Below are 230686 nucleotides of genomic sequence, written 5' to 3' on the forward strand. Positions count from 1 at the left end.
AATCCTGCTTATAATTCTTAATCATCTGGCAATCTCGATATTTGCCATTATCAAATACAGCCAATCTATCAGTAAGAAATACCAATCGTCCTTGCCTAATTCCCTCTTTCTTCTCTGTTCGGTTGTAATTCTCATATGCTTTATTTTGTACACCTGCCCAATCTTTAAGTCGGGCTTTACAACTAAAGGTCTAGTTAAACCTGCCATCATATCTCCTTAAACTCGTACTGCGGATATTTATACAAAAACATCTTCTTTTTTAATTTATATACATCCGTCTTGAAGCCTTTTACATCTTCTACGACCTCAATTCCCCTTTGAATGTCCATATACTTAAAATCAGCAATATAATTTGCTTTTCTTATAGTCTTGCCATCGTGCTTTTGTTTAGGTATCAGCTCAAAAACTGGCTGCAACTCCAAATCCTTAATCGCTCCACCCCTAACTAAAAGCTTAAGCTCCTGGTATCTCCTAGCTTCCTTGAGGCTGTCAAACTCAATGCCATCAACTTTCGTCTTTCGATTCTTGTACTTGTTATAAGTCAAATCAGCCTCCTAAAAAGGGATACGCCCGTCGTCTTGCACCTCTTGGAAATCATCTTCGAAGAAATCATCGTTATTTTGTCCTGTATAAGATTTTGAGTTCCCACTAGTATAATTACTCCTGTTTTGTTCTCTCGTCGTTCCTGCGTTATTCTGTGCGTTATTTTGACTACTTAAGAACTCTATTCTATCTGCAATTATGTCTGTGGTGTAAATTGTCTTGCCTGTTTCCTTGTCTTGATAGGATCCTGTCTGGATTCGCCCTATAACACCGCATTGACTGCCCTTGCTTAGGTATCGACTAACATTCTCTCCTTGTTTGCCCCATACCATAATCCTTGGGAAGTCAGCGGTAGGCTTGCCCGCCGACTCCAACTCCTCCCTTTTGTCTCTAGATAGGCCCTTATCTACCGCAAGGGTAAAACTACATACCGCTTGCTGGCTTTGTGTATATCTAAGCTCTGGATCCCTAACTAATCTCCCAATTAAATTAACTGAGTTCATCTAGTCCTCCTCGTCTAATATCTCTGCGTCCATAACTCCTCCGAACTCGCTCGCCATAAGCTTAAAATTAGCCATTAGAACCTTAGTTGCTAAGCTTGAGAATGATTTTTTAGCTATTTCAGCCATTTCTCCATCGTCCTGGTCAAACATTCCATTTTCTACATCTTCACCTATTGCAAGAACTATCGCTGTTAGTGTTGCCATTTCGTCTTTATTAAGTTTAATTTCCATAATTTCTCCTTGTCAGCCGACCCTAAAGTCGGGCTTGTGTATATATCTGTTCTCATATTCTCTTGTCATTATTTCAGCATTTCGTCTTATTTCTTTCGCTCTTTGCAGTGTTCCCTGTATTTCGCTCTTCTCCATAGCTGAGGCAATTTCCTTTGCGGTCCTAATTCGTCTAAGCAAAATCCTTGGACTTGTCTTTTTATCCGTCATAAGCCCATCTCCTTTTTGAGTTCGTAAAACTCACGTCTGGTCTGCTCGTCTAGTCCCTCTTGGTAGCTAGATCTATTTTCTTCTTCTCGTTTAGACCCTTGACTTTGCTTGTCTGTATAATTGCCCTCTAAGACCTTAACGAAGTTGTTAGGCCTTACAAACCAGTCAAAGGTTATAGCAAAGTCATTTACGTATCCCTGTAAGAATCTTGATTGCCTTATATTTTTTATGGCTTTGATTACATCATCAAGCCCATACTCATTGATTCTTGCATTTAGCAGTTTATATCTCTTAGTCCCTGTATTTAGGGCAGTAATCTTTGGTATATTGCTATCTAGAGAGTTCCACAAATTGATTATTTGATTGATTTGAGATGAGTTCATCAACTTTTTCTCTGTATCTCTATCTCTAATCTCTATCTCTTTATCTTTATCTATCTCTATATCTATCTCTGTGTTGCGTTTTGTTGCATCCGTGTTGCATTGCAACGCTTCACCGTTTCTTTGCAACGCTTTTTTGTTACTTTGTAACTCCTTTTGCTTTCTTCTATGCTTCCTAGAACGTCTAGTTGAAGCCGTTTCTGAGCCAATCAAGGCTGGAACTTCACTTAAGAAAACATCATCGTCTAAATATTCGATTAGATTATTTGCATTGCAGAAGGCAAGAGTCATTTTGATATCGTCTATTTCCTCGTCGATATCCAGGGATAATTGTTGGTAAATATCTTCATCAGTTCCTTCAAATTCAATCAATCCCTCATTGTCAATGCTTAAAAGCTGGAGCTTAAGGTAGATGATGGTGTAAGTATCACCACCAGCCACCTTCCTAAGCTTCTTCATTTTTCGACTATCGAAAAAATCATTCTTAAGCTTCAGCCAGTAATACCTTTTGTTATCACTCAAATAGATCTCCTATTCCTCAACAGGCACAAAGTCATCTCCGAAGAAGTCATCTTGCTTTCCGTCCTTCTTGTCTTCGACAATCTCGCCTGTCTCCTTGTCCACATTGTCTGGCATATCATCTGCCACAATCTCGTAGTCGACGTCAAAGTTACGTTGGCCTGTATCGGTCTTCATGCTGTCCTTGAAGTTCGCATTATCAAATTGCATAGCTTGTACAAGCCCTTGGGAGTCAATAGCCTTAGGGGCGTATTTTAGGACTTGTATGAGGCAAGACTTCTTGGCCATGGAGTCGAAGTCTGTTTTCCATGGGCCTGAGTAAAAGCTCTTAGAATAGGTTTTTCCATACCTTTCCGCATCGGCCTTTGACATATAAAATACGTCTTGGCCACCGTCCTTGGTCTGATAGATCGCATAGTAGCCCATAACCTCTCCACTATCGCCAGTCAAGCAAGGTTTATGGCTTATCTCTCCAGTACCGTAATCTATAGCGAAGTCTTCATTTCCTCTAACTTCTCTTGCTGTAATCCTCTTAAATTGTCCAGTATTATATGCTAATTTTAAAAGCCCTTTGTACCCGATTTGAAAGTTGACTGTAGATCCATAAGGAATCAAATAAGCCTCTCCTAGTGGTGTGTTAAACTCTAGCCCTAATTGTGCAGAGTTCATAATTGCAGCAAGTAGACTTTGTTGTGTACAGCTGGCAAGCTTAGGATTAGAGTTTATCGCTGTCAAAGCAGTTCTGATAAACTTATCCACAGGTAGGTAGCTAGGTAGGGCATTTTGGATTTCTCCCTTCATGCTCATGAGTAAGCCCCTTACTGTGTCTTGCTTACTAGTCGCTGGCTTGCTTTGTGTATTTTTCTTTAGTGCGTTTTTGGCGTTAGTCATGTTTTCCTCCTAAAACCCTTCGTCTTGTTCTTCTAATTCTGATATTCTTTTCTTGAGTTGTTTTGTCATTTGATAATATTCGTCTGTTTGGCTTCGTGCTGAATATAACTGATCTAGAATCTCTTTTTGTTTATTTTTTAATTGATCCACTAATGTTCTCATCCTAGTAATTTCACGTTTTAAAGTTTTAATATAATCTTTTGTTATATCACTTAAAACATCAGGATAATTTTTATTTCTCTTAGTCATTTAAAATCTCCTTTACAAATATAGCGTCGCTATTTTTCAACATCTTCATGAGCTCATCTTCATCTTTCCCATGTTTTATAACTAAGACAGACCCTATCAATCCCGCCATTTGCATTAAAGTGAATAATCCAGGGCGATGTTCATCATTCGCAGTAGCTAATACATCTTCGAAAAGCTCAATTAATTCTTCTTCGCTGTTGTTCCACACAGCATCTATCGATTCATGCATTGTTAACTTTAGTAACTCTTGTAATCCCTCGAAAATACCTATCAAATTCTTTTTAGTCATTTGCAATCTCCTTTAAATAAAATCTTCTATACTCTGACTGTCTTGTATATTCTTTGTATAAATCTGGCTCTTTTTCCTTAAATTTCTTACTATCAAATCTGTTACTGACATAAGGCTTATATGATACAGATATGAAGTCATTAGACCCGAAATTGTTATCCTTTAGCTGTAATTTAATCTTTTGCTCAAACTCCTTGTTATCTGCTTCTAGTGTCTTTATAAGGTCTTTTCTTTCCTTGTAGGCCTCATAGTCTGTCTTATCTACTTCAAGGTTTACCTCTTCTTCAAGGCCACCTTTAAATCTATCTTTAAGGGCCTGGTCATACTCGCTCGTCCCGTCTGGTGCTGGGATCTCTCCCTTTTGTACGTAATTTTCCCAAAAGTCTATTTCTTGGAATTTTAACATCTCGATAACTTCTTCATCTTTTGGGATTTCTCTTATGATAAAATCTGTTGAAAAGATTAAGCATGCTATATAGCACTTTTCAGCTCCAGTTACCATCATGTAGTGGTGGCACTGTAGTTCATAATTTATAGGAATTGCTCCATCATCCCACTTATTTTTTGCAAATGGACTTGTAGTTTTACACTCAAGGATGGCGTTTTCTCCTACTACTTCCCTATCTATATCAGCAAGTAGATAAGGGTGGTCTGTATCTACCATCATAAAATTATTCCTTCTTACCTTTTTGCCTGTAGCTTCTGTAAATCTCTTAGCCACATAATCTTCAAGATCTCTACCTTGTCTAAGAATTTCATTATCTATATCTTTTACAGATTGCCCTGTCTTTTCAAAGTATAGCTGGGCCTTTGATTTCCATTTGTTAAGGCCACAGGCGGCCGCTGCATCTGAACCGCCTATCCCTTTCTTTCTTAGTTCAAGCCATTCTTCACGGCTTAATTTTGAAACATTAGCGATTTTTTCCATTACATAAGCCCCCTGTAGTACTCGCTTTTCAACATCTTCTCATCTTCCTTGGCTTCTTCATCTATCCTCTTAAGATAAGCCTTGTCTTCTTCGTCGAGCTTTCCTGTTTCAATATCCTCAAAGATAATGTCTTTGATCTTACAATTATCTGAAACTATATATTTTGCCTTAAGGGCTTCCTCTATATCTCCGTCATAGTCCTCCTCTATCGCTTGTAGTGGGATATCTACTTCATCTTCAACATATAAGACTCTTGTAAATGTAACTTTCATAAACTCTCCGCCCTCCTTAAAAGGTTCTCCCTTCCTTGTATCTCTATATCTAAAAGCTCTATCTTATCTTCCTTGTCGGCTTCGCTTTCCTTTTCAGCTAGCCAGTCCCTTAAGAATACCAAATCATCAAGCTTAAGGAACTTAAGTGTATTTGTGAACTCACATCTTCTTTTAAAATTCATTTAGCTTTCTCCTTCTAAACATGGTATAATAACCATGTAAATTGTTATTTTTAACTTGTCCCTTAGTTCACGCTAAGGGCTTTTTTATTGCTTGGATCAATGCTTAAAAGTATTTCTCTTCTATATCCTAAGATTTTTTTGTGCTCCCTCTTACGACTTCTTAGGTCCACCCCTTCTACTACTTTTAAATCTGGTCTTTGATTTCTTCTGTTTTCTTTTTTGTTTTTCCTGCTAAATAATTTAATTGTCATTTTTATCTCCTTTATTTAAATAGATCTTTTTCTCCTGCTAAACATTTCTCTAGGGCGTTTTTGTCTACTAAATATATCCATTTGCCTCTTTCACTCTCATAACCTGTGGCAAAGGATAATTTATTTCTCTTTGCTGCTTCTCTCATAGATTGAGCATCCCAGCCCATTAACTTGCTTGCTTCTGGTAGGCTTATAAGATAATCACTCTTAGCCACTTGAACCTCCTGAATTTTTACTTTCTTTCTTTTTCTTCTTGTATCTTCTTATATCTTTCGTTTACTTCTTTCTTAGATACGTCCATCACTCCACTATCTAAGGCTTCTAAGATTGGCTCATATTGTCTTAGCTTTGTAGAACAACTTGATGCATACCCATAGCTTGCTAGTTTCTTATAAGTCCACCCAAAAGCTATTGCTCTTTTGCTAGCATTTTTGTAGTCCTTTCCTAAGGCGTTTTTTATCATTCTTGTTACCTTGTCTTTTATGATGTTATCTTGCCAACCTTCAATTCTTTCGTTAAGCTTTATCTCTTCGTCCCTTTTCAAAAGATGACTAATATTTCTTTCGTGCTTTGCTAATGTCATTGATTGCCTTTGGCTTTCCATTGCCATTTGGTTTACAGTTTGTGCTGTGCTATTTACTGTTACGGCCATCATTCTTACTAGGTCTTCTGTCTTCATTTCGTTTAAATCTGCTTCAAGCATTGGGTTATTTACTCGTTCATTTGTCCTCTTCAATTCTGTCATTTCAATTCTCCTTTAAATGTTTTTCTATATTTTTATATAATTGTTCGCTAAACTCTCTCAGGTATTTTGCTGAGTCAAGGAAAAGTTTCTTATTTTCTTTTGGTATATCGTCTAAGTATTCTGTTAGATATAGGAGTCCTCCCACATCTTGGATAAATCCCGCTATCTTATAATGAAATCCCGATACATCTTCAACTATCTTTTTATTAGCTTGCTCACTTTCTAATTTGCTCATGGCAAGTTTTTCTTTTTCCTTTAGACTTTGGTTAGCTTGCATTAGCCTATCTAGTTTCTTGTTTGCATTTTCCAGTTGTGCCTTTGTTAGATCATAATCATCTGGCACTACCTCTTTAATAACTTCTTTTTCAATAACCTCTGCTGGCTTTTCTCTCTCTTGTCTTAAATCCTCCCTTAATCTCTCGTTTTCTTCTTCCCTGTTTTTTGCTACAATTGATAAGCTATTATAGCAGGAATTTACATTATTAAGTTCTTCTTCCTTAGCCTTCAGGCTTTCCTTATATTTCTTGATTTCAGCCTGCAACTCTCTTGTAGTCATGTCTTCTACTTCGTGCTTTTCTATAAAGTCTTGGCGGACTTCCTCTGGCAAAGAAAGAATATTTACCACTTTTGTATAACTCAAATTAGCAATCGCTTGCGAATTTGGTATTTCTTTATAAACTTTCATTAAGCTATTAGTAGTGCGTTGTGAATATCCTAGATTATCGTTAACCCAATTCATCCACTCACCATGTCCAACTTTCTCTTTTGCTTGACTAAGCCTTTTCCCTATCTCCCAGTAGGAAACCACCGCTTGATTTTCAAAAAACTTAATTTCAGAAACAATCTGACTAAGACTTGTTAATTCATTCATTAATCCTCCTATTTAGTGACATAATTCTATAATTTATTTATTTTCGTCCTTTTTAGTGACAATTTAGATTAAAAAAATATATCATCCACTTTTTTATTAAAAAATATAGCGTATTGTTTTTTAACCTTATCAGTAGGAACTCGCATACCTATTTCATACATTCCTATAGAACTAACAGATATCCCAAAAGCGTCCGCCAATTCTTTTTGGGTCTTCCCGCTATCTTCTCTAAGCCTTCGTAATTTCTTAGAAATTTTTGTATTTACCTTCTCAATAACAATCACCCCCTCAAATCTCCCTTCTAGTGTATAATATAAGTAAAACACTAAGGAGAACATAATGACAAATATTCCAACAACAATTTTATACTATGATAATCTAGAATTAGACGTTCCTAAAGTCTGCCCTCATTGCCATAAAGAAATGATCCCTACAATAGTTAGCAAATCTGAGATTACAAAGTCCGGAAATCAAAAGGTATTTGCTCTACTACTTAGATGCCATATCTGCTCTAGCTTTTATGCTGCAGAGTACATATACAGCAATAGAAGCGGAAATATAAATCAAACTTTAGTTCCATATCACTATTCGCCAACAGTGGACTTAGATATCCCTAGCAACATAAAAGAAATATCTAAAGATTTCGAAGATATTTACACTCAATCAGAAGCTGCCTATCAACTAGACTTAAAGCAAATTGCAGGTATGGGCTATAGAAAATCTATCGAATTCTTGGTTAAGGACTTTTTAATATTTCTCAATCCAAAAGATACCGATAAAATTTTAAAATTAACTCTTGACAATGCTATTTCTAAAATAGATAATGAAAAACTTCAAAACCTAGCCAGGATGACTAATTACTTGGGCAACGACCAAACTCATATCAGAACCTTACATCCAACTAAAGACATTGACGACCTTAGAGATTTTCTAAAAAACTTAGTCCTCCTTATATCCTTTGAAATCAGTTATCATGACGGATTGGACACTATCTTATCAAACTGATCAAGTGGATCAAGTTTGCCGATATACCTACCGTTTGTAGTGTAAAACTGTTTTACTTCCCTGCAAAATTCATCATAATCATTTTCTATATCATAAGTCGCTTCTATAATAGAGGTGACTTTTATTCCTTTTGGAACAACTTCACTTCCTATTCTTTTATCTAAATCATTTAATAAATTATTATCTTTCATATTTTCTCCTTATAATCTTCATAAAGCTCCCACCAGTCAAATTGTAGTAAAGATTATTAATCAACCTTAGATTCTAATAAATTAACTTTAGATTCTAAGGTTTTTAATCTATTATCAAAGTCATTATCTTTAAATTTAAATTCCATACAAGTAGAATCTCTCTTTATATTTTCAAGACTATAAGTTTCCTGATAAGTTCTATTCGCATTTTGTCTTAAAATATTTATCATTTTGCTATCTTCATCTACAGTTATAGATATATTTTCTACTTCATTGCCTCCAGTTAATGATATTTTAGTTTCTCTTTTACTCATCATTTCCCCCTTTCTTGTTTTGTTAATTATATTATATCACATATAGTGACAATTACAAGTATATTTTAAATTAATTTAAGATATTGTCCTTAAATGGGACAGTTTCGCCTTTTGTTTTATCACGCACCGTGATATAATAAACGTAATAAGTCACATATTGTGATTACAGAAAGGAGACCTCATGAGAATAGGCGACAAGTTAAAATATTTAAGAAACAGTAATGATCTTAGTCAATCCGAATTAGCGAAAAAATTAAACATAAGCAGATCAAGTATAGGAATGTTTGAAAGCAATGCAAGAATACCTACAACTGATACCTTAATAAGATACGCTCACTTCTTTGGTGTATCTCTAGATGATCTATTAGGAATAACATTACAAAATACTGAAAGCAATAGTACAAAATATAAAGTTCCTGTATTTTATGCGGTTGCTTGTGGGAACCCTTTTGTCGCTGACGAAGATATAATTGACTGGGAAGAAATCAACCCTAAGTTAAAAAGTCAGGGTGAACACTTCGGAGTAAAGCTAAGAGGCGACTCAATGCTACCCGACTTTAAAGATGGTGATGTAGTTATAGTAAGAAAACAGTCTGATGTAGATAGTGGAGATATAGCTATCGTACGTGTCAATGGTGATGAGGCCACTATGAAAATTGTAGAAAAATCACCAGAGGGAATTACTTTAATAGCTACAAATCCGAGTGTATTTTTGCCCAAGTTTTATACAAACAATCAAATTGAGACTACCCCTGTATCAATTATTGGAAAAGTCATTGAACAAAGGAGGAAGTTTTGATAATCATTTTGTAGCGAATAATCAAAATACTATAAAGTAAAAAAATACTATAGGAGGTAAAAATGGCACTTATAATTTTAGCACTAATTATTTTATGTATATATGGATCAATTATTAATAAAAAAGAACTAATTCAAAATGGCATGAAAAGCTATAAAAATTTAGAAGCAAAGAAAAGTGAACTAGAAAAAGAATTAAGAGAGTTAGAAGATACATATAAAATTAATAAAGAGGATTATCTTAAATTTAAAGAAGAAACAAAAATGGAGGTAATAAAAGAAAAATCAGAGGAAATCAATAATTCAATCAAAGAGCTTAAAAATGACGAAAATATTTTGATTGATAGAGTGGATGATCTGGAAAAAAGATACAAAGAGTTAAATGCTGTAGATTTTGGTGTAGTCCCTACAGATTTTGAATTTGAAAAATCAGAAACATATAAAGAAAAATTAAAAAATATCAAACTAAAAGAATCAGAAATCTTCAGAAAAATAAAAAGCAATAAGTCGACCGAAGTTACTATAAATTTAGATAAATTAAATAGATTGCTCTATAATGCATTCAATACATTCTGCGACTACAACCTAAGTAGACTAACATATAAGTCATATCCAACAAGACAGAAGCAAATACACACCACTTACAACAAATTAAATAGATTGGTAAAAGATGTTACTTCTATAGATGAAAGATTGTTAGAGCTAAAACTTGAAGAATTAGAATCATCTTATGCATACTATAAGTTAAAAGAAGAAGAGAAAGAAGAACTAAGACTTCAAAGAGCTGAAGAAGCAGAAAATAAGAGAGCTCAAAAAGAGCTGGAAAGAAAGCAAGCTAAGCTTGATAAAGAAATTGAAGCTTTAAACATTGCCAAAGATAAAGTTAATGATAAGTTATTAGCCGCTAAAGATGATGAAATAGAAGCATTAAAACTTGAACTTCAAAGACTAGAAACAGAAATAAGCGGTCTTCAAGATGAAAAAACAGATATCGATTATCGTGTCGAAAATACAGGTGCTGGATATGTATATATTATTTCGAATATAGGTTCATTTGGTGAAGAAGTTTACAAGATTGGAGTTACAAGAAGACTTGACCCTTACCAAAGGATACAAGAACTATCCTCCGCCTCAGTACCTTTCAAATTTGATGTACATGCAATGATTTTCTCTTACCAGGCTTATCAACTAGAAACAGAGTTACACAGATACTTTGATAGTAAACGACTAAATAAAGTAAATAACAGAAAAGAATTCTTTAATATCAAGCTAGAAGATATTAAAAAAGTATTAGACCTTCATAAAGAGCTTACATTTGACTTCAATCCAGATTTTGAAGCAGAAGAATATAGGGCAACTATGAAAATTATAGAGTCTGAAGAAGAGATAAAAGAAATTGAAAATTAAGCAAACTAAAAAGCACCAGGCGACTAACCCTGGTGCATTATAAAACCTGTAGACACGACATTTAATGATTAATTAATGCCCCTGTCCTCTTTAAGTGTACCATAGTTAAAAGAAAGGAGCAAGTATGGCAAGAAAAAGAAGAAAGTTACCCAATGGAACGGGGTCCATAGAGAGGGTTAAGCTCACACCTCACGGCAAGACAAGGGTCAATCAATATAGGGCAAGACTCCCTAAAGCTAAAGGTAGAAAGGATATAGGCTTTTTTAAGACCTATAATGAGGCTCTGGACGCTTTGATCAACTACAAAGAGCCAGAACCAGTAGTAACCTTCGCCCAGCTTTTTAAAAAGTACACATCCACCAACGACTTTAAAAATCTAGTCAAAAAAACACAAAACCGCTACTATAACTCATACACCAGATTTGAAGAACTACATGATAGGGACATTCATGAAATAAAATACTCAGACCTCCAAGATGTTCTAGATCAGATGGAATTAGATGGATATGAAAAAATAAAAGACGGTGAATTAAAACATTATGAATACTCAAAATCATCCATAGAAAGATTAAAACACCTAGTATCAAAAATCTACACCCTAGCAATTAAAAACAACATCATCCAGCTAGACCTATCAAAGTATCTAGAAGTAGGTGGAGTAGGAATAAGAAGAAAAAAAGAAATCTTCACAAAAGAAGAAATCGAAAAACTTTACTCATCAATCCCAAAAAACCCTAACGCTATGCACGTCCTAAATCTAATTTTTACAGGCTTTAGAACAGGTGAGTATATAAATCTACCAACAAACAAAATAAAGCTCGACACGAGCCAAATAATCGACTTTGGAGAGAAAACAGAAGCAGGTAGAATAAGAAAAATGTTCATCCACCCGAAAATAAAAGATATCATGACATACCTAGTCCAAGAAAGTAAAACAGGATATATCTTAGAAACAAAAAAGCAAAGTGGAGAAATATATCAGCCAAGCGACACAACCTTCTACAAAAAAATCTACTACCCAGCCCTAGATAAAGCTGGAATAAAAAAGAAAATACCCTACTCATGCAGGTACACCTTCGCCACCATAGCCCACCAATCGGGAGTAAGTGACAAAGCCCTACAAAAATTAATGGGACACACCAACTTTAACATCACCGCCAACTCCTACATCCAGGATCTAGATGACTACATCTATCAAGAACTCCAAAAAATAGAAATCTAACCTAATTGCCCACATATTACCCACACGAAAAAAAGAGAACGTTGATATTCTAACGTTCTCTCATATTTGCTGGTGCGGGATAAAGGAGTTGAACCTTCACGGGAAAATTCCCACTAGATCCTAAGTCTAGCGCGTCTGCCAATTCCGCCAATCCCGCATATGGGGTGAGTAGTGAGATTCGAACTCACGGCCTCCTGGGCCACAACCAGGTGTCTTAACCAACTGGACCATACCCACCAAGCCATCACTATTTCATGATACTATCATTGAAGTAGCTTGTCAAGTTTTTCTAACAATTATTTTCTTTTTTTGAAAGTTTCAATTGTCATATCTCTCTCTCAACAATAAATATAATACCACGTTTTTTATTTTTGTGCAAGTATTTTTGTAAAATTTTTCTTTTGGGTCTACAAGTAGTAGAATAGAGACAGAGGTGAATTATGAAAAGTAGAAAAACTATACTTAAAATTTTTGCAATCGTGATTGCTATAGCCATGGTAGCTCCTATTATTTATAGTGCCTACAATTCTTTTGCAAGTCTATGATTGTAGAAGAGATTGGATTTTCTGATAAGTACAATTTGTGCAGACTCAGGGTCTCTGGAGAGCTTTTTTATATTTCTTATGATCTCTTTAATGACCTAGACATAAAGAAGGACGAAGAGCTTAGCTTTGATATTTTTTCTAAGATCCAGGCTGACAATTCTTATAATAGGGCGAAAAACTATATCTTAAATAGGATTTCTTATGCTAATAAGACAAGCTTTGAGATAGGAAAGATATTGAAGGACAAGGGCTACGAAGCAGATGTTACTGAGAAGGTAATTGAATTTTTAACTTCTTATAATTTAATCGATGATGAGTCTTTTGTAAGAAGCTTCATAGCTGATAAGTCTGCGATCAATGGATGGCCTAAGAATAAGATTAGATATAAACTTAAGCTTAAGGGAATTCCGGATTCCTTGATCGATGAGAACTTAAGCCTAATCGATGATGATAGAGAGTATGAGAAGGCCCTTTATTTTGCTGAGAAAAAGGCTCGAGGTGACTATTCTTTCAAGATGAAAAACAAGGTCTATAGGCATCTTGCCTCCAAAGGCTTTGATTTTGATATTATAGGAAGGGTTATGGGTGAGCTTTTCTCATGAGTCATTTTGTCTATATATTAAGATGCGCTGATAGGAGTCTTTATACAGGCTACACCACAGATGTCAAAAGAAGGGTGGCTGTCCACAATTCAGGCAAGGGAGCTAAGTATACTAGGGCAAGGCTTCCGGTAAAGCTAGTTTATTTCAAGGAAGTCTCTTCAAAGTCTAGTGGGCTAAAGCTTGAATGCGCTATCAAAAAACTTAATAAGAAGAAAAAAGAGGACTTAGTCCGTGACTTTAATTTAGAAGATTTCTCTTCTTAAGCTCTGTCGCGTATCTATCTCCTCTTCTTTTTATGGTCATTTCGAATAGTCCCATAGGAGAAAAGCCAAATATTTCAGAATCTAGGTCGTATTCTTTAGATTTTTCTCTCATGGCTTCTTCGATTTTTTCTTTATTTTCATTTCTTAGAAAGTCAATTAGGACCATGCCCCCTATATTTCTCGCCTTGAGATTGTAAACTATGGGATCTATTAATTCCATATTAATGTTTTCCAAGAACTTATCCTTGTTGTTGGTGCTCTTTTTACTATTAGAGTTGACATCTATTACAGTCATTGTCTCTAGTTCATCGATAATTAAGGATAGGTCACCGTATCTTGGTCTTTTTTCTTTTATTAATCCTAGAAAATCCCTAAATTCCTTAAGATTTTCTATATCTACTTTTCTTATTTCTTTATCCTTATTTTCTTCTATATAGACATCTTTTAGACTGTTTTCGTAAAGTAACTTGGGTGTTGGGAAGAATTTTTCTTCTTGGATAAGTCTAGTTTTAAGGCTCCCTATAGCTTCAAACTTTACCTTATCTCTTTCCTTCCCCTCCTTTTGCTTGATGAGCCTTCCAAATCTTTTGACATAGTAGCTATCATTTTCTAGCTTAAAATTAAGAGATCCCAGGGCTAGCTTGCCATTTGCGGGATCTCTTACGTATTGGACAATGACATTGTCCCCAATCTTATAGGGTGTTTTTGAATTTAGATATAGGGTTTCTCCCTTTTCGTATTCTACAAAGTAGGCGGAAAGGGCGTCGTTTTTATTTACGACTTTACCCCTATAGATATTACCAAGGAGTGAATCGTAGAATTTAATCTCTACAATCCTATCCTCCTTCACCTTTCCCATAAGCTTTTGTTTTTCATCTATAAATACAAAGTCTGTCATTTTTTAAACTTCATCTTTAGCTTCTCGAAGAATGTTAGGTCTGGGACTATGACATGGTTGTCATTGATGAAATTGTCGATTTGCTTATCGAAGCCTTGGCCTAGGTTGACATTTCCTAGGTAGTTTTTTCCGTAGGATTCGATTTTTTCTTTGAATAGCCTTATATCTGTATCTGGACTTGTTCCATTAATGAAGAAGGCATCTTCCTCAATTGTTTCTGGGAAGTTTCCTGCTTCTACTATAAATACAGATTTCTTCTCATCGACAAGCTTTATGTCAAGCGAGTCTATGACGAGATTCTTGTATCCTTCTTCTTTTAGAATCTTGTCCATATCTTCCTTATCGATTTCTTTCTTATCTTCTAGGAGAGGTGCTATAAGGAAGTCGAGATTTTCATCCTCCCATACTCTAACTTCCTTGAAGTCATTTACCCCCTTAAGATAATCTGCCAAGTCATAGGTAATCATCCCATCTTTGCCGTAATAGTCTTCGATGTTTGATTCATTTCTTTTTGTGGAGATGAGGAGGGTTCTTCCAGTTTCTTTGAGTCTTTCTGCTAAAGCTACTGCAAACTTCACCCTGTCCTTATCTATTTGTGAATTGATTATATAAACTTTCATAAGAGATTAATTCCCTTCAGTGCTTTCTGTGTTATCTGTATCGTTATTTTGTGTGGTATTTACATCTTCTGATGGATTCTCTGATGTATTGTCTTCATCATTTCCATCACTAGTATCTCCTCCAGCTTCTTGGCCGTATTCTACTTGTCTTAGCTCTTCACTAGAATCACCAGAGTTTGATATGTCGACTTTAAGGTCAAAATATTTGGCCACAATGTCCCTTACGATTGGGCTTACGTTGTAGCTGGTATCTCCTTGGGTTAGGATAACAGATACTGCGATTTCTGGATCATCATATGGAGCAAAGCCAATCATCCAAGCATAGGGTGAGTAGTCTGATCCATCGGCATTTTGTCCTTCTACTTCCCCTGTACCAGTCTTGACACCTATATCCATCGGTAGCTTGTTAAGAATCGTATTGTTTTGCGCTACTAGTAAGGCTCCGTATTTAATATCTTCAAGATGTTTGGTATCTTTGATATCAATCCTTTTTGTGTCTGGGACATTTTCGAAAAGGACTTCTTTGGAATCGTGGTTGGCTATCTTATTAATCAAGGTGTACTTGTTTAGGTAACCACCATTGGATATGGTAGCCATTACCCTATTCATCTGGATTGGTGTATAGGCGTTTTGTCCTTGGCCAATTACTATATTTAGCATATCTGTAATGTCCCAATTGGCTTGGTTAAGGAAGGTAAACTTGATAGTGTCTGCAAGACCTGCGATTTGTCCATCGTAGATTCCAATTGACTCGTAACCCTTTTCGTCCAAGGTTTCTATTATCTTATCCCTATTCCATCCTTCTGGATCATCTGCAAATGAAACTATGTCTTCGATATCCTTCTTGTACTCATCACGAGTCTTCTTGACCCCGTCTTTGATGAAGACTGTTAGGTTGTTTTCTAGGTATTTTCTAAGCATGGTCTTAGTTACTTCTACCTTCTTGCCGATTGATGGAATATTTCCAACTGTTTCATTTGGAATATTTATCTCGATTCCTGTCTTTTGGTCTAGACCAAGCTTCTCCGCTGCGAGTCTTATATCGTTAAGCTCAAGTTTTACTCCTAGGGTGTCCCCGTCTTCTGGATTCTCACCCAAGGCTAGGGTGTAGAAGTAATAGTTACATGAGTCTCTGATGGCTCCGTAGAGATTTTCTTCTCCATGAGTTGAGCCGGTCTCTGACCAGATTAAGCAAGAAAATCTCCTATTTCCTATATCCACAAAGCCGTGGTCGTAGCTTACAGAAAGTGGGTCGAGTCCCTTTTCTAGTGCTGCAAGACTTGATACAAGCTTAAAGGTTGATCCCGGCATAACAGCTGTTTGGGTGGCTATGTTAAGCATTGGTCTTGGTACAAGCGGACCAGAGCCTTCTTCTACTTGGAGGCTTTCCCAATCTGAAGCTGATACTCCAGTGGCGAAGATATTCGGATCATAGTCAGGGTATGATGCAAGGGCTAGGACTTCTCCAGTCTTTACATTACTTACGACAACTGCACCACTTGCTGCATTTGGAGCAGAATTTATTGGTGAAAAGGTTCCGTATTCTGATTCATAAGTTGAGCCTTCACTTATAGCTTCAAGAACTCCCTTTAGTGATTTTTCTGCTTGTTCTTGGAGATCTCTGTCTATAGTAAGGTAGACATCATCACCTGGCTCTGATGTAGACTTTGATATTGTCTGACGTCTGTTACCTGAAGAGTCTACTGTTACTAGGCTTCTACCGTTCTTACCCTTGAGATTATCCTCGTAGGATTCTTCGATTCCAGTCTTTCCTATGATTTCATCTCTGAGATAGCCTCTGTCGTTTACGTATTTATCAACCTCATCGCCTGTTGCAATTGGTCCCATGTATCCTAGGACGTGGCTTGCTAGGTATCTATTTGGATAGTTTCTAATTGGGATAGTATCGACTATGATTCCACTTGCCTTGTCAATTTTTTCTTCAATCTTAAGTACTGTGGATTCATCCAAGTGGTAGACTATATTTATAGGCCTATAGCCGAGGTTGCCTTGACGATTTAGCTTATTGTCTAAAGTTAATATTCCTATAGCTTCTTGGTCGCTATAGTCTTCTAGCTTGTCTACTTTCTTAATATAAGAAAGAATCTGTCCCGCATCTTTTTCTTCTGTGAGGATATCTACTACATCGTCTGTGCTATTGGACTTATCTTTTTGGGCATAGTAGGTATAGAAGTCCTTCTCGTCTTTGGTAAAGGTATAGGTCCACTCTTCTGGATCCTCATCTGTAATGTCGATATTTGGATAGATATTATTTTTGGTATTGGCATTTTGGGCCATGTATTTGATATTTTCTGAAAGGATAAGTTTCTTAAGGAGCTTATTTTCATCAGCAAGCTTTACAAGTTCACTTACCGCAGATCCTGCTTGGGGATTTTTGAAGCTTACATCAACTGAGTAATTGTTCTTATCCTCGTCCTTTTCAGTAACAACCTCTGTCTCGAAGTTAGCGTAGATTCCCATATTTTCAAGTTGTTCTATTAGGATATTAGCAGGAATGATGTATTCTCCTGAATCATCTACACTAGCTTCTGTCAACACTTCTTCTATGGTTGAATTTTTGACAATCTCATAGAAGTCGTCAGCAGCAGTAGACTCGTAATTTATATTTGGGAAAAGCTTGTGAAGCTTGGCCTTTTTCTCTATGAAATCTTCGTCGCTTTTTACAGCATAGTCTTTAAGAACTAGGTCTCCTTCAAGACCATTTTCGACAAGCAAGTCATAAGCAAGTTTTCTAGCGTGAGAGTTTTGGAGGATTGTTAGAATTACTGATTCATCTTCCCCAACAGATTCTACAATCACATCCATTGGATCGTCATTTTTACTAAAACCTATTGATTTTAATTTCTCTCCGGAGTTTTCCTTAAAGCTTATAGCAAGGTCTCCATCTTTTTGTCCAACATGGCAAGGAATATCGATTCCCCTTTTCTTTAAGGCAAGAAGGGCTGTGTTTGCCGTTTCATATTCGATTCCTTCCTTTTGGTAGGATGAAGAGATAAATTCTCTTATGAGATTGTTGTCAATCAGAAGGTTTACCACCTTATCCATAGGCATCTTCTTGTGGTCAAAGTATGTATCTTCGTCCTTGTACTCAAAGGAGTTTAGCCTTAGGTTAAAGTCTTCAGTATAGTTTACTCCGTCTTCTTCTAGGATATCGACAAGTTTTGATATATTTTCTATCTTCTTATCCTCATCCATGCTTGACATTTGATCCTTGTATAATTGGACCGTAAAGGATGGGATAGAGCTTGCTAGGATTTTGCCGTTTCTGTCATAGATATTTCCACGACTTGCAATCTCATCAACTTCTTTTACTTTTCTATTATCAGACAAGTCTCTGTAGTAGTCTCCCTTAACTAGCATTACCTTGCTTAGCCTTATGACTATAGCAAGGAATAATACTATGACTAGGATTTGTACAAAAATCAGTCTTTTTTCTCTTGTTTTTTTCACTTAAACACCCCTTATATCTTGTAAGTTGGAATGTACATGATTTTCTTGACAATAACATTATAGAGTAGATAAACTAGACTGTTTAGAATAGTTTCTATGATTAGGGCTAGAGGTACGTAGGTTAGTATATCAGCTCCAGGCTTTCCTAGGATAAAGTATATCAATGATATTAGAATGAAACTTCCTAGACTTGCTATAGCTGTTACAATCGCTCCACTTGACTTATCTTTTGGAACTTTCACCTCTCCTACAATATATCCTATTAGATAATAGCTTAGGGCCCTTACTCCTATAAATGGTGTTAGAAGAAAGTCTTCTACTAGACCTAGGATTAGCCCGCTTACGCTGCCAGTCTTTCTTCCCAAATATTGGGATAGGACGACTATGGCTGGTATAAGAATATTTATATTTGCTCCAAATATATCTATCTTAGAAAATACAGATGTTTGGAGGATAAATGATACTAATAATAATATAAAGGTCTTAAATTTATTCATCTATTTCTCCTTGATAATCCCTATTTTCTATAACCTCATCTACACTGTATTGGTCAGTTTTCTTTAGAATCAAGACCCTATACAAGTGAGAGAAGTCCACTGGTGAGTTTAGGGTTATATTTTTCCTTAGAGCATCTTCGCTCATAGTTACATTGGATACTGTTCCTATATAGATTCCTTCTGGATAAACTCCACCAAGCCCGCTTGTTAATAGAACGTCTTTAGTCTCTACTTCACTATCTACATCTAGCATGTAACCTTGGATAGTCTTTTGAGTGAAGTTATCAATCACTCCATAATCTCCACTCTTAGAATTGATGAAGGATACGTCATTTGACATAGAATTTATTGTCTCAACCCTTGCTGTCGTCGCATAGACTTCTACTACTTTACCAACAAGACCTGTATAGTATTTGCTATCACCTATAGCCTGAAGGATGATGTCGTTTTTCTCGATTCCATCATTTTTGCCCTTATCTATGGTGAAGTTCTTGGTCATAGAGTTCGAGTCTGTGTTTACAACTTTCGCCTTCATGTAGGAATTTTCTGAATTATCAATGGCGTTTTTTTCTTCTTCTAGGAAGTTTTTCTTGCTAATAATTGTATTTAGCTTAGCATTTTCAATCTCGAGCGCCTTGTTTTCTTCCTCTAATTTCTCTACAGCTGCCCTAGTCTCCTTAGAACCGAGACTTCTTTCAACTTGCTCCTTTATGGTAGAAGATATTGAATAAGTAACTTTTTCTACTGGAGCAAAGATTGTGTTAGCTATATTTGAACCTGTTTCGTTAATTTTTTCTGTTTGGGAAGAGATTGCTATAGATAAAAGCAAAACTACTAATGTTACGACAAAGCCCTTCCTGTCTTTTTTCTTTCTTCTGTATGCCATAATTACCTACTTACGATATTTCACAAATCTATCAGGGTTATCTAAGATAAGACCTGCGCCTTTTATAGAATCTGTAAGAGGATCTTCTGAGATATTTACCCTAAGACCAGTATTGTCTGAGATATATTCGATAAGCCCCTTAAGTCTTGCAAGTCCTCCTGTAAGGAAGATCCCATCTCTTTTGATATCAGAGCTAATTTCTGGTGGAATTTTCTCTAAGACTTCATAGATTAATTCACAAATGTCATTGGCAAAAGGCATGACGCATTCAACCAAATCCTTGCTTTTTATTTCTATAGTCTTTGGCATGGCAGTCTCAAGGTCTCTTCCATCGACCTTCATAGTATTGTTTTTGTCTGAAACTTTAAGACTTATTAGATTCTTTTTTACAACTTCCGCTGTATTTTTGCCAATTTCTAGAGAAAACTTATTTCTTATAAATTCTACAATCGTATCATCTATATAGTCTCCCGCCTTCTTTATATTTTTTGTCGCTATAACTCCATTTAGGGAAACTACTGTTGCCTCGCTAATTCCAGCTCCTAAATTTAGCATAAATATTCCTCTTGGTTCATCAGGATTTAACTCCATCCCATAAGCTGCTGCAAGAGTCTGATCTACTAGGATAACGTCCCTACTACCTGCATGGAGGGCAGCATCTTCTACGGCTCTTGCTTGAATATCTGTGATAGAAGAAGGAACGCATATTACAACCCTTGGTTGAAGGAAGGAGAAGCCCCCGTTTACCTTCTTGAAGAAATAATTGAGCAAGGCTTCAGTCAGATTAAAGTCTGTTATCACTCCATCTCTTATAGGCCTTACTATGTGGATTTTCTCGTGGGTCTTGCCTAACATAGCCTTGGCCTCTTCTCCAATAGCTAAGACCTTGGTATTATTTTCATCTAAAAGCAAAAAACAAGGCTCACTTGCTATAAGCCCTTCGCCCTTCTTATATACTAAAATATTGCTTGTGCCAAGATCGATGGCAAAATCTGAAGCAATCATTCTAAAACTCATAATCTATACCTCTTACAAATTCCCTTCTTTTTTAAAACTATAATAACTACTATTTCCTACAACTATATGGTCTAGGACTTCTATATCCAAAATATCCCCAGCCTCTGCTAGCCTATCTGTGATGAGAAAGTCCTCGGTCGAAGGCTTTGGATTGCCGCTAGGATGGTTATGGACTAAAATCATTGACTTAGCACTCTTTTTGATAGCAGGCTTAAAGACTTCCCTTGGGTTTACTACAGTCGAATTTAAATCTCCTATAGAAATTACTTCCTTGGCTATGATAACATTTTTGCTATCAAGTAAAATCGCATAGAAATGTTCCTTCTTTAGGTTGGAAAGTCTGGGGCTCATGATATCATAGACATCCTTACTGGAGCTAATCTTTTCTATCTTCTTATCTAAGACTCTCTCGTTAATCCTCTTACCTAACTGAAGACCAGCGACAACTCTAGTAGCCTTTGCCTCTCTGATACCTTTGATATTCATAAGTTCCTTAACTTCGATTTCTAGAAGCTCTTCATAGGAAAAGATCTCAAGAATCTCCTTGGATAACTCAATTACATTCTTATCCTTAGTACCAGTAGATAAGATTATTGCCAAAAGCTCATAATCTGTAAGGGAGTCAAAGCCTTCTCTGATTAGCTTTTCTCTTGGCTTATCGTATTTTTCTAAGTCTTTAAAGCTTTTTGTCTCTTTCATTTCTACTAAACCCAATCTTTTCCATATGCTTTATAATATAATTCGAACTAAGACCTACAAAAAATCCACTAAAAGTTCCAATAAAAACTAGAAGCGGGAAATAGTAATACATCTTGATATTGTCCATAACTATTGCAGAAACCAGAACTTGGCCAAAGTTGTGGAAGAAAGCACCAATTTCACTTACTCCTATAAAGCTTAGGCTCTTATTAAGATATCTCATAGAAATACTCATGGCAATACTTGCAAGAATCGCCCCAGCCACTGAAAAAAAGAAGGAGCTAACCATACCTGTTGCTAAAACCAAAAGGAATGATTTAAGTACTCCAATCAAAAGAGCTGTCCTAAGTCCATAAAAGTACAAGCTTACTAGTAATATTATATTTGAAAGTCCAAGTTTTGCACCTGGTATTGGGACAGGTAGGGGAATAAAATGTTCAACTAAAGAAATCGCTAGAGCCATAGCTACAAGTAGGGCCATGGTCGTTATTTTTCTAATATCTTTATTCATCTAACCACCTTATCTATCTTATCTTCTCTACTGTTATTAGCATCATCAGTAGAATAAACTTCCATAAACAACCTATTAGGCAGGCAGACTACCGTCTCTCCTACATCACTAATTGGGGCCATATGAACACAAATCTGATCGTTACAATCAGCTTCTGATACGTAGGCCTTGCCGTTTTTTATCTTAACTATGTTATAATGTCCCCCATATTCGATCCTGAACTCATCGTCCTTATCTAGGGGAACTTCCTTGATAACCTTGGATTCTTGCTTAATAACTAATATATTTCCTCTCTCTTTGGAGGTAATCTTTGAAATAGCAAAGGCAAAAGCCAAAGAAAATATCAAGAGAAATCCGATAACATAGATATCTCCTTTTTTTATTTTCATTTTACACCTCAAGAACTAGTTTATCATTTTTATTGGGAGATTGTCAATTTTAGGTATAAGAAAACAGCGCAATTTCTTGCGCTGCAAATTCTATTCAAAAACTTCTATACATTTGTTTGGACATTTGTCTGCTGCTTGTTTTAGAAGCTCAGGATCGAAGTCATTTCCAATCTCTTCTACTGAAAGGAAATTATCCATCTTAAATGCTTCTGGATAGGTCTTAGCACAGATTGTACATCCTATACAAGAGTTTTTACAATTATTTCTTGCATCCTTACCCTTGTCATGGCTTGAGCAAAGTACAACTTGTTTTTGGCTAAATGGAATTAGTGTTATGATATTTTTAGGACAAGTATCGACACACTTACCACAAGCTACACATTTTTCTCTATCTACTACAGCAACTCCGTCTTTTACGTGAATCGCATCGAATGGACACACTTTTTCGCATGAACCGCATCCTACACAACCGTAATTACAAGCTTTCTTGCCACCGAAAAGTGCTATTTGTGCTCTACAATCTTCAATTCCTGAATATTCGAAAAGATCCTTTGCCGCTTCACATGTTCCGTCACATTTTACAACTGCAACTTTCCTATCAGCTCCTCCAGCAGATTCTACTCCCATTACCTCAGCTACAGCATCCGTTGTAGCCTTACCTCCTATAGCACAAGCATTTACTGGAGCTTCTCCATTTGCAATAGCTTCTGCAAGTCCATCACATCCAGGGAATCCACAAGCACCACAGTTGGCACCTGGTAGGGCATTTCTTACTTCTTGTTCTTTGACAGATTTTTCTACGTGGAATTTCTTACTTACTACACCAAGGGTAAAAGCAAAGAAGAAACCTAGGGCGGCGAGTACCGCTATTGGAATTATTATAGTTTCTAACATTTCCCCCTCCTATGCTAATCCTGCAAAGCCCATAAAGGCGATAGCCATAAGTCCTAGTGTTACTAGGGTTATTGGAACACCCTTAAAGGTCTCTGGTAATGAATTGTATTCGATTCTTTCTCTAATGTAAGCTAAGATTGTAATAGCTAGAGTAAAACCAATAGCTGCTGCTAGGGCGTAAACTATTGTTTCTACAAGAGTATAAGATGAGTCGATAGCCTTGATTGCTACACCTAAAACTACACAGTTTGTTGTGATTAGTGGAAGAAATACTCCCAAGGCACCGTATAGGGCTGGCATAGATTTTTTCATTACTGCTTCTACTGCTTGTACTAATGATGCGATTACTAATATAAATACAACTGTTTGTAAGAATCCGATATTTAATGGATCTAGTATGTAATATTGGATTATCCAAGTGATAATTGAAGCAAGGGTTATAACAAATATAACTGCCATTCCCATACCTCTTGCTGTCTCTACCTTGCTTGTAACACCAAGGGCAGGACATATACCTAAGAATTGACCGAGTACATAGTTACTTACGAAAATAGTTGCAATAATTATTGAAAATAGATTTCCCATAATATCTCCTATCTTATTTTCTCTTCTTTGAAATAGCATTGAATGCTGCAACTAACATACCAAGAACTATAAATGATGATGCTGGTTGTTGTAAGAATCCGATTGTATATGCTTCCGGAATTATTTGTGCTCCGAAAAGTGATCCTGCTCCTAGAAGCTCTCTAAAGAAAGCTAGAAGGGAAATTGCAAATGTGTATCCTAGTCCTTGACCAAGTCCATCTACGATTGATGCTACTGGTCCGTGACTTGAGGCAAAACCTTCCGCACGAGCAAGGATCAAGCAGTTAACTACTATTAGTGGAATAAAGATACCCAAGGATTCATCTAGGGCTGGCAAGTATGCTTTGATTGCCATTTGTACCATTGTTACAAAGCCTGCTATGATTACGATAAAGGCTGGGATTCTTATTTCATCTGAAATGAAATTTCTTAGTAAAGAAATTACCAAGTTACTCATTACTACTACGAATATTACTGATACTCCCATTCCTATAGCATTGATCAAGGAAGAAGATATGGCAAGAACTGAACACATACCTACTGTTTGAACGAAAACTGGGTTATTAGCAAATATTCCTTCGATAAAGACTTTTCCTAAATTCTCTTTAGGAGCTTTCTTTTCTTTTTTATTTTCTATTGGTCTATCAATTTGATTTTCCATAATATCTCCTAATTAAGTTCACCTAGGACACTGGCTGCGTCATTGATACCTCTTAGGATTGTTCCTGTAGATATTGTCGCACCAGAGATGCCTACGATCTCATTTTCTCCGCCGGACTCAGAAGCCTTAACTTCTCCGTCCATGTTTACTCCAATCATTCCTTCCTTGAAGAAATCTTCTTCCATTTGCTTACCGAATCCTGCAGATTCTGCGTGGTTTAATGGAGCAAATCCTGTGATATTGTGATCTTTATCACATCCTATTAGAAATTCTATATCTCCACCGTATCCACCTGGTGATAGGATTTGGAATACATATCCGTCTCCTTGACCACCTTCAGCCTTATAGATTTTCTCAATGCTTTCTGGCTTGCCATCTACTTCTACTTCCTCATAAGAGTCAGCAGGTAGGACAACTGATAAAGATTCTTGAAGTTTCTCTTGGGCCTTAGCTTCTATGATTGGACTTGTAGCGTTGTTTGTTAGCGCTAGGGCAAAGGCGGTAACTGATGTAATCAAGAATAATTTTAGGCCTAATTTTAAACTATTATTCATTTTCTTTTCCTTTCTTTGCCTCAACTTTACCGAAAGTCTTAGGTCTTGTGTGAGCTTCAATTATAGGAACTACTAGGTTCATAAGAAGAATTGAGTATGATACACCTTCTGGATATCCACCCCAAACCCTTATTATGGCTGTAAGGATTCCTGCTCCTATAGCAAAGACATATTGGCCTTTGATTGTCATTGGTGTTGTTGTATAGTCAGTTGCCATAAAGAAGGCACCAAGCAACAAACCACCTGATAGGATATTTCTGAGCGATGCAGCAAAGCCATCAGGACCAAATATTCCTAATAAAACTGTCGCTGTAAGTATGTATGTTAGTGGAATTCTAACGTGAATTACTTTTCTTACTATTAGATAGCATGCACCGATTAAGATTGCAAGGGCTGATACTTCTCCTAGACATCCTGGGATATTTCCGAGGAAAAGATCCATTGTACTAAAGCTTGCTGGATCTGATAGAGGAGTTGCTCCTGATACCATTGATACATCTTTTACAGTCTTAAGGGTTGCTACTCTTTGTGGTGGTACAAAGCTTGTCATAGTTTCTGACCATGAAGCCATTAGGAAGGCTCTTGCTGCAAGTGCAGGGTTTACTATGTTTTGTCCGATTCCACCAAAGAACATCTTAGCTACTATGATTGCAAACATAGCTCCGATTACCATTTGCCATACTGGCAAGGTGAATGGAACGTTGTAGGCAAGGAGTATTCCTGTAACTACTGCTGATAAATCTTTGATTGATTGATTTCTCTTTGTTATTTTGTTAAATATATATTCTGATAACACGCAAGTTATGACAGATGCTAGGATAAGTATTAGGGCTCTATAGCCAAAGTAATATACTGAGGCAAGCCCAGCTGGTATTAGTGCTATAATTACATCTAGCATGTCTTTTTTAACTGTACGATTGCTTCTAACATGAGGAGAAGCTGTTACCAATAGTTGTTTTGTATTTTCCATATTCTCCTCCTATTTACCTGCTTGTCTTATTTGTCTCTTACCAAACTTGATAGCTTCTACTAGAGGTCTGTTTGATGGACAAACGAATGAACAAGATCCGCACTCTATGCAATCCATGATATTAAGCTCTTGTGCTTTTTCGAATCTCTCTTCTAGGGAGAACTTGTGGATGTAGAGTGGAAGTAAGTAAACTGGACAAACATCAACGCATCTACCGCATCTAATGCAAGGGCTTACTTCAAGAGGCTCGGCCTCATCACTTGCTAGGACTAGGACGCAGTTACTTGCTTTCTCGGTTGGTCTAGTTAGGTCTGGTTGAGCAATACCACACATTGGACCACCATTTACAAGCTTAGCTATATCATCTGCTCCACCTGCTTCTTCTATGAGATAGCCAAATTCTGTTCCGCAACGAACTAACATGTTTGTTGGGTTTTTGACAGACTTACCAGTTACTGTAACTATTCTTTCGTAAAGTGGCTTATCCATATATATCGCTTCATATATTGCATTCATTGTAGAAACGTTTGATACTATAGCTCCAACATCCATTGGAAGACCGCCACTTGGTACTTGACGATTTAGGCAAACATCTATGATTCTTTTCTCGTCACCTTGAGGATATTTTGTTTGAAGCTTCTTGATTTCAATATCAAATGATGAATTTTCCTTAGCGAATTTTTCTAAGGCACTTACCATTGTATCGAATGCCTTTGGCTTGTTATCTTCTATAGCGATAATTCCCTTTTTAGCAGATACTGCCTTCATCGCTTGGGTTAGGGCCTTAAGGATTCTTTCTGGCTTGTTTTTCATTAGATAATCATCACAAGTAATATATGGTTCGCACTCTGCTCCATTTACTATTACTGTATCTACTGGCTTGGCTGGTAAATATTTTATGTGAGCAGGAAAGGCAGCTCCACCCATACCTACTATTCCAGCTTCCTTGATCTTTGCTACTATTTCTTCTGCATTAAGATCGACATTATCTTTTTCTATGTATTCTTTATCTTGGTCGAAACCTTCGGTATCAATTACGACTGCCTTGGCGTTTTTGCCTGAGGCAGTTTGTAAATCGATAATGTCCTTTACCACTCCTGCTACAGATGAGTGGATATTTGCAGAGAAATTTCCGACAGCTTCTCCTATAAGCTGACCTACACTAACTTCGTCTTTTTTTGCTACAAGACATTTGCTAGGTGCACCTATATGTTGGATAAGAGGAATTGTTACAAGTTTAGGAATACTTGCCATATGAAGTTCACTGTTTTCAGTAAGCTCCTTATACTCCTCCATGTGCACTCCATTTTTAAAGGTAATGGAATTCATAAATCTCTCCTTCTATTTTTATTTGCTCTTCTTCTATTATAAAGTAAAATCGCTTTTCATTCAATATTTATCTTATATTTCTAATGAAATCTTTAATAAAAATCTCAAAATTTCTATTACTTAGGGACCTTAGGTCAGAAATTTCTTCCTCGCTTGGAAGGCCATCCTTGTAAAACTTTTTCATGACTTCATAATTGGCATTTACCTTTGTGACATATTGCCTAGTTTCTTCGAAAGGAATATTTAAAGGGTCAGGATTGTCCTTATCAAGAGTACCTTCCTTAATCCAGTTGTCAACATTGCCAACTCCCCCATTGTAGGCTGCAAGGGCTAGGTCTCTGTTGTTATAATATCTATAAAGATAGTCAAAATATCCTACTCCCAAATCTAGGTTGTAGTCGACATCGTTTAGCTTTTCTGGATAGTAATCAATACCTACGACATCTGCAGAATGCTTGGCCGTATCTTCTAGTAATTGCATTAGGCCGTGGGCTCCTTGGTGGCTTTGGGCATTATTATCAAAGTCAGATTCAACCTTGATTATTGACGCAGTTAGGAGGGGATCTACATTATATTTTTCGGAATATTCATAAATTTGATCTTGGTAGGAAATTTGGGTTCTAGATGTTTGGTAGGATATTAGGCCGTATACTATAGCGAAAAATATGCCTATAGCAAGAACAATGAAGCCCAAAACCTTCCCTATAAATTTAACAACTTTCATTAAAGTCACCTCGCTTAATGATTTTTTCTATTTGCCTTCTTAAACTTTCTATATCGCCGCTATTGTCGATTATGATGTCACTTTGCTTTTTCATTTCTTCTAGCTCATCCTGGCTTTCAATCTTTTTTAGGGCAAAGTCATAATCGATCTTATCACGAGCCATAAGTCTTTTGATTTGGACCTCCCTAGAAGCTGTAACAAGGACTACCAAGTCATGAGGAAATCTATCTTTGATTTTAAAAAACAAGGGAACTTCTATAAAGACCTTATCTTCCTTGCTGTTTTCTACCATCTCATTTATAGCAGAAATGATATTCGTATGGCTTATTTCATTAAGTCTTTCCATCTTCTCATTGTCATTAAAGATGATCTCAGCAAGCTTCTTCTTATCGAGATAATCACCATCAAAGGCTGGGGCAAAGATAGGCTCGTTTTTGATGGCTATATAATTCTTGCCCCCCTTTTTGATAAGGTCTCTATTTACCTCATCAGCACTAATTAAATCGTAGCCTTTTTCTTTTAAAATATCTGCTACAGTAGACTTGCCTGATGCGATAAGGCCTGTAATTACAATCCTACTTGGACTCATACATACTTACTCCTGTGTCAATATCCACTATCAAAGGAACCTCAAGATCTGCTGCATTCTCCATGGATTCTCTTAGGATTTTGATAGCCTCATCCTTAGATGATTCATCTGCCTCTAGAATTATCTCATCGTGGATTTGGAGGACGATTTTAGCATCAAGTCCTGCTTTTTTGAGATTCTTGTCAGTTTCTATCATGGCAATCTTTATAATGTCTGCTGCAGTTCCTTGGATAGGAGTATTTAGGGCAACCCTTTGGCCGAAGCTTCTTACGTTAAAGTTTCTCGAATTGATCTCTGGGACATATCTTCTTCTCTTAAAGAGAGTCTCCACATAGCCATCTTCCTTGGCCTTTTCTACAATAGAATCCATATATTCCTTGATTGAAGGGTAACTTGCCATGTAATTGTCGATGTATTCCTTGGCTTCCTTCCTTGGTATGTTTAGATTTTGTGATAGGCCGTAGTCACTTATGCCATAGATTATTCCGAAGTTTACAGCTTTTGCCTCAGATCTTTGTCTTTTTGTAACCTTATCAAGGTCAGTGTGAAAGACTTTTGAAGCAGTCTGTGTGTGGATGTCTACTCCATCCTTAAAGGCATCTATCATATGACGATCTCCTGAAAGTGAGGCTAGTATTCTTAGCTCGATTTGTGAGTAGTCTGCATCTATTAGGATTTTACCTTCCTCTGACCTAAAGGCCTTTCTGATAAGTCTACCCTCGTCGGTTTTTATAGGAAGATTTTGTAAGTTAGGGTCTTGGGAAGAAAGTCTACCGGTTGCAGCTATATTTTGCCTAAAGGTTGACCTAATTCTTCCATCTTCATCTATGGCCTTCTCAAGTCCTTCTATATAGGTTGAGCGTAGCTTGAAAAGCTCTCTGTATCTTTCGATTTTAGGAATAATTTGATGTTTATCCCTTAATTTTTCAAGGACCTGGGCATTAGTTGAAAAGCCTGTCTTAGTTTTCTTGATAACAGGAAGGTCCAAATCTTTAAAGAGAACTTCACCTAATTGCTTGGTAGAGTTGATATTAAACTCGCTACCAGCAAGTTCATAAATCTCTCCGGTAATCTTATCTATATCCTTATCTATATTCTCCTTTAGATCTTCAAGGACCTTTTTGTCTGTGACAAATCCCACTATTTCCATATCAGCTAGGACCTTTGAAAGTTTAATCTCAATCTCCTTATAGAGGTCTAGCATATGGTATTCGTCAAGTTTATCTTCCAAGATTTCCTTAGAATCTTCTATCGCATTAATTCCGCTTGCTAGGTAGTTTCCAAGCTCATCAAAGTCTAAGTCCTCATATTTTAGGGCCTTCTTACCCTTACCTAAGAGGTCTACCGGACTTTTTACTTCGTAATCTAGATAAGATTGACTTAAGACTTTTAAATCATAAGAAGACCTTGATGGATCGATCAAATAATGCATAAGCATCATATCGTCATAAGGAAGTTTAAGATTGATCCCAAGTTTATCTAGAAGAACAACATCTTCTTTAATATCGAAGGAATTCTTCACTATATCTTCATCCTCGAATATTTCCTTGAACTTGCTTACAAAATCTCTATCAGGATCTACTATATAAGTAGGAGTGTCAGTAGTCTTTATTCCTAGCTTATAAATCTCGCTGTGAATGTACCTATCTCCTTCATAAATGGACTTGAAGGTAAACTCCTTGTTTTTCTTAATAGCTTCGATTAGCTTATCTGAATTCTCTAACTTCTCATAGGCAAAGTCCTTATCTTCCTTTGGACTATCTCCCCCATCCATATCTTCTAGGAACTTGTTGAAATTGTATTTAGAATACTTTTTTCTCAAGCTTTCAAGGTCTGGATCCTTCACCTTAAGCTCTTCTAGGTCAAATTCTACTGGAGCACTGGTCACAATTGTCCCTATTTTCTTACTCATATAGGCTATAGCTTCACTATCGATTAGTGTCTGTTTGGTCTTTTTACCAGAAACTTCGTCTATATGATCGTAGAGCCCTTCGATAGATCCGTATTTTTGGATAAATCCGATAGCCTTCTTTGGACCTATTCCATCAACTCCAGGGATATTATCAGACTTATCTCCTTCTAGCCCCTTAACTTCGATCAATTGCTTGGGACTTAAGCCAAATTCTTCCTTTATGGTATCGACTGTGTATTCCTTAGTCTCGGAAACTCCCTTCTTGGTAAGATTGACTACGATCTTCTCATCTACAAGCTGAAGGTAATCCCTATCTCCAGTGATTAAAACAGACTCATAGCCTTCTTCTTGGGCCATTTTTGCATAGGTTCCCACAATATCATCCGCCTCAAATCCATCGAGGTCAGTATATTTAACATTAAGGGAATCTAAGATATCCTTTAGAATTCCGAACTGATAGGATAGCTCACTAGGCATCTTGTCACGAGTTCCCTTGTAGTCCTCAAACTCCTTGTGCCTAAAAGTCTTAGATGCCCTATCAAAGGCCACAAGGACATAATCTGGTTTATATCTATCAAAAGCGTTGTTATACATGGTCAAAAAACCATAAACGCCATTAGTCATAACGCCGTCATTGTTTGTAAGTTTAGGAAGAGCAAAAAACGCCCTAAAAATCAAACTAGACCCGTCAATTAACATAACTGTTTTACTCATTATTACTCCTTTACATATAGTATATCATACTTTGTTTTGAGGATTAAAAAAAGTAAGCGGACAAGCCGCCTACCCTATTCTTCTATGGTATAATCAAAGTCTTCTTTATTAAATTGTCTACTATCTTCCCTAAAGCTATCAGTAATATGAGCCTTATCAAAGACAAACATAGCCATCCTAGTATAATATCTACTCTGATCTTGATGTTTAAATACAACTAAGATATTTTTACCACTGACATCTTCCAACTTTGCTTTTTCTCTATCGAAAATTTCCCTGACTTCAACATTTCTAGGTGCAATAATACCAATAGGCTGGGCTTTCACTAATGTAAAAACACAAACAAGAGAAAATATTAATCCTAGTAATCTCTGATTGTCAAAATTTAAAAATAAATAGTAAAGAGCACTCATAAAAATCAAGATATGAATCGTCCTAATATACCTGTCAAAACTTGCTAGCCACAAGGCTTCATGAGTTGGCATAGAGAATAGATACATCAAATACAAGCCTAAAGCATAAAATCCATAGACTATTAAAGATATGATTGGTACTTTATGAATACTTTTATCCTTATTATAAATAAAATATATTAATACAAGAATTATTAAAAATACAATCATGAACCAGTCACTAATTAATGCCTTAGCAAATAAGCTGCTGATTTTATTAACAACTTCCATATCTTTAGAGTGTAGTTCTTTTGAATAAGCGCTAATACTCATTTGATGTTTACTTAAAGTTCCAAATTCATTTTTCACATGTAAATTCCATGATAAATAACTTATAAGAACAGCTAAAAGATCGTAGCAAGCTAAAATACGTGCCTTCTTTCTCTCATAAAATACATAAAAAATCATAAGAAATATAGCTAACATTAGACCGCTATTTTTAAGTAAAACAAGACTTGCAAACATAGGCACGGTGAAAATACCTAACTTTTTATTTTCTCTTAAATACAAGTAAAAAGCGAAAATCGCAAAGGCAAAAGCAGATAAAAGGCTATCTACGTACAAAGTATAGGGCCTAGTATTATAAAATAGAGCAAAAGCTACAATTAATAAGCCATAAACAAAATTACTTCCTTTTAAACAATAAAAAAAACAGAAGCAAGCCGAATACATAAGCATAGTATTAGCTATAAAAAGTTTTCCTTCGCTATATCCCACAAACTTCCCTATTCCATACAAGAAATAAGCACTAGCTTGGGGATAGGACTTAAAGTCAATTGTAAAATCAGATGCTGTATTTAAGGAATCTTTCTCTAAAATAAGCCTAGAAATTACACCCCAATGGCTATAATCGTCATACCAAAAAGATTTCTTATTATAAAGATAAATAGTAAAAACTATAAGTCCTAGGAAAAATAAATAATAGGAAGGGAAAAGACTCTTGATGATATGCTTTTTTGATTTGTAAGTAAATAAAATAGCTATACCTATTATATTTACAGCATAAACCCAAATTTTCATAAAGGAAAAAAGAGCAGCTATATAAATTGTCAAAATATAAGTCGTAGCAAGTACAAAAGGGATAAAGTAATTATTAAGTAGAAATTTCTCTTTTACATAAGAACTAAATCCCATAAAACTTAAAATTATAAATATTAATCCAATAAAACCTGTCATAAATTATTTACCATTAAAAATAAATTTATTCTGTATAGTAAAAGAAAGCAAGAAGATAATAGTATCAACTATTAGTTTAATAAGGCTTGCATTCATATTTACTCTCTCAAAAATCATATCCACAAAAAATGCAGAAAGTAACATTTGACATAGCCATAAAGCTACATATTTTATAAACATTGACTTATCTTTATTATCATCAGCAAAAACCAGGTTTTTATTTACATTATAATTAAAAATCCCAGAAATAATCCTTGCAAGTGCAGTAGATGACCAGATGACCTTACTAGATGTAGTCATTATACTTGGTAAAAACTTAGCAAGAACTGTAAAAGCCCCAATATCCACAAGAAAAGATGATAGGGATGAGATGATAAACTTAAAGAAAGTACCAAGCATGACCCTGTAGATCTTAAAAGAATCCTTGATAGGATTAAAGTGTGTCTCGCTATTATTATCAAAATAAACAGTTTCTATAGGAATTTCTATGATTTTTTTCTTAGTTTGGGATGAATTAATGAGCATATTTATCTCATACTCAAACCTTTCACCAGGAAGATCTAAGAAATCAGCAAGGTAGGCTTTAGGAATAGCCCTAAGACCTGTTTGAGTGTCTCCTATCTTATCATAAAACATAAGTTTATAGATAAAACTAGTAGTTTTGTTACCGAAAGATGACTTAAAAGGAACGCCTTCTTTATTAAAATCACGAGAACCCAAATACATAGCTACATCGCTCTTCTTTAAAATACTAGCAATATTTAGGACATCACTCACCTTATGCTGACCATCTGAATCGACGGTAATTACATAGGAAAAGTCCTCGTAAGTATTTAATATGTAATTAAAAGAATTCTTCAAAGCTCTTCCCTTACCAAAATTCCTGTAGTGGGTAAATACATCGAAGCCTTCGCTTATTAAATTGTCAAAATATTCATCGTATTCCGCCCTACTCCCGTCATTTACCAAAAGAATCCTAGAAAATCCTATATCTTTTAATTCATAAAGATAGGATCTAAGTATTTCCTTGGGAGGGTTAAGTGCAGGAATTAAAATAATAAAATCGTCCATAATTTCCCTCTTATATTGTATTGGAATTATTATACTATAAAAACAAAACTTCTCTGAAAAGGTAAAGTATAAATCTAAGAGTTATACATAAATATCAAATTATAGAAAAATCTTGATAGTTAATAAAAAATTTCTTTTGCCAAATCATTTCATAAGCAATCTTAAAATATCTATCTATTCATATACAATCGATTTAAACTTCTTACCCACAGGCAAAAAAAGAAACGTTGAAAATTCAACGTTCTCTCTAAATACTTGGCACGTCATTGAGGATTCGAACCCCAGGCCTTCTGGTCCGTAGCCAGACGCTCTATCCAGCTGAGCTAATGACGCATGGAGCGGGTGAAGGGAATCGAACCCTCGCAACCAGCTTGGAAGGCTGGGGCTCTACCACTGAGCTACACCCGCAAAAGGATACTTAATTATTATATAGCAAAATTAAATATTTTCAATTATAATTTATGCTAATAAAAATAAAAACTTACGAGTCTCGTAAGTTCACTATGGAGCGGATGACGAGATTCGAACTCGCGACCCTCGCCTTGGCAAGGCGATGCTCTACCACTGAGCCACATCCGCATATGAAAAATTATGGAGCTGATGATAGGACTTGAACCTACAACCTATTGATTACAAATCAATTGCTCTACCAATTGAGCTACATCAGCGAACCTACCATTAAACCATGATAGATAATAATTCATCACCTCAAAGAATACCCAACCTCAAAGCTGGTTAATTAATAAGTATCTTTGATGTTAATAATTTTGGCGACCTGGATAAGATTCGTAACTCAGTCAGCTGCGCTGTTTCAAATCTTAGATTTGAAATCTTTGAGACGAATGATAATGAGTCCAAAGAACTCCTCCGCCGTTACGGCGGCCTATCTTTTATATTATCTTTGGTCTTAGTAAATTTGGCGACCTGGATGAGATTCGAACTCACGACCTCCGCCGTGACAGGGCGGCATTCTAACCAGCTGAACTACCAGGCCATAATAAGGCACTGCGCCTAATGGAGCAGTCTCCATGAAATGGTGATTTGCAAAGCAAATCATTTTACGCCTCTCCGGCGCTTAGAGGAGCCTCCACGGAGTGGTGTCATAAAAAACATCAACTCAAACGAAGATTTTCCTAAAATGATAATTTATGTATAAATTATCTTATGGTGGAAGTAACAGGGCTCGAACCTGTGACCCCCTGCTTGTAAGGCAGATGCTCTCCCAACTGAGCTATACTTCCAAAAGTAGAATTAATTCTCAATTAATTCTATTTACTCATCGGCTAGCTAACAAAGTTACATAGTAACTTTGAAAATCCTCTAATAGCCAGATTAGCTAGCTTCGATGTCTGACCTACAATCTATTTGCAATACAAATGGTGTTAGGTCATTATGGTGACCCTACCGAGATTCGAACTCGGGATACCACCGTGAAAGGGTGGTGTCTTAACCGCTTGACCATAGGGCCTTAATAATAAGCTTATACAATTTTGACCATAGGGCCTTAATAGAAAGCCTATAAAAGTCTTATGGTCAAATGTTTGGTGACTCCAATGGGATTTGAACCCATGATACAGCCTTGAGAGGGCTGTGTCTTAACCACTTGACCATGGAGCCAAAAGCTCGGATCAGGCTTCTACCTGACCCTATATTTGGTAGCGAAGAACGGACTTGAACCGTTGACACTCCGGGTATGAACCGAATGCTCTAGCCAGCTGAGCTACTTCGCCACATGGTTGCGGGAGTAGGATTTGAACCTACGACCTTCGGGTTATGAGCCCGACGAGCTACCAACCTGCTCCATCCCGCGATAATATAATGGCGCTCAGGGTGGGACTCGAACCCACAACCTACCGGTTAACAGCCGGGTGCTCCACCATTGAGCTACCTAAGCGCAAAACGCATAAGCGTTTTAATTTAAATTGTTTAGCGGCTTCCCCTGAAACCCGTTTGCTACGCAAACTCATTCGCTACTTACGTAGCTTTGTTTCAGGGTCAAAATTCCATTTAGGAATTTTGACAGTCTCTCGGGAGTTTCTCTAAATATATATTCAAAGTAACCCACTCGAAAGAATAAACTGCCTTTTTGTTTGGCGATTTCCTAGTCTCCCGGGAGGTTTCCCTCCGAGTACCATCGGCGTTATGAGGCTTAACTTCTGTGTTCGGTATGGAAACAGGTGTATCCCTCACGCCATCATCACCATATTTTTTGAACCTTCTAAATAGCGTCTAGTTAGTTACTAGACCTCATCCCCAATCTTACGTCGTAGCTTTCTAGCCAATCGAGCTTCGCTCTCTTGGGAAAGCTTGACGGCTGACCTACCATCGATTTGTTTCACAAATCGGGTTAGGGACAAGCAAAAATATTTCCAGTCAAGATTTAAAGTTTAGTATCCATTAGCTTAATACATTACTGCACTTACACCTTGGACCTATCAAAGGTATTTTCTTTACCTACTCTGAGAAATCTTATCTTGAGGCCTGCTTCGTACTTAGATGCTTTCAGTACTTATCAATTCCACACGTAGCTACCCAGCTATGCTCCTGGCGGAACAACTGGTACACCAGAGGTGTGTCCATCCCGGTCCTCTCGTACTAGGGACAGATCCTCTCAAATTTCTTACGCCCACGCTGGATAGGGACCGAACTGTCTCACGACGTTCTGAACCCAGCTCGCGTGCCTCTTTAATGGGCGAACAGCCCAACCCTTGGGACCTACTTCAGCCCCAGGATGAGACGAGCCGACATCGAGGTGCCAAACCTCCCCGTCGATGTGGACTCTTGGGGGAGATAAGCCTGTTATCCCCGGGGTAGCTTTTATCCGTTGAGCGATGGCCCTTCCATGCGGTGCCACCGGATCACTAAGTCCGTATTTCTACTCTGCGCAACTTGTAGGTTTTGCAGTTAAGCTCGCTTCTGCCTTTGTACTCTGCGAATGGTTTCCGTCCATTCTGAGCGAACCTTTGAACGCCTCCGTTACTTTTTGGGAGGCGACCGCCCCAGTCAAACTGCCCAACTGACAATGTCCGATGCCCTGATTCAAGGGTCATCGTTAGAACTTTAATATTAGAGGGTTGGTATCCCAAGGGTGACTCCACATACACTGGCGTGCGTGTTTCTAAGTCTCCCAACTATCCTGTACGTCTAATCTCAAAGTCCAATATCAGCCTACAGTAAAGCTCCACGGGGTCTTTCCGTCCTAGCGTGGGTAAGTCGCATCTTCACGACTACTACAATTTCACCGGATCCTTTGTTGAGACAGTGCCCAAATCGTTACACCTTTCGTGCGGGTCGGAACTTACCCGACAAGGAATTTCGCTACCTTAGGACCGTTATAGTTACGGCCGCCGTTTACTGGGGCTTAAGTTCTAGCCTTCGCTTGCGCTAAGCCTTCCCCTTAACCTTCCAGCACCGGGCAGGTGTCAGCTCCTATACTTCATCTTTCGATTTTGCAGAAACTTGTGTTTTTGGTAAACAGTCGCTTGGGCCTGGTTTCTGTGGCCAGATCGCTCTGGCTCCCCTTCTCCCGAAGTTACGGGGACATTTTGCCGAGTTCCTTAACAAAGGTTCTTCCGCGCGTCTTGGTATTCTCTACCTCCCTACCTGTGTCGGTTTTGGTACGGGCGCTTTGGTCTTGATAGTGACTTTTCTTGGCAATTTGAAATCAGCTACTTCTCTACTTGTGTTTTCGATACCTATCAAAGCTTAGCCGTTTGCCATGCGGATTTGCCTACATGACAGCCTTACTTTTTAGACTAGCATCCATCAGCTAGCTTAGCTTATCCTCTTGCGTCATCACTTCTCTATAGCGACTTTAAGCGGTACAGGAATTTAAACCTGTTATCCATCGGCTACGCCGTTAGGCCTCGCCTTAGGTCCCGACTTACCCTGAGGGGACGAGCCTTGCTCAGGAATCCTTAGGGTTTCGACGGGGATGATTCTCACATCCCTTCTCGCTACTCATGCCAGCATTCTCTCTTGTATGCGCTCCACACGTGCTTTCGCTTATGCTTCTTCGCCCATACAATGCTCCTCTACCACTGGTAGAGAAATTAAATCTAGACATAAAGATGTTTGGTTAGTGAATACTTACCAGGTTCATACTATTGTATGACTGTTATTCGGTGATAATTTCATGACCTAACTCCAAAACTTGTTTTGGTTAGTAGGTCAGACGTCGCAACGTTTCAAATCTTTGATTTGTCATGTTGCCGACGATAGTAATTTACAACTTACCTTTTTACGTAATTTGATTTGTTACTCGTTATTATCTTGATTGTTTAAATATTTCCTAGTTAAGTTTTCTTTTACCTTTTCTCTTTTTGTGATAGATTTAAATTCTCTACCAATCCGAAGCTTCGGTACTGGATTTTAGCCCCGTTCATTTTCGGCGCAAACCCACTTGACCAGTGAGCTATTACGCATTCTTTAAATGCATGGCTGCTTCTAAGCCAACGTCCTGGTTGTCTTAGTAGGTTCACATCCTTTTCCACTTAATCCAGATTTTGGGACCTTAGCTGTCGGTCTGGGCTGTTTCCCTTTCGACTTAGAAGCTTATCCCTCTAAGTCTGACTCCTTGATCTGATTTTTTGGCATTCGGAGTTTGATAGGTTTTGGTACGGTAAGCCGCCCTAGACCATTCAGTGCTCTACCTCCTTAAATCTTAATCAAAGGCTAGCCCTAAAGCTATTTCGAGGAGAACCAGCTATATCCGAGTTCGTTTGGTTTTTCGCCCCTATCCACAGTTCATCCGATACGTTTTAAACCGTACCCGGTTCGAGCCTCCAGTGAATTTTACTTCACCTTCACTCTGACCATGGATAGATCACCCGGTTTCGGGTCTATTGCAACAAACTAATCGCCCTATTAAGACTCGCTTTCGCTTTGGCTTCATCTCTTAAAGATTTAACCTTGCTTATTACAATAACTCGCTGGCCCATTCTACAAAAGGTACGACATCAGCCTATATGGCCTCTGTCTGCTTGTAGGCACTAGGTTTCAGGTTCTGTTTCACTCCCCTTTCGGGGTTCTTTTCACCTTTCCCTCACGGTACTTGTTCGCTATCGGTCACATGTTAGTATTTAGCCTTAGGGGATGGTCCCCCTATCTTCACAACGGATTCCTCGTGTCCGGTGCTACTTTCCTCCCTGGTTTATTTAGTTTTCGTCTACAAGACTTTCACTTTCTTTGGTCCATCTTCCCAGATGATTCGACTAACTAGATATTCCTCAATGGATTAGGCTCTTTTCTTTTCGCTCGCCGCTACTTGGAAAATCGAGTTTTCTTTCTTTTCCTCCTGTTACTTAGATGTTTCAGTTCACAGGGTCTTGCTTTACTAAGCTATGTATTCACTTAGTAATGTCTGTGTCTTCCACAGACGGGTTTCCCCATTCGGAGACCTAGGGGTCAGTGCTTGTTGTGAGCTTGCCCTAGTTTTCGTTCACTTACGTCCTTCATCGCCTTCATGTGCCAAGGCATCCACCTTGCGCCCTTTCTTTCTTGACTGGAAATATTTTTTGCTATTTAGTTTTTATCTTAGCTATTGCTAAGTGGTTCAGTTTCTAATGACTCTATCCTTTGCCAAACTCGTCGGCTTGCTGGCAAAGTTTCTTCGAAACTTTGAAACGCCGCGACGTCTGACCTTCCATCAATTTCGCTTCGCAAAATTGGGATAGGTCATTATGGTGGAGATAAAGAGATTCGAACTCTTGACCCCCTGCGTGCAAGGCAGGTGCTCTCCCAGCTGAGCTATATCCCCATGTTTTATGTTATTTTTCATTTGAGGTTTTATAGTTTTATTGATGTACTTATGTTTTCGCTCGCTCAGTTCCTGAGGCATTTGTTTCACAAATGCATCCCGACCTACATCGATTCGCTTAGCTCATCGTGTTAGGATCGTCACTATATCCCCATGCTTTATATTATTTTTCATTTGAGGTTTTTAAATACCTTAATCTCTTAATATCAACGATCTTTTCTTTTCCGTGTGAGAAGTCGACGTGTCGACTTCTCATCCTTAGAAAGGAGGTGATCCAGCCGCACCTTCCGATACGGCTACCTTGTTACGACTTCACCCCAGTTACTGACCCTACCTTCGACTGCTGCTCCCAAAGGTTAGCTCACAGGCTTCGGGTATTGCCAACTTCCATGGTGTGACGGGCGGTGTGTACAAGACCCGGGAACGCATTCACCGCAGCATTCTGATCTGCGATTACTAGCAACTCCAACTTCATGCACTCGAGTTGCAGAGTGCAATCCGAACTGGGACAGGCTTTTTGAGTTTCGCTTGACTTCACAGTTTCGCTTCCCTCTGTACCTGCCATTGTAGCACGTGTGTAGCCCAAGTCATAAAGGGCATGATGATTTGACGTCATCCCCACCTTCCTCCGGTTTGTCACCGGCAGTATTGCTAGAGTCCCCAACTTAATGATGGTAACTAACAATAGGGGTTGCGCTCGTTATGGGACTTAACCCAACATCTCACGACACGAGCTGACGACAACCATGCACCACCTGTATTACAGTCTTCCGAAGAAGTAAGTACGTATCTCTACATACCTCCGTAATATGTCAAGACTTGGTAAGGTTCTTCGCGTTGCGTCGAATTAAACCACATGCTCCGCTGCTTGTGCGGGTCCCCGTCAATTCCTTTGAGTTTCACACTTGCGTGCGTACTCCCCAGGCGGAGTGTTTATTGCGTTAGCTGCGGCACCCAGATTATTCCAGACACCTAACACTCATCGTTTACGGCGTGGACTACCAGGGTATCTAATCCTGTTTGCTACCCACGCTTTCGTACCTCAGCGTCAGTTTATGGCCAGAAAGTCGCCTTCGCCACCGGTATTCCTCCTAATATCTGCGCATTTCACCGCTACACTAGGAATTCCACTTTCCCTTCCATACCTCAAGATGAACAGTTTTAAAAGCTTACTATAGTTGAGCTATAGGATTTCACTTCTAACTTGCTTATCCGCCTACGTACCCTTTACGCCCAATGATTCCGGACAACGCTCGGACCTTACGTATTACCGCGGCTGCTGGCACGTAATTAGCCGGTCCTTATTCGTATGGTACTGTCATTTTCTTCCCATACAAAAGATTTTTACAACCCGAAGGCCTTCTAAATCACGCGGCGTCGCTGCATCAGGGTTGCCCCCATTGTGCAAAATTCCCCACTGCTGCCTCCCGTAGGAGTCTGGGCCGTGTCTCAGTCCCAATGTGGCCGTACACTCTCTCAAGCCGGCTACTGATCGTTGCCTTGGTAGGCTTTTACCCCACCAACTAGCTAATCAGACGCGAGTCCATCTTACACCGATAAATCTTTGATCAACTTATCATGCGATAGGTTGATATCATAGGGTATTATTCGTCGTTTCCAACGGCTATCCCCTTGTGCAAGGCAGGTTACTCACGCGTTACTCACCCGTCCGCCACTAATCCACTTAAAGTCACTCCGAAGAGATCATTTAAGCTTCATCGTTCGACTTGCATGTGTTATGCACGCCGCCAGCGTTTATCCTGAGCCAGGATCAAACTCTCATAAATAGTTTGTTATGAAAGTCTTTGATCAAGACTCTATCATTTACATCTGACTTAATCAAATGCGTGATTTAAATTTTGTCCTTATCTTTCGACAAGAATCATTGTTATATAAAGAAATTAACTAAAGGTTTTAGTTGTTTTCATTTATATCTTATATAACTAAAAGTTATATAGATCGTTGATATTAATTTTTTAAGGTTCATGTCATTCGCTTACCGCGTTGACTCTTATATAATACCACGGTCATTTTCTTTTGTCAAGCTTTTTTTGAATTTTTTTATTTAATCCAGCATTTCTCGCTTGCCATCTCCCGAATGACAATTAATATGATACACGCTTATTTTTCTTTTGTCAAATTTTTTATTAAAAAAATCGCCGATTTCTTTTAAACGGCGATTTCCTCCTAGTTATAAATGAAATTGTTCTTTCATTATAGCAAGATTTTCTACTATTTCATCTGTTAGGTCATCGAAGGTTAAGAGATTATCTATATCCTTTTTCGCTTCTGCCATATTTCCTAAGCTAATATTAATTTGAATCTTGTTGTAAGATAGTCTTGGATCTTCTGGGAATTTTTTAAGTCCTTCTCTAATTATTGTTAGGGCTTTTTCTATTTCCTTGTTTAGGTATAGACTAATTGCATAATCGTTATACAGTTCTCTAAACTCTGCTCCTTGTCTTAATGAGTTGCTAAAGGCCATAATGGAGTTTTCATATTGGCCCAAGTTTTGATAGGCTACACCTAGATAGTAGTAGGCATCCGCTCTTTTGTGTTTGGATAAGATTTCTGTAAGCTTGATTATAGCTTCATTGTAGTTACTTTTCCCTATAAAGTAAAGTGCTTCTTCTATATCTGCATTATCATTTATCTCTCTTAGCCTATCTCTTACTTCATCCTGGGCTATGGCTGAAGTTGTTTTACTTAGAGCATTGTTGTAGTAGTTTCTCGCTTTCAAGTATTCTCCTAAATTAGAGTATATATTTCCTAATTCATAATATCCTATGGCAAAATCATCATCTTTTCCAATTATTTCTTGGAGGATTCTTAAAGCTTCTCTTACGAAGTCGTCTTTTTCCTTGATATCCTCTTGGTAGGCTTTTGGCCATAAGAGTCTTGCGTAATTGTAAGCGGTAAACTTTTCTTCTGGATCTATGATATAAGCACCTCTTAGTAGAACTATGGCCTTGTCATAGTCTTCTTCCATTATTGATATAGCTTTTTGTGAAGCATATTCACTTACTTCTTTAAGATAATGGTTTAGGACATTGATATATTCGTAATTATGAAGGAAGTCTTTGTCAGCTCCGATATTAATTAGCATGCCTTGAAGGATTAGGTCTAGGTTTATTTTATTGGCCATGTATCCATTTTCGAGTCCTTCTTTCATATCCTTAAGATAAATTGGTAGAGGTAGGTCTTTTAGCTTTTCGTAGCTAGCATTTTCCTTTAATTCTATATATCCGAGTTTGTCAACAAATTTTCTAAAGTAATCGTCTAATCTCAAATTGTTATCCTCTCATAAATTTCCTTTGTCTATATGGATGTTCGTCAATATATTTGAATAAATGCCCTCTAAATACGCAGAAAAATGTATGGATAGCTCCTACTATTAGGCTTGCAAGTAGGTTATCTAGTCCCATTATACTTGCCCCACCCATATTTAGACTTATCATACTTTCTATGACTATAAATATTAACGAGTAGATTCCGTATGTTAGGGGGTTATCTACTACAAACTTGAATGAAGATTTGAGGGCATCAAGTCCTGTCTTGTTATTTATATAGACTTCCTCTATTAGGGCTGAGCTTAAGACTTTGACAATTATAATCACTATAAGCTCTCCTCTAGGGCTTGTTTGCATAGTCAATAGATTTACGAAAAGTTTTAAGATGTATAGGTAAAACATCGCACTAAGCAGAGGTTGGAAGAAGTTAGAAACCGAGTTACCTATAGATTTCTTCCCTGTATTTCCATAGACTACTACAGATCTTAAGCTTTGAGCTATAAAACAAATACAAACTACATCTATAAGATAGTTTATGATTCCTACAAAGCTTCCCCCACCTACAAAGCCAAAGACATTTTTACCCTCTAGAAATATCCTAATAAATATGAAAATAAAGGTTAGGTAGAGCTTTCTCATCTTGATTACGGTATTTCTAAAGGCATAGGATGAGACTTGGATAAAGTCTTTTATTCTATCGTTCATTACATTTGCTCCACAGTCTTAATCCCTAGTAGTCCTAGTCCTGTTTTTATGACAATTGATGTTGCATAGCTTAGGGCGAGTCTTTCTTCCTTTATTTTTTCATCTTCTACATTGATTTGGCATGCATTGTAGAATTTGTTGAAGCTTTTAGCTATTTCTGTTAAATGTCTTGTTATTAATGATGGTTCGTATTTCTCAGCAGCCTTAGCTACTACGTCTTTAAAATTACCCAAAGCTTTAACTAGGGCGAATTCTTCATCGCTTGTTATATTATCGAAGGATATTTCCTTATTTTCCTTAAAGTCTGCCTTTCTTAGAACTGACTTAGCCCTTGCATAGGTATACTGTACATAAGGTCCAGTTTCTCCGTCAAAGTTTAGGACCTCGTCCCAATCGAATACATAGTCCTTGATCCTGTTATTGTAGAGTTCTTGGAATTTAACTGCTCCGATTCCTACAATCTCGGCTACTTCTTCCACATTTTCAATCTTGTTATCACGACTTTCCATTATTTCCTTAGTTTTGTCCACCGCCTTTTTTAGTACGTCTTCTAGAAATACCACTTGGCCCTTTCTTGTAGATAGGGTCTGGTCTTTAAGGCTTACCATGCCAAAAGGAATATGCTTGCAATCGTCATAGAAATCATAGCCCATTAGTTTTAGGATTGCAAAGAGTTGTTGGAAGTGGAGGTTTTGTTGGGTTGCTACTACATATAGGTTCTTATCAAAGTCATAAACTTTCTTCCTGTTGATAGCTGTCGCTATATCTCTTGTGATATAAGCTGATGAGCCATTTGACTTGATTATAATTGCTGGTGGTAGGTCAAATTCTGATAGGTCGACTATATAGGCCCCGTCAGATTCTACCAAGAGATCTTTATCCTTAAGCTCTTCTAATACAGCTGGGATAAAGTCAGAGTGGTAACTTTCACCATTGTAATTGTCGAAGTCGATATCGAGCATCTTGTAGACCCTATCAAATTCATTGAAGGAAATGTCCTTAAAATGCTTCCAAAGTCTGGTCTCTTCCTCTTCTCCGCTTTCAAGATTTTTAAACTCAGCCCTCGCATCATTCATCATTTTTTCATCTTCTGCTGCTTCTTTATTATATCTTACATAGAGATTTAGAAGCTCCTTGATAGGATTTTCCCTAAGTTTTCCCTCATCTCCCCAAAGCTTATAGGCTGCAATCATAGTTCCAAATTGTGTACCATAGTCTCCTATATAGTTACTAGCTATAGTGTTGTAGCCTAAAAAGTTGTGAATATTTCTTAATGCATCTCCTATTACAGTAGATCTTATATGGCCTATATGAAATGGCTTGGCTATATTTACAGATGAGAAATCTATGACAATATTTTTGCCATTTCCCTTATCTGATGAGCCGTATTTTTCTTTCTTTTCTAGGATTTCCTTTAGGATTTCTTCTTCAAAGACCTTCCTATCTACATAGAAGTTAAGATAGGCGTTTAGGTTTTCTACCTTTTCAAATCCTTCTGTGTCAAATTCTTTAGCCAAGTCTTCTGCTATTAGGGCAGGGTTCTTTCTTAAAGTCTTAGCTAGGCTAAAGCAAGGAAAGGAGTAATCTCCCATATTATCTTGAGGTGGGATTTCTATTAGCTTATAAATCTCCTCAAAGCTTAGGCCTAGGTCCATTTTCTCTAGTTGTTTTGCGATTATTTCTTTAAAATCTGTCATTTTGCCTCTCTATCCAAATTTCACTATAGTAACACCGTATCCGCCTTCTTTGTCATCGCCGAAACGGTAATCTTCAATTCTCTTATCTCCTTCTAGAATTTCTCCGACTCCTTTGATTAGGGCGCCAGTTCCTTTTCCATGAATGATCTTGGCCTTAGAAAGACCTGCAAGCATTGCATCATCAAGGTATTTATCTAGATTTCTCATAGCCTCGTCATATCTTTGTCCCCTAAGGTCTAGGGTTGGAGAGATATGCATGGCTTTTTTAGTATTATACACTTTTCTGATGTTTTTTTCTGTTTGATTGTCGCCTTTAATCTTTGTTACGTTTTTGATATTAGAATCCATCTTAAGGATGCCCATTTGTACCTTGATATTTCCCTTCTTATCAGGGGCTTCGATTACTTCTGCCTTTTCGTTAAGTCCTGCTATTAGGACAGTGTCCCCCACCTTTAGACTATCTGGTGCGTCCTTAGATTCTTTAGCATAAAGGCCTTCCTCTTTTCTTTCGATTCTTCCTTCTTTGTATTCATGCCTAATTTTGTTTAGAGACCTATCTATGTCGGAAGTATTGGCATTTCTTGATCTTTTGGCTTCTTTGAGCATGTCTTGACTTCTCTTATTTGCCTTATCTAGGATGCTGTTAGCCTTATCCTCGGCCTCTCTTAGGATATCTTCTTCCTTCTGATCAAGTCTTTTAGATTTTTCCTTAAGCTCATTTCTAATTTTAGCTATTTCTCTCTTATAGCTTTCTATTTCCCTATTCTTATCTTCAATTTCCTTCTTATCTTCTTCGATTTCTGCAAGGATTTTGTTGATATTTTTGGTATCATCTCCTATAAGATTTTTGGCATTGTTTAAAATTTCGTAAGGAAGACCAAGTCTTTTGGAAATCTCAAAGGCGTTGGACTTACCTGGAGTTCCTATTTCAAGCTTGTAGGTTGGAGAAAGTGTATCGACATCAAATTCTACAGATGCATTCATAACACCAGAAGTCTCTACAGCATAGTATTTTAGCTCGCTGTAATGGGTTGTAGAAAAGGTCATAACTTTCTTTTGAGTCAAGGAATTAAGGATAGAAATAGCAAGGGCTGCTCCTTCTACCGGATCTGTTCCTGAACCAATCTCATCTAAGAGAACCAAGGAGTTTTCTGTAGAGTTTTTCAATATATCGACGATGTTGGTTAGGGATGCAGAAAAAGTCGATAGACTCATCTCTATAGACTGGGTATCTCCTATGTCTAGGAAAATATCATCGAAGACACAAAGCTTACTTCCCTCGTAGGCTGGTATGAAAAGGGCAGTCTGAGCCATTGCACTTATTAGTCCTACAGTCTTAAGACTTACAGTCTTACCTCCCGTATTTGGCCCTGTGATAATCAAAGTAGTATAGTCTCCCCCGATTCTTACATCAATTGGCACAACCTTGCCAGGAAGGAGGGGGTGTCTTGCTGATTTTAAATCGAGGGTCTTTTTATCTGTAATTATAGGAAGGCTATACTCATTTTCTATGGCAAATCTAGACTTTGCTTGGAGGAAATCAATCCTTGCTATCAACTTCTGATTTTCTAGTAATTCTACATCGAAGCCTTGGGCAAGTCTAGAAAGTCTATCGAGGATTCTTCTGATTTCATCTTCTTCCTTAATCTCTAGGTCTCTAAGCTGATTGTTAAGCTCTACTATGGCGCCTGGTTCTATAAAAAGAGTGTTTCCAGAAGATGATTTGTCGTGGACGATTCCCCCGATCAAGGCACGCTTATTAGTCTTTACAGGAACTACATACCTTCCATCTCTTACTGATACTACCTTATCTTGGAGGGCGTCTTCGTATTTGGAATTTGTAATATAAGAATTTAGCTTAATCCTTATATCTGCTTCCTTCCTTTGCTTTTGACGTCTAATATTTCTAAGGGTAGATGAGGCAGAATCAGCTATTTCCTCCTCGTTTATTATAGACCTATCGATTTCGTTTTTGAGAAAATCATTGATTGAGATTCTAGAAAAAATATCTCCTATCTTCCTATCTTCGATATTTTTCCCATAATCTTTTAGATATTCACTCACCCTTAGTAGGTCAAGGACTCTTAAGAGCTCTCCTGGATCGAGTATGCCATTTTTCCTAATATAGGCAACAATTTCTGTAAGATCATAGAGACCAAATAGATCTATGTTTCCATTTTTCCTAATCACATCGACCATAGCAGAAGTCTCGTAAAGCTCTTCTCTTATATAATTTATATCATCATAAGGTCTTAGATTGAGGATCTGATCCTTTACAAGATTTGACCTCGCACATCCAGCAAGTCTTTCTAGAATCTTGTCATATTCTAAAACCTTTAAGCTTTTTTCTTGCATTAAATAATACCTCTATCGTAATTTAGATTGTTAGTTTCTTTTCTGTCTTGATAATCTCTTATATCTTCATCCGAAAATACCTGAACTAGGAGGGATATATCAGTAGTAAAGTTTCTCCTATCTACCTTGGAAGCCTTGGATGGATAGATCCTACTTATGCCTTCTCTTCTTATTATCTTAAGCCTATCTCCATTTTCATTTACCATTTCTCCATTTCTAAAGTTACAGGTCGGGCATCCCTTAAGCCCGCACTTTTTTATAGTAGAAAATGGACAGTGGACCATATTCATAAGCTCAATTCTTCCGAAGGCCAAGGCTTCTACATCAAAGTATCTGCCGTTTTGATTTATAGAATCAAATGTCGCTTCTACAGATGATGAAGTCATCTCGGCAAACTTATCGTAAAAAGCATAGGTAAATTTATTGAAGACATTTAGGTATCTGCCTATCCTAATTTTTATATTATTTTCCCTGAATTTATCAACAAAGGCAAGGTCTCTATAGTTATTGAAAACTACCCCCTTGATAGATCTTTCCTTAATGAAGGCTATAAGCTCATCTATATCGTAGTCCGTGTGGGAATTAAGGATTAGATAAAGACTAAGGCCAGCATATTTCTCATCATATTCTTCTAGGTAAATATTATCGAAGTCTTTTAAAAGACTTGGACTTATATTAGTATTTTTAAGCTCCGCATTTACTTCTTTCTTGTGGTTTTTCTTTTTGCCAACTCCAGGGATTTCTATATCTATCTCATCTCTCCTAAAGGATTTGAGGATTTCCTCTTTAAGCTTAGCAGATCCTTCTCTTCTTAGTCTGTTGATGTCCTTTTTTCTAATGAAGACATCAGGGTCCATGACTATATTAATTTGCCTTGCCTTGTAGATATCGTCCCCAAACTTGCTTAAATTTTCCCTAAAGTCTTCTTCTGAAAGAGAAATCTTCTTAGCCCTTTCTAGATTGTCATCTATACTTAGGCTAATTGACTTATCTTCATAGGTCATGGTAATCTCTGCAGGCTCTCCTACCTTGGCCCTAAAGTCAATTCTTATCGGAAGATTTTTATATTCTCCTAGAGCCTTTTCTAAGTTACTGCCTATCTTTTGAGAATTTAGAATATATACATCAGAGCCTTCCTTGGCGTCTGGATATTGGCCTAGATAAGTTTTAGAGTTTTTCTTTAGATTTTCGGTCAAGGTATAGGGTAATTTCTTGCCCTTATCTGTGATTATCTCTAGATTATCTCCTATAAGAAGGTCGGATGAATTAATAAAGTACTTTTTACTTCCTTCTTTGATGACTTTACCCACAGACCTATGCTTGGCATCAGATGAAAGTCTTACATAATCACTCTTTTGTCCAAAGATAAAACCCTTGGTGTAGCCTCTGTTTGATATATCTCTCAAATCATTTTTGTCGTAAGAATTTTTATCTATCTTATCCTTATAGCTTTTTACACTTGTATAGACATATTCTGGGCTTTTCATCCTACCTTCGATCTTGAAGCAATCTATGCCAAGGTCTACTAACTGGTCGATTTGATCTATGACATTTAAATCTCTCATATTTAGGAAATAATCATCAGCCAAAGTTTTCCCATCTGCTATAAGGGAGTATTTTTGCCTACAAATACCAGCACATCTACCCCTGTTAGCGGAACGCGCTCCAAAATATGAGCTCATCAAACATTCTCCAGAGTATGACACGCACAAGGACCCGTGGACGAAAACTTCCTTTTCTACAGGAAGGGTAGCAATCTTTCTAAGCTCTTCGATTGGGGTCTCTCTAGCAATAACTACCCTATCAAAACCCATATCCATGAGACTTTTGGCCCCGTAATAGTCTCTTACAGCCATTTGAGTTGAAGCATGAAGGTCCATGCCGGGCACTTGGTCTTTTAGGATTGTAAATAGTCCCAGATCTTGGATTATTAGGGCATCTGCTCCGTATTCGTAGAGCTTTTTGGCGTAATATATTGCCTTTTCTATCTCCTCATCCTTGATAAGAATATTCATAGTCACAAATACCTTCTTGCCAAATAGGTGGATGAGGTCAATAAAAGCTCCCACATTTTCTATATCAAAGTTTTTGGCATAGGCACGAGCTCCAAAGTCGTCCACTGCCATATAAAAGCTAGAAGCCCCAGCGGCAAGGCCTGCATAAAGCATCTCTTCATTGCCAACTGGAGCTAGGATTTCAGATTTTGCCATCAAAGTTTTCCTTTCAAGCTGTCATTTTCCTTGCTAAGGTCCATTACTTCTACTTGAAGTCTTTTGACTTCGTTTTTGAGTTTATCTATAGTCTCTTTAGAATCCTTGTATCTTACAAGATCTCTCTTAAGCTTAGAATTTTCCTTATCTAGCTCATCTAGTCTTTCTTTATCCTCCAAGCTTTCCCTAAGAAGCTTATCCTTCTCGCTTCTGATTAAGTCTACTTCTTCTTTTAGCTTAGGGTATTCTCTTAGAGGAACTTCGCTTTCTTCCTTAAGACTCTTATACTTTTCGGCAAGTCTATAGAGGTCATCTGTAATATTTACACCAGCCAATACTAGTTGCCTATCAAAAGTAAGCCTATTGGATTTAACTTCTTGGATTTTCCTATCAAATATTTCTGCTATATCTTTAATATTTTCCTTAGGCTCCTTGGAGACTAGGGTGTAGGTCTTGCCGTCTATTTTGACATCAACTTTATATTCGCTCAAATACTACTCCTAACTACGTAATACAATATCCTCTTCTGCCAAGCAATCGAGGATTTTCTTCTCTATTCCTGCTATATCCTTATCCTTTAGGGTCCTATCCTTAGCCCTATATAAGACCTTATAAGAAATTGACTTCTTATCTTCTTCTATATGCTCTCCTGTATAAATGTCAAATAGGCTAATCTTATCTACAAGGCCAGATCCATTTTCTCTTATAGTATTTTCTATTAGTTCTGACTCAAGATTTCTGTCGCATACAAATGAATAGTCTCTTTCTATAGCAGGGAATTTTGCTATTTGTTTATATTTTCTATCAATTACTCTCTTATCTTCAATCCCCGCAAGATTTATCTCAAGGATTAAGGCTCCCTTATCTATCTCATATTCATCACGAACTTCGTAGGAAATCTCACCCATTATACCAACATGGTCTCCTTCATAGAAGATATCTGCACAACGGCCAGCGTGGAAGGCGTAGATATTTTCATTTGCCTTAAATGTAAAGCCAGTAAATCCAACCTCTCCCATGGCTAGGGTAAAGAAATCCTTAAGGTCGTAGAAGGAATAATCTCCATATAGGCCCATGGTTAGGGTAATATTTTCCTTTGGAAGCTTATCTGAAGTTTTCTCGAAAGTCCTATCTAGCTCGAAGAATCTCATGTCCTTTTGACCGTATTTAATATTTTTAGCAATTACATCTAGCATAGATGGAACTTGACTAGTTCTCATTACTGAGTAGTCTTCTCCAAGCGGATTTATTAGCTTGATATAATCACGAAGATTAGAATCCTTATCTACACCTAATCTGTCATATTCTCTTGGGGAGATAAAGGAATAGGTTGCAAGCTCTGAGAACTTTTGTCCAACAAGCTTACTACAAAGCTCATCTCTTAGAAGTCTTCTCTTAGATCTTTCTCCTCTTTGAAGGGATGATACCAAAGGAGCATTTTCGATATTTCCCATACCGTAGAGCCTAACAACTTCTTCTATTAGGTCTGCTTCTATAGTGACATCACTTCTAAAGTAAGGAACTCTTACCCTAAGCTTTTTATCATCTAGCTTTTCTACTTCAAATTCTAGAAGCTCTAGATTTCTAATAGCAGTATCTAGGTCAAAGTCCACACCTGTTAGCATGTTTAGTCTTTCTAGTCTAAGATCTACCTTTATCTCTTCTCTTTCTTTTATGCCTTCATCGATTGTGCCTCCGACAACTTCTCCTATAGCAAGTTCGTCGATTAATCTCATGGCCCTTCTTGAAGCAAAGTCTGCCATCTCAACTGGAACACCCTTTTCAAATCTAGAGCTTGCTTCGCTCCTAAGACCTAGAGTTTTGGAGGACTTTCTAATATTTGCTTGATCGAAATTTGCTGCCTCTAGGAGGATGTTTTTGGTATCCTTTGTTACCTCAGAGTCCATTCCTCCCATAAGACCTGCGAGGCCTATAGCTTCCTTGCCATCAGCTATAACAAGCATTGAAGGGTCGAGCTTCCTGTCTACTCCATCAAGAGTCTTTAGAATTTCTCCTTCCCTAGCATCTCTTACTATAATTTTTTGATCAACTAATTTGTCGAGGTCATAGGCATGGAGGGGTTGACCAGTTTCAAGCATTACGAAGTTTGTAATGTCTACTATGTTATTTATTGGTCTCATACCTGCAAGCATGAGGTAGTTTTGTAGCCATTGAGGAGATCTTTTGACTTCGACATTCTTGGCAACTCTTGCTACAAAGCGATTACACTTATCACTTTCAATAGAAACTCCATTAGAATAGTCTTTTATGTCCTCATCATTTTCCTTAAATTCGAGACTTGGATAGGTGATTTTTTCTCCAAAACTTGCCGCAGTTTCTCTTGCCATACCGATTATTGAAAGACAGTCTGGTCTGTTTGGGGTTATCTCGTATTCTATAACTGGGCTATTTGAGTGAATTGCTTGGCTTAGGGGAGTGCCTGGCTCATATTCTCCTTCTAGAACTATAACTCCCTCCCTAAGTTCCTTTGGAATTACAGAATCTTCATAGCCTAGTTCGCTGTAGGCTGTAAGCATGCCTTGGCTTACAATTCCAAAAAAGTCATGGTCTTCTATGAGAGTTCCGTCATCAAGCTTAGTCCCTGATGTGATAACTGGAAGGTAGTCGCCCTTCTTGGTGTTTTTGGCATTGGTTATAATAGTGATCGGTTCATCTTTTCCAATATCTATTGTAAGAACTTGGAGCCTATCAGCCTCCTCGTGTTTTACTTGATCTGTAACTTTTCCTACAAGGATTCCATCAAGATCAGATGTGTGAATTGTAACTTCTTCTACGTGCGATCCTGTCTCTGAAAGCCTATCAGTAATTGTCTTAAGGTCTTTATCTATTTTTATATAATCTTTTTGCCATATTAAAGGTACTAACATATATCCTCCTAGAATTGTTCCATAAATCTCTTGTCATTATCATAAAGAAGTCTTATGTCATCGAGTCCATATTTAACCATGGCAATCCTATCGACTCCTAGACCAAAGGCAAAGCCTGTGTATTTTTCGCTATCAATACCGCAAGCCTCTAGTACATTTGGATGAACCATTCCTCCACCCAAAAGCTCCATTGACCAGCCAGTATTACCACAAGCAGGACATCCCTCTCCCTTGCACACTGGGCAAGTTACGTCTACTTCAAGGCTTGGCTCTGTGAATGGGAAGTGGTGAGGACGGTATCTTAATTTCATCTCATCTCCAAACATTTCCTTTATAAAGGTCTCAAGAGTCGCCTTAAGGTTAGCCATAGATACATTCTCATCTACTACCAAGCATTCCAATTGGTGGAACATTGGTGAGTGGGTAGCATCTACTTCGTCGTTTCTGAAAACTCTTCCTGCTGAAACCATTTTTATAGGAAGTTTTCCCTCCTTCATTACTCTAACTTGCATGCTTGATGTGTGAGGCCTTAACAAAACTTCATCATTGATATAGAAGGTATCTGATGTTGATCTTGCTGGGTGATCTTCTGGTGAGTTTAGATCATCAAAGACGAACTTCACTGTATCGACTTCTGGACCTTCTACTACATCAAAGCCCATGTTTTGAAAGATTGACTCGAGCTCTTCCATAGTTTGGTTAATCACTGCCAAGTGACCTGATTCGTACTTGTCGAAGTGGGCTGTGACGTCGATTTTTTCTGCCTTGACCTTCTCTTCTAGGAGGGCTTTTTTGATTTCTTCGTTTTTAAGAAGAAGTTTCTCTTCTATTTCCTTGCTGGTCTTGTTGATTAGCTTACCTGCGGCTGGTTTTTCTTCATTAGGGAGTTTGGCGATTGATTTTTTAAGATCTGTTATTTCACCCTTTTTTCCTAAGTACTTGATTCTTAACTTTTCCAAGTCGTCTAGGGACTTAGCAGCTTCTATTTCATTCTTAAAAGTTTCTAATACTTTTGTTAAATTTTCTTCCATTTTTCCTCCAAATAAAAAAAATCCGCCCTCTAAAGGACAGATAATTCTGCGGTACCACCTTATTTGACTCATATATCATATTTACTAAAATTTAGACTTCTAATAAATACTTATACAAATCCACTCTTAGCTTTAACGTAAGCTTAAACGTATCGACTACTTTATTCATCTCAAGCTTCATCGGTGAATATCCCTAGTCGTTACTTAAAAGGCTCTCAACATCCCCAATTTGCTGTATAAGAATAACTAAAGTCTTTCCGAATCAATAGCCTAGTGTATTCATCATTATGCTCGCTGCGATAGCAGCGTTTAAGGATTCGATTTCTCCCTGCATAGAAATTTTGATAAAATCGTCGGTCAATTTCCTTATATCCTCACTCAGTCCATTGGCCTCGTTTCCTATAGCAAGAATTATCAAATCGTTAGAACTATCATACTTTCTAACATCGATTCCTTCCATATGACTTGAAAGAAATCTATAGTTTTTCTTAAGCTTTCTTATCTCCTCTAGACTAAGCTCCACGATGTTTTCCCTAAAGACTGACCCCATGGATGCCCTTAGACATTTCTCGTTGTAGATATCCACGCATCCCTTGGTTAGGATTATATCAGAAAAACCAAAGGCTTCGGCTGATCTTATTATTGTTCCCATATTACCAGGATCAGAAATATGATCAAGAAGAAGGATCCTATCTGATTTTAAAGCACAAGCTTCTTTCTTTCTGATTACTGCGGCATAGCCGTCTGGAGATTTTAGCTCGCTTAGCTTAGCAAATAAGTTTCTATCAAATACAAGGTAAGGGATATTTTCTTCAAAAGATATCCCCTCTCTTAAGAAAAGAAAGTCTATATCGGCATTAGACTTGATAGCTTCCTCGATTAGCTTTCTTGACTCAATGACAAATAGTCCTTCCTTGTCCCTGTATTTTTTATTTCTAAGTTTTTTTATTAATTTAAACTTTGGGTTCGCTTGAGATTTGATTATCATTAAGCTGCTTGGTTTGCAAGCTCTACAAGTTTAGCGAATTCTTCTTGGTTGTTTACTGCAAGCTCAGCAAGCATTTTTCTGTTGATGTCGATGTTTGCTTTCTTAAGGTTACCCATAAATTTAGAATAGCTTGTTCCGTTAAGTCTTGCTGCTGCGTTGATTCTAGCAATCCATAGTTTTCTGAAGTCTCTTTTTCTGTGCTTTCTTCCGATGTAAGCATAGTTAAGAGATTTCATTACAGCTTGGTTAGCTGTTCTGAATAGAAGGCTCTTGGAACCGTAGTATCCTTTAGCTTGTTTTAATACTTTTTTGTGTCTTTTTTTAGCGTTTACTGCTCTTTTTACTCTTGCCATCTATATCCTCCTATGCACCGATCATGTTTTTAACGTTTTTCATTTCGCTTGATGAAACAACTGTTGCTTTTCTTAGTCTTCTTTTTCTGTTTGGTGATTTTTTAGCTGTAAGGTGTCCCTTGTAAGCTTTTCTTCTCATAACTTTTCCGCTGCCAGTAACTTTGAATCTCTTAACTGCAGCTCTTCTTGTTTTATTTTTCTTTGCCATCTTATTCTCCTTTTTCGTCATTTGGTTCTAAAAACATCACTAAAGATCTTCCTTCCATTTTAGGTTTTTTCGTAACCTTGTAGGAATCTTTAAGCATTGTCTTAAACTTATCCATCAATTCGTAGCCAGGCTCTTTACGTCCAAGCTCTCTACCACGGAATCTTATAGAAACTTTTACTTTATCCCCGTTATTTAAGAATTTCATGCTTTGATTTGCTTTTGTTTGCAAGTCATTGTCTTCTATATTAAGAGAAAATCTTGTTTCTTTTAATTGAGCATTTTTTTGTTTTTTTCTATTCTCTTTTTCTTTTTTCTCTTGATCGTATTTGAACTTGCCGTAATCCATTATCCTAGTAACAGGTGGCTTAGCCTTTGGGCTCATCAATACTAGGTCAAGTTTGCTATCATAAGCCATGTCTAGGGCTCTGTTTAGGTCAACTATTCCTACCTGATTACCATTTTCATCAATAAGTCTTACTTGCTTAGCTCTAATTTCATCATTTATTCTTAAATCTTTTATAAGTATACCTCCATATATTAAAAAAAGCGGGCACAAAGTACCCGTTCCAATTTATAATTAAATCTCGTAATTAAAAATTATTAACCTACAAACTTAAGTCGGCAGGTGAGTTGGGTACTTCTTTGTTGTCTACGCTTTTTATAGTACTATATCATGGCTTTTTTGTCAAGGATCTTTCTCTTATTTCTGACAAAAAACACCTATTTAAATTAATGATTTCTATCTAAGAAATTCCCTAAGCTCTTTTTCAAGCTCCCTATTTACAAGGTCCAAATTATCATATAGGTATTCTCTCTCTTTTTTATCAAGTTTATCTTCTACATTTCTAAGAACCCTTGCAGTAAGCTCATTTTTCTTCCTTTTGTATGAAAAGTACTTATCTGTTAAGACTATGTGAGTAATCCTTGCGTCCTCCATTGACTTAGTTTTTGTTATATAGCCCTTCTTCTGTAAGATATTAATCCTATAAGAAACATTGGGCTGGGACATATATAGAAACTTTACCAAGTCGTTTATACTTGGTCTATCGAGATATTCTATAACTTCTAGGATCATACTCTCAGCCAAACCTAGAGATGAGGAATGATAGTTCATAAATACTGACCTAAAAAAATGAAGCTTGGTCTTTTTTACAATCTCATCTAGAATATTATCCTTATTTTTCTTATTCATAAGTCTCCTGTCTAGCTTATCTTTAGAAAGGCGAAGCCGAATAGACCAGGTCCTGTATTAGCTCCAAGAGTTGGGGATATTTGTCCTTTGATAAAAAGGCTCGCCCCATCAATAAATTCCTTTAGGGTATCTTCAAGCCTATCTGCCATATCATTGGAGTCACCATCGCCTATAAATATATAGTAGTTTTTGGCATCTTCTAGATATTCCTTGGCAATCTTATAGAATTGCTTGAAGATCCTCTTCTCTCCTCTGACAATCTTCATTAGCTTAAATTTACCATCTTCAGGATTAACCGTAATTAGTGGCTTAACATTTAAGGCATCAGAAAGCTTGCCAAAAGTTTTTGGCACCCTACCACCTTCTATTATATATTTTAGAGATTCCAAAGTGAAAAACACTCTCGAATTCTCACGGGTCTTCTCAAGGGCTTCTTTGATCTCTTCAAAGCTTTTCCCTTGATCTATGAGATCTTTGGCAAAAAGAGCCAAAAACCCTTCTGCCATGGTAAGATTTCTACTATCAAAGGCATAGGTCTCTATATCGGAAGCTTCGAGCATATCACATAAATTATAAGTTCCCGAGAAGTGACTTCCTATACAAATCATTATTACCTTTCCGTATCCGTCATTTTTGATCTCTTCAACAAGCTCCATTATATCTCCTGGCGCTGGAAGACTTGTCTTTGCCCTATTGCCTTCTTTTTTGATATAGGAATAGAACTCATCAGGACTGATATCAATCCTATCCTTGAGGAATTCTCCTCCTATATTGACATACAAAGGAAGATAATATATGCCCTTTTCCCTTGCAAGTTCTGGGGAAATATCAGCCCCCGAATCTACAATTATTGCTATTTTTTCCATATTTACTCCTAACGATTCTCTATCTTAATAAATCTTCTATAGCTAGTTTTATTATTACTAAAGCTTTTAGAAAATTTCTATATTAATCAAGAGAAATACAAACACAACTATATTAAAAGTCTCTTACAGACTAGTAAAACTATTTTAGTAAATTATCCACAAACACTAGGACCTTTCTATGGGATAAGTATTACTATTTACTCATCTTTGTCAAAGATCTTATTTACCTATGGTTAAATCTTCGCTTAAAATCATTTATTATGGCTTATTATACCTCTTTTACGGCTTATCTACTATCCTACTTTAATCATCCATGTCTATTTCAAAATCCTGATTATCTTCGTCAATAAATCTCACGTCTGTAGGATTATCTGAAAAACTTAAAGCAAAATCCTTGCTCATTTCAAAGTCCTCATCGATATTGAGCGGGAAAAATATTTGTGGATTGAATATCTCTATAAAGCTTCTGGGACAAGCGAAACTTGCATCGCCCCCATCTGTCCTTATTGGGAAAAATCCTAAGTCTATTTCTCCTTCTCTATCAAATATTTCATAAAGATAATTTATAAGTTCAGTATTTCCTTCTCCTTGTTCAAAGAAAATAGACTCTCCCGTGTAAAAGATAGAAAAATCAAAAATCTTTACAAAGAAGCTTAGACCAGATCCCTTAGCGGAAAAACTCAAGACCTCTATATCCTTATTAAGCTTATACCTATCCGATGAATTTGTGAAGATAACATTCTTTTTCTTATACAAGTCCTTGAGATTTTCGAGAGAAAGCCCCACCTCATTTAGATAAATCACATTGCCCTCTCCCTTATCGTAGGCAATGTCTGAGGATAAAACGTAGCTAAAGTTATCCATATCAAATAACTTCAAAATCTCTTGGGTATAGTGACCATCCCTGTTGCTTGTAGCAAAAAATATAGTCTTCTTATCATCAGGGATATTCAATATCCCATTACAATAATCGAAGACTAAAAGATATTCTCCAATCTCCAAACTGTAGCAATTCTCTCCTACATAATTTACTTTGATATCATCATACATAACAAACTCCCTTACTATCTTTAAAATATATACCCAATCTTGTTAAATATAAATTTATCGTATAATTATTTTGAAGGGAGCTAATATGAAAAAAGAAATTAAAACTAATGCCATGAGAATACTAGAAAACTTAGATATAGATTACGAACACGTTGATTACGAGCTAGAAGGAGACTTTACTTCTGCAGTAGATATAGCAGAAAAAACTAACGAGGATGTAGATATAGTCTATAAGACTCTTGCAACTATTTCTAAAGACAAGGAAGTCTTCGTCCTTGTAATACCTGCAGCAGATTCAATTGACTTCAAAAAGGCTGCAAGAGTTTGTGGTGTAAAGAGTCTTTCCATGCTCCACCTAAAAGACCTTAAGAAGACTGTCGGCTACGAAAGGGGAGCAACAACAGCAATCGCTATGAAAAAGGACTATCCAGTCGTTCTTGATGAAAAGGCTAAAAATCACGAGATAATCAAAGTATCTGCCGGTAAAATCGGACATGGCTTAAAACTTAGACCAGATGATTTCATAAAAGCGACCGATGGCAAATATGGGGATATTACCCAATGAAAGTGATTAAAGTCTTTGCTTCTGAAAGTTTATCCTATGAGTATTCGACTACCTCTGCCCTCAAAGAAAAAATAGACAAAACTTCTGACTACGAAGACTTAAGAGAAGTTAAATTCATAATCGATAATGATAAGGACAAGGAGAAGCTTTTGCTTTTAGTAATTCTTTCTCCAATATTTTTAGCAAGTTTTGATTCATCAAGTGAAGAACTAGACTTTTTTAGGGGAAAAATTTCAAGTTCTAACTTTGCCTACGGTCTTTATCCAGAGTTTTTCCCCTTTGACGAGGAAAAATATAGGCTAGTTTATGAAAACAAGGAAAATAAAGAAGATATTTTCCTAAATGAAGAAGGCCTTATCGAATTTACTATAAACCCAATAGGGGATGAATACATACTTGCCTTGGCCTACCTATTAGAAAAGCTTATAGAAGATGATATAAATAGAAAAAAACTTTTAAAATATTTTGATAAGATTAGAAACGATATCGTAATAAACGGAAGAAGGTCAATCCTTGCAAATGGTATCCAGGCCTTCTATCTATCGAAATATGTCCTAGTGCGGATGATTACATTTTGTGAAGATCTGATAGAGAAAGACTATAAAGCAAAAGACTACCTATCTTCTATCCTAAGTAAGTCTGAGAGTCTCCAAAGGCCTATTTATGAATAACTCCTGTATTTTATATTTTAAAAGATTGGCTAATTTTAGCCAATCTTTGTTAAATTTCATTATTTTTTAGTTTTTCTTTTATTTCTTTAGCTTTTTGTTTTTCCTCATCTGTGAAAGTAGGATACTGAGGATTTATTTTTTCAAGACTTTCAATCAAAGCTAATGTCGCAATTTTTCTAGCAAGCCATGGATTATCAGCTGGCAAAGCATACCAAGGAGCGATTTTGCTAGCTGTATTGTTTAGCATTTCCTCAAAGGCTTTTTGATATTTATCCCAGTTCTCCCTATCCTCTATATCGGAGAAGGCAAATTCATGGTTTTTATCTATATTTTCAAGTCTATCAAGAAGTCTTTGTCTTTGGACATCCTTAGACATATGGAAATATAATTTCAAAACTGGAAATCCATTATCATTCATATATTTTTCGAAATTATTTATGTGTTCATATCTTTTTTCCCAAAGATCTGGATCTTCTCTTATTTCTTTTGGCAAATGTCCCAGGGTGTCGTATATCTTAGGAGCTATTATATCTTCATAGTAAGACCTATTAAGTATAGCAATTTCTCCTCTTTTAGGAAGGCCTTCGTGCATGCGCCACAAATAATCATGGGCATTTTCCTCATCAGAAGGTTTACCAAAGGATGTGTTCTTCAGGCCTTGTGGAAGCAAGTTTGAAAATATATACTTAATAATCTCATCTTTTCCAGCAGCATCCAAGGCTTGAAGGACGATTAGAACTCCATGTTTAGATTCTGCAAATAATCTGTTATGCAAATCATTGAGTCTTGGAACTAAATCATCAAATAATTCCTTTTTGATATCTTCTTCTTTTTCGTCACTTACAAGATGGGTTTCAAGTTCTTCAATTTCTATTTTCTGTCCGTCAATTTTGAAATAATCTTTTTTCAATTTCTCCTACTTTCTTTTTATAAGTTAGTAACTACTTGTTAGATTTCCTCCAGATACCAAGTTTTTCTGCTTCTTTTATAAGTTCATCTCTGTTATCTGGATGAGCTAAGCTAACAAGAGCTTCTGCTGCTTGCCAGGTTGATAGACCTTTGAAGTTAACTATACCTTGTTCTGTTGCAATGTAGTGGGTGTTGCTTCTTACAGCAGTAGCTTGAGTACCAGGTTTGAAGGTTGGAACTATATTTGAAATTCTTTTTCCTTCTTTGTTTACTCTAGAAGATTTAAGGGCGATAAATGATCTACCACCTTTAGATCTGTATGCTCCAAGTACAAAGTCAAGGGCTCCACCTGCTCCGGAAATGTGTCTTGTTCCAGCAGATTCAGCTGATATTTGTCCCCAAAGGTCTACTTCAAGAACTGTATTTATTGATACATAGTTATCATGTGCTGCTATAACATCAATATCGTTTACATATGACACTGGTGCTGCCATTAGTTCTTCATTTCCATCTATATAGTCATACATTTCTTGAGAACCTGCTGCAAAGGCATAGACTTGTCTACCTGGGTTAATATTTTTCTTCTTACCTGTAATTCTTCCAGCTTGAGCCATTTCCATGAAACTATCTACATACATCTCTGAGTGAACTCCCAAATCTTTTAAATCAGACTTAGCAATTTGGCTTCCTATAGCATTAGGGAGCCCTCCGATACCTAATTGTAGAGTATCGCCGTCTCTTAGATTATCTACAACGTATTTAGCTACTTGTACTTCTTCTTCGCCAAATTTTGCACTTGGAAGAGTTATCATGTCATAGTTGCTTGATTCATAGACATAATCTACATCTTTGATATTGATAAAATTTCTAAATCCACCGAGAGCAACTGGTACGTTTTTATTTACCTCGAGTACAACTTTATCTGAATTTTCAAAAGAAGTTAAAGCATGAGATGCAGAAAGACCCAAGTTAAAGTTACCGTGTTTGTCCATTGGAGAAACTTGGATTACAGACACTGCTGCTTTGTCTGCATTTTCTGCTATATATCTTTCTATTTCTGAGTATTTGATTGGAATAAAGAAAGCACCGTATTGGTTGTTGTTGATTAAGTTTCTTTCTGGACCTGTTGAGTGCCAAGAATGATAGATAAAATGTTCTCCTGTGCTGTCTGCTTGACCTATGTGAAGGTTATATGGAACAACTCCGCTTCTAATCTTTACGTCTTTTAATTCGTCCACTCTTGCTGCAAGAGCCTTATCGAAGTCAACTGGTACTAGGGCTCCCCATCCCATTTCAACCCAGTCGCCGTCTTTTACAAGTCCTGCCGCTTCTTTTACAGTTATTAGTTTATCTTGATACATTTTTTCAAAATCCATTTTAAACCCCTTTAAATATTAAAATCGTTTTCAATATATATTATACCCATAAATCTATGTTTTATTCTCTATTTGATATTTATTATCAATCACTTTTATTTAATCTTTATTCTAATTTACAGGTGTTTTTAGATAAAATAAGAGGGTGTAAGCCTACACCCTCCATCATTATTAATTCTTATCTTTCAACTACTACAGCAGTACCCATACCACCACCTATACATAGGGTTGCGATACCTTTTTTAGAATCTCTCTTTTGCATTTCGTAAAGAAGTGTTGTTAGGATTCTTGCTCCACTTGCTCCAACAGGGTGTCCAAGAGCTATTGCACCACCGTTTACGTTAACTATATCTGTGTTAAGACCAAGTTCTTTGATTACAGATAGAGCTTGAGCAGCGAATGCTTCGTTAGCTTCGATTAGGTCAATATCTTCAAGTTTTAGATCAGCTTTTTCAAGAGCTTTTCTAACTGTTGGGATTGGGCCTGTACCCATGATAGCTGGATCAACACCTTCTGTAGCGTAGCTTACGATTGTGGCAAGTGGCTTAACGCCTAATTCTTTTGCTTTTTCTTCACTCATTACTACTAGTGCTGCAGATCCATCGTTAAGACCTGATGCGTTAGCTGCTGTTACACTACCACCATCTCTCTTAAATGCTGGTTTAAGTTTAGAGATACCTTCAGCTGTTACGCCTTCTCTGATGTGTTCATCTGTATCAACTACAGTTACATTTCCTTTTCTATCTTTTACTTCTACAGGTACGATTTCGTCTTTGAATTTACCTTCTGCTCTTGCTTTTTCTGCTCTGTTTTGGCTCATTGCAGCAAGTTCGTCTTGTTCTTCTCTTGTTAGACCGAATTTTTCAACTATATTTTCAGCTGTCATACCCATGTGATAGTCGTTGAATGCATCCCAAAGACCGTCTTTAATCATTTCATCTACAGCCTTCTTATCTCCCATTCTAGCTCCCCATCTTTCGTTTTGAAGAAGGTATGGTGCATTTGACATTGACTCTGTACCACCAGCTACAACTATGTCAGAATCTCCTGCCATAATCATTTGAGCTGCTAGAGATACAGATCTAAGACCTGAACCACATACAATATTAAGAGTCATTGCTGGTTTTTCTTTAGGGATACCTGCTCCGATAGAAATTTGTCTAGCTACGTTTTGTCCAAGACCTGCTTGAAGTACGCAACCAAATACCATTTCATCTACATCTTCTGGTTTGATTCCTGCTCTTTCAATTGCTCCCTTAACTGCTGTTATTCCTAGATCTTGAGCGCTTACTGATTTTAATGCGCCACCGTATGATCCTATTGGTGTTCTTGCTGCACTTGCTATTACTACTTTTCTAGTCATATTATCTCCTTATATTTAAAATTCGTTTACTTTTGATCTATTTTTTATTTGCTGTAGTCTATTTGCTGTAGTCGTAGAAACCTTTACCAGTTTTTCTACCAAGGTCTCCTGCTCTTACCATTTGTCTTAGAAGCGGATTTGGTCTGTACTTGCTATCTCCAAATTCGTTGTATAGAACTTCCATGATTGCAAGACATGTATCAAGGCCTATAAGATCTCCTAGAGCAAGAGGTCCCATTGGGTGGTTTGCACCAAGTTGCATTCCCTTGTCGATATCTTCAACGCTTGCAAGTCCATCTGCAAGAACTCCGATTCCTTCGTTAATCATTGGGATTAAGAGTCTATTAACTACAAATCCTGGTCCTTCTTTAACTTCGATAGGTTGTTTTCCAAGATCTTCTGCAAGTTTGAATATTGTTGTGTTTGTTTCATCAGATGTGTGAAGTCCTCTGATAACTTCAACTAGTTTCATTACTGGAACTGGATTGAAGAAGTGCATTCCAATAACGTTTTCTGGTCTGTTTGTAGATGCAGCAATATCTGTAATTGATAGTGAAGATGTGTTAGATGCAAGGATTGCTCCTTCTTTTACAACTTCATCAAGTTCTTTGAAGATTTCTTTTTTAAGTTTTGGATTTTCTGTAGCAGCTTCTATAACTACGTCACAGTCAGCCAAATCTTTTACTTCTGTTGTGTAAGTAATGTTTTTAAGAGCTTTATCTTTTTCATCTTCTGTCATTCTTTCTTTAGAAACTTGTTTAGCATAGGATTTTTCTATTCTTGCTTTAGCTTTTTCTAAGAATTCATCTTTGATATCTCTAACTACTACTTCGTATTTTCTTGCAGCAGTTTCTACGATACCGCCACCCATAATTCCTGAACCGATTACTCCAATTTTCATAATTACTCCTTTATTTTTCTCTCTGTTTTATACTTACCCGATTATTTATTTTTAAACTCAGCTTTTTCCTTATTTAAGAAAGCATTCATACCTGCTTTTTGATCTTCAGTCGCAAATGATAGACCAAATAGGTTTTCTTCAATCTTAATAGCTGAATCTATATCAACTTGTCCACCAACGTTTATAGCTTCTTTAGCAAGTCTTACAGCAACTGGTCCGTTAGAAGCAACTTTAGAAGCAAGTTTTGCTACTCTTTCTTCTAATTCATCGGCAGCAACTACTTCTTGAACAAGGCCTATTTCTAATGCCTTATCAGCCTTGATGTTTGAAGATGTATAAATTAGATATTTTGCATATCCAGGTCCAACTAGTCTTTGTAGTCTTTGTGTTCCACCAAATCCTGGTAGGATTCCAAGACCAGTTTCAGGTTGACCAAATAGTGCCTTATCACTTGCGATTCTAAAATCACAGCTCATAGCAAGTTCGCATCCACCGCCTAGGGCGAATCCATTAACAGCTGCTATTGTTGGGATTTCGAGACTTTCTAGTTTTCTAAATACTGCTAGCCCCTTCTTACCAAAAGCTTTTCCTTCAAGTGGAGAAAGTGTTGACATTTCCTTGATATCTGCTCCTGCTACGAAGCTTCTTCCTTCACCTGTTACTATTAGGGCTCTTAAGTCCTTATTTTCCTTAATTTCATCTAAAACTTTGTCAAGTTCGTCAAGAACTTCAGAGTTTAGTGCATTTAGAGCCTTTGGTCTGTTGATTGTAAGCTTTCCTATAAAGCCATCAACTTCGTACTTGATTGTCTTATATTCCATAATCGCCTCCTATTTAGCAATAAATTATTACTAGGTCTTTGTTTTGTGATATTTTTTTATCAATAAGCTTTAATAGTTAGCTGCTTATAATCTGATGTATATTATCATCTTCTAAGCAGCTTCTATCCTTCAAGCTAATTAGTTAGCTTTTCTTTCTTTTATTAATTCTGTTAATTTTGGAACTACTTCAAATAAGTCCCCAACAATACCGTAGTCAGCAATATCAAATATTGGTGCATCTGGGTCTTTGTTGATAGCTATGATTGTATCACTTGCTCCGATACCAGCCAAGTGTTGGATAGCTCCAGAGATACCAACAGCTATATAAACTTTTGGTCCTACAGTCTTACCTGATTGTCCTACTTGGTGAGAGTGAGAAATCCAACCAGCATCTACAGCAGCACGTGATGATCCTACTGTACCATCTAAGGCTTCTGCTAATTCTTCAATTAACTTAAAGTTTGCAGGATCTGCAAGTCCACGTCCACCACTTACGATGTATTCTGCACCAGCAAGATCTACATCTTCTCCTTCATCTCTTGGGATAAAGTCTAAGATTTTTGTTCTAACTTCTCCGTCGTATTTGATATCTTCAGAGATTTCTTCGATTTCTTCTTTTGCGCCAACTTCTTCTTTAGAGAATACTCCTGGACGAACTGTACCCATTTGTGGTCTAGAATCTGGGCAGAGGATTTGAGCCATTAGGTTACCACCAAAGGCAGGTCTTGTCCATTTTACATTTCCTGTTTCAAAGTCAACGTCAAGTTCTGTACAATCTGCTGTAAGTCCAGTTCCAAGTCTTGAAGAAATTCTTGGACCTAGGTCACGTCCTACGTTAGTAGCACCGATTAGGATTACATTTGGATTGTGTTTTTCAACAAGTTTACATACAGCATTTGCGTAGATGTCTGTATTGTATTGTTTATATTCTTCACCTTCTACAGTAATTACGCCGTCAACTCCGTATTTTTTAACTTCTTCTTTTGCATTGTCAGCATTTTCGCCGATGATTACTGCATATAGTTTTTCTTTAAGTACATCAGCCATTTTTCTGCCTGGATTTAGTAATTCTAATCCAACATTTAAGGCTTTTCCTTCTTCATTTGTTTCTACAATTACCCAAAGGTTTTTATTATCTGTCATACTTCCCCCTTAAATAAGCTTTTGATCTACTAGAGCATCCATTAACTTAGTTGCAGCTTCTTCTGCTTCCATGTCTTCAAACATAACTGCAATTTTTGTTCTGTCTGGAGCGTAAGATTTATTAACTCTAGTTGGAGATCCCTTAAGACCAATTTTTGTCTTATCAATGGTAGCTTCTAAATCGTCAAAGGTGATTTGTCCGATTTCAGCTTTTTTAGCTTTAAGTTTATTTTTGATTTTTGGATATCTAAGCTCTTCGTCACCATATTTTGTAAATGTGATTAGGGCTGGAAGTACACATTGCACGTTTTGAGCTCCGCCTTCTACTTCTTGTAAAACCTTAATTCCTTCATCGTTTAGCTCTGCTGTATAAGCACGTGTAACTTGAGGAAGTCCTAGGTGTTCTGCAAGTTCAGGTCCTACTTGTGCTGTATCTCCGTCAATTGCTTGAAGACCACAGTAAACTAGGTCAGGTTCGCCTTCTTTTTCTGCTACTGCCTTTATAGCATTAGCTAGAATGTAAGATGTAGCAAGTGTGTCAGATCCACCGAATTTTCTATCTGTTACAAGATATGCCTTGTCAGCACCAACTGCTAGACAATCTCTAAGCATTGCTTCTGCTTGTCCTGGTCCCATAGATATTACTACAATGTTTATTTCAGGATCTTTATCCTTAAGTCTAAGAGCTTGTTCAAGAGCGAAAGCATCGTAAGTATTTAAGATACTTGGAACTCCCTTTCTTATAAGTGTATTTGTAATAGGATCGATTTTGATCTCATTTGTGTCTGGAACTTGTTTCGCACATACGAAAATATTCATATATCCCCCTTTGATTCTAAGTAACTATCGAGCTTATTTATTTAATAATGCGCCAGATACAACCATTAACATTACTTCTGAAGTACCTTCATAGATTTCTGTTATTTTTGCATCTCTCATCATTCTTTCAACTTCGTATTCCTTGATGTAGCCGTAACCACCTAGTAGTTGAACAGCCTTTGTTGTAACATCCATTGCAACTCTTGATGCTTTAAGTTTTGCTTCAGCTGCTGCTACTGTGTAGCTTTCACCAGCATCTTTAAGTGTTGCTGCTTTATAAACTAAGTGACGAGCTGATTCAATATCTATTGCCATTTCAGCAAGTTTGAATTGTGTATTTTGGAATTTAGCTAGAGGTCTACCAAATTGGTTTCTTTCTTTTACATATTTAACTGCCTTATCAAGAGCACCTTCAGCTATACCTAATGCTTGAGCTGCTATACCAATTCTACCGCCGTCTAGTGTTTGCATTGCGTATTTGAAGCCCTTACCTTCTTCACCAAGTAAGTTTTCTTTTGGAACTTTACAATCTCTAAAGATTAATTCCATTGTTGAAGAACCCTTGATACCCATCTTATCTTCTACTGTACCAAAGTCGAATCCTTCCATTCCTTTCTCAACGATGAAAGCAGAAATTCCTCTAGTTCCTTGTTCTTTATCTGTCATTGCAAATACAACATAAGTATCAGCGTAACCTGCATTTGTTATAAAGATTTTTGATCCATTAAGTACGTAGTGATCTCCATCAAGTTTTGCAACTGTTTTTTGTCCTGATGCGTCTGTTCCTGCATCTGGTTCTGTAAGTGCGAAAGCACCAAGTTTTTCACCTGAAGCAAGTGGTGTTAGGTATTTTTCTTTTTGTTCTTCGTTACCAAACTTGTTAATGCAATCAGCGCAAAGTGATGTATGAGCTGAAACGATAACTCCTGTTGTCGCGCATGCTTTAGAAAGTTCTTCTACGCAAAGAACATATGTAAGTGTATCAAGGCCAATTCCGCCGTATTCTTCATCGAAAGGAATTCCAAAAAATCCTAGCTCTTGCATTTTTGCTACGTTATCTTCTGGGAACATGTGTTTTTCGTCTACTTCTATTGCAAGTGGAGCAACTTCTTTTTGAGCGAAGTCTCTGAACATGTCTCTCATTTCTACTTGTTCTTCTGTTAACTTATACATAATCTCTCCTTATAAAACTTTTTAGATGATATATCAGAATTGATATATTCTTAACTAACTCTTATGTTATTATATTAACAATGTTAACGACAAATGTCAAGCTCTTTTTTAAGTTTTTACAAAATTTTAATATAAATTTTATAAAAACCTAAGCCCATGAAATTTATTTTCCTTATATATATAAACATTTTCCCTATCAACTTACATAAATTAACTATTTATTAGTTAAATAAGTATATTTATACAATATGGGAGCATATATTCATAGATATAAGCTTATTTATCTCTTCATTAACCATGATATCACAAAAATCCCTTATGTCAATCGTTTACAGAGATAATTGTAATGTTTTCCCATAAAAAAACCTTATACCGCTATAATGTTTAATTTTCAACGACGATAGATTTTTAATCGGTGAGATTTTTTTTGAAAACATTTTTACAAAATTAAAATCTTGTGATATAATCTAAGCATAAATATTAAATGATATTTATTACATATTATTTATAGGAGGTTTAAATGAATAATTATAACGCAATATCAGATGATATTATCCAACAAATTAAAGACGCTGTTTCTGGTAAAGTTTATGTTGGAGACGAGGTAAACGAAGACTTCTTCCACGATGAGATGCCTATCTATGGTGATGGATATCCAGATTGTCTAGTAGATGCAACGTCAAAAGAAGATGTAGCAGCTGTAATGAAAATTTGTAACGAAAACAAGGTTCCTGTTATAGCAAGAGGTGCTGGTACTGGTCTTACAGGTGCTGGTGTTGCTATTAAAAAAGGTGTAATGATTAACATGCAAACCATGAACAAAATCATTGAATATGATGAAGATAACATGGTAGTTAGAGTACAACCTGGTGTTTTACTAAATGATTTGGCTGAAGATTGCTTGTCAAAAGGTTACCTATACCCACCTGATCCAGGTGAAAAATTCGCAACTCTAGGCGGAAACGTTGCTACAAACGCTGGTGGTATGCGTGCTGTTAAATACGGTACAACAAGAGATTATGTTAGAGCTATGGAAGTTGTTCTTCCTAACGGAGAAATCACTAATTTTGGTGCTGTTATTTCTAAATCATCAACAGGTTATTCACTTAAAGATCTTATGATTGGTTCTGAAGGTACTCTAGGAATCATAACAGAGTTAACTTTAAAAATAGTTCCAGCTCCAAAGACAACTATTTCATTAATAGTTCCATTTGAAGACTTAAACAGCTGTATAGCAACTGTTCCAAAACTATTCCAGGCTAATCTTAACCCTCAAGCTATCGAATTTATGGAAAGAAAGATAGTTCTTGCTTCTGAAAAATATATCGGAAAAGAAACTTTCCCTAAAAACATCGAAGGTACAGATGTGAATGCTTACCTACTTATCACATTTGACGGTGATGATGAGGATGGTATCTACGATACATTAGAAAGAGCTGCAGAAGTTCTTACAGAAAATGGTGCAATCGACGTATTAGTAGCTGACACTCCAGCACAACTTAAAGAAGCATGGGCTGCAAGAAGCTCATTCCTTGAAGCTATCGAATCTCAATACGAACTTCTCGATGAATGTGACGTTGTAGTTCCAATTACAAAGATTGCAGAATATGTAGAATTTGTAAATGAAACAGCAGAAGAATATATGTTTGACGTACAAAGTTTCGGACACGCAGGAGACGGAAACTTACACATCTATACACTTTCTAACGAAAGCGACAAGCTTGACCAATTCAAGGATGAAGTACATGAATTCATGCTTATAATCTACAAGAAAGCATACGACCTCGGTGGAAAACTATCAGGTGAGCACGGAGTAGGTGCTGGTAAGCTTAAATATCTGAAGGAATTTGAAGGAAACTTAAACACAGGAATAATGAGAGGAATCAAGAAAGTATTCGACCCTAATATGATTCTTAACCCAGATAAAGTTATAGGACTTGAGTAAAACTAAGGAGTAGCAATGAATTATCTAAAAGAGTTTGTAATTCTTTGCGTATGTTTATTCCTAGGTGTTATCACAAGACACCTAATCAACTTCCCTATACCTGAGGCTGTATATGGTATGATCTACCTCTTTATAGCCCTTAACTTTAAAATATTAAAGCCAGAGGACGTACAAGAGACTTCAGATGGTATCTTACACAATCTAGCCTTCCTTTTCGTTCCAGTTGGTGTTGGTATAATGGCAAATTACGATGTTATCCAAGGTAAAATCGTCAAACTCTTAATTATCACTGCCATAGGAACAGCTTTGACAATGGCCATAACTGGTATCGTTGTTCAATTACTACAAAGGAGGAAGAAATAATGTTTGATAACTCATATTTCGGTATAATCCTATCATTTGCTGCCTATGAAATAGGAAAATGGATAAATAGCAAAGTAAAAAAACCACTTGCCAATCCCCTCCTCATAGCAATCCTACTAATAATTGGATTTCTGTCAGTAACTGGCATACCTTATGAAAGTTACAAAAAAGGTGGAGATTTCATAGCATTCTTCATCGCTCCTGCTACTGTTGCAATGATTTTGGACCTATACGCAAATCTTGACTCTCTAAAGGCTAACCTAGTTCCTATCTTAGTCGGAGTCCTAATAGGTTCTATTTTCTCAATGCTTTTGGCTATAATCTTATCAAAAGTAGTTGGATTTAACCAAGAAATGATTACATCACTAGTTCCTCAATCAATCACAACAGCTATAGCCATCTCACTAACAGAAGAATATAAGGGTATCGTGGCCCTAACTGCTATGATAGTTGTATTTAGAGGTGTAATAGGAGCTGCTATGGCACCAAGTATTCTAAAAATATGTAAAATAAAAGACCCTGTTGCCCAAGGTGTTGCAATAGGAACCGCAAGCCACGCTGTCGGTACTAGCCAAGCTAGACAAATAGGAAAGATTCAAGGCGCTATGAGCGGACTTTCAATAGCTGTGGCAGGTATCATAACTGTATTGCTAATGCCGCTTGCTATGTCTGTTGTAAACTTAATAGCATAAGATAAAAACTGTCAGTATAAGCTGGCAGTTTTTATGTATTATATTTGCTTTTATGATATAATATCTGTAATTCATAAAATAAAATTGGCAAAAGGAGGTGGCCTTAGTGCAAGATCACTATACTATCGGTAAAGTCTCAAAAATGTGCAATATTCCCAAAGAGACCTTGAGATATTACGATAAAATAGGACTATTTTGCCCTGATTACAGAGATAATGAAACAGGCTACAGATATTACAGCAAAGAAAGTCTAAAGACCCTTCTCATTCTAAGAAGACTTAGAAATCTAGGTTTTTCTATAGAGGCCCTCAAAAATTCTTTGGACGTAAACTCCCTAGATAATCTAGAAAATCTAATCGAAGAAAAATCCTTAGAATACGAAAAACAAATACAAATACTTCAGGCTAGAAAGGTTGCCTGTGATATTGCAATCAAAAGATTTGCCAGGGCCAAGAAGGCTACAGAATACATAATCAAGGAAGGAATAGATCCAATAGACTTTCCAGTTAAAATCGACTACATAGAAGAAAATCCAGTTGTATTTTCAAGAAAAATCATGAAAAATTACGTTCATCCAGATATTACTCTGACAAGATGGATAGATATCTACGAAAAATGTACTGAAAACGGCCTAGAAATGATGGGATCAATTCTTATAATCTTTCACGGAAGGCCCTTCGATCAGTTCCTAGAAAAAAACTCTGACGTTGAGTTTGCTATGCAGGTAACAAAAATCGAAGCTGGTAGACTTAATAAAAGAGTAACGAGATTTTGGGGAGGATTCGAAGCTGTAACTTCCTATTATGTGGGAGATTACAAAAATATTAGACAAAAACATAAGAAAATGCTAACTTGGATTAACGATAATGGTTACAAGGTCACAGGTCCTATAACAGAGGAGTTTCTCATATCTCCCCTAGATGTCGACGATCCATCTAAGCATGTAACAAAAATAATTATCCCTATCGAAAAAAGATAAATAAGTATTGAAGATAATAGATCAAAATTTAAAATATGAATACATAAAAATAATAAATTTTTCCATATTAAAAGCGGACCCTAAGATCCGCTTTTTCTATCTATTAGTCAAGTTCTAGAGAGTTTTCCCATAGACCGTGGATGTTACAATAGCTTAGTGCGTAGAAAGTACCTTTCTTTTCTGTTTTGATTACGCCTGATGCACATGGTTCAGAGAAAATATCATCTTCGCCGTGAGCTGAGTATTGGTATGATCCAACTTCTACTGGGAATTTGCCATCTTCAGCCTTGAAGAATACTTTAATCCAAGCGATGTGGTGTTCAAGTGTGTTAGGATGTTCAATTTCCTTACCAACTCTTGCGTTAACTCTTACTTTACCATCTTCAAGTCTTTCAACTTCTAGTTCTGGTACGTGTTTTTCAGCTTTCCAATCACCTGATTGTACAGTTTCAGTTAATTTTGTCATATTTTTACCTCCATATGATCATATGTTGTCTACATTATAATTTATACCCAATATTTTAAAAAATATAGCCTACAGATCAAAGTTCTTCGAATTTTTTACTAACTTGCTCGCCTGTTTCCATATCCTTTATAGAATATTCTCTCTTACTCATCTCTTCTTCACCTAAGATAATCACCCTTCTGATTCCACACTTATCCGCATAGTTCATCTTCTTCTTAAATTTGCCGCTTTCAAGGTAGATATCTACGCTTTCGCCATTATCTCTTAGCTTGTTTAGGATTTCTATACCATATTCATTTATGGACTCATCCATTGGAATAATCAAGATGTCAGTTAGGCTCTTGATCTTCTCATCAATTAGACCAAGCTCTTGAAGTTGATAGAATAATCTTGTAAGACCGATTGACATACCAACTCCTGGAAGTTTTTGCTTGGAGAAATTACTTGCAAGGTCTTCATATCTTCCACCTGAGCAGACAGAACCAATCTTTTCATAGCCATTTATAAAGGTTTCATAGACTGTAGATGTGTAATAATCGAGCCCTCTTGTTATAGCTAGGTCGATTTTGATATTTTTATCAGGTATACCTAAGTCAACCATATACCTATAGACCTTATTTAACTCATCTACTCCCTCAAGGAAAAGCCCGTCATCGGAAAAATCAAAGAGTTTATATAAAAGTTTTTCATTAGAATCTTCATTTTCTATAAATTCTATGATAATACTAGCTTTTTTCTCATCTGTTAATCTTACAAGCTCGTCAAATGTCTTATCAATTCCAATCTTATCTTTCTTGTCAATTGTCCTTAATACATCTGTGGTATCTTCTATACCCAAGGATTTGAAAAATCCGTTCAAAAGCTTCCTGTTATTGATCTTGAAGGTAAGATCAGAGAAATTTAATTTTTCAAATATCTCAAAAATAACCCTAGGAAGAAGGGCGTCGTTGTAGATTGAAAGACTGTTATGTCCTATGATATCTATATCAGCCTGGTAGAATTCCCTATATCTTCCCTTTTGATTTCTCTCACCCCTGTAGACTTTTCCTATGTGATAGCGTTTGAAAGGGAAATTTAAATCTTGGAAATGCTCAGATACGTAGCGTGCTAGAGGAACTGTAAGGTCAAATCTTAAGCTCATATCCTTAGAGCCAGAGGCAATCTCATAGATTTGTTTTTCAGTTTCTCCGCCTCCCTTAGCAAAGAGTATTTCATTTTTCTCAATAACTGGCGTATCGATTGGCATAAATTGATATTTCTTATAGGTTTCTTCGACTATGTTTTTAATATTATCAAAAACTAATTGCTCCTTAGGTAAAAGTTCCATTACCCCCGCAATTGTAGATGGTTTTACAATGTTCATACTATCCTCTCTTTTTTCTTTACTATAATAAATTATACGATTTTTTCCAAAAGAAAAAAGCCTAGACAGGCTATATACAAATCAAAGACCCCAAGTCAGTAAGAGATGTCTCTGGATAGATAATTTCTATATTTTCCCTATCGCAAGCTTTTTTGATTCTATCAAAGGACTTGTGTCTTGATATATCTCCAGTAAAAACTAATTTGTCATCTACTAGGCCACAAGTTCCTCCCACAAATCCTTGATCAAAACCATCAAGTTCGATTTTATCATTTTCTAGTAAGATAATATCTACCTTGTCCTTAAGGGCCTTATATATTCCATAATCGCTAGTTAGTAAACTTTCTCTAAGAGGAATAATAGAACATCTACTATAGCCTTGCTTTACAAAAAGATGCTTATAATTCCTCTCTTTAAGGCTTCTCTCGATGTTTTTCTCAGTAAAGTCATTGTTGATGTAGAAATCCTTGAAAGTAAAGAGGTTGTAGATACAATCTTTAGGATATTTCCTAAAAACAGATGACCCCTTTATTAGATTTTTAGAAGATAGCTTCACTTTATAATATGGATAGACCTCCTCTGCCACGATAATATTATCACTATCTATGACGAAAATAGAAAGATCAGGATGATCAGCAATCCTTTTATCAAGATTTGGATTATCTATAGTCTCTATAAAATCTATATTTTGATCAGTTAAGAAATTCTTAAACTCTAAGCTTGCCTTATTACTTATAATTAACATAAATACTCCTAATAAAAAAAGCTCTCCGAAGAGAGCGATTTGGAGGCGCCACTCAGATTTGAACTGAGGGTAAAGGTGTTGCAGACCTCTGCCTTACCACTTGGCTATGGCGCCAAATACAATGGAGCGGATGACGAGATTCGAACTCGCGACCCTCGCCTTGGCAAGGCGATGCTCTACCACTGAGCCACATCCGCACATCTATTATTATATATCATAATTTGGATTTGTAAAGTTTTTATTATATTTTATTTAATTTAAAAAAATTAAATAGCTAAGAAACCAGTATATCTATGCTTAGAGATCTCTCGACTGCGCTCGAGATAAGGGTTGTTTATAATACTCTTATAATTATAACAGTAAGGTAAATTTCATCCTTGGCTAGACGGGCCTTCTGCTTCGCAGAACCACTCCGTGGTGGGTCCTCTCTGTGCCAGTTAAATGACCCTTGATTTGGGCGCTCTATGCCGCTTGGGCAAGTTTTAACCCGAAAACCGCTTGCGATAGCAAGCTTTGAGTTAAGCAAAGCTTAACGCGTTTTCGTACGGGCCTGTTTATTCTCGGGCTTCGCCCTGCGACCATTTCATGGAGACTCCTCCTATAGCCGGAGCGGCCTTCTGCTTCGCAGAACCACTCCGTGGAGGGTCCTCTACTGGCCGGACGGGCCTGCTGCTTCGCAGAACCATTTCATGGAGACTCCTCCATAAGCCGGAGGGGCCTTCTGCTTCGCAGAACCACTCCGTGGAGGGTCCTCTACTGGCCGGACGGGCCTGCTTTTTGGTGCCCAGAGGCGGAATCGAACCACCGACACGGGGATTTTCAGTCCCCTGCTCTACCGACTGAGCTATCTGGGCTTATTTGTTGATACTTGTATATGATAACATAGGATTTTGGCTTTGTCAAATGTTTTCATTACTCTTCGGTTTTTATTTTGTTTGATTTCTTTATTTTGTTTCATTAGAGTCTTTTCTATAAAAATAGACGGAAATTTCTTCCGCCTATTTCTATATAGTTCTTATATCTTATATTTTTATCTAGTCTAGCTCTAGTTGACCAGTGTAGAGTTGCCAATAGGTTCCCTTTTCTTCTATTAGCTTATCATGGTTTCCTCTTTCTATTATCCTTCCATTTTCCATTACCATTATGACATCGGAGTTTTGGATGGTGGATAGTCTGTGGGCTATTACTATTGAGGTTGATCCTGCCATGAGGTTATCCATGGCTTCAGTTACTTCAAGTTCTGTTGCTGTATCTATAGAGCTTGTCGCCTCGTCTAGGATTAGCATTGGTGGCTCGGCAATTGCCGCTCTTGAGATCGATATGAGCTGATTTTGTCCATCTGATAGACTTGATCCGTCTCCGTTTATTTCTGTATCGTATCCTTCAGGGAGTCTCTTTATGAAGGAGTCTGCTCCTGATAGTCTTGCGGCTGAGTTGATTTGTTCAGAATCTGCGTCAAGCTTACCATATTTGATATTTCCTTCGATAGTATCAGTAAATAGGTTTACTTCTTGAAGCACCATGCCGAAGGCCCTTCTTAGAGCTTCTTTTTTTATATTTTTGATATTTATGCCATCGACTTCAATTATCCCATTGTCTATTTCATAAAATCTAGTAATTACATTGGTTATGGTTGTCTTTCCAGCTCCAGTTGATCCTACAAAGGCAATCTTCTCGCCTGGATCTGCGTAGAAGGAGATGTCTTTTAGGATTTGGTTTTTGCCATCGTAGGAGAAGTCCACGTTTTTAAATTCCAATCTTCCTTCTAGGAGTTGGTATTTATCTTCACCGTCTTCTTCCCATTTCCAAGCATATCTTCCACTCATTCCAACATGTTCTGTGATTGTTCCGTCTCTTCTAACTATTGCGCTTACAAGGTCAATGTAGCCTGTGTCGATTTCTTCTTCCATATCCATCACCTCAAATATCCTATCAGCTCCAGCGAGGGCTTGGAATACTGCATTTGCTTGTTGGGATATATTTACTATAGGGTTTTGGATTTGTCTAATGTTTGATAGGAAGGCTGCAAGAACTCCAACTGTGATATTTCCTTTTATAGTAAGATATACTCCAAGAACTGTGATTAGGGCGTAAAGAATATTTACAGAGTTTAGAAGAAAAGGCATAATCTTTCCTGCTGTAATATTTGCCTCCGCAAAACTTGCTCTTAGGTCCTCACTTTTTTTAGAAAATTCTTCTTCAGCAATTTTCTCCCTAGAAAACACCTTAACCACCTTTTGGCCTGATAGCATCTCTTCATTGAAACCGTGAAGCTTTGACACGTTGGCTTGGGCCTTGGCGAAAAACTTCCCTGACTTTAGTACAATCTTCGATAGGATTGGAATCATCACTACAAGTCCTATGATTAGAGATAAGGTTAGACTAAAGTCTAGCTTAAACATAACGATTATAGTCCCAAAGAAGGTTAGTAAACTTCTTATAATTGTAGGAACTGTATTGGCCAAGGCTTGGGATAGGACGTCCGTATCATTTGTGAAACGACTCATAATTTCCCCGTGTTGATTATTATCGAAAAATCTTACAGGTAGAGTTTGAATCTTATCGAAAAGATCGTGTCTTATGTTTCTAATTGATCTTTCACCGACTCTTACCATAAGTCTTGAATAGATTAAGCTTGTTAGAGCTGATACTAAATAGATAAAGGCCATTTGTATAACAGCTGTCTTAAGTCCTGGGACATCTCCTTTGAGGATATGATTATCTATTATAGGCTGGAGCATATTTACTCCCCAAATTTGGGTCACTGTAGATATTATTACTCCAAGGATAATCACAATCATCTGCCATTTGTAATCAAAGAGATAGGCCATGAGCCTTGACAAGGACTTAAATGACATTTTCCTTCTGTAATCTTTTTTTTGTATGCGATTATCAGTCATTATCATTACCTCCCTGTTGTTGAATATCATAAGTTTGTCTGTAGTTTTTATTTCTTTCATAAAGCTCGTCGTGAGTGCCTATATCAGAAATTTTTCCTTCTTCCATAACGATAATTCTATCTGCGTACTTAAAGGAAGACACTCTTTGGGAGATTATGATTTTGGTAAGATCCTTTAAGTTTCGATCTATTCCTTCCATAATCGCAGTTTCAGTCTTGGTATCTACTGCAGATGTTGAGTTATCGAGTATCAAGATTTTTGGTTTCTTTAAGAGAGACCTAGCTATGGTTAGCCTTTGTCTTTGACCACCGGAAACTCCACTTCCTCCCTGGCCTAGGACTGATTCATATGAGTCATTTCTTTCTCTTACGAATTCATCTGCTTGGGCAATTTCTGCTGCAAGACGAACTTCTTCATCACCTGCTTCGCTATCTCCCCAGCGTAAGTTATCCGCTATAGTTCCAGAGAAAAGTGTGTTTTTCTGAAGTACTATTGAAACTTTATCTCTTAAGGTCTTAAGGTCATATTCTCTTATGTCATGCCCCCCCACCTTAAGGCTTCCCTTACTTATATCGTAAAGTCTTGGTATAAGTTGGACTAGGGTAGACTTGGCAGAGCCTGTTGGTCCAAGGATTCCTATTGACTCTCCGCTTTTGATGTGAAGATTGATATCTTCAAGCTGATAATTATCTGAATCTTCCTCGTACTTAAAGGAAACATAATCAAAGTCGATTGATCCATCTTCAAGGTCAAGACCTTCTACTTTGTCATCATTATCCATTGTTGGCTCTCTTTTTATAACTTCAACTACACGGGTTATACCTGGTGAAGCTGCCATAAACATAGTAAGAACCATGCTCATACCGATGAAGGCTCCTAGAAGCATAATTGCATACATGTTAAAGGAAATTAGATCTCCTACTCCAAGTCTGCCCTCGATAATCTCAATACCGCCATAGTAGGTTAGACCTACGAAGGTTGCAAACAAAATAAAGTTTGCTACAGGGAAGACATAGCTCATAGGCCCTTGGGATCCATCTGCTAGCTTAAACATCTCTTCGTTTTGAAGGCCAAACTTATCCAGTTCATATCTTTTTCTAACGAAGGACTTGATTACCCTCATATTGTTTAGGTTTTCTTCTATAACTAGATTTAACTTATCGTATTGGAAACGAGCCTTCTTGAACTTTGGTAAAGCGTAGGTAGTAAGTGCCATCAAGGCTATGAAAAGCAAAGGCACTGCTACAAGAAATATAAGGGACAATTTGGCACTGGCCCTAAAGGCTAAAACAAAGGAAAATATAGCCATAACAATAGTCTTACCTACAAATCTTGTTGACATAAACATTGATTGGGCTAACTGTTGCATATCAGAAGTTAACCTGGTTAAGAGAGATGGAACTCCAAAATATTCCAAGTCCTCGAAAGAAAACTTCTGTATGTTTTTGTATTGGGCCCTTCTTGCATTGTCAGCAAGTCCACTCGAAGTAAGACCTGCGTTTTTAGTAGCTTGCATACCAAAGTACATGGTTACAAGAGAAAGAACTACCATCAATACTCCATATTTTATAGCAAGACCTAAGTCCTTGTCGTTTACGGCAGTATTTAGGGTCATACCCATAATCATTGGTATAAGTAGTTCTAGAATTGTCTCAAGCGTTGTGAAAATCTGCGACAGCAATCTAGTTTTTTTGTACTTTCCAAGATGCCTCTTCATATAAGAAAAGGATCTGTTAAATTCCTTTATACTATTCATCTATCCTCCTTCATAAAATTATTAGAAATTGAATCCAAGAGAAGCTCTAAGTATTTAGTAATCTCTCTTACATTCCCTTCTCCCAAATCCTCATACATGGCCCTGTTGGCCTCTTCTATTGGGACTAAGACCTCTCTCATCCTAAACTCACCCTTCTTAGTAAGGTAGAGGTTTTTCGCCCTCTTGTCAGCCTCATCTCTTCTAAGTTCGATAAACTCCTTCTCCTTTAAATTCATGATTGCGCTATTAATAGTCTGTTTGGGGGCTTTGAACTTATTTACGAGAGTCTTTTGCTTTACTTTTTCATTCATTCCGATTTGGATTAGAATCATACTTTCCAAATCGTTTAGGCCATAATAGTTTGCTCTTTCTCTATTGAGGCCATTGGCCTTTCTTAGTAGAGAAAAAATATTAATTATGGCTTTTAGTTTTTCGTCCATCTACCCTCCTTACTTTTACTTACCATCATATTATAGTCCGATTTTGGACTATGTCAAGTGAAAAATTCTCCTTAGATTGTATAGTATAAAACGAGGTGAAACATGATTAAATACTTACAAGAAGAAAACATAGACGAAAATTTGATAAAACAATTAGAAGAATATAGAAAAGAAAATGGACTTACTGATAACGACAGAGTAATTAAGCCTGAGTACAAATACTACGGCAAGGAAGTTCTAGAGCAAGCCATAGCCGCCCTCCTCGCAGGAAAAAACATCCTCCTTACAGGAGCAAAGGCTACGGGGAAAAATGTGCTTTCATCAAATCTTTCCTATCTCTTCCAAAGACCATCCTACAACGTATCCTTCCACGTAAACACAGATTCTGCCTCTCTTATAGGTGCAGATACTTTCAAAAACGGGGAAGTTGTATTTAGAAAGGGTCCTATCACAGAGGCAGCAGAAAAGGGAGGATTTGCTATCTTAGATGAGATCAATATGGCCAAAAACGAAGCCATATCAGTTCTTCACGCAACTCTCGACCACAGGAGGATAATAGATCTTTCTGGCTACGATAAGATTGCCTTAGATCCAAATACAAGATTTATAGCCACAATGAACTACGGATATGTAGGAACAAGGGAGCTTAACGAGGCCCTCTCTTCAAGATTTATGATTATTAATGTGCCAAACATAACTAAGGGAAATCTAGATAAACTACTAAAAGATAACTTCCCGACTCTTAAGGAAAAATACAGGAAGGCCTTTATCGATTTATTTATAAGTCTTCAAACAAAGAGCGAAAACAATGAAATCTCCACTAAGTCTGTCGACCTACGTGGATTAATCGGAGCCATTGAAACTATAAAGATAGGTCTTTCTCCTTACCAAGCCTTGATGATGGGACTAGTCAACAAATCCTTCGATGAATTCGAAAGACAAATTGTCCTCGATGCCTTAAAGAGCAAGATCCCAACAGATATAGGAGAAAGTGTATTTGATGAATGATCAACTAGAAAAGATTAGACAGTACAACATAATCTGGGACTTCGCGAAAACCTATAAGTTCCTTCCCAAAAAATCCTTCCCCATGGAAGACATCTACCTTAATATGGTCACAGGCTTTAAGATAGGGACTTTCGATTTTAAAATCCTAGATTCCTTCTTTGCCTATATCAAAAAAGACAATATGTTCTTTGATGATTTTAAGTTTATGACAGAAATTTTAATGGAAGAAATTGCCTTTAAGGAAATTGCCAAAGAAAATCTAGTTATAGCTGACTTTAGGAAAAAATACGCAAGAAAAGTCATGGAAAAATACTCCTACCATGAGCCAAAAGATCTAAGAGAGCAAATCGAGAAGGCCTACTACGGCAAGATTTTGGATAGGCCAATCACTGAGGGCAAACTCTTTAGAGATATCTACTCCGCCCTATTTTCTATCCACACCACAAAGACCAACGAATTAGTCGATGAATTGAATAATTTCTTTGAAAAATATTTTCGACTGGATAGGTCGGCCAAGGATAGGGATAGGTTTAAGGAAATGGTCTCAGAAAATAAGGCCAAGGACTTTAAGGATCCCGACGAGATTGATGATAAAAACGCTGAGTACTCCGAAGAATATCTTTCAGAGCAATTTGGCATAGGTAGTGCAGAGTTTACTGGAAATATATATCTAGCTGAAAAGAAAGAAGACAATGACAAAAACCTCATGTTTCTTAACACAGGCGAGGATACCTACCACTCATCTACAGAATTTATCGAGGACTTCTATGGGCTTTCTGTAATGGCTAAGGAGAAAGTCTCTGCCCTAGAAACAAAGCTTTGTAAGGGAATCCACAAGAACAAAAGGCTCTACTTCACTAGGGGAGAATATTCTACTAAGGCCAACGCTAGATTTTACAAGAAAGGCCGCCGTGAACAAGCAGAGAAAACCGAAGCCTTTATCAAGGAAAATACAGCCATCAACAACAGATCTATTAACGAGCTAACCCTTTCAATCAAAAACTCCATAGCAAACTTCCTAGAATACAACGAAGTCTACAAAAACTATGGAGCGATCGACTCATCAAAGGCCTGGAGGGCAAATATCCTCCATGACTACGATGTCTTTATCAATGAAGAAAGCGACGATATATCGAAGTTTAAGGTAGATCTAATACTCGATGGTTCTGCCAGCCAAATAGGTCGCCAGGCCATGGTCGCAAATGAGGCCTATATCATAGAAAAGGCCATGGATGCCCTAGATATTCCAATCAGAGTCATGAGTTTTTCTACTCTTAGGGACTTTACTGTCTTTAATATATATAGGGACTATGACGAAAAGGAAAATAACGAGAAGATTTTTAACTTTTTCGCATCAGGTTCAAACAGGGACGGCCTTGCCTTTAGAACTGTCCATGAACTGATCGAAAAGGATGACGAAAACACCAAAAATATTGTCATAATCCTTTCAGATGGTAAGCCCAATGATGAAAGAAGTAATATCAATACCGTAAAAATGCTTGATAAGGACCAATATGTAGAAGAAGTTGCAGTCAAAGATACTGCCAAGGAAGTTAGAAATATAAAAGAAGATGAAATCTCAATTCTCGGAGTTTTCACTGGAGAGGAAGAAGACGTAGAAAACGCCAAGTTAATCTATAACACAGACTTCTGTAGGATAACTAATCTAGAAAACTTCTCAAAGATTGTTTCAATCTTTATGAAAAACCAAATCCTTCAATAGGATTTTAGGCTAATAATAAAAATCACTTATAAGAAAATTAGAGGGAATATCCCTCTTTTTTCGTACAAAAAACCGGCTCTAGGCCGGCAATTTTACTAATTTGAATTCTTATTTTCTTTTCTATACTTTATTTTATGATAGATCCTATTTACCATCTCCATAACCTCTGGAATTCTTGCTAGAAGAATTACCAGTCCGTAAACTAGCATAGCGGCAATTATCGCTACAAATAAGGCCACAAGTCTTGGAGCAAAATTTGAAAGTGCTCCATTAACCCCAACAGCTACTAGAGCCATAAGAGCTGTCGCAAGACTTATCTTTATAAGAGATATTAGGGAAGTCTTGAAGTTAAAACTTCCAAATTTCTTCCTAAATTGATAAATCATCATAACTGTACCAATAGCAGTAGATAAAACTGTCGCATAGGCAAGTCCCCTTATTCCAAATATCTTGATTAAGATAAAGTTAAATATAACATTTAAAATCTGTTGGATAATCACAACGACCACAGGTGTCTTTGAATCTCCCACTGCATAAAAGCCTCTGTCTACAACATCTATTGTAGATTGGAAGATATTGTTTGGGGCGTAGGCAGCAAGTAAGATTGCAACAGCTACGGTATCTTCTCTAGTAAAGGCATTTCTCTCAAATACAACTCCTATAATAGGCTCAGCAAGGACTGCCATACCAATACTTGCAGGAATTACTAGAAGCATGGTAGATACAACAGATGAGCTGATTGACTTTTTCATCTTGCCTATCTCACCGCTTGCCCCATATTCTGCTATAGTTGGAAATAGGGCTGTAGTGATAGAAATCGTGATGATTCCTGTAATCATAGTAAGCATTGTCTTTGAATAAAAGAGCTTAGAGATGGCTGCTTTTCCAAAGAAGGCTGAAGCCATAGAGTTATCTATGATTATAGAAATCTCTCCTGCTGCTGACGATAAGATTATTGGAATAGCTACAAGCATCAGGCTTCTTACATACTTATTGTGGATATCTAAGACTTTCTTATGCTCATAACCCACCTTCCTACAAGCTCTTGGAAAGAGTATATATTGGAGGGAGTTACCCAAGAGGGCTCCGATTATTAGCATGTAAGGATTCTTTGTAATTCCCGTAAGGACAGTAAAGCCAATGATTATAATATTCATTATAATACCTGTAATTGCAGGATCGAAGAAGTTACCCTTTAGATTCAAATATCCTCTAAATACTGCTGAATAAAGATAAGCAAATACTGCAAACATCATTATTCTAGTATAGTTTGTGGCAAGGTCCAAAGACTCGCCGCTTAAATCTGGGGAAAGGAGTTTAGAAAATGGCCTTGCAAAAACCATTCCTATTATTACTGCGAAAACAGCAAACACCATGAGGATATTGAAAATATTTGAAGTAAATTCCTCAGCTACCGCTTCCCCTTCTTCCTTCTTTGCCTTATTATAAATTGGAATAAATCCTGAAATTATTCCGACAGCCACGAAGTTTGCTATAACAACCGGCAGGGTGTTGGCGGTTGTGTATATACTTTTTAAATCACCTGCTCCAATGTATGACGCCATAACAGACTCTCTCAAGAATCCAAAAATCTTGGAGATTATCGTCACAAACATGAGCATTATAGTAGTTTGACCCATAGTTACCTCTCTTTATTTCTTATCTTCTTATTATATCATTTAGAACGATAAAGACAAATAAATTATGGCCTAATAGAGGCTCGTAAGTAATATCAAAAGCAAGAATCTAAAAAGCCCTACTCAAAGAAGACTTAAAAATATTCTTCGAGTGAGGGCTTTATCTATATTTTTATAATATTATTTTTGTAATTTGCTATCGTCTGGTCTGTCTTCTGCTGGAATATTCTCATTATCAGCAGGAGATCTGTAGATTGATTCAGCAGCAAAGGCCTTAACCTTCTTGCCGGTCTTATTTTCTGCAACTACTGTTCCAGGTCCTCCGACACAGCCACCCATACAAGCCATACCTTCTATTAGCTTACCGTCCATCCTGCCGAGTTTGGCCATTCTTGCAAGCTTGACACAATTATCTAATCCTTCTGCCTTTTCTACTTGAACCTTGGCATCTGGGTCGATTTCTCCTACTCTTCTCTTAACAGCTTCGGCAACACCTCCACTTACTGCATAGAATCTTCCTGTCTCTGAAGCATCCATCATTGGCTCATCTACTTCGATTTCTGATGGTTCGATTCCTTTAGCAAGGAACATTCCTAGAAGCTCTTCGTAGGTTATTACGAAGTCTACTACTTCAGCTACTTCATCTTCAAGAGCTTCGAGTTTCTTGGATATACATGGTCCTATAAATACTACTTCACAGTTTGGATCACGTTTTTTCATTTGTTTTCCTGAATAGATCATTGGTGTTGATGATTCAGAAATCTTATCGTTTATATCTGGGAATTGCTTTCTTACCATTAACTTCCATGAGAAACAGCAGCTTGTTCCCATAAATGGAATCTCGCCAGTTGGAACTTGTTCTAAATACTCATGGGCTTCGTTCATTGTAGTAAGGTCAGCTCCTAGTCCTACTTCTATAACATCCTCAAAGCCAAGTTGTTTGATAGCTTCTCTGATTTGTTCTGGGCTCACGTTTACACCAAATTGTCCGACAAATGATGGTGCAATTATAGCATAAACTTTCTTATCTGATTGTAGGGACTTGATAAGTTGGTAGATCTCACTCTTATCTGAGATTGCTCCAAACGGACAAGTTATAATACATCTACCGCAAGCTACGCACTTATCTTCGTCGATTTTAGCACGACCTAATTCATCAGATCCAATTGCCTTTACACCACAGGATTCTGCACAAGGTCTTTTTTGGTGGTTGATTGCTTGATATGGACAAGCAGCCACACATTTACCACACTTGATACATTTGTCTTGATCTATTATTGCTCCCTTGGCAGTATATGTAACAGCATTTTTAGGGCAAACATTTACACAAGGATGTCCAATACAAGCATGGCATTGGTCTGTTACTGTGACTTTGTTTTCAGGACATGCTTCGCAGGCGATTTTTATAACTGAGACTAGTGGTGGATTGTAGATTCTCTTATCATAATCCATCTCATCAAGACCTTCTGTGACAGCATCTGTATCAGCAGCACTTCTTGCGTCAAGACCTATACACATTCTAAGTCTCTCACCCATTACTGCTCTTTCTCTAAAGATATTTTCCCTATATGTCGCTTCTTCTCCTGGAAGAATATCAAAAACTTCTAGGGCTATGTCTGTAATTGGCCTGTTTTCGTAGGCAATTTTGGCAACTGCCTCAAAGGCCATCCTTCTAATATTAAGTATGTCTATGTATGATTCCTTCATTATTATCCTCTTCTTTTATTACTCAGCTGGTTTTAACTTATCAAACATCATCTCCATCATAACCTCAGGCTTAGCCTTCTTTATATATGTATCGTCGATTTTAACTAATGGAGCGTTCTTAGATGGATTTTCAATCTCATCCATTATATTTTCGTAGACAACTTCGATTTCTGGAGTATCTCCTAAACCTTCAAGCTTGTAAGCGTACTCGATATCAGTTTTCACTATGTTTGCTGAATCGTATAGGAACTCGTTTCCGTGGGCAGTGCATCTAGCACATGAACATATAGTTACTTTCATAATCTCCTCCAAATATATTCTTAATTAGATTGTATCAAATTTAACAGGATATAGCAATTAATTTCCTAAATATCTATAATAATTCTAAAAGTCGATCCCTTCCCTAGCTTACTTCTTACCTCTAGTCCATATCCTAGATAGTCAGCAATGTGCTTGGCTATGGATAGGCCAAGCCCGGTCGATTTGTTATCTCTTTTTCTTGACTTATCAGCCATGTAGAATCTTTCAAATATCCTAGGCAAATCCTTTTGGCTGATTCCTACCCCATTATCCTTAATGAATATTATTAGTTTATTATCTAATATTATTGAAGAAATCTCAATTCTTCCGCCTTCTCCTGTATATTTTATGGCATTTTCATAAATGTTTGATAAAAGATCGGTAAATAAAGATATGGAAGTTTTTATTTTAAAAGATCCTACCGTATTTACTATTTTGATATTTTTATCATCAGACCTTTTCTTGTAATTATCCACACAAAGCTCGGCTATTTCTTTTATGTCAAATTCTATTTCATCGATTCCCTGGCCATTTTCGTCAAGACTTGAAAGCTTTAGGATATCATCTATTATCTGAAGGAGCCTATTTCCTTCCCTATATATAATCTCTGCGAAGTTTCTCACGTCACTTTCCCTGGCAATTCCAGTAGATATTAGCTCCGCATATCCATTAATAGAAGTTAGAGGACTTTTTAGCTCATGGCTTACATTGGCAGAAAATTCTCGTCTCATAAGCTCAGCCTTTCTTGTCTCTGAGTTATCTATTATGATAATCACATAGCCCATATCGTAGCTATCAATGATTGGATCGACAAAGACCTTTAGGTGGAAGTTATTTACATCAAAGGCCATAGCCTTAGTTTTTTTAGTCTTTTGAATTTCCTTTATGGCTTTCTTGTAATCTTTATCATCAATAAGATCTATAAAGCTAGTATCAGAGCTTTTGTCTAGATAGTTCTGGGCGGCCTTATTCATTATCTCAATCCTGCCATTTTCATCGCAAACCACAAGGCCTTCTTCCATATTCTCTGTTATATCTATTATCTCCTTAAATCTCGAAGCTTGGGCCATTTCACTTGCCTTAAGTTTCTTCTTGCTTTCTACTAGGTTTTCAAAGTATGGACTTATTTCTTTATATCTTGGGTCAATCTCCTTAAAATCGTAATTATCATCGAATCGACTCAGACCTTCTATGTACTTATTTACAAAATTATCTGCTTCAAACTTTATAATACCAATTATAAATAAGTAGGCTATAAGATAAATTGAGATGATTTTGCCATCAAAGATATCTAAGATTGTATTTTGAGATTTGATTATAAGATTATTCTCTCCTCCTATATAGTAGGCAGTGTTTATGGAATCCTTTATCCCATATTTAATTTCTCTGATTTTCCCATCATCTCGAATATTAATATCTTTTAGGCCTATATTATCCATCGAACTATAGAGAATATTCTTTTCGTCATCAAAATATATTAGCTTGTATTTTGGATAAGTTTTTTCAAAATCTTTTAATATATTTTTATTTCCATCATTTATCTCATAGAAAATAAAGCTCAAAGAATCCTCCATGAATTCATTTTGAGCTTTATTTTTTCCTCTAAAGACTATGCTTATATTTATTAAAAATGTTACAAGCATTACAAGGCTAAATATCCTTATAAGTCTTTTTTCTAGTAAGTCTTTCATATTTCACCAAATTTATAGCCTAGATTTCTAACAGTTTCTATATATTTCCCCGCATTTTTTAACTTAGCCCTAAGACTTGCTATATGAACATCTACAGTTCTAGTCTCTCCTTCGTAGTCGTATCCCCATACTTTAAGTAGGAAGTCATCACGAGTTATGACATTTCCTATATTAGACATAAAAAGAAGTAGCATCTCAAATTCCTTGTAGGTAAGGTCTATTTTTTCACCACCAACTTTTACCGAACGCTTTTTCATATTAATTCTTACTTCTTTATAGCTTATGTGATCTGTATCCTTCTTCTTGCTTCTCCTGAGTACTGCCTTGACTCTGCTGATTAATTCTAAGATTGAGAAGGGTTTTGTTATATAATCATCCGCCCCTAGGTCAAGGCCCATCACCTTATCAAACTCATCAGTCCTAGCTGTAAGCATTATTATGGGCATATCAGAAAACTCTCTAATCTCCTTAAGTATAGTTATACCGTCCTTTTCTGGAAGCATTATATCAAGGATTAAAAGATCACCTGGCTTATTTCTTACATCACTTACTATTTTGGAACCATCTTCGTAGCCAGCTACCTCATATCCTTTTTCTCTTAAGGCATATTCTACTAAATTTCTTATAGACTTATCGTCTTCGACAACATATATCATCTAAAGCCTCGTTGCAAGATCAGCTACTCTCGCAAGCCTATCTCCTAACCTTTCAAAATACTTGTAGAGGAGGACTTTTTCTGATAATTCCATAGGAGCAATATTATCTTTCTTGTTCTCGTTTGAAATGTATGAGATTGCCTCTTCAAATAACTTGTTGTTTACTTCATCTTGCTTTATTGTTTCCTTGGCAAGGTTCATATTATAGTTTACGAAAGAATTAATAGCATCTTTTGCCATCTTTGTCTCATTTTCTATGAACTTATTTAGAAAATCTTTTTCACTTTCATTTAGTGAATAATCGCCTAATATAAAAGAAACTTGCTCGAAATGTCCTGCTATTCTCTTAAATGATGATGCCAGCTTCATTGACATTTGTAGTAGTCTTAAGTCTTTCGCAACTGGTTGTTGAAGGGCCATTAGCTCAAAGCTAAGCCTTTCTATATCACTTGCTTTTCTCCTAATATCATCGTGAAGATCGATTATATCCTTAAGCTCATCTTCCTTGGAATTTTCTATAAATTGGCCAATTTTCTCATAAGAGATTATGACGTAATCCATAAGGTCTTTGGCCATTTTCTTGATATTGTCTAAGTCTTCGTTGTATTTTATTCTCATATCAACCAAACCTTCCAGTTATATAATCTTCTGTTCTCTTATCTTTTGGATTTTCGAATATATCTATGGTATTTGCCATCTCTATTACCTCTCCTGTTAGAAAGAAGGCAGTTTGATCTGAAATTCTAGCTGCTTGTTGCATATTATGAGTTACAATTACTATAGTATATTCGTTCTTTAGTCCGTCAAGTAGGTCTTCTATGGCTGATGTCGAAATTGGGTCAAGGGCACTTGTTGGCTCATCCATCAAGATAATATTAGGATTTACAGAAAGGGTTCTCGCTATACAGATTCTTTGCTGCTGACCTCCAGAAAATGATAGAGCGTTTTGGTCAAGCTTATCTTTTACCTCATCCCAAATCGCAGCTGACTTTAGAGATTTCTCAACAATCTCATCTAGTCTGTCCTTATCCTTAATTCCAGAAATCTTAGGGCCATAGGTTATATTGTCATATACAGACTTTGAAAAAGGGTTAGGTGATTGGAAAACCATTCCGACCCTTCTTCTTAATTCTACTACATCTACATCCTTCTTGTAAATATCATCTCCATCAATTGTGATGAGTCCTTCAATTTTACAATCATCTACTAGGTCATTCATCCTATTAAAACATCTTAGCATAGTAGACTTACCACAACCAGAAGGACCTATGAAGGCAGTAATCTTCCCCTTCTTGATATCCATATTTACTTTCTTTAAGGCCTTGAAGTCTCCATAGTATAAGTCAACGTCCTTGACTCCTATGGCAGTATTATTACCATTTATTATTTCTTTATTTTCCATTAATTATTATCCTTTCTTCCTATCCTACAAGTTTCTTGCTGATTTTTGCTGATACGAAGTTTATAGCTATGACGAATACCAAAAGAAGGACTGCTGTTGCATAAGCTTCATTTACGTGGAAACCTTCTGATGATAGAACGTACATGTGCACTGCCATTGTCCTTGCTGAATTAAAGATTCCTTTTGGAATTGAAGGTTGAGTACCCATGGTATATATTAGTGCAGCTGATTCTCCAACGATTCTTCCTGTTGATAGGAATATTCCGCCCAAGATTCCATCCATGGCATCTGGTAATACTACCTTAAAGATTGTCTGTATCTTTGTAGCTCCTAGGGCAAGGGAGGCGTGGGCTTGGAGTGGGTTTACGGTAAGGATCGCTTCTTCTGTTGTTCTAATTATAGTAGGGAGGACCATTATTGAAACCGTGAAGCAACCTGCAATAAGGGAGTAACCCATACCAAGACCCAGGCCTGTGCTTGTAACAAAAAACAAGTATCCAAACAAACCATAAACAATGGAAGGGATAGATGAAAGAATTTCCGTTGAAAATCTTACTAGCTTGATAAAGACTTTGTTCTTCGCATATTGTGAAAGATAAATCGCTGTGAAAATCCCAATAGGCAGAGATATCAACAAGCTTAAAATTATAGTAAATAAGGTCGCTATCAAGGCTGGCATTATCGAAACATTTTCTGTAGTATAATTCATTTCGAAAAGTCCAGGAGATATATTAGGTATACCCTTAAAGAGAATATAGGCAATGATTATCCCACTCATAGCGAAGGCTATGAAGGTAAAGACCATTATTAAAGTTTTGTAAGTTTTGCTCATAAATCACTCCTATAATTTCTTTTCATTTCTATCTCTTATGATATTAAAGACAATATTTATAAAAAGTATGAAGAAGAAAAGCACCATACCCGTTGCAATCAAGGCTTGTCTATGCATACCTGAGGCATAACCCATCTCCAAGACTATATTTGTTGTAAGAGTTCTCGAACCTTTAAGGATTTCTGTAGTTAGACGTGGTTGGTTGCCGACAACAAGATAAACTGCCATAGTCTCTCCGATTGCCCTACCTATTGCAAGGATTATCGAAGAGAAAATCCCGCTTTTGGCATAGGGAATCATGACCTTTCTTATAGTCTCTTCCTTGGTAGCTCCAAGGGCAAGGGAACCTTGATAGAAGGTCATTGGTACTTGCTTAAGAGAGTTTTCAGAAATATTTACCATGGTAGGTAATATCATTATAGCAAGTAAGATAGATGCTGTAAGCATTGTCATACCACTTCTAATATCAAAGATAGACTTAACAAGTGGAACCAATACCATCATAGCAAAGAAACCATATACTACTGAAGGTATTGCTGCCATTAGATTGATTAAAGATTTGAGTGGAGAATAGCTCTTTTTTGCATAATAGGCCATAAATACTGAAGTAGCAAGGCCAAATGGTAGAGCTATGATTGTGGATAATACAGTTACGATAATAGATCCTACTATCATTGGGAAGATACCAAAGTGAGGGTTTCCCGCTGTTGGCTTCCATACTTTTCCCGTTATAAACGGAACAAGTCCGTATTCATTAACAAACTTAATCCCTTCATTGAAGATGAAAAAGATTATAAGAAGGATAAGGAATACGGACATTGCTGCTGATAATAGGAAAATTATCTCTCCGATTCTTTCCCTAGTTTTATTCATATTACTTCTCTAATTCACTAGTATTTGTAATTGTTCCGTTAAAGATTTCTTTTAACTGGTCTACTGTTACATCTTCTAGCTTGCTATCTTTATTTACAACTACTGCGATTCCGTCGGTTGCGATAACAGATACTTGAAGTTTTTCCTTTTCTTCATCCTTAAGCTCACGAGAAGCCATAGCGATTTGAGCTGCTCCATCGATACAAGCTTCGATTCCTGAAGATGATCCTGTAGATTGGATTTCGATTTTAGCATCTGGGTTAAGCTTTTGGTATGCTTCTACCATTTTTTCCATAAGTGGAGTAACTGATGTAGAACCTGCTACAGTTATTGTTCCCTTTGCACCGCTTGCTTCGTAAGCTTCAGTTTCTTTTAATGGAACGTAGCCTTCTTCAAGAACAAGCTTTTGAGCTTCTTCTGATTTAACATATTTTAGGAAGTCCTTTGATAGATCATCTAGCTCACTTTCTTTATAAGCTAGGTTGAATGGGCGAGCAATCTTGTAAGATCCATCTGCTATTGTCTCTTCTGTTGCCTCAACTCCGTCAACCTTAAGGGCTTTTACAGTATCATTTAGGGAACCAAGTGAAATATATCCGATTGCGTTAGCATCTTGGCTTACTGTTTGCATAACACCATTTGTAGAGTTTTGAACTACGGCATCTTGGGTTGTCATATCTTCCTTGGCACCGTCAACTTCTTCTTCAAGTCCTACGATTTCGATGAAGGCTCCACGAGTACCCGAACCGTCTTCTCTAGAAACTACAGTAAAGTCATAGTCTTCTGCACTTGCTGTGTCAGTCTCTTCTTCTTTCTCTTCAGGTGCTTTAGCTGCATCATCAGTTTTTGCTGCGTCATCAGTATTAGCTGCATCTTCTGTCTTAGTTTCTGTAGAAGTGTCAGCTCCTTTATCATTTGAACAACCAGCAAAGATTAAGCCGAATGATAGGGCAGCTGCTAGAATTTTTGCATTTTTAATTTTCATAATATCTCCTTTTATTTTTATCTATTACTTATTTTGTACCTACATAATACTATCCGATTGTATAGCTTAGTTTAAGTAAATGTAAAGTTTATGTAAAATTTCTTTACAAAATCGAATAGGGGCTAAGTACTAGCCCCTTTCACACCACCCGTACGTGCCGTTCGGCATACGGCGGTTCAATATTTTATTGTATCATATTATTTATTACTGATGTTTCTATTTAACTTTATTCTTTTTGTATCCGAACCTTGAGAAATGAATACGTCATTCCTTGTGTTCCATCAAGTCATAGTACATCCTTTTCAAATATTACAATAAATATCGTTCCTCCCTTCGCTCCATTTCCATTACAGAAACTTCTTCACTACTATGGAGTCTGCTGACTTCTCATAGTTCGTTGTTACTACTGAGTCGTCTATGAGACCTCACGGGATAAGCCCTAATACTTTCATCGTTTACTTGCAGAATTTACGCTTTGGGTTTACGGTTACCTTTTGGGTCTTTACTATCTTTGGCTAGCTTGCCCACCTGTTACGCCTTATATTCTGTTCCTGTTCGTCAAGCCACGATTTCGCTACCCGTTCTTCTCTCCTAGATGTCGCCACCTAAAACTTCGGGGTCGCTATTAGATTCGTCGGCAACTACGCTCTGTAGGGAATTTCACCCCAGCATTAGAACATGCCCGTCATACCAAAAAAGCCCTGGCTAAACCAGGGTGAACTTATGAAAATGACAACATCCTCTTGTCTCCGCTTACAAGTTTTCCTACTTGTTTTTCGTTAAAGATGGCATAATCTCCTATTATTGAATGTTTAAGAGCTGATAGGGCTATGGCGAAGTCTAGGGCTTCGTGAATTTCAAATCCATTTATGTATGCGTGAATAAGACCTGCCGCAAAGGCATCTCCTCCTCCAATCCTATCTACAATATCAAACTTGTATGTCTGTGACTTAATGTATTCCTTACCATTGTAAAGACCAGCAGAAAGTGAATTGACTGAGGCTGAGTAGGAGTTTCTGATAGATGAGATTGTATATTTGATATCATACTTTTCATGAATATCTCTAAGCATCCTAGAAAGCACCTCATCGTTGAAGTCTCCTGTAAAGTAATCATGTTTTGTCGGAAGGACTCCTATAAGTATATCGACCATAGGAAGGACCTCTTCGTAGAAGTCACAAGCCTCCTCGAGTGTCCAAAGGCTTGACCTATAGTTTAGGTCAAAGACCACAACAAGCCCTCTCTTCTTGGCCTCTTTTATCGAATATGTAACAAGGTCCCTTCCTTCTTTAGAAATTGCTGCAGTAATTCCAGTAGCAAAGTAGAGAGACTTTCCTTCAAATATCCCATCCCAATCAAACTCTTCTATCTTAGCCTTAGAAATGGAGGAATTTTTCCTATCATAGATTACCTTAGGTGATCTAAGACCCACGCCTTTTTCCGCATAATAAATCCCTAGCCTATCTCCTCCCCTAACTATGTAGTCGGTATTTATGCCAAATCTTCTTATATTGTTAAAGGCAGCCTGGCCCATCTCATTATCCACAAGTTTTGTCACATAAGTTACATCATCGCCTAAATTGGAAAGGGCTACTGCTACATTGGCCTCCGCTCCACCAAAGATCACTTCAAAGCTATCAGCTTGGACGAATCTTTGAAAATCAAATGGAGAAAGCCTAAGGGTTAGCTCTCCTAATGTTACAACTTTAGCTTTCATAATTACTCCTTTGTATAAGTCTTAGAAATAGAAACAACAATACAATTATTAAAAGGTAAAAATATAAGGGGGAAATTTTACTCTCCCCCTAATTTCAGCTTATATTAGTCCAGCCTTAAGTGGTAGAACTAGTGATGTCATTGGAACATAAGTTACAAGCAAGAGTCCTATAAGAATTGCTACATAGAATCTTAGCATGTAAGGCATAACCTTAGATAGGGTAGTATCTCCTACCTTGATTGCAACGAAAAGTGTGTTACCAACTGGTGGTGTTATATTTCCTATACATAGGTTGTAGACGATCATTAGACCAAATTGCACTGGGTGCATGCCAAATTCTGTCGCTATAGGAAGAAATAGTGGTGTAAAAATCAAGATCGCTGGTGTTACATCCATGAAGGTTCCTGATATAAGTAGGATTATGTTCATAATCAAGAAAATCACGTACTTGTTACTTGATACTGATAGCAAGGCATTTCCTACCATTTGTGGAATTCCTGTAAAGGCCATTACCCAAGAAAGAATGTTTGATACACCGATTAGGAAAACAACTATGGCACTCATCTTAGCTGATTCTACTATGATATTCCATACCTTTTTTACATTTAAGTTCTTGTAGATAAACCCTAGGATTAAGGAATAGAGTACTGATATAGCAGATCCTTCTGTAGCTGTAAAGATTCCTGCTACGATTCCTCCAATTACTACTATGATTAGTCCAAGTGAAGGTAGGGCTCTTAGGGTTGCTCTTCCAAGATTTGCAAAGGAGAACTTTCCTTCATTTGCCTTATAGCCCTTTTTCTTGGCTATGGCAATAGCAACTATGATACAAGCTACAGACCAGATTAGTCCTGGTACATACCCTCCTAGGAAAAGTGCCGCGACAGATGTCCCTCCAGAAACTAAAGAATAAGTGATTAGGGCGTTTGATGGTGGAATCAAAAGTCCTGCAGGAGCTGAAGCTCCGTTTGCAGATGCAGATACAGCCTTATCATAACCTTGTCTTTCCTCTCCGTCTTTTACCATTGATCCTACTGCTGCAGCAGCTGCTGAAGCAGATCCTGAGATTGCTCCAAACAAAGCATTGGCTCCTACATTTGTTACAAGTAAGGCTCCAGGAAGCTTTCCTAGAATTGCCATTACAAAGTCAACTAGTCTTTTGGCTATTCCTCCCTCATTCATTAGGTTTCCTGCTAGGATAAAGAAGGGAATAGCTGTGAGGGTAAAGGAGCTCATGCCGACGAAGGTTCTTTGAGCTGCCGTGAGTGTTGCAACGTCTGCTGGTACTGTTGTAATTATTGTAACAATTGAAGCTATACCGATGGAGAAGGCAATTGGCACTCCAGTCGCTAGCAGTATAACTAAAGATAATAAGATTATGGCTAGAGCACTTGCACTCATTTGTTGCCTCCTTCATATTTTGCTACTTCTTCTGTGTCATTGGCCATGTTTGAAGCGATTTCTTCAGTTGATTTGGCCTTTACGAATTTTTCCTTGCCAGATAGAATATCTTTTATGTTCATTATTGTATAGCAGATATTAATTATTCCAGTTATAGGAAGTGGAATGTAGAAATATCCTACTGCTATAGTTAAGGATGATGTAGTCTGACTTAGGGCAAGCTTAGTAATAGCGATTCCTCCCATGGTTAGAACTGTTAGGGAGAAAAGCAAGATCATAAGCTCTCCGAAGATCGCAAGGACCTTTTGGATTTGTGGCTCTCTTTTTTCTACTAATACAGGGATATTCATGTGTCCTTTCTCGCTTACTACAAGACTTGCACCAAAGAGGGTTGACCAAGCGAATAGATAAGCTACAAGCTCTTCTGACCAGGTAGATGGACTATTTAGGACATATCTTGTAAATACTTGCCATACCACGAGGATAAACATAATCAAAAGACTTGCCCCTGCTAGGACTTTCAATATATTATCTAAGGTTTTTCTCATATCAGCCCTCCTTTGCTGGATATTCTTCGTTGTATTTTTGGATAGCATCGTAGAAAGGTGTTAGCTTGTCGTTTCTTTCTAACACTTCCTTTGTAAGTGGTGCCACAGCGTCCACAAAAGGCTTTTGGTCAGGATAGATAAACTCTACTCCCATTTCACTTGCCTTTTCCTTGGCCTTATCTACTGCTATTTTCCATTCTTTTCTTTGAACTTCATTTAAAACTTTAAATCCTTCATCAAAGACTTTTCTGTCTTCTTCTGGAAGGCCTTCTAGCCAGTTGTAGTTTGCAATTACTATATCTGGAACCATTTGGTGCATGTCGTAAGAATAGTACTTGCACACTTCTCCGTGACCATTGTCTGTAAGACTCATCTCGTTATTTTCTGCTCCATCGATGATACCTGATTGAAGAGCTGTATATACTTCACCAAAGCCCATTGGTGATGCAGAAGAACCTAATAGGTCTATCATCCTAACGTTGGTTGGAGATTGTTGAACTCTTATCTTTAGTCCACTGAGATCTTCTGGAGAATTCACTGGTTTATCCTTGGTGTAGAAAGACCTAGAACCTGCATCTAGCCAAGCCACTCCCTCGAATCCACCTTCTCTTGTCGATTCAAAAATAGGCTTAACAATTTCTGGATCGTCCATTACATGGTGGTAGGCTTCGCTTGATGCGAAAAGATATGGGAGGTTGAAAATCTCCCAAACATCGTTGAAGGTCTCAAGAATTGCGTTACTTGCAACACAGATATTGATCGCTCCAGTTTGGGTTAGCTGAACCATATCGATTTGTGAGCCCAAAAGCTCTGATGGGTAGACTTGGATGTCGTATTTATCTCCAAGCTCATTTTCTACATATTCCTCAAAAGCCAGAAGACCCAGATGGGTTGGGTGGTTTTGGGATTGGTTGTGGCCGACTCTTATAATTGTCTTTTGGCTATCGCTATCTGCCTTGGAACAAGCAGTGAATATAAGAGCAAAAATTACAGCCATAAAAATAGTTTTAAATTTACTTTTCATACTTTCTCCTTTCATAATTAAACAGTTTCCTTTTCTACTAACTTCGCCTTAACCATGATATTATTTTTAGCTTCCTCACCCTTCATAATTTTAAATAAATTGCTAACAGCAAGGTCTACCTGTTTATCTATCCTCTGGTCAATGGAAGTGATAGTTTGATTGGTGAAATTCGTAGCATCGATATTGTCAAAACCTATTAGTCCTAGATCTCCTGGAACCTTGTGGCCTGAGTTAACATAAAGCTTGTAAAATAAAACCGCAAGACTATCTAGCTCAAACTGAATACAGTCAAAATCGTTTTTCTCTACAAACTCAATAAGACCATCAAACTCACCGGCTTCATGACTTGTAAGCTTATATTCTACAAAGTCAGGCTTGTCATAATATCTATAAAGAGCTTCAATGAATCCAGCCTTCTTGGCCACATAAGAACGTGTGACAAATCCCCTATCCCAAGAAACATAAAGTGGTTTCTTATAGGCTTTTTCCTTAAAAAGTTTTACCGCCTGATCCATAGCATCGATTTCGTCTATGTATACATTGACAATCCTATCACTAGCCATAGTAGAGCTTACATTAAGCATGGCCATTGGTATATCCTTACTTACTTCGACAAGAGTCTTGTAGAACTCTTCTTGCTCGTAAGTAGAACCAACTCCGATGATTGCCTCTACTTGATTTTCTAAAAGTAGATCAAGATATGATCTCTTCTTTGTCAGATCATCAGTAGTCACACACAAAAGTGTAGAAAATCCTGAAGACTCTAACTTTCTTTCAAGCTCGTAGGCAGATTGAGACTCAAAATATTTTCTAATATCAGGAACCATAATTCCTATAAGCTCGCTGCTTCTTTTGGCAAGTGATCTTGCAATCCTATTGGGAGTATATCCGTTCTCCTTAATTACCTTCTCGATTTTCTCCTTAGCCTTCTTACTGACATTGTTTTGCTTATTAATAACACGAGAAACAGTGGCAGTTGAATAGCCTGAAGCCTTGGCTATATCATATATATCCATAACTTACCTCCTATAAAACCCTTTCCCAAAGGTGGAATGAGAAATCTGTAAGCCTAATCTTAGTTTTATTTAGCAAAATCAATATCTTGCTCCTCTTTTGCAACCGCTTACATATTTATATTATAATAATATCTCATTGTTTGTGAAATGTCAAATGATTTTAAAATTTTTAATAATAAATTTATAAGAAAAAAGCCCCTGCAAATGATAAACTTCATATGTCCTAGTAGCTGATATAGAAGCTTTTATCCTTGCAAAGGCTTAAGTTTTTTATTTTCCGATTTTTTCTTCTCTTCCATAATAGAAGAGGTATTGTTGGGCGTAGCCAGCGTTTTTGCCGAAATATTTTCTAGCATAGTCGTCAACTTGTTTCTTAGGGACTTCCTTTTTAATAAAAAGTGTCTCCATAACTCTTTTAATCCAAACATCTACTGGGAAGGTCTCTCTCCTGTGATAGGCGAAAAGTAAGATACAATCAGCAACCTTTGGTCCAACTCCTGGTAGTTCTATTAGTCTTTTCCTAAGATCTTCTGTATCCAAGTCATTAGCTTCTTCTAGGTGTCCTTCATAGATCATCCTGCTTGCTTCTACTATCCTCTTATCCCTAAAACCTACCCTAGCATATTCTCTTAGGTCCTCAGGCTTAACTTTCATCAAGACTTCTGGAGTCGGGAAAGAATAATACTTTCTTCCCTTATATTCTCCTAAAAAGTTTCCATATCTTTCAGATATAATCCTAACAGCCTTTTTTATCCTAGGGATTTGGTTATTGGCTGATATTATAAAAGAAATTGTAGTCTCAAATACTTCTTGGTTTAGGATTCTGATTCCATAACCATAGGCTGTAGCCTTTTCCATTACTGGATCAATGGCTATTTCTTCCTTGATAGCCTCATAATCAAGACCTAGGTCAAAGTAGTCGTAAAAGATATCATTAAAATCTTCTAGGCTGATATTTCTTATAAGACTTACTCCCTCATCAAGCTTTAGGACATTAATAATTTTTCCTAAAAATACTGCTGTGTATGACCCATCTTCTTCCTTGTGAAAGTTGAAACATTGACCACATTCGAAAATATGACTAGGTTCAAAAGAGGCCTCCCTTAGGATAAGCCCCTTTTCATTTTGCTCAATATTAATTTTTCTTTTTGAATCTGTCGTATATCTTTGCACTATCTTATCCTTACTGCATGTACTGCTAGTCTTTGATCCTCATAGTCGTATTGGCAAGTTGATAGGGTTACTATGGTGTCATCTTCGTTAAATTCTCTTGTGTCAAGACTTACCTCAGACATATCCTTCAACTTATTAAAATATGGAATCTTGTCAGCATCGTACATGAATTCAAGAGTCCTATAGTCATAGTCGGAAGGAGTACCATAAGCTGAGAATATCTCGTATTCACGAAGGCCCTCTTCTGTCGTAACATACATTACCCTATGATTTTCAGCAAATTCTTGCTCTCTATACTGATCAAGTGGAGTAAACATTGACTCAAGCTCTAGATGGTGGCCGTAAATTACGGTATTGTCATCGCTTATGTCTGTTGAATTATTGGTATCCATAAAGATGGAACCTGCTATGTCATATTCCTTATTAAGACCCTTCCTTAGATAGAAATTGTTATCTTCTGCATGAAGGATTGGGTATTTGATAGCTGTATTAGGAATCTCAATTACTCCTACTACATCTGAGTTTTCTTCCTTGAACTTCTTTAGTAGATAGAGGTTTTGCTCTTCAAGTTTTTTGAATTTCTCATCTTCTGTAAGCTCTTCGCTCTCATTATTGTTTTTGGACTCGCTTTTACTTTCTTCTATAAGTCCTGCTATATGCTTGTTATTTTTCATATTAGTCCAGTAGTCATAGCCCCTCTTAGCTAAGATCCCTAGGCAAACAATTATGATGACTATTAGAATAAATCTAATAACAGATATTACTTTGTTTTTCATCGAACCACCTTTGTATTAACTTTAAAATATTCATATAATAAGTATAGTATACCTTAATGAAGATATTATGAAAGTTTTTAAAAAATGAGGTGAAATAATGAAAGATTACAAATTATTCGTGGGAACTGTATGCCCATATTGTAAAAAAGTCGAAAACTTTATGAAAGAAGAAAATATCGAACTTGAAGTTGTAAATATAAACGAAGATAGAGATGCCCTAAATGAACTAGTAGAAGAGGGAGGAAAAAGACAAATCCCTTGCCTTTACCACGATGGAGAATATCTCTACGAGTCAGATGATATCATAGAGTTTTTGAAGGCTAATAAATAGGATCTCCTATGATAAAACTAATAGCATCAGATATTGATGAAACCCTGGTAGATCAGGATAAAAACGTACCTGAAAGAAATAGAATCGCTATCCAAAAAGCTCAAGAAAAAGGCATTATAGTGATGCTTGCCACAGGTCGTGGTACTTACGAGCTTTTCGATATACCTGACCAGGCTGGAGTAATCCACGATGATCGTTATGTGATCTGCTGTAATGGGGCGATTGTTATGAATATCAAGACCAAAGAGATTGTCCACTCCATGGGGCTAAAGTATGAATATGCCAAGACAATTTTTGATTATGCCTATGCTAACAATCAAACTTGCTATATCTACACCCTAGAGCACAAGTATGGTCTTAATCTCGACCGCGATTCCTATGCGGAAACACAAATTACCGAGCTTACTGATAACAATATTGACTTTCTCCAAGATCAAATCATACTAAAGGCCATCCTTAAAAGCAAGGACATGAACTACCTTCAAGGACTAGAAATCGACATAGCCTATCTTACCAACTACGATGTGGAGATAGCCTATTCCTCAGATATGTTTATGGAAATAAATGCTAAGGGTGTAAACAAGGCAAGAGCCTTAGAGAAAGTATGTGAGCACTATGGAATAGGACTTGACGAGGTATTGGCTATCGGAGATAACTATAATGATGTCGCCATGCTAGAAGAGGCTGGCACTTCTGTCGCTGTAGCTAATGCCCACCTTCAGGTAAAAGAATCCGCAAACTTTGTAGCGGAAGCTACAAATGAAGAAGGTGCTGTAGGCGAAGCTATTGAGAGATTTGTTTTAAACAAATCAAAACTACCAGCTTAGCTGGTAGTTTGCACAGCGCCTATAAGGCGCGAATACCGGCACGCCCCTATTGGGGCTGTCGAGTATTCTGTCACATGCACCACTATCCCAACTACTGCTTAAGCAGTTTTTTTATTTGTTCTTATTTACTGACTCTCCCGTAAACGGGTCATAATATTCCTTGATACTTATTTGGTCAGTGTAATAATCTTCTCTTAATTGATTTTGTATATATTCTTTTATTTTCTTTTCATTTCTTCCCACTGTATCTACATAATATCCTCTACACCAAAAATGTCTGTTTCCATATTTATATTTTAGGTTGGCATGTCTATCAAATATTATTAATGAACTTTTCCCTTTCAAATATCCCATTATTTGTGATACAGAATATTTTGGTGGTATTTCTACCAGCATGTGTACATGATCTGGACATAGCTCTGCTTCTATTATGTTTATTCCTTTTCTTGAACATAATTCTCGAAGTATACTGCCTATATCTTTCCTTAATTGTCTATATATTACTTGTCTTCTATATTTTGGTGCAAAAACTATATGGTATTTACATCTCCATTTGGTATGTGATAAACTATTCTTGTCCAAGTTTTAACCTCCTTGTTTAATTGTGCATGTGACTATCACAATTATACTTTAAGGAGGTTTTCTTGGTGCTTGAAGCTAAAGCTTAATCCCTCCACCTGCATAGCAGGTGGTTTATTGTTTCGCTCTCTTTCGTTCGCTCAACTCACTTAAGTGAACAATAAAATAAGAGCCGTTGCAAGTAAGATGCAACAGCTCTATTTTTTTACCAAGTTTGATAATTTTCCTTATAGTACTTATATCCAAAATATCCAAGGCCTCCGATTACAAGTACTGGCAAAAGCTTAATTACAAGGCCTAAGAATCCTCCAATTACTGCTAGTGGCAAGGCCAATAGAGTAATCACTAATAAAACAGGTAGGAATACTAGGGCCAATACAAGTCCAATTATTCCTAGACCCAACTTAAATATAAACTTAATCATTCCCCCTCCTAAAACTAGGAAAAGTATTAGCATTGCTATAGTTGCCATAATTATCTCCTTTATTCTTCTTAAGATAATTATACACATTATCAAATTATTTTCAAGTCATATCACTAATATTAATTTCGGAATTAATTATCTTAAATATCCTTGATTAAAATATCAAATTCTTGAACGAAAGTTTTTCCCTCTTCGACATAGAAAGGCTCTAAGTCATCATCTAGGAAGCTTTTCCCATTATAAGTAGGCTCGATACAGATATAATCATCCAAAAAGTCAGACCACAAAGTAAAAGTACCTACATTTTCTATTCCCTTAATTTCAATTTCCCTATCTGCCATAGTGAAATCCATGGAATCAGCACTAATAAAAATAGAATCAGGAAGATCTTTCTTTTCGATTTTATAATCTCTTAGGGTCAAATCTTCAAAGCTTGTCGCAAAATATGGATGAAAGGCAGGAGCTAGAGGAAGGCTTCTCTCTCCCTTATTTTCTATAGTAAGCTTTGTCCTTAATCTATCTTCCAACAATTTATAGGAAATTTCAAAGTAAACTTCCTTATAAGAGCCAAGGCCTTTAAGTCCTAGCTTAAGATAATCTTCACCATAATCTTTTACTTCCCATTCCTCATTTCTGCCAAAGCCATGGCTAGGAAGTTCATTTAACAGTTTATCATCCGAAAAATTAGGAGCGCATACATGCATACCGCCCCTAATCTTGTAGCTATCAGCCAATTTTAGACGAGATTTTGGGAAGAATATAGAATCTCCCCCATATGATAAATCTTCTACATAAGCTCCGTCTAAATTTATATGTGCTGCAAGCTTCTTATTTTTAATTGTTTTCATTATTCAGCGATATTTGGTTCTGTTGGTTCTGGTCTTTGACCAAGTTCAGCATCAAGGATATAAATTGAGTGCCAATCATCTCCAACTCTTTCTAGTCTTGTGATGATTTTATTAAATGTTTCTTCTTCTTCAACTTGTTCATCGATGTACCATTGGATAAAGCTTCTTACTCTCTCATCAACCCCGTTTGCTTCTTTGGCAATGTTTGTGATTCTTCTAGTTACTTCTTTTTCGTGTTCTAAAGCTTTCTTCATAACATCAAGAACTGATTCATAATCTCCTTGTGGTTCAGGAATTGCAGTATATACTGGTTTGTATCCAACTGATTGAAGGAAGTCTTTCATACCTTCTCCGTGGAAGATTTCTTCTGTTACTTGGTGGTCTAACCATGTTGTAAATCCATCAAGGTCAAGGTCATCTGTGTAAGCTGCCATAGCCTTGTAAATATAAGCTGACTCAAATTCAAAGTTCATTTGTTCATTGATTAAATCAAAAATTTTCTTATCCATTATTTTAATTCTCCTTCTTCGATGTAATTATCATATAGGGTGTAGACCCCATATATGTACATTCCTTCTTTTATAATTATACCTATCACTTCATTGATAGAAGATGGGAGGATATCCACTGTGAAAGAATGCTCTTTTATAGTAAATCTCTTTGATTTGATGATTTTTTTCTCCATCAAATCATTAAAAATACCCACAGCAATAGACCTTTCAAAGCTTTTATCCAAATCGAAAGTTACAGGATACACTTCGTCTGCCTTATCATTATCTAGTATTTTCTTAATAAGCATCAAATCTTTCATAATCCTCTCCTATAAGAATATTACCCAATAATCAAAAAAACTAACTTATATTGAAAATATATTAAAATAAGCTTATAAGATATCCTCCATAAAAATTTTACTTACAAATTTAGAAAAACTGAAATAAGCTAATCCTAGCCCAAATCTATTTTATGTTTTTCCTCCATCTCCTTAAAGGAGAAGATACAGCCGCAATAGTCTTGTCTGTAAAGCTCATATTTTTTTGAAAGCTCTATAGATTTCTTGTAGCCATTTTTCTTCTTAAAGTCAGAATATAGGTACTTTACCCCATACTCCTTTTCTAAACTCTCACCTATCTCATTAAGCCACTGGCTGTTTTTATAAGGAGAAATCGAAAGGGTTGTAGAAAAATAATCGTAGGATTTTTCTTTGGCAAATTTAGCCGTCTCTTCTAGCCTTAACCTATAACATTTATAGCAGGCCTCTCCCCCTTCGTGATCATCTCTTCTAAGCTTTGCAATCTCGGCAAAGTCAGATACATCATTTGGAGGAAAGATTATCTTAGAATCTATTCCTATAGCATCCTTCAAATCTCTTAGGGTATCTACTCTTTTTTCTAGCTCGCTTGTAGGATAGATCATGGGATTATAATAGAAAAGATCAATCTCAAAGTCATCATATATCCTCTCAATAACAGCAGTTGAGCAAGGTGCACAGCAAACCTGCATCAAAAGCCTTGGCCTTAGGCCCTTTTTCTTGTTTTCTCTTATAATCTCTTCCATCTTGAGATTGTAATTAATTTTTTGCATTTCTTATCTCCTTAGATAATTTTCATAAAAAATAAACCGCAAGTCGTAACCTGCGGTTGTAAATCTTTGATTATCTCTTTGAGAATTGAGATGATTTTCTTGCCTTTTTGAAACCAGGTTTCTTTCTTTCTTTTTTACGAGAATCTCTTGTTAAGAATCCTGCTCTCTTAAGGGCTTGTCTATAGTCAGGGTTAGCAATTAGTAGTGCTCTTGCGATAGCGTGTCTGATTGCTCCTGCTTGTCCTGTATATCCTCCACCATTAACATTGATCTTGATATCGTAGTTGTTTAGGTTCTCTGTTAATTCAAGTGGTGATTTTGCTATTACTTTTAGTGTTTCATAGTTGAAGTATTCGTCTAGGTTTCTTCCATTTACAAGGATTTCCCCGTTACCAGAAACCATAGTACATCTAGCTACAGATGTCTTTCTTCTTCCTGTTGATTGAATTATATCTGCCATCTAAGCCCTCCTTAATTTAATTCCAAAACTTCAGGCATTTGGGATTCATGTCCGTGTTCGCTACCAGCGTAAACTCTAAGCTTCTTAGCCATAGCACGACCAAGCTTGTTGTGTGGAAGCATGCCCTCTATTGCGTGACTTACTATAAATTCAGGTTTCTTAGATTTCATATCCTTGAATTTAGTAATCTTTTGTCCACCGCTGTATCCTGAGTATCTTTGGTATTCTTTTTGGTCTTCTTTGTTACCAGTAAGAACGACTTTGTCAGCATTGATTACAATAACATAATCTCCAGTATCGTAGTGTGGAGTAAATGTTGGTTTGTTCTTTCCTCTTAAGATTGCTGCAACTTGGCTAGCTAGTCTACCTAGAACCATTCCTTCTGCATCAACGACATACCATTTTCTGTCGATTTGATCAGGAGTTGCAGTCCATGTTTTTTGATATTTCATAAAATTCCTCCTATAAATTTTTCGCCTACTATATTTAGACACCGCTTCTAGTAGGTGGCGGCTTTACTCGTCCTGACATTTGTTTATAATCGCATTCAGGATTTGCGATTTTCATCGAAAAGCTTCATAAAAGAAACTTTAAGTTGACTCATATATAATACTACTGAATCTAGCTATTGTCAATTATTTTACTACTTTCTAGAGATTATTTTCCTTAAAATCAAAGTTACTATAATCGTTAAAATCACAGATAAGATAGAAGCACCAATTGCAACATCTAACTTTAGTAAAATCCTATAGATTATAAAACCTGATACCCAACTTATAATATTTACTTTCTCATCTACTTTTGACTTTTCATTCTTTAAGAAAAAGTCTCCTATCTGAACTGCTATCATAGGGGCAAAGACTGAACCTATTAAATAGAGGAAGTTTGTAATATCATCCATTGGATAGATCATAGCCAAGATAATACCAACTACACTTACAATTATAGAAACCTTCTTTCCATCTGCATTTTGCTTGATTGATTCAAATGAAATTCCTGCTGAATAGGCGTCTAGGAAAGTTGTAGTTACAGTAGATAATATTATTATGATTATGGCCGAAACTCCAATTCCTGAATAAGAAAATATTGCAGAAAGGGTTGATTCACCTGTAGCCACCGCTCCCGTAAGTCCAATTATATACATCCATAAGGAAACTAGGGAATAGATACCTACAGAAATCCAAGTCGCCTTCTCTGGCTTTTCAGCCTTTGATGTGTAATCAGATATAAGAGGAAGCCAGCTCATAGGCATAGCTATGGCAAGTTCTACTGCTCCTCCAAAAGATAGGGCATCAGCACTTGCTTTTGTTATCAAACTACTTGTAAAAGCCTTTCTAGACATCAAAATCGTTAGGATAAAGAGGGCTATCATTGAAACCGTATTTATCTTGCCAAGATTGGTAATCCCTACGGCAATCCAGATTATTATAAGAATTCCAATAAGTAGAGCCCAAATATTATTTCCTCTTCCAAAAAGATCGCCAGAAGAGATTGCTCCATCATAGATCATAATTGCAGTCCATCCAACTAGTTGGAGGAAATTTAGGATTGCAAAAAATATCCCTCCGATCTTTCCAAAACTAAGCTTTGTCGCCTCCATTGCAGAAAGCCCCGTCCTTGCTCCAATAAGCCCTGACAAGCTCATTAGGATAAAGCCTGCTATATGGCCTATAACAATAGCGAGAATTGCACTTTTAAAATCCATTGAGGCATAGTAAGTACCTGTCAAAATCTCTGCTATTGAAACACCTGCTCCAAACCAAATTAACCCATTTTCGTATATACTTGTATTCTTTTCCATAAATTCCTACTTCTTATATTCATTCTTAATATCAAAGGCGTGATTCATTGGTCCAGATCCCTTTCCTAAATTTAGGCCATCTTTGAGGCAGCCTTCCAAATATTTCTTCGCTTTTCTTATAGCTTCTTCTAGCCCATATCCCTTGGCAAGATTTGCGGCAATAGCAGAAGAAAGTGTGCATCCTGTTCCATGAGTATTAGGATTGTCAATTCTTTCTCCCTTAATCCAAATCCCAGAGCCATTTGCGTAAAGATAATCATTGGCATCATTTATCCTATGGCCACCTTTAAGGAGGACATTTACTCCATAATCCTCGTAGATTTTTTGGGCTGCCTTTTCCATATCATCTTCATCCTCTATCTTTAGAGAAGAAATTAATTCTGCCTCCGGGATATTTGGGGTTATGAGTAGAGCCAGAGGGAAAAGTTCTTCTTTTAAAGCTTCAATTGCATCGTCCTTTAAAAGCTTAGAACCTGATGTTGCAACCATAACAGGATCTAAAACTATATTTTCCGCTTCGCATTGCTTTAATTTAAGGGCTATTGACCTAATCAAGTCTTTATCAGAAACCATACCAATCTTAACAGCATCTGGGAAAATATCTGTAAAAACTGCATCCATTTGTTTTTCTAGAAACTCACTAGTAACATCCATAATCCCACTAACGCCTGTAGTATTTTGTGCAGTAAGGGCAGTAATAACAGACTCGGCAAAGACCCCATTTAGACTCATAGCCTTAAGATCAGCTTGGATACCAGCTCCTCCTGAAGAATCAGAGCCTGCAATAGTAAGTGCTACTTTCATAAAAACCTCCATATTTATTACAAGAAATATCCTCAAAAGAAAAAGCGGAAGACAAAACAAAGTCATTCCGCTTGATAAATCTCCCTACGTTGGCATTATCCAAATCAGGTAAGGTCGAGGGTACCACCCTCCTCTCAGATCCTTAAAGAACTCCCTTGCTTTATTCTTTTTATATATAAATTGTAAGGTCTTAAGGAAAAAAGTCAACTGAAGAAAGATATTTTATAAATATCTTTGACAAAATACTTTGATATAGTATATCTGAACAATCTAGTTATTGTAGTAATTGAGTTAATATCTTCGTTCTCTAGGGGACAGCCTAAGGATTCCTTAAAATATTTTAAAAATTTAAGATTAAACTTTTTAGGAATAATATATCTTGGTAATTTACATTTACTTCTTATGAAGGTGTCCCTTCGAACCTCTGGGAGACAACCTCTTGGGGCTTTCCGCATGCCCCATCCGGTTTTCTCCCAGGCCCTCTTTTCCAATCAACCCCGCGGGCGGCCTAGGCAGGGGCCAATAAAAGGAAGAAGTTCGCTCCGCGAATTCCTCTTAAGTATTGGGGTAGGCTTTCATATAGAAAGCCTTATTGAATATAAGTAGTAGGCTTGCATAAGCAAGCCTCTTTTTGATAAAAAATAAAATATGATATGCTTTGCTCAAGCAAAGCTTACTGTTTCCATTTCCCATATACGACTAGCATGTATAATCAGAGTGAGCGTTAAGAAAATTTATCTGTTTGGGCGTAGCGAGTTATAAATTTTTAGCGAATGATTATTAATAATCCCCAACTGATAAATAAACTAGAACGAAGAGTTATGCTTACTATAAAGGTCTGTTGCAAAAGTGCCTTCGTACCTAAATATCTTTATATATACATAGGAGTACTTCAAAGCAAAAGGCTTCCACATCAATGAGGAAAATGTTTGTGTGGAGCTTAATCTAAATCTTTACTATAATAAATATGCAAGGTGGTTATATGATTGAGACAAGATTAAAACAAATATTTGACTACCTAACTCTTGACTATGACTACCATACGTCCAAAGAGATAGGCGAAGTGATTGGTTTATCTTCTAAAACCATAAGAAAGGAGATAAACTCATTAAATTCAGTAATTAAAGATAAGGGGGCGATAATAGAATCCAAGCCAGGAAAGGGATTTATCTTTACCATAAAAGATAAGGAAAAATTCAAACTGTTTTTGAAAAAAGATTGGTATAAATATGCCTACTATCAGGAAGAATACGGAGATAAAAATCTACGATATATAAATATTCTTAGGATGTTTCTCTTCTCAAATTCCTATATCAAACAATTTGAATTAGCAGAAGTCTTTCACGTAAGTGAATCACAAATTAACAAGGACTTCCCCTATGTGAGGAAAATCCTTGAAAACTATGACCTAGAGCTAGTATCAAGACCCTACTACGGCATGAAAGTAGAAGGAAGCGAAAAAAATATAAGGCTAGCTATCAAAAATGAAATCGGAGAGGATCCTATACTCTTTGAAAAAGATAAGAATAGGGAACTTTTTAAAAAAATCCAAGAAATAATAGATGAAATGGACTTTGGTGAAGACTATTACATGCCATATGTAAACTTCAAAAATCTCGTCATCCACATCTATATATCAATTTTACGAATTAAAGAAGAAAAATATATAAAACTATCAAAATCAATCGAGAAAAAGATAGTATCCTACGAAGAATTTAAGATAGCAAACAAGATTGTAGACGAATTACAAGACAAACTCGGAATAAAAATTCCCAAAGATGAACTAGTCTACATCACCATGCACCTAATAGCCAAAAACACAATAAGAGACCAGGAAAAGATATCTACAGACATCTTAGAAACATCTCAAGCAATAATTGATGAGATCTATAGAGTCTCAAAATATGACTTTAGGGCAAATATAGACTTCTATTTCGCCTTAGCCATCCACCTAGGACCTTTGATAAATAGAATAAAATACGGTTTTAACATGAAAAACCCAATCCTAGATGACATCAAAGATAACAAAATACCATACCTTCTGGCAACAATTGGATCGAATGTAATAAACGAAAAATATAACACAAAACTATCCGAAGATGAAATAGGCTACATAGCCCTCCATATCATGGCGGCTATGAACTCAAATACCACAAACACTAAAAATATACTAATAATATGTGGGTCTGGTAACTCTTCGGCCCAGATAATGAAATCACAGCTAAATAGGCAATTTAAAGACAGTATAGATAGCATCAATACAACAGATTTAAGAAGTCTAGAAAAAATCAATATGAGAAACTACGACCTTATAATCTCATCTGTAAAACTAGACAACGCATTTGACCTACCTATAGTCTATGTTGATGTAATCTTTTCTAAGGTTGACTTTGACAATATAAAAATTGCTCTAGATGACAGTAAACTAGGCAAAATATACGATATCTTTGCAAACTCGGTATTTATAAAAACGGACAAATTTACAAACAAACTAGAAGTTCTTAAGTTTATAGCAGAAATAATCGAAGATAAATCAAATATCAAAAAAGAAAAAGCCTTAAATCAACTAAAAAAACGTGAAGAAATAGGAAATACTTCTTTTGATAATATAGCAATCCCTCACATTCTAGATCAAGTAAAGGGAAGCTCCTACTCGATAATTATAATCTTAGACAAATTTATAAAATGGAACGATAAAAAGATTAAGTTAGTATATTCACTAGTTATTGGAGATAACATTGGAGATATGAGTCTCTACTATGAAAAACTCGGAGAATTCCTATCCGAGCAAACAACCATAAGCAAGGCATTAGAAACCAAAGATTCTATGGAATTTATGAACGTATTTATGAAAGGAGAAAATAATGGATAATGAAAAAACCTACGAATTAGCCTTCAATATCATAGTCCATGCTGGAGAAAGCAGAAGCTTATCTTCAGAGGCAATGGATGCCGCAGAAAACTATAATTTTGAAAAGGCAGAAGACCTATTGAAACAAGCAAACGAACAATTCTTAACATGCCACGAAATTCAAACAGAGATGTTAACAAAAGAAGCAAACGGCGAAAAAAACGACCTAAACATTATACTAATACATGCTCAAGATCATTTGACCATGGCAAACATATCCATGAAAAACGCAAAAAGATGGATTTGGATGAATAAGAAAATAAAAAAACTGGAGGAAAATCAATAGATATATATGGTAAAAAGAATAATAAGCTCAACTTCTTCAGAAATCTTAAATTTTACTCCAAAAGAGCTCAAAGAAAGCATAAGGGCTAGCGAAGGGAGAGTAATAGTTTCAGAGAATGTAGTTTGTAGAGAAAGCTTCCTTGGTGATGTTACAAACTCAGAAGTCGCTAGGGCCTTTGGCGCTGATATGATTTTGTTAAATGCCTTTGATGTCTTCAACCCTTTCATAAGTGGTCTTGAAACAAAAGGAAAGAATACAATTAACAAATTACATAAATTGATTGGAGCTCCTATTGGCTTAAATTTAGAACCATGTGATCAAAATGCTAAAATGCAAGATCAAAAAGTTGAAATCGAAAAAGGTAGGATTGTTTATAAAGAAAGCCTAGAGGAAGCGGCAAGGTTAGGTTTTGACTTTGTTTGCCTGACAGGTAATCCAGGCACTGGAGTTACAAACGAAAAAATAGCTGAATCAATAAAAGCTGCCAAGAAGTATTTTAACGGCTTAATCATAGCTGGTAAAATGCACTCATCAGGAGTTAAGGAATCTGTAACTAGCAAAGAGAGCATAGAAACCTTTGTAAAGGCAGGTGCAGATATCATACTTCTACCAGCAGTTGGAACCGTACCCGGCTTTGATAGCGAGTTACTTAAGAGGGCTGTAAAAATCGCTCACGCATACGATGCCCTAGTTATGACAGCTATTGGCACAAGCCAAGAAGGTTCTAGTAAGGAGACTATAAGGCAAATTGCCCTTATAAACAAAATATGTGGTGTAGATATCCAACATATTGGTGATGCTGGTTATGCCGGTCTTGCTCCGGCAGAAAATATATACGAACTTAGCAAGGTTATAAGAGGAATAAGACATACAGCTTCTGTTATGTCTAGGTCAATAAATAGATAGGAGATAAAAATGACACAAAAAACAATTATGCTTGCATGCGATGCAGGAATGAGCACAAGTCTACTCGTTAACAAAATGAAAAAGGTTGCGAAGGAAAAGAATTTAGATTACAAAATCTTTGCAACTCCCGTTTCACACGCTGATTCTTATTTGGAAAAAGAAGAGATAAACCTCGTCCTCCTAGGACCTCAAGTTAGATATATGTTAAAGGATATGAAGGCAATATTTGACCCAAAGGGAATCCCTGTTGAGGTAATACCTATGACAGATTATGGAATGATGAATGCCAAAAATGTACTAGCCCTAGCTGAGAGTTTACTCTAATGGGCAAGCTGAAATAATGGGAGATTATTATGAACAATAAATTTATGGATTTTATGAGCCAAAAATTGATGCCCCTAGCTACAAAAATTAGTAACTTAAAATACCTAAAGGTCCTACGTAATGCGTTCATTTCAACTATGCCAATAGTTATGTGTGGATCTATAGCTCTTTTAATCAACGCCTTTCTTGTTGATTTCCCTCAACAATTTGGTTTTACAGGTATAACAGAAACATTCCAATGGTTGGTTGATATAAACAACTTAATTTTTAATGGTTCCTTAGCTATAGTTTCCATAGTATTTGTCTTTGCCCTAGGATATAACATAGCAAAATCAAATGATGTTGACAAACTTTCCGGCGCCTTGGTTGCCCTTTCATCATTTGTTATTAGTATAGGTAATTCATTAGTGAAGGAGTTTGATATAGCAGGTCTTTCTACTGAAGTTGCTGATGCTCTTAACAATGTTGATGGCGTATCCTTTGTTGATGGTAAACTATCAGTTCTAGTCAGTGGCCTAATCCCAGGTGAGTCTATAAACTCCAAAGGATATTTTACAGCAATGCTTGTGGGATTCTTATCAGTTATTATTTATTGTAAACTAATGAAAAAAGATATAACTATCAAACTACCAGATACAGTTCCACCTGCTATAGCGGTACCATTCACTTCAATTATACCAGCCCTAACATCAATTTACTTAGTTTCAATACTGACCTACCTATTCCAAAAATTCACAGGTCAACTAATAATTGACTGGATCTATGATGTACTCCAAGCACCACTTTTAGGTATATCACAAAACATGTTTGCTGTTATATTTGTAGCCTTCTTAACCCAATTATTCTGGTTCTTTGGAATCCACGGAGGAAATGTAATGGCACCAATTATGGAAGGTGTATTTGGCGTAGCCTTGTTATCAAACCTTGAAGCCTTCCAAAATGGAACTGAAATCCCTTATCTGTGGACAAGCGCATCCTACTCAGCTTATGTATGGTATGCTACCCTAGGTTTATTGATAGCTATCTTTATTAAATCAAGAAATAACCACTTTAGAGAAGTAGCAAAATTAGGAATAATGCCATGTATCTTTAACATAGGTGAACCTGTCATGTATGGCTTACCTACAGTTTTAAACCCATTGTTATTTATACCATTTATACTATGCCCAGTTGTCCTATCTGCAGTAGCCTATCTTGCCACTTACTTTGGTCTGGTAGCTCCTGTCACTCAAAATGTAGCCTGGGTAATGCCACCAATACTCTATGGTTTCTTCTCAACCGCCTATGATTGGAGATCAATTATCTTATCAGTAGTTAACCTACTTTTAGCAGTGATTATTTACTATCCATTCGTAGCTCTAGGAAATAACCCTAAATATATAAAAGAAGTTAAATAATAGGATTTGTTGTGAACGAAATTAAAATTACAGAAGATTTTATAATTAATGGTGAGAAAGTCAAACTTATATCAGGAGCAGTCCACTATTTTAGGATTGTTCCTGAATATTGGGCTGACACCCTAAAAGATTTAATAGATATGGGCTGTAATTGTGTAGAGACCTATATACCACGGAATTTACACGAGCCCTTCCACAATAAATTTGACTTTTCTTACATAAAAGACTTGGAAAAATTCATAAAACTAGTAGATGACCTAGGACTCTATCTAATTATTAGACCTTCCCCATATATTTGTGCAGAATGGGAATTTGGTGGTCTGCCTGCCTGGTTACTAAAAGAAAATAACATAAGGCTTAGGACAGATGATGAAAAATACCTATCCTATGTAGATAATTATTACTCAGTTTTAATTCCAAAGATAGCAAAATACCAGTGGACTAAATCTGGTCCAATAATTCTAGTCCAGTTGGAAAATGAATACGGTTCTTATAGGGAGAATAAAAACTACCTAAAAAAGCTTCACAATATGCTTTTAAAATACGGTATAGAAGTACCAATCTTCACATCTGATGGCACTTGGCCCGAAGCCCTAGAGGCAGGTTCTTATACTGAAAACGGAGTATTTCCTCTTGCAAACTTTGGTTCAGACCCAAAAACAAATATAAAAGAATTAGAGAAATTTAAAAATAAATATGGGATCAAAAGCCCAATAATGTGTATGGAATTTTGGGATGGTTGGTTTAATAAGTGGGGTCAAGAAATCATAAGGCGTGACCCAATTGATCTTGCCAGTGACGCTAAAGAAATGCTAGATCTAGGAAGTATAAATTTTTATATGTTCCAAGGAGGAAGTAATTTTGGCTTTATGAATGGATGTTCAGCTAGAGGAGAGAAAGACTTCCCTCAGATTACTTCATACGATTATGACGCAATCTTAACAGAAGCCGGTCAAAAGACAGAAAAATATCACTTATTAAGGGAAATAATAACAAAGAAAAGTGACATTTTGCCAAACAGAAGAAAACTAAGCCAATATGATGATATTAAGCTAAACAGGAAAGTTTCTCTATTTTCAACCCTAGATACAATTTCTAAAAAAATTGAAAATACAAATACCTTATCCTTCGAAAACCTAGATCATTATTATGGCTATGTGATATATGAACATAAGTTTTCGACTTCTAATGATGAATTAAGAATGAGGATAATCGACGCTAGGGATAGGGCCAAGATATATTTAAATGACGATTATGTAAAGACCCAATACCAAGATGAAATAGGCGAAGAAATTATTCTTTCAGCAAAAAAAGGTGAGGAAAACAATCTAAAAATACTAGTTGAAAATATGGGTCGAGTAAATTACGGGTACAAACTTGAAGCCTATAGCCAGAAAAAAGGCATAAAAAGAGGTGTTATGCTAGATATCCACTTCACAGATGACTGGACCCATTACTGCATAGATTTTGATAAAATTTCTGATATTAATTGGAAGGGAGTCTACAAGGAAGGACCAGCCTTCTATGAATATATACTAGAAACAGAAAATCCAATGGAAAGTTATATAAATCTTGAAGGCTTTGGAAAGGGGATTGTTCTAGTAAATGGATTTAACCTTGGCAGATTTTATAATCTAGGACCTAGCTTATCCTTGTATCTACCAGGTTCTATCCTAAGAAAAGGTAAAAATCAAATAATAGTATTTGAAACCGAATCTATTTACCAAGAAAAACTAATATTTAATTCATCCCCCGTAAATAAATAGGTAATACAAATATTTTTAGCATTTCTATACATTTGCAGTGAATTAGAAAGTAAAAAGTTGAGATTTTATGAAAGAAGACAAAAAAGACCCATATCTTAACTTAGGTATTTTTGATATTATTAAAATTTTAGAAGAAAATACCGTGAACGTTTGACTTTGGAATATTTATATTCTTGATGATGAGTATTGATTATAATCTTTCCTATAAAGATGATGGTAATTTTTAGCATAATTTTAATATTTCAGATCTGACTTTTATTTCCCTATTACCGGCCTAATTAAGGTCGGCTTTCTTTCTATGATAAATGAACCTACAAGACGAAATCTATATAAAGAGCAAGTCCCTTTCACAGATAATATTTAAAAGCTTTAGAAAATACTACTTTGCCTTCTTCTACAGTCGTTACTAGTATGGAAAGCTTAGAATATGATGAAACTCAGGACAATTACATAAGGAAAAAGATGGTGATGTTGCAGAATAGGTAAATCTATTCTGCACATCACTTTTTTCTTGTAAATCTGTATCAAGCCATTAATTTTCTTGGATAGTAAAATTAAGCTAGACACTTTTAAATTAAATAGAAAACGTTAAGGGGTATCAAAATGGCTTACAATCATCTGACTATAAAAGAGTTAATTTGGATAGAGCAATACTATAAATCTGTAGAAAAAGTTACAACTATAGCAAAATACTTATCAAGAACAAGTCAAACCCTATACAAGGTCATAAATTGGCTGAAAATTGAAATTAAATAAGAATACAGCATATACTTTAGCATATCTTCCAAATAACCTTTACCGACTAGCATGTATAATCAGAGTGAGCGTTAAGAAAATTTATCTGTTTGAGCGTAGCGAGTTATAAATTTTTAGCGAATGATGATTAGGAATCCCCAACATTAAAATAAACTAAAACGAAGAAGTTCTGCCTACTAAAAAAGATTGGCGTTAAGCCAATCAACTGCTTCCGCACTCTGCAAGAGCCGTTTGTGGGGTGTAACGTAGAGGGGGTTTAAGGGGGAGGCCGATGAGGGGGAATCGGAACCCCCTTGGGCCTCCCCCTTTGAACGAAGGGATATTTTTAAATTAAAATTATTTTTTATTATTCAGACATATTTATATATAAAATATTTTTAGTATTAGATATTTTAGAAAAAATATCTCCCCTACTTCCTAATATTCCTATAAGTCCCCGCCGAAAACAATAATATCATCGGATATAGTTCCAATCTTCCAAATAACATGGCAAAGGTCAGAGTTAGTTTTGATAGTTTGCTCATTGCCTCAAAACTTGTTACTGGGCCGAAGTCTATTAGTCCTGGACCTACGTTATTGAAGGTTGTGGCCACTGCTGAGAAGGCTGATTCGAAGTTATTTGTCTCAAGGGTTACTATTAGCATAAAGATTATAAATAAGAAGATATAAACCAAGATGTATCTGTTTATGGATTCTTCTACTTCCTTGTCTACTCTTTTACCGTCCATTTTGTTTACACTTACCCTAAGTGGATTTAGGGCTTTTCTTATTTGGTTTAGGGCTGATTTGAATAGTACTACAAATCTAGAAACTTTTATACCACCTGCAGTTGATCCTGCACAGCCTCCGACAAACATCAAAAATATCAAGATATGTCTAGAAAAAAGTGGCCAGGCCCCATAGTCTAGGGATACGTATCCTGTCGTAGTTATAATTGAGGATACTGTAAATAGAGAAGTCACTCCAGTAAAAAACGAGCTATCGTACATACTTCTTATGTTAAAGAAGATAAGTAGAACAGACATAGCTACTATGCCCAAGTACCAATAAAGCTCCTCACTTTTGAATGCTTGTCTAGCTGATCTTATGAGTGAAAAATAATAAATATTAAAGTTGATCCCGAAGGCAAGCATGGCTATAGATAAGACTATCTCAATATATCTTGAATTGTAATACCCAATAGATGCGGCCTTATTAGAAAATCCTCCAGTTCCAGCTGTTCCCATAGCGTGAATAATCGCATCAAATAAATTCATTCCTCCAAAAAGTAGAAAGATTATTGTAATTACAGTAAGGGCTATATACATCAGATAAAGGACTCTTGCTGTATGGGATAATTTGGGTGTAATCTTGCCAAAGGTTGGTCCTGGTACTTCTGCCTGCATTAGGGAAGATGACTCCTTGTTAGCCTTTGGCATTATAGCAAGGGTAAATACCAAGATTCCCATTCCTCCTATAAAGTGGGAGAAGGACCTCCAAAAAATAATCGAATTAGGAAGAAGCTCCACGTTAGACGCAACTGAAGCTCCACAAGTAGTAAAGCCACTCGCCATCTCAAAAAATGCATCGACAAAGCTTGGATAGTTACTTGCTGTTAGATAAAGTGGAATTGCTCCTATCAGAGAAAATATTATCCAACATGAAGCTGTGATAAACATGGCCTCCTTAGTGAAAATATGGCCCTTAGATGCGCCAGTTCTTACTAGAAAAGTGCCTAAAACAAAGGCTAAAATAATCGGTATTACAAAATTTCTTAAATCTATTAAACTATCCCTATATATTAGACCTACAAGTAATGGGAAAAGCATTAGCATAGCCAAAACCTGCATAAGTCTTCCTATAGTATACTTTACAATTGATCCGTTCATATCTACTCCACTATGTCATCTATGGTTTGGAAGCTATGGTTTGTGGTAATAACCAAAACCCTATCTCCTAGAGAAATCATAGAATCTCCGTTTGGTACTTCGATTGCACCATCTCTTTCTTCATGTTTTATACAAGCGATTAAGGTATCTTCCCTGATGTTTAAATCTTTTAGCTTCTTGCCAAAGATTTCTGAATGCTCAATTGCAGCAAACTCAATTACCTCTACCTCATCATCTTCTAGCCTATATAAAGAAGTTATAGAAGAGCCACGAGCATTCTCCTTGCTTCTTATAATCCTATTTATAACATCACTGGCAGCTCTTTTTGGAGTGAAGGTAGTATCTATATCTAAAATCCCAGTCATCTTGATAAGCTTGATTCTATTTACCTTTGCGATTATCTTCTCGATGCCATATTTCTTACCAAGTAAGGAAATAAGAATATTTTCCTCATCCATTCCTGTAAGACAAACCATAGCATCAAAGGTCTCAACCCTTACTTCTTCGAGCACGTCAGGATCAGATCCATCTGCATTTATTACTATGGCATCAGAGTACTTTTCACTAAAGGCTTCTGCCTTCTCCTTGTCAATCTCGACTAATGTTACTCCAAAGCCTCTCTCCAAGAGAAGACCTGTCAGATGATCTGAGATTGACCCTGCTCCAATGATTAGAACGTTTTTAATCTCATACCTATCTAGAACCTCCTGCTTGTAAAAGCTATCTACGCCTTCCTTCTCACCTATTACGTAAATCTTCTCCCCCTTTTCAAGGACGTAGGATCCGTGAGGTATATAAATCTTTCCATTATTGTTTACAATTCCTATAAGGGTGTGGTAATTTGCAGAATAAGCATTAAGATCAGATATCCTAGATCCTGCGAGTGTTGAATCTTCTGATATAACAATCTCCATCATAAGTGCCTGATCTCTGAAAAATCCCTCAACATTAAGGGCGTGAGAGTACTTAAGGGCTCTTTGGATATCCTTAGCTGCAATGGATTCTGGATTGACTATCCTTGTCGCCGATGTAATCTCCTCGATAATCTCCTTCTGCTTCATATATTGTGGATCTCTTAGTCTAATGATAATATTTTTAGCCCCTAGCTTTTTGGCCATGGTTGAAGCTATTAAATTTACATCATCAGACAAGGTAATTGCTATAAACAAATCACAGCTACCCACATTAGCATCGATTAAGACCTCAGGGTCTCTTCCATCTCCGACAATGCCCATAACATCGTTGGCAGCAAGGAGCCTATCGAGGACGTCCTTGTCGTGATCTATTACTAAAATATCGTGGCCTTCTTCAGCCAAATCGCTCGTAAGATACGATCCTACCTTACCAGCTCCGAGTATTATAATATTCATATTCCCTCCTAGATTACTTAAGTATAGCACTTATTCATTTAAAATCAACTATAGTCTATATATTCTATAAAATTATTTGCTTTTATAACTTAAAAAACAACTTTTACTCATATTTTATAACAAGTAGAAAATAATTCAATAAATTCTCCTAATAGAAATTAATAAAAGAAAAAGATAATCTCTAATTTATTTTAATAACAGTTTAATTTATTATGATAACCAGTTATTACTAGAAAATAAATGTTGACACAATTATCAATTTGTTGTAGGATGTACTTAGTTAATTTATCACGCTAATATGATTATGAAGGAGTTATTATGAAAAAAGACTATAGGCTTCCCTCTTTGTTTGAGGCAATCTTACCTATTATTACTATGATATCGTTGATGATTTATGTCTTTGCTTTCGCCAAAGAAGACGGAGAGAGTATTTACGATGCTGCCCACCTTCCTCTTATTTTAGGAATAGTAGTTGCAACTCTTGTCGGACTCGTTTGCGGAAGAAGTTTTAGGGAAATGATCGATGGAATGATTGATCGTATAAGTACAACTCTTGATGCGATTTTAATTCTTCTAACTGTAGGGCTTTTGATTTCTTCCTTTATGATTTCAGGAACTATTCCTGCTCTAATATATTATGGTTTGACTTTCTTAAGCCCTAAGCTCTTCCTTCCAATAGGTTGCATCATCACTGCTCTAGTTGGACTTGCTTGTGGCTCTTCATGGACTGCTACAGCCACCATCGGTATTGCTTTTATGACCATAGGCCAAGGCCTTGGCATTAATCCAGCCATAACCGCAGGTATGGTTATTTCTGGAGCCTATATAGGGGATAAGTTCTCTCCCTTATCAGATACTACAAATCTTGCTGCTGGTGTAGCAAAGACCGGCCTTTTCGACCACGTTACTGCTATGGTTTCTACAACAGGTCCCGTGTTTTTGATAGCTCTTATCCTTTATAGTTTCATTTCTTTTAGGATTGATGTTACAAACTACGATCCAAATATTGCCGAAGGAATCAAGGCAGCTCTCGCTAGCAATTTTAACTTAAATCCCCTAGTTCTTTTGCCAATCCTTTTGATAGTTCTTGTCTGTGTCCTAAGGATTGAAGGACTTGCTGGTGTTATGATTTCTGTTTTTGTTGGTCTAGTATTTTCTATGATCTTTCAAAAACAAAGAAGTCTCGCGGAAATTTTCGCCATTCTCCACTACGGCCCAGACATAGAAACTGGCAATGAGTTCGTGGATATGGCCCTTTCTAAGGGTGGTATGGATAATCAGATGTGGACTGTGAACCTAATCCTTCTTGCGGTTTCTTTCGGCGGAGCCTTGGAGCGAGCTGGAATTATTGAAAGGATCTTCGGTGCACTTAAGGAGAAGATAAATTCAGTAGGAGGCCTTGTTTTTCTTACAATGCTTACATCGATTTTCTGTGATGCGACTATGTGCGATCAGTTTTTAGGTATTGGAGTTCCTGCTCCCTTGTATGAAGATAAGTACGATGAGATAGGTCTTTCCCGTAATATGCTCTCAAGGACACTAGAAGACGCAGGGACCTTGTGGGCGGTAATGTTTCCATGGACAGCCTGTGGGGCCTATCAAATGAAGACTTTGGGAGTAAGTCCTATAAGCTTTTTCCCTTTCGCCTTCGTCAATCTCCTAAATCCAATCTTTGCCCTTATCACAGCTCTTTTAAAGAGAAATATCTTCTGGGCAGATGGATCTTATACTAATATCTTTGGCAAGACTAAGATGAAAAAAATGGCCAAGGCACCAAAAGAATCTCAAGACTTTGCCCTTAGCCAATTAGAAAAGTTAAGAAAAGAGGGAAAGGTCCCTCAGATTAATTAATACAAATTTCCACACTAAAAGACGAGCTTTCAAACTGGCCTTCTAAGTTAGATTATTATATGTCCAACTTTGGGGCTGTTCATAATAGCTCGTCTTTTGCTTTTACTTATTAAATGTCGTTTTCTTCTACGTAGTCCAGATAGTTATCAGATAATCTTGCAAGTACTATTGCTGAAGCAATTGTCCCATAGACTACAGCAAGTAGGGATAAGAGACTTAGAATTAGAATAAAGCCCATCCCAGCATCATTTCCGCCCCAAGTCATCATCAATACTACAATAACAATAGCTATGATTAATGGGATAATGATATATTTTAAATATACTATTATAGTCTTTGCTGCAAGGTCTTTACCAATCTTAAATATATTTCCTATTGATTCTTTAAGACTTTCCTTCCTCTCATTTCCTACCAGCTTATCTGCCAGATAAAAGTTAGCGTAAGTAACAAGAATTGAAAATACCAAGGATACAAGGGCGATTAATAAAACTATAAGTATCATCCCAATGCTTTTTCCTATACCATTGGCTACGATATTTTGGAAAAAGACTGCTCCTCCCCCCAAAAGTCCAATAGCTATAGTAAATAGGCTAACAATCAATGATAGTATAATATTTATAAGGATAATTCTTCCTGTAATTAGATTTACCTGATTAAGATACTCTCCAACAGATCCCATTCTGTTTCTTATAAGTCCACTAGCTATGGCAAATTGAAACAAAAGAGAAATCAGAGATGTAATTAGTCCTGCAATAATAGTCAAAACATTCGAGTCCTGACTTATATATTCAAACAGAGTACTAGTTATAATAGCAACTACAATTCCTATAAATTGAATTATAACTATAGATGATAATTTGTATTCTCTTTTCATAGAGCCTCCTTTTGTATAAATTATATCATTAATGGATACTTAAGACAAAAAACTTCTTCCATACATTAGAAAGACCTAGAAAAGAAGTCTTTATTATCTTAAGCTCTTAACCAAATTTGAAATAAATTTAAAGTGAGGATCCTTTGAGTCTCTTGCTATATCGAATAAAACCATCTCGGTATTTACAAGGACTGCACCCATTTGTTTGAGGCTTTTTAGGGCAGTTTTCTTAAGATCTTCTGTAAAGGAAGATACTGCATCTTCTACTAGGAAAACATCAAGTCCCATATCAAGAAGGCTCCTTACTGTTTGGTAGATACAAACGTGTCCTTCTGCTCCAACTACAAGGACCTTAGTAATTTCTTTTTCCTCAATATAATCTCTAACTTCTGGAATAGCTGCATCAAAAAGAGATTTCGCAAATATCTTCTCATCTTCGATTAAGTCCAAAAGTCTATCATCACTTCTACCGAGTCCCTTTGGATATTGCTCTGTCGCAAGATAATTCATATCATATTCCTTAAAGGCCTTAAGGAGAGTAAGGGTGTTTGTTACAGTCTTCTCGCCATTTTCCATAGTCTTCATTAGCTTTGGTTGCTCATCTACTACTAGAAGTAGAGTCTTCTCCCTGTTTTGATAAATATCTTCTTCCAATGAATTTATATAAAACTTGCTATCTAATTTTCTTGACATAAATCCCCCTGTCTATAATCTCTTACTTTCATCACTCTATCAATTGTAGCCAAAATCTTCGCCTTATTCTTAGACCATAAAGGATAGGCGATTTTTTCCCTGATCCCATCACCCGTAAGTCTATTAATAACTATATCAGGGTCTAGTCTTCTAAGCATGGCTACTACTATTGCTACATATGAATCTTTATCCATAGTGTAGGCTATTTCTTCCTTCTCGTAGAAATCCAAAAGCCTGGTCCCCTTTTCTATATAGAGATTGTGAATCTTGACTCCCCAAATATTTCTAGAATTGATATAGGAGATATCCGCCAGATAATCTCCCATGTCCTCGTAAGGAAGGCCTACAATAATATGGACTAATATATTTATGCCCAAATTCTTGAGTTTTAATAAACCTTTATCAAATTCTTCATGACTATATCCCCTATTTATTAAGGAAATCGTCTTATCATTTACGCTTTGCATACCAAGCTCAACTACAAGGAAGGTCTTATGATTAAGCTCATCTAGAAGGTCCAAGACCTCATCTTTCAAGCAATCAGCCCTAGTAGCTATGAAAAGAGCAACTATATCATCTTGAGAGATTGCTTCATAAAACATCTCTCTCATCTTTTCCAAATCCCCGTAAGTATTGGTGAAATTTTGAAAATAGGCTACATAGGCCTCGTCCCTCCCAGACTTTGACAAAAGTTTTTTCTGATAGGAAATCTGACGAGAAATACTTCCCTTTTCTTTAAAGGTCCACTCACCCGATCCTGAGTCCGAACAGTAGATACATCCCAAAGAAGAAAGAGACCCGTCCCTATTAGGACAAGTAAATCCGCCATCTAATGGAAGCTTGATTACCTTCTTATGAAATTTTCTCTTGAAAAATGAATCTAGGTCCCTATATCGCTTTTTATTTATTTCCATAAATACATTATAACATCTTTATATCGTAAGGTAAATCTATAGACTTTGGCTAAAATATTTTTTAGCATAGCTAATAAAATACTCAGATCCTGTCTTCATGGCACTTTCATCTATTTCAAACCTTCCACTGTGATGAGGATGATCTTCATCTTTTATCCTTGCTCCAAGAAACATAATAGCTCCAGGAATATGAGTCAGATATTTGGCAAAGTCCTCCCCGCCCATACGAGGCTCAAAATTGACGATATTTTCTTTCCCTATTATTTCTCCCGCAATACCTCTAGCAAACTCACTAGCTTCCTTCTCATTTACGGTTGCTGGAGTACCAAAGTTATATTCAAATTTGTATTTTGCTTCATTAGCGTCGCATATTCCCTTTATTACTGTTTCCATCATATTAGGTAATTTGTTGCGAAGCTTATTATCAAAAGTTCTAGTAGTTCCTAGAAGCTCTGCCCTATCTGGAATTACATTTTCAGTATTACCTGAATTAAAGGCAGTTACAGATAAAACCATGGACTTACTAGGCTTATTTTTCCTTGATACTATATTTTGGAGATTTTGTACTATAAGTGATCCGACTGCTATAGGATCTATAGTAAGGTGAGGTTCCGATCCATGGCCACCATTTCCTATAATCTCTAGCCTAAAGGTATCAGCTGATGCCATAACTGGCCCGTCTTGGATAGCAACTTCGCCTGATTTTAGTGAACTTCTAATATGAAGAGCTATTATCCTGTCTACCCCTTCTTTTTCTAAAATCTTTTCTTCTATAACATGTTTGGCACCGGAATCTTTGATAAATTCCTCAGCTGGTTGAAATAATAGGACAACTTTACCGAGTTCATCTTTCATTGTCACTAGTTTCTTGGCTGCTCCTAAAAGAATAGCTGCGTGAGTATCATGTCCACAAGCATGCATTACTCCCCTACTTTTGGATTTGAAAGCAAGGTCTGTTTTTTCTTCAATGGGAAGCGCATCTATATCTGCCCTAATGGCAAGTACCTTACCACTCTTATCAGGATTAATAATTCCAAGTACACCAGTTCCTATTATTTTTCTTGCCTCAATTCCTAGTTTGGTCAGCTCATTTAAAATATAGGTCGAGGTTTTTTCCTCATGCCAGCTTAGTTCTGGATTCTCATGGAAATATCTCCTGTGCTTAATAATATATTCTTCTAAATCTTTGTCTACATACTTGTATGGCATATATCCCCCTTCTTATTGTCGGAAATATAATTTTCCGATATTTAAAGCTTAAACCCAGAAATATTAAAGCTTGAAGGGCATAACTTCCTGAGTCTATTTATGGCTTTTAGCTCATTTTAAAATATAATAGGACTATATAAGATAATAATTTATTAAAATTATATACCCTAGTATATCACTAGGTATTATATTTTATCTAAGAAAGATCGCAAATATTTTATCAATTATTTCAATTTTTTATCTTTTCTAAAAGATATTAGCCAAAAAGTTTTTATATTGATTTTTAGGGCTTTGTTTTTAAATCTTAATAAAAAAACTACCAGCCCTACTGATAAAAGTCTGGCTTGGTAGTTTAAAATTATTATATATTTTCTATATTATTCAGCTATATCTAGCTCTTTGTACTCGTGATCAGTATCTTTAGCTACTGGTTCATAAGTTACATAACCATCGTAGGTATTGATTCCTTTGATTAACTCAGGGAATCTCTCACAAGCTGATCTTAGACCCATATCTGCTATGGCCTTTGCATATCTTGTAGTAGCATTTGATAGGGCATATGTTGATGTCATCGCTACTGCACCTGGAATATTTGCAACTGCGTAGTGGATTACACCATGTTCAACAAATGTTGGGTTGGTGTGGCTTGTTGGTCTTCCCTTTGTTAGGTCAGTTGAACCACCTTGATCTATTGCCACGTCCACTATTACAGATCCTTCCTTCATTTGTTTAACCATATCTTCTTTGATAAGTTGTGGTGCACGAGCACCTGGGATTAGGACTGTAGATATTACAAGGTCGGCGTTTTTGACAGCTTCTTCTATGTTTAGTGGGTTAGAGTAAAGTGTTTCAATCTTGTCTGGGAATAGGTTCTGTAGTTCAGTTAGAGCATCTATGTTAACATCAAGAACTGTAACTCTTGCTCCCATACCAACGGCAATTCTAGTTGCACCTGTACCAACTGTACCTGCACCTACGATTACAACGTTAGCAGGACGAACTCCTGGTACACCTTGAAGTAAGATTCCTCTTCCTCCCTTTGGTTTAGTTAGGTACTGAGCACCTTCTTGAACAGCCATTCTACCTGCAATTTCTGACATTGGACGTAGAAGAGGTAGTTTGTTGTCAAGTTGAACTGTCTCAAAACCAACTCCTGTAACTTTATTTTCAATAAGAGCATCTGTTAGCTCAGGGTTACTTGCAAGGTGAAGGTAGGTATAGATTATAAGACCTTCTCTAAAGTATTTATATTCTTCCTTTAGAGGTTCCTTAACCTTATAAATCATATCTGCATTTTCCCAAACTTCTGCTGCAGAATCTACAATTTCTGCTCCAGCTTCTTTATAGTCTTCATCACTGATTCCAGATGCAAGTCCAGCTCCAGTTTCTATAATAACTTTGTTTCCTGATTTAGTTAATTCTGTACAAGCTCCAGGAATGATTGCCACTCTGGATTCTTGATCTTTTAATTCTTTAGGTATTCCAATAATCAAAATAATTCCTCCTTTTGTCTTACCATAATAATATATACCCAAAATGAGCAAAATTAATAATTTTTATAGAGTATAATGAACTTATGATTAAACTAATAACAATAGATGTGGACGGAACATTAGTAACTCCACTTAAAAGATTAACAAAAAAGAATAAAGAAGCGATAAAAAAGGCGAAAAGCGCTGGCATTCACATTGCCCTAGTTAGTGGTAGGCCCTTTACTAGCATGATTCATCTTATAGAAGAATTGGACCTAGCTCAAAAGGGACATTTTACAATTTGCCAAAATGGCTCATATATCTATGATAACTTCACAAGAAAGCCTATGTTTGGAACTTACCAAAGACCCAAAGACCTCTTTGTCATTGATCAAATGCTTGAAGGATTTAAGCTAGAATTATCTAGTATGGACGGCGAGGGATTTTACACCAGACACAAAAATCCAAACTTTTACACAAAAATGGACGCTAGAATAAACAAGCTTCCTATAAAGACAGTAGCCTACAAGGATTGGCCAGAGGATAAAGACTTCGGGAGATTTCTTATCCTAGGATCAGCAAATGAGATAAAACACTTTCTCAAAAAAATGCCCAAAGAATTAAAAGAAAACTACTACCCAGTCCAAACTGCGCCATTCTTAATAGAGGTGATGAACAAGAACACCAACAAGGGCTACGCCATAGGACAAATGACAAAAAAACTGGGCCTTAATATGAGTGAAGTCATGGCAATAGGCAACGAAAAAAACGACATCCCCATGTTAGAAGAAGCAGGCTTTGCGGTAGCTATGGGTAATGCCGTAGAAGAACTCAAAGTCCACGCTGACTTTATAACCAAATCCAACTTAAACTCTGGAGTGGGGTATGCTATTGAGAGGTTGATTGATAATGGGAAGGAGAGATATTTTTAAAAATGTCTTTGACTAAAAATATTCAGTTATTAATATATCTAGATATTAGAATATGTTTTTAAGCAAGGTTGACCCCTTCGAACCTCAGGGAGACAGCTAAGGGGGCGGCAGAGGCCCCCTCTACCTTTCTCCCTGAACCCTCTTTTCATTCACCCCCTCTGCTCCTTAGCGGAGTGCGGAATTTGTTGATTGGCTTACGCCAATCTTTTTTTAGTAGGCAGAACCCTTCGTTTTAATTTGCTTAGTAGCTCGGGATTCCTAATCATCATTCGCTAAAAATTTATAACTCGCTTCGCTCAAACAGATAAATTTTCTTAACGCTCACTCTGATTATACATGCTGCCCGGTAAAGGTTATTTATAAGATATGCTAAAGCATATTATGTATCTTTATCTGAGTAAACTGGAAACTTCTTCCTAGCTTCGCTAGGTCAGAATTATTTTTTAAAGTGATATGTAATATAAAGAATAAAAAATGATACGCTTTGCGAAAGCAAAGCTTACCCCTTCCCTTCCCTTGTGGACGAGTAGAAATGTCTAATCAAGTCTCTCGTTAAGAAAATCGATTTGTTTGAGCGTTAGCGAGTTATCGATTTTTAGAGAGACGGGGATTAGACATTGTTAAACCTAAGGACAAGTAAGGCGAAGGGGTCCCCCTACCAACAAAGATTTGCGTAGCAAATCGACCTTTTCCGCACTCCGCTTAAGGAGCAGAGGGGGTGAGGGGAAAAGGGGTTCTAGGGGAAAGACTGGAGGGGGCCTCTGCCGCCCCCTTAGGCTGTCCCCTAGAGAACGAAGATATTAACTTAATCATTATAAAAACTAGATTATCCAGATAGATATATCAAACTATTTTTAGTACCAGATATTTTAAAGAAAATATCTCCTCCCCGAAAATATCTCCTACAAAATCTTTTTAAGATACTGCCCAGTATAAGACTTTTTGTTTTTTGATATCTCTTCTGGAGTACCACTAGCTACTAGAGTTCCTCCACCGTCTCCTCCTTCTGGGCCTAGGTCTATTAGGTTGTCGGAGACTTTTATTACATCTAGGTTGTGCTCAATTACCACTACTGTGTTATCCTGGTCTACTAGTCTGTTTAGAACTTCTATTAGCTTGTGGACATCTGCCATGTGAAGGCCTGTTGTCGGCTCGTCTAGGATGTAGAGGGTTTTTCCTGTGGAGACTTTTGCAAGTTCTGTCGCAAGTTTTACCCTTTGAGCCTCTCCTCCAGATAGTTCTGTGGATGGTTGGCCTATTTTAATGTAGCCTAGGCCTACATCGTAGAGAGTTTGGAGCTTTCTTACTATGCTAGGGTGGTTTTGGAAAAATTCTATTCCTTCTTCTACAGTCATATCTAGGACGTCTGATATGTCCTTGCCCTTGTATTTGACTTCTAGGGTTTCTCTGTTGTATCTTTTGCCGTGGCAAACTTCGCATGGAACGTAGACATCTGGTAAGAACATCATGTCTACCTTGATTGTTCCATCTCCCTTGCAAGCCTCGCACCTTCCTCCCTTGACGTTAAAGGAAAATCTTCCCTTATCATAGCCTTTCATCTTTGCTTCGTTGGTCATGGCGAAAACATCCCTTATGGCGTCAAAGACCTTGGTGTAGGTAGCTGGGTTTGACCTTGGCGTTCTTCCAATTGGAGACTGATCTATGGCTATTACCTTGTCAATCTTATCAAGACCTAGGATTTCCTTGTGCTTACCAGCCCTTATCTTTGTCCTATTAATCTTCTTTGTTGCTTGCTTGTAGAGGATTTCGTTTACTAGGGAAGACTTACCAGAACCTGACACTCCCGTTACAGTTGTGAGGACTCCTAGGGGGATTTTGACGTCGATGTTTTTGAGGTTGTTTGCCGCAGCCCCCTTTATTTCTATATATTCATCGCTTGTTCTTCTTTCTTTAGGTACCGGAATTTTTTTCCTACCAGCTAGATAGTCTCCTGTGATCGACTTTTTAGAATTCATTATATCACGAAGACTTCCCTTGGCTACAACCTCTCCACCATGAACTCCCGCCTTTGGTCCAATATCGACTATATAGTCGGCTTCCTTCATAGTATCTTCGTCATGTTCTACTATGATTAGGGTGTTTCCTATATCGGTGAGATTTCTAAGGGCTGCTATTAGCTTATCGTTATCTCTTTGGTGAAGACCTATAGAAGGCTCATCAAGTACATAGCAAACTCCTACAAGACCAGATCCTATTTGAGTCGCTAGTCTTATCCTCTGGCTTTCCCCACCAGATAAGGTCGCTGCCGCCCTATTTAAGGTCAAATAGGTAAGGCCCACGTCATTTAGGAAGGAGAGTCTCGCCCTAATTTCCTTTACTATAAGGTCTGCAATTTTTGCCTTCATTGGAGAAAGTTCGAGTTTCGCGAAAAAGTCCACGGACTTTTCTACAGAAAGTCTGGTTAGTTCTGATATATTAATATCTCCAATCTTGATAGCAAGGACTTCTGGCTTTAATCTATCCCCGTGGCAGGTATCGCACTCTTCTTCCGACATATATTCTCTAAACTTTTTCTTTTGAGCGTCAGATCCTGTCCTTTGATAGCGGTCGTAGATGTTTTTGATTGCTCCTTCAAAGGGTCCTGTATATCTTTTCCTACCAGAAAAATGACTATCGAAGACAAAGCTTAGGTCATAATCTGTACCATGGAGGATATCCTCTATCATCTTCTTCGGAGCCTTTTTTATTGGATCATCGTGGGAGAACTTGTAGTGATCTGCTATGGCCCTTATCATCTCATAATAATAGCTCTCCTTGGTGGAAGTCGCATAAGGGTCAATGGCCCCCTCGTTTATAGATAGGTCATAATCTGGTATAACTAAGTCCCTATCGACTTGAAGGTGAAAACCAAGTCCATTACAGTCAGGACACATCCCGATTGGGGCATTGAAAGAGAACATGTTTGGTGTAATCTCTGGGAGGGAAACATGGCCTTCTGGGCAGGCAAGCTTAGAAGATAAGAGTATCTCCTCTTCTCCTATCACATCTATGATAACCAAACCATCTGCAAGGCCTAAGGCTGTCTCTATGGAATCTGTAAGTCTCGCATCGATTCCATCCTTGATTACAATCCTATCTACAACGACAGATATATCGTGCTTTTTGGTCTTGGATAGGTCGATATCTTCTGCCAAGTCGTACTTTTCTCCATCGATTACGACCCTTACATATCCATCCTTTTGGATATTTTCTAGGGCTCTTTTGTGAGCTCCCTTTTTTCTTCTGATTACTGGGGCAAGAATTTGAATTCTCGTTCTTTCAGGAAGTTCCTTTACCCTATCGACCATCTGGTCTATACTTTGGGCTTCTATAGGTCTACCGCAGACTGGACAGTAGGCATCTCCTACTCTTGCGTAGAGGAGCCTATAATAATCGTAGATTTCAGTAACCGTTGCTACTGTAGATCTAGGGTTCCTGTTAGTTGTCTTCTGGTCGATTGATATAGATGGAGATAGTCCCTCAATGGAGTCCACATCCGGCTTATCTACATTGCCCAAAAACTGCCTAGCGTATGAAGAAAGGCTTTCGACATAACGTCTTTGTCCTTCCGCATAGATCGTATCGAAGGCAAGAGTCGACTTACCAGATCCTGAAAGGCCTGTAAATACAATCATCTTATCTCTTGGAAGATTGATATCTACGTTTTTGAGATTGTTGGTTCTTGCTCCCTTTATCTTAATTTCTGTCAATTAATCACTCCTGTAAAATTATCTTTCATAGACTTAATCTGGTCACGGAGGGCTGCGGCACGCTCGAAGTCAAGCTCCTCTGCTGCCTTATACATCTCAGCTTCCAGATTGATTAGTATTGTCTCTATATCGTCTTTGCTGAATTCTTCAATTTCCTCTTCTTCCTTCTTCTTGGTGATTTGGATGATCTCAGCTATGTTTTTCTTGATTGTAGTTGGCACTATGCCATGTTCTTCGTTAAATTCTTCCTGGATTGACCTACGGCGTTCCGTCTCATCAATTGCCTTTCTCATAGATCCAGTTATGGTATCAGCATACATGATTACCCTACCTTCAGAGTTTCTCGCAGCCCTTCCGATGGTCTGGATGAGGGAAGTCTCAGAACGTAGGAAGCCTTCCTTGTCTGCATCGAGGATTGTTATTAGTGAAACTTCTGGTATATCAAGTCCCTCACGGAGGAGGTTGATTCCTACAAGCACGTCAAACTCTCCTAGGCGGAGTTCTCTAATAATCTCACTTCTCTCGATTGTCTTAATGTCAGAGTGAAGGTATCTTACCTTGATTCCATTTTCCGTAAGGAAGGTCGTAAGGTCTTCTGCCATCTTCTTGGTAAGAGTAGTAACGAGGACCCTTTCCTTCTTGGCAATGGTCGCATGGACTTCCTCTATAAGATCGTCTATCTGATTTGCTGTTGGCCTTACCTCTATCAATGGATCTAGAAGGCCAGTTGGTCTTATGATTTGATCGACCATCTTGCCATGGGTCTTCTCCTTCTCGTAGGGACCTGGAGTTGCTGAAACATAGACTGCTTGATTGATTAACTTCTCGAACTCATCGAACTTAAGCGGCCTGTTATCTAGAGCAGAAGGAAGCCTAAAGCCGTAGTCAACCAAGTTTTGCTTACGAGACCTATCTCCCTCATACATTCCTCCAACCTGGGGAATAGAAACGTGGGACTCGTCGACCATTAGGACGAAGTCTTCTGGGAAATAGTCGATCAGGGTATAAGGCCTAGACCCTGCTGGCCTCTGGCTTAAGTGTCTCGAATAATTCTCAATTCCAGAACAAAAACCAATCTCCCTGAGCATCTCTATATCGTATTTGGTCCTTTGCTCGAGCCTTTGAGCTTCGAGGAGCTTGTTTTCCGAATTAAGCTCGGCCAATCTTTCCTCAAGTTCTTCTTCTATAGTAAGAATAGCCTTTTCTGTCTTCTCACTAGATGTAGCATAGTGGCTGGCAGGATAAATATAAGCGTGGCTAATCTTTGCAGTAACCTTGCCTGTCAAGGAATCAAACTCTGATATCTCGTCGATTTCATCTCCGAAAAACTCAAATCTAATAGCCTTTTGGTCAAAACCTGCAGGGAAAACATCCAGGATATCACCCCTGCGCCTGAAAGTTCCCCTAGTAAATTCCACATCATTTCTCACATATTGGACATCGATTAGCTTTCTCATAACATCTTCCGGGCTAATCTCTTGACCTGGACGGAGAGAAACTACAAGCTTCTGATACTCGATAGGATCTCCTAAGCCGTAAATACAAGACACACTAGCAACGATTATAACATCACGCCTCTCAAAAAGAGCCATGGTCGCAGAGTGCCTCATCTTGTCTATCTCGTCATTGATAGAGGAGTCCTTGGCAATATATGTATCTGTGGCTGCCACGTAGGCTTCTGGTTGGTAATAATCGTAGTAGGAAACAAAATACTCGACAGCATTGTCCGGGAAAAACTCCTTAAACTCCGTAAAAAGCTGGTAGGCCAAAGTCTTGTTGTGGGCAAGAACCAAGGTAGGCCTCTGGACATTTTGGATAATATTGGCCATGGTAAAGGTCTTACCAGAACCAGTTACACCACGGAGAATTTGATTATGGTCTCCCGCCTCGATTCCCTTTGATAATTTATCTATAGCATAAGGCTGATCGCCTCTAGGTTTATAATCCGATTTTAAATTAAACTTCATAAATCTTCCTTTATATATAACAAAAATTAATAAAATGGTAAAGTGCCGGACAGTCGGGCTTCGATTTTTATAAAAAATCGAATAAGTGGAACTTATTTGAAAAATAAGTTCCAAGAACTCGAAGAGTTCAAAATTGAGGGAGCCCTCGTCATGGGCCACTGTTTTGCAAAGCAAAACAGTGCAGTATCCTTTGTTAAGAAATAACAAAGGATAAAAGAACGATGACTATCGTTCAGAGTTAATAATGTGAAGGTCTTTGGACCTGAGCCCGCATGCTACCGTCGAGCGGAGCCTAGCGGAGTCGAGAGATCTCAAGAGACTTCTCCACAAGGTCGAAGTAAGGGTAATGGTCTATCTAATCACAACCCTTATCCCGAGGCTTCTCCACTTTCATCCCCCCCTTATCCCTAATGGCTCTGGCCACAGCGAACAGAGTGAGTGTAGAAGCCTCACGAGTGAAAATAAAAATATAAACTTACAATTACCCGCCACCTCGACAGAGCGAAGCGACGAGAGGTCTCCAGTCTACGATGACACGTAAATATAATAGATAAAGTTATCTACGATACTACATAACTAAGGAAAACTCAATTCAAACATGTCCCAAAGTTCTGTAGATCTCTCGTCGCTTCCCTGTGGAAGCTCTGTCGAGATGGCGAGGGGACTCCTGAATTTCGCCAATCCCTTATCCCGACCGTAGTGGAAGGATCTTACTGGAGATATCTCGATTACGCTACGCTCCACTCGATATAAGGGGGAGAGTGGATTCCTGACTTTCATCCCCCCTTGTCCCGACCGTAGCGGAGGGATCTCATGAGGCTTCTCCACTCTAAACGAAGCAGGGGCTTGTAGGTCGAATCTTTATAGCAAGTCGAAAGAAGGATAGCATTTATCTCTCCCATTTATATTAATTTAATTCTTTCTTAAATATCTTAAAAATAATTCTATTCTCGTTATATAAATATACTAAATTTCTCCTAAAATTCAATCCCTATAGAAAGAGTCGGACTTTAGAAAAATCCTATTGACATCGCTATCATATATGTTATAATATTCATATGAGCATACACTCATATTAAAGGAGGCGCATGAATAATTCGTTAAAAAATATTGATGATACTACATTAATCGACTTGGCAGATCTGTTCAAGGTCTTTGCTGACTCGACTAGGATGAGGATAATGTATAGGTTACTTGCTGAAAGGATGAGCGTAGGTGATATAGAGCAAGCTTTAGATATGAGTCAATCTGCCATCTCCCACCAGCTTAAATACCTCAAGGATGTTAATTTAGTTAAAAGCAAGAGAGATGGCAAGTCTATGCTTTATTATCTCTCAGATGACCACGTTAAGACAATTATACAAACAGGACTAGAACATATAAAGGAGTAATTATGAAAAAGAAATTTAAAATCCAAGGACTACAATGTGCAAACTGCGGCAACAAGATTGAAGGAGAAATCAAAAAGCTCGACGGAGTAATAGATGCCAATGTATCCTTCCTTACAGAAAAAGCCAAAATCGAACTAGAAGATGACGCCAATGTGGACGAGATTTTAGGAAAGGCAAACGAGATTGCTGATAGGATCGAGCCAGGCTGCCAAATTATAGCTAAATAATTATGTTTAAGAATATCACAAAAGAACACAGAGACAGATTAAACGAGCTCATAATCCTCGCTCTTTTAGGAGCCTTCCTCCAGATTATGAGTATGTTTTTCTACCTGGGTTTTTTCAGAAAATGGGCCTTCCTGATTCTTTACATCCTATCAGCCAAGGAAGTACTCCTTAAGGCTTTTAAGGGAATAAGACACGGATCTGCCCTAGATGAGAACTTCCTTATGTCCCTTGCTACAATCACAGCCTTTATCATAGGCGAATACGTAGAGGCGGTCGCTGTTATGCTTTTCTATTCCTTCGGAGAACTTTTCGAAGACATCGCCACCCAAAGGTCAAGAGATAATATCAAAGACCTTCTAGACCTTGTACCAGATGTGGCAAATAGGATAAATGAGGATGGCAGCACGGAAGAAGTCGACCTAGATGATATAGAAGTTGGAGATATAATCCTAGTCCGAGATGGAGAAAAAATCGGAGTAGACGGCAAGGTAATTGAAGGTACCGCAAGTCTTGATACATCTTCTGTTACTGGAGAGTCTATGCCAGTTTCAGTAGACTTAGGAGATGAAGTAATTTCCTCATCTCTTGTTACGGATGGAATAATCAAAATCGAAGCTACGACAGAATTCGACGACTCTGTTGCAGCTAGAATCATGGAGCTAATCGAAGATTCCGCAGCAAGTAAGTCTGACAGCGAGAAGTTTATCTCTCGTTTTGCAAGAATCTACACACCAATAGTTGTTGGACTTGCCTTAGCCCTTGCCATCATACCACCCGTATTTATGGGAGGAGCATGGTCTGATTACCTCCTACGTGCGGCAACCTTTTTAGTCCTTTCCTGCCCATGTGCCCTAGTTTTATCCGTTCCCCTATCCTTTATGTCAGGGCTGGGACTTGCGAGCGAAAACGGCATCCTAATTAAGGGTAGCCAATATTTTGAAATCCTTGATAAGGCAGAAGTCCTACTTACAGACAAGACTGGAACACTAACTACAGGAGATTTCAAGATCAAGGATATAAAAATCGAAGAAGGATTTGATCGTGAAGAAATCTTAGACTATCTCTTCAACATAGAAAACATGACCACCCATCCTATTGGAAGGGCTATAAGTAAAGAGCTTGACAGAGAAGAGAAAGACCTCTTTGCAGAGATTAAAAACGAAAAGGGCCAAGGTGTAAAGGCAAAGACTAAAGATGGAAAAATTATCAAAGTTGGCTCTCCAAAATATCTCAAGATCGATGATAAGGAAGAAAGAGCCATCTACCTATCTATCGACGATAAGCTTGCGGCAAGTGTCTATATAGAAGATGACATAAAGGATAAATCCCAAGAGACTATTGCGAAACTTAAGGATAAATTTAAAGAAATAGCCATAGTATCCGGTGATAGCCTCGCTGCAGTCAAGGATACAGCAGATAAGCTTAAGCTTGATAGCTACTATGCCCAAGTTATGCCAGATGAGAAACTTAAGATAATGAAAAACTACCAGGATAAGGGAGATAAAACTGTCTTCGTAGGCGACGGCATAAATGATGCCCCAGTTCTCAAAAACGCCGATGTAGGAATTTCTATGGGAGAAACTGCATCTGACCTTGCTATCGAATCATCCGACATACTCATAACAAACGGAGAGTTTTCACAAATAGAAAAGCTAGTCAATATTTCTGGACTTACCAACACAACAGTAAGACAAAACGTAACATTTATAATGCTTGTGAAAATCGCAATCCTAATCCTAGGCCTATTCGGTCACGCCAACATGTGGATGGCAATCTTCGGCGACGTAGGAGTTTCAATCATATCCATCCTATGGGCAATGAGAATACTAAAAAAGAAAATATAAATCTCACGTATTTCCGACGCAAAATTAGCGTCGGTTTTTTTTAACTAAATCTCAACTTCAAGTACTAGTCTGCAAAATATTTTAGTTATAATTATAACACTTATGGAATCTCCTACTGTTAATGAAATAATTTCTGATTTTATGAATTATTTAGAGTATAGTAGTCTTCGTACTCATTAAAATACTTTTGCTAAAAAGATTCCAGTGAGTATAATACTAATTAATTATTAAAAATTTTGTTTAATTATAAAGGAGAAACTTTTGGATAAGAGAAAAAAAGATATTTTAATCAGCGGACTTGCGCTTTTTGCCATATTTTTTGGTGCAGGAAATTTAATTTTTCCTCCATATCTGGGCGTAAGTGCTGGCAGCGGTTGGTTTAGGACAATGTTAGGTTTCCTTCTTGCCGACCCCGTTATACCTATTTTAACTGTATTTATAACTGCCTTTGCTGGTGGGAAAGCTATTGATATTGGAAAGCGTGTTGGTTCTGGCTTTTCCAAGGTCCTAACTCTTGCTGCTATTATCTGTATTGGACCAGCCTTTGCCATTCCTAGAACGGCTGCAACTACATATGAGGTGGGCTTTGCCCCATTTTTCCCTAATCTTCCTATTTGGGCCCTTACTTTTGTGTTTTTCGCTATTACCCTCTTACTTTCTTTTAAGGAAAGTAATGTGGTAAATATTATCGGAAAATATATTACTCCTGCCTTACTTTTCTTCCTATTTGTTTTGATAGTAAAGGCTATAGTAAGTCCTATTGGGACTCCTATAGAAAATACTAAGGATGGTGGATTTTTCGTAAATGGTTTCTACGAAGGTTATCAGACTCTTGATGCTTTCGCATCTCCTCTATTTACCGGTATTGTGGTGACAGATATTCTTAGGAAGGGCTATGGAAAAGCCTCTAGGAAAGAGAGAAGGTCCTTTATCATCTGGGTAGGCCTTGTAGCTTCCATATTTCTAGCCATAGTTTATGGTGGTCTAACCTATCTTGGGGCTAGCGCAAGTAAGGTCTTTAGTCCAGATGATTCTCGTGTAGATATTTTAGTAAATCTTGTCTATATGCTTTTAGGTAATTTCGGCAAGCTTGCCCTTAGTATAGCGGTAACGCTCGCCTGTCTTACTACAGCGATTGGTCTTACTTCATCTGCTGGAAACTTCATCGAAGAGCTTAGTGGAGGTAGGATTAAGTATAGTGTGACAGTGGTTGTCGTTACTGTGATTAGTTATTTGCTTTCAAGCCTAGGCGTAGATGCAATAATAAATCTAGCTGTACCAGTCCTAACTGTAGGTTATCCTATAATAATCGCCCTAGTCTTCTACATGAGTTTCGAAAAGAAAATTCCTTACAATATGGCCTATATATTGATGGTCTGTGGGGTCCTAATCACTGCTCTTATAGAAACTTTCGGAGAAAAACTAGGACTCATATCCCTCCTAGATACTATAAAATCACTTCCTCTAGCAGAGTTCGGCTTCACTTGGTTCATACCATCTCTAGTATGCTTTGTGATAGGCTATATCCTAGGCATGATGGGTCTTGGCAAGAGACGAGAAGAGGATGTTAAGGAAAGTATGTTTTAAAATTAGATAATTAAAATACGGGCTTTTTGGCCCGTTTTTGCTTGTTGTTTATTGGATTTACTTTTTATCGTTAAGTAATACTTATTATTAATTATTATACTAATTTAAACTGCTACGGAGATTTTTTATATATCAACTAATATATATTGATTTTTTTTTAATCAGCAGTATGATAGGATTAACCATGATTTCTAGAATCAAAGCATGGTCCGACCAAATAAAAAGCGAGCCCCAAGCTCGCTTTTTATTTTTGCTAATCGTCATCCTTATTCAGCTTACAATCTAGCACTTTGCAGATTAAGTGACCAACTACATCTGCTACGATTGTAGCTATGATTTCTAGAATCGTACGCACAGTCTCACCTCCCTTCATGCTATGAAGGTGGATAACGACGTTAATACTATACCTTATATTATTTATTATTTACATAAACATAGTTAAAAACTTTGTCTAAAATACTCTTACCTCTCAAATTCCCTAATCTCTGCCAAAAATATGTCCCCGTATTGGAGGAGTTTTTTGTCTCCTACTCCCTTGATCATTAGCATTTCGTCTTCTGTCCTTGGTTTTTTCTGGGACATTTCTTTAAGGCTTGCATCGGAAAATATTATGAAGGGTGGTATATTTCTCATTCTTGCCATATCTAGCCTTACTTCTTTCAGGTGTTTGAAGAGCTTTTCGTCATAGCTTAGGTTTTCATCGAAGCCGTCTTTTCTTACCCTTTCCTCTTCCTTTCTGATATTGACTAGGACTTTAACCTGACCGAAAAGGACGTCCTTGGATTTTTCTGTAAGCTTAAGGATAGGATAAGTTGTGCCAGAGACCTTGATATAGCCGTCTGCTGTGAGAGTTCCTATCAAGTCTTTGATGTAGGTCTTGGATTTATCTTTCATAATTCCATAGGTTGATATTTTACTTAGTTCTTTCTCCCTAGCGTTTTTATTCTTTGAACCCATGAGGCAATCCACCACAGTAGACGTTCCATATCTTTGATCTAGGCGATAGATACAAGATAAAATCTTCTGGCTATCTACAGTCGCATCCTCTTTTTCTATCTCTGATAGGCAATTGGTGCAGGCTCCACATTCATCCGCCGCATCTTGGCCGAAATAGTTAAGTATATATTGTCTTAGACAGGCTGTGGTATTTACGTAATTAATTATGGTCTGGAGCTTTTCTAGCTGGATTCTCTTGTAGATTGGATTAGTTCCCATATTTATAAGGTGCTTGTTTATGATTATATCCTGACCTGAGTAAAGGAGGATGCAGGTCGCCTCCTCTCCATCACGTCCTGCCCTGCCTGCTTCTTGGTAGTAGGATTCCATGTCCTTGGGCATGTTGTAGTGGATTACGTATCTTACATTAGACTTATCAATCCCCATACCGAAGGCATTGGTTGCAACAATTATCTTATCCTCGTCATAGATAAAGGCATCCTGGCTCTTTTTTCTCTCGCTTTCAGTCATTCCAGCATGATACTTACAACAATCATAACCCATAGACTTGAGCTTCTTGTGGATGGCGTCGACCTTCTTCCTTGTAGAAGCATAGATTATACCAGAGTCTTCTTCGTGCTCACTTAAGAAGTCCTTGAGGTAGTTTATTTTCTTCTTTGGTTTTTCTACTAGAAAAAGGAGATTCTTCCTATCAAAGCCTGTGACTTTAACGAAAGGATCTTCCAGTTCTAAGTTATTTATTATATCATCCCTTACTTCCTTGGTTGCAGTGGCAGTAAAGGCAGTGATTTGGACCTTGCCGACAGTTTCGTAAAGCTTTGGTATTAGCTTGTAGGAAGGCCTAAAATCATGGCCCCATTGGGAAATACAGTGGGCTTCATCTACTGCTACAAAGGAAATTGTAAGGTCTTTTAGAAAGTCTATGAAAAAGTCATTTTCAAGTCTTTCTGGTGATATGTAGACGAGCTTTACCGCACCTGACTTTATATCAGATAGACTTTTCTTATAATCCTCAAGGCTTAGGGAAGAATTGATAAGAGTCGCGGCGATTCCATTTTCTCTAAGAGCATCAACCTGGTCTTTCATTAGAGAAATCAAGGGAGATATGACAAGGCTGATTCCATCCATCATAAGGGCTGGAAGCTGGTAGCAAATAGACTTACCCCCACCAGTAGGAAGGACACCTAAGACATCCCTACCAGCGAGAATTTCCTTTATAATCTCCTCCTGGCCCTCTCTAAAAGAATCATATCCAAAATATTTTTTCAAATTTCTAATCTCTTCTGTCATAAACTCCTCTGTTTCTAGTTTTTTTGATACTTATTCATAAATATAAATACGGCAAGATAATGCCTAGTTAATGATGATTTTACAATAGCTTTGTAATTTTATCTCAATTGACTATAGCCTATTAAGTTACTTATTGAATCCCTACTTTGCTTTCTCATATCCTTTGTATTCGCATCCTAAATTTTCCTAAAGAGATTCCTCCACTACGGTCTATATTCCCTTCCCCCTTATATCGAGCGTAGCCGAGATATCTCCAGTGAGATCCCTCCACTTCGGTCGGGATAAGGGGGAGACCTGAAGTCGAGAGAATGGCTAGGAGAAATGTCAGTAATCCCTTTCCCTTATATCGAGCGGAGTCGAGATATCTATTATATGTCCATTCCTCTCTCGCCATCTCGGCAGAGCTTCCACAGGGAAGCGACGAGAGGTCTACAGAACCTTGGGACGTGTTTGATTTGAGTTTTACTTAGTTATGTAGTCTCGTAGATAACTTTATCTATTCTATTTACGTGTCATCGTAGACTAGAGACCTCTCGTCGCTTCGCTCTGTCGAGGTGGCGGTTAATTGTAAACTTTAAAGCAATTATATTTTTATTTTCACTCGTGAGGCTTCTCCACTCACTAAGTTCGGTCGAAACAAGATTGCCTTCCTGTTGGGCCACTGCTTGTCTGAAAGACAAATAGTGTAGTGAATTGATGGCAGGTGCCGGACAGTCGGGCGTAACCTAGATATCTCGTGAGGTCCCTCCACTTCGGTCGGGACTAGGGTAGGAAAGCTAACATCGCCTTTACCTAAGGGTCAATCCACATCAAGTGAGAATCTTCTAATGAACCCAAGCAATAATTCTGATCGAGTAGGAGCTAACATGTAGCCCCTCTCACACCACTGTACGTGCCGTTCGGCATACAGCGGTTTAATTCAAATAATAATCCAAACAACTTTGAAGTCCTCGCTTTGTGAGGATTTCTTTGTTTATATGATGTAGTCCTGTGGTTTTGGCAACCGCTTGATAGTGGTCTCCAAATCCTACTGACTGTTTTGCCATCCACATCGGAACTCCTAACTTTCGAAGTCCCCATAGACGTTTCCCACTTGTCTTCCACTGCTTCCATATGACTATTCTCATTCTTGTTCTAAGTCGTTCATCTATCTTTCTAAGGGCCGTCTTCATATCTCCTAGTCTAAAATAGTTTATCCACCCTCTAATTACTTGGTTCAGTCTGTTGATTCTATAGGTCATTGGTACTGACCAACTCCTCTTTGTCAACTGTTTCAACTTTCTTTGAAACCTTCGGATTGATTCTTTGTGTGGTCTTGCTTTCCATCCTGCTTTGTCTTTCCAAAAACCATATCCTAAATATTTTAGTTTTCTTGGTTTTGTAACTTTGGATTTTGTTGCATTTACCTTTAGTCCTAGTTTCTTTTCTATCCACTTTGTTACTGTTGCCATTACTCTGTTAGCTGCTGCGCTACTTCCTACGGCTATTATGCAGTCGTCTGCATATCTTACAAAGTGTAGTCCTCTTGCTTCTAGTTCTTTGTCTAATTCGTTTAGCATTATGTTACTTAGAAGGGGCGATAGATTTCCTCCTTGTGGTGTTCCCTTGGGTGTTTTCTCATAATTTCCTTTTATCATTACTCCCGCATTAAGATATTTCCTAATTAGGGATTCTGTGTCTGGGTCATTTATGAGGTTATGAACCAAGGTCATGAGTTTGTCTTGTGGGACGTTATCAAAGAATTTCTCTAGGTCTATGTCTACAATATAGGTGTATCCGTCGTTAAAGTATTCAAGCAGTTTCACTATCGCTTGTTGTGCTTTGCGTTTTGGTCTAAAACCGTAACTATTATCACTAAAGTGTGGTTCTGCTATTGGTGTTAGAACTTGTGCAATTGCTTGTTCTATTACTCTGTCTACTACTGTTGGTATTCCTAGATTGCGTACACCTCCATTTGGTTTTGGTATTTCTACCCTTCTGACCGGTTTTGGTTTATACTTTCTTCTTCGAATTTTGTCTCCAATTTCTACCCAGTTGTTTTTGAGATATTGGTCTATTTCTTCGGTGGATATTCCATCTATTCCTCCTGCTCCTTTGTTTGCTTTCACTTTGTTTAGTGCTGCAAACATGTTTTCTCTACTGAGTATTTGTTCTAGCAGTTCTGACATTTGGATTGTCTCCTTTCTTTGTTATACTCTGTATCCTCTTACTCCTAGCTCCTGTGAAAATTTTCCGCCGTTACGTCTTTGGTACGATTTTCTCGTCGGATATGGATACAGACTTTTGCAAGTCCATTTGACTTTGAATTATTCAGCCCTTCGCTCCACCTCTATTACAAAGGCTTCAATACTACTATGGCTTTTGCTGACTTCTCACTATTCGTTGTTACTACTTATTCGCTAGTGAGACCTCACGGGATAAGCCACCAATCTTTCCTTGTCTACCTGCCTAATCTACTTGCATGGTTTACGGTTGCCTTTTGAACTTCACGACTTTTAGTCCGCTTGTCCACCCTGCAAGCCTTAGTATTAGGTTTCTGTTCGTCAGGCTACAATTTTGCTATCCCTTCTTCTCGCCTGCATCTCACGATGCAAACCTTGGGAATTACTATGAGGTTCGCTGGCAACTACGCCCTTAGTGGACTTTCACCACAGATTGATGACATGCCCGTCATACTAAAAAAAATAATTAAGCCCTAAGCCTAATTATTTTCTTCTTCTGTATCTACACCCTCGTCCTCCGAGCTTTCCTCTTCTTGTGTATTTTCAGTATCTTCTGTATCGGAATCACTTGTTTCTTCTTTTTCTGACTTCTCTTCTTCTGATTCTTCTTCGCTGTCTTTTCCACCTTCTTCTTCATCTTCTGTCGAAGTTTTGCTCTCATTGGTGATGTATTCTTCCTTATCTACAGTTGCTCCCTCGCCTCGGTTAAAGATTATATCTCCTATTTTTGTTCTCATGGAGATCTTGTACTTGCCGTCGTTTTCGCTGGAGTAGCCATCCTTGATATTTCTATAGGATATGTTTCCTAGGACGAAGTTTCCTACTGATAGCTTGGCGTTTACATTGTAGTTATCGATTGTCTTATCAGCTTCTACTATTATGTCCCCTGTTTGGGTGATGAAGTCTAGTCTATTTCCGAGAGTTGAGTCTACTATGTTGATATTTCCTGTAGTTGTTTCAAGCTTGGTATTATTAATCTCAGCCTTGTTTAGGTTGATTGAACCAGATCCGTTTGAGATTGCCCCTTGGAAGTAGGCATTATCTACGCTTACATTTCCGCTATCAAGTCTTAGGTCGAAGTTTTTGACTTCAAGGTCTGTGATTTTGACATCACCTGCAGTAATTTTCCCCTTAATCTCATCAAGACCGCCTTCCATTGGTAGGAAGATTCTAACTATTGGAATTTTATCCTTCATATAAAGTTCCTTGCCGACAACCTTATTCTTAAGTTTTAGCTCTCCTTCGTTAAAGCTTACCTCCATATCGTAGGAGTTTTCCTCTCCCCTATAAAGGACCGTATATTCGACATAAGGGTTGGTATTAGATCTTTGGATTCTCACGTCACATGTACCTAGGTCGAAGTTTATGGTCTTGATCTTGTTTAGATCTACACGCATAATCCTAGATTGATTGTAGGAATTGTCGTCGATTTCTGTAGTTGTAGCTAGCTTGTTTGAGATAGGATTTCTCCTACTTGTGCCAAAATATATGGCAAGGGCAAGGACAAGAACTAGTCCAACTATAGCTATTATTTTCTTTTTAGAAAATCCCAAGATATTTTGTCTTTTTTTGTCAGTTTTTTGTGTATTTCTTCTATTCTTTCCCATTATTTGCTCCGATAATGTTTTGTTTTACAATAAGTCCTGTAGTAAATATTAGGAGTAGCCCCACGAAGTATATGTCATTTGCTCCCAAGAAAGGTTTAAGGAATGCGAGAAATATATCATCGAGCGTCTCTCCTCTTATATATTGTATCATAAAGGCCAGACTAATTACATTATAAATCGCAAGTAGTAAGTAGAATATATGTTTGGATACAAATAAGCCTTCCCTATTTATGAAGATAGAATCCAGATATACAAAAAGGATTGTAACTATAAGATAGTAAATGCCCATTCCTTCTTTCAGGTAATATCCGCATCCTATAAGGAAAGCGAAAAGACTTATGGCCTTTATTTCATTTAAAGTTTTTTCTTTCAAAATTCTACCCTCCGCAAGTATAGGCCCTGGGCTCCCAAGGCGGGATTTGCTCTTGTCTCATTATCCTTATCGAAAAACTTCCTGTAATCATCAAGGCTAAGCCTTCCTCGGCTAAGTTCTATGAGAGATCCTACCATAATCCTTACTTGGTTGTGAAGAAAGGATTCTCCCTTAAAATAAATAGCAAGGTCGTCTCCTTCTTCCTCGAAGTAGGCCTCATCGATTTTCCTTACCGTATTTATCTTAAGCTTCTTATCTTCTCTCATAAATAGTCTAAAGTCATGCTCGCCTTCGAGGATCTTAAGACCTTGATCTAATCTCTTTAGGTCTAAGGGATAGGATATTTCTTCCTTGTAGTTCCTAAAGACTGGATGCATTAGCCTTCCTCTGTAGATCACATACTTATAAAGCTTGGATTTACAGGAAAATCTCGCATGAAAGTCTAGACTAACTTCCTTCGAAGAAAGAGCCAAGATATCATTTGGTAGATGAGGCTGGATATGGAAGCTAAAGGCCTTGGGACTTATATTAGATGCTGTAAGGAAGTTTACGAAGTGGCTTCTGGCGTGAACTCCACTATCGGTCCTACCACAAGATACAAGCCTATTATCCTCTCCCGTAACCTTCCTTATAGCATTTCTCAACTCTTCTTCAACACTTCTCTCATCCTTTTGGTATTGAAAGCCTGCGAAGTTCGTCCCATCGTAGGCTGTTTCTAGAAGTACATTTCTAATCATAGGAAGTGAAGGACGATTACTAGTATGCAAAATATAGTAAAGATGGATATAGCTAGCCAATCCACCCTTCCCATATTAATCTCATTAAGCTTAGTCCTCTCGTGTCCTATCCTATACATCCTCGCCTCCATTGCTGTAGCTAGGTCATCACTTCTTTTGAAGGAATTGATAAATAGTGGGACTAGAAGAGGGATCATGCTCACGGCTCTATTGATAATATTTCCAGATTCGAAGTCCGCTCCCCTTGCCATTTGGGCCATCCTTATCTTTTGCGCCTCATCAAATAGGGTTGGGATAAAGCGGAGGGATATGGAAATCATCATAGCAAGCTCCCCTGCTGGAAAGCCGAATTTCTTAAGGGGTGAGAAGAGCTTTTCGAGTCCATAGGTTAGCTCCATTGGGCTTGTGGTGTAGGTTAGAACAGAGGTCGATAGGATTATTAAGATAAGTCTTAGGACTGTAAAGCCTGTCCTATATATTCCTTCTTCTGTTACTGATACAGGTCCGATTTCAAAAATCGTCCTTCCAGGCGTTGTGATTAGATTGATAAGTCCTGTAATAATTATGATAAATATCACAGGCTTTAGTGACTTAAGGACGCTCTTTATTGGAATCTTTGCCACTGCTAGCATAGCGATTAATAAAATCACAAAGGGTATATAGCCGTAGAAGTCATCTACAAAAAATATTGTTATTATATATAAAAATACTCCCACGATCTTTACCCTAGGATCTAACCTGTGGATAAAGGTATCGAAAGGAAGATATTGTCCTATGCTAATGTTTGCCATCTTTTCCTCCTAGAACTCTCTTAAGCTCAGAAATGGCATCGTCTACTGTGTAGATATCATCTCTAACTTGCGGATTTTTCTCCTTGTAGGCTCTCATAAACTTAGTTATCTGTGGCACGTCAAGACCAATACTACTTAGTTCTGCCTGGGTGAAGGTATCGTAGGTTGACTTATCTGAGTAGACTTCTCCCTTATTCATCACGATTACCCTATCTACATACTCTGCCACATCCTCCATGGAGTGACTTACAAGTACAATAGAAAGCTCTGGATCGGCCTCGTAGAGGGAGATGATCTCTTCAAATATCTCATCACGACCAACTGGGTCAAGGCCTGCTGTAAGTTCGTCTAGGACAAGGACCTTGGGATTCATGGAAAGAATTCCCGCAACGGCAACCCTTCTTTGTTGACCTCCAGAAAGCTCGAAGGGAGACTTATCCTTGTAGGTCTCGTAGTCTAGGCCGACTTTTGCCATAGCAGCCCTTACACGCCCATCGATTTCTTCTTCACTTAGACCCATGTTCTTAGGACCAAAGGCAATGTCCTTGGCTATGGTCTCTTCGAAGAGTTGGTTTTCCGGATATTGGAAGACTAGACCTACCTTGAATCTAGCATCTTTTCTTTTTTTCTTATCTTTTGAGTTGATTCCATCTATTATGCAATCGCCATTTGTTGGAATGAGTAGGCCGTTTAGGAGTTGTACTAGGGTAGACTTACCAGAGCCCGTTTGGCCAATAAGGCCTACGATTTCGTGAGAGTTGATCTCTAGATTGATATCCTTAAGGGCATATACTTCTGAAGGAAGACCAGCGTTATAGATGTAATCAACATTTTTTAGTTCAATTTTCATATAAGTTCTAAAAACTCCTCGATATTTAGGGGAAGTTCGTTCATTTCTATTCCCTCATTTCTAAGAGCGAAGGCAACTTCTGTAACTTGAGGAACAGCAAGGCCTAGCTTTTTCATCTGGTCTACCTTGGAGAAGACTTCTCTTGCAGTCCCTTCCAAGGCCTTCTTTCCACCATCTAGGACTACAATCTTATCTGCAAGGACTGCCTCTTCCATATAGTGGGTGATATAGATTATGGTCTTGCCATAGTTTTTGTTAAGGTCTTTAACAAGATTTATAACATCTTTCCTACCCCTTGGATCTAGCATGGCTGTTGGCTCATCAAAGATTATATAATCTGATAGCATGGCTATAACTCCAGCTATGGATACTCTTTGCTTTTGCCCTCCAGAAAGATTGGAAGGATTTCTCCTCTTATAGTCTGTCATTCCCACAAGATCAATTGCCGAATCAACCCTCTCCCTAAGTTCTGGATTAGGGACAGCTAGGTTTTCAGGACCGAAGGCAACCTCTTCTTCTACAGTTGTGGCTACCATTTGGTTATCTGGATTTTGGAAGACCATGGAGCATTTCTCTCTGATATCCCAAATCCTATCTTCATCCTTGCTATTTAAATCATCCACCCAAATATCTCCTGATGTAGGAAATATCTGAGCGTTTAAGAGCTTGCCTAGGGTAGACTTACCTGACCCATTGTGGCCGAGGATAGCTACGAAGTCTCCCTTTTCAATTTCTATAGACACATCATCCAGTGCCTTTTTTTCTTCTTCGTCTTCTCCTGTTGGATAGACATAGGTTAAATTCTCTATCTTTATCATTTTTCGTCCTAGTAGGCCATAGCAGGTGAGTTGTTTGTGCTTGACTCATAGACTATGACTGGTGTATGGATTTCTACGTTATCAAATATTGTTTTGGCAACATGAGGTGGGAGGTTTAAGCAACCGTGACTTCCGTTTGAGAAATATATTCCTCCACCAAAGGCACCTCCCCTCCATGGAGCATCGTGGAAGCCTTCGCCATCCCAGCCTATTGGCATCCAATAATCAACTGGTGTCTTGTAAGGCTCTCCTGTAAAGTCGACTCCTTCAAGCTTAGCATTAGGCACTTTAGATAGGATTGATCCAACTCCGACATTAGTCTCCCATCCTGGTGATGTAAGTCCTGTTACAAGTGGACTTTCTATTATTAGCTCACCATTTTTATAAAACCAGAGGTATTGACGGGAGATGTCTACTTCTATATAGGTGTTTCCTATATCTGTCCCATCGGCTGTTCTTTCGTAGCCGTATCTTTCATAGACAGGTTCGATTTCTCCACTTTTTCTCTCATTGAAAAGCTTAAGGACTTCATCAGCAGTTGCTGTTTGGTCAAGTACATATCCATAGACGCCAGGATTTACTGTAATCTCACCGACTCCTGTCGCATTAAACTTTCTTTCAGTCCCGTAAGTATCTGTCTTATCGGCAACTTCTGCCATAAAGGCAAGTAGCTTATCATAGTCAAGCTCGAAGACCTTGCCCTTTTGGATAAGCATATCTACAAGCTCATCTCCCTTAAGTCCTATATCAAAACCAGTAAAGTTAAACTTGATATTCATAGCTTCGATCTTTTTGGCATCTTCCTTAAGTTCGTTAAGCTCCTTAGAATCTGAAAGGACTTCTGGATTTTGATAGTCTTCATCAGTAAGCTCAATATCCTCGTGGTCAGAATTAATAGCCTTAACTATTTTATCTTTAACATCTGTATAGTCGAGTTTATTACCCATCACTGCATCTTTTACATCAAATGAACCATCGTGAAATACAAGGCTTGCATCTTCTGGCTCTGTCACATTAGTAAAAAGTGGAGATTCCTTTAAAAGTTCATCGAGCTTATCCTCATCATATTTTATATTATAATCAAATTCTAGATCATCTCTCTTGCCATTTACAAGATAAATTGGCCAAGCAAAGGGATTTTGGTCGATGGATGCGTTTTGAGGAATCTTCGCATCGTAGGCAATATCCTTAGAATTTAGGACAAAGTTTCTATCATCTCTTCCCTTAACTTCTAGCTTAAAATCATCTCCAGCAGCTTCTAAGGCGGATCCCCTTGAAGCAAATGAAACACTCTTTCCATTTATATAGGTATTTGGTAGGGTTATAAAAGAAAATATAACAGTAACTATCAAATAAATACCAACTATTCCTAGTACAACAAGAGGCCAGGTCTTGTTGTTTTTCTTATTGTCTGTAATAATATCCTCCTAATTCTTTGGCCTTTGGCCAAAATACTGGTAGTAGTCCACCTTCTCACCACCATTATAAAGCTTTCTCTTTTTGGAAAGCTTCCTTCTAAAGTTTCTATCAAACTTTTCATCAGCTGTTACAAAATACAAGGACCAGGTATCAAGCTTCATAAACTTATTATTTATCTTCTTGTAAATATCATCTAGGTCCGTATCCGATAATCTCATCCCATAGGGTGGATTGGCTATCAATACACCATAGTCATCCTTAGATACCGCAACAGATCCTACATCTCTTGTGACAAAGGCTATGTCTTCCTCAACACCTGCGTTAAGGGCGTTGTTTTTGGCAAGACTAATTGCCCTAGATGAAATATCAGATCCTAGTATATGAAGCTTAGTAGAATAATCGATCCTTCCCAAGGCTTCTTTCTTTTCATCCTCGTAGATAGATTTGTCCATAAAGACGAAATGCCTAAAGTCGAAGTCCCTATCTATACCTGGGGCAATGTTACGAGCCTTTCTCGCTGCCTCGATTAGGATGGTCCCTGATCCACAGAAGGGATCAAGGAGGAACCTATCAGGATTATAGAAAGAAAGATCTACTAGGGCTGCTGCAAGATTTTCCCTAAGGGGAGCCTTTACAGAATCCTCCCTATAGCCTCTCTTGTGAAGCCCATCGCCTGATGTATCGATGGTAACTGTAGCGATATTTCTATTAAGCATGACTTCAATTCCTACCCTCTCCCCTGATTTAGGGAAGGTCGAAATCTTAAATTTTTTCCTCAAAGAATCGATAATTGCCTTTTCGCTAATAGATTGAATCGACCTTAAGGCAAAAAGCTTTGACTTATAGGTCCTGGCATTTACTATAAAGTTACTTTCCTTTCTTAGATAATCAGTCCAGTTGATTCTTTTGATATTATCAAAAAGTTCATCAAAAGAAGTCGCTTTAAACTCATCTAAGACAAGATAGACCCTATCGGCACATCTAAGATTAATATTTAGTTTTCCTATGTCAGAAAGTTCGCCTGAAAGAGTAATCATCCCATCGCTAACAGAAAAATCCTCAAAGCCTAAATCAATAAGCTCCCTCTTAACTAGAGCCTCCAAGCCAAAACTTGTTGTAATTATAATTTTTTCCATGCTTATATTATAACAGATTTTAACTATTTTTCATCTTTATTTCAATCTTTTATAGAAAATATAAAATCTATTATTTCTTTTGATAAAGAGGGATTTGATAGACCTTGATGGAAATTATAAATTACATATATGGATGGGAATTATTAGGCTAAGTGAATAGAAGATTAAGGAAGCGATATTCCTGCCTATTAGAGGATTTTTGAGATGTCTCAAATAAGAGAGGGGGGGGAAAGCTTGACATATATTATTAAAAAACTAACCTAATTACTTTAACTCTGTTTTATCAATAGATTTTCTAGGAAATAGAAATCCTTTAATATATAAGGGCCAGACTGTTGACAAAAGGACAAAATCCAAAAGGAAGCGTTCCATTCGGAAGAAATTTTAAGAAATTCAAATCGAAATAATACGCCCGTAAATCGCACTGTTCGAGCCTTAGCGAGTTTGCGATTTACAGTATTATGAGATTTAGAATTTCTAAATTTCTGTAGTTGGATAAGCGTTTTTGGATTTTGTCTACACTCTGATCCTTTAATATATAAGGACTATTTTGAACAAAGTCCGGTCTATAGATATATTTCTACCTAAAGATTATTCTTTCCACAAAAAAGGCGGTGGTAGAATTTAATCTACTTCATCGCCTAAGTTCTTATATTTAGTCCTTGATCATTGGATCATGGCCTGTGTTGTCTGGGTCTACTGCAAGGTCTGTATCGTAGTCTTCTGCCCTGCCTTTTATTTCTATTTCTATGGCTTCTTCCACAGCTCTTAGGATATTTTCATAACCTGTACACCTACACATATTTCCTGCAAGAAGTCTCCTTAGCTCAGCTCTTTCGTATCTTTTTCCTCTTGCTACGATTTCTGTTGCTGTTACTATAAAGCCTGGTGTACAGAAGCCGCATTGGACTGCTGCTTGGTCGATGAAGGCTTGTTGGATGATTGAGATCGAACCATCATCAGCTACTAGACCCTCTGTTGTCCAGATATCTTTTCCTTCAGCCCAGATTGCAAGATATAGGCAAGAGTCTACGCTTTCTCCGTCTATTAGGACAGAACATGCTCCACATTCTCCTACTTCACAACCCTTTTTTACAGAAGTTAAACCGAAGTCGTTTCTTAGAAAGTCTGTTAAGCTTGCCCTTACATCGACCATTTTTTCTACAGGGATTCCATTAATAGTACATTTCACCCTCTTGTAGTTAGGCTTTTGATAGCTTAGTTTGACTCTTTGTGGAGCAAATGGACCGTATTCTCTAGAGTGTTTAGTCTTCATCGTCTTCTCCTTTGTATTCTTCTAGGCTTTCTTTTAGGTTTCTCCTACATATTTCATAAAGGACTTGGGTACGGAGGGCCTTGCTCGCTCTCCATGAGTCTCTTGGGGAAAGTTCTTCTAAGGCAAGTTTGGCGAAGGCTGTGATATTTTCATCATCAAGTTTTTTTCCTATAAATTCTTCCTCAGCCTTGTAGACTCTTACAGGAACTGTTGATGCTACCCCGTAACAAGCCTTGATTTTTTCGATTTTCCCCTCGCAATCGACCTTTACCATAGTCGCACAGGAGCTTGTCGCTATATCCATGGCGTTTCTCATAGCGTACTTGAAGTATTTACCAGAATAGCCCTCGTAGTTTTCTTTCTTTATAGTAAAGCTTTTGACAAATTCATTTGGCTTTAGGTCAACCTGGCCCAGACCTATATAGAAGTCTGTAATTGGCATTGTTCTTTCGCCATCTGCACTTACTATATTTACACTGGCATCCAGACAAAATAGCATTGGGGCGGAGTCAGCTGAAGGAGCAGCGTTACACACATTTCCCCCGATTGTCGCAGCATTTCTTAGCTGTGGGCCTCCTGCTGTAAGGACGGCCTTTCCTAATTGGTCTATGTTTTCTTTTATAATTGGATTGTCTGCTATGTGGGTAAAGGTCGCCATAGCTCCTATTTCTATAGATCCTTCTTCATCTATTGATATTTGACTTAATTCATCTATAAGATGGATTGATAAGAGTTTTGGTGATTCGATAGATCCTTCTCTTAGCTTGACTAAAACATCTGTCCCACCTGCTATGATTTTAAGTTCAGGATCTTCTTTTAATAAGTTCGTAGCTTCTTCTATGGAGTAAGCTTCTTTTATTTCTTTGATATCGTACATTTATCCCTCCTTATAAATCATTGTCTATGAGTCCATTTTCCTTAAATAATGGGAAGAGGACGTGTGGGGTCATAGGTATCTTGTTTACTGAAATTCCAGTTGCGTTTAGGACCGCATTTCTTATAGCTGGCGCTGGGGAGCATGTTGGTGGCTCACCCAGAGACTTGGTGTGATAAGGAGAAGTTGGTTCTGGGTTTTCTATAAAGTAAACTTCAAATTCTGGTGTATCCGCAATTGTTCCTAGCTTATAGTCAAGGAGGTTGTTGTTTAGGATTCTTCCCTTATCGTTGTATTTCATCTCTTCTGTTAAGGCGTAGCCTACTGCCATGCTCATTCCTCCATGGGCCTGAGCCTCAGCAAGTTGTGGATTGATGATATTTCCTGCATCGTGAACATTAATAAGCTTAACTACCTCAACCTTGGCAAGGTCTATGTCGACTTTAACTTCAGCAAAGCTTGCTCCAAAGGAGAAGGCATTAGTCCTAACTGTGTGGGTTGTCTCTGCTGTGATGTGTTGGTTTTCTGTCTTTAGGGTGTAAAGAGACTCTGTAGCGAGCTCCTCCATAGTAAGGAGCTTCCTGCCATCAGTTTTCCTAACTATAGTAGAATCAACTATATCGAGATTGTTTGGAGTAATTCTAGTCTGTAGGTAGGCTTGGTCTAGGATTTTTTCCTTAAGTTCCTTGGCAGTTTTGGTAATAGAAAAGCTTGCCATGTAGGTTTGACGAGATGCGTAAGCTCCAAGACCGAATGGAGATACATCCGTATCTTGGGTCGATATGATATGGATATCTTCTATCCTCATGCCTAATGAGTCTGCTGCCATTTGGGTAAAGGCAGTGTCAGCTCCTTGGCCGATTTCTGTTTCAGGTAGTTGGATTTGGACAGATCCATCCTCATTTACTATCATCCTACAAGAAGAAGACTCTAGGGAAATTGGGAATACTCCAGTGTTATACCAATAGACAGCACAACCTATTCCGTATCTGATATTTCCTGTTTGATTTTTGTATTTTTCCTTCTTAGCGTAGTAATCAATAGCTTCTGCTCCCTTTTCTAGGCAGTCTCTGAAGGAATCGTAATAGTTTTCATTGTGAGAGAAAGGATCTACATAACCTTTTGGCATAACATTTCTAAGCTTAAGTTCTAGTGGATCCATGCCTAGGGCCTTGGCCACATCATCGTGGTGGGCTTCGTAGGCAAACATGGCTTGAGGGATACCGTAACCTCTCATGGCTCCTCCTGCTGGAAGGTTGGTGTAGATTGAGTAGGCATCTCCCTTGATATTCTCACAAGGATAGAGTTGGTGGAAACAGTTCAAGCCCTTAGCGGCTATAGAGTGGCCGTGGGATGCGTAGGCTCCTCCATTGGAGTAAGTTTCTACTCTTCTTGCGACATAATCTCCGTTTTCTCTGACGTAAGATTCTATGTGGATTTTCATAGCGTGTCTTGTTCTGGTTGAGACAAAGGTCTCTTCCCTAGATGGGAGAAGCTTTACAGGATGACCTCCAACTTGGGTTGTGAGGAAGGCACAAAGTGGCTCGTACAAGGCGTCTTGCTTGTTGCCGAATCCTCCCCCTATGTATGGTTTTATAACTCTAATCTTTCCCCAACCAAGACCTAGGGCCTGGCCGACAACTCTTCTTATGATGTGAGGGATTTGGGTTGAGGCAACTACTACGATCTTGCCTGACTTCTCATAGGCGTATACATCTGGATTTTCCAAATGGGCGTGGGATATTATAGGTGTTTCATAATCTCCAACCACCTTGATCAGTCCTTCTTCCTTGATAGCTTCTTCGAAGTTACCCCTATTGTTTGTAGTATGTTTTAAGATATTGTCAGGGCTTTCCTCATGGATTGGGACCTTAACATCCTTGATTGAATCTAGGGCATCAAAGTTTGCAGGATACTCCTCATATTCTACTACGATTTTCTTTAAGGCTTGTTTGCAAGCTACTTCGTCACGGGCGATTACAACCGCGACATCGTCTCCGTAATATCTAACATGCTCATTGAGTAGGAGCCTGTCAGCTACGTCTTGGTGGTCCTTTTCGGTAGACCAAGGGTGACCTGCTGTTGGGAATTGAATCTTTGGCACGTCAAAACAAGTTACTATCTTGACAACACCTGGAACCTTCATGGCTTCTTCTGTATCTATACTTAAAACCTTGCCGTGTGCTATGGTTGAATGGTAGATCTTCGCAATGTATGCGTCTTTTGGGACTAGGTCTTCGGTAAACTTAGCCCTACCTGTAACCTTGTCAAAAGCATCTACTCTCTTGATTTTTTTGCCTACGTACATATTCTTTCCTTTCTAATACTTACGACTATTTACAAATAATATATCATATTTTAAGATAAATTAATAGTTTCCAACACAAAAACACTCCCAAATCATCTAGGATCTGGAAGTATATATATTAATTTTCTTTTACCTTTTCTTCCTTATCTTTTGGAAGAACAAGACTCATAATGATAGCTATGACAAATACATTAGCTACAGGGTTTGATGAGAAAACATCCCTAAAGAGAGCTGGAAGTTGTTGGTAAATTTCTGGAATTTGGGTAAAACCAATACCAATACTCAAAGATAGGGCTGCTATGGTAGTATTTCTTTGGCTAAAGCCACAATCCGCGATCATTCCAATACCGCTTACCACGATTGAACCAAACATCATTATGGTACATCCTCCAAGAACTGGTTCTGGAAGAGTTGCAAATAAGGCACCGATCTTAGGGAAAAGTCCTGCAAGAATCAAGGTAAGAGCTCCAAACATTATAGTAAATCTGTTGACTACCTTAGTCATTGCTACAAGACCGACGTTTTGGCTAAAGGATGTGATCGGAGTACAGCCGAAAAGACCGGAAACCGCACTTAAGAAACCGTCACAAGCGAGGGATCCTTGGATTTCTCTTTCCGTAATATCACGACCCAAACCGCCGGCACAAACTGCAGTAGTATCTCCAATAGTTTCTGCCGCAGATACCAAAAATACAACAACCATGGCGATAATCGCACTTAGGTTAAATTGAGGCTTGAAAGGCATAAACTTAGGTATGGAGAAAAAGCTTGCCTCGGCAATAGGTGAGAAATCAACCATGCCCATAAATACTGCTATTATGTAACCAACTATAAGACCAAATAGAACAGAAAGTTGTTTCCAAAAGCCCTTAGCTAAAGAATTAAAGGATAAACAAGAAATTAAAGTAATAGTTCCAAGAAGAAGATTTCTAGTAGAACCAAAATCACTAGCCCCATTGCCACCACCAAAAGATGCTGCACCGACACTTAGTAGAGAAAAACCAATCGCTGTAACAACACAAGCAGAAACAATTGGTGCTATAAATTTCCTCCAGTATTTTGCAAGAAGACCTAAGGTTCCTTCTATAATACCGCCGACAATGACTGCCCCAATCATAGTTTCATAGTTAAAATTAGTAGAAACATAAATTAAAGATGCCAAAAAAGTAAAACTTACCCCCATGATAACTGGAAGTCTAGAACCGATTTTCCATACTGGGTAAAGCTGAATAAGAGAGCCAAGACCTGCAATGAACATAGCATTTTGGATAAGAGATGCTAGATCAATATCAAGATCAGGATTTGCCGCTGTTGCTGCCCCTACGACAAGAATAATTGGAGCAAGATTTGCAACAAACATAGCCAAAACGTGCTGGATACCAAAAGGAATCGCCTTGGCTATAGGAACCTTGCCATCAAGTTGGTAAATATTGTCAATACTTACACTAGAATTTGTATCAGATTTCATAGAATCCTCCCTTTCGTTTTCTATATGAATAATTGTATCACAAAATATATTACTGTAAAATTTTTATTATCTTAAACAAAAGTGCGAAGACTCGAAAAACTTAGACTGATTTATATTTCATAAATAATGGCCCTCTTTTAAAAATAAGCAAAGAAAAACGCCACTTTCATGGCGACAGACTAATAACAAAGGGACAAAATCCAAAAGGAAGCGTTCCATTCGGAAGAAATTTCAAGAAATTCAAATCGAAATAATACGCCCGTAAACCGCACTGTTCGAGCCTTAGCGAGTTTGCGATTTACAGTATTATGAGATTTAGAATTTCTAAATTTCTGTAGTTGGATAAGCGTTTTTGGATTTTGTCTACACTACTCTGACACCACTTTAATGGCGATTCTCTTATTCCTTATCCATCATTTCTCTTTCACGTTCTTCTTCTTCGATAGTCTTCTTTGGAAGAATTATATTTAGGAAGAAAACTACAAGAGTTGAAAGAACTACAGGTGATGAGATAAATATCATTCTAAACCACTCTGGGAATTGTTCGATTGCTACTGGGTTTACCTGGGTAATTCCCATACCTAGTGCGATTGCAAGTCCAGTTATTGTTACATTTCTCACACTCATCTCATCAGATGTGATAAGTCTCATTCCACTCATAGTGATTTGGGCAAATACCGTAACTGTCGCTCCACCAATTACAGCTTGAGGTACAGAAAGCATTAGAGCACCAAACTTTGGAATAAATCCTGCTATAAGGATCATAGTAGCAGTAATCTTAAGGACGTGTCTTGAAACAACCTTTGTTAGGGATACTATACCAACATTTTGTGAATAAGATGCTGTAGGAAGTCCTCCAAATAATGCTGATATCATATTTACAATACCATAGCCCTTGATTCCTCCCTCAAGTTCCTTTTCTGTTGGTTGTCTGTCAAGTCCACCTGTTGTGGTAGAAGAGAAGTCTCCTACTGCCTGGATGGAGTTTACTGTAAACATAACCGCCATTGTGATACAAGCATCTAGGTGGAAGTCTAGGCTAAATGGCATAACTTTTGGGATTGTAAGCCAAGCTGCATCAGATAGCTTAGAGAAATCTACTATACCAAAGGCAAGAGAAGCGATGTAGCCTACTACGATTCCTATAAGGATTGCAGAAAGCTTCACAAGACCCTTACCAAACATATTACAAATAAGAACAACTGCAAGAGTGATGAAGGCTACTATCCAATAAACCATAGCTCCTTGGTTAGGGTTTCCATTTCCTCCTGCCATGTAGTTTAGGGCAACTGAGTAGAGGGAAAGACCTATTGTAAGAACAACTGTTCCCGATACCATTGGTGGGAAAAATTTATAGAGCCTTTTGATATTCATTCCTACAAGGAAGGCTATTACACCACCTACTATCTGGGAGGCAAAGACTGCTCCTATACCATATTTGACCGCAACTGAGTTAATTACAGGTATATAGGCAAATGACACCCCCATTATCATAGGAAGCCTTGATCCAAGTCCAAGTTTAACTATTGGGTAAAGTTGGAGGAAGGTAGCAAGGGCTGCTACAAACATTCCTGCTTGGATAAGATAAATCGACTCCGCCCCTGTTAGGGCATGCTCAGTATTAGCCAAAGTATTTGTCAAAACGATTGCTGGCAGGGTATTACCTACAATCATTGCCAACAAATGCTGAAGGGCTATGGGGAAGGCCTTCTTAAATTCAGGCTTGCCATCAAGGTCAAACAAAGACTTTGAGACAGCTTGATTAGTATTTTTTTCCATAATTTCTCCTTAAGTATATTATGTATTTCCAATCCAGCCTAAAGTTTAGGCCAGATTGCTTTTGCTCTTTGTCTTGATTTTTCGTGGATTGCTTTTTGATCGACTGTCTTAATCTTTCTATCAGCCATTACTACTTTGCCGTTTATTATAGAATCTGTTACACATTTTCCACTTAAGCCGAAAAGGATGTGACCTGGCCAGTTTTCTTTTTCTAAAGGAGTTATCGGATCATAGTCTAGGGCTATGATATCAGCGTAGGCTCCTTCTTCGATTCTTCCTACTGGTCTTTTGAGAAATCTTTCCATAATCTTTGGATTGTTTTCAAATTGCATCTTGATAGCTTCGGCAAAGCCCTTGGTTGGGTCATGGTTTTCGTGAGTGATGAGGACCTTTGCTACCTTCATCGATTCAAACATGTCGTTGGTGTAGGCATCTGTCCCAAGTCCAAGAAGGATATCTTTATCTAGCATCCTTACTGTCGGAGGAGCTCCCACGGCATTATTCATATTGCTTTCCGGATTGAATACTGCCATAGTATTTTTCTCTTTTAGGATATTCATCTCTCTTTCGTTAATGTGGACGTTGTGGATAGAAAGGGTCTTATTGTTAAAGATTCCGTAGGCATCGAGCCTATCTACGATTCTCTTCCCGCTCATCTTTACCGTTTCCCACTCATCTTCTATGCCTTCAGCTATGTGGACATGGTAGCCAGAATCGACTTCTTCCATGGCCTTTTGGCATTTTACTAGGGTCTCATCTGATAGGGTGAAGGAAGCATGGAGACCAAAGAGAGCACTTAGCATATCGTCTCTTTTTTCTGCTTCCTTGATCCAGTTTATGTTTTCAGCAATGCCTAGGTCTCTTTTGTCCATTCCGTCCCTGTCGGAGACTTCATAGCAGAGGCTTGCTCTGATTCCAAGATCTGTCGCAGCATCTGCCATAGTAGATAGGGATCCTTCTATAGCATTTGGTCCTGAGTGGTGGTCGATAATGGTTGTCACTCCGTTTTGAACTGACTCCATAAAGGTAGTTAGGGCGTTTAGCTTCACATCTTCTAGGGTAAGTTCCTTATCTAGGGCCCACCAGAGGTTTTCTAAGACGTGGAAGAAATTATCAGTTGGCTTTGATACGCTCATCCCTCTCGCATAGGCAGAATAGGCGTGGGAGTGGGCACATATAAGCCCTGGCATTACAAGCTTATCAGAAAAGTCTAGGACCTCTTCGTCTGGATTTTCTCCTTTTATCTTATCAAAATCTCCTATTTCCTTTATGATGTTTTCCTCTATAAGGATTGCCGCATCCTCGTAGAAGTTGTTAGCCTTATCGTTGGTAATAATGGTCTTTGCCTTAATTATCATAATTTCTCCTTATAGGTAGTAGCTGTATCTTTCTTCTAGGGCCCCTATTAGTTTCTTGTAGGCTTCACTGATCCTCTCATCAGAAGAGTCTGCCTCGATCACGTTTTTGTTCTCAAGCCTTATCTTGTACTTACCCGATTCGAGCCTATATATTCCACTTTGCTCAGACATATCGAAGTCGTCTTCTCTTATGAAAACTGTAAATTTATCCTTGTAAGGAGCTCCCTCGTGTGGGCAAAAGCTTTCACAGTTACCACATTCGTTGCAGAGTCCGTCAAGGTGGATAGTTTGTCTCTTATTCCTAAAGCCTTCGACTTCTATAGCGACATTGGCCCTATTTGGACAAACTTCGGTACAAATTTCACAAATCTTATCGCACGATAGGCATCTTGATCCGTCTTTGTCCTTGGGAAGTTCGAGCTTACCACGTCTTTCTATGATTTCTCCAGGAGTTTTTTCATAAGTTACTTTCCTAAAGTCATCATTTATATCTTCCTTCTTTAGGATATCTTTTGCAATTATTTTGGAATCTCCTATAGCATTTACTATAGACTTTCTTCCCTTAGTGATATCTCCTGCAAGGTAGACGTTTTCGATATTGGTCTCATTTGTAGGAAGGATGTGGACTTTCTTGTCGACCTTTATACCTGAGGCCTTAAGCTTCTCATAATCTGTCTTACTTCCTGTAGCTATTATAATATATTTGTAGGTCTTTTTTAGCTCTTCTAGATCAAGGTCTAGGTCTGTATTAAGCTCATAGTCGAGTCCTATTTTTTCGGCAAGCCTTATATCTTTTTCTATAGCTTCATCTGATACAAGCTCATTTGCGTAGCCATATAGTCTGTCGGACTTTTCAATAACTTTAGCTTCTAGGCCGTTTCTTCTAAGAAAGATTCCTGCTGCAAGTCCTCCAGGCCCTCCTCCTAGGATTAGGGCCTTGGCGGAAGTCTTGATTGGACTTACTTCGATTTCTTCTATATATTTGTCGTAGTAGGCATCTGTTACTTCCTTTTTGACATCTCTAATATTTACACCAGCTTCGTAGTCGACCCTCGTACAAGTTTTCTTGCAATATTCATAGCAGGTCTCTGATAATATCGCAGGAGCAGTATTATCTATTGCTATAACTTCCATGGCCTTCTTGTAATCTCCCACTTCTGCAAAATGAAGGTAGGCTGGGACTTGTTGACCTATAGGACAAGCCGAATCCTTGCAAGGAGCGCTGTAACAATCAGTCATAGGAAGGTCACTCGCCCATTTTCTAGTCCTTAGTCTAAGCTTAGGATTTTTGGCATAAAGGTCATTAGACTTAAGACTTGATACAAGATTTCTTAATTTCTCGTTATCTATTCCATCATAAGCTCTTCCCAGAAGTCCCTCGCATTTTTCGGCAAGGTCTTTCATCCTATAGTAGCCACCTGGCTTGAGTAGGGTTGTGGAAACTGTAATTGGTTGGTTAAAAATTTCAAATATTTCTTCTATATTAAGTCCATCAGCTCCACCGCAGTAGCTCATAGGAAGCTTGCCATCAAAGGCTTCTGATAACTTCAAGGCTGCAGATATAGTAAGTGGAAGAAGGGCCCTACCTGACATATACATATCTTCGCTAGGCAGTTCTCCCCTTTTTTGTATAACTGGGAAGGTATTTGATAGCTTACAACCAAAGACTAGGTCATTTTTACGAGCAAGGTCTAAAAGCCTAGTAAATATTTCTATGGATTCATCAAAGCCAAGGTCATGGTCAAACTGAGCCTTGTCAAAGTCTATGTACTTGTAGCCCAATTCATCTAGGATGTTTCTAGCATAGTCATAGCCAACTAGGGTTGGGTTACATTTTACAAAGGTATTGAGTCCCTTTTTCTCAATCAGATAGGCAGCAATCTCTTCAATTTCTCCTGCTGGAGTTCCGTGCATAGTAGAAAGAGTCATAGAATTACAGATCTTGCCGTCAATTTTTTCTATATCTTCTATATTAACGTTTTCAAACTTGTCTATATTATCCTTAAGATACTTGATTGAATCCTTAAAGACTTCCGTATGGCTCGCATCCATCAAGGAATTGATAAAGCCGTCTACCTTTTCTGACTTGATTCCTTCGAGATTATATCCTACAGACATATTAAGGACAAAGTCCTTATCGTAAGATATGCCAAACTCCTTGGCGAGAACCCTTATAGCAAGCTCTGCCTTTATGTACTCACTTGCTGCATCTTCTATCTTAAGCTCCGTGGACCACTCGCAATTGTAGGCCTCATCTTCCGAATTGATACATGGTTTTGGAATAGCTGCCATTAGCTCTTCCCCATCCATGATTTGGCAGGTCTTAAGCTCCATATATCTTCCGCCTACTAGATAGGAAGCTATGAGATTTTGGGCAAGCTGAGTGTGAGGTCCCGCAGCAGGTCCTACAGCAGATCCAAGCTCATCGCCAAAAACTGTCCTTAGCCTTTTATTAGTTTTATTTTTATAAAATTTCTCTTTGGCAATAGAAAATACACTTCCCTCATTCTTGTATTCCGCAAGGGCCCATTCTATAAGCTTGGGAAATTCTATCGCTCTCATATATTCACTCATACTCAATCCTTCCTATAAAGAAAAACCCATACAATTCTTTCAATCATATGGGTTTGTCCTCTATCCGATCCAAGTTCCAGTCGCACCATTTAGGGCGTCTTTTGCATTTTCTAGACTTGTTATTACTGCTTCTCTTCCCTGTTTGCTAGTTACAAACTCCAAGGCTGCTTCTACCTTTGGTAGCATAGATCCCTTGGCAAATTGTCCTTCTGCGATGTATTTTTCTGCTTCTTCGACAGATAAGCTATCGAGGTCTTCTTGGTTTTCCTTACCGAAATTAATGGCAACCTTTTCTACTGCTGTAAGGATTACCAAAACATCACAATCAACAAGCTCTGCGAGTTTCGCTGATGAGAAGTCCTTATCTATAACAGCATCGACACCGACATACTCGTCATTTTGTCTGATAACTGGAATACCTCCACCGCCTGCTGCTATTACCACACAACCTGCATCACTTAGGGTTGTGATAGCTCTTTTTTCTACTATATCGACAGGCTTAGGACTTGCAACAACACGTCTATATCCTCGTCCTGCATCTTCCTTCATCACAAAGCCTTTTTCCTCTTCTAGGGCTTTGGCTTCACTTTCGCTGTAGAAATCGCCAATTGGCTTTGTTGGATTAGAAAATGCTGGGTCCATTTCATCAACCATAACTTGGCTTACCAGACTTACGACTGGATTTTCAATAGTTTCTTTAATAAATTCATTTTCAAGAGCATTTTGCAAATGATAGCCAATGTAGCCTTGGCTCATAGCTCCACACTCTGGAAATGGCATAAAGGGTATCTTGTCATTTACCTCAGCACCTGCACTCATGGCGAGATTGATCATACCAACCTGCGGTCCGTTTCCATGACAAACTATAACCTTATAATCTTCCTTAACAAGCCCTGCAATAGCAGAAGCTGTTGTCTTTACTGCTTCCTTCTGCTCAGAAGGAGTATTGCCCAAAGCATTACCCCCTAGAGCTACTAATATTTTCTTACTCATCAAATTTCCTTTTAATATTTTTATTAATATTTTTAAATTAATCAATATATGGTGAAGGGGCAGGTTTAACTCCCCTATTTGATTCTATATAGGTCACTAACATAAATGTTATCACTCCACATAAAGATCCAAAAACTACCGGTAGTATACCTAATGGTGAGTCTAATATTTGCCAAATAATTACAGTTACAGATCCTACAATTATAGAATATATTCCTGCATTCTTTGTAGCTTTTGGTACAACCAAGCCTAGTGCATATGCAGCAAATGGTCCAGCCGATCTTAAAGCGAAGGCAAATAAGTTTAGGGTAAGAATCGGTATCTTAAATAGTGATATCAAGGTAGCAAGTATACAAATACTAATATTGCTAAGCCTAGTATATCTTATCAATTTATCATCGCTAACATCCGGATTGATAAACCTTTGATATATATCCTTAATTAATATAGTAGATGCACACAATAGATTTGAATCTGCGCTTGACATTGTAGCCGCTACAATTGAAGCTGATACCACACCTGTTATGATCCCTGGAGCATAGGTACTTGTTGCCCACATTAGAGCACTAGTTCCCTCACCTCCATCAAGTCCAGGATTTTCTGCTAGAGCACATAGGCCAATAACAGTTGGCAAAAATGCCATTAATACCATAAATACCGCTGATAATAAAGATGCCTTTCTAGTTGCATCCTCATTTTCAGACCCTGCAAACCTACCTGATATTTCTGGTCCGGATATGAAAGTACAAAAATAATTAAAAATTAAACTCAATATTGTTGGAATCCCAACTTTAAAAAAATTAAGTTCAACCGGAGGCAAGTCACGTTGAAGACTTTCTATACCGCCTATCCCATTGATTATGAAAGGAACAGCTATAGCTAAACCGATCAATATTACAAAAAATTGTATTATATCAGCGATACCATCTGCCATCATTCCACCCATAGATGTGTATACAGCAATTACAATTGCAGCAATCAACAAGCAAACGTTTTGTGGAATATTAGTAATAGATGATATTACAACTGCTGAAGCTAATATTTGACTTGCGGTAAGACATATAAGCGAACTTATATTTAATATAGCTGTAAAAGATGATGCAAAAGAACCAAATCTCCTATGTACAACTTCAGGAATTGTAACTGCCATTGTTTTCCTAATCTTAGGTGCAAAGTATGCTAAAGGTACCATGGCAACTGCAGCAGCTATTACATACCATGCTGCAGATAAACCCCATCCTGCAAATGCCTTTGTAGCAACTCCAGTTGTAGAGCCACCTCCAACATTATTTGCAGATAGAGAGCAAGCAACCATTAACACTCCCATTTGCCTTCCAGCAACCATATAATCAGTACTATCTTTTATAAAAAATTTATTTACTAGAAATCCTATGCTAAACATACCAATAACATAGATCACTAAAATAATTACGGGCACTACTTGAATCTGCATAATTGTCTCCTCGTTTATGTAGACTTCTAGAGTCCTTTAGGATTGGGGCTGTTGCAAAACTATGAATAATCATCGTACCATCGTTAGAAGGTTCTCTTAGGAAATTTTCAGCGGTGCCTGCCGGCTGATGGAGGCAAAATTTCCGTGGAGGTTCTTCTAACGATAATGGTACGATTTATTCATTCTGCAACAGACCCCACCCATCTTATTTATTTTCTTGTGTATAAACTAGTGGCAAGGCTGCGTATACTGCTGCACATGTTACTAGGTCTTGTTTGAATGTTACTTCGTTTGGTGCGTGGGCTTGGTCTTCTGCTCCTGGTCCAAATCCTATGGTTGGGATATTGTGACGGCCCATGATTGCAACACCATTTGTTGAGAAGGTCCATTTGTCTGTTAATGGACGAGCCGCTCTCTTTTCTTCTTCTTTTGCTATAGGAGGAGCAATTCTCTTATCTCCATAGAGGTTCTTGTAGGCATCTTCAAGGGCCTTTGTTACTACGTGATCTTCTGGAATTACCCATGTTGGGAAATAGGCTTCTTGTTCGTATTCTAATCCTGTCCAGCTTGCTCTCTTATAGTCATACATAGAAACTTTGGCACCGTGTTTTTTAACTGATGGTAGGTCTTCTATTTCCTTGATACAAGACTCCCAAGTTTCTCCTGCTGTCATTCTTCTGTCAAGTGAGATTGAGCATGAGTCTGCTACTGCACATCTTGATGGAGATGTAAAGAAGATTTGGCTTGTTGTAACTGTTCCACGTCCTAGGAAGTTTGCTTCTTTGTATTCTGGGTTGTATTTTTCGTCAAGCATCTTTACTAGACCCTTGATTTCTACTGAATCATCAGCTGGGTTTTCGTTAAGTTGTTCGATTTCCTTGAGGATGTCTGCCATCTTATAGATTGCGTTGTCTCCTCTTTCTGGAGCTGATCCGTGACAAGATACACCTTGTACGTCTACTCTCATCTCCATTCTTCCTCTTTGTCCTCTGTAGATTCCGCCGTCTGTTGGCTCTGTTGATACTACAAATTCTGGTTTGATGCCTTCTTTCTCAATCATGTATAGCCAGCAGTTTCCGTCACAGTCTTCTTCTTGAACTGTTCCTGTTACGAGAACTCTGTATTCGTCATTGAGATAGCCTAAATCTTTTAGAATTTTTGCTCCATATACTGCAGATACTGGTCCACCAAGTTGGTCAGATCCACCACGTCCACCGATTAGATTATCGTCTTCGAATCCATCATATGGGTCAAATTCCCAGTTTTCGATGTTTCCGATTCCTACTGTATCGATATGGCCGTCGAAGGCAATTTGTCTTTTACCTTGGCCCATTTCACCAAGTACGTTTCCTTGACCGTCAATCCAAGCCTTGTCGAAGCCAAGTTTTTCCATCTCTTCTTTTATTCTTTTAGCCTTGTCGCCTTCTTCACAAGATTCGCCTTTTAGCTTAATCAAATCTCTAAGGAAAGCTACCATGTCTTCTTTGTATTCGCCTGCTTTTTCTTTGATTGCGTCAAAATCTATATTTTTAAATTCTGTCATTTCTACCTCTGTTATTTTCTTATTTGTCTATTCTCTTGTTTGCTTTGTCAACTAATTCTCTTAGTTTTTCTTCTGGATTTTCGATCTTTTGTAGAAGGATCATTGCTGCAATGATGTATGGTTTGAAGCTTGCTTCTTTGTATAGAGGAACTCTATATCTATCAAATACTGATTCAGCTACTTCACCATGTTCTGCAGAAACTCCTGTGATATCTGCTGGTAGGCAGTGCATGTATAAAGCTTTACCGTCTTTGGTTAGCTCCATCATCTCTTCTGTACATTCCCAATCCATGTGCTCTTTGTTTTGTTCTAGTAGTCTTTGTTCTAGTTCGTCAATTCCCTTTTGGTCGCCTTCGCCGTAGAGTTTTGTTCTTTCTTCCATAGCAGCAAATGGTGCCCAAGATTTTGGATATACTATGTCAGCATCCTTGAATGCATCTTCCATAGAGTTTGTAACTGTGAAGCTTCCGCCGTATTCTTCAGCGTTTTTCTTAGCTATTTCTTCAACTTCTGGCATGATTTCGTATCCTTCTGGGTGAGCAAGAACTACGTCCATACCTAGTCTTGTAAATAGGCCTGAGATTCCTTGTGGAACTGATAGTGGTTTACCATATGATGGTGAGTAAGCCCAAGTCATCGCAACTTTCTTGCCCTTTAGGTTTTCGATTCCACCGAATTCGTGGATTACATGGTTAAGGTCAGCCATGGCTTGTGTTGGGTGGTCGATATCACATTGGAGGTTTACTAGGGTTGGTCTTTGTTCTAGAACTCCATCCTCGTGACCTTCTTTTACATAGTCAGAGAAGTCTTTCATGTATTTGTAGCCTTTGCCGATATACATGTCATCTCTTATACCTACTACATCTGCCATGAATGAAATCATGTTTGCAGTTTCTTTTACTGTTTCACCGTGAGCAATTTGGCTCTTGCTTTCGTCAAGGTCTTGTACTTCAAGTCCTAGAAGATTACAAGCTGATGCAAATGAAAATCTAGTTCTTGTTGAATTGTCTCTAAATAGTGAGATTCCAAGTCCTGAGTCAAAGATTTTTGGAGAGATATTTTCTTCTCTCATAGCTCTAATTATGTCAGCTGTCTTCCAGATTGCCTTTAGTTCGTCTTGTGATTTATCCCATGTGTGGAAGAAGTCATCTTCAAATAGGTTTTCGTAGTCAAGTTCACTTAGTTCGTCGATTAGTTTTTTGATATCTGCTGTCATTTATTTCTCCTTTTATTTATCTTTGTATTGTGTATGTGTATTCTTCTTCGTTTGGATAGATTCCATCCCAAACTACTCTTCTATAGTGAGCGTAGTCTGTATCTCCTTCTGTTGAGATTAGAAGGATTACTGAATTTTCGTCGAGTTTTAGGTCTTTTTTGATCTCTTCTAAGTCTTTTCTTTGGAGGATTTCTGAAAGAGGACCCATGGTTGCTGCTCCACTTTCTCCTGAGATTATCTTCTTGTCGTCCTTTAAAGGATTGCCTAGAATTCTCATTCCTCTTGCTGCTGCCTTATCTGGAACTGATAGGAAGGCATCTGCATAAGAATGAAGCACTGGCCAGCCTACTGTTACAGGCTCACCGCAAGCAAGTCCTGCCATGATTGTATCCATCTTTCCAGTAACATTGTGGATCTTTCCATCATCTGCCTTGGCTGTGATGAAGTTACAGTTTGCCTTTTCTGGTTCTACTATAGTTATGAATGGCTTTTCCTCTCCCTCATATACTGAAGAGAAATATCCGGTAACTCCTGTTGCAAAAGAACCTACTCCTGCTTGAGCGAAGATGTGTGTTGGTTTTAGACCTGCTTCTTTAAGTTGGTCGTTACTTTCCTTAGCAAGGGTTGCATATCCTTCTATGATCCATGTTGGAATCTTTTCGTATCCTTCCCAAGCTGTATCTTGAACCATTACCCAGCCTTTTTCCTCAGCGTTCTTATTGGCAAGACGTACGCAGTCATCGTAGTTGAGCCCATCCATGATGTCACATTCTGCTCCCAAGGCTCTGATGTTGTCACGTCTTTCTGTAGCTGATCCATCTGGCATGATTACTACGCATTTTTGCTTAAGTTGGTTGGCAGTCCAGGCTACTCCCCTACCGTGGTTTCCGTCTGTCGCTGTTACGAAGGTAATATCCCCAAGCTTTTCTCGTACTTCTTCTGAAATCATTTTCTCAAATGGTAATTCTTCGATATCAACTCCCAACTTATCAGCTATGTATTTTCCAATGGCAAATGATCCACCAAGCACCTTGAAGGCATTTAGACCAAATCTGTAAGATTCATCTTTTACGAAAATATCCTTTACACCAAATTGCTTGGCGAGGTTACTTAGTCTTACCAGTGGAGTTGGCTCATAATCAGGGAAACTCTCATGAAATTTTTGTGCAGTGTTTACAACTTCCTCATTGATAAAATCTAGGGAAGCCTTTTCTCTTTTACTAATATCATTTAGTACTATCTTATATTGTTCTTCCAAAATTACATCCTTTCGATTATTTCTCGATACATCCTTCACTTTGCCCTTATTCGGCATTTGCAAATTCTCTATCTTAAGCCATAATAATAAGTGGTATGTGATATATCACTACTATTATAGGACCTATTTCCTAGATTGTCAAATAAATATTAAACGATTTCATAGATGTGTTATAATACTTATAGAAAGGTAGAAAAATGACAACACAAAAAGCTAATAAAATAAAAAGAACCTTCGTCAAAGACGAAGCTTACAATATACTTCACGATAAGATTATTTCTGGAGAGCTTACTCCTTACACCCAGCTTAAGATCTCAGAGCTTTCTAAAGAACTTGGGATTTCACGAACTCCAGTAAGAGAAGCCATCCTTAAGCTAGAAAACGAAGACCTCGTTATAAGCAAGGCCAACCAATGGACCATGGTCGCTCCAATCAAGGTCGAAAGGCTAAAAGACATCTATCCACTTGTTCTCGAACTTGAAAGCTACGCCCTTAGGGAGAACTTTGATCATATCACGGACGAATTCGTAGATGAGCTCGAGAAGATCAACAAGCAAATCAAGATGGAACATATGAACGAAAATATTATGAGAGTAATCGAGCTTGATGATGAGTTTCACGACTTGATTATAGGTCTTTCTCCAAATAAGGAAATCAAGCCAATCATCGATAGGCTCAAAAAGAGAATCAAGAGGTTTGAGATAGGCTTCTATCAAGCCAAGGACGTTCACAAGGCCCCATCGACCTACGACGAGCACCTCATATTAATAGACAGTCTTAGAAAAAGAGACCTAGCTAAGTCCCTCGACGCCCTAAGGCAAAATTGGACTACAACTATTACAGATGAGTCAATAGAGAAAATCAGCAAGCTTTTAAATGTTGAAAAATAAAAAATTTGAAAACAATCAATAAATCATATGGGATTCCTATGCCCTCCTTGCCAAAATAATTAATACATAAGAAGTCTATTTAAAAGAGAGGGCAAAATAATAAAGTATTTCCAAAGCCAGGCCCTCTTAGTAAACAAATACTATATTAGGGCTTTTTGTCTTTAAAGTAGACTCAGGACATTTAGGGCAAATATAAAGGGACTCTTGCAAAACTATAAATAATTATCCTATCATCATTAGAAGCTTCTCTTAGGAAATTTACCCCTCCTAGCCGTTAGCCATTAGAGCTTGCCGGCTAAGGAGGCTCGTCTTGCAACTGATAGAGCCAATTCACCCCTCTGGTCGGTAAGGCTACCGTGGAGGCTCTTCTAACGATAATATTTGATTTATTCATTCCCAAACAGCCCCTAGCTACCCTATTCGTGCTTGTCACAACCTGCGATTGTCTCAAGGCCGTGAATTAGGAAGGGACTTATGATTTCAAAGTTTTCCCTTGAGGCTTTGGGGCTTCCTGGGAAGTTTATGATTAAGCTTTTCCCCCTAATGCCTGCCACAGCTCTTGATAGATAGGCCATAGGAGTTATTTTTGCAGATTCATTCCTGATAGCTTCGACTATGCCGTCCGCTCTTTTTTCTATTACGGCAAGGCTTGCCTCGGGTGTGATGTCTCTTTGGCTAAAGCCTGTGCCTCCGCTGGTAAGGATTAGGGAAATTTCTTCATCAGTATAGGCTAATAGTTTTTCCCTAATGCTTTCGAAATCATCTGCCACTATCTCGTATTTTCTTACTTCTAGGCCGAAGTCTTCTAGTAATTCTGCAAGGACCTTCCCGCTCTTATCCTCATAGACTCCTTTACTTGCCCTATCTGAAATCGTAAGCACTCCTGCAGAAAATTTCACAAGAGCCCTCCTTCCGCCATTTCTAGGAAGTCTTCCCTCTTTAGGTCGATCTCTGCAAAGACTCTAGGAAGGAAGAAGTCAAAGCTTGTAATCTTCGAGTGGATACTTGCTCCAGGCACTCCCATAAGATAGGTCTCTCCTAATCTTGCAACCATAAGCATATTTCCTGGCTGCATAGGGATTCCTTGAACTATAACCTCTGCGTGAGTTTCTCTAATGGCTCTTGGGGTGATATCATCTGGATCCACACTCATTCCTCCGGTAAATATCACAAGGTCCGCACCTTCCTCTTTAAATTTCTCGAAAGTAGCTACAAGCCTATCTTCATCATCTGGGAGGAATTCATATCCTAAAACTTCCGCCCCAAACTCAGCTAATTTCTCCCTAAGAACAGGCCTAAAGGCATCCTTGATCCTTCCATAGTAGACCTCATCGCCAGTTATGATACATCCTACTTTTAGCTTCTTAAATTCCTTCACTTCAAATATAGGGCCTCTCTTAAGAATCTCCTTGGCCTCTTCTACTTGACCTCTCTCGGTCCAGAGAGGAACAATTCTCGCTCCAGCAAGCCTGTCGCCTTCCTCAACCTTGCTGTAGGATTTCTTGCAAGTTATGGTATAATCTCCGATTTCGTTGATTTTTCTTAGAAGGGTCCTATCTATGACGAAAAGCCCCTTGACCTTGCTTGTAAGATTGATCTTTCCTTCACTTACATCAGAGGCTTCGATATTTAGCCCAAAAAGAGCCTCAGAAATTTCAGCAATTGCGTCTTCTTCGTGGACTTGGTCTGCCTCAAGCTCTCCTACATATATATGGTCCTTGCCGATGTTTTTTAAGGCTTCGATGTCAGATTCTTCGACCACATGCCCTCTCTTAAATAAGACTCCCTTAAAGCCATCTTCCATAATCGCCGTAAAGTCGTGAAGGAGAGGGAGACCCACTGCATCTTCTACTCTAATTTTTTCTATCATATCCTATCCTTATCTCATCTTCTGGGTAGATTGTGCCTTCCTTCCTTACTATAGCAAAGATTCCTTCAGTTGGCATTATGCATTCACCCGTTATGTTTCTAATCTCACAACCCTTGTGACATTCTTTTCCGATTTGAGTCACTTCTAGCTCACATTCTCCAATAATGAGAAATGTCCCTATAGGAAGGGTGTGAAGGCTAATCCCTTCTGTCATAATATTTTCTGCGAAATCTCCTGGCTTTAGACTCGGGATTTTCTCCTTCATCTTCTCTAATGATTCCACCGCCAAAAGAGAGACCTGCCTGTGCCAGTTTCCCGCATGGGCATCTCCCACTATTCCATGATTTTTCCTAAGTTCTATTTGAGGGACGGGGCTTTTGACCGTTCCCTTTTTTTCGCTTATATTAACCGATATAACTTTCATTCTTGTAATCTCCGCTCTTGCCGCCAGTCTTTCTTAAAAGCTTGATCTCGCCAATTTCTATATCCTTCTGGACTGCCTTACACATATCATAAATCGTAAGGGCAGCCACACTCGCCCCCGTAAGGGCCTCCATCTCGACTCCTGTCTTGGCATTAAGCTTTGCAGAAGTTCTAATCTCGATTGTATGAGTCTTATCATCCATGACAAAGTCGATCTCTATAGAAGTTAGGTTAATAGGATGGCACATGGGAATCATATTGGCAGTGTTTTTGGCTGCCATGATACCTGCTACCTTGGCGACAGTTAGGGCATCTCCCTTTTCAATCTCTGAGTTTTTAACCATCTTGTAGGTCTTTTCATTTAAGAAGACCTTGGCAGTCGCTATCGCAAGCCTATCTGTCGGATCTTTCCCAGATACATCAACCATCCTCGCTCTTCCATTCTCATCCAAATGACTAAACTTATCCATCTATCCTCCTATAGAACTCATTGTTCGCACGCTTTCCGAGCCAAAATCACATATCCTATGACTTTTGGGCTTGGTGTAGATACTTTCTCTGATTATTTTCTTCTTTTCCTCAAGGCTTAGACCCTTTATAGATATCTCCTCTCTCGAGTGCAGGCAGGCCTTAAGCTTCCCATCCGCAGTAAGCCTAATTCTATTACAATCCTTGCAGAACTTGTGGCTTAGGGGCGATATGAGACCGACCCTTCCCTTGTGACCTTCTATGGCAAAAGACCTCGCCACTCCGTCAAAGCCCAGGTCCTTCTTCCTATATCCATCGAGAATATTGTTGTTCGCCTTATAATTATTCCTATCAAAGTCTAGGTCCGCCCCGATTGGCATAAGCTCGATAAATCTTACTTCAATATCGTTATTTTCAGTAAGGGCTAGGAAATCTCCTATTTCCTTATCATTAAAGCCCTTTATTAAGACAACATTGACCTTAACCTTAAAGTCAAGTTCGATTGCCTTGGCGATAGCTCTTTTTACCTCTTCTAGTTGGTCTGATCCAGTTATAAGCTCAAACTTCTCCCTGTCCAGGGTATCCAGACTAAAGTTAATTCTAGAAATCCCATATTCCTTAAGAAGGTCAAGCTTATCGTAAACCATAGACCCGTTTGTGGTTATAGCGAAGTCCTCTATCTCTGGGATTTGAGCTAGGCTTTTTATAAGATCCATAACTCCTCGCCTTGCGAAGGGCTCGCCTCCAGTAAGTCTGATCTTTTTTATGCCAAGACCTGCCATAATCTGGGCTGTTTCTACTATCTCTTCAAAAGTTAGGATGTCCTCGTGACGAAGAAGCTTAATTCCATCTTCTCCCATGCAATATTTGCACCTGAAATTACACCTGTCGGTGACAGATATTCTAAGATATGAAATTTCTCTTCCAAATTGATCTTTCATAATCATTCCTCTTTCAAAAACAATAGCTTGCGGCTATCTATAGCAAAATACTTTGGCCCATCGTGAAACTCTTTATACTCTTCCTTATCTATTTCAATCCTCAAATCATCATACTTTTTATCATCATGATTTAAAATTACAAGGAAGGAGTCGATATTTTCAATTAGACGAAATTCTTCTATTCTTATAAAATCGTCATTTAAGGCCCTATCACTTAAGATTATATCCCTGCTTCTTAGGGCACATAGATTTGCTTCGGGCTTAATCTTAGTCTTAGTCTTTAGCCTTATCCCCCAAGTCTTAAGAAATATTTCGTCCTTCACAATCTCAAAATCCGAGAAGTTATTTATACCAATAAGCTTAGCCTCAGTAAGGCTTATGGGATTTTCGAAAAAGTCTTTCGTTTCCTTTAACTCTCCACTTTTTCCGTTGCTAATACTTATTATCTTATCGCTCATCCTGTAGACTTCGTCCTTGTTATGGCTTACCAGAATCGTCTTAAGATCGTATTTTCTGATAATATTTAAGACTTCTGTCTCGATTGAATTCTTGAGAAACTCATCCAGAGCTGAGAAGGGTTCATCTAAAAGCAAGATATCAGGCTTATTTACAAGGATCCTACAAAGAGCCGTCCTCTGCCTTTCTCCTCCAGAAATATAGGCTGGAAGCTTGTCCTTGATATCATAGATTTGCATCTCTTTTAGTTTATCGGTAATATCACGCCTTTCTCTAAGACCAGCCCTCACATTTTCTTCTACAGTAAAGTTCGGGAAAAGGGCGTAGTCCTGGAAGAGATAGCCCACTCTCCTATCCTGGGGCCTTAGGTTGATTTTCTTTTCTGAATCAAAAAGAGTCCTTCCATTTAGGATAATCTTACCCGAATCAGGCTTAATCAGTCCTCCTATGGCCTTAAGGGTTAAGCTTTTACCCGACCCACTTGCTCCAAGAAAGCCCAGCCTCTCATTTTCCATCTCAAAATCCACGTCGAGCTTGAAATTCTTGAAGTCCTTTTTTATCTTACAAATTAGCATGGTTTTTCTCCTTACTTTCTAGAAGGTTAAGGGATAACAAGACTACAAAGGAAATGGCAAGGTTGATGAAAACCCACTTGTAGGCAAGGCTATCCTGGCCGATCCTCCATAGCTGATAGACTGTAGTAGAAATGGTTGCAGTCTTGTTGGGAATGAATCCCGAAACCATGCTAGTCGCCCCATATTCCCCCAGGGCCCTAGCAAAGGAAAGGATAATGCCTGCGAGAATCTCCTTCTTGCAAGAGGGAAGGACTATCCTCCAAAATATCCAAGTATTGGACTTGCCCAGAGTCTGGGCGGCATATTTTAGATTCATATCAAAAGATTCAAAAGCCCCCCTGCTCGTCCTATACATCAAGGGAAAAGTTACGATAATAGTTGCAAAAACTGCCGAGTACCATCTCATAACTAGGCTGATATCCCTCCTTGCGAAAAACTCTCCTATGTAATTGTTAGGACCAAGACTTTTAAGTAAGAAAAATCCAACAACCGTCGGAGGAAGAACCAAGGGCAGGGTCAAGACCACATCCAAGAATCCCTTGAGGGTTGGATTTAGCTTTCTTACTTGATAAGCCAAAAATATCCCTAGGAAAAATGTGAAAAAACAAGAAATCAAAGCAATTCTAACAGAATTATATAAGGGAAAAAGATTCATAGCTAATCTAACTTGCTGGCTTAAAACCATATTTGACAAAGACTTCCCTTGCCCTATCGCTCTTCAAAAATTCCAAGAATTTCTCGGAAGCTTCCCTATTAGAAGAATTCTCGATGAGGGCTGCTGGATATATTACCTTCTTATCAAGCATATCAGGATTTGTAGTAGCTACGATTTTTAGACCCGCTGCCTTAGCATCTGTCGAATAAATAATTCCGCAATCAACAGCTCCTTCCTTAAGCCAAGAAGTAACTTCCTTGACATTTGACCCGAAGCTAATCTTATCTTGAATCATTTCCCAAATCCCCATATTCTTTAGTAAAGATTCAGAATATTGGCCAACGGGAACATCAGCATTGCCCAGAGCAATAGTTCCGACCTTATCTTTTTTAATATCATCGAAAGACCTAATATCCTTGTCAAAATTTTCCTTCACAGCAAGGACAACTTCGTTTTCTAGGAGGTCAAACCTTGTATTAGGGTCGATTGTAATATTGCTGGCCTTAGACGCTCTATTTGGATCAAGCTCATCCATTTGCTTTTTAGCAGCAGAGATAAAAACGTCGCAATTTGCACCCTCAGCTATTTGTGTCTTAAGCGTTCCTGAGGAATCGAAGTTAAATATAAGATTAAGGTCTGGATTTTCCTCTTCGAAAACTGTCTTTAACTCTTCTAGAGACTCGGTCATGGAAGCTGCAGCAAAGACATTTAGATCGGTCTTGGCACTTGCGTCATCTTTCTTCCTCTCTTCATCTTTTTTTTCATTATTCATATCTTCTGCCTTTGTCTCTTCCTTCACATCTTCTCCTTCTGGTGCCTTGGCTCCACAAGCTGCAAGTGATACCGCAAAAAGCAAAGATAAAAAGATTGCTGTCATTTTTTTCATCATTTTCTCCTTTAGGACATGTCGAATAGTTTACGTCGACTACTCGGTCATATTATATCACAATTATAGGCAAATAGGAACTAAGCTGTTTATTTTTAGGGAAAATTCGAGTATACTATTATTTATTGAAAAGGAGTTAATATGAGTAAGTTAGTTATACCAGAAAATTATAAAAGCAACGAAGATTTATATAGAACCCAATTGTTGATTAAGGAAATCAAAGACTACTTCCAAATCAACCTAGCCAACAACCTAAACCTAAAGCGTGTATCTGCTCCCCTATTCGTTTCAGAAACATCCGGTCTTAACGATAACCTAAATGGAGTAGAAAAACCTGTAACTTTCGACCTTCCAGAAGCCCACAACGCCGAGATGGAAATCGTCCACTCCCTTGCCAAATGGAAGAGATACGCCCTAGAAGAATATAACTTCAAAACCCACGAGGGCCTTTACACAGACATGAACGCCATAAGACGCTGCGAAGAACCTGACAACACCCACTCCTTCTACGTCGACCAATGGGACTGGGAGCTAATCATGAATGAAGAAGACAGAAACGTGGACTATCTCAAACAAATCGTAGAAACAATTTACAGGACCATGAAGTCCCTAGACGAATACCTCTGTACCCTCATTCCAACTAGACAAAAGCTCTTAAAAGATCAAATAAGATTTATCACAAGCGAAGAGCTCCTCCAAAAATATCCAGGAAAGAACGATAAGGAAAGAGAAAGACTAGCAGTCAAAGAATACGGAGCAGTTTTCCTAATGCAAATAGGAAAAGTTCTCTCTAACGGAGAAAAACACGACCTCCGTGCCCCAGACTACGACGATTGGGAACTTAACGGAGACATCCTCGTATATAACCCAGTCCTAGACGATGTCCTAGAACTCTCATCCATGGGCATCAGAGTCAACCCAGAAAGACTAAACGAACAACTAAAACAAACCGACAACCTAGACAGACTCAAATTCGACTACCACAGGATGCTTATAGACGGCAAACTCCCACAAACCATAGGTGGAGGAATCGGCCAATCCCGACTATGTATGTTCTTCCTCCAAAAGTCCCACATAGGAGAAGTCCAAGTATCCTACTGGCCAGACGAACAAAGAAAAGCCCTAGCAAACAAGGGAATCAAACTATTGTAGGAGAAAAAGCGGACCAAAGGAAATAAACCCTGGTCCGCTTTTTCTTTGGGAAAATTTAAGGTTCTAAATTATAATATATAACTCTAACAAAGAAGACTTATCTGAGCAAATATCCAAATAAATGAGACTTCTCCACAAGGTCGAAGTAAGGGAATACTGGTGCTTCACATAAGAGCAAGAGAAACAGTCCCCTTATCTCTAATGGTCCTGGCCACAATGAACGAAGTGAATTGATGGCAGACCTTAATCGAGGCTTTGCGAGGTGAAGCGAAGCTGAACCTGCAAACTACCGTCGAGCGGAGCGAAGCGGAGTCGAGAGGTCTCATAATTAAAAATCACACTTCTATAACTACAAGCATCCGGAATAAAAGAATGAGAATTACTTAATATAATAATATTAAGAAAATAATCCAATAATTCTGTAGAAAGGAAAAAACCATATAAAATGAAGTATAATATATACGTTATCATCACTTCCATTAGCATGGAAGGAGGTGATTCTATGCGAGAAGTGTTCAGTTTCATACTTGATGTCATAGTACAAGTACTTGGTAACTACTTGTACAAATTGCTAGGCAGCAAGTTAAATAGTAAATGTCAACCGAAAAATGGTCCACAGTTATTATCGAAAAGTGGTCCAGATATAGTAAAAAATTAACCACACATCCTTTCCCCTAGGGGAAAGGGAATTTATATATATTTCATATATTTTTTGACCACTCTATTGTATCTTCCATCCTACAACTTTTCTCCCTAGACATATCCATAATATGAGCCCTATGAGCTAGTCTATCAACTATGGCTCCAGTAAGCATAGGATCTTTAAAAACTTCCTCCCATCTTTCAAAGTTTAAGTTAGTTGTCAAAATTATTGAACCCTTATCGTTTCTAGATGATAAGAGGTTAAAAAGAATCTCACATCCTATCTTATCAAATGAAACATAACCTAACTCATCTAATATTACTAAATCATATTTTTCAAATTTCTTCTTGTAGTTAGTAATTTGATTTTTACTCATAGCCTCTTGTAGTTCAATTACTAAATTAGGAACTGAGGTAAATAGTACATTCTTTCCCACAATACATGCCTTAATACCTAGGGCAGTTGCATAATGAGTTTTACCACAGCCAGGTGTGCCTATTAAGATAATATTTTCTTTGTTATCTACAAACTTTAAAGTTTCTAAGTATTCAAACTTCCTATTTAACTCTAGGCTGTATTTACTCTTATCAAAGTCCTCCATAAACTTTTTATTGATAAATTTAGCATTCCTAATTCTTCTTGATATTCCATTATTCTTCCTTCTTTCTACCTCCCTTTCAAGAAAAAGATTTAGGAAATCTTCTAGAGATAAATTAAGATTATTAGCTTCATTTATCAATTCTTCATATGATTGTCTAAGATACGATAGTTTAAGTATTCTACAAGCCTCTTTGATGTCCATATCTATTTACCTCCTATGCATAAAGAATCATATGAAGCTACTATTTTCCTTGCCTTAATTTCAATATCATTATCTACTTTTACTATGTCTATTACATCTATTTCATCTTTTGAGTTAGCATAAGATTTTAACAAGCCAAGTAGTTGATCCATATCCTTATCTTTGTTATCTTCTATTAGACTTATGAATTTCTTCGGGTTAGAGGTAAAATATTTATCAAAGATGGCTTTCAAATCAGGATGACTTTTTAAGGCTAAAGAATTACGAATAGCACCTGGTTTACGTGCTAATGAGTCTAGATAATGGGTTATATCTATGCTGTATTCATTAGGGCCGTCTTTTCTTTTGTGTATCGCTAGTAGCTTTTCATTAACATATATTTTAACTTCCCTTGCATACTTTCTTACCAAGACTTTTCGTCCAACCATATATTCAGGTACAGAATACTTGTTCCTATCAACTTGAATTAAAGAATATTTATCTACCTTATGCTCTGAAATACTTGCTAGTTCATAGCTAGGTCTAAGATTTAGAAGTTTTTTCTTTTCTTCTTCAATCAAAGAATCTTTATTTAAATCTACTAAGGAATCTTCTTTTCCATAGCTAAAATTTCATCAAGATAGTCATCAACTTCCTTTGTATACTTAACTTTCTTCCTGTTAGAAGAGTCATAGGAAGGAGCCTTTGCTATTTTTTCTTGTATTAAAGCCCTACCTAAGTTAGGATCATCTAATTTTTTCACATTATCCTTGTATTCATTCCAATATTTTCCTATTGTTTTTCTATCAATCTTAAGAATCTTTGCAGCTTCTCTATTTGAATACCCTTGATTTTTAAGTCTTATTATTGCATGCTTGTCCATTAAATTAATCACCTCACACACCTCCGTACCTATATTTTACATACGGAGGATAAACTAAAACAAGTGGACCATTTTTCGATTAGAATCAATCGATTATTGGACCACTTTTAGTTTATCATGTACATATCAAAGCCTTTAGCAGAAATTTTTTCTTTTTTAATTTTTGACAATTTCCCCCCCTTATTCTCGATTAATCTTTATTAATTATATTATAGCATAAAAATGCCCAGGGCACTGTATGCTATCTGGCCTAGCCTCAAAGCCTAAATCTATATCTAGTTTCCAATCATATTTGATACAATTAAACAATTTCTCTTAACCCTGAAACTCTTTACATTTGGGCATAGAAAAAGCACCTACTAATTACAAGTAAGTGCTCAACTGTGATTATTGATATTTATTATTTAGATACTCTTCATTTGCCTTTATGAGCTTCTTATAGTAATTATCATAGCTCTTGCTAAATTTTCTAATAAGCGGAATTGCTATTTCATAGTATTGATTTTCCTTCATAAAGTTTTTAAGCTTATCCTGAATCTGTTTCATCATGCTATTTTGATACTCTTCACTATTTTTATAGCTTTCATATTGAGAAATTGCATCTTCATTATCTTTCATCCAATTTTCAGGACTCTCTATAGCATCAAGTTTTGCCTGGTTTACATCCTTTAGGGTTTTCATATCAAAGGATGAGCTAATCTTCTCAATATATTTTTTCTCTTCTTCAGTTAATTCAAAGGCAGGAAGCCTATCAAGATAAGCTATATATTTATAAAAAGAATTCTTACCATCATCTTCTAATGGTTCATTCAAAAATGGTTGATAGGCAGCAAATATCATTTGTCCAAAATATCCTGGAAAAGCAATTTCTAGTTTTTCATAGATAGTTTCTTCCACCTCAAGTAGTGAAATTTTCTGATTAATTAGTTCATTACTTTCACCTTTAACAATCATTTCTAGTATTTTTTTCCTTTTTTCATCAAGATCCAATTGATGTTGTTTTTCTCTTAAAACAGAAGATAGAGCATCACCACCTGAAGATATACACTGACCAATTTCTGAGACACTCATTCCCAATTTTCTAAATATAGATACCTTTTTTAGAATTTCTAAATCATTTATACTATAGTCTCTATAACCATTCTCTGATTTCTGAGGATGGATAAGTCCTTTATCCTCATAATACTCTATTGCCTTCCTAGTTAGACCCGTTTCTTTTTGAATTTCACTTCTTAACATAGTTATCTACCTCCTTTGATTAAAGGATAACACGGTCCCCAACGGACAGGTCAAGCCCTATACACTATATAAAATTCCCACTTATCCATAAACTAAAACAGTATCTCAACATTATTGCAATGTGTTTACTTTTTTTATAATTCTTATTCAAACCGACATTTTATAGTCGCATAATTTACTTGTTTGCCATATAATCTAAATGTTCCATCAAGTATCCTCTTATGATTTTTATACTTTTTCAATATTTTATTCACCTCATTTAATAATCTAATTTATAATAACCTACATAATTATATAAAATCAAGATTTTTAAAATAAAAATATATAGCCAAAAATACCGAAGCTTGAAACTACGGTCTAATTTTTTGTCTAAATGCAAACCACTTGGAATAATTATTCAGTTTATTTTTTTACTTCCAGTACTATTTGAGTAGTTATAGCCATTTTCATCTCTTCGTTTGAGTGGGTCTATATCATACTTGAAAATCACTTGGTAATTTAAAATCTCATTAGCGAATCAGAAAAGCCAAGGCTCTCTTTCATGGATTCAGAATTATGCCCTTCTTCTGATAATTAAGGATATTAAAAATGGATGCCCTAGAAAACTAGGCCAGCATCCACTTTTTAGATTAAGGTCTTTTATACCAAGCCTAATTCTATAGACTTTTATAAGTTATTTTCCCACATCCACTAAAATCTGGATATAAAATAGTAAGATGATTATTTATTTTTTTAATAACTTGGATAGTAAAATTAAGCTAGACACTTTTAAATGAAATAAAAAGCCATTTATGATACACTTAAATTACACAAAAAACATTAAGGAGTATCAAAATGGCTTACAATCATCTTACCATAAAAGAGTTAATTTGGATAGAGCAATATTATAAATCTGGAGAAAAAGTTGCAAATATAGCAAAATATTTGTCAAGAGCAAGACAAACCATATACAATGTAATAAATTGGCTAAAAAAAGGCTCAACCATACAAGAATACTACGACAGCTACAAGAAAAATAAATCAAAATGTGGAGCAAAGATTAAACAATTAAGTGATGAAGAATATGACTATGTTCTTGATAAAGTAAATAAAGGATGGACCCCAGATGTCATAATTGGAAGAGGAGAAATTAAGCTTTCAATGAGCTCTAGAACACTATACAGGCGTTTTAAAGACGGTAGTTTAGATAAAAAACTATTACCAATGAAAGGTAAACGAAAAAAGAATGGAAGTGTTGAAAAAAGAGGAAAGCAAGCCTTTAAAAGAAGTATTCATAGTAGGAATAAATCATATCCTAATTTCAAAAATGAATTTGGGCATTTTGAAGGGGACACCATAGTAGGAAAGAATCATAAAAGTTGTGTAATAACTTTAGTAGAACGAGTATCAAAAGCAATAATAACTTTAAAACCAGAAAATAGGACAGCAAAAGCAATAGAAAATAGGCTAAATAGTTGGTTAGATCAAATTCCTAAACACCTTGTAAAATCAATAACATTTGACTGCGGAAAAGAATTTTCAAACTGGAAAAGTGTATGCAATAAGCATGATATATCAATATTCTTCGCAGATCCAGGCTGCCCAAGTCAAAGGGGGTTAAATGAAAATTCGAATGGTTTATTAAGAAAAGATGGATTACCAAAACAAACTGACTTTAGGCTAAAAAGTGAGACGGATATTGTTTCTGTAGCTAGCTACAGAAACAATATCCCAAGAAAGTCTTTGAACTACAAAACACCGTTAGAAGAATTTATGAATTTAGTGTATTCTGTCTAGGTTAATTTGACAATTGAAATAATATTATTTTACTTGCTATATTTGTTATAGGTAGATTTGCTTAATCCTATTGTTACTAAATGCAAATATTTAAAATGATTACTTGACTCTTTTTAGCCCATAAGGACCTAGTTCATATACCTTATCAAAAACTTCATCTATAAAATCCTTATCATGAGAAACGGCAATTATCGCTCCTTTATAATCTTTGAGGGCCTTGATTATCTCAGGTTTAGATAGGGGTGATAGGTTCCTGGTTGGTTCGTCTAGGATTAAAACTTCTGCCTTATCTAAATTCATTTTAGAGAAAAATAGTTTTGCTTTTTGCCCTCCAGATAGGTCTGATATATTTCTATACATTTCTTCTCTTTTAAAGTTTAGGCTAGCTAGAAGATTTGAGGCTTTGGTATGATTATCTTTTATAAATGAATCAGATATATATTCTATAGCATTTATATCTTTTTTCTCATATTCAAAGTAAGACTGCGGCATATATCCTACTTTAAGATTTAAACTTTGGCACTCTTCTTTTAATTTTTTCAAAAGTGTAGTCTTGCCAGCTCCATTTTTGCCAATGATACATATCTTTTCAGGACCTATTATTTTTAAGTTTATATCCTTAGCTAAGACCTTATCACCTGCCCTTAGACTATCTAATTTGTAGTCTAGGATTTGCTTGCTATTAGCTATTTTTATACTATTATCAAAGAAAATATCTATAGGATCTTCATAATCAGGTTTTTTTGTAAGCTTTGCTTCCTCTTTTTCTAGTCTTCTTCCAATAGATTTTACAGTATGCATTTTCTCCTTTAGCAACCTACCTTCCACATCATCTTTTGTAGCTCTAATGTCATGCTGGACTGCATCGTGGACTCTCTTATACCTGTATATTTTTTTATCAAATTCTTCTCTTTCCTTGCAGGCTCTATTTGTTTCCGAATCTATAAAGTTTTGTCTTTTTCTTATATATTCATCATAAGTATTATTAGATACTGTATGCTTGGCCTCACTCCTTCTTCTAACTTGTTCTAGATGTATTATCCTATTAGCTATGTTTGAAAGTAGGTTTGTATCATGGGATACAAAGATATAGGGAATTTCTAAATCTTTCATAAAACTTTCAAGCCAAGATAACGATTCATAATCAAGGTCATTACTAGGCTCATCAAATAGGAAAATAGTTGGACTTTTTAATAGTTCAACTACTAAAATAAACTTTATTTTCTCACCACCAGAAAGCTCTCTCATTTTTATATCATTTGATAAAATATCAGCTGATAAGTTAAAGTCTGCTAGGTATTTATAAAGTTCATTATAGTCTATAAGCTCCATATTTACTTTGCTAAAGAGATATTCATTAGCTGTCAAATCAAAATATTCTTCTTCCAAGCTTTGCGGTAAATACCCCACTATTTCATTTCCCAGATATATTTTTCCACTGACATCACAGTAATTGTTTACATCATCTATATTAACAATTGATTTTAAGAGTATAGACTTCCCATTACCTTCTTCACCTATAAGACCTACCTTATCACCATCATTTAAGGTAAAATCAAAATCCTTTAGAATTATCCTATCATCTTCTATTAATCTTATAGTTAAATCTCTTATCTCTAACATAAATCCTCCTTAGGAGAAGCATGCCAGATCATAAATAAAATATAAAAAAGGCCATCCACAAATAAGTGAATAGACCTTCCCCTCGTGTAAACAAAGCAATCTTATCCACAATATGGCATACTAAAACTAGCCTCAATAGGCTAAAAATAGTATCAAAATTTCCATATTGCTTATAAAATCACTATAAATTTACCTCCGTATGTATTTGTTGATGATAATATACTGGTATTATTTTATTGGTCAAATATAGACATAAATTTAATTCTATTATAGATATAGTTTATAATAATCACCTAAAAATTGAATTATCGCCTAAAACAAGGTACATTTTAGGTGATAGAGAAAGGATTAGGCGATGAGAAACTTTAACTATGAAACTCTAAAAGAAAAAAAATGGGATTTTGAGATCCTAAATTATATAGCTAATATTGAAAAATATAAGGGAAGGCAAGAAATATTCCTATCACAAAAGCCTCAAACTATAGATAATCTAGTTGAGCTAGCTATAATTCAAAGTACAAAAAGTTCTAATCAAATCGAAGGAATTAGAACTACTGATTCTAGAATAAGAGATCTTATTTCAAAAAAGATAAAACCTATAAATAGAGATGAAGAAGAAATCCTTGGATACCAAGATGTCCTAAGTATCATACATGAATCATATGAATATATCCCTGTCACTTCTGATGTTATTTTACAGCTACATAAGAATCTGTTTAAATACTCAGAAAAATCCATAGGGGGTAAGTTTAAAAATACTCAAAATTATATATCTGAAACGACACCCAATGGACAAAGTCATGTAATTTTCACTCCCTTAGGACCCTTTGAAACACCTAGAGCAATTACTATGATTTGTGATTCTTACAATAGAGAAATTGATAAAGGAGAAATCAACCCTCTCATACTAATTCCTACTTTTATACATGATTTCTTATGCATCCATCCCTTCAATGATGGGAATGGTAGAATGTCAAGATTGTTAACAACCTTACTTTTATATAAAGAAGGATATTTAATAGGTAAATATATAAGTCTTGAAGAAAAGATTGAAAAAACTAAAATCAATTACTATAAGTCATTGGAGAAAAGTGGGTATAATTGGAAAAATAATGGAGAAGACAAGACCTATTTTATAAAATATACGCTCGGAATAATAACATCTGCCTATAGGGATTTTGAGCAAAGAGTAGATATATTTGATAGAAAACAATCCGCATTCACCTTAGTCGAGAAAGCAGTTAATAGTCAGTTGGGAAAATTTACAAAATCTGATATCGCGAAACTAACTCCAACAATAAGTAGATCCTCAGTTGAAAACTCACTTAGTAAATTAGTTGAGAATGGTACTATTGAAAGATATGGCCAAGGTAGGGGAACTTATTATGTTAAAAAATGATATATTTTGGGATCTATTGCGACTTGCTTGCTCCCTTGTTTAGTTCTCTATATTAAATTTTTTGAACCTTTTTGTCCAAAAAGCTTAACACAGAGATGGTACCTATGTTTGAAGCCATCGTCTCAAAATTATCCATGTTCTTATTTATCGCATAGGTTCTTTCTTGCCTAAGGAGAACAGGCCATCAATTATTGAAACTGAATTTCAGCGATTAAGTTCTGACAAAAATATCTTTTGTTATTAGGAGTCCTCTCAGAAACTCTTTAGAGTTTCATTGCTTAAATATCTGGACCCATTTACGACTTTTCGAGACATAAATTTATCTCGGAAATGAAAAGTACAAATTTCTTTTCACGCACAAGTATAGGATTAACGAAAATCCCCTTTGCTGTGCAAACTTTCTTACTGCTAGCAGCTGATTCTCGGATAAATTGACCGAAATCAACGGTCAATTTATTACCATTCTCGCCTAGGAAAGATAGCCATCCATCTACCTTCGCATTTAGTGCTCGATATAAGGACTTAAGTAAAAACATCGCTTGCGATTCCTCTCGAAAACTCCTTTGGAGTTTTCTAGCTTAGTTTTGTACTAGCCCGTCTGGCTTTGGGAAGACCCACCACGGAGTGGTCTCGAAAATGACCGATGCAAAGCATCGGCCACCCATAATCGTGGGACTAACGAAAATCTCGTTTGCTTTGCAAACTGCCTAGCTGCTACCGCAGCTGATTTTCGGATAAATCGACCGAAATCAACGGTCGATTTATTCCCGTTCTTCTTTTCCAAACGTACGATATATCTCAAATCATTCAAAATACTAGATTCTATTTTTTTAATATCACCAAATCCACCTAATTATAGGACATTTTCAAATTTTTAGTCCCGTCCCAGTCCCAGTAGCGGATGATATATCTACTTTTAGGATAAAAATAAGCTAATAAATTTTTAAAGAATCTTATCTTCCTTATGGAATCCTTAAATTTGTATTTTATACTAAGTTTATAAAATGAAGAGGAGGTTCATTTATGGACAAATTGATATTAGAAACAAAAAATCTTACTAAAACCTTTGGTAATCAAAAAGCTGTAGATAGTATTTTTTTAAAAATAAAAGAGAATTCTATCTATGGCTTGCTAGGACCTAATGGAGCTGGTAAATCGACAACACTTAAGATGATTACTGGAATGATTCATAAAACATCTGGAGAGATTTTTTTTGAAGGTCATAAGTGGAGTCGTGAAGATTTATCAGATATTGGTGCATTGATAGAAATGCCTGCCTTGTATGAGAACTTATCAGCTAGGGAAAATTTAAAGGTAAGGACCCTTCTGTTAGGGTTGCCAGATTCCAGAATTGATGAAGTTTTGGAAATAGTAAGTTTAAAAGATACTGGTAAAAAGAAAAGTGGTCAATTTTCTTTAGGAATGAAACAAAGGCTAGGTATCGCCATTGCCTTATTAAATAATCCTAAGCTTTTGATTTTAGATGAGCCAACAAACGGACTTGATCCACTTGGAATTCAAGAATTGCGTGATTTAATAAGATCTTTCCCAGAAAAAGGAATAACTGTTATTTTGTCTAGTCATATTTTAGCAGAAGTTGAGCAAACTGCTGACCATATTGGAATTATCGATAATGGAAAATTGCAATATCAAAACATTATTAACCATGATGACAATTTAGAGGAACTTTTTATGAATGTTATAAAAAGCGAAATGGGAGTGTAAAAATGATATCTTATATTCTTGCAGAAAATTTAAAACATAAACGCACTTTTTTGAAGAAGTTATTAGTTATTATGCCAATAACTTTAATCTTACTATCACTCTTTCTTATGCCAAGTTATTTCACTACAAATTCCTATAACTGGTGGTATGTCATAATAATGCCAGCAACTTTTGCCTTAATACCAGCAATGATGGATAGAAAAGAAAGTAGAAAATTAAACTACAGAGCAGTTTTTCCTCTAAATATTAATCTCAAAAAGTTATGGGTTTCAAAAATAATCACAGCATTAATTTATATGAGTATTGCTGCTATAATTCATATGCTGGGAGTATATATTTTTCAATTTTTTATTGGAAAACAATTAACGCCGACCTATAGATTTTCAACATTACTATTTGCAAGCATATTACTAATAATTACTAATATTTGGCAAATCCCTTTTTGTTTTTTCTTAGCCAAAAAAATTGGCTTTATAGCAAGTATTGTACTCAATGCAGTATTAGGGTTAGCTTTAGGAATCTTGTTAGCTGATAGTTATTTTTGGATTTATTGTCCATATGCTTGGGCAAATAGATTAATGATTCCTGTATTGAATATTTTACCAAACGGAATATTAATAGATGCAACAAATCCCTTGGTATCAAGCACATCATTACTTATTCCTTGTATTTTATCTATAAGTCTATTTACATTACTTACAATAATAGGTGCAAAATGGTTTTCAAAACAAGAGGTAAAATAATGATAAAGATAATAAAATCAGAAATATATAAAATCAAAGGCACCTGGCTCCCTTGGATTCACATAGTTTTACCTATAGCCTATTCTTTATTATTTTATGGAGCAGCAAAAATCACTGGACTAAAAAATTATGAAGAAAGTGATATAGTACAAACTTATTTCGTACTTTTAGGGGCATCAATGCCTATAATTTTCAGTTTTATAAGTTCAAAAGTAGTTGATATGGAAATGGGTGCTGGGAAATTTCAAATGATCTTATCTACTACAAAATCTAGAACTAAGGCTTATATTGGAAAACTTATAGTATTAGAAATAGGATTTGTGCTATCTCTGACTTTGTCTATAACAATCTTTGCAATACTAACTGGATATCAAAATACTTTAGATTGGCTTATTGAATTTTTCCTAATTGTTATCAGCAGCCTTTCTCTATACTTGATTCATCTTTGGGTATCAATCCTATTAAGTAGCGGTGCATCCATTGGATTGGGTTTTCTAGAAACAATGATTGCTTCGCTGTCAATGACTGTAATTGGCGATAGTATTTGGTATTTTATACCCTGTACTTGGGGCCCTAGACTTACGGCCAGCTATATTTTGATGAGCAATTCCTCTTTTTATAAAGAGCTAAGATTATGGGGTTTTTCGGCTTTTATTATTACCTTAACCCTATTTATTTCCTCAATAATTTGGTTTAATAAGCGGGATGGAAAATCTATTAGTGAATAAAAATTTTTAATTTAAAATTATGAGGTGATAAAATGTCTTTAATTCTTGCAGTTGATGATGAGTTAGATATGCTTGATCTAATAAGAAACATTTTGAAAAAGAACAACCATGAAGTCGATGTATATCAAAATCCTTTAGACGTTGATAATAGTAAGCTTAGTAAATATGATTTGATTCTACTTGATGTTATGATGCCAGGTATTGACGGAATTAGTTTCTGTAAGGATATTCGAGCTAAAGTAGACTGCCCTATTCTTTTTTTAACAGCGAAAACTATGGAAGAAGATATAGTTGAAGGCTTATTAATTGGAGGAGATGATTACATCACAAAACCATTCGGTGCAGCAGAACTCCTAGCTCGTATAGAGGCACATTTAAGACGAGAAAAAAGAGAACGACACACTAGTCTAAATCTTGGTGAAATTCGATTTGATTTATCTTCAAATGAAGTGTTTGTAGTCGAGAAAAAAGTTCATTTGACAAAATCCGAGTATCAAATTTCAGAATTACTAGCAAGAAGAAAAGGACAAGTATTTTCAAGAGAGCAAATATACGAGCTTATCTTTGGATTTGATGGTATAGGAGATGCATCTGCAATATCAGAACATATAAAAAATATTAGGGCAAAGTTTCAAAAATATGGGAAAAATCCAATTGAAACAGTATGGGGGATCGGATATAAATGGAATTAAAATCAAAAGGTCAATCTCTTAAACATATACTTTTTAAATACTTGATAAGTATTGGGCTAGGACTAGTAATCTCTGTTGGATTAATAATGGCTTTTATATCTGCTTCTTTCCAATTTAAGTGGATATTTCCAGCAAACCATACTGAGAGTTTAATTCTTGAAAAAAGGACAGACATTGCAACTTCAAAAAATTTCGATAAATCATTACTTCCAGATAATACATCTTATCTATTTCTATCAAAAGGCGATAAAGTTATAGAAACAAATATGAATAAGAATATTAAAGATTTAGCCTTCAACTATCATAAGGGATCTGCTTATTCTAATGCCAACTTATCCTTTATGGAAATACAGAGATCAGATGGATATGTGCTTGTAGCTTATAAGCTAAAACCTTATTATAAAAGTCCTTGGATGCAAAAAAATCTACCACAAATAAATACTTTATTACTAATATTGCTGATAATATTTTGTTTTATTAGTATTATTACTATCACATTAATTTGGGCAAAGAAAATATCAAAAGAATTAAATCCATTACTAAAAGCTTCAGAAGAAATCAGGAAACAAAACTTGGATTTCCAAATAGAAAATTCAAATATTCAGGAATTTAATGCCATATTAGAAAGTTTAGAAAAAATAAAGTTAGGGTTAAGTGAATCTTTAAGAACAAATTGGAGAGAGGAAGAGAAAAAAAGAAATCAGATTTCAGCATTAAGCCATGATATAAAAACTCCAGTTTCAATTATAAAGGGAAACTCAGAATTATTAGGAGTAACCAACCTAACAGAAGAACAGGAAACATATCTTAATTATATTAGAAAAAATACAAACCGTATTAGTAAATATATAGAAACCTTAATGCTTGTTAATAAATCTAACCAAGCAAATGAATTAAACTTTACTCAAATTAGAGCAAAAGAATTTGTAGAAAACATTGAAAAACTAGCTAAAGAATTCACATCGACTTATAAGTTAAATCTTTTAGAAGATATTAACTATGATGATTATTTTTTAATAGTAGATTTAAAAAATTTTGAACGAGCCTTTCTTAATATTCTTAGTAATGCCGAGGAACACAGTCCCAAAAGCTCAACTATTGAGTTACTTATATGTTCAAAAGCTGATGAGCTTAAAATATCAATATTAGACCAAGGACATGGATTTACAGGTGAAGACCTATTATATGCTACAGATCAATTTTATCAAGGAGACAAAAGCAGGCATTCAAAAGAAAACTACGGTATAGGATTATTTGTTGCCGAACAAATTATTGAGATGCATAGCGGAAGTCTTATTTTAGAAAATAGGACTGATACAATAGGCGCAAAGGTCAGCATATTATTACCTGTCAAGAATACTCTTATATAGGGTATTCTTTTTTGTATTCATAAATTATACATGAGAATACTAAGTTTTTTCATCAGTTTTTCACTCTTAATAATGTAATCTATTGCTAAATTAAGAGTTGATTTTATAGGATGCATTTTCGTAACTGCCATACTAGCACCAGAACTTTCTTTTGATTTATAAAGAAACAGGGAATATATTTCCCATATCTCTTTTGATAATTTTTCTATTTCTTTATTCATTGAATCAATTTCATTTTTGTATATAACACCAGTTGTATTAGTAGCCTTTGCAATCTAGTTTATATTATTTGTTGCATTTGAAATTAACCATTGTAGATCTCTAAATAAATTAATCATCATAATATATAGGAAAAAAGACCGCAGCTTTTAACTACGGTCTAATTTTTGTCCTCATGTAAAGTGCTTTGAACTATTATTTTAATTACTTTTTTTTATTTCCACTACCATTTGACTAGCAGTAGCTATTTTTCATTCTCTTAGTTTGAGCACGTCACTATCATACTTGAAAATTATTCCATAATTTTCAATCCCATTCAGCGAATCAGAAAAGCCAACGCTCCTATTCGTCGCGTTGACTTTTCTTCCCTGCAGAAGGGTTTTCGCCATTTCTACTGCGCGACTTTGTCGCTTGAGAAATGATGAAAAACGTAAAAACATCGCTTGCGATTCCTCTCGAAAACTCCTTTGGAGTTTTCTCGCTTAGTTTTGTACTAGCCCGTCTGGCTTTGGGAAGATCCACCACGGATTGGTCTCGAAAATGACCGATGCAAAGCATCGGCCACCCATAAGCGTGGGACTAACGAAAATCCCGTTTGCTGCGCAAACTATCTCGCTGCTACCGCAGCTGATTTTCGGATAAATCGACCGAAATCAACGGTCGATTTATTCCCATTCAATTGTTCCAGGTGGTTTACTTGTTATATCGTAGACTATTCTTCCTACTCCGGCTACTTCGTTTATCATTCTATTAGATAGAGTTTGCATTAGATCGTATGGGAGGTTGGCTGCTTCTACTGTCATTGCGTCGGTGCTGGTTACTGCTCTTACTGCTATGACGTTTTCGTATACTCTTGCGTCTCCTTTTACTCCTACAGTCTTAATTGGGGTCCATACTGTGAAGTATTGCCAGATGTCTTCTTTTAAGCCGAAGTTTTCTACTTCTTCTCTTAGGATTGCGTCTGTTTCTCTTACTATATCTAGTTTGTCTTTGGTGATTTCACCGATTACTCTTATGGCAAGGCCTGGTCCTGGGAATGGTTGGCGCCATACCATATCATGTGGCACCCCTATTGCTTCTCCTACTGCTCTTACTTCGTCCTTGAATAGTTCTCTTAGTGGCTCTACGAGTCCTACGAAGTCCATATCTTCAGGAAGGCCTCCTACATTGTGGTGGCTTTTGATTACACTTGCCTTATCTTTACCACTTTCGATTACGTCAGGGTAGATTGTTCCTTGGACTAGGTATTTGGCTCCGCCAATTTTTTTGGCTTCTTCTTCGAATACTTCTACGAAGTGGTTGCCTATGATTTTTCTTTTTTCTTCAGGCTCTTCCACTCCCTTAAGTAGACTTAGGAATTCTTCTGATTTATCGACCATTTTTACGTTTAGACCAAGGTCCTTGTAGGTTTCCATTACAGATTTGGCTTCGTCTTTTCGGAGTAGGCCGTGGTCTACAAAGATACATTGGAGATTATCTCCTATTGCTTTTGATACGATTGTCGCTGCAACTGATGAGTCTACTCCACCTGATAGGCCGCAGATCATTTTTTCTCCAGCGTATTTTTCTTTGATTTCAGCAATTTTTGCCTTGGCAAAGTCTTTCATAGTCCATGTTTTTTCAGCTTGGGCTATGTTTATTACAAAGTTTTCTAGCATTTGTTTTCCGTACTCAGAGTGGACTACTTCTGGGTGGAATTGTACCGCATAGATTTTCTTTTCTTTGTTTTCTATACCTGCCACTGGTGCATTTAGGGTCCAAGCGATCTTCTTGAAGCCATCTGCGATTTTGTTTACTCTGTCCCTGTGGTTCATCCAGATTACAGATTCTTGAGGTACATTTTTGAAAAGCTCGCTTTTTTGGTCAACAAATAGCGGAGTTTTGCCGTATTCACCATTTTTAGGTGTTTCGACTTCTCCCTTGTAGTAGTGGTTGATGTATTGGAGTCCGTAACAGATTCCTAGCATTGGAATGTCTAGGTCAAATATTCTATCATCAGCCTTTAGTGAGTTTTTGTCGTTTACTGACTGTGGGCCGCCTGTTAGGATTATTCCTGCAACATTTTCAAGATCAATATTATCGATTTTAGTGTCGCAGTCAAATAATTCAGCGTATACTCCCATTTCTCTAACTCTTCTTACTATGAGTTGGTCGTATTGGCCGCCGAAGTTTAATACTATAATTTTATCTTTCTTCATGCCCCCTCCTTTTATTGGACGTGCTTTTTGCTCTCTTCTGGAAACTTTTCGAAGTAGTATTGGACAATATCTGTTGCAGTTTGCTCGATTGTGTTTTCTGTAACATCTATTACCTTACAATCTAGGTCCTTGAAGACTTCTTGTGCATATTCTAGCTCTCTTCTGACTCTTGTATCGTCGTAGTATATTGATTCTCCTACTATACCTAAGGACTTACTCCTTACTTCCCTGATGTTTGATAGCTTGTCTGGATCAATCACAAGACCTATGATCCTTTCAGGATCGACTTCAAATATCTCACGTGGCAATTTTATTTCTGGCACGAGAGGAAGGTTTGAGACCTTGAAGTTTTTGGTCGCAAGAATCATGGTGGTAGGAGTCTTGCTAGTCCTTGATACTCCTACTAGGACTATATCTGATAGAGGAAAGCCCCTAGGATCTTTTCCATCGTCGTATTGGATGGCGAATTCTATTGCTTCTATCATATTGAAGTAGTCCTCTGATAGGGTTCTGGTTAGGCCGATTTCTCTTACTGCCTTAAGGCCAGTCGCTTCTTCTACCTTTCTGATTCCGTAGTTTAGGATGTCTAATACTTCGATGTTTTTTTCTTTGGCTACAGCTCTTAGATGCTTGGATAAATCTTCGTTGGCTATGGTTTGAACGACTATACAGCTGCTGTTAGCCTTATCCATCACTTCGTCGATTTCTTCTGTTGTATCTATGCTTGGTTTTCTAATTAGATTTACCTTAAGGTCAGGAAATTGGCTTGTCACTGACTTGATGTAGTTTTGTGCAGTCTCTCCGGTCGAATCACTTATAAGTATTGTAGTCAATTCTTTCATTTTTTACCTTACTATTTCTTTTATATCGAGGATTTGCTCAATCCTTCTTGCTAGTTTGTTTAGCATGGCGATTCTGTTATTTTTGACTTCTTCGTCTTCTACATTGATCATGGTATTGTCTAGATAAGTATTACCTATTTCGCTAGTTTCTTTTATCCTGTTAAGCTCTGCCAAAAAGTCCGCTTCTGCACTTGGATTAAAGTCTCCAAGCTCTGTGATTTTCTCATAGAAGGATCTTTCCAAGTCATTTTCAAATAGGTCTTCTCTCACTTCAGTATCTACCTGATAATCTGAAAGATTAACTATTCTTGTAAAGTAGGATACTTGATCTTCATTATCTTCTAGGAAGCGGTCAATGCTTTTAGCTTTCTTTACGATTTTTATGATATTTAAATCGCTAGTATTAATTACAGAATTTACTGTATCATAGCTTACTCCATCGTCGATTAACTTGTTTTTGAGTCTGTCCCTAAAGAAGTCTAAGACCTTGTCCATAGCTGTATCGTAGTCGAAGGCAAGTTCGTTCTTTTCTGTATAGACTAGGAGAGCATCATTTACAAGCTTTCTTAGATCTATATCGATAGAGTTTTCTAGGAAGATATTTATAATTCCAAGACAGGCTCTTCTTAGACCGAATGGGTCTTGGCTTCCTGTTACGTATTTTTCTATAGCGTAGAGACCAACTATGGTATCCATCTTATCTGCAATAGAAAGAATGATGCCTGTGATAGTTTTTGGTAGGGCAGATCCAGAAGATCTTGGCATGTAGGATTCTTCTATAGCTGTTGCTACTCTTTCTTCCTCGCCTGACTTACTTGCATAAATTCTTCCCATAGTTCCTTGTAGTTCGGTAAATTCTACTACCATCTTAGTCACAAGGTCTGCCTTCGATAGATAGGCTGCTCTTCCTATAGGATGTGCCATATCCTCGCCAATGGCTAGGGCTTGTCTGTATCTTTCTGTAAGGTCCGTGAGCCTTTCTGTCTTAAGCTTCATATTGCCCAAGCCTTCGAAGAAGGCAAGATTTTCTAGCTCGTCTACATAGGCTTCGAGTGGCTTTTTCATGTCTATCTCGTAGAAGAACTTAGCATCTTCTAGTCTTGCAACTAGGACCTTTTTGTTTCCTTCTACTACATTTTCCTTAAATTCTTCGTCACCATTTCTTACGACTAGGAAATATGGAAGTAGATTCTTGTTCTCGTCTAGAACTGGGAAGTATCTTTGGTGGTCCTTCATAGGAGTTGTTATTACTTCTTTTGGGATTTCTAGATAGTCCTTGTCGATTCCTCCTATTAGGACAGTTGGATATTCTACTATGTTTATAACCTCATCTAGGAGGGCTTCGTCTTTCATGTACTCTCCGCCAACTTCGCTAGATAGTCTGTTAAGTCCTCTTAGGATGATGTCTTTTCTGTCCTTGTATTTTAGGATTACGTAGTTTTCCTTAAGGAGCTTTTCGTAGTTTTCTATCTTGTCAATTTCTATATGATTGGATCCAAGAGTTCTGTGGCCCTTGGTCACTCTTCCTACAGCAATTCCCTCAGCATCAAAGTCTAGGACTTCGTCATCTAGGATTGATACAAACCATCTGATTGGTCTTGCCCATCTGATGGACTTTCCTGCCCATCTCATAGATCTTGGGAAGGAAATTGACTTTACAAGTTCGTAGACATTTTCTCTTAGGACTTCAGGAACTGATTTTGACTTTTCCTTTTTTTCTACATAGATATAGTCTTCGCCCTTGAATTCTCTGATTACTACATCAGATATGTCCGCTCCTTGACCCTTTAGGAAACCTAAAAGAGGCTTCTTTGGCTCGCCGCCTTCGTCATAGGCGATCTTCACACTTGGTCCTTTGACAGATACGGTCTTTTCTGTAAGGTCTGCCTCTACACCCGTTAACAAGATAGCAAATCTTCTTGGAGTTGACTCTACTGAGATAGACTCGCAAGTTAATTTGTTTTCTTCGATTAGTTTCTTAAATTTATCTTCTAATTGTCTTTTGGTGTTTTTGACATAATCAGAAGGTATCTCTTCTACTCCGATTTCTAATAAGTAATTACTCATCATTATCCTTTCTTAGAAGAGGGTAGCCTAACTCTTCTCTTTTCTCGATAAACTTGTGGGCTACCTTTCTTGATACGTCTCTTACCCTTTTGATATAGTGGCTTCTCTCAGAAACTGATATGGCCCCCTTGGCATCTAGGGTGTTAAAGGCATGGCTTGTCTTTAAGACATTGTCGTAGGCAGGAATGCATAGACCTAGATCAATTAGTCTGTTGGCTTCTTTTTCATAAATATTAAACAATTCTTCTAGGACTTCGTTGTCTGCATCTTCGAAGGAATATTTTGAATTCTCGTATTCGGCTAGGCCAAAGATATCTCTGTAAGTTAAATCCTTGGACCACTTAATATCAAATACATTATCCACTCCTGATAGATACATAAAGATTCTTTCAAGACCAATGGTAATCTCACCACTTTCGATCTCGCAGTTTATGCCTCCGACTTGTTGGAAATAAGTAAATTGTGTAATCTCCATTCCATCAAGCCATACTTCCCAACCGAGTCCCCAGGCTCCTAGGGTTGGACTTTCCCAGTTGTCTTCGACAAATCTTATGTCGTGCTCTCTTGGGTTGATGCCGATTGCTTCCAAGCATTCTAGGTAAAGCTCTTGGATATTGTCTGGGGTTGGCTTTAGGAGAATTTGCATTTGGTGGTGTTGGTAGAGCCTGTTTGGGTTCTGCCCGTATCTACCATCTGCTGGCCTTCTTGATGGCTCCACATAGCACACCTTCCAAGGCTCAGGACCTAGGGCACGCAAAAATGTATTGGGATTCATAGTTCCTGCTCCCTTTTCCGTATCGTAAGGAAGCATTACCGAACATCCCTCATTCTTCCAAAACTCTTCAAGTTTCATTATTAAATCTTCAAAGTACATTCTAATTCCTTTCGCTTAATCTCTTATAGACCCAATCCATAGAAGAAAACTTCTTGATATCAAGGCTAATTAAGCAATAATCTATTATTAATCTCGCTACTTTCTCATAATCAGGGCTAGGGCTGAGCTCACTAAGCTCGTCTGATTTTGTATATAATAACTTCATAAAATACAAGAGGTCATCTCTGGTAAGGTAAATCACATCGCCCGCCTCCTTCTTGTGCTCTTCGCATATGAGGGAGGCTTCTCTGATAGAAAAGTAGCCTGTCGCCTTATCTATAATTCTACCGCAAATGCCGCAAGTAGAAAAGTTAGGCTTAAGACCTGAAAATGATATATATTTGATCAAAAATCCCAAAAATATATTAAGATAGCCAGATCGAGCCTCCTCCAAGGCCCTAAAGCTTGTATCAAGGAGCTTAAAGACTGTATCCTTCTGGCTTGTATCGATAGTCTTTAGGAGCAAATCACACATGGCTGACTTGTAGAGGATGATGTCGAAGTTCTTGGCACTTTTCTTGTAGGATTCTACTAGGTAGCCGTCTCTTATGCCGTAGAAGTCTCCCTTCATCTTGTACAAGGATAAGTTTACCTTCATAAATCTTCCTGTCAAAGAAAGAAGGCCGGAGTTTTTTCTGTAAACTCCCTTGGCCATGATAGAAATTCTTCCGAGCTTGTCAGTAAATACTTCTATGATTTTGCTAGTCTCCTGATAGTTAAACTCTCTTAAGATAAAGCCTGTCACATCATTAAGCTCACTTGTAGCCAAAGCGGTCCACCAACTTCTCTTTCTTTCTCCGGTCCTTTTCTACCTTAACCCACAATTGTAGGTTGACCTTACTCGATAGAAATTTCTCTATTTCCTTTCTCGCATCCATTCCGATCCTCTTTATCATCTGGCCATTTTTGCCGATAACAATCTCCTTGTGGCTATTTTTCTCCACCACAATTGTAGCCCTTATATCTATTAGCTTATTGTTAGATCTTTCCTTAAAGTCGTCAATCCTAACAGCCACGCCGTGAGGGACTTCGTTTGATAGGTTTCTAAGAGCCTTCTCCCTTATGATCTCTCCTACGATAAATCTCTCGCTCTTATCTGTAATCATGTCCCTATCGTAGTAGGCTGGACCAAAGTCAAGCATTTCCTTAATAGTGTCTAAGAAAACATCAATATTTTTCCCCTCTAGGGCTGATATTTCTATAATCCTATCGAAATCGTAAGATCTAAAATTCTCTCTGATATGGGCTAGTCTCTCCCTATCTGTAAGATCGGTCTTGTTTATTAGAAGAATCTTGGGTAGCTTAATTTTTTCCAGCATTTCTAGGATTTCCCCGTCAATCCTTCCAATTTCCTCCGAATCATCCACAACCATGGTGATGATGTCAGATTCCTTGAGGCTTTCTTCTGAGAAGGTCAAAAGTCTTTCTTGAAGCTTGTTTCTAGGAGTTTGGATTCCTGGTGTATCAAGAAAGATAATTTGACTTTCATCATCGTTATATATAATTTGTATCTTATCTCTGGTAGTTTGGGGCTTGTTTGAGATTATAGAGATCTTCTCGCCTATAATCTTCTCCATTAGGGTTGATTTGCCAACATTGGCCCTTCCTACAACAGAGACGAATCCTGATTTTATCATTGTAAATCCTTTTTGCCGAAACTGTGTGGAAGAAGGTCTTCCAAAGTGTAGGTCTTATAATCGTCTAGGGAGTTTGCTATTACGATCTGCGTATCCTCATCAAAAAACTCCGCCATAAATTGCCTGCAGACTCCGCAAGGATATGTATCTGTCGAATCTCCCGTGATAACTATTGTATCAAATTCTCTAAAACCCTTGGAGATTGCCCCAGCAAGGGCAGATCTTTCCGCACAGAGTGTCGGTGAGTAGGAGGCGTTTTCGATGTTTACTCCCTCAAAAACTTCTCCTTCCTTAGTTAGGACAACTGCCGAAACCCTAAAGTGTGAATAAGGAGAGTAAGATTTTTCCTTATTGTCTAGGGCAAGTTTTATTAATTTATCTAAATCTTTCATGAAAATATCCCAAATATTGCAAAGGCCACGCTTATACCAAGTATGGCTCCCCTAATTATCTCCTTTGTCGAATGAATATCTGCCTCGTATCTGGATTCTGCAACTATAAGGGCGAGTAAGACCATAAGGATCATTACCATGGGATTGTCCACGAGGAGGATTCCTATGGTCGCAAGGCCAAATGATACGGAAGTGTGTCCGCTCACAAAGCCTCCCCTAAAGGCAGTTCCGTGACCCTCGTAGAAAATTCCCTTAAGGAATATGGTTATGATTATGATTAGAGAAATCGAAATTACCGCCAAATGGCTCGGTCTTCTCGCAATCCTCAAGATTACTGAATCGTAGAAGTTAAGGAACTTATCGAAAAATATCATATAGCCCACAAAAAGCGCATTGAGGGCTGCTACGAAGGTAGCCGCTGCAGATACGTCTTTGGCGGACTTGGCAAGAGATAGCCACCTGCCGTCAGCTGCTATATCGACAGCGTTCTCAAGGGCTGTATTTACAAGCTCTAGGGCTATGACTGATGATATGGCAAAGATTAGAAACATCATCTCAATCCTAGAAATATTGAAAAACAAGCTTGCCACAAAGACTATGGCGCAAGCTAAAAGATGAAATTTCATGTTTTTTTCGTGATTAATAGCAAAGACTAGGCCCTCGTAGGCATAGTCGAAGCCTTTGAGAAACTTCTGCCCGTGGCTAAGGTTCTCCTTGGTATAGATCTTCCCGTATTCCACGTTGGCGTATCTTTGCTCAAGTCTTAGCTCTTCCTTGATTTCTTCCTTAAGCTCGTCTCTAAATTCTAGAAACTTTTCATCTTCCTTATTTGCTTCTTCCTTTTCCTTCTCGTAGTCGTTTTTGTCCATATGGTCAAAGTTCTCGTGATCGTCGTTCTTGAAGACTCTAAGATTTCTCATGACTTCCTTCTCACGACGACGCATCTCTCTTTTCTCGTCTTCTTCCATATGATCGTAGCCTAAAAGATGGAGGGTGGAGTGGCAGGTCAGATACATGATTTCGCGCCTTAGAGAATGGCCAAACTCCATAGCCTGGTCTTTGGCAACATCCAGACATATTACTATATCTCCCAGCATCTTATCAGCGTCTGGTAAGTCTATCGTATCATCTAGGGGGAAGGATAGGACATCTGTTGGCCTATCCACATCCCTAAATTCCCTATTTAGCCTATGAATTTCCTCCCTGTCGACAAAGGTGATGGAAACTTCGTAGTCTTCGCCCAATCCTTCAGTCTTTAGGACTTCCTTGACAGTTCTTTCTAGGTCAGCATCCATTTCTATTTTTTCTTCTGTATTGTTTTCAATTAAAAGATGCATAAGCCTTCCTATTCTTTCTTGCTATTAGCTTCCTTTTCTTTTTTCTCAGCCATCCTTCTCGCATCTTCCTTATCGTAGGCATCGATTATCCTTTGGACAAGAGGATGTCTTACTACGTCTATAGAAGAAAATTCCATAAAGGCAATTCCTTCTACATTCCTAAGAATATGCTCTGCCGCCCTTATCCCGCTTTTCTTGCCGCGAGGAAGGTCGACTTGGGTCTTATCTCCTGTGATTATGGCCTTGGAACCAAAGCCAAGTCTTGTAAGAAACATCTTCATCTGCTCGTAGGTCGTATTTTGGGCCTCATCCAAGATCACAAAGGACCTATCGAGTGTCCTACCTCTCATGTAGGCAAGGGGAGCGACTTCTATAAGGCCCTTTTCTACGAGATTTTGATAAGTGTCAAAGCCTAAAATATCAAAGAGTCCATCGTAGAGTGGTCTTAGATATGGGTCTACCTTATCTTGTAGGTCTCCTGGAAGAAAACCAAGGCTTTCTCCTGCTTCGACAGCCGGACGAGTGAGTATTATCCTATCCACTTCTCCAGCCTTGAAGGCTCTAACTGCCATAGCTACTGCAAGGTAGGTCTTTCCTGTTCCTGCTGGTCCTATACCAAAGACGACATCATTGTTTCTGATCTTTTCAATATAAGACCTTTGTCCCAAAGTCTTTGGCTTGATTGGCTTGCCATCAGCCCTTGTGACTATCACATCACCCAAAAGCCCCTTAATCACGTCTTTGTTTTCTCTTTCGAGCATGTCTGCATGATACTTGATCTTTTGAAAGTCAAGAGACTCGCCCTTACTTATAAGAGTAAGGAGTTGTTCTAAGAGATCTTTGGTAAGCTTAGTATTAAGCTCTTCTCCCTTAATCTCCAGGTCATTATCCTTAACCTTAATCTTAGTATCAAATCTTTCTTCTATATATTTTCTGTTTTTGTCAAAACTCCCAAACAAGCTAATAACTTGGTCAGGGTTTTCTATTGCTAATAATTCTATGATATCAATCCTCCATTAAGAATATTATACTATTTATTGTTACAAATATGTTGAAATTTCTGAAATTTAAAAAAACTTCTATATAAAATAAAAGTTTATTAAATAAAGGCTCTGTCTGAGGAAGGACCCTAGTTTCCAATTGAAAGTTACAATGAGCGGAAGTACTCCCTTATCTCTAATGGTCCTGGCCACAATGGACTAAGTGAATTGATGGCAGGTGCCGGACTGTCGGGCTTCGATTTTTGAAGAAAATCGAATAGTGGGACTTATTTGAAAAATAAGTCCCAAGAACTCGAAGAGTTCACAATCGAGGATTTTCGAGATGAAGGTCAAGCCCTGCTATCCTCCATGAGCAGGACGGGCTTATCCTCTTTATCCGCAAAAACGCCTATTGTAGCTACAACCCCTTATCTCGAGCGGAGCGAAGCGGAGTCGAGAGATCTCTGTTTAATTTTCATAAATCAAGTAGCCTATTAAAGAAGAATAATTATCCTCAAGGCAGTAGTAAGAAAGCAAGCCCTAGAGCTTGCATCCTACTTTCTCTTAGAGACAGGCTTACCCAGAATTTCTGAGTAGATCAAGGCCTTTCTAAGAGTCCTTCTTTTATTTTTAACTTTATCTTCTTCGTAGAGCTTTTCTTTTTTTCTCTTTGCCCTACTTTCTTCTATTCTTCTTTCAGCTGCTGGGTCTCCCTCTTCCTTTTTTATTCTGAAGTCTTCTTTGGGGAGCTTTCCTTGCTTTTGCTTAGTATTATTCGAAACTTTTTTCTTTATCTTTTTCTTATCAGATCCAAACATCTCGCCTACAGGCTCATCCATATATTCGTTTAGGAGCTCGTTAGTCTTTTTGATCCACTCATCAAAGGATGGTTTAGGACTTTTACCAGTATCTTTTTTCTTTGGAAAGATTCTAGACATCTAGATCAGCCCCATCTTCTCCAGAAATGGACTCGCGCATCTTGGTGTCGGCATTTACATTTTTGATATTGTAATAATCCATCACGCCGAGATTGCCCTCTTCGAAGGCCTTGGCTATAGCTGTTGGAATCTTACTTTCTGCTTCAACTACCTTGGCCCTGTTTTCTTGCTCAAGGGCGATAGCTTGGGCACGTCTTTCTTCAGCCTTGGCTTGGGCGATATTCTTATCTGCCTCTGCTTGGTCTCTTTGAAGTTGAGCGCCGACGTTTCTTCCGACATCAACATCTGCTATATCAATTGATAAAATCTCGAAGGCGGTTCCGCTATCAAGCCCTTTCATAAGGACTGTTTGGGAAATATTGTCAGGATTCTCTAGAACTTGGGCGTGAGAATTAGATGAACCTACTGTAGTTACAATACCTTCTCCAACCCTGGCTATGATAGTCTCTTCACCTGCACCACCTACTAGTCTTTCGATATTAGCCCTAACAGTAACCTTGGCTATAACCTTAACCTCGATTCCGTTTTTGGCAACAGCGGCGATTACTGGTGTGTTGATTACCTTTGGTGTAACAGAAACTTGAACAGCTTCGAATACATTACGTCCTGCAAGGTCAATAGCTGCGGCTTGCTCAAAAGAAAGATCGATGTTTGCTCTTTCTGCTGCAATTAGCGCATCAACAACTTGGTTGATGTTTCCTCCTGCCAGATAGTGACTTTCCAAATCATTGGTAGAAATTTGGATCCCTGCTTGGTGGGACTTAATCATTGCATTTACAATCTTTGATGGAGAAAGTCTCCTAAAACGCATAGCGACAAGGGCTGGCATTGAAATATTTACTCCAGAAAATCTAGCAGTTATCCAAAGTCCAACCGGAACCATGGTGAAAAACAACACCAATAAAACGACAATTATGCCTAAAATTACAAAATTCATCATATCTCCTTTACCACAATGTGGCCATCTTTTACACTAACAACTTCAATCTTACAGAGGGATTTTATAAATTCCCCCTGGCTAGTAGCATCGTAATAATTACCATCGATTTCAATTCTTCCAGTAGGTCTTAGAATCGACCTACTAGTTCCAGTCTTACCAACTAGATGAGAATAATCAGCTTTCGAATTGTAGCCTCTTTCCTTGCTATTTACACTTTTTAGTATTCCCTTATCGAAAATGTTGGCCCTAAAACCAAGTGTCACATAGACGGTCACACTTATAACAATAGCAAGAGTCGCAGCCACAAGAAGGATCACTTCTCTGCCATCCATCATAAAAGAATTGTATAGGGATAATCCAACTAGGACAAGCCCGCAAATTCCAATAAGGCCAAAACTAGGAATAAAAATCTCAAGAGCCAAGAGAGTAATCCCTGCCACAAAAGAAATCAAAGGCCAGACTTCAGCAATCGGATGTCTTGAATTAGTAAAATAAAAGACCCCCAAAAAGGCCAAAGCACTAATAGCAAAAAAAGCCTTCTTCTCAGTAAACAAAACCGAAATCAAGCTTACAACAGCCAGCACAAAACTTAAGCCAATAACAAGTTCAAACATCATACATTTTCCTTTCTGCTCTTAGTATAATTATCATATAAATTGAAGGAAAAATCAAGAAAAAGGGGGAGGAAGATATTTTTTAAAATATCTATCACTAAAAATGTTTTGATATTGGAATATCTGGATATTAGAGTATTTCTCTAAGCAGGGTTGAACCCTTCGAACCCAAGGGGACAGGCTAAGGAATCCGTAAATTATTTAAAATAATTTATATTAAAATTTTTAAGAATAATATATCTGGGTAATTAAAATTCATTTCTTATGAAGGTGTCCCTTCGAACCTCTGGGAGACAACCTCTTGGGGCTTTCCGCATGCCCCATCCGGTTTTCTCCCAGGCCCTCTTTTCCACTCAACCCCGCGGGCGGCCTCGGCAGGGGCCAATAAAGGGAAGAAGTTCGCTCCGCGAATTCCTCTTAAGTATTGGGGTAGGCTTTCATATAGAAAGCCTTATTGAAGAAAAATGTAGGCTTGCATAGGCAAGCCTTTTTTAGTACAAATAAAAAACATGATACGCTTTGCGAAAGCAAAGCTTTCTGCTTTAATTCTTCATAAGCGAGAAGCATGTATAATCAGAGTGAGCGTTAAGAAAATTTATCTGTTTGAGCGAAGCGAGTTATAAATTTTTAGCGAATGATGATTAGAAATTCCTAGCTACTAAACAAATTAAAACGAAGGGTTCCGCCTACTAAAAAAGATTGGCGTTAGCCAATCAACTGGTTTCGCACTCCGCTAAGGAGCAGAGGGGGTGAGGGGAAAAGGGGTTCTAGGGGAAAGACTGGAGGGGGCCTCTGCCGCCCCCTTAGGCTGTCCCCTAGAGAACGAAGTCATTAACTTAATTATTAAAATAACTAGATTGTTCAGATAAACTATATCTAAAAATATTTTTAGTTTTAGGATATTTTTAAAAAAATCTCTAAAAAAGCCCCCTTTTGTAAAAGGGAGGCTTTCCTGTATCATTAGTTATTTTGAACTTGATCTAGAATTTCTCTTGCACTTTCTATAACTTCGTTTGAGTGGTCGATTAGGGCTTGGATTTCGTCTTCCCTTCCTTCGATTGCTTCTGGAGCTTCTGTTTGAAGGATTTCTAGGGCTCTCATTGTTACTCTTGAATCAAAGATTGATTGTTCAAGTTCAGCTATTGCTTCTTCTTTTGTTTGAGCACCTTCTGAGTCTTCCTTATCTTCCTTGGCTTCTTTATCCTCTGCTTTTTCGTCATCAGCAGTTTCTTCTTTATCAGAAGCTTCTTTATCGTCAGTCTTTTCTTCTTTAGAATCTGATTTATCAGCCTTATCTGACTTGTCGGCATCTTTGTTGTCTTTGTCTTTGTCTTTATCTTTTTCTTCAGCTTCTTTGTCGTCTGCTTTTTCTTCTGTTTCTTTTGAGTCAGCGCTTTCTGTTACTTCTGTTTCGTTTTTGCTATCATCAGCAGTATTTTTGTTTTCGCTCATGTTGTTGCATGATGCTAGTGATAAAGATAGTAAAAGTCCTGCTAGAACTACTTTGTTTTTAATTTTCATAATATCTCTCCTTTTTATCCTTATTTATTCTTTTTTCTTGTAAATATTAGAGCGATCGCTGCAACTACAGCAACTCCTCCAACCACTGGAAGGATTGCATCTACACCTGTCCTAACCTTACCCTTAGATTTCTTGCTTGATGTTACAACCTTCTTTGTTGTTTTTTTCTTAGCATCTTCTTTGGCCTTAGGACTATCCTTTTCTGGTTCTTTTGGATTTAATTTAGCGTCAAATTCTTCTTTCAATTCATTAATATCATCAATGGTCTTGGAATTATCTGACTTAAATTCTTCTAATTTTTCCTTGTATTCTTTCTTTAATTCCTTCAAAGATTTTTCAGTCAAGCTGTCTGTTTTAGCTTGATCAATATATTTTTCTAAGGATTCAATCTCAGCGTTAAACTTAGAATAGTAATCTGTAATATCAGTCTTTGCTTTTTTTACTTTATCAAGGTTTTCCTTAGTCTTATCTTCCTTGAGGGCGTCATAAGCATCGCCGTATGCCTTTTGTAGTTCTGCTGTTGCTCTTAGATATTCGTTACTTTTAATGAAGTCACCGTGTTTTTCTATTACAGATTCGATTTCCTTTTCCTCTTCTGTAGAAACTTTTACACTGAGGGCATTCTTTGCTTTTTCCATCTTAGTCTTGGCAGCTTCTAGCTCTTCAAGTGTAGTATACTTTTTGTTTTTAAAATCTTCTAGAGCTTTGTCATAAGCTTTTTTCTTCTCATCAGAAGCATTTTTATAGATATCAGAACTTTTTACTTCTTCGTATTCTTTTAATAGCTTTTCATATTCAGAATCAAGATCTGAGCCCTTTTCTTCTTCCTCATTGACCAGACTCTTAGCTTCAGCTACTGCAGCATCGTAGTTTTCTAAAGCTTTAGATACTTTATTAGAATCAGTCACATCACTTTCGATAAGTGCCAATAGAGCATCTTTTGCATCAAGATATTTTTTTACTGAATTTTTTTCAGACTCAATATTTCTTGCTTCAACTTTTTTAAGATTTTCTTCTGTGAAATCAGTCGCTCTATCAAAATCAATTTTTACTAGAGCTTCAAGCTTGTAGTCGAAAACATCCTTGTCAGATAATTCATTGAATTTATTACTTGGGAAGCCCTTCATATCATCGATTGCCTTTTCTTCTTCCTTGCTTAGGGCAATTTTTTCTTCTTCTATGTTTTCCCTTTTAGAAACTTCCTCTATAACCTTCTTAAGCTCTTCTGTTTTTTCTGAAATACTCTTAGCTTGAGATTCAATATCATCATAAACCACAAGTGAATTAGCTAGTACTTCTTTTAATCCAGAATCTTTTTTGATCTCTAAAAGTTTACTAGCCTTATCAATTTGTTTTTTAAGCTCAGTTCTCGCATCTCTTGCACTATAGACTCTATATCCAAGCTTAGAAACTGCCTTATAATAGTTACTTTCTACTTCTTCTTTTTCGCTATCATCTTCTAGTGATTTAAGCTCTTTTCCATCAGCTTCTTTTATTGCCTTTTTAAAAGCTTCTAGAGCTTTTCCATGTTCTACTATCTCTGCGTCAGTAGCAAGTTTTATAGCATTACTCTTACCAAGTTCTGATTCATAAGCATCGATTTTAGCAAGAAGCTCATTCTTTCTTTCTTCAAGATTTTTATCTTCTTTTTCGTCATCTTTATCCTTATCGTCAGATTTTCCATCACCAGAAGTAACAGGTTCATTCTGAATAATATCCCCTGTTTCAAGACTATCATCTGATGATTGTCCATCTTTAGTAGTTTGACCTTCTTTTTTCTCTGCATCTTTATTTGCACCTTCAGATTCATCAGCTTTAGGACTTGCATCAGGTGCTTGAGTACCTTCTGTTCCTCCAACTTCAGATGCTGCTTCCTCAGCATAAGCAAGGTTATTTAATTTTAAATTATAATTATGGCTAGTCTGCACAGGACCTAAGCCAAGGGCCAGTAAAAGTACAGCTGCCCCTAGTTTTCTCTTATTCATTATATCTCCTATTAATTTTCTACATTATATATAAATTATATAGCTTTCTAAGATAGATGTCAAAAGGACTTGTAGTTTATAAGGGACTCCCTTATTATCCCCAGAGGGAAAGAGGTAGATATTTTGAAATATCTTTTACTAAAGATGTTTTTAATATAGTTATCTGAATAATCTAGTTAATATTATAATTAAGTTAATATCTTCGTTCTCTAGGGGACAGCCTAAGGGGGCGGCAGAGGCCCCCTCCAGTCTTTCCCCTAGAACCCCTTTTCCCCTCACCCCCTCTGCTCCTTAGCGGAGTGCGAAACTAGATGATTGGCTTACGCCAATCTTTTTTAGTAGGCAGAACCCTTCGTTTTAGTTTATCTTAAGGCTGGGGATTCCTAATCATCATTCGCTAAAAATTTATAACTCGCTTCGCTCAAACAAATAAATTTTCTTAACGCTCACTCTGATTATACATGCTGCCCGGTAAATGTTATTTGTAAGATATACTAAAGAATATATTGTATCTTTATCTAAATAAATAAGAAAAATTCTTCCTAGCTACGCTAGATCAGAATTATATAAATATGTAATTTTTAAAATAAAATATGATACGCTTTTCGAAAGCAAAGCTTACCCCTTCCCTTCCCCTGTGGACGAGTAGAAATGTCTAATCAAGTCTCTCGTTAAGAAAATCGATTTGTTTGAGCGTTAGCGAGTTATCGATTTTTAGAGAGACGGAGATTATACATTGTTAAATACAAGAAATAGTCAAGCGAAGGGATCCCCCTACCAACAAAGATTTGCGTAGCAAATCGACCTTTTCCGCACTCCGCTTAAGGAGCAGAGGGGGTGAATGACAAAGGGGTCAAGGGGAAAGGGTAGAGGGGGCCTCTGCCGCCCCCTTAGCCTGTCCCCTTGGGTTCGAAGGGTTCAACCCTGCTTAAGGACATATTCTAATATATAAATATCTTGATTCCAAAGATTTTTAGTCTCAGATATTTTAGAAAAAAATCTCCCTACCCACCTTTTTGTGCCAAAATAAAAGACCCTTTGGGGAAAGGGTCTTAAATCGTGAGTACCGCGGTTACTAAATTAATACTTTGTCTATAGAGTGCACTCTTCAGTGACTAAAGTATTATTAGTCTCTTTTTTTGCTTGCTGCGTAAGCAACTGAAGCTGCTGCTAAGATTCCAGCAACACCTGTTACTCCTGCAACACCTGTTTTAGCGTTAGAAGATGCTTTTTTAGCTGCTGGTGCTTTTTCGTTTTTGTCTTCTTTTTCGTCTTTTTTGTCAGCGTCTTTTTCGTCTTCTTTGTCAGCTGGTTTGTCTTTGTTATCTTCTTCTTTATCAGCTGGCTTATCTTTGTTGTCGTCTTTATCAGCTGGTTTGTCTTTGTTATCTTCTTCTTTGTCAGCTTCTTCTTCTTGTTTGTTTAAATCTTTAAGAAGATCTTTACCTTCTTTATCTACTTCTTCAACTTCTTTAGTTAAATCTTTGATTTCTTCTAGGCTAGCATCTTCAGCAGCGTAAGCTGTTGAGAAAAGAAGATCAGATACAGCTACTTTTTTGCCAAGAGCTTTACCAAGTTTGTTGATAGCTGCGTTAGCTTTTTCTAGGTAAGCGTCAATAGCTACTTTGTTCTTTTCATAAAGTTTTGGAGCTGTAACTTTGATAAGTTCTACTGCTTTTACAGTAACTCTTGCATCTTCGTAAGCTTTTTCAGCTTTTGCAAGAACATCTTCTTTAGATTCAGAGTCTTTATCAGATTCAGAGTCTTTATCAGCTGGGTCAACTGTGATGTATTTTAGATCTCCGTATTTTTCAGCTCTACCGATTTTTGCTCTTTCAGCACCTGCTGCTAGGAATTCAGCCTTAGCTACTCCGTAATCTCCTTCAGCAGCTGCTGTTTCTATAACAGCGTTTTGGTAGTTAGATTCAGCAACATCAAGTTCTTCTGCTGCTCTATCAACTGCGATTTGAAGTTTACGTCTTGTTTCTTCTCTTCCTTCTAGTTCTTTTTCAACTTCTTTGTATTTAGCTTGTTTTGCAAGTAAATCTTCGAGACTAGCTTGTTGAGCATTTTGGCTAGCTTCGTTTCCGGCACCTAGTGTAAAATTATCTCTAGTTACATCCATCCAACCTGTAGCTGATGAAGAACCACCATTACCTTTAAGTTGTTCGAAAATTCTGTTTCCTTCTTCATCAATAGAAGCAAATCTTCTTTGGATGTCTTCTTCTTCTTCATCGTGTTTATCAACTGCTGCTTTAGCTTCTTCGTGAGCTGCTTCTTTAGCATCTCTTACTTTTTTAGCTTCAGCTTCTTTAGCTTTTGCATCTTGTACAGCTTTGAATGCCTTAACGAATTTTGTTTCAGCATCTCTGTATTCTTGAGTGATTATAACTTCACCTTTTTTCTCGTTACCTGTTTTTGTTGATTCAGCAAATGCTGGTGTAACTGCACCAAGTCCTAGAGCTAGTGCAAGAGCACCTGCTGCTAATTTATTTGTTTTCATAATTGTAATTCTCCTTTGTTTTTAAAAAACTATTAATATAGTACTCACTTTACAATTATAATGATACACCACTTTCTAAATATTTGCAACACATTTTCTACAAAAAGTGCAAAATTTTTAAATTTCCTCCACAATTTATAGATATTAGTTACAAATTAGTATCAAATATATAATTGTTTATTACATTATAACACTTTTCGGACAGAATTAAAGCCCTTTTGAAGATTTTTTCTTTAAAATAATGAAAAATAATAAAAGGGATTGGATTTTGTAAGCTGTGGGCAAATAAAAACCAGGGTTTTAGCCCTGGCGAGAATGTAAATAAGTTCAAATTCACCCTTATTTCGACCGAAGCGGAAGAATCTCTTTTTGATTTATATTTTTATTTGACTTAAGATATTTAGAAATACAGAGATATCTCGACTCCGCTTCGCTACGCTCGATACAAGGGTAGTGTGGAGTCTCGACTTTACCTTTCCTTATCCCGACTCTATTCTACCCCTTATCCCGACCGAAGTGGAGGGATCTCTCAGAGATATCTCGACTCCGCTTCGCTCCGCTCGATATAAGGGGTGTTAATCTCGACCGTAGTGGAGAGATCTCTTTTTGATTTATATTTTTCTTTTGACTTAAGATATTTATAACCACCGTAGATGTCTCGACTCCGCATTCGCTCCGCTCGACATAAGGGAGGGAGTTTTACGTTTCGCTCCGCTCGACGGTAGTTTGCGGGCTCAGCCACGCTTCACCTCGCAAAGCCTCGATTAAGGTCTGCCATTAGCTCACTCTGTTCGCTGTGGCCAGAACCATTAGATATAAGGGGACTGTCTTTCTTGCTATTATATTAAGCACAGTTTTCCCTTACTTCGACCTTGTGGAGAAGTCTCAGGTGTTGGGATATTTGTCTAGATAAGTTTTTCTTTGATATTTACATGTCATCTTAGACTGTAGACCTCTCGTCGCTTCCCCGTGGAAGCTCTGTCGACGGTAGTTTGCGGACTCAGCTTCGCTTCACCTCGCAAAGCCTCGATTAAGGAATTTCATCAGTTCGCTGCGCTCACTGTGACAATTCCATTAGAGGTGGAAGAGTGCGGAATTCAACTTTCTCTATCCTTTATGGTAGAGATGTCTCGACTCCGCTTCGCTCCGCTCGACATAAGGGAGTGGTGGGAGTCTCGGCTACACTCGATATAAGATATAAAACGAAGTGGTAAACTCGCTTCGATCTATATAAGGATACGGTAATAGCAGCTTCGCTCCCTTAATTTTCCTCAAAAAACTTATACATTTTCTCAAAGACTATCATTCTGTGGTCTTCGTTTTTGAAGGAGTGGTCGGCTCCTTCAATTTGCTCGTAGTCTGCCTTTGGGTAGGCCTTTTGGAGTTTTACGTTGGCATCGTTAAAGACTAAGTCGTCTGCATCTCCCCTTAGGATTAGGACCTTGCCCTTGTATTTTTCGGCAGCCCCGTAGATATTTTTCTTTAGAAAGTCTATGAGGAAGTTCTTGTGAAGTTTGACTCCTCCTATATCTACGTCTTCTACACTTCTTATGATTTCGGCGTAGGTTTTGTGGCCGTCTATTTCTGATTTTTTATTTCTCATCTCGCCTTCGAACATGGTTTTGGCCATGACTTTGATGTAGTCAGGGTTATTCATATCGCTTGCTGGTGCAAGGAGGCACATGGCTTTTGGCTTAAGCTTGAAGGCTTTTAGTGTGGCTATGACTCCACCTAGGGAGTGGCCCACCCAGTAGAGTCTTTCATTGTCTACATAGGCTTTAATTTTGACGAATTCGTGGATGAGTTCTGCTTCTTTTTCTTCTCTCGATACGGTCATATCGTAGAAGTCTCCGTCGGACTCGCATGTTCCCGAAAAGTCAAATCTTGCTACAATATAGCCCCTATCTGTGAGGTATCTTGCGTTTTGTACCCTAAAGAAGCTCGATCCATTCCTGTCTCCTCCGAATCCGTGATAAATTATTACTGTTGGATATTTCTTATCTTCTGTGAAATCATCAGGAGTGTTGATCACTCCTCTTAGGATGATTCCATCTTCTTTTTTGATTTGTGAATAGATGTATTTCATTTATAGCTCGTTTAGTATTCTTGCCATTTCTACTCCTGAAGCTGAGGCTTGAGATAGGGAATGGGTTACTCCTGAGCCATCTCCTAGGCAGTAGAGTCTTTTCTTGTTTGTTTCAAATCTTTCGTCCACGTCTACTACAGAATTGTAGAATTTGACTTCTATTCCGTATAGGAGGGTGTCATCATTGGCCATTCCTGGGGCGATTTTGTCTAGTTGGTAGATCATCTCGATTATATCATCGAGTTGTCTTTTTGGCATAACTAGGGATAGGTCGCCTGCTGTCGCATTTAGGGTTGGCTTGGTGAAGGATTTAGCCATTCTTCTTTCTGATGAACGGCGGCCCTTGACTAGGTCACCAAATCTTTGCATGAGGACTCCTCCTCCAAGCATGTTTGAAAGCTTGGCAATAGATTCGCCGTATTCGTTGGAATCTTCGAATGGTTCGGTGAATCTATTGGTTACTAGGAGGGCAAAGTTGGTGTTTTCTGATTGAAGTTTAGGGTCTGTGAATGAGTGACCGTTTACTGTAAGAACTCCGTTGGTGTTTTCTGTTACTACATGGCCGTATGGGTTCATGCAGAAGGTCCTTACTATATCGTTGTATTGTTTGGTTTGATACATGATTTTGGCTTCGTAGACATCATCTGTGATGTGTTTGAAGACTTCTGCAGGAACTTCTACCCTGACACCTATGTCGACTCTGTTTCTCTTAAGTCCTACGTCAAACTTATCGCAGACATCAGCAATCCACTTAGAGCCTGATCTTCCTGCTGCAAGGACTAGGTCCTCTGCTTGGTAGACTTCGTCTCCTGTGTGGATGATGTATTTGTTATCTTCGTATTCTACCTTATCTACCATTGTGTTAAACTCAAAGTCTATGGTGTCTTTGACATAGTCGAATATTCTTTGGAGGATTATCTTATTTCTATCAGTTCCAAAGTGGCGAACCTTGGCTGATAGAAGGTGAAGGTCGTGACGTAGACATTTGGTCTTTAGGTCGTTTTTGTCTGTAGAGTAAAGCTCTAGGTCACTTCCCCCATCAAAGTCCATAAGGACTGAGTCTACGTATTCCATAAGTTCCATGGCTTTTTTCTCGCCTATGTACTGGTGGAGGTCTCCTCCAAAGCTTGTGGTGATGTTGTATTTCCCATCTGAGAGGGTTCCTGCTCCTCCGAATCCGTACATGATGTTACATGGCTTACATCCTATACAGTGATCAACTTTGCCTTCTGTTATAGGACAAGTCCTGTTGGCTACTTTCCTACCGCCATCTATTATCAAAACTTTCTTATTTGTTTTTAGTTTGGTTAGCTCATAAGCAAGGAAGGCACCGCTTGCTCCTGCGCCTACTACTACGATATCGTACTTTTTCATATACTCTCCTTTACATAATTAGCCTAATATATTATACAAGTTCTATGTCTTTAATGAAACTATTATTTATTTTTTAACAATCTTGTGATAGAATGTATATAATTTTATAAGGAGATATTATGAGAGAAGCATTTAAGAAAGCATTCCCATACACTATCCCTGTTATAGTAGGCTATGTCTTCCTTGGTCTTACCTTTGGAATCATGGTTAGTCAAGCAGGATTTTCTGCAATCCTCGCTCCTATTATATCACTTACGGTGTATGCTGGAAGTATGCAATTTGTATTGTTACCCTTGCTCAAAACCGACATTACCGTACTTGCTATCATCATCCTTACTCTTTCAGTAAATATCAGGATGATGTTTTATGGTTTGTCCTTACTAAAAGAATTTAAGAATTCGAAATCCAAGTTACTATTTATCCTGACCCTATCAGATGAGTCCTTCGCCCTGGATACTTCAATAAAGCCACCTGAGGGAGTAAATCGCGGGGACTTTTATCTAGCGATAGGCATCATCAACTACCTAGTCTGGGCTCTAGCTTCCTATGTGGGAGCCCTTTTGGGAAATATGATTAGCTTTAACACGGCGGGCTTAGACTTTGTCCTAACAGCGCTTTTCCTAGTGCTTTTGGTAGAACAGTTCAATGCTACCAGAAACCACAGGCCCTTGATGATAGGGCTAGCCATGTCAATTATAGCTCTATTAATATTCGGCAAGGATAAGTTTATGATACCTGCCCTATTATTAATAGTAATGAGTCTGTTTGCAGTAAGAGGAAAGGTGGAAGACTATAATGAATAGAATGATTATGATAATAGCAGCCTCTGCCATTACAACCTTTATGATAAGGTCTGTTCCCTTTGTCTTTTTTAGCAAAAGGAAACTACCTGATCTAGTAAAGTACTACGGTAGGTACCTCCCCTTTGCCCTAATGCCCTTGCTTGTGGTCTTTGGCTTAAGAAACATCGATATCACCCATTACCCATATGGACTTGCTGAAATTATTGCATCAGCTGTCGTGATTTTCTTACATTTTAGGTTCAAGAAGCTCTTCTTGTCTATATCTGTAGGAACCATTCTCTACATGTTTTTAATTCAAATAGTATTCGTCTAGTTTTACGGTAAAGTAGTAAGTAATAAATAGAAAAGAATAGTTAGGAGCTAATATGAACAAAGAAATATCAATATCAAACAACAAAGCCATCCTAAACTTCTCCAAGGCCTTCTTCAACAATACTAACGACCTTCTAAGAAGTGATGGTTTCTACGAAGTCCTAAGATCCTTTGTCAAATTCCACAAGGACAATCACACAAGAATCTATACTTATCTAGAGAAATTCTTTAGGGCAAGTGATATAGACCAGCTTTCAAATGAGCTTAGGGATATAACAAAGATACTTACAGTAATGAACATAGATGAGATTAGTGAGAAAATCAACAAGTACCACGATCTCAACAAGGAGCGTGATGCTCTAATAAGAATTGTCGAAGATATGTACGATTACTGGAGAAAAATCGAAAGATACTCCATCATAGAAAAAAACGCCGACAAGGAAGGGCTCGAAGTAGAAAACTTCTTAGGTTCAAACATCAGATTTAAGGACATGATCCTAGAAATCTACAGGAAAGTTGAAGTATCAATCACGGGAGAGAACCCAAAGGTCTTTAGACAAGTACCAGCAGGCGCCAACTCCTCTCTTATAGTAAGAAAGTCCAAAATTGACTACCCAGACTACCTAAAATGGCTCAACAAGATACCATTTATAACAAAAGTAATGATCGAGACTCCTTACATAACCTACACCAAATCCAACAAGCGTGATGGTTTCTTCAAAGAAGTCTTCGACAATCCAATCAAAAATATCGAAATAGACACAGAAGAATACCTCTGCTATCCAGCAAAGATTGCCGATAACCTAATATATGTCTACTTCCACCAAGACTACATCACCCACGGTATATCTGCCTCAAACTTATTCGAGTTATGTGATGAAGAAGAAGCCGTTAATACCAAGCCTGATGGAATATATGTCTTTGGGGTAAAAGACGTTAGGGATCTTGATATCTTCTATGAAGATAAGGAAAACGACCTATTCATAGGCTACTGTAACTTCTGTGACAAGAAGGACTACTTCGGCTATCTTAAGAAAATGTGCCTAACCCTAAACAACATCATATCCATGAAAAGAGGCTTCCTCCCAATCCACGGAGCAGGAGTTAATGTAGTCTTACAAAACAGCAAGAGTGCAAATATAGTAATCCTTGGAGATTCCGGAGCAGGCAAGAGCGAATCAATCGAAGCCTTTAGGTCCCTTGCCAAAGAATATATCCGTGACATGACGGTAATATTTGACGATATGGGGTCTTTCAGACTAAATGGCAAGGATGTTTACGCCTACGGAACAGAAATCGGTGCCTTCGTAAGGCTCGACGACCTAGATTCAGGCTATGCCTTTAAGCAAATAGATAGGTCCATCTTTATGAATCCAGACAAGGTAAACGCAAGGCTAATCATGCCAGTAGCAGACCATAAACAAATCATGGAAGGCTATCACGTAGACTTCTTCCTCTACGCCAACAACTATGACAAGCTAGAAGAAGGAGAAAAATCAATCAGCCTATTCGAAAATAAAGAAGAAGCAATCAAAGTCTTCAAAGAAGGTGCAAGAATGGCCAAGGGAACAACAACAGAAGAAGGACTAGTCAAATCCTACTTCGCAAACCCATTCGGCCCTTACCAAAAACAAGAAATGTGCGATGAACTCATTAAAGAATACTTCGATAAGCTTTACGAAAACAAAATAAAAGTAGGAACAATAAGAACCCAACTTGCCATAGACAATATGGAAAGCGAAGGCCCAAAAAAATCCGCCAGAGAACTTTTTGAAATAATAAAATCTCTATAGAAATAAGCTCCCCTAGCCAGTAAAAAATATGGTTGGGGGAGTTTTTTTGTGCTTGTAAATAAAATAAATATAGGGGGTTGTACCCATGGTATAGTCGCATGCCCACAAAACAGAAAATAAGTATCATCACTCTTTCCCCATCCTTATATCAAGACAAAGGAAGTGAAGTCGATTTTCATCTACTCCCTTATGTCGAGCGGAACGAAGTGAAGTCGAGACATCTCTAATAGATCCCTCCACTGCGGTCGACGGTAGCTTGCGGGCTCAGGTACAAAGACCTTCACCTCGCCAAGCCTCGATTAAGGTCTGCCATCAGCTCACTATGTTCGCTGTGGCCAGAACCATTAGGGATTAGGGGTGTGGGTCGATCGGGATAAGGGTTGAAAAAGTCGAGATTCCTACTTCCCCTTATGTCGAGCGGAGCGAAGCGTAGTCGAGACATCTCCAAGAGATCCCTCCACTGCGGTCGGGATAAGGGATGAAGATAAGTTGGGATAAGGTCTGGAAAAAGATCGAGATAAGGGATAGAAAAAGTCAGAATCCCACTATCCCCTTATGTCGAGCGGAGCGTAGCGGAGTCGAGACATCTCTAGTGAGATCCCTCCACTGCGGTCGGGATAAGGGTGGGAGGAAAGTCGGGATAAGGGTCTGGAATAGCTAGGGTAAGGGTAAAAGCAAAAAGGGCTCTTGCTTTCTAATAGTATCCCTTGTGGGCTTTATTAGTTTTGCAAGAGTCCTTCTCTTTATTAATAATTCTTTATATTAAATCAAGCCTAGACTTTTCCTAGATTGTAGTCTTTGCTTCTTCTTTTTCATTTAGTTTCTCCCTAGCGGAGCTCATCATTAGTTTTACTCTGTTGACTTGGTTGACTTCGCTTGCGCCTGGGTCGTAGTCTATGGCTACTATATTTGCTTCATCATATACTGATCTGATTTTTTTCATAACGCCCTTACCTGTGATGTGGTTTGGTAGGCAGCCGAATGGTTGGATGACTACTATATTTGGGGCGCCTTGTTTGATTAGCTCTACCATCTCACCTGCTAGAAGCCAGCCTTCTCCTGCTTGGTTACCCAGGCTTGTTACGTCCTTGGCATAGTCAGCTATTTGGTCTATATAGCAAGGCTCTTCGAAGTGTTTGCTCTCTCTTAGGGCCTCTCTTACGACTTTTCTGTATTTTTCTACAAGGCTTATACCCATTTTACCTAGCCAAGCGCTTTTCTTATCCTTGCCGTAAAGGTCTGCCTTGATTTCGGTATTTTTCATACAATACATTAGAAAGTCTGTTAGGTCTGGAAGGATTACCTCTGCCCCTTCTCTTTCTAGGATATCTTGGAGGTGGTTGTTAGCTTCTGGGAGGAATTTGACTAGGATTTCTCCTACGATTCCTGCCTTTGGCAATACTAGGTCGTTTCTTTCGATATTGTCAAAGTCCTCTACTATTTCCCCTACCAACTTCTTGTAGTCCTTGCCGGTCATCTTTGGAGCAATTTGCTTACATTTGATGATCCAAGCCTCTTTTAGGTTATTGGTCTCGCCCTTATTTACCTCATAAGGTCTTGTGGCGTTGGATGCTCTGTTGATTAAATCCCCCAAAAGGACTGATCTCATTAGTTTTTTGAGAAGTGGTATAGATGAGGCTTTCTTTAGGTCAAAGCCTGCGTTAGTTTCTATTCCTTGGGCTGAGAGGGCAATTACTGGAATATCATTTAGGCCTGCATCCTTTAGGCCCTTTCTGATGTAGCCTACATAGTTACTTGCCCTGCAGGCTCCTCCTGTTTGGGTCATGAGAAGGGCGATCTTATCAGTATCGTAGCGGCCTGATTTTACAGCTTCTAAGAGCTGGCCTACTACTGTGATTGATGGATAGCAGGAGTCGTTGTTTACGTATTTAAGTCCCGTATCTATTACATCGCTATTGATATCATCAAGGAATTCTATGTTTAGGTCATATTCATGGAAGACTGGTTCCATTATAGCGAAGTGCTCTCTTGCCATTTGTGGGGCAAGGATGGTGTAGCCTTCTTTTACCATCTTCTTGGTAAATTCTGGACTTTCGTAATCGAGCTTATCCATGTCTCCTTTAAGCTCGTTACCTTCGATTCTCTTTTGGTTTAGGGCTTCTAGGAGAGATCTGATTCTTATCTTAACCGCACCGAGGTTACTTACCTCATCTATCTTGATTAAGGTGTAGATCTTGCCGTTGGCCTTTAGGATATCAGCTACTTGATCGCTTGTTACTGCATCTAGACCACATCCGAAGGAGTTAAGTTGGATTAGCTCGAGATTGTCGGTTTGGCCTACGTATTGAGCAGCTCTGTAGAGTCTTGCGTGGTAGGACCATTGATCAAGAACTCTAAGATCATAGGAAAGGTCTGGTGAATTGTAGGCTATGGCATCTTCTGAAAGTACCGGAATCTTCATTGATTCTATTAGCTCAGCAATGCCGTGGTTTACTTCTGGATCTATATGATATGGCCTTCCTGCAAGGACTAGGGCATTTAGATTTTTCTCATTTACAAAATCTAGAATTTCCTTGCCGCGTTTCTTGATTGCATCGTGGTAGTTTTGCATCTCTTGCCAGGCAAGGCTTACCGCATTTCTGATTTCTTTCTTGCCTAAGGTTTTGCCTTCATAGCTATAGTCTTTGAATTCTTCGATAAGTCTATCAGCTATAATTTTCTCAGACTCAAATGATAGGTAAGGGGCCATGTATCTAATATTTTTTAAATCATCGACATTATTTCTAATAAGGTCTGGATAGCCGCTTACTACCGGACAGTTCATCTGATTTTTGGCGTTTTTGTATTGCTTGTATTCATAGAAAATCGCTGGATAGAAGATCGTATCTACGTCCTTTTCGAGGAGATTTTCTATGTGTCCGTGGACTAGCTTGGCTGGGTAGCAGGCTGTCTCTGAGGAAATAGAAGATATGCCCTTCTCGTAAATTTCCCTCGAAGACCTATCAGATAAAACTATATCAAAGCCTAGGCTAGTAAAGAAAGTATGCCAGAAAGGATAGTCTTCGTAGATGTTTAGGACTCTTGGAATTCCAATTTTTCCGAATGTATTTTTATCCTTCAAGGTCTTCCTATTAAATAACAAGTCATACTTAAACTTGTACATATTGTAGTCAGCGAAGCTGTGGCTTTCCTTAACTCCTGCTCCCCTTTCGCACCTGTTTCCAGTTATATATCTTGACCCATCTGGGAAGATATTAATAATTAGAGAACAATTGTTAGAGCATTTCCCGCATCTTGCATTCTTTTGCTCATAGGAGAAGGACTCAAGCTCATCGATATCAGCAAGGCTCGAATGACCTGTGGACTTATCCATTGAGATTAGGGCCATACCCATAGCTCCCATTAGACCGGCAATCTCAGGTCTTGTAGTCTCTCTGCCTGTGATTTTCTCGAAGGCTCTTAGGATTGCATCTCCGTAGAAGGTTCCTCCTTGAACAACGAGATTTTCGCCAAGGCTTCTAGGATCTCTGACCTTGATTACCTTTTGGATGGCGTTTTTGATTACAGAATAGCAAAGTCCTGCCGCAATATCCTCGACTTCTGAGCCTTCCTTTTGGGCTTGTTTGACCTTGGAGTTCATAAATACAGTACATCTTGAACCAAGATCTGCAGGCTCCTTGGATAGGATAGCTCTCTGTTGGAAATCCTCTACACTCATGCCGACAGATGCGGCAAAGGTTGAAAGGAAGGATCCACAACCTGATGAGCAAGCTTCGTTAAGCTGGATACTATCGATAATTCCGTCTTTGATATGCATTGCCTTCATATCTTGGCCACCAATATCTAGGATAAAGTCGACCTTAGGGTTAAAGAATTGAGCTGCCTTGTAGTGGGCGATGGTCTCAACTTCTCCATTATCTACACGAAGGGCCTTCTTGATGAAATCTTCCCCATAACCACAAATCCCGCTTGAAGCGATGTAGGCCTTAGGGTTCTTCTTGATATATCCTTCCTTGAGCATAGAAATTACAACTTCAAGTGGCTTACCCAAATTCATCCTATAATCTTCTAAGAGGATTTTCTTATCTTCGCTTAGCCAAACCATCTTGCTAGTAGTAGAGCCCGCATCGATTCCTACATATATTGGACCCTCGTAGTCGTGAATATCCTTGTAGGCAACCTGGCCTGTGGCGTGTCTTTTCTTAAATTCTTTGTATTCTTCTTCCGACTCAAACAAAGGCTCGAGTCTTTTTGTCATTTCAAGATTTTCTGGAACATCCCCATCGAGCCTTTCAGTTAAAGTCCTATAAGGAATAAATTCCTTAGAATCGGCTGATAAGAGTGCGGCTCCAAGAGCTACGTAGATTTCCGCATTGTCTGGGATGGTGAAGGTATTTTCATCTTCTCCAAGAGTTTCTACAAACCTATCCCTCAAAGATGAGAGGAAGTGGAGAGGACCTCCGAGGAAGGTGATGTTTCCCTCTATTGGTCTACCGCAAGCCAGGTTTGAAATAGTTTGGTTAACTACTGATTGAAATACTGAAATAGCTATATCTTCCCTACTAGCTCCCTCATTCATCAAGGCTTGGATATCGGTTTTAGCAAAAACTCCGCACCTAGAAGCAATCGGATAAACCTTCTTGTAGGATTTCGAAAGCTCATTAAGGCCAGTCGCATCAGTATCTAGGAGGGAGGCCATCTGATCTATAAAAGCTCCCGTTCCTCCAGCACAGATCGAATTCATCCTTTGCTCGACAGATCCCTTAAGATATGTAATCTTAGAATCCTCTCCACCTAGCTCGATTAGGACATCAGTATCTGGAATATATTCTCTGATAGCCCTTGTTTCTGCTATAACTTCTTGGACGAAATCAATACCCAAATAATCTTCCAAAAACATTCCACCAGAGCCTGTAACATTGACAGTTGCTTCATCATCCTTGAATTGGTCAAAGGCCTCTAAAAGAACCGTCCTTACAGTCTCCTTCACATCTGACTTATGTCTAACATATACAGAGTGTAAAATATTAAAATTTGTATCGGTAACTACAAGCTTGACTGTAGTAGAACCTACATCAAGTCCCATGTGTAATCTCATAAGATCCCTTTCTATTTATAAAATAAGATATACTTATATATCATATATTAACTAATTTTACTGTAAATAACACAATAAGGAATTAAACAATCTGCTCAATCCCCTATATCCTATTATACTACTAGAAATTAAAAAACTATAATAATTGGGGGAGATATTTTTTTCTTAAATATCTTTTACTAAAAATATTTAGTATTTAGATATCTGGATATTTGAATATTTCCTTATGCAGGGTTGGACCCTTCGAACCTCAGGGAGACAGCTAAGGGGGCGGCAGCGCTCTAAGTGCCGCTTGGGCAAATGCCCCCTCCACCTTTCCCCTTGACCCCTTTTTCAATGGGCCCGTCGGCCTTAAGAGACCACCCCCTCTGCTCCTTAGCGGAGTGCGAAACCAGTTGATTGGCTTACGCCAATCTTTTTTAGTAGGCGGAACCCTTCGTTTTAGTTTATTTTAAGGCTGGGGATTCCTAATCATCATTCGCTAAAAATTTATAACTCGCTACGCTCAAACAGATAAATTTTCTAAACGCTCACTCTGATTATACATGCTAATCGTCTATGAGTAATGGAAGCTGTAAGCTTTGCTTGGCAAAGCGTATCATATTTTTTTCGCACTAAAAAAGGCTTGCCTATGCAAGCCTACATCTTTCTTCAATAAGGCTTTCTATATGAAAGCCTACCCCAATACTTAAGAGGAATTCGCGGAGCGAACTTCTTCCTTTTATTGGCCCCTGCCGAGGCCGCCCGCGGGGTTGAGTGGAAAAGAGGGCCTGGGAGAAAACCGGATGGGGCATGCGGAAAGCCCCAAGAGGTTGTCTCCCAGAGGTTCGAAGGGACGCCTTCATAAGAAATGGATTTTAATTACCCAGATATACTATTTCTAAAAAGTTCAATATAAACTATATTAAATAATTTACGGGTTCCTTAGACTGTCTCCCTGAGGTTCGAAGGGTCCAACCCTGCTTAGAGAAATATTCTAATATCAAGATACACTAATATCTAAAATATTTAGTCTCAGATATTTAAATATAAATATCTCCAGCAAAAAACTGACCCCTAAGGGCCAGCTTCAAGTAATATTTTCTTTTGTAAGATTAGTTATTCTTTTTTCTTGTAGCTACGATTCCAGCAAGAGATACTGCTGCAAGAGATGCCACTGTAGACATACCTGCTACACCTGTTTTTGGGTTATCGTTCTTTTTAACAGGTTTTTCTTCAGGTTTAACTTCTGGTTTTTCTTCAGGCTTAACCTCTGGTTTTTCCTCCGGCTTAACTTCTGGTTTTTCTTCAGGTTTTACTTCTGGTTTTTCTTCAGGTTTTACTTCTGGAGTTTCGTCAGTGTCAGGTTTTACATTTGGATTTGGATCAGTGTCTGGCTTTACGTTTGTGTTTGGTGTTTTATCTTCCCAAACGTTTGTATTTGGTGTTGTGTCTTCTTTGACATTTGTATTTAGTGTTACATCTTCCCAAACATTTGTATTTGGTGTAGTATCTTCTACTACGTTTGCTGCATATGCATTGCTACCGCCCATTACAAGGCCAGCCGCTAAGGCTAATGCCAAAATATTTTGTTTTTTCATTTAGATATCCTTTCTTATTTTAAAATTAATGAATATATTACTTCTAGGGATATTATAAACTATTTAGCGTGAAAAAGCAAATTTTTGTGGTAATTATGTACTTACTTATAGATTGAAATGTAGGGCTTTATAGGCCTTGTTATTTATATTTAATTTCCTAAAAATATTTAGTCTCAGATATATAAATATCTCCACCAAAAAACTAGCCCCTAAGGGCCAGTTTATAGGAATTTTATTTTATTTTCTTCAAAAGCTCTACCAAGAACTTATAGTTATTAGCAACTGATTCTATATTACATTTTTCTGCTGGTGAGTGGGCTCCTTGGATTTCTGGGCCGAAGGAGATCATTTCTACTTGTGGAATTTCTTTTTTGAATAGACCGCACTCTAGTCCACCGTGGGTTGTTCCTACTATTAGATCATCTCCGTGGATTGCTTTCCATGTTTCGTTGGCTAAATCTATTAGTGGTGTTTCTTCTCTTTGCCAGCCTGAGTATTGGTTGGTTATTTCGTAAGATCCACCGAATCTTTCTACTATTGCCATGGCGATTTCTGCCCTATTTAGCTTAGCAGAGTCTACTTCAGATCTGATCATTGAGTGAAACATTATGGTGTCTTCTCTGTTTTCTAGAAGACCAAGGTTTGATGATGTTACGATGTTGTCTTTATATTTTTTGTAAAGTCCATCTGGTAGGGCAAAGATTGCATCTAGGATGTCCTTACTTACTTTTTGGCTTAGGACTTTGCCATCATATTCTCTCTTTTCTACAGTGATTTTTCCTTTTGGATCTGAGTCCTTGTATTCGTTTAGGACATCTTTAATTCTTTTTTCAATCTCTTCTATAGCCTTATCCCTATCCTTAACTGCTACTAGGCCGTAGGCTGTAGTTGGGATGGCATTTCTCTTAACTCCACCCTTGATGTCTGCGATTTGTACGCCTTCTATTTTGTGAAGAAGTCTGGCTAGGGTTTTAATAGCGTTAGCTCTAAATTTATCAATTTCCATACCAGAGTGGCCGCCTTCAAAGCCAGAAAGCTCAATTGCTATGAAATCTCCGCTTATATCTTCATAATCTTTCTTAAATTCTATCTCAAGGTCAAGTCCTCCAGCACAACCTATGGTAAGGACCCCTTCTTCTTCTGAATCGATATTTATTAGATAGTCTGCCTTAAGTTGGGATAGGTCTAGGGCGTTGGCTCCAACCATGGATGTTTCTTCGCCTGTTGTGATGATGGCTTCGATTGGTCCATGCTCTAGCTTGTCATCATCAAGGATTCCCATAATAAAGGCAACTCCGATTCCGTCATCTGCCCCAAGAGTTGTCCCATTTGCTGTAAGCCAGCCATCTTCTACTAGAAGCTCGATTGGGTCATTGGCAAAGTCGTGGTCTGAGTCGTCTTCTTTTACACAAACCATGTCCATATGGCCTTGGAGGGCAACGGTTGGTCTATCTTCGTAGCCTTTAGAAGCTTCTTTTCTGATGATTACATTAAGAGCTTCATCTTTAACTACTTCAAGCTTTCTCTCTTTGGCAAAGTTTACAAGAAAGTCTGATACTGCCTTTTCATTTCCTGATTCTCTTGGTATTCTGCTTAGCTCATAAAAGTTAGCAAATACTTCTTTTGGTTCTATATTTTTAATTTCCATAATTCCTCCTATGTTTGTCTTTATTATACTCATTAATCATTTCATTTTTAGCCCAAATTTCCTCTTGGACCTTGGCAAAGTAGTCCCTTAGGTTTCTAGAATTTCTAAATTTCTTCCCATTCATAAACTTAGTGTTGGCATTCATGCCAAGACCTATGATAGATTCTTTCTCTTCATTGATTATAATATTATATCTTTGGGAAGTCCCACCTCTCTCATAGCCTACGTTTTCGAGATTGGATACTATGTTCTTTTGCCTATAGAGATAGTAGGGCTTGTAGGAGTTTTTGTCTACGAAATTTCCTATCATTTGGCTTATCTTAAGGCTCTCTCCCCTTTCGGCCTTGACTTTTCCTTCAAAATACTTACTTCCCACCTTCATAGCTAGGGCATGGAAGGTTATATTGTCTGGCTTTAATGTCTCGAGGAGTTCGAAGTTTCTCCTAAAAAGCTCGCTACTTTCTCCAATAAGGCCTATAATAAAGTCCATATTTACTATAAAACCAAGGTCTTTTGCCTTTTGGTAGATTTCTAGGAAGTGGTCATAGTCGTAAGTCCTCTCTGCTCTTTCGACAATTTCTTTGTTAAAGGACTGGGGATTTAAAGAGATACGGCCTACTCCTCCTTCTCTTAGGATTTCTAGCTTTCTTGTATTTAGGGTATCTTCCCTTCCTGCCTCGAAGGTAAATTCCTTGTAGGAAAATTTCTTATTTATTGCAGAAAGAAGCCTTTCTAAGTCATCTTCGTCTATAAAGGAAGGAGTTCCACCGCCGATATATATGGCGTCGAGCCTTTGAGGAAGCTTGATATTTTCTATCTCATAGATTAGGGATGATATATATTCTCCCTTCTCCTTCCTATCTCCCACAATGGTAGGGTAGGAGCAGTACTTGCACCTAGTAGGACAGAAGGGAATGTTGATGTAAATGGAGAAGTCTTGTGGATCAAAAGACATGGACTCTTGTAAGTTCCTGATATCTTCAAGGATCTTAAGCTTCTTATCACTTAGAAAATACTTTTCCTTAAGATCTATTGGACTCATCTTCTCTAAGAGCTTGGATGGCTTAGACCCTGTAAGATAACCCCAAGGAGACTTATAGCCTGTCTCTTTTACAAAAAGCTCGTAGAGAGTTCTTTTAAGATCAGCCTCCTTGTAGGCTATCTTCCCTTCGCCAAATATAATTTCCTCATCATATACTTTTAGACTAGCATCTTCATCAAAAACCAAGTCATCATGGTCATAGAAGATATTTAATATGTCATAAACTTGTTTTCTTTTCTTACTATTTGCGACGTAAAATTTCATAGGGATACTATACTAGAATTTCCTTAAATAAAAAAAGCGGCGAACCGCTTCTTACTTAATCTTCTTAAGAAAATCGAAGGCCCAAGCCCTATCTATCACTTCAGCCTTTTCTTCAAAGTATGGACTATATTGGTCGTAGATTTTCTCATAGATTTCTCTTAGGAAAGGAAGCTTCATAGAATCTCCTCCCCTAGTTAGGATATCAAAGGACTCATCTAGACCGTAGCGGAAGCTTGCTGCTTGGTCGTGACTTAGGCTTAGGTCATCGCTTTCTAAGAGGATATATTTCATAAGCTCAATTGCCCTTAGGGAAAGTCCCGCTTCCATTAGGATAATCTTTTCTCTTAAATCATTTATATCTGTAGTAAGGATTACTTCAAACTTCTCTGCCTCGTTTTTCCTTACTACATCAAGGAGCTTGAAAGAAGACCTTAGGGCAATCCTGTTTTTAACATCGACGAAATTCGGATCGTTGATAATCATAAACTTAAGAGAGTCATCCGTGTAGACAAATCTGTAGTTTAGGACAAACTCATGCCCACACTCAGGGCATGTCGCTTGAGCAAAAGTCCCATCTAGGATTTTCTCCCTCTCGATTGAATCTTCAAAAACTGCTGTATTAAATTCACCATCAAAACCATGACCACATTCTGGACAAGTCATGTGAAATTCTTTTAATCTTTCCTTCATAATAACCCCTTCATTTTTCTTTCTAAGTTAATAAATACCCAAAAGAGCCTGTTTTATTCAAATTTTACTGATTTTAGCAAAGGCATGGCAAGGATAAAGGCTATAATTACAGAAATTAGGGCGTTAAATAGAGAAACTCCCGCCTTTGGTATAAGCTCTGCCATGACAGCTTCATTAGTAAAGCCCATGACAAATTTGTTTGTAATATAAGTCTTTAGTAGATATAAAAAAACATAGGTAAGCTGACCAAAGATTGCTGCAAATGCTAGTCTTTTCTTATCGACAAGCTCTCTTCTCTTCCTATAAATTGCTCCTGCAACAAAGGCTAGGGCAAACTTTGTGACGAAAGTTATAGGTGCTGAAGTAAAATATACTGGGTCAAATAAGTCAAACAAGGCAGATCCAAGTCCTGCTGCAAGCCCACCGAAGCCTGGACCCATAAGGATTCCTGCCAAAAGACAAAATACATTTCCTAAATGAAATCTAGTCTGACCGAAAGGTGTCACGACTGGGATTTGGAAAAATCTGGAAAATATGTAGACTAAAGCAGTAAAAAGCGCAACATAAACCAACTTTTTGGTTGTTAGATTTTTATTCATAAAACCTCCTCGAAATTTATTTCATTTATAGTATAACACAAATTGTAAAGTAAAAATATAAGAGGTGATAAAATGAGTAAAAATTTAGGACCAATACATTACATGATGTATGACAAAATTAAATTTCAAGATAAAATAACAGATTATCTAATGGAAGGAAAGACAGAAGAAATCGATAAGGACTTTCCAAAAGTAAAGACAGATCCTTTAGAAGACTTAGTCGACCAAGAAAATATCCACGGCTGGCTATCTTCTAGGATCGATATGGTTGAAAACAGACTAGCCAAGGCTATAAACTTATCAAAAAATCCAGAAGAAAAATTCTACGAACTAGGAAAAATCGAAGGAAGTAAGGAAAAACTTGATAACTTCGAAGAAGTCTTCGATAAACTAAACCTAAGACTTCTAGACGGCATGCCATGCGACAGAGCCCTAAGAGCAGGAATGGATCAAGACGGTAACCTACTTCTAATAACAGACACTAATCTACATCAACAATACGAAGAAGAGGCAATAAACCCAGAAGATTCCCTAACAGACAGCTGCGAGGGTGGCCACGACCACGATAGCCACGAATCATTTGAAATAGGAAAAATAAGTGGAGTAGAAAATAATAAGAAAAAATCCAAATACCACCAAATGAGATATGAATTTATAAAAGGATTTCTAGAAAATAGCCCATTTAAAGCTGAGCTTTTGGATGGGGTGAATATTAAAATTGGGAAGGAGATATTTTAAAATATCTGAGACTAAATATTTTAGATATTGAATATATTTATGTATTAAAATATGGTTTCGAGCAGGGTTGGACCCTTCGAAACCTTGAAAGATACGAAGGTATTCTTGAAAATATTTTAGATTAAATTTTTTGGGAAAAATATATCTATGTATTAAGATTTTTCATGAAGCAGGGTTGGACCCTTCGAACCCAAGGGGACAGGCTAAGGGGGCGGCAGAGGCCCCCTCTACCCTTTCCCCTTGACCCCTTTGTCATTCACCCCCTCTGCTCCTTAAGCGGAGTGCGAAAAAGGTCGATTTGCTCCGCAAATCTTTGTTGGTAGGGGGATTCCTTCGTCTTACTTATCCTTGGATTTAACAATGTCTAATCTCCGTCTCTCTAAAAATCGATAACTCGCTATCGCTCAAACAAATCGATTTTCTTAACGAGAGACTTGATTAGACATTTCTACTCGTTCACAGTGTAGAGAAAGGGGTTAGCTTTGCTTACGCAAAGCGTATCATATTATATTTTAAAAATCACATATTTATATAATTCTGGTGTAGCGAAGCTACTAAGAATTTTCTGGTTTATTTAGATAAGAATACATATTATGCTTTAGCATATCTTCCAAATAACCTTTACCGAGAAGCATGTATAATCAGAGTGAGCGTTAAGAAAATTTATCTGTTTGAGCGAAGCGAGTTATAAATTTTTAGCGAATGATGATTAGGAATTCCCAGCTTAAAAAAAACTAAAACGAAGAAGTTCTGCCTACAAAAAAGATTGGCGTTAGCCAATCAACTGATTTCGCACTCCGCTAAGGAGCAGAGGGGGTGAGGGAAAAGGGGGCTTGGGGGAAAGCTGGAGGGGGCCTCTGCCGCCCCCTTAGCGTTCCCCCAAGGGTTCGAAGGGTCCAACCCTGCTCGAAGATATATTCTAATACATAGATACATTAAATATTAAATAATTTTTAGCCAAAGATATTTCAATAAAAAATATCTACCTCTCCCACCTGTCTATCCCATTTTTCTTAAGAAACTTTCTTTTCCTATAAGAAATTTCCGCTCCGTTTATTATTATCGATATTACTACTCCTATCAATGTATCTAGGGTTCTGTTGAAGGCGAAAAGGACTGGGAGGTCTGTTGTTTGGTTTACGTTATCTAAGGTAATTGATAAAAATACTATGGCCATTATGGTTAGGGCATTGTAGCGTTTTAGATGGGCCATGATCCATATTATTAGGCCTACTATTAGGCTCATTAGGAAGAAGTCTAGGATATAAGGCTCCTTAAAATCTGGGATCACTATTAGATAGATTAGCCCTATAATACCTCCAAGGATTGTTCCTATTACCCTGTTTAATCCTATATCTTTAGTATCTACTAGGTTGGTCTGCATAGAGATTATTGCTGCTATGGAAGAATTTATTGGAAGGCCTTCTCCTGGTCTTAGTTCTGATATTACCATGGAAAGAAATACAGCGAGGACTGTTTTTATTATCCTAAGTCCTGGCCTTTTTATTGTTGATATTTTAGCCATGGCTTTCTCCTTTTCTATATTTAAAATCTAACCAATTTACAAATAGGGCTGTAAATATTCCTATTATGGTGTCAATTATCCTATTTAAGGCAAAGACGACAGGTCCAGCCGCATCATGAGCGTGGTTGATAGTAACTGATAAGAATACAATTGCAGCAATGGTTATGGCAAGATTTCTCTCAAAACTCGCAAGTACCCAGATAAGAATAGTTACGGCTATTGAAAGAAGAAGGATGTTTACTGGCTGAGGGATCTTATCTTCTTGTATGTATAGAAGGTAGACTAGTCCTGTTAGTCCACCGATTATAGTTCCAACTGCCCTATTTATTCCCTTTACGAAGGTCGAAGCTACGTCTTGTTGCATGCAAATTATCGCTGCAATCCCACTATAAAAGGGAAGGCCGCTTGCCCTTAGGCTAGAAAGAATCATTGATAGAAATAGGGCAAGGCCAGTTTTTATGATCCTTGCTCCCGGTTTTTTTATTTGCATAATTTGCCTTCGATATATTCTAAGAAGCTTTCTTCATTTACTCTGTTGGCTAGATAGACCTTTCTTCTAGAATTAACCCTGATCATCTCTCCAACATTTTCCTCATCATCTACCTTAATACCTGTTTCTTCAAAGATAAAGGCTTCTGGCTTTTCTACTAGATAAAGTAGGAGTGGGCCGTATAGGAATCTTTTATCCTTATCAGCCCTAAGTCTTTCTATAATCTCTTTGTTTTTATTATCTCTATCAAGAGCTTCTAGGAAGGAACCTGTCACTTCTATCCCATCTGCTAGGTTTTTGGCTAGGATAAAAATATCGATAGATGAGTTTAGGATTTTGTTTATGGCCTGAGGATCTTCCTTGAAATTAAAGTCAGGTCCGTAAAGATTGCCCCCGCTGATGAAGATATGGGATATATAATCTTCTAGGTCCTCGTATTTGTCTAGGGCCCTTGCTATATTAGTTAGGGGACCTGTAGCGATAATATCAATCTTGCCACAATCTTGGGCTATGTCATAGATATGATCTTCTATATCTATCTCTTCCAGATAATCCTTGTGATTTTTGTAGTGAAAGATATCTCCTGCCTTAGTAGCCATTTGATCTTCCTTGAGATTTTTTTCGTAGCCTTTTGCTATAGGAAGGAAGAGTTCGTGACTTTCATTAAGGCCTAGAATATTATCTGCTCCAGCTTCTGCTGTCATTTGGCTTCTGATTGATGAAAGGCCTACTAGCTCGAAGTTAAAGGACCTAAAGGCCATATCGAGCATAAGGGCCTCATCGTTTGAGAAATTTGTATCTATATATAAAAACGCTTTTTCTTTTTCCATAATACCTCACTTTGACCTTACTATACTAAATTTTCTCTTGCTTTTCAAAGTAGCTTAGAGGAAGCTTTTATTAAAATTTCAACAATTGGGTAAGAAATATATGAGGTGATAATATGAAAATTATTTTTAACAAAGAAGAAAAAGAAGCTCAAGCCATAGATGATGGAAAAAAGGTTGGTTTTTGCCAATTTGAAGAAAGTG

General features: G+C 37.5%; 208 protein-coding genes, 17 tRNA genes, 3 rRNA genes, 1 pseudogene and 1 riboswitch (1 of these 230 cut by a window edge). Of the genes and pseudogenes, 43 read left to right on the forward strand and 186 right to left on the reverse strand.

All coding sequences use genetic code 11. The features are described 5' to 3' along the window. Positions 1-21 precede the first annotated feature (21 nt). From C7D97_RS04575 to C7D97_RS04655, 17 genes are all read right to left on the reverse strand, one after another. Positions 22-207, reverse strand: a complete 186-nt coding sequence (locus C7D97_RS04575) for a hypothetical protein (RefSeq protein WP_105300938.1) — start codon at positions 205-207, stop codon at positions 22-24. Then, the gene (locus C7D97_RS04580; protein WP_105300939.1) at positions 207-545 is read right to left on the reverse strand and encodes a DUF1064 domain-containing protein; all 339 of its coding nucleotides are present in this window, start codon (positions 543-545) and stop codon (positions 207-209) included. Before C7D97_RS04580 ends, C7D97_RS04575 begins: the two co-directional genes overlap by 1 nt. Positions 546-554: 9 nt before the next feature. Next, positions 555-1046 (reverse strand): single-stranded DNA-binding protein, encoded by a 492-nt coding sequence (locus C7D97_RS04585; RefSeq protein ID WP_105300940.1) that lies wholly within the window; start codon positions 1044-1046, stop codon positions 555-557. Beyond that, on the reverse strand, positions 1047-1277 hold the full coding sequence (locus tag C7D97_RS04590; protein WP_105300941.1) for a hypothetical protein: 231 nt from the start codon (positions 1275-1277) through the stop codon (positions 1047-1049). A 12-nt stretch (positions 1278-1289) separates the two neighbouring features. After that, on the reverse strand, positions 1290-1484 hold the full coding sequence (locus C7D97_RS04595; protein WP_105300942.1) for a hypothetical protein: 195 nt from the start codon (positions 1482-1484) through the stop codon (positions 1290-1292). Further along, positions 1481-2386, reverse strand: a complete 906-nt coding sequence (locus C7D97_RS04600) for a phage replisome organizer N-terminal domain-containing protein (protein ID WP_105300943.1) — start codon at positions 2384-2386, stop codon at positions 1481-1483. The genes C7D97_RS04595 and C7D97_RS04600 overlap by 4 nt, the downstream gene beginning before the upstream one ends. 9 nt (positions 2387-2395) lie before the next feature. After that, positions 2396-3274 (reverse strand): recombinase RecT, encoded by an 879-nt coding sequence (locus C7D97_RS04605; protein WP_105300944.1) that lies wholly within the window; start codon positions 3272-3274, stop codon positions 2396-2398. Between the two features lie 9 nt (positions 3275-3283). Continuing rightward, complete coding sequence (locus C7D97_RS04610; RefSeq protein ID WP_105300945.1) at positions 3284-3523, reverse strand: hypothetical protein; 240 nt, start codon at positions 3521-3523, stop codon at positions 3284-3286. Continuing rightward, positions 3516-3812: a hypothetical protein gene (locus tag C7D97_RS04615; RefSeq protein ID WP_105300946.1), complete on the reverse strand. Its 297-nt coding sequence runs from the start codon at positions 3810-3812 to the stop codon at positions 3516-3518. The genes C7D97_RS04610 and C7D97_RS04615 overlap by 8 nt, the downstream gene beginning before the upstream one ends. Continuing rightward, positions 3805-4740: a YqaJ viral recombinase family nuclease gene (locus tag C7D97_RS04620; RefSeq protein ID WP_105300947.1), complete on the reverse strand. Its 936-nt coding sequence runs from the start codon at positions 4738-4740 to the stop codon at positions 3805-3807. Before C7D97_RS04620 ends, C7D97_RS04615 begins: the two co-directional genes overlap by 8 nt. Then, positions 4740-5012 carry a hypothetical protein gene (locus tag C7D97_RS04625; protein ID WP_105300948.1) on the reverse strand — a complete coding sequence of 91 codons (273 nt, stop codon included), beginning with the start codon at positions 5010-5012 and terminating at the stop codon, positions 4740-4742. The genes C7D97_RS04620 and C7D97_RS04625 overlap by 1 nt, the downstream gene beginning before the upstream one ends. After that, positions 5009-5194 (reverse strand): hypothetical protein, encoded by a 186-nt coding sequence (locus C7D97_RS04630; RefSeq protein ID WP_105300949.1) that lies wholly within the window; start codon positions 5192-5194, stop codon positions 5009-5011. The genes C7D97_RS04625 and C7D97_RS04630 overlap by 4 nt, the downstream gene beginning before the upstream one ends. A gap of 62 nt (positions 5195-5256) precedes the next feature. After that, complete coding sequence (locus C7D97_RS04635) at positions 5257-5445, reverse strand: hypothetical protein (protein ID WP_105300950.1); 189 nt, start codon at positions 5443-5445, stop codon at positions 5257-5259. Positions 5446-5456: 11 nt separating this feature from the next. Continuing rightward, complete coding sequence (locus C7D97_RS04640) at positions 5457-5660, reverse strand: hypothetical protein (RefSeq protein ID WP_105300951.1); 204 nt, start codon at positions 5658-5660, stop codon at positions 5457-5459. A gap of 17 nt (positions 5661-5677) precedes the next feature. Beyond that, positions 5678-6190 (reverse strand): hypothetical protein, encoded by a 513-nt coding sequence (locus C7D97_RS04645; RefSeq protein ID WP_105300952.1) that lies wholly within the window; start codon positions 6188-6190, stop codon positions 5678-5680. Position 6191: 1 nt separating this feature from the next. Continuing rightward, the gene (locus C7D97_RS04650) at positions 6192-7061 is read right to left on the reverse strand and encodes a DUF3102 domain-containing protein (RefSeq protein ID WP_105300953.1); all 870 of its coding nucleotides are present in this window, start codon (positions 7059-7061) and stop codon (positions 6192-6194) included. A 68-nt stretch (positions 7062-7129) separates the two neighbouring features. Then, a complete protein-coding gene (locus tag C7D97_RS04655; RefSeq protein ID WP_205408054.1) occupies positions 7130-7345 on the reverse strand; it encodes a helix-turn-helix transcriptional regulator in 216 nt (71 codons plus the stop codon). A gap of 55 nt (positions 7346-7400) precedes the next feature. On the opposite strand from C7D97_RS04655, the gene C7D97_RS04660 reads away from it, so the two are divergent. Next, complete coding sequence (locus C7D97_RS04660) at positions 7401-8066, forward strand: DUF4145 domain-containing protein (protein ID WP_105300955.1); 666 nt, start codon at positions 7401-7403, stop codon at positions 8064-8066. Here C7D97_RS04660 and C7D97_RS04665 read toward each other — a convergent pair. Next, positions 8033-8257 carry a hypothetical protein gene (locus C7D97_RS04665; protein WP_105300956.1) on the reverse strand — a complete coding sequence of 75 codons (225 nt, stop codon included), beginning with the start codon at positions 8255-8257 and terminating at the stop codon, positions 8033-8035. The two genes, C7D97_RS04660 and C7D97_RS04665, sit on opposite strands and share 34 nt — an antisense overlap. A gap of 56 nt (positions 8258-8313) precedes the next feature. Then, a complete protein-coding gene (locus C7D97_RS04670; protein WP_105300957.1) occupies positions 8314-8571 on the reverse strand; it encodes a hypothetical protein in 258 nt (85 codons plus the stop codon). Between the two features lie 181 nt (positions 8572-8752). Here C7D97_RS04670 and C7D97_RS04675 point away from each other — a divergent pair, with 181 nt between their 5' ends. The 3 genes from C7D97_RS04675 (at position 8753) to C7D97_RS04685 (ending at position 11998) form a co-directional block, all read left to right on the forward strand. Beyond that, complete coding sequence (locus C7D97_RS04675) at positions 8753-9370, forward strand: LexA family protein (protein ID WP_105300958.1); 618 nt, start codon at positions 8753-8755, stop codon at positions 9368-9370. A gap of 62 nt (positions 9371-9432) precedes the next feature. Beyond that, entirely contained in the window at positions 9433-10776 is a 1344-nt protein-coding gene (locus tag C7D97_RS04680) for a GIY-YIG nuclease family protein (RefSeq protein WP_105300959.1), read from the forward strand. 124 nt (positions 10777-10900) lie between these two features. Beyond that, entirely contained in the window at positions 10901-11998 is a 1098-nt protein-coding gene (locus tag C7D97_RS04685; RefSeq protein WP_105300960.1) for a tyrosine-type recombinase/integrase, read from the forward strand. A gap of 70 nt (positions 11999-12068) precedes the next feature. Here the strand turns inward: C7D97_RS04685 and C7D97_RS04690 are convergent. Continuing rightward, positions 12069-12155 (reverse strand) — tRNA-Leu (locus C7D97_RS04690). A gap of 3 nt (positions 12156-12158) precedes the next feature. Then, positions 12159-12235 (reverse strand) — tRNA-His (locus C7D97_RS04695). Positions 12236-12539: 304 nt separating this feature from the next. Between C7D97_RS04695 and C7D97_RS04700 the strand changes: the two genes are divergently transcribed. Further along, a complete protein-coding gene (locus C7D97_RS04700; RefSeq protein ID WP_105300961.1) occupies positions 12540-13145 on the forward strand; it encodes a regulatory protein RecX in 606 nt (201 codons plus the stop codon). After that, the gene (locus C7D97_RS04705) at positions 13142-13408 is read left to right on the forward strand and encodes a GIY-YIG nuclease family protein (RefSeq protein WP_105300962.1); all 267 of its coding nucleotides are present in this window, start codon (positions 13142-13144) and stop codon (positions 13406-13408) included. Before C7D97_RS04700 ends, C7D97_RS04705 begins: the two co-directional genes overlap by 4 nt. Here C7D97_RS04705 and C7D97_RS04710 read toward each other — a convergent pair. From C7D97_RS04710 to C7D97_RS04955, 50 genes are all read right to left on the reverse strand, one after another. After that, positions 13383-14306: a ribonuclease E/G gene (locus tag C7D97_RS04710; RefSeq protein ID WP_105300963.1), complete on the reverse strand. Its 924-nt coding sequence runs from the start codon at positions 14304-14306 to the stop codon at positions 13383-13385. The two genes, C7D97_RS04705 and C7D97_RS04710, sit on opposite strands and share 26 nt — an antisense overlap. Next, positions 14303-14926 (reverse strand): hypothetical protein, encoded by a 624-nt coding sequence (locus tag C7D97_RS04715; RefSeq protein ID WP_105300964.1) that lies wholly within the window; start codon positions 14924-14926, stop codon positions 14303-14305. The genes C7D97_RS04710 and C7D97_RS04715 overlap by 4 nt, the downstream gene beginning before the upstream one ends. A gap of 6 nt (positions 14927-14932) precedes the next feature. Continuing rightward, a complete protein-coding gene (locus C7D97_RS04720) occupies positions 14933-18397 on the reverse strand; it encodes a penicillin-binding transpeptidase domain-containing protein (protein ID WP_105300965.1) in 3465 nt (1154 codons plus the stop codon). An 11-nt stretch (positions 18398-18408) separates the two neighbouring features. Then, a complete protein-coding gene (mreD, locus tag C7D97_RS04725) occupies positions 18409-18894 on the reverse strand; it encodes a rod shape-determining protein MreD (protein WP_105300966.1) in 486 nt (161 codons plus the stop codon). Then, positions 18887-19780, reverse strand: coding sequence for a rod shape-determining protein MreC (mreC, locus tag C7D97_RS04730; protein WP_105300967.1), 894 nt, complete (start codon positions 19778-19780; stop codon positions 18887-18889). Before mreC ends, mreD begins: the two co-directional genes overlap by 8 nt. Before the next feature lie 6 nt (positions 19781-19786). After that, positions 19787-20797 carry a rod shape-determining protein gene (mreB, locus tag C7D97_RS04735; protein ID WP_105300968.1) on the reverse strand — a complete coding sequence of 337 codons (1011 nt, stop codon included), beginning with the start codon at positions 20795-20797 and terminating at the stop codon, positions 19787-19789. Positions 20798-20809: 12 nt separating this feature from the next. Beyond that, the gene (gene radC, locus C7D97_RS04740) at positions 20810-21496 is read right to left on the reverse strand and encodes a RadC family protein (RefSeq protein WP_105301858.1); all 687 of its coding nucleotides are present in this window, start codon (positions 21494-21496) and stop codon (positions 20810-20812) included. Further along, positions 21474-22007 carry a Gx transporter family protein gene (locus tag C7D97_RS04745; RefSeq protein ID WP_105300969.1) on the reverse strand — a complete coding sequence of 178 codons (534 nt, stop codon included), beginning with the start codon at positions 22005-22007 and terminating at the stop codon, positions 21474-21476. The genes radC and C7D97_RS04745 overlap by 23 nt, the downstream gene beginning before the upstream one ends. After that, positions 22004-22396: a NusG domain II-containing protein gene (locus tag C7D97_RS04750; protein WP_105300970.1), complete on the reverse strand. Its 393-nt coding sequence runs from the start codon at positions 22394-22396 to the stop codon at positions 22004-22006. The genes C7D97_RS04745 and C7D97_RS04750 overlap by 4 nt, the downstream gene beginning before the upstream one ends. 90 nt (positions 22397-22486) lie before the next feature. After that, entirely contained in the window at positions 22487-23290 is an 804-nt protein-coding gene (locus tag C7D97_RS04755) for an RnfABCDGE type electron transport complex subunit B (RefSeq protein WP_105300971.1), read from the reverse strand. A gap of 9 nt (positions 23291-23299) precedes the next feature. Beyond that, on the reverse strand, positions 23300-23875 hold the full coding sequence (locus C7D97_RS04760) for an electron transport complex protein RnfA (RefSeq protein WP_105300972.1): 576 nt from the start codon (positions 23873-23875) through the stop codon (positions 23300-23302). Between the two features lie 13 nt (positions 23876-23888). Continuing rightward, the gene (gene rsxE / locus C7D97_RS04765) at positions 23889-24536 is read right to left on the reverse strand and encodes an electron transport complex subunit RsxE (RefSeq protein WP_105300973.1); all 648 of its coding nucleotides are present in this window, start codon (positions 24534-24536) and stop codon (positions 23889-23891) included. Positions 24537-24544: 8 nt separating this feature from the next. After that, positions 24545-25090, reverse strand: coding sequence for an RnfABCDGE type electron transport complex subunit G (locus tag C7D97_RS04770; protein WP_105300974.1), 546 nt, complete (start codon positions 25088-25090; stop codon positions 24545-24547). Beyond that, positions 25083-26060, reverse strand: a complete 978-nt coding sequence (locus C7D97_RS04775) for an RnfABCDGE type electron transport complex subunit D (protein ID WP_105300975.1) — start codon at positions 26058-26060, stop codon at positions 25083-25085. Before C7D97_RS04775 ends, C7D97_RS04770 begins: the two co-directional genes overlap by 8 nt. A 9-nt stretch (positions 26061-26069) precedes the next feature. Next, positions 26070-27389 carry an electron transport complex subunit RsxC gene (gene rsxC, locus C7D97_RS04780; protein WP_105300976.1) on the reverse strand — a complete coding sequence of 440 codons (1320 nt, stop codon included), beginning with the start codon at positions 27387-27389 and terminating at the stop codon, positions 26070-26072. A gap of 67 nt (positions 27390-27456) precedes the next feature. Continuing rightward, positions 27457-28113 (reverse strand): lytic transglycosylase domain-containing protein, encoded by a 657-nt coding sequence (locus C7D97_RS04785; RefSeq protein ID WP_105300977.1) that lies wholly within the window; start codon positions 28111-28113, stop codon positions 27457-27459. Further along, entirely contained in the window at positions 28100-28702 is a 603-nt protein-coding gene (gene coaE / locus C7D97_RS04790; RefSeq protein ID WP_105300978.1) for a dephospho-CoA kinase, read from the reverse strand. Before coaE ends, C7D97_RS04785 begins: the two co-directional genes overlap by 14 nt. After that, entirely contained in the window at positions 28689-31328 is a 2640-nt protein-coding gene (gene polA, locus C7D97_RS04795) for a DNA polymerase I (RefSeq protein WP_105300979.1), read from the reverse strand. The genes coaE and polA overlap by 14 nt, the downstream gene beginning before the upstream one ends. Before the next feature lie 74 nt (positions 31329-31402). After that, the gene (locus tag C7D97_RS04800) at positions 31403-32956 is read right to left on the reverse strand and encodes a hypothetical protein (RefSeq protein ID WP_105300980.1); all 1554 of its coding nucleotides are present in this window, start codon (positions 32954-32956) and stop codon (positions 31403-31405) included. A gap of 3 nt (positions 32957-32959) precedes the next feature. Then, positions 32960-34027: a glycosyltransferase gene (locus C7D97_RS04805; RefSeq protein WP_105300981.1), complete on the reverse strand. Its 1068-nt coding sequence runs from the start codon at positions 34025-34027 to the stop codon at positions 32960-32962. Positions 34028-34283: 256 nt separating this feature from the next. Continuing rightward, a tRNA-Arg gene (locus C7D97_RS04810) sits at positions 34284-34360 on the reverse strand. Position 34361: 1 nt separating this feature from the next. Then, positions 34362-34435 (reverse strand) — tRNA-Gly (locus tag C7D97_RS04815). Between the two features lie 96 nt (positions 34436-34531). Beyond that, positions 34532-34606: transfer RNA gene (locus C7D97_RS04820), tRNA-Gly, on the reverse strand. Between the two features lie 13 nt (positions 34607-34619). Further along, positions 34620-34695: transfer RNA gene (locus tag C7D97_RS04825), tRNA-Thr, on the reverse strand. 249 nt (positions 34696-34944) lie between these two features. After that, positions 34945-35021: transfer RNA gene (locus tag C7D97_RS04830), tRNA-Asp, on the reverse strand. 171 nt (positions 35022-35192) lie between these two features. Continuing rightward, a tRNA-Val gene (locus C7D97_RS04835) sits at positions 35193-35268 on the reverse strand. Positions 35269-35420: 152 nt separating this feature from the next. Then, positions 35421-35495 (reverse strand) — tRNA-Glu (locus tag C7D97_RS04840). Positions 35496-35569: 74 nt separating this feature from the next. Continuing rightward, positions 35570-35644, reverse strand: a tRNA-Glu gene (locus C7D97_RS04845). Positions 35645-35680: 36 nt separating this feature from the next. Further along, positions 35681-35757 (reverse strand) — tRNA-Met (locus tag C7D97_RS04850). Between the two features lie 3 nt (positions 35758-35760). Continuing rightward, positions 35761-35837, reverse strand: a tRNA-Met gene (locus C7D97_RS04855). Positions 35838-35846: 9 nt separating this feature from the next. Continuing rightward, positions 35847-35921: transfer RNA gene (locus tag C7D97_RS04860), tRNA-Asn, on the reverse strand. Between the two features lie 194 nt (positions 35922-36115). After that, positions 36116-36232, reverse strand: a 5S ribosomal RNA gene (rrf, locus tag C7D97_RS04865). 164 nt (positions 36233-36396) lie between these two features. Then, positions 36397-39532 (reverse strand): 23S ribosomal RNA (locus C7D97_RS04870). Between the two features lie 177 nt (positions 39533-39709). Further along, a tRNA-Ala gene (locus tag C7D97_RS04875) sits at positions 39710-39785 on the reverse strand. 262 nt (positions 39786-40047) lie between these two features. Continuing rightward, positions 40048-41572: ribosomal RNA gene (locus C7D97_RS04880) — 16S ribosomal RNA — on the reverse strand. The 16S, 23S and 5S rRNA genes sit together here with 12 tRNA genes alongside, the layout of an rRNA operon. A 404-nt stretch (positions 41573-41976) precedes the next feature. Further along, the gene (locus tag C7D97_RS04885) at positions 41977-43074 is read right to left on the reverse strand and encodes a tetratricopeptide repeat protein (protein ID WP_105300982.1); all 1098 of its coding nucleotides are present in this window, start codon (positions 43072-43074) and stop codon (positions 41977-41979) included. Positions 43075-43078: 4 nt separating this feature from the next. Further along, positions 43079-43780 carry a hypothetical protein gene (locus tag C7D97_RS04890; protein ID WP_105300983.1) on the reverse strand — a complete coding sequence of 234 codons (702 nt, stop codon included), beginning with the start codon at positions 43778-43780 and terminating at the stop codon, positions 43079-43081. Beyond that, a complete protein-coding gene (gene argS / locus C7D97_RS04895; protein ID WP_105300984.1) occupies positions 43780-45477 on the reverse strand; it encodes an arginine--tRNA ligase in 1698 nt (565 codons plus the stop codon). Before argS ends, C7D97_RS04890 begins: the two co-directional genes overlap by 1 nt. Before the next feature lie 9 nt (positions 45478-45486). After that, positions 45487-47832 (reverse strand): endonuclease MutS2, encoded by a 2346-nt coding sequence (locus C7D97_RS04900; RefSeq protein ID WP_105300985.1) that lies wholly within the window; start codon positions 47830-47832, stop codon positions 45487-45489. Beyond that, positions 47832-50042, reverse strand: a complete 2211-nt coding sequence (locus tag C7D97_RS04905) for a peptidase U32 family protein (protein WP_105300986.1) — start codon at positions 50040-50042, stop codon at positions 47832-47834. Before C7D97_RS04905 ends, C7D97_RS04900 begins: the two co-directional genes overlap by 1 nt. Next, the gene (locus C7D97_RS04910; RefSeq protein ID WP_105300987.1) at positions 50042-50533 is read right to left on the reverse strand and encodes a cell division protein ZapA; all 492 of its coding nucleotides are present in this window, start codon (positions 50531-50533) and stop codon (positions 50042-50044) included. Before C7D97_RS04910 ends, C7D97_RS04905 begins: the two co-directional genes overlap by 1 nt. A gap of 9 nt (positions 50534-50542) precedes the next feature. Next, on the reverse strand, positions 50543-52930 hold the full coding sequence (pheT, locus tag C7D97_RS04915) for a phenylalanine--tRNA ligase subunit beta (RefSeq protein ID WP_105300988.1): 2388 nt from the start codon (positions 52928-52930) through the stop codon (positions 50543-50545). An 8-nt stretch (positions 52931-52938) separates the two neighbouring features. After that, positions 52939-53961 (reverse strand): phenylalanine--tRNA ligase subunit alpha, encoded by a 1023-nt coding sequence (pheS, locus tag C7D97_RS04920; protein ID WP_105300989.1) that lies wholly within the window; start codon positions 53959-53961, stop codon positions 52939-52941. A gap of 262 nt (positions 53962-54223) precedes the next feature. Beyond that, positions 54224-54949: a TrmH family RNA methyltransferase gene (locus C7D97_RS04925; RefSeq protein WP_105300990.1), complete on the reverse strand. Its 726-nt coding sequence runs from the start codon at positions 54947-54949 to the stop codon at positions 54224-54226. Further along, on the reverse strand, positions 54949-55302 hold the full coding sequence (gene rplT / locus C7D97_RS04930; RefSeq protein ID WP_105300991.1) for a 50S ribosomal protein L20: 354 nt from the start codon (positions 55300-55302) through the stop codon (positions 54949-54951). The genes C7D97_RS04925 and rplT overlap by 1 nt, the downstream gene beginning before the upstream one ends. Before the next feature lie 10 nt (positions 55303-55312). Continuing rightward, entirely contained in the window at positions 55313-55510 is a 198-nt protein-coding gene (gene rpmI / locus C7D97_RS04935) for a 50S ribosomal protein L35 (RefSeq protein WP_015778265.1), read from the reverse strand. A 1-nt stretch (position 55511) separates the two neighbouring features. Further along, a complete protein-coding gene (infC, locus tag C7D97_RS04940) occupies positions 55512-56066 on the reverse strand; it encodes a translation initiation factor IF-3 (protein WP_105300992.1) in 555 nt (184 codons plus the stop codon). 183 nt (positions 56067-56249) lie between these two features. Beyond that, the gene (locus C7D97_RS04945) at positions 56250-56702 is read right to left on the reverse strand and encodes a MarR family winged helix-turn-helix transcriptional regulator (protein ID WP_105300993.1); all 453 of its coding nucleotides are present in this window, start codon (positions 56700-56702) and stop codon (positions 56250-56252) included. A gap of 11 nt (positions 56703-56713) precedes the next feature. Then, positions 56714-57568, reverse strand: a complete 855-nt coding sequence (locus tag C7D97_RS04950) for a DegV family protein (protein ID WP_105300994.1) — start codon at positions 57566-57568, stop codon at positions 56714-56716. Positions 57569-57871: 303 nt separating this feature from the next. Next, positions 57872-58618: a metal-dependent hydrolase gene (locus C7D97_RS04955; RefSeq protein ID WP_105300995.1), complete on the reverse strand. Its 747-nt coding sequence runs from the start codon at positions 58616-58618 to the stop codon at positions 57872-57874. A gap of 85 nt (positions 58619-58703) precedes the next feature. On the opposite strand from C7D97_RS04955, the gene C7D97_RS04960 reads away from it, so the two are divergent. Together C7D97_RS04960 and C7D97_RS04965 are read left to right on the forward strand one after the other, a co-directional pair. Then, complete coding sequence (locus C7D97_RS04960) at positions 58704-59183, forward strand: aminoacyl-tRNA deacylase (protein ID WP_105300996.1); 480 nt, start codon at positions 58704-58706, stop codon at positions 59181-59183. After that, positions 59180-59854: a hypothetical protein gene (locus tag C7D97_RS04965; protein WP_105300997.1), complete on the forward strand. Its 675-nt coding sequence runs from the start codon at positions 59180-59182 to the stop codon at positions 59852-59854. Before C7D97_RS04960 ends, C7D97_RS04965 begins: the two co-directional genes overlap by 4 nt. A 49-nt stretch (positions 59855-59903) precedes the next feature. Here the strand turns inward: C7D97_RS04965 and C7D97_RS04970 are convergent, their stop codons facing one another. The 8 genes from C7D97_RS04970 to C7D97_RS05005 form a co-directional block, all read right to left on the reverse strand. Further along, positions 59904-60764: a PPK2 family polyphosphate kinase gene (locus tag C7D97_RS04970; protein ID WP_105300998.1), complete on the reverse strand. Its 861-nt coding sequence runs from the start codon at positions 60762-60764 to the stop codon at positions 59904-59906. A gap of 31 nt (positions 60765-60795) precedes the next feature. Next, the gene (locus C7D97_RS04975; RefSeq protein ID WP_105300999.1) at positions 60796-62139 is read right to left on the reverse strand and encodes an acetyl-CoA hydrolase/transferase C-terminal domain-containing protein; all 1344 of its coding nucleotides are present in this window, start codon (positions 62137-62139) and stop codon (positions 60796-60798) included. A gap of 178 nt (positions 62140-62317) precedes the next feature. Further along, positions 62318-63502 carry an acetyl-CoA C-acetyltransferase gene (locus C7D97_RS04980; protein ID WP_105301000.1) on the reverse strand — a complete coding sequence of 395 codons (1185 nt, stop codon included), beginning with the start codon at positions 63500-63502 and terminating at the stop codon, positions 62318-62320. 58 nt (positions 63503-63560) lie between these two features. Next, complete coding sequence (locus C7D97_RS04985) at positions 63561-64403, reverse strand: 3-hydroxybutyryl-CoA dehydrogenase (RefSeq protein ID WP_015778274.1); 843 nt, start codon at positions 64401-64403, stop codon at positions 63561-63563. Positions 64404-64444: 41 nt separating this feature from the next. Beyond that, a complete protein-coding gene (locus tag C7D97_RS04990) occupies positions 64445-65224 on the reverse strand; it encodes an enoyl-CoA hydratase-related protein (protein WP_105301001.1) in 780 nt (259 codons plus the stop codon). A 138-nt stretch (positions 65225-65362) separates the two neighbouring features. Then, positions 65363-66367 (reverse strand): electron transfer flavoprotein subunit alpha/FixB family protein, encoded by a 1005-nt coding sequence (locus C7D97_RS04995; RefSeq protein WP_105301002.1) that lies wholly within the window; start codon positions 66365-66367, stop codon positions 65363-65365. 9 nt (positions 66368-66376) lie between these two features. Next, positions 66377-67186: an electron transfer flavoprotein subunit beta/FixA family protein gene (locus C7D97_RS05000; RefSeq protein WP_105301003.1), complete on the reverse strand. Its 810-nt coding sequence runs from the start codon at positions 67184-67186 to the stop codon at positions 66377-66379. Between the two features lie 33 nt (positions 67187-67219). Next, positions 67220-68359: an acyl-CoA dehydrogenase gene (locus C7D97_RS05005; protein WP_015778278.1), complete on the reverse strand. Its 1140-nt coding sequence runs from the start codon at positions 68357-68359 to the stop codon at positions 67220-67222. Positions 68360-68879: 520 nt separating this feature from the next. On the opposite strand from C7D97_RS05005, the gene C7D97_RS05010 reads away from it, so the two are divergent. The 4 genes from C7D97_RS05010 (at position 68880) to C7D97_RS05025 (ending at position 72338) form a co-directional block, all read left to right on the forward strand. Beyond that, positions 68880-70304 carry an FAD-binding oxidoreductase gene (locus C7D97_RS05010; RefSeq protein ID WP_105301004.1) on the forward strand — a complete coding sequence of 475 codons (1425 nt, stop codon included), beginning with the start codon at positions 68880-68882 and terminating at the stop codon, positions 70302-70304. Between the two features lie 15 nt (positions 70305-70319). Then, entirely contained in the window at positions 70320-70667 is a 348-nt protein-coding gene (locus C7D97_RS05015) for a CidA/LrgA family protein (RefSeq protein WP_105301005.1), read from the forward strand. Then, a complete protein-coding gene (locus C7D97_RS05020; protein WP_105301006.1) occupies positions 70667-71359 on the forward strand; it encodes an LrgB family protein in 693 nt (230 codons plus the stop codon). The genes C7D97_RS05015 and C7D97_RS05020 overlap by 1 nt, the downstream gene beginning before the upstream one ends. 106 nt (positions 71360-71465) lie before the next feature. Beyond that, entirely contained in the window at positions 71466-72338 is an 873-nt protein-coding gene (locus tag C7D97_RS05025) for a MerR family transcriptional regulator (RefSeq protein WP_105301007.1), read from the forward strand. 103 nt (positions 72339-72441) lie between these two features. On the opposite strand, the gene C7D97_RS05030 is transcribed toward C7D97_RS05025, so the two are convergent. The 9 genes from C7D97_RS05030 to C7D97_RS05070 form a co-directional block, all read right to left on the reverse strand. Next, positions 72442-72804 carry a desulfoferrodoxin family protein gene (locus C7D97_RS05030; RefSeq protein WP_105301008.1) on the reverse strand — a complete coding sequence of 121 codons (363 nt, stop codon included), beginning with the start codon at positions 72802-72804 and terminating at the stop codon, positions 72442-72444. A gap of 76 nt (positions 72805-72880) precedes the next feature. Next, positions 72881-74167 (reverse strand): histidine--tRNA ligase, encoded by a 1287-nt coding sequence (hisS, locus tag C7D97_RS05035; protein WP_105301009.1) that lies wholly within the window; start codon positions 74165-74167, stop codon positions 72881-72883. A 70-nt stretch (positions 74168-74237) separates the two neighbouring features. Further along, complete coding sequence (locus C7D97_RS05040; protein WP_105301010.1) at positions 74238-74912, reverse strand: DUF6873 family GME fold protein; 675 nt, start codon at positions 74910-74912, stop codon at positions 74238-74240. 40 nt (positions 74913-74952) lie between these two features. After that, positions 74953-75026, reverse strand: a tRNA-Cys gene (locus C7D97_RS05045). An 8-nt stretch (positions 75027-75034) separates the two neighbouring features. Next, a tRNA-Gly gene (locus C7D97_RS05050) sits at positions 75035-75109 on the reverse strand. A 581-nt stretch (positions 75110-75690) separates the two neighbouring features. Then, positions 75691-75766: transfer RNA gene (locus C7D97_RS05055), tRNA-Phe, on the reverse strand. 180 nt (positions 75767-75946) lie between these two features. After that, entirely contained in the window at positions 75947-77812 is a 1866-nt protein-coding gene (locus C7D97_RS05060) for an ABC transporter ATP-binding protein (protein ID WP_105301859.1), read from the reverse strand. Then, positions 77805-79568, reverse strand: a complete 1764-nt coding sequence (locus C7D97_RS05065) for an ABC transporter ATP-binding protein (RefSeq protein ID WP_105301011.1) — start codon at positions 79566-79568, stop codon at positions 77805-77807. The genes C7D97_RS05060 and C7D97_RS05065 overlap by 8 nt, the downstream gene beginning before the upstream one ends. Then, entirely contained in the window at positions 79565-80008 is a 444-nt protein-coding gene (locus tag C7D97_RS05070) for a MarR family winged helix-turn-helix transcriptional regulator (protein ID WP_105301012.1), read from the reverse strand. The genes C7D97_RS05065 and C7D97_RS05070 overlap by 4 nt, the downstream gene beginning before the upstream one ends. A 102-nt stretch (positions 80009-80110) precedes the next feature. On the opposite strand from C7D97_RS05070, the gene C7D97_RS05075 reads away from it, so the two are divergent. Both C7D97_RS05075 and C7D97_RS05080 read left to right on the forward strand, forming a co-directional pair. Further along, positions 80111-81016, forward strand: a complete 906-nt coding sequence (locus tag C7D97_RS05075) for an AAA family ATPase (protein ID WP_105301013.1) — start codon at positions 80111-80113, stop codon at positions 81014-81016. Next, positions 81009-82739: a VWA domain-containing protein gene (locus C7D97_RS05080; RefSeq protein WP_105301014.1), complete on the forward strand. Its 1731-nt coding sequence runs from the start codon at positions 81009-81011 to the stop codon at positions 82737-82739. Before C7D97_RS05075 ends, C7D97_RS05080 begins: the two co-directional genes overlap by 8 nt. Before the next feature lie 95 nt (positions 82740-82834). Here the strand turns inward: C7D97_RS05080 and murJ are convergent, their stop codons facing one another. The 17 genes from murJ to srtB form a co-directional block, all read right to left on the reverse strand. Then, positions 82835-84379 carry a murein biosynthesis integral membrane protein MurJ gene (gene murJ, locus C7D97_RS05085; protein ID WP_105301015.1) on the reverse strand — a complete coding sequence of 515 codons (1545 nt, stop codon included), beginning with the start codon at positions 84377-84379 and terminating at the stop codon, positions 82835-82837. 177 nt (positions 84380-84556) lie between these two features. Then, on the reverse strand, positions 84557-86083 hold the full coding sequence (locus C7D97_RS05090) for a 4Fe-4S dicluster domain-containing protein (RefSeq protein WP_105301016.1): 1527 nt from the start codon (positions 86081-86083) through the stop codon (positions 84557-84559). Between the two features lie 18 nt (positions 86084-86101). After that, entirely contained in the window at positions 86102-86383 is a 282-nt protein-coding gene (locus C7D97_RS05095; RefSeq protein ID WP_105301017.1) for a hypothetical protein, read from the reverse strand. Between the two features lie 65 nt (positions 86384-86448). After that, the gene (locus tag C7D97_RS05100; protein WP_105301018.1) at positions 86449-88074 is read right to left on the reverse strand and encodes a sensor histidine kinase; all 1626 of its coding nucleotides are present in this window, start codon (positions 88072-88074) and stop codon (positions 86449-86451) included. Continuing rightward, the gene (locus C7D97_RS05105; protein WP_105301019.1) at positions 88071-88730 is read right to left on the reverse strand and encodes a response regulator transcription factor; all 660 of its coding nucleotides are present in this window, start codon (positions 88728-88730) and stop codon (positions 88071-88073) included. Before C7D97_RS05105 ends, C7D97_RS05100 begins: the two co-directional genes overlap by 4 nt. Further along, a complete protein-coding gene (locus C7D97_RS05110; RefSeq protein ID WP_105301020.1) occupies positions 88731-89348 on the reverse strand; it encodes a phosphate signaling complex PhoU family protein in 618 nt (205 codons plus the stop codon). A 1-nt stretch (position 89349) separates the two neighbouring features. Further along, entirely contained in the window at positions 89350-90132 is a 783-nt protein-coding gene (pstB, locus tag C7D97_RS05115) for a phosphate ABC transporter ATP-binding protein PstB (protein ID WP_105301021.1), read from the reverse strand. Between the two features lie 19 nt (positions 90133-90151). After that, the gene (gene pstA, locus C7D97_RS05120) at positions 90152-90964 is read right to left on the reverse strand and encodes a phosphate ABC transporter permease PstA (RefSeq protein WP_105301022.1); all 813 of its coding nucleotides are present in this window, start codon (positions 90962-90964) and stop codon (positions 90152-90154) included. A 9-nt stretch (positions 90965-90973) separates the two neighbouring features. Continuing rightward, positions 90974-91837 (reverse strand): phosphate ABC transporter permease subunit PstC, encoded by an 864-nt coding sequence (pstC, locus tag C7D97_RS05125; RefSeq protein WP_105301023.1) that lies wholly within the window; start codon positions 91835-91837, stop codon positions 90974-90976. 1 nt (position 91838) lies between these two features. Further along, positions 91839-92822 carry a substrate-binding domain-containing protein gene (locus C7D97_RS05130; protein ID WP_105301024.1) on the reverse strand — a complete coding sequence of 328 codons (984 nt, stop codon included), beginning with the start codon at positions 92820-92822 and terminating at the stop codon, positions 91839-91841. Positions 92823-93543: 721 nt separating this feature from the next. After that, the gene (locus C7D97_RS05135) at positions 93544-94539 is read right to left on the reverse strand and encodes a sugar kinase (RefSeq protein ID WP_105301025.1); all 996 of its coding nucleotides are present in this window, start codon (positions 94537-94539) and stop codon (positions 93544-93546) included. 99 nt (positions 94540-94638) lie between these two features. Further along, positions 94639-95940 (reverse strand): TRAP transporter large permease, encoded by a 1302-nt coding sequence (locus C7D97_RS05140; RefSeq protein WP_105301026.1) that lies wholly within the window; start codon positions 95938-95940, stop codon positions 94639-94641. After that, positions 95937-96488, reverse strand: a complete 552-nt coding sequence (locus C7D97_RS05145) for a TRAP transporter small permease (protein WP_105301027.1) — start codon at positions 96486-96488, stop codon at positions 95937-95939. The genes C7D97_RS05140 and C7D97_RS05145 overlap by 4 nt, the downstream gene beginning before the upstream one ends. 1 nt (position 96489) lies before the next feature. Then, positions 96490-97512, reverse strand: coding sequence for a TRAP transporter substrate-binding protein (locus C7D97_RS05150; RefSeq protein WP_105301028.1), 1023 nt, complete (start codon positions 97510-97512; stop codon positions 96490-96492). Between the two features lie 17 nt (positions 97513-97529). After that, a complete protein-coding gene (locus tag C7D97_RS05155; RefSeq protein WP_105301029.1) occupies positions 97530-98528 on the reverse strand; it encodes a LacI family DNA-binding transcriptional regulator in 999 nt (332 codons plus the stop codon). 270 nt (positions 98529-98798) lie between these two features. Then, positions 98799-99701, reverse strand: coding sequence for a DNA-3-methyladenine glycosylase family protein (locus tag C7D97_RS05160; protein ID WP_105301030.1), 903 nt, complete (start codon positions 99699-99701; stop codon positions 98799-98801). Beyond that, the gene (srtB, locus tag C7D97_RS05165; RefSeq protein ID WP_105301031.1) at positions 99701-100477 is read right to left on the reverse strand and encodes a class B sortase; all 777 of its coding nucleotides are present in this window, start codon (positions 100475-100477) and stop codon (positions 99701-99703) included. The genes C7D97_RS05160 and srtB overlap by 1 nt, the downstream gene beginning before the upstream one ends. Before the next feature lie 97 nt (positions 100478-100574). On the opposite strand from srtB, the gene C7D97_RS05170 reads away from it, so the two are divergent. Together C7D97_RS05170 and C7D97_RS05175 are read left to right on the forward strand one after the other, a co-directional pair. Then, positions 100575-100808 carry a glutaredoxin family protein gene (locus C7D97_RS05170; protein WP_105301032.1) on the forward strand — a complete coding sequence of 78 codons (234 nt, stop codon included), beginning with the start codon at positions 100575-100577 and terminating at the stop codon, positions 100806-100808. Between the two features lie 8 nt (positions 100809-100816). Further along, positions 100817-101635, forward strand: a complete 819-nt coding sequence (locus C7D97_RS05175) for a Cof-type HAD-IIB family hydrolase (protein ID WP_105301033.1) — start codon at positions 100817-100819, stop codon at positions 101633-101635. Between the two features lie 111 nt (positions 101636-101746). On the opposite strand, the gene tnpA is transcribed toward C7D97_RS05175, so the two are convergent. The 10 genes from tnpA to thiD form a co-directional block, all read right to left on the reverse strand. Beyond that, positions 101747-102217, reverse strand: coding sequence for an IS200/IS605 family transposase (gene tnpA, locus C7D97_RS05180; protein WP_105301034.1), 471 nt, complete (start codon positions 102215-102217; stop codon positions 101747-101749). A gap of 202 nt (positions 102218-102419) precedes the next feature. Beyond that, positions 102420-102686 (reverse strand): hypothetical protein, encoded by a 267-nt coding sequence (locus C7D97_RS05185; protein ID WP_105301035.1) that lies wholly within the window; start codon positions 102684-102686, stop codon positions 102420-102422. 92 nt (positions 102687-102778) lie between these two features. Next, positions 102779-103486: an aldose epimerase family protein gene (locus tag C7D97_RS05190; RefSeq protein WP_105301036.1), complete on the reverse strand. Its 708-nt coding sequence runs from the start codon at positions 103484-103486 to the stop codon at positions 102779-102781. Next, the gene (locus tag C7D97_RS05195; protein ID WP_105301037.1) at positions 103486-103995 is read right to left on the reverse strand and encodes a ferritin; all 510 of its coding nucleotides are present in this window, start codon (positions 103993-103995) and stop codon (positions 103486-103488) included. The genes C7D97_RS05190 and C7D97_RS05195 overlap by 1 nt, the downstream gene beginning before the upstream one ends. Further along, entirely contained in the window at positions 103995-104297 is a 303-nt protein-coding gene (locus tag C7D97_RS05200; protein WP_105301038.1) for a hypothetical protein, read from the reverse strand. Before C7D97_RS05200 ends, C7D97_RS05195 begins: the two co-directional genes overlap by 1 nt. Positions 104298-104431: 134 nt before the next feature. Next, complete coding sequence (locus C7D97_RS05205) at positions 104432-105067, reverse strand: epoxyqueuosine reductase QueH (RefSeq protein WP_105301039.1); 636 nt, start codon at positions 105065-105067, stop codon at positions 104432-104434. Positions 105068-105137: 70 nt separating this feature from the next. Beyond that, complete coding sequence (gene rpsI, locus C7D97_RS05210) at positions 105138-105527, reverse strand: 30S ribosomal protein S9 (RefSeq protein WP_105301040.1); 390 nt, start codon at positions 105525-105527, stop codon at positions 105138-105140. An 11-nt stretch (positions 105528-105538) separates the two neighbouring features. Beyond that, positions 105539-105979 (reverse strand): 50S ribosomal protein L13, encoded by a 441-nt coding sequence (gene rplM / locus C7D97_RS05215; protein ID WP_105301041.1) that lies wholly within the window; start codon positions 105977-105979, stop codon positions 105539-105541. A 191-nt stretch (positions 105980-106170) separates the two neighbouring features. Then, positions 106171-107328 (reverse strand): putative hydroxymethylpyrimidine transporter CytX, encoded by a 1158-nt coding sequence (gene cytX / locus C7D97_RS05220; RefSeq protein ID WP_105301042.1) that lies wholly within the window; start codon positions 107326-107328, stop codon positions 106171-106173. Between the two features lie 6 nt (positions 107329-107334). After that, positions 107335-108132, reverse strand: a complete 798-nt coding sequence (gene thiD / locus C7D97_RS05225) for a bifunctional hydroxymethylpyrimidine kinase/phosphomethylpyrimidine kinase (RefSeq protein WP_105301043.1) — start codon at positions 108130-108132, stop codon at positions 107335-107337. A 64-nt stretch (positions 108133-108196) separates the two neighbouring features. Next, positions 108197-108299, reverse strand: a riboswitch (TPP riboswitch). 815 nt (positions 108300-109114) lie between these two features. Between thiD and C7D97_RS05230 the strand changes: the two genes are divergently transcribed. The 7 genes from C7D97_RS05230 to C7D97_RS05260 all read left to right on the forward strand — a co-directional run bounded on the left by C7D97_RS05230 (position 109115) and on the right by C7D97_RS05260 (position 116478). Then, complete coding sequence (locus tag C7D97_RS05230; protein WP_105301044.1) at positions 109115-111004, forward strand: BglG family transcription antiterminator; 1890 nt, start codon at positions 109115-109117, stop codon at positions 111002-111004. Next, a complete protein-coding gene (locus C7D97_RS05235; RefSeq protein ID WP_105301045.1) occupies positions 110997-111329 on the forward strand; it encodes a PTS lactose/cellobiose transporter subunit IIA in 333 nt (110 codons plus the stop codon). The genes C7D97_RS05230 and C7D97_RS05235 overlap by 8 nt, the downstream gene beginning before the upstream one ends. Before the next feature lie 6 nt (positions 111330-111335). Next, a complete protein-coding gene (locus C7D97_RS05240; RefSeq protein ID WP_105301046.1) occupies positions 111336-112235 on the forward strand; it encodes a DUF7916 family protein in 900 nt (299 codons plus the stop codon). Positions 112236-112244: 9 nt separating this feature from the next. Then, complete coding sequence (locus C7D97_RS05245) at positions 112245-112559, forward strand: PTS sugar transporter subunit IIB (RefSeq protein WP_105301047.1); 315 nt, start codon at positions 112245-112247, stop codon at positions 112557-112559. A gap of 29 nt (positions 112560-112588) precedes the next feature. After that, a complete protein-coding gene (locus tag C7D97_RS05250; protein ID WP_105301048.1) occupies positions 112589-113956 on the forward strand; it encodes a PTS sugar transporter subunit IIC in 1368 nt (455 codons plus the stop codon). 11 nt (positions 113957-113967) lie between these two features. Then, entirely contained in the window at positions 113968-115722 is a 1755-nt protein-coding gene (locus C7D97_RS05255; protein WP_105301049.1) for a glycoside hydrolase family 35 protein, read from the forward strand. Between the two features lie 603 nt (positions 115723-116325). After that, positions 116326-116478 carry a hypothetical protein gene (locus C7D97_RS05260; RefSeq protein ID WP_205408055.1) on the forward strand — a complete coding sequence of 51 codons (153 nt, stop codon included), beginning with the start codon at positions 116326-116328 and terminating at the stop codon, positions 116476-116478. Positions 116479-116888: 410 nt separating this feature from the next. Here C7D97_RS05260 and C7D97_RS05265 read toward each other — a convergent pair whose 3' ends face one another. Next, positions 116889-118346, reverse strand: a complete 1458-nt coding sequence (locus tag C7D97_RS05265; protein WP_105301050.1) for a TrkH family potassium uptake protein — start codon at positions 118344-118346, stop codon at positions 116889-116891. A gap of 2 nt (positions 118347-118348) precedes the next feature. Beyond that, positions 118349-119716, reverse strand: coding sequence for a Trk system potassium transporter TrkA (gene trkA, locus C7D97_RS05270; RefSeq protein WP_105301051.1), 1368 nt, complete (start codon positions 119714-119716; stop codon positions 118349-118351). A gap of 318 nt (positions 119717-120034) precedes the next feature. On the opposite strand from trkA, the gene nhaC reads away from it, so the two are divergent. Next, positions 120035-121567: a Na+/H+ antiporter NhaC gene (gene nhaC, locus C7D97_RS05275; protein WP_105301052.1), complete on the forward strand. Its 1533-nt coding sequence runs from the start codon at positions 120035-120037 to the stop codon at positions 121565-121567. Between the two features lie 109 nt (positions 121568-121676). On the opposite strand, the gene C7D97_RS05280 is transcribed toward nhaC, so the two are convergent. The 5 genes from C7D97_RS05280 to ald form a co-directional block, all read right to left on the reverse strand. Further along, entirely contained in the window at positions 121677-122441 is a 765-nt protein-coding gene (locus C7D97_RS05280) for a hypothetical protein (protein WP_105301053.1), read from the reverse strand. A 93-nt stretch (positions 122442-122534) separates the two neighbouring features. After that, positions 122535-123134, reverse strand: a complete 600-nt coding sequence (locus tag C7D97_RS05285; RefSeq protein WP_105301054.1) for an isochorismatase family protein — start codon at positions 123132-123134, stop codon at positions 122535-122537. Beyond that, positions 123119-124048 (reverse strand): tRNA modification radical SAM protein MnmL/YtqA, encoded by a 930-nt coding sequence (gene mnmL / locus C7D97_RS05290; protein ID WP_105301055.1) that lies wholly within the window; start codon positions 124046-124048, stop codon positions 123119-123121. Before mnmL ends, C7D97_RS05285 begins: the two co-directional genes overlap by 16 nt. A gap of 36 nt (positions 124049-124084) precedes the next feature. Beyond that, a complete protein-coding gene (locus C7D97_RS05295) occupies positions 124085-125257 on the reverse strand; it encodes a M20 metallopeptidase family protein (RefSeq protein WP_105301056.1) in 1173 nt (390 codons plus the stop codon). Between the two features lie 377 nt (positions 125258-125634). Next, a complete protein-coding gene (gene ald / locus C7D97_RS05300) occupies positions 125635-126750 on the reverse strand; it encodes an alanine dehydrogenase (protein WP_105301057.1) in 1116 nt (371 codons plus the stop codon). A gap of 83 nt (positions 126751-126833) precedes the next feature. Between ald and C7D97_RS05305 the strand changes: the two genes are divergently transcribed. Next, a complete protein-coding gene (locus tag C7D97_RS05305; RefSeq protein WP_105301058.1) occupies positions 126834-127661 on the forward strand; it encodes a Cof-type HAD-IIB family hydrolase in 828 nt (275 codons plus the stop codon). Between the two features lie 902 nt (positions 127662-128563). Here the strand turns inward: C7D97_RS05305 and uvrA are convergent. Both uvrA and uvrB read right to left on the reverse strand, forming a co-directional pair. Then, on the reverse strand, positions 128564-131371 hold the full coding sequence (gene uvrA, locus C7D97_RS05310; RefSeq protein ID WP_105301059.1) for an excinuclease ABC subunit UvrA: 2808 nt from the start codon (positions 131369-131371) through the stop codon (positions 128564-128566). Then, positions 131368-133338 (reverse strand): excinuclease ABC subunit UvrB, encoded by a 1971-nt coding sequence (gene uvrB, locus C7D97_RS05315; protein ID WP_105301060.1) that lies wholly within the window; start codon positions 133336-133338, stop codon positions 131368-131370. Before uvrB ends, uvrA begins: the two co-directional genes overlap by 4 nt. Positions 133339-134426: 1088 nt before the next feature. On the opposite strand from uvrB, the gene C7D97_RS05320 reads away from it, so the two are divergent. The 4 genes from C7D97_RS05320 (at position 134427) to brnQ (ending at position 138387) form a co-directional block, all read left to right on the forward strand. Further along, positions 134427-134729, forward strand: a complete 303-nt coding sequence (locus tag C7D97_RS05320; protein ID WP_105301061.1) for an ArsR/SmtB family transcription factor — start codon at positions 134427-134429, stop codon at positions 134727-134729. 2 nt (positions 134730-134731) lie between these two features. Beyond that, positions 134732-134956, forward strand: coding sequence for a heavy-metal-associated domain-containing protein (locus tag C7D97_RS05325; protein WP_105301062.1), 225 nt, complete (start codon positions 134732-134734; stop codon positions 134954-134956). A gap of 2 nt (positions 134957-134958) precedes the next feature. Continuing rightward, positions 134959-136800, forward strand: a complete 1842-nt coding sequence (locus C7D97_RS05330; protein ID WP_105301063.1) for a heavy metal translocating P-type ATPase — start codon at positions 134959-134961, stop codon at positions 136798-136800. Positions 136801-137061: 261 nt separating this feature from the next. After that, a complete protein-coding gene (brnQ, locus tag C7D97_RS05335) occupies positions 137062-138387 on the forward strand; it encodes a branched-chain amino acid transport system II carrier protein (RefSeq protein WP_105301064.1) in 1326 nt (441 codons plus the stop codon). A 462-nt stretch (positions 138388-138849) separates the two neighbouring features. Here brnQ and recQ read toward each other — a convergent pair whose 3' ends face one another. The 22 genes from recQ to dpaL all read right to left on the reverse strand — a co-directional run bounded on the left by recQ (position 138850) and on the right by dpaL (position 168687). After that, positions 138850-140634 (reverse strand): DNA helicase RecQ, encoded by a 1785-nt coding sequence (gene recQ / locus C7D97_RS05340; protein WP_105301065.1) that lies wholly within the window; start codon positions 140632-140634, stop codon positions 138850-138852. Positions 140635-141548: 914 nt separating this feature from the next. Next, the gene (gene ltrA, locus C7D97_RS05350; protein WP_105301067.1) at positions 141549-142802 is read right to left on the reverse strand and encodes a group II intron reverse transcriptase/maturase; all 1254 of its coding nucleotides are present in this window, start codon (positions 142800-142802) and stop codon (positions 141549-141551) included. 533 nt (positions 142803-143335) lie between these two features. Then, positions 143336-144463: a DUF4097 family beta strand repeat-containing protein gene (locus tag C7D97_RS05355; protein ID WP_105301068.1), complete on the reverse strand. Its 1128-nt coding sequence runs from the start codon at positions 144461-144463 to the stop codon at positions 143336-143338. Next, a complete protein-coding gene (locus tag C7D97_RS05360; protein WP_105301069.1) occupies positions 144450-144836 on the reverse strand; it encodes a hypothetical protein in 387 nt (128 codons plus the stop codon). Before C7D97_RS05360 ends, C7D97_RS05355 begins: the two co-directional genes overlap by 14 nt. Next, positions 144833-145573 carry a tRNA pseudouridine(38-40) synthase TruA gene (gene truA / locus C7D97_RS05365; RefSeq protein ID WP_105301070.1) on the reverse strand — a complete coding sequence of 247 codons (741 nt, stop codon included), beginning with the start codon at positions 145571-145573 and terminating at the stop codon, positions 144833-144835. Before truA ends, C7D97_RS05360 begins: the two co-directional genes overlap by 4 nt. Next, positions 145570-146364 (reverse strand): energy-coupling factor transporter transmembrane component T family protein, encoded by a 795-nt coding sequence (locus tag C7D97_RS05370; protein ID WP_105301071.1) that lies wholly within the window; start codon positions 146362-146364, stop codon positions 145570-145572. The genes truA and C7D97_RS05370 overlap by 4 nt, the downstream gene beginning before the upstream one ends. Next, positions 146351-147214, reverse strand: coding sequence for an energy-coupling factor transporter ATPase (locus C7D97_RS05375; RefSeq protein ID WP_105301072.1), 864 nt, complete (start codon positions 147212-147214; stop codon positions 146351-146353). The genes C7D97_RS05370 and C7D97_RS05375 overlap by 14 nt, the downstream gene beginning before the upstream one ends. Then, a complete protein-coding gene (locus tag C7D97_RS05380; protein WP_105301073.1) occupies positions 147211-148032 on the reverse strand; it encodes an energy-coupling factor transporter ATPase in 822 nt (273 codons plus the stop codon). The genes C7D97_RS05375 and C7D97_RS05380 overlap by 4 nt, the downstream gene beginning before the upstream one ends. An 8-nt stretch (positions 148033-148040) precedes the next feature. Beyond that, the gene (locus C7D97_RS05385; protein WP_240308889.1) at positions 148041-149384 is read right to left on the reverse strand and encodes a L,D-transpeptidase family protein; all 1344 of its coding nucleotides are present in this window, start codon (positions 149382-149384) and stop codon (positions 148041-148043) included. Positions 149385-149459: 75 nt separating this feature from the next. After that, entirely contained in the window at positions 149460-150587 is a 1128-nt protein-coding gene (locus tag C7D97_RS05390) for a THUMP domain-containing class I SAM-dependent RNA methyltransferase (protein WP_105301075.1), read from the reverse strand. A 655-nt stretch (positions 150588-151242) separates the two neighbouring features. Then, positions 151243-151863, reverse strand: a complete 621-nt coding sequence (gene xdhC, locus C7D97_RS05395; protein WP_105301076.1) for a xanthine dehydrogenase subunit XdhC — start codon at positions 151861-151863, stop codon at positions 151243-151245. Then, a complete protein-coding gene (gene xdhB / locus C7D97_RS05400) occupies positions 151853-152740 on the reverse strand; it encodes a xanthine dehydrogenase FAD-binding subunit XdhB (RefSeq protein WP_105301077.1) in 888 nt (295 codons plus the stop codon). The genes xdhC and xdhB overlap by 11 nt, the downstream gene beginning before the upstream one ends. 10 nt (positions 152741-152750) lie before the next feature. Beyond that, the gene (gene xdhA, locus C7D97_RS05405; RefSeq protein ID WP_105301078.1) at positions 152751-155045 is read right to left on the reverse strand and encodes a xanthine dehydrogenase subunit XdhA; all 2295 of its coding nucleotides are present in this window, start codon (positions 155043-155045) and stop codon (positions 152751-152753) included. A gap of 118 nt (positions 155046-155163) precedes the next feature. Next, on the reverse strand, positions 155164-156513 hold the full coding sequence (locus C7D97_RS05410) for a uracil-xanthine permease family protein (protein WP_105301079.1): 1350 nt from the start codon (positions 156511-156513) through the stop codon (positions 155164-155166). A 399-nt stretch (positions 156514-156912) separates the two neighbouring features. Beyond that, positions 156913-158292: a uracil-xanthine permease family protein gene (locus tag C7D97_RS05415; RefSeq protein ID WP_105301080.1), complete on the reverse strand. Its 1380-nt coding sequence runs from the start codon at positions 158290-158292 to the stop codon at positions 156913-156915. A 38-nt stretch (positions 158293-158330) separates the two neighbouring features. Further along, entirely contained in the window at positions 158331-159650 is a 1320-nt protein-coding gene (gene ssnA / locus C7D97_RS05420; protein ID WP_105301081.1) for a putative aminohydrolase SsnA, read from the reverse strand. A 9-nt stretch (positions 159651-159659) separates the two neighbouring features. Next, positions 159660-162224 (reverse strand): FAD-dependent oxidoreductase, encoded by a 2565-nt coding sequence (locus C7D97_RS05425; protein ID WP_105301082.1) that lies wholly within the window; start codon positions 162222-162224, stop codon positions 159660-159662. Positions 162225-162284: 60 nt separating this feature from the next. Further along, entirely contained in the window at positions 162285-163217 is a 933-nt protein-coding gene (gene arcC, locus C7D97_RS05430) for a carbamate kinase (protein WP_105301083.1), read from the reverse strand. Positions 163218-163254: 37 nt separating this feature from the next. Continuing rightward, on the reverse strand, positions 163255-164670 hold the full coding sequence (locus C7D97_RS05435; protein WP_105301084.1) for a sodium:solute symporter family protein: 1416 nt from the start codon (positions 164668-164670) through the stop codon (positions 163255-163257). A 205-nt stretch (positions 164671-164875) separates the two neighbouring features. Continuing rightward, entirely contained in the window at positions 164876-166213 is a 1338-nt protein-coding gene (locus C7D97_RS05440) for a YgeY family selenium metabolism-linked hydrolase (RefSeq protein ID WP_105301085.1), read from the reverse strand. 19 nt (positions 166214-166232) lie between these two features. Next, a complete protein-coding gene (gene ygeW / locus C7D97_RS05445; protein WP_105301086.1) occupies positions 166233-167429 on the reverse strand; it encodes a knotted carbamoyltransferase YgeW in 1197 nt (398 codons plus the stop codon). Between the two features lie 16 nt (positions 167430-167445). Next, positions 167446-168687 (reverse strand): diaminopropionate ammonia-lyase, encoded by a 1242-nt coding sequence (gene dpaL / locus C7D97_RS05450; RefSeq protein ID WP_105301087.1) that lies wholly within the window; start codon positions 168685-168687, stop codon positions 167446-167448. Between the two features lie 197 nt (positions 168688-168884). Here dpaL and C7D97_RS05455 point away from each other — a divergent pair, with 197 nt between their 5' ends. Beyond that, on the forward strand, positions 168885-169577 hold the full coding sequence (locus C7D97_RS05455) for a GntR family transcriptional regulator (protein ID WP_105301088.1): 693 nt from the start codon (positions 168885-168887) through the stop codon (positions 169575-169577). Positions 169578-169993: 416 nt separating this feature from the next. Here C7D97_RS05455 and C7D97_RS05460 read toward each other — a convergent pair whose 3' ends face one another. Genes C7D97_RS05460 through modA form a run of 8 tightly spaced genes read right to left on the reverse strand, consistent with a single transcriptional unit; the run spans position 169994 to position 175851 of the window. Beyond that, a complete protein-coding gene (locus C7D97_RS05460) occupies positions 169994-170476 on the reverse strand; it encodes a MogA/MoaB family molybdenum cofactor biosynthesis protein (protein ID WP_105301089.1) in 483 nt (160 codons plus the stop codon). Further along, positions 170473-171447 (reverse strand): molybdopterin-binding protein, encoded by a 975-nt coding sequence (locus C7D97_RS05465; RefSeq protein WP_105301090.1) that lies wholly within the window; start codon positions 171445-171447, stop codon positions 170473-170475. The genes C7D97_RS05460 and C7D97_RS05465 overlap by 4 nt, the downstream gene beginning before the upstream one ends. Continuing rightward, the gene (locus tag C7D97_RS10505; protein WP_158679116.1) at positions 171431-171871 is read right to left on the reverse strand and encodes an MOSC domain-containing protein; all 441 of its coding nucleotides are present in this window, start codon (positions 171869-171871) and stop codon (positions 171431-171433) included. Before C7D97_RS10505 ends, C7D97_RS05465 begins: the two co-directional genes overlap by 17 nt. Next, a complete protein-coding gene (gene moaC / locus C7D97_RS10510) occupies positions 171852-172340 on the reverse strand; it encodes a cyclic pyranopterin monophosphate synthase MoaC (protein ID WP_158679117.1) in 489 nt (162 codons plus the stop codon). The genes C7D97_RS10505 and moaC overlap by 20 nt, the downstream gene beginning before the upstream one ends. Next, a complete protein-coding gene (gene moaA / locus C7D97_RS05475; protein WP_105301091.1) occupies positions 172341-173279 on the reverse strand; it encodes a GTP 3',8-cyclase MoaA in 939 nt (312 codons plus the stop codon). It lies immediately after the preceding gene. Between the two features lie 2 nt (positions 173280-173281). Further along, a complete protein-coding gene (locus tag C7D97_RS05480; RefSeq protein WP_105301092.1) occupies positions 173282-174310 on the reverse strand; it encodes a sulfate/molybdate ABC transporter ATP-binding protein in 1029 nt (342 codons plus the stop codon). Next, entirely contained in the window at positions 174297-174965 is a 669-nt protein-coding gene (gene modB / locus C7D97_RS05485) for a molybdate ABC transporter permease subunit (RefSeq protein WP_105301861.1), read from the reverse strand. Before modB ends, C7D97_RS05480 begins: the two co-directional genes overlap by 14 nt. Before the next feature lie 7 nt (positions 174966-174972). After that, a complete protein-coding gene (gene modA / locus C7D97_RS05490) occupies positions 174973-175851 on the reverse strand; it encodes a molybdate ABC transporter substrate-binding protein (RefSeq protein WP_162841581.1) in 879 nt (292 codons plus the stop codon). A gap of 141 nt (positions 175852-175992) precedes the next feature. Here modA and asnA point away from each other — a divergent pair, with 141 nt between their 5' ends. After that, positions 175993-177003: an aspartate--ammonia ligase gene (gene asnA, locus C7D97_RS05495; protein WP_105301093.1), complete on the forward strand. Its 1011-nt coding sequence runs from the start codon at positions 175993-175995 to the stop codon at positions 177001-177003. A 701-nt stretch (positions 177004-177704) separates the two neighbouring features. Here asnA and istB read toward each other — a convergent pair. The 4 genes from istB to C7D97_RS05515 all read right to left on the reverse strand — a co-directional run bounded on the left by istB (position 177705) and on the right by C7D97_RS05515 (position 180549). Then, positions 177705-178448, reverse strand: coding sequence for an IS21-like element helper ATPase IstB (istB, locus tag C7D97_RS05500; RefSeq protein ID WP_105301094.1), 744 nt, complete (start codon positions 178446-178448; stop codon positions 177705-177707). Between the two features lie 2 nt (positions 178449-178450). Continuing rightward, on the reverse strand, positions 178451-179008 hold the full coding sequence (locus tag C7D97_RS05505; protein WP_105301095.1) for a Mu transposase domain-containing protein: 558 nt from the start codon (positions 179006-179008) through the stop codon (positions 178451-178453). A 20-nt stretch (positions 179009-179028) separates the two neighbouring features. Next, positions 179029-179322: a hypothetical protein gene (locus C7D97_RS05510; RefSeq protein WP_158679118.1), complete on the reverse strand. Its 294-nt coding sequence runs from the start codon at positions 179320-179322 to the stop codon at positions 179029-179031. 375 nt (positions 179323-179697) lie between these two features. Further along, positions 179698-180549, reverse strand: a complete 852-nt coding sequence (locus C7D97_RS05515) for a MerR family transcriptional regulator (RefSeq protein ID WP_105301097.1) — start codon at positions 180547-180549, stop codon at positions 179698-179700. 834 nt (positions 180550-181383) lie between these two features. Here C7D97_RS05515 and C7D97_RS05520 point away from each other — a divergent pair. Beyond that, positions 181384-182325: an IS30 family transposase gene (locus C7D97_RS05520; RefSeq protein ID WP_105300740.1), complete on the forward strand. Its 942-nt coding sequence runs from the start codon at positions 181384-181386 to the stop codon at positions 182323-182325. A gap of 99 nt (positions 182326-182424) precedes the next feature. Here the strand turns inward: C7D97_RS05520 and C7D97_RS05525 are convergent, their stop codons facing one another. Further along, positions 182425-183948 carry an ATP-binding cassette domain-containing protein gene (locus C7D97_RS05525; protein WP_105301098.1) on the reverse strand — a complete coding sequence of 508 codons (1524 nt, stop codon included), beginning with the start codon at positions 183946-183948 and terminating at the stop codon, positions 182425-182427. Between the two features lie 355 nt (positions 183949-184303). Here C7D97_RS05525 and C7D97_RS05530 point away from each other — a divergent pair, with 355 nt between their 5' ends. The 6 genes from C7D97_RS05530 (at position 184304) to C7D97_RS05565 (ending at position 190605) form a co-directional block, all read left to right on the forward strand. Next, complete coding sequence (locus C7D97_RS05530) at positions 184304-185347, forward strand: Fic family protein (protein ID WP_105301099.1); 1044 nt, start codon at positions 184304-184306, stop codon at positions 185345-185347. 1023 nt (positions 185348-186370) lie between these two features. Beyond that, complete coding sequence (locus C7D97_RS05545; protein ID WP_105301102.1) at positions 186371-187072, forward strand: lantibiotic protection ABC transporter ATP-binding protein; 702 nt, start codon at positions 186371-186373, stop codon at positions 187070-187072. A 2-nt stretch (positions 187073-187074) separates the two neighbouring features. After that, complete coding sequence (locus tag C7D97_RS05550) at positions 187075-187815, forward strand: lantibiotic immunity ABC transporter MutE/EpiE family permease subunit (RefSeq protein ID WP_105301103.1); 741 nt, start codon at positions 187075-187077, stop codon at positions 187813-187815. Further along, a complete protein-coding gene (locus C7D97_RS05555) occupies positions 187815-188543 on the forward strand; it encodes a lantibiotic immunity ABC transporter MutG family permease subunit (RefSeq protein ID WP_105301104.1) in 729 nt (242 codons plus the stop codon). The genes C7D97_RS05550 and C7D97_RS05555 overlap by 1 nt, the downstream gene beginning before the upstream one ends. Positions 188544-188575: 32 nt before the next feature. Continuing rightward, positions 188576-189235, forward strand: coding sequence for a response regulator transcription factor (locus tag C7D97_RS05560; RefSeq protein ID WP_105301105.1), 660 nt, complete (start codon positions 188576-188578; stop codon positions 189233-189235). After that, positions 189226-190605, forward strand: coding sequence for a sensor histidine kinase (locus tag C7D97_RS05565; RefSeq protein WP_105301106.1), 1380 nt, complete (start codon positions 189226-189228; stop codon positions 190603-190605). The genes C7D97_RS05560 and C7D97_RS05565 overlap by 10 nt, the downstream gene beginning before the upstream one ends. Before the next feature lie 137 nt (positions 190606-190742). Here C7D97_RS05565 and C7D97_RS05570 read toward each other — a convergent pair. From C7D97_RS05570 to C7D97_RS05665, 18 genes and pseudogenes are all read right to left on the reverse strand, one after another. After that, a pseudogene (locus tag C7D97_RS05570) lies at positions 190743-190931 on the reverse strand (MobC domain-containing protein); the annotation flags it as partial. Between the two features lie 558 nt (positions 190932-191489). Beyond that, complete coding sequence (gene guaA, locus C7D97_RS05580) at positions 191490-193022, reverse strand: glutamine-hydrolyzing GMP synthase (RefSeq protein WP_105301108.1); 1533 nt, start codon at positions 193020-193022, stop codon at positions 191490-191492. Positions 193023-193033: 11 nt separating this feature from the next. Further along, a complete protein-coding gene (locus C7D97_RS05585) occupies positions 193034-193864 on the reverse strand; it encodes a pyruvate, water dikinase regulatory protein (protein WP_105301109.1) in 831 nt (276 codons plus the stop codon). Positions 193865-193867: 3 nt separating this feature from the next. After that, positions 193868-195931, reverse strand: a complete 2064-nt coding sequence (gene glyS, locus C7D97_RS05590) for a glycine--tRNA ligase subunit beta (RefSeq protein WP_105301110.1) — start codon at positions 195929-195931, stop codon at positions 193868-193870. Beyond that, positions 195924-196805, reverse strand: coding sequence for a glycine--tRNA ligase subunit alpha (glyQ, locus tag C7D97_RS05595; RefSeq protein ID WP_105301111.1), 882 nt, complete (start codon positions 196803-196805; stop codon positions 195924-195926). The genes glyS and glyQ overlap by 8 nt, the downstream gene beginning before the upstream one ends. A 1-nt stretch (position 196806) precedes the next feature. After that, a complete protein-coding gene (recO, locus tag C7D97_RS05600) occupies positions 196807-197574 on the reverse strand; it encodes a DNA repair protein RecO (RefSeq protein ID WP_105301112.1) in 768 nt (255 codons plus the stop codon). Beyond that, entirely contained in the window at positions 197561-198442 is an 882-nt protein-coding gene (era, locus tag C7D97_RS05605) for a GTPase Era (protein WP_105301113.1), read from the reverse strand. The genes recO and era overlap by 14 nt, the downstream gene beginning before the upstream one ends. Next, positions 198439-198834: a cytidine deaminase gene (gene cdd, locus C7D97_RS05610; protein ID WP_105301114.1), complete on the reverse strand. Its 396-nt coding sequence runs from the start codon at positions 198832-198834 to the stop codon at positions 198439-198441. The genes era and cdd overlap by 4 nt, the downstream gene beginning before the upstream one ends. Further along, positions 198831-200171: an rRNA maturation RNase YbeY gene (ybeY, locus tag C7D97_RS05615; protein WP_105301115.1), complete on the reverse strand. Its 1341-nt coding sequence runs from the start codon at positions 200169-200171 to the stop codon at positions 198831-198833. The genes cdd and ybeY overlap by 4 nt, the downstream gene beginning before the upstream one ends. 8 nt (positions 200172-200179) lie before the next feature. Beyond that, positions 200180-201136: a PhoH family protein gene (locus C7D97_RS05620; RefSeq protein ID WP_105301116.1), complete on the reverse strand. Its 957-nt coding sequence runs from the start codon at positions 201134-201136 to the stop codon at positions 200180-200182. Between the two features lie 569 nt (positions 201137-201705). Beyond that, positions 201706-202089, reverse strand: a complete 384-nt coding sequence (locus tag C7D97_RS05625; protein ID WP_105301117.1) for a hypothetical protein — start codon at positions 202087-202089, stop codon at positions 201706-201708. After that, positions 202082-203026, reverse strand: a complete 945-nt coding sequence (floA, locus tag C7D97_RS05630; RefSeq protein WP_105301118.1) for a flotillin-like protein FloA — start codon at positions 203024-203026, stop codon at positions 202082-202084. Before floA ends, C7D97_RS05625 begins: the two co-directional genes overlap by 8 nt. Beyond that, positions 203026-203646: an NfeD family protein gene (locus C7D97_RS05635; protein WP_105301119.1), complete on the reverse strand. Its 621-nt coding sequence runs from the start codon at positions 203644-203646 to the stop codon at positions 203026-203028. The genes floA and C7D97_RS05635 overlap by 1 nt, the downstream gene beginning before the upstream one ends. 957 nt (positions 203647-204603) lie before the next feature. Next, positions 204604-205164 carry an RNA-binding protein gene (locus C7D97_RS05645; protein ID WP_105301121.1) on the reverse strand — a complete coding sequence of 187 codons (561 nt, stop codon included), beginning with the start codon at positions 205162-205164 and terminating at the stop codon, positions 204604-204606. Positions 205165-205184: 20 nt separating this feature from the next. Continuing rightward, positions 205185-207149, reverse strand: coding sequence for a hypothetical protein (locus C7D97_RS05650; RefSeq protein WP_105301122.1), 1965 nt, complete (start codon positions 207147-207149; stop codon positions 205185-205187). Between the two features lie 1126 nt (positions 207150-208275). Then, the gene (locus C7D97_RS05655) at positions 208276-209652 is read right to left on the reverse strand and encodes a hypothetical protein (RefSeq protein ID WP_105301123.1); all 1377 of its coding nucleotides are present in this window, start codon (positions 209650-209652) and stop codon (positions 208276-208278) included. Positions 209653-210913: 1261 nt separating this feature from the next. Continuing rightward, the gene (locus C7D97_RS05660; RefSeq protein WP_105301124.1) at positions 210914-211738 is read right to left on the reverse strand and encodes an alpha/beta hydrolase family protein; all 825 of its coding nucleotides are present in this window, start codon (positions 211736-211738) and stop codon (positions 210914-210916) included. After that, the gene (locus C7D97_RS05665; protein ID WP_105301125.1) at positions 211739-213112 is read right to left on the reverse strand and encodes an NAD(P)/FAD-dependent oxidoreductase; all 1374 of its coding nucleotides are present in this window, start codon (positions 213110-213112) and stop codon (positions 211739-211741) included. Positions 213113-213231: 119 nt separating this feature from the next. On the opposite strand from C7D97_RS05665, the gene C7D97_RS05670 reads away from it, so the two are divergent. The 3 genes from C7D97_RS05670 to C7D97_RS05680 are packed head-to-tail and all read left to right on the forward strand — an operon-like array spanning position 213232 to position 216020. Continuing rightward, positions 213232-213915 (forward strand): AzlC family ABC transporter permease, encoded by a 684-nt coding sequence (locus tag C7D97_RS05670; protein WP_105301126.1) that lies wholly within the window; start codon positions 213232-213234, stop codon positions 213913-213915. Continuing rightward, positions 213908-214228 (forward strand): branched-chain amino acid transporter permease, encoded by a 321-nt coding sequence (locus C7D97_RS05675; protein WP_105301127.1) that lies wholly within the window; start codon positions 213908-213910, stop codon positions 214226-214228. The genes C7D97_RS05670 and C7D97_RS05675 overlap by 8 nt, the downstream gene beginning before the upstream one ends. Positions 214229-214280: 52 nt before the next feature. Then, the gene (locus C7D97_RS05680) at positions 214281-216020 is read left to right on the forward strand and encodes a phosphoenolpyruvate carboxykinase (protein ID WP_105301128.1); all 1740 of its coding nucleotides are present in this window, start codon (positions 214281-214283) and stop codon (positions 216018-216020) included. Between the two features lie 784 nt (positions 216021-216804). Here the strand turns inward: C7D97_RS05680 and C7D97_RS05685 are convergent. The 6 genes from C7D97_RS05685 to C7D97_RS05710 all read right to left on the reverse strand — a co-directional run bounded on the left by C7D97_RS05685 (position 216805) and on the right by C7D97_RS05710 (position 226902). After that, positions 216805-221079 carry a 2-hydroxyacyl-CoA dehydratase gene (locus C7D97_RS05685; protein ID WP_105301129.1) on the reverse strand — a complete coding sequence of 1425 codons (4275 nt, stop codon included), beginning with the start codon at positions 221077-221079 and terminating at the stop codon, positions 216805-216807. A 1094-nt stretch (positions 221080-222173) separates the two neighbouring features. Further along, on the reverse strand, positions 222174-222659 hold the full coding sequence (locus C7D97_RS05690; protein ID WP_105301130.1) for an NPXTG-anchored protein: 486 nt from the start codon (positions 222657-222659) through the stop codon (positions 222174-222176). Between the two features lie 232 nt (positions 222660-222891). Beyond that, the gene (gene pepD / locus C7D97_RS05695; protein ID WP_105301131.1) at positions 222892-224307 is read right to left on the reverse strand and encodes a beta-Ala-His dipeptidase; all 1416 of its coding nucleotides are present in this window, start codon (positions 224305-224307) and stop codon (positions 222892-222894) included. After that, a complete protein-coding gene (locus C7D97_RS05700; protein ID WP_105301132.1) occupies positions 224297-225613 on the reverse strand; it encodes a coproporphyrinogen III oxidase in 1317 nt (438 codons plus the stop codon). The genes pepD and C7D97_RS05700 overlap by 11 nt, the downstream gene beginning before the upstream one ends. A gap of 51 nt (positions 225614-225664) precedes the next feature. Next, positions 225665-226303 (reverse strand): CpXC domain-containing protein, encoded by a 639-nt coding sequence (locus C7D97_RS05705; RefSeq protein WP_105301133.1) that lies wholly within the window; start codon positions 226301-226303, stop codon positions 225665-225667. 53 nt (positions 226304-226356) lie between these two features. After that, positions 226357-226902 (reverse strand): ECF transporter S component, encoded by a 546-nt coding sequence (locus C7D97_RS05710; protein ID WP_105301134.1) that lies wholly within the window; start codon positions 226900-226902, stop codon positions 226357-226359. Positions 226903-226974: 72 nt separating this feature from the next. On the opposite strand from C7D97_RS05710, the gene C7D97_RS05715 reads away from it, so the two are divergent. Then, positions 226975-227640, forward strand: a complete 666-nt coding sequence (locus tag C7D97_RS05715) for a hypothetical protein (RefSeq protein WP_105301135.1) — start codon at positions 226975-226977, stop codon at positions 227638-227640. Positions 227641-228622: 982 nt separating this feature from the next. On the opposite strand, the gene C7D97_RS05720 is transcribed toward C7D97_RS05715, so the two are convergent. Genes C7D97_RS05720 through C7D97_RS05730 form a run of 3 tightly spaced genes read right to left on the reverse strand, consistent with a single transcriptional unit; the run spans position 228623 to position 230485 of the window. After that, positions 228623-229165, reverse strand: a complete 543-nt coding sequence (locus tag C7D97_RS05720; RefSeq protein WP_105301136.1) for an FUSC family protein — start codon at positions 229163-229165, stop codon at positions 228623-228625. Continuing rightward, on the reverse strand, positions 229158-229655 hold the full coding sequence (locus tag C7D97_RS05725; RefSeq protein ID WP_105301137.1) for an FUSC family protein: 498 nt from the start codon (positions 229653-229655) through the stop codon (positions 229158-229160). Before C7D97_RS05725 ends, C7D97_RS05720 begins: the two co-directional genes overlap by 8 nt. Beyond that, positions 229646-230485 (reverse strand): nucleoside hydrolase, encoded by an 840-nt coding sequence (locus C7D97_RS05730; RefSeq protein WP_105301138.1) that lies wholly within the window; start codon positions 230483-230485, stop codon positions 229646-229648. The genes C7D97_RS05725 and C7D97_RS05730 overlap by 10 nt, the downstream gene beginning before the upstream one ends. 113 nt (positions 230486-230598) lie before the next feature. Between C7D97_RS05730 and C7D97_RS05735 the strand changes: the two genes are divergently transcribed. Beyond that, positions 230599-230686 carry the 5' portion of a GNAT family N-acetyltransferase gene (locus C7D97_RS05735; RefSeq protein ID WP_105301139.1) on the forward strand. Its footprint extends 188 nt past the window's final position, so only the first 88 of its 276 coding nucleotides appear in the window; the start codon lies at positions 230599-230601; the stop codon falls past the right edge of the window.

The sequence above is a fragment of the Anaerococcus marasmi genome, assembly GCF_900290195.1.
GTDB lineage: Bacteria > Bacillota > Clostridia > Tissierellales > Peptoniphilaceae > Anaerococcus > Anaerococcus marasmi.

What these genes read in the sequence shown, in the direction of transcription:
- C7D97_RS04575 (WP_105300938.1), bottom strand. Translation starts at nt 207, where the DNA reads ATGGCAGGTTTAACTAGACCTTTAGTTGTAAAGCCCGACTTAAAGATT.
- C7D97_RS04585 (WP_105300940.1), bottom strand. Translation starts at nt 1,046, where the DNA reads ATGAACTCAGTTAATTTAATTGGGAGATTAGTTAGGGATCCAGAGCTT.
- C7D97_RS04590 (WP_105300941.1), bottom strand. Translation starts at nt 1,277, where the DNA reads ATGGAAATTAAACTTAATAAAGACGAAATGGCAACACTAACAGCGATA.
- C7D97_RS04595 (WP_105300942.1), bottom strand. Translation starts at nt 1,484, where the DNA reads ATGACGGATAAAAAGACAAGTCCAAGGATTTTGCTTAGACGAATTAGG.
- C7D97_RS04605 (WP_105300944.1), bottom strand. Translation starts at nt 3,274, where the DNA reads ATGACTAACGCCAAAAACGCACTAAAGAAAAATACACAAAGCAAGCCA.
- C7D97_RS04610 (WP_105300945.1), bottom strand. Translation starts at nt 3,523, where the DNA reads ATGACTAAGAGAAATAAAAATTATCCTGATGTTTTAAGTGATATAACA.
- C7D97_RS04615 (WP_105300946.1), bottom strand. Translation starts at nt 3,812, where the DNA reads ATGACTAAAAAGAATTTGATAGGTATTTTCGAGGGATTACAAGAGTTA.
- C7D97_RS04620 (WP_105300947.1), bottom strand. Translation starts at nt 4,740, where the DNA reads ATGGAAAAAATCGCTAATGTTTCAAAATTAAGCCGTGAAGAATGGCTT.
- C7D97_RS04625 (WP_105300948.1), bottom strand. Translation starts at nt 5,012, where the DNA reads ATGAAAGTTACATTTACAAGAGTCTTATATGTTGAAGATGAAGTAGAT.
- C7D97_RS04630 (WP_105300949.1), bottom strand. Translation starts at nt 5,194, where the DNA reads ATGAATTTTAAAAGAAGATGTGAGTTCACAAATACACTTAAGTTCCTT.
- C7D97_RS04635 (WP_105300950.1), bottom strand. Translation starts at nt 5,445, where the DNA reads ATGACAATTAAATTATTTAGCAGGAAAAACAAAAAAGAAAACAGAAGA.
- C7D97_RS04645 (WP_105300952.1), bottom strand. Translation starts at nt 6,190, where the DNA reads ATGACAGAATTGAAGAGGACAAATGAACGAGTAAATAACCCAATGCTT.
- C7D97_RS04650 (WP_105300953.1), bottom strand. Translation starts at nt 7,061, where the DNA reads ATGAATGAATTAACAAGTCTTAGTCAGATTGTTTCTGAAATTAAGTTT.
- C7D97_RS04660 (WP_105300955.1), top strand. Translation starts at nt 7,401, where the DNA reads ATGACAAATATTCCAACAACAATTTTATACTATGATAATCTAGAATTA.
- C7D97_RS04665 (WP_105300956.1), bottom strand. Translation starts at nt 8,257, where the DNA reads ATGAAAGATAATAATTTATTAAATGATTTAGATAAAAGAATAGGAAGT.
- C7D97_RS04670 (WP_105300957.1), bottom strand. Translation starts at nt 8,571, where the DNA reads ATGAGTAAAAGAGAAACTAAAATATCATTAACTGGAGGCAATGAAGTA.
- C7D97_RS04675 (WP_105300958.1), top strand. Translation starts at nt 8,753, where the DNA reads ATGAGAATAGGCGACAAGTTAAAATATTTAAGAAACAGTAATGATCTT.
- C7D97_RS04680 (WP_105300959.1), top strand. Translation starts at nt 9,433, where the DNA reads ATGGCACTTATAATTTTAGCACTAATTATTTTATGTATATATGGATCA.
- C7D97_RS04685 (WP_105300960.1), top strand. Translation starts at nt 10,901, where the DNA reads ATGGCAAGAAAAAGAAGAAAGTTACCCAATGGAACGGGGTCCATAGAG.
- C7D97_RS04700 (WP_105300961.1), top strand. Translation starts at nt 12,540, where the DNA reads ATGATTGTAGAAGAGATTGGATTTTCTGATAAGTACAATTTGTGCAGA.
- C7D97_RS04705 (WP_105300962.1), top strand. Translation starts at nt 13,142, where the DNA reads ATGAGTCATTTTGTCTATATATTAAGATGCGCTGATAGGAGTCTTTAT.
- C7D97_RS04710 (WP_105300963.1), bottom strand. Translation starts at nt 14,306, where the DNA reads ATGACAGACTTTGTATTTATAGATGAAAAACAAAAGCTTATGGGAAAG.
- C7D97_RS04715 (WP_105300964.1), bottom strand. Translation starts at nt 14,926, where the DNA reads ATGAAAGTTTATATAATCAATTCACAAATAGATAAGGACAGGGTGAAG.
- mreD (WP_105300966.1), bottom strand. Translation starts at nt 18,894, where the DNA reads ATGAATAAATTTAAGACCTTTATATTATTATTAGTATCATTTATCCTC.
- mreC (WP_105300967.1), bottom strand. Translation starts at nt 19,780, where the DNA reads ATGGCATACAGAAGAAAGAAAAAAGACAGGAAGGGCTTTGTCGTAACA.
- mreB (WP_105300968.1), bottom strand. Translation starts at nt 20,797, where the DNA reads ATGAGTTTTAGAATGATTGCTTCAGATTTTGCCATCGATCTTGGCACA.
- radC (WP_105301858.1), bottom strand. Translation starts at nt 21,496, where the DNA reads ATGAAAGAGACAAAAAGCTTTAAAGACTTAGAAAAATACGATAAGCCA.
- C7D97_RS04745 (WP_105300969.1), bottom strand. Translation starts at nt 22,007, where the DNA reads ATGAATAAAGATATTAGAAAAATAACGACCATGGCCCTACTTGTAGCT.
- C7D97_RS04750 (WP_105300970.1), bottom strand. Translation starts at nt 22,396, where the DNA reads ATGAAAATAAAAAAAGGAGATATCTATGTTATCGGATTTCTCTTGATA.
- C7D97_RS04755 (WP_105300971.1), bottom strand. Translation starts at nt 23,290, where the DNA reads ATGTTAGAAACTATAATAATTCCAATAGCGGTACTCGCCGCCCTAGGT.
- C7D97_RS04760 (WP_105300972.1), bottom strand. Translation starts at nt 23,875, where the DNA reads ATGGGAAATCTATTTTCAATAATTATTGCAACTATTTTCGTAAGTAAC.
- rsxE (WP_105300973.1), bottom strand. Translation starts at nt 24,536, where the DNA reads ATGGAAAATCAAATTGATAGACCAATAGAAAATAAAAAAGAAAAGAAA.
- C7D97_RS04770 (WP_105300974.1), bottom strand. Translation starts at nt 25,090, where the DNA reads ATGAATAATAGTTTAAAATTAGGCCTAAAATTATTCTTGATTACATCA.
- C7D97_RS04775 (WP_105300975.1), bottom strand. Translation starts at nt 26,060, where the DNA reads ATGGAAAATACAAAACAACTATTGGTAACAGCTTCTCCTCATGTTAGA.
- rsxC (WP_105300976.1), bottom strand. Translation starts at nt 27,389, where the DNA reads ATGAATTCCATTACCTTTAAAAATGGAGTGCACATGGAGGAGTATAAG.
- C7D97_RS04785 (WP_105300977.1), bottom strand. Translation starts at nt 28,113, where the DNA reads ATGAAAGTTGTTAAATTTATAGGGAAGGTTTTGGGCTTCATTGTTCTT.
- coaE (WP_105300978.1), bottom strand. Translation starts at nt 28,702, where the DNA reads ATGAGTCCAAGTAGGATTGTAATTACAGGCCTTATCGCATCAGGCAAG.
- polA (WP_105300979.1), bottom strand. Translation starts at nt 31,328, where the DNA reads ATGAGTAAAACAGTTATGTTAATTGACGGGTCTAGTTTGATTTTTAGG.
- C7D97_RS04800 (WP_105300980.1), bottom strand. Translation starts at nt 32,956, where the DNA reads ATGACAGGTTTTATTGGATTAATATTTATAATTTTAAGTTTTATGGGA.
- C7D97_RS04805 (WP_105300981.1), bottom strand. Translation starts at nt 34,027, where the DNA reads ATGGACGATTTTATTATTTTAATTCCTGCACTTAACCCTCCCAAGGAA.
- C7D97_RS04890 (WP_105300983.1), bottom strand. Translation starts at nt 43,780, where the DNA reads ATGAACGATAGAATAAAAGACTTTATCCAAGTCTCATCCTATGCCTTT.
- argS (WP_105300984.1), bottom strand. Translation starts at nt 45,477, where the DNA reads ATGACAGATTTTAAAGAAATAATCGCAAAACAACTAGAGAAAATGGAC.
- C7D97_RS04900 (WP_105300985.1), bottom strand. Translation starts at nt 47,832, where the DNA reads ATGCAAGAAAAAAGCTTAAAGGTTTTAGAATATGACAAGATTCTAGAA.
- C7D97_RS04905 (WP_105300986.1), bottom strand. Translation starts at nt 50,042, where the DNA reads ATGGCAAAATCTGAAATCCTAGCTCCAGTTGGCAATGAAGAGATGCTT.
- pheT (WP_105300988.1), bottom strand. Translation starts at nt 52,930, where the DNA reads ATGTTAGTACCTTTAATATGGCAAAAAGATTATATAAAAATAGATAAA.
- pheS (WP_105300989.1), bottom strand. Translation starts at nt 53,961, where the DNA reads ATGGAAGAAAATTTAACAAAAGTATTAGAAACTTTTAAGAATGAAATA.
- C7D97_RS04925 (WP_105300990.1), bottom strand. Translation starts at nt 54,949, where the DNA reads ATGATAATCAAATCTCAAGCGAACCCAAAGTTTAAATTAATAAAAAAA.
- rplT (WP_105300991.1), bottom strand. Translation starts at nt 55,302, where the DNA reads ATGGCAAGAGTAAAAAGAGCAGTAAACGCTAAAAAAAGACACAAAAAA.
- rpmI (WP_015778265.1), bottom strand. Translation starts at nt 55,510, where the DNA reads ATGGCAAAGAAAAATAAAACAAGAAGAGCTGCAGTTAAGAGATTCAAA.
- C7D97_RS04945 (WP_105300993.1), bottom strand. Translation starts at nt 56,702, where the DNA reads ATGAATAAGAAAAATAAGGATAATATTCTAGATGAGATTGTAAAAAAG.
- C7D97_RS04950 (WP_105300994.1), bottom strand. Translation starts at nt 57,568, where the DNA reads ATGGAAAAAATAGCAATAATTGTAGATTCGGGGGCTGATATTTCCCCA.
- C7D97_RS04955 (WP_105300995.1), bottom strand. Translation starts at nt 58,618, where the DNA reads ATGTATGATGATATCAAAGTAAATTATGTAGGAGAGAATTGCTACAGT.
- C7D97_RS04960 (WP_105300996.1), top strand. Translation starts at nt 58,704, where the DNA reads ATGAAAAAAGAAATTAAAACTAATGCCATGAGAATACTAGAAAACTTA.
- C7D97_RS04965 (WP_105300997.1), top strand. Translation starts at nt 59,180, where the DNA reads ATGAAAGTGATTAAAGTCTTTGCTTCTGAAAGTTTATCCTATGAGTAT.
- C7D97_RS04975 (WP_105300999.1), bottom strand. Translation starts at nt 62,139, where the DNA reads ATGGATTTTGAAAAAATGTATCAAGATAAACTAATAACTGTAAAAGAA.
- C7D97_RS04980 (WP_105301000.1), bottom strand. Translation starts at nt 63,502, where the DNA reads ATGACTAGAAAAGTAGTAATAGCAAGTGCAGCAAGAACACCAATAGGA.
- C7D97_RS04985 (WP_015778274.1), bottom strand. Translation starts at nt 64,403, where the DNA reads ATGAAAATTGGAGTAATCGGTTCAGGAATTATGGGTGGCGGTATCGTA.
- C7D97_RS04990 (WP_105301001.1), bottom strand. Translation starts at nt 65,224, where the DNA reads ATGGAATATAAGACAATCAAGTACGAAGTTGATGGCTTTATAGGAAAG.
- C7D97_RS04995 (WP_105301002.1), bottom strand. Translation starts at nt 66,367, where the DNA reads ATGACAGATAATAAAAACCTTTGGGTAATTGTAGAAACAAATGAAGAA.
- C7D97_RS05000 (WP_105301003.1), bottom strand. Translation starts at nt 67,186, where the DNA reads ATGAATATTTTCGTATGTGCGAAACAAGTTCCAGACACAAATGAGATC.
- C7D97_RS05005 (WP_015778278.1), bottom strand. Translation starts at nt 68,359, where the DNA reads ATGTATAAGTTAACAGAAGAACAAGTAGAAATGAGAGACATGTTCAGA.
- C7D97_RS05010 (WP_105301004.1), top strand. Translation starts at nt 68,880, where the DNA reads ATGAATAATTATAACGCAATATCAGATGATATTATCCAACAAATTAAA.
- C7D97_RS05015 (WP_105301005.1), top strand. Translation starts at nt 70,320, where the DNA reads ATGAATTATCTAAAAGAGTTTGTAATTCTTTGCGTATGTTTATTCCTA.
- C7D97_RS05020 (WP_105301006.1), top strand. Translation starts at nt 70,667, where the DNA reads ATGTTTGATAACTCATATTTCGGTATAATCCTATCATTTGCTGCCTAT.
- C7D97_RS05030 (WP_105301008.1), bottom strand. Translation starts at nt 72,804, where the DNA reads ATGACAAAATTAACTGAAACTGTACAATCAGGTGATTGGAAAGCTGAA.
- hisS (WP_105301009.1), bottom strand. Translation starts at nt 74,167, where the DNA reads ATGAACATTGTAAAACCATCTACAATTGCGGGGGTAATGGAACTTTTA.
- C7D97_RS05040 (WP_105301010.1), bottom strand. Translation starts at nt 74,912, where the DNA reads ATGTTAATTATAAGTAATAAGGCAAGCTTAGAGTTTAAGAATTTCTTA.
- C7D97_RS05060 (WP_105301859.1), bottom strand. Translation starts at nt 77,812, where the DNA reads ATGACTGATAATCGCATACAAAAAAAAGATTACAGAAGGAAAATGTCA.
- C7D97_RS05065 (WP_105301011.1), bottom strand. Translation starts at nt 79,568, where the DNA reads ATGAATAGTATAAAGGAATTTAACAGATCCTTTTCTTATATGAAGAGG.
- C7D97_RS05070 (WP_105301012.1), bottom strand. Translation starts at nt 80,008, where the DNA reads ATGGACGAAAAACTAAAAGCCATAATTAATATTTTTTCTCTACTAAGA.
- C7D97_RS05075 (WP_105301013.1), top strand. Translation starts at nt 80,111, where the DNA reads ATGATTAAATACTTACAAGAAGAAAACATAGACGAAAATTTGATAAAA.
- C7D97_RS05080 (WP_105301014.1), top strand. Translation starts at nt 81,009, where the DNA reads ATGAATGATCAACTAGAAAAGATTAGACAGTACAACATAATCTGGGAC.
- murJ (WP_105301015.1), bottom strand. Translation starts at nt 84,379, where the DNA reads ATGGGTCAAACTACTATAATGCTCATGTTTGTGACGATAATCTCCAAG.
- C7D97_RS05090 (WP_105301016.1), bottom strand. Translation starts at nt 86,083, where the DNA reads ATGAAGGAATCATACATAGACATACTTAATATTAGAAGGATGGCCTTT.
- C7D97_RS05095 (WP_105301017.1), bottom strand. Translation starts at nt 86,383, where the DNA reads ATGAAAGTAACTATATGTTCATGTGCTAGATGCACTGCCCACGGAAAC.
- C7D97_RS05100 (WP_105301018.1), bottom strand. Translation starts at nt 88,074, where the DNA reads ATGAAAGACTTACTAGAAAAAAGACTTATAAGGATATTTAGCCTTGTA.
- C7D97_RS05105 (WP_105301019.1), bottom strand. Translation starts at nt 88,730, where the DNA reads ATGATATATGTTGTCGAAGACGATAAGTCTATAAGAAATTTAGTAGAA.
- C7D97_RS05110 (WP_105301020.1), bottom strand. Translation starts at nt 89,348, where the DNA reads ATGAGAATAAAATACAACGAAGACTTAGACAATATCAAGAAAATGGCC.
- pstB (WP_105301021.1), bottom strand. Translation starts at nt 90,132, where the DNA reads ATGGAAAATAAAGAAATAATAAATGGTAATAATACTGCCATAGGAGTC.
- pstA (WP_105301022.1), bottom strand. Translation starts at nt 90,964, where the DNA reads ATGAGCAAAACTTACAAAACTTTAATAATGGTCTTTACCTTCATAGCC.
- pstC (WP_105301023.1), bottom strand. Translation starts at nt 91,837, where the DNA reads ATGAATAAAACTAGGGAAAGAATCGGAGAGATAATTTTCCTATTATCA.
- C7D97_RS05130 (WP_105301024.1), bottom strand. Translation starts at nt 92,822, where the DNA reads ATGAAAATTAAAAATGCAAAAATTCTAGCAGCTGCCCTATCATTCGGC.
- C7D97_RS05135 (WP_105301025.1), bottom strand. Translation starts at nt 94,539, where the DNA reads ATGAAAGCTAAAGTTGTAACATTAGGAGAGCTAACCCTTAGGCTTTCT.
- C7D97_RS05140 (WP_105301026.1), bottom strand. Translation starts at nt 95,940, where the DNA reads ATGAGTGCAAGTGCTCTAGCCATAATCTTATTATCTTTAGTTATACTG.
- C7D97_RS05145 (WP_105301027.1), bottom strand. Translation starts at nt 96,488, where the DNA reads ATGAGAAAAACCTTAGATAATATATTGAAAGTCCTAGCAGGGGCAAGT.
- C7D97_RS05150 (WP_105301028.1), bottom strand. Translation starts at nt 97,512, where the DNA reads ATGAAAAGTAAATTTAAAACTATTTTTATGGCTGTAATTTTTGCTCTT.
- C7D97_RS05155 (WP_105301029.1), bottom strand. Translation starts at nt 98,528, where the DNA reads ATGGATATATATGATATAGCCAAGGCTTCAGGCTATTCAACTGCCACT.
- srtB (WP_105301031.1), bottom strand. Translation starts at nt 100,477, where the DNA reads ATGAAAAACAAAGTAATATCTGTTATTAGATTTATTCTAATAGTCATC.
- C7D97_RS05170 (WP_105301032.1), top strand. Translation starts at nt 100,575, where the DNA reads ATGAAAGATTACAAATTATTCGTGGGAACTGTATGCCCATATTGTAAA.
- C7D97_RS05175 (WP_105301033.1), top strand. Translation starts at nt 100,817, where the DNA reads ATGATAAAACTAATAGCATCAGATATTGATGAAACCCTGGTAGATCAG.
- C7D97_RS05185 (WP_105301035.1), bottom strand. Translation starts at nt 102,686, where the DNA reads ATGGCAACTATAGCAATGCTAATACTTTTCCTAGTTTTAGGAGGGGGA.
- C7D97_RS05190 (WP_105301036.1), bottom strand. Translation starts at nt 103,486, where the DNA reads ATGAAAACAATTAAAAATAAGAAGCTTGCAGCACATATAAATTTAGAC.
- C7D97_RS05195 (WP_105301037.1), bottom strand. Translation starts at nt 103,995, where the DNA reads ATGGATAAGAAAATTTTTGATTTAATCAATGAACAAATGAACTTTGAA.
- C7D97_RS05200 (WP_105301038.1), bottom strand. Translation starts at nt 104,297, where the DNA reads ATGAAAGATTTGATGCTTATTAAGAAAATACTAGATAATGATAAGGCA.
- C7D97_RS05205 (WP_105301039.1), bottom strand. Translation starts at nt 105,067, where the DNA reads ATGCAAAAAATTAATTACAATCTCAAGATGGAAGAGATTATAAGAGAA.
- rpsI (WP_105301040.1), bottom strand. Translation starts at nt 105,527, where the DNA reads ATGGCAGATATAATTCAATCAACAGGAAGAAGAAAGACATCTGTAGCT.
- rplM (WP_105301041.1), bottom strand. Translation starts at nt 105,979, where the DNA reads ATGAAATATCAAAAAACATGGACTGCAACTCCTGATCAAATCGACAGA.
- cytX (WP_105301042.1), bottom strand. Translation starts at nt 107,328, where the DNA reads ATGGAAAAGAATACAAGTATATACGAAAATGGGTTAATTTGGTTTGGA.
- thiD (WP_105301043.1), bottom strand. Translation starts at nt 108,132, where the DNA reads ATGAAAGTAGCACTTACTATTGCAGGCTCTGATTCTTCAGGAGGAGCT.
- C7D97_RS05230 (WP_105301044.1), top strand. Translation starts at nt 109,115, where the DNA reads ATGATTGAGACAAGATTAAAACAAATATTTGACTACCTAACTCTTGAC.
- C7D97_RS05235 (WP_105301045.1), top strand. Translation starts at nt 110,997, where the DNA reads ATGGATAATGAAAAAACCTACGAATTAGCCTTCAATATCATAGTCCAT.
- C7D97_RS05240 (WP_105301046.1), top strand. Translation starts at nt 111,336, where the DNA reads ATGGTAAAAAGAATAATAAGCTCAACTTCTTCAGAAATCTTAAATTTT.
- C7D97_RS05245 (WP_105301047.1), top strand. Translation starts at nt 112,245, where the DNA reads ATGACACAAAAAACAATTATGCTTGCATGCGATGCAGGAATGAGCACA.
- C7D97_RS05250 (WP_105301048.1), top strand. Translation starts at nt 112,589, where the DNA reads ATGAACAATAAATTTATGGATTTTATGAGCCAAAAATTGATGCCCCTA.
- C7D97_RS05260 (WP_205408055.1), top strand. Translation starts at nt 116,326, where the DNA reads ATGGCTTACAATCATCTGACTATAAAAGAGTTAATTTGGATAGAGCAA.
- C7D97_RS05265 (WP_105301050.1), bottom strand. Translation starts at nt 118,346, where the DNA reads ATGAACGGATCAATTGTAAAGTATACTATAGGAAGACTTATGCAGGTT.
- trkA (WP_105301051.1), bottom strand. Translation starts at nt 119,716, where the DNA reads ATGAATATTATAATACTCGGAGCTGGTAAGGTAGGATCGTATCTTACG.
- nhaC (WP_105301052.1), top strand. Translation starts at nt 120,035, where the DNA reads ATGAAAAAAGACTATAGGCTTCCCTCTTTGTTTGAGGCAATCTTACCT.
- C7D97_RS05280 (WP_105301053.1), bottom strand. Translation starts at nt 122,441, where the DNA reads ATGAAAAGAGAATACAAATTATCATCTATAGTTATAATTCAATTTATA.
- C7D97_RS05285 (WP_105301054.1), bottom strand. Translation starts at nt 123,134, where the DNA reads ATGTCAAGAAAATTAGATAGCAAGTTTTATATAAATTCATTGGAAGAA.
- mnmL (WP_105301055.1), bottom strand. Translation starts at nt 124,048, where the DNA reads ATGGAAATAAATAAAAAGCGATATAGGGACCTAGATTCATTTTTCAAG.
- C7D97_RS05295 (WP_105301056.1), bottom strand. Translation starts at nt 125,257, where the DNA reads ATGCCATACAAGTATGTAGACAAAGATTTAGAAGAATATATTATTAAG.
- C7D97_RS05305 (WP_105301058.1), top strand. Translation starts at nt 126,834, where the DNA reads ATGATTAAACTAATAACAATAGATGTGGACGGAACATTAGTAACTCCA.
- uvrB (WP_105301060.1), bottom strand. Translation starts at nt 133,338, where the DNA reads ATGAAGTTTAATTTAAAATCGGATTATAAACCTAGAGGCGATCAGCCT.
- C7D97_RS05320 (WP_105301061.1), top strand. Translation starts at nt 134,427, where the DNA reads ATGAATAATTCGTTAAAAAATATTGATGATACTACATTAATCGACTTG.
- C7D97_RS05325 (WP_105301062.1), top strand. Translation starts at nt 134,732, where the DNA reads ATGAAAAAGAAATTTAAAATCCAAGGACTACAATGTGCAAACTGCGGC.
- C7D97_RS05330 (WP_105301063.1), top strand. Translation starts at nt 134,959, where the DNA reads ATGTTTAAGAATATCACAAAAGAACACAGAGACAGATTAAACGAGCTC.
- recQ (WP_105301065.1), bottom strand. Translation starts at nt 140,634, where the DNA reads ATGACAGAAGAGATTAGAAATTTGAAAAAATATTTTGGATATGATTCT.
- ltrA (WP_105301067.1), bottom strand. Translation starts at nt 142,802, where the DNA reads ATGTCAGAACTGCTAGAACAAATACTCAGTAGAGAAAACATGTTTGCA.
- C7D97_RS05355 (WP_105301068.1), bottom strand. Translation starts at nt 144,463, where the DNA reads ATGGGAAAGAATAGAAGAAATACACAAAAAACTGACAAAAAAAGACAA.
- truA (WP_105301070.1), bottom strand. Translation starts at nt 145,573, where the DNA reads ATGATTAGAAATGTACTTCTAGAAACAGCCTACGATGGGACGAACTTC.
- C7D97_RS05370 (WP_105301071.1), bottom strand. Translation starts at nt 146,364, where the DNA reads ATGGCAAACATTAGCATAGGACAATATCTTCCTTTCGATACCTTTATC.
- C7D97_RS05375 (WP_105301072.1), bottom strand. Translation starts at nt 147,214, where the DNA reads ATGAAAATTGAACTAAAAAATGTTGATTACATCTATAACGCTGGTCTT.
- C7D97_RS05380 (WP_105301073.1), bottom strand. Translation starts at nt 148,032, where the DNA reads ATGATAAAGATAGAGAATTTAACCTATGTCTATCCAACAGGAGAAGAC.
- C7D97_RS05390 (WP_105301075.1), bottom strand. Translation starts at nt 150,587, where the DNA reads ATGGAAAAAATTATAATTACAACAAGTTTTGGCTTGGAGGCTCTAGTT.
- xdhC (WP_105301076.1), bottom strand. Translation starts at nt 151,863, where the DNA reads ATGAAGACTAAACACTCTAGAGAATACGGTCCATTTGCTCCACAAAGA.
- xdhB (WP_105301077.1), bottom strand. Translation starts at nt 152,740, where the DNA reads ATGTACGATATCAAAGAAATAAAAGAAGCTTACTCCATAGAAGAAGCT.
- xdhA (WP_105301078.1), bottom strand. Translation starts at nt 155,045, where the DNA reads ATGTACGTAGGCAAAAAAATCAAGAGAGTAGATGCTTTTGACAAGGTT.
- C7D97_RS05410 (WP_105301079.1), bottom strand. Translation starts at nt 156,513, where the DNA reads ATGAAATCTGATACAAATTCTAGTGTAAGTATTGACAATATTTACCAA.
- C7D97_RS05415 (WP_105301080.1), bottom strand. Translation starts at nt 158,292, where the DNA reads ATGGAAAAAAATACTAATCAAGCTGTCTCAAAGTCTTTGTTTGACCTT.
- ssnA (WP_105301081.1), bottom strand. Translation starts at nt 159,650, where the DNA reads ATGATAATTAAGGCAAAGACCATTATTACCAACGATAAGGCTAACAAC.
- C7D97_RS05425 (WP_105301082.1), bottom strand. Translation starts at nt 162,224, where the DNA reads ATGAGTGAATATATGAGAGCGATAGAATTTCCCAAGCTTATAGAATGG.
- arcC (WP_105301083.1), bottom strand. Translation starts at nt 163,217, where the DNA reads ATGAGTAAGAAAATATTAGTAGCTCTAGGGGGTAATGCTTTGGGCAAT.
- C7D97_RS05435 (WP_105301084.1), bottom strand. Translation starts at nt 164,670, where the DNA reads ATGCAGATTCAAGTAGTGCCCGTAATTATTTTAGTGATCTATGTTATT.
- C7D97_RS05440 (WP_105301085.1), bottom strand. Translation starts at nt 166,213, where the DNA reads ATGACAGAATTTAAAAATATAGATTTTGACGCAATCAAAGAAAAAGCA.
- ygeW (WP_105301086.1), bottom strand. Translation starts at nt 167,429, where the DNA reads ATGACAGCAGATATCAAAAAACTAATCGACGAACTAAGTGAACTTGAC.
- C7D97_RS05455 (WP_105301088.1), top strand. Translation starts at nt 168,885, where the DNA reads ATGACAACACAAAAAGCTAATAAAATAAAAAGAACCTTCGTCAAAGAC.
- C7D97_RS05465 (WP_105301090.1), bottom strand. Translation starts at nt 171,447, where the DNA reads ATGATAGAAAAAATTAGAGTAGAAGATGCAGTGGGTCTCCCTCTCCTT.
- C7D97_RS10505 (WP_158679116.1), bottom strand. Translation starts at nt 171,871, where the DNA reads ATGAAAGTTATATCGGTTAATATAAGCGAAAAAAAGGGAACGGTCAAA.
- moaC (WP_158679117.1), bottom strand. Translation starts at nt 172,340, where the DNA reads ATGGATAAGTTTAGTCATTTGGATGAGAATGGAAGAGCGAGGATGGTT.
- moaA (WP_105301091.1), bottom strand. Translation starts at nt 173,279, where the DNA reads ATGAAAGATCAATTTGGAAGAGAAATTTCATATCTTAGAATATCTGTC.
- C7D97_RS05480 (WP_105301092.1), bottom strand. Translation starts at nt 174,310, where the DNA reads ATGCTAATTTGTAAGATAAAAAAGGACTTCAAGAATTTCAAGCTCGAC.
- modB (WP_105301861.1), bottom strand. Translation starts at nt 174,965, where the DNA reads ATGAATCTTTTTCCCTTATATAATTCTGTTAGAATTGCTTTGATTTCT.
- modA (WP_162841581.1), bottom strand. Translation starts at nt 175,851, where the DNA reads ATGAAAAAAATGACAGCAATCTTTTTATCTTTGCTTTTTGCGGTATCA.
- asnA (WP_105301093.1), top strand. Translation starts at nt 175,993, where the DNA reads ATGAGTAAGTTAGTTATACCAGAAAATTATAAAAGCAACGAAGATTTA.
- istB (WP_105301094.1), bottom strand. Translation starts at nt 178,448, where the DNA reads ATGGACATCAAAGAGGCTTGTAGAATACTTAAACTATCGTATCTTAGA.
- C7D97_RS05515 (WP_105301097.1), bottom strand. Translation starts at nt 180,549, where the DNA reads ATGTTAAGAAGTGAAATTCAAAAAGAAACGGGTCTAACTAGGAAGGCA.
- C7D97_RS05520 (WP_105300740.1), top strand. Translation starts at nt 181,384, where the DNA reads ATGGCTTACAATCATCTTACCATAAAAGAGTTAATTTGGATAGAGCAA.
- C7D97_RS05525 (WP_105301098.1), bottom strand. Translation starts at nt 183,948, where the DNA reads ATGTTAGAGATAAGAGATTTAACTATAAGATTAATAGAAGATGATAGG.
- C7D97_RS05530 (WP_105301099.1), top strand. Translation starts at nt 184,304, where the DNA reads ATGAGAAACTTTAACTATGAAACTCTAAAAGAAAAAAAATGGGATTTT.
- C7D97_RS05545 (WP_105301102.1), top strand. Translation starts at nt 186,371, where the DNA reads ATGGACAAATTGATATTAGAAACAAAAAATCTTACTAAAACCTTTGGT.
- C7D97_RS05550 (WP_105301103.1), top strand. Translation starts at nt 187,075, where the DNA reads ATGATATCTTATATTCTTGCAGAAAATTTAAAACATAAACGCACTTTT.
- C7D97_RS05555 (WP_105301104.1), top strand. Translation starts at nt 187,815, where the DNA reads ATGATAAAGATAATAAAATCAGAAATATATAAAATCAAAGGCACCTGG.
- C7D97_RS05560 (WP_105301105.1), top strand. Translation starts at nt 188,576, where the DNA reads ATGTCTTTAATTCTTGCAGTTGATGATGAGTTAGATATGCTTGATCTA.
- C7D97_RS05565 (WP_105301106.1), top strand. Translation starts at nt 189,226, where the DNA reads ATGGAATTAAAATCAAAAGGTCAATCTCTTAAACATATACTTTTTAAA.
- guaA (WP_105301108.1), bottom strand. Translation starts at nt 193,022, where the DNA reads ATGAAGAAAGATAAAATTATAGTATTAAACTTCGGCGGCCAATACGAC.
- C7D97_RS05585 (WP_105301109.1), bottom strand. Translation starts at nt 193,864, where the DNA reads ATGAAAGAATTGACTACAATACTTATAAGTGATTCGACCGGAGAGACT.
- glyS (WP_105301110.1), bottom strand. Translation starts at nt 195,931, where the DNA reads ATGAGTAATTACTTATTAGAAATCGGAGTAGAAGAGATACCTTCTGAT.
- glyQ (WP_105301111.1), bottom strand. Translation starts at nt 196,805, where the DNA reads ATGTACTTTGAAGATTTAATAATGAAACTTGAAGAGTTTTGGAAGAAT.
- era (WP_105301113.1), bottom strand. Translation starts at nt 198,442, where the DNA reads ATGATAAAATCAGGATTCGTCTCTGTTGTAGGAAGGGCCAATGTTGGC.
- cdd (WP_105301114.1), bottom strand. Translation starts at nt 198,834, where the DNA reads ATGAAAGATTTAGATAAATTAATAAAACTTGCCCTAGACAATAAGGAA.
- ybeY (WP_105301115.1), bottom strand. Translation starts at nt 200,171, where the DNA reads ATGCATCTTTTAATTGAAAACAATACAGAAGAAAAAATAGAAATGGAT.
- C7D97_RS05625 (WP_105301117.1), bottom strand. Translation starts at nt 202,089, where the DNA reads ATGTCTAGAATCTTTCCAAAGAAAAAAGATACTGGTAAAAGTCCTAAA.
- floA (WP_105301118.1), bottom strand. Translation starts at nt 203,026, where the DNA reads ATGAATTTTGTAATTTTAGGCATAATTGTCGTTTTATTGGTGTTGTTT.
- C7D97_RS05635 (WP_105301119.1), bottom strand. Translation starts at nt 203,646, where the DNA reads ATGATGTTTGAACTTGTTATTGGCTTAAGTTTTGTGCTGGCTGTTGTA.
- C7D97_RS05645 (WP_105301121.1), bottom strand. Translation starts at nt 205,164, where the DNA reads ATGAAAATTAAAAACAAAGTAGTTCTAGCAGGACTTTTACTATCTTTA.
- C7D97_RS05650 (WP_105301122.1), bottom strand. Translation starts at nt 207,149, where the DNA reads ATGAATAAGAGAAAACTAGGGGCAGCTGTACTTTTACTGGCCCTTGGC.
- C7D97_RS05655 (WP_105301123.1), bottom strand. Translation starts at nt 209,652, where the DNA reads ATGAAAACAAATAAATTAGCAGCAGGTGCTCTTGCACTAGCTCTAGGA.
- C7D97_RS05660 (WP_105301124.1), bottom strand. Translation starts at nt 211,738, where the DNA reads ATGAAATACATCTATTCACAAATCAAAAAAGAAGATGGAATCATCCTA.
- C7D97_RS05665 (WP_105301125.1), bottom strand. Translation starts at nt 213,112, where the DNA reads ATGAAAAAGTACGATATCGTAGTAGTAGGCGCAGGAGCAAGCGGTGCC.
- C7D97_RS05670 (WP_105301126.1), top strand. Translation starts at nt 213,232, where the DNA reads ATGAGAGAAGCATTTAAGAAAGCATTCCCATACACTATCCCTGTTATA.
- C7D97_RS05675 (WP_105301127.1), top strand. Translation starts at nt 213,908, where the DNA reads ATGAATAGAATGATTATGATAATAGCAGCCTCTGCCATTACAACCTTT.
- C7D97_RS05680 (WP_105301128.1), top strand. Translation starts at nt 214,281, where the DNA reads ATGAACAAAGAAATATCAATATCAAACAACAAAGCCATCCTAAACTTC.
- C7D97_RS05685 (WP_105301129.1), bottom strand. Translation starts at nt 221,079, where the DNA reads ATGAGATTACACATGGGACTTGATGTAGGTTCTACTACAGTCAAGCTT.
- C7D97_RS05690 (WP_105301130.1), bottom strand. Translation starts at nt 222,659, where the DNA reads ATGAAAAAACAAAATATTTTGGCATTAGCCTTAGCGGCTGGCCTTGTA.
- pepD (WP_105301131.1), bottom strand. Translation starts at nt 224,307, where the DNA reads ATGGAAATTAAAAATATAGAACCAAAAGAAGTATTTGCTAACTTTTAT.
- C7D97_RS05700 (WP_105301132.1), bottom strand. Translation starts at nt 225,613, where the DNA reads ATGAAATTTTACGTCGCAAATAGTAAGAAAAGAAAACAAGTTTATGAC.
- C7D97_RS05705 (WP_105301133.1), bottom strand. Translation starts at nt 226,303, where the DNA reads ATGAAGGAAAGATTAAAAGAATTTCACATGACTTGTCCAGAATGTGGT.
- C7D97_RS05710 (WP_105301134.1), bottom strand. Translation starts at nt 226,902, where the DNA reads ATGAATAAAAATCTAACAACCAAAAAGTTGGTTTATGTTGCGCTTTTT.
- C7D97_RS05715 (WP_105301135.1), top strand. Translation starts at nt 226,975, where the DNA reads ATGAGTAAAAATTTAGGACCAATACATTACATGATGTATGACAAAATT.
- C7D97_RS05720 (WP_105301136.1), bottom strand. Translation starts at nt 229,165, where the DNA reads ATGGCTAAAATATCAACAATAAAAAGGCCAGGACTTAGGATAATAAAA.
- C7D97_RS05725 (WP_105301137.1), bottom strand. Translation starts at nt 229,655, where the DNA reads ATGCAAATAAAAAAACCGGGAGCAAGGATCATAAAAACTGGCCTTGCC.
- C7D97_RS05730 (WP_105301138.1), bottom strand. Translation starts at nt 230,485, where the DNA reads ATGGAAAAAGAAAAAGCGTTTTTATATATAGATACAAATTTCTCAAAC.